Below are 230,686 nucleotides of genomic sequence, written 5' to 3'. Positions count from 1 at the left end.
ATCGAACGGCACCTAGCACGGTCGAATACGGCGGGCCACAAGCCATTAGCGCGAACGTTAAACGATCTAGTCGAGCGAGCTTTCAGGAGCATGATTCATCATGTTCGTCCGTCTTGTCCGTCAACTCCGACCAACAGCCTTGTCACGGCAGCGGCCCAGCTTCCTGCCGAATCCGCCAGCACTGTCTGCCAGCCGAGCGCGGCCGCCGGGGGCAAATTTTTGGACTGGTCGTCCACATAGATAACGAGAGCCGTTTCACTGCCGAACCGTGAGCGGACATGCTCGAATATGCGCGCATCGGGTTTGCACAGCCCGACCTCGCTTGAGACGGTCATCGTGGCAATATACCGTTCATATGGCGCCAATACCGGCCGTACCCATTCCGCTCGATGGTTGCTCAGCAAATGAATATCGGCCCGTGCGCTCCACAGCGCAAGCTGCTCCAATGCGGGCAGCGGCTGAAGATTGGCGGCCAGCAGCTCGCGGGCTTGAGCGGTCGGCAGCGATGGGAGGCATTGCGCGAGCCATGTCCAGAACCGGTCCTCGCCGATGCGCCCGGTCCACAGCTCCTCCCGAAGGTCCTGCCTGAACCGTTCCTTCAGCTCCTCCCCGTTGACATGACCACAATCTTCCGCCTGCCGCCAAAACGCCAACGACAGATTGGTCAACAGCACGCCGCCAATATCCAGGACGAGCTGGGGCCGGTTTTTCGTTATCGTTTGCAGATGAAGCCCCTCCCCTTTAATGAGCTTGAATTTTAATAAATGAAGCTAATATTTAATGTAATTAACTATCTAGGAAGCATTTCAACCAACCCGCACTGCTCCTTTCCGCAAGCAGCTTGTTCAACCGCTTTTAAACCGGCCGACAAGCGCAGCCGTATCGATTTCCCTGAAATCGTAAATAATCCAATCACATTCGCTCAAGTCTTCCTGCACATGGTCCAGTCCTCTGTAGCCCACACAGCTCATGCCCGCACGCTTGGCCGCAGTCATCCCGTTAAAGGAATCCTCGAATACGATACATTCCTCCGGTTCCACACCAAGACGCCTGCTCGCGGTTAAATAAATATCCGGATGCGGCTTGGACTGTGCAGCATCCTCATCGCACACGCAATGGCGGAACAGCGCGTGCAGTTCAAACATCTCCAAAACCGCATTCATCCGCCTTCTGGAAGCGCTTGTCGCCAAAGCTGCAGGCAGACCGTGCTTGGACAAATCCATGAGCAGCTCGCGCACGCCGGGAATCAGTCCGATCTCGGTATACATCGCAATCTCCCGCTCCACATCGTACATACCGATGAGCTCCGCGACGGATTGCCGCAAATGAAACTGCTCCTTTACCTTTGCCCAAAACTGCCGCGAGCTCAAGCTGCCCCAGGTCTGGATTTGCTGGATCGTCAAGCCGCAGCCAAGCGCATTCGCCGATTCACACAACAGCTGAGAAGCAGCCTTATGCGAATCGATAATGACACCGTCCATGTCGAAAATAACCGCTTTCACCACAGCACCGCCTTCTATAAAATTTCCAGCCGGGGCCAAATCGCTTTCCAATTTTTGTTCTGTTCCGAATGTGCATTCTCGCCTGATTTTTGACCGACCAAATCGATCTGCCGGTTTGTTCGTTTAATTGCCGCTCGATGATTTTCTCGAACTGCTCGCTCATTTCTTCAAGATCGTAGTAGATGACGTCGATATCGTTTAACGGCGTCCGCTCCTCGTATCCGTGCAGCCTGTCCCAAACGCAATTCCGCACATAGCCCGCGGCGACATGCACGTCGGGTAGCTGAAGGCTCCTGAGCAGGGCCAAATCCTCCATTATCTCGTTATTGCTTCGAATCAGCTGCAGCAGCCTGTCCATGTATGCAGTCAAAATAACGTTTCCCCTCATCCCGCAAACGTCCTGACCGACTCAGCGGCTATTTATTATTTTCACGGTTCCGTCGTTATAGCCGACCACAACTTGATGCGCCATTTGGACGAACAATCCGTTATCCACGACGCCCGGGATCATATTTAACTGCAGATGGAGCTGTGCCGGATCGGCAATCGGTCCGAACGAGCAATCCGCAATCCAGTTTCCGTTGTCCGTTATAAATGGCTCCCCGTTTGCCAGCCGTATTTGCGGTTTTCCCTGCAGCCGCTCAAGCCTGCGGATGGTCAAATTCGCGGCAAAAGGGACGATTTCAACCGGCAGCGGAAATGCTCCTAAACGCTCGACCCGCTTGGATTCGTCGACGATAATGATCAGCCGCTTGCTGTTGGCAGCCAAAATCTTCTCTCGCAGCAGCGCGCCGCCGCCGCCTTTGATCAAATTCAAATCAGCGTCCACTTCATCGGCGCCGTCAATTGTCATATCGATTTCTTCCAGCTCCGAGAACGGGATGAGCGGGATGCCCAGCTGTTTGGCTAAATCCTCCGATTGGATGGAGCTGGCGACTGCGCGGATGCGAAGACCTTCCGATACTTTCTCCGCCAGACTGCGGATAGCCCAGTACGCGGTAGAGCCGGTGCCCAATCCGACGATCATGCCGTCGTTAATATGTTCGACCGCTTGTTCTGCGGCCAGCTGCTTTGCGTTCATCGGTGTCTCTCCTTCGCTGATTCACTTGGTTAAGCCCGCTGCCAGGCTATAGAGGTTTGCGCATTTTGATCCCGACAAGCTGATTGCCGTCATGATCCTGGGCCTGCTTGATGTCATACGGCTTGAATCCCATTTTATCATAGAGGAATAGAGCTTTCGTATTCGTGTTATGGCAAACTAACAGAAGCTCCTTCATCCCTAGCTCGCTCGCGGCTCGATTCGTCATCGTTTCGATTAAATAAGCGGCCGCCCCCTGGCCCCGGTATACCGGATTGATAATGACATTCCCAAGCCAGCAGCACTCCCCCTCCTGGACATCGTACAGGCAGCTGTAGCCTGCAAGCTCGCCGGACCGTTCGATGACAGTAGGAAGCTTCCTCGTTTGCGAAACTGCAAACAGCTGTTCCGGGTCCAACGGAAATGAGCCTTTTGGAAACATGTAGAATGACTCCTGCTTATTAACCGGGAATGCCGCGATTGCTGTAAAATCCTTCTTTTTCGCATCTCGATAAGAATACATCCTAACCCGCCCCCCGAAAATGAAATTATATGATTACCCGTTGTCGATCTGCTTTAAATAAAACTTAATCCCCGCCCGATCAACATTTGAAAATTGCAAAGGATCGCGCACCATCATAACCGAAAGCTCCTTTACACCGATCCATCGGATATCCGAAGTTTCATCGCCTTTGCGGACAAGCTCGCCCTCCGCTTTGCAGCGGAAATAATAGCCTACGGAATCGATGGGCCCGTGAACGGTTTGATAAGCGGCAAACGGCTTCAAACATTCGACCGCGAATTCTGGACTGATGTCGGATGTGTCCACTCTTGTCTGCTCGCCTTCGATTTCCGTAAGCTCGAGCCCCGTCTCTTCCATTACTTCTCTCCTTAATGCCTGTGTCAATGGCTCGTAAGGCTCGATTCTTCCCCCGGGCAGCTCCAGCTTCAGCGGCTCATTCGGTTTATTTCTCGTCTGGATGACTATTTCGGTATCATCGTTCAATTGCCGTTCAATTATCGCTCTGGCATTAACGAAAAACATGCTCATCCTCCATTCTCTCAATTCTTCAAAATTTGACAATCAAATGCCGGATAGCTCGAAACAGGTTATGCGAATTCGCTTTTTCATAATTCCATAGCATAATGACGTTCAGCCGCTGCTCCGGAAACTGCCAAATCTCCGATTTAAAGCCATGGGTGCCGCCGCCGATCAGCCGAAATCCGCTGCCTATAAACCATCCGTAGCCATATCGAAGCGATGGGTCAAAATCTGTAACTGCATAAGGCGTTAACATACTTTTCATTGATTGCTGCGATAATACTTTTCCGTCCAATAAGGAATCGCACCACAGATTTAAGTCCCCGACCGTAGAATAAAGCTCTCCGGGGGCGTCGACAGCCGCCAGCTTGTCATGATCCGCGTGAATATAGACGCCGTCCTCCAACGTATGTCCATAGGCTCGTCCGGGATTGATCTTGATCGGATTGTCCACGCCTGTGTGCTTCATCCCCAAAGGCTGAAAAAATAGCCGGCTTAATGTTTCTTCAAAGGTTAATCCGGATATTTTCTCCAATATGTATCCCATCATAATATACCCGGTGCTGCTGTAATGCCATTTCACTCCCGGCTTGTACAGCTGCTTCAGTCCTGCCAAATAGGGAAGAAACAGACCGTTCTCCAGCTTCAGCCTGCTTATTTCAAAGCGAACATGGGGGACTGCATAAATATCGGAAAGACCGGATGTATGGCTCAACAAATGGTGAATCGTGATACCCGAATCGATTTCTTTCAGCTCATCCACATATTGACCCGGATGATCGTGCAGCTTCAATAAACCTTGTTCATTATATTTTAAAATGGCTGCGGCGATAAACATCTTCGTTACGGATGCGATATGAAATTTGGTATGCTTCGTATTGGGCACATGAAGCTGCATGCTGGCCATGCCAAATGATTTTTCATACAATACTTTATTGTGTCTGGTAATCAGCATAGACCCGCTTAAATAATGCTCCCGCTCATAGCGCTCGATAATTTGCTCCAGCTCTTTCAATAGCTCGCCTCCACTTCAAAAAACACCGGTAAAAATTCAGCTTGGACCGCTTAATGCTCCTGCATATTGTCGATCCGTTGCCTATCTATCTATTTCCTTCAAAAGTATACACCGATGAAGCATGCAGCATCGCCTCAAGCTGGCCCTCATAATAGGGCATCAGGCTGACGACTTCGTCCGGGCTGACCCAACAAATCTCGGAAATTTCGTCCGGATACTGAATGTGAATAGTGCCCCCGGTAATTTCGGTCCGGAAAATAATAAACAACACATGCTCCTGCTGCTTCTCGAAAAAACATTCCCGTATACCTGCAATATGTTCGATAGCTACCGTAAGTCCTGTTTCTTCATACGTCTCCCTGATGACCGCCTGCTCCAAGGTTTCTCCTTGTTCAACCGCCCCTCCAGGCAAAGACCAGCGGTTCGAATCTTGGTTGTACACTACCAATATTTTCCGATCATCCTCGTTGTAAATAAGCGAATAAGCGACCTTAACGTTCTTCATCCCAACATCCTTTCCCAATCCGATTCAAGTGATTGCTTCCTCAGTTTACATGTATCATTCGTGCCGTCAGGGACCTTTTCCTCTATTTTACTCAATGGAGCCTAATAAGCGTTCGCTGCCCAGGCGGTCTTTCGGCATTTCCAGCACCTAATCAATAAAAGGAGTTCCCTGAAACGCTCTAAAATGTCCTAACACCTCCTGCTGATGTTCACGCCAATAGCCCGGTTCGATCTGCGGCAGTGCATTGAGCGAAAAAAAGGCGGCGTCCACCGTCTCGTCGGTCGATTGCGCAATAGTGCCGGACCAGCGGTCCACCCGGAATAAAAACTCACAGCCTTGATACGCGTCGCCATAACTATTGACGACCGAATGCTTCGGCCCAGAGTATAAGGCGATGAATGTCGCCTGATGTACCTCGAGTCCGGTTTCTTCCCTCACCTCGCGCTGCAGACAATCGTAAATCGATTCGTCCAGCTCGATCCCTCCCGCCGGCAGCGCCCATTGACGGCTGCCCCGTCGCTTAATAAACAACAGCTGCCCCAAGTCGTTCAAAATTAAGGCGCGAATCGACGGTATGATCAATTTGCGATGCCCCACAGCCTGACGAAGCTGGCCTACATATGAATCCCAAAAGCTTTCCGGCATTAAACCATCCTCCTTTAATTTGCTGCACCCTTTCATCCATTTTATTCCACTCGCCGCGAGATAAAAAATAGGAAAAAGACATCGTTTCATTCTCAAAATGAGAACGGTTGCAAGGTTGAGTCCCCGATAGCATAACTCGCCCTGAGCCATCCTCCAAGCCTTATCCCCGTTTAATCGACAGCCTTCTCAGGCCCGTTGCATCGCGTCTCCAAGCGATCGGCATTTTTACAAGCTTCGGACTCGGAGTCCCCTAACACATACTAAAAAGACCCGAATTCGCGCCGCGGCGGCGCAATCGAGTCCTTCATCCCTATAGAGCTATCGGGTGTATCGCGATTCAAGTTTCCGTCCCATAAACCAGATCAATACAAGCAGGATGCCGATTGCGGCCATTTTCCAAGGCTGATTGAGCAGGTTGCCCAGATCATGTCCGGCGACAGCAACCATCAGGATCATGATGGCTTTGCCGAGCGCGGTTGCAATTAAAAACACTTTGGCCGGCAGCTTGGAAACGCCCGCTACAATGTTCACGAAAGCGGACGGCGTAAACGGAAAGCAGGCGAGCACGAATATCGGGGTAAAGCCGTGCTGCTCGACCCAAACGATAAATTTTTGCGATCGCGGATATTTACGTTCGACGAAACTGCGAAAGCGGCTGCCGAATTTCCGGAAAAACAAAAAAACGCAGAAAGCTCCGGCTACAACACCGATCCATGAGAGCAAGGCGCCTTCCCAAATTCCGTATGCATTCACGTTGGCGACAATGATCGCAATTAACGGCAGTATAGGCACGATCGATTCGATGAACGTCGCCAAAACACCCGGCACAGGGCCAAGCGCCTCAAACCGGAACAATAACAGCTCAATGTCTTCCCAGGTCAGCCCGGTCAGCTTGTCTATCCAGCTCATACGGATGGGTCACCTTTTCTTTAATCATTTTTCAAATGAAGCGCCGGCTTAACCGAACATGATCACTTATACGGACTTTGCGGCCGTTACGTTTCCGAAACGACTGCGAATATGGACGTCCATGTCTTCCCTGCTTCGTACGATGTATCGTTTTGCGCTATGCTCGCTTGTAAGCTCCAGCGTATCGGCAAGATCGAATCCATGATTCCATTTGACGATCATCTTCCATAGATTCCGGACCGACTGCTTGTAATTCCAAGGCTCGATGCCGGTCCGGCTGCGGAAAAACCTCCGCAGAATCCGGTAATCCCTAACCAACACATGCGGATGCAAAATAAAGATGAGATCGGCCATAGCAAAGCTCTCGAGTCCCCACGCGGAGTGAACCCCTTCGATAATCCATGCGTCTTTATTCATGATTTCCAGTAACATGGCATTTCGCTCGGCTTCGGGACGTCTGCGGTTTTCGGGAAAAGTTCTATCCCATACTAGGTTGTCCATTTCGTAGAAAGGGATTCCGTAGCGCATCGAAAGCATCATGGCCGCGCTGGACTTTCCGCTGCCGCAGGAACCGATGATCCGGATTTTCATAGACGTCCCCCTGATTCAGCGTTACACAGGCATCGGCGTAGGTGTCGGTTTGGCGAAGCCGCTTTTATATTTACCGTCGATGTAATCCCGAATCTCTTTATCCGATAGCCCGTCCTTGTTCAATCTGGCCGATTCGACTGCGATATTAAGACATACGCCGCATCTCGTTCCATGATCATCCCATACGACGGACCCGTCCTGATTGATTTCCTTGATGAAACAATTTTTGTTGCTTTGATGGCCGACGCTTTCCCCGCAGCCGCAATAACAAGGGATATGCTGCAGCAGCTTGGCATGAGTGCCGGCTATTTGATACACAAGACGGATCTCCTCGCGCTGATTTTTCAGAAATTGCGGAAGCTCCTGCAGCGAGGCGGTTTTCTCCTGCAAATCGCCTTGTGCATGCTCCGCCGCCGCATGTCCTGTGTGCGCAGTTTCTTTGGCGGAAGTGCATGCTGTCAAGGCTGCCGCCGTTAGACCGACCAATAAAGTTTGGGCAAAAAGCTTCTTCAAATCGTCACCTCAATATGAAAATTTAAAAATAGTGTGTACTTGTATTATATACCTCCCCGCATTCCATTTCATCTTTTGACAAGCATCTGTTAATCCGTCACGCTTGAATTATATGAGCCTCATCGTTTCAAGAAAAGGTCTTGTATAAGCGTCGAACTTGTCCGTATCATGCAGACCGATCCAGGCGGCTTCCACAATATCCTGATTATGCTCCTGGCTCTTGTCTACAAACAGCTCGCCGCCCACAATCTCGGCGCTGAAGGTGTATTTATCGTTATGCAGGTGAAGCAGCTCAATCAGCCTGACGTCATAGCCGGTCTCTTCCTTAACCTCCCTGATGCACGCCTGCTCGGGCGATTCGGAAGGTTCGATACCGCCGCCGGGATAATTCCAGACGATGTCCCCTCTCTGCACATATTGCTGTACCATCAACACTTTGCGATCCTGGATAATGACGGCTTGAGCGATCATTTCGTCCCTCTTCTCTGGTTATTAGACTTCAATTTGCAAGTCCATACGGATACAGCGCTACCGCCGACCGCGACAACCGGGCTTCCGAACGGGAGCTCTGCCCGAATCCGGTTCATGCCAATGCCCGGCTTCAATATCCGGGAAAGTTTCCGTAACATTCACCGTCGTCTTAAGAGCTCCCTTCGATTTTATTGTATCCGACCGGCTTGCTTCGGGTCATCCACCCGCCTAACAGCAGCAGCAGGCCGCTTGCCCAAAAAATCGCGGTTATACCTGCCACCCCGCCGATCGACCCGAAAACGAGCGGAACGATAAATTGCGAAGCCCTGTTGAACGTAATGCGCAGCCCAAGCACCTCTCCCCGCCGTTCAAGCGGACTTACCTGAATCGTGTAGGACAGGCTGAGCGGTTGTCCGAGCCCAAGTCCGGCTCCAAGAATAGCGATCAGTACGGTCAGTACGACAGCGAGCGGAATGGAGGGCGTCATAATATAAATAGCTCCGCTTATATACAGCGCCCAGGTAAGTACGTTCATTCTGCCGAAACGCCGCACCAGGTAAGGCTGCGTCATCCGGATAATCATCGATGCGGCGCCCATAATCGACAATATAATGCCGATCATCGAAGGGCTCAAATTCATTTTCTCCCCCAGCAATGGAAAATAAGCCGCAAATATTTCGCGGTTCGACAGCATGAGTCCGCTGATGATTACCGCGTTGCGTAAATCCCGCTGCCTCAACATATTCCAAATGCTGCCTCCGTTGGAGCTGTCCGCCGGTCCGTCGGCTGCGGCGTCGTCCCCCTTGGCGATTTCCCAGGAGCTCCGCGTGACCAAATGCACGATAACGATGGCAATGAAGCAAAAAACGGCATTTATCATGTACGAGAACCGGAAATCGTAATGCTCGTACAAAAAAGTGCTCATCGCCGGGCCGACCATCGCGCCAAGCGATCCGGCAAGACTGAAGGTCGCGATTCGCTTCTCAATGTTATCCGTCGTGCCGATTCTTTTTTGCATGGCCACCACTTGAAAGGTAAACGCGACACCCATCATTCCTTGGGAAAATACGAACGTGAGAAAATGAGGGTACGCCACAGGCGCGATCAACGCGATCAGCAGGCCGATCCCGCCCAAGGATACGAGTCTGCGGATTCCGTAACGATCGATCCATTTTCCGATATGAATCGCCAGAAAAGCGGGCAAGAAAGCGAATATAGCAACGATAATGCCAATTTCGAGCGGCGTCGCTCCGAGCTTGGATGCGTACAGTGATACAACCGGTTTCGTTCCGGCAACGATCATCTGATTAATAACGCTTATCGCATAGATGATGTAAATGATCAAGTGCAACGCCTGCCTTATACTTATGTAATCGAACAGTAACATTATAGATCGTAATTGGCAGCATGACTACAACAATGTTTACAATTATTTAATGCGGCGACTCGATCGCTGTCCGTATACAAACGAAAAACCCGCGCTCGTCCGCAGGTTTTCTTCCATTTGTCATATCCCGGTTTTCTATTATTTAATCTCATTAATTGTTTATGCCATTTAGTTGTATCCGCGCATCCCGTACGGTTGCACTTGTTGAAGCCATTTGTCCTCCAGCTTTTTGAGCGCATCCTTTTCGTCGAAATAGCCGGTTTCTTTGCGGGCGAGCACTTCCAACGTTTCAATGACAAACGCATCGGCGCCGTATTCGTTCCATTCGTTTTGCAGCTGACGGTTCAGGTGGGTGCCTGCCTTCAACGCAAATGTTTTGCCGTTTAACGTTTTCAGGTTTTTTGTGCTGCCGATAAAGACTTTGTTATTGACCGTATTTCTGATTTGAAAAACGCCGGCTTCGGTTTTGATCTCCTTATATTGCTGCACCAGCTCTTTTCTGCGATTCATGCCTATCTTCTCCTTCTCCGAAATTGATTATGCTTTCAGCCAATATTCGCTGCCGTCCGCCTTGCGGTCCATAAATCCGTAATCGATTAAATATCTCCGCAGTGTGACGAAATCCGAATATACGCCGCCTAAAATTTGATTGATTTCTTTTTCATCGTAAACTTGCCCGGGGTTGAATCTTTTGACGATCTCACGGAGCACGACCAGCTTATGCTTCTCCCTTCTGGAAAAAGCTTTAAGCGGGCCATCCGTTCCTTCGGGAAAATATTTATTCAATATTTGCTCCTTTTCTTCCCGCGTCACATTATAACGCTCATCGACCATCGTCGCCGACTTATGGATATCAAGGAAGGCCGGGGCATGGCTGTCCTTTTCCTTCAACAGCTCCATCATGGCCAAATATACTTTCGCCTGGCGTTCTTTTTCCTTCAAGGCAAAGCGATGATTTCTGATGGTCGAAGCACTGCCGATTCCGAGCTCCTTCTGTACTTCGGCATCGCTTTTCCCTTGAAAAAACAGGCGCAGCAAACTATTTTGATGGTCGGTAAGTCCTGTCAGTTTTTTATCCAGATGGATCAAATATTCAAATACGGACCGGTGAGCCCGTTCGATGTGTACGCGCACAAATCTTTCGGCCTCGTAAAGCGTGCCTTCATCCGAATAAATAATTCCTTGTTCGAAGCTTTTGCCGCAAAGCAAACAGAACCAATGGTCCCCTTCACGTTGATAGCCGCTTTTCAATTCCTCAAGAGACGCGCTCCAAAAACGATCCGATACTTCCATGATGCAAACACATCCTTAATACGTTTATATTACTATAGACATAGTATATGTTTGTTTATTAAAAGTCAACCAAGGATAGTTGCGCGATACCTGTGATGGGATCGATGTAGAGCCTTGTTCGGGTTCATTCTGCTTGATATCGGACACAAAAACGGCACACCCTAACGATAGGATGCGCCAGTGCACAATGGCACTATTTGCCGATTGAATTCGATGTACTCCGCAGCCTCCGTTCGCCGATCCGATGCCAGCCCCAAATCAGCAATGCGATCACGGTCATGCTCCCGCCGACTGCGCATACGCCGTTCCAGCCCCATAAGCTCCAAGCCAAGCTGCCCAGCGCCGAACCTATCGAACCGAACAGGAAGGTGGATACCATATAAACGGTGTTCAAGCGGCTTCGCGCCTCGGGAACGAGACTGTAAATTCGCGACTGGTTGGCAATTTGCCCTCCTTGAACACCTAAATCAAGCAGGAATACGCCGAGAATCAGACCCCACAGATGATTGCCGAACAGCCCGAAGCAGACGAACGAGAGCAGCGCGATAACGATAGCGAAGCCTATAATCGTTTTGCCGTCAAACCGGTCCGACAGTCTGCCGGAAAGCGGAGCCGCAAGCGCGCCCGCCACCCCGATCAAGCCGAACAATCCGGCAATTTCACTGCCGTAACGGTACGGCTCTCCTTCAATATAAAATACAAGCGTGGTCCAGAACACACTGAAGCTTCCGAACAGCATCGCCGCGATCATCGAAGCTTCGCGCAGCGTTCTCTGCTCCCTGATCAGCTTCCCGATGGACAGGACCAGCTCCTTGTAGTTCAACTGCGACTGCGGAAAGCTTTTTGGCAAAAAGTTTCTTACAATTACCGCCAGGATTATCATCATTCCCGCCGCGATCCCGAACATGGTGCGCCAGCCCCATGTTCCGCCGACGATCCCGGAGACGGTCCTCGCTAATAAAATACCGATGAGCAGTCCGCTCATGACCGTGCCGATCACTTTGCCCCGTTCGGCAGGCGGCGCAAGCTGCGCGGCAAGCGGGATCATCATTTGCGGGATGACCGTCGTAATGCCGACCAGCAGGCTTGCGACGCTGATCCATAGCAAGTTTTGCGCGGTCGCTACGCCGGCCAGCGAAGCGGCGACTGCTATGAGCAGCGTGCACAGCAGCTGCCGCTTCTCTCTCATATCGCCTAAAGGCACGAACAGAAACAGCCCCGCCGCATATCCGATCTGGGTCAGCATCGAGATGATGCCCACCTGCTTCGCCGTTACGTCAAATGTGCGCCCGATATCCGCCAGAAGCGGCTGGTTATAGTATAAGTTAGCTACGGTCATCCCGCAGGCTGTTGCCATAAACAAAATTAACCCTTTCGACAGACGCCGGCTCCGCTCGCCCGGCATTTCACTCGCAATGGAATTTGTCCCCAATTGGCTTCCCCCGTTTGTTTATCCTTATGTATTGCGATCTATTGGAAAGCGCTCCCAATCAATCTTGAAACTGCGCGATCAATTGGCCTTCCCGGGCAATGACACCGTAAGCATCCAAACGTTTGCCGGGTATATTCAAACAATCCCCCGTATGCGCATCAAAGCACCAGCCATGCATATAACAGACCAGCTCCCCATCCTCCGCCTCAATCAATGCGCCTGCGTGCGGACAAGCTCTGGACACGAGCCGATAGGACTCCTCATCCTTCAATAAATAATAGAACATGCGATCAATTTTAATTTCGTAGGGCAGCTCGGTTATTTCCGCTTCCATGCCTAGAATGACTTCTTTCAACTGACTTCCCTCCCATATGGTATAACGTGCTCCGAACAACATTCTCAGAATAGCAAGTTTGCTTCAATAATGCCAGCGGCATTTATTGCAGGCAGCCATTGCGAAATCTATTAAATTGAGAGAAAATTCCAATAAAAAGGTTGACTGCGAACAAATGTTTGCTATAATAGATTTATAGAACAAATGTTCCTATTTATGAGAGGGGTGCAGACAATGAAGGTTATGAATGCCAGATTTATTGAACGCGATTATTACAAAAATTTGATGATAGCGAACAGCGAGTTCATGTCCGAAAGTCAGATTGAAAAAATTTTGGATGCTGCCGATTCATATTGGCTTGATTTAACGTTTAAATTTTTCGATAACGGTTCGATGGTCATCATCGATAACCACACTGAGCTGCAGCTCTCTCTGCGCGATCTTAAAGGAGCGGCGTACGATTTTTATGTCAAGCAAAGAATCCGCATGATCCGCGCTAATTTGGAGGAGAAAATATTGCAAAGCGCATAATCGATACTTTTCGTCAACCAATTGCCAGCGTTAACCGCTGTATTTCATACTACTGATATAGCCATTCACCCGGTTTATTTTTCGTCTTCCGCACTTCTCCGCGAGCCTTCTTGAAACAGAAGAAAAACCGCGTCAAACGCGGTTTTTCGCTCACGGTTTTTCCATTCATATAATTCTGTTTAATTTTTGCCGCTACGCCCGTTTCCTTCCTGCCGCAGTCCCAATCTTTCGTATTGCTCCGGAGGAGCATCATGCTCCTTCATGAGCAGCTCTATATAATCCATCATCTGCCTCTCGACGGCATCATCGCGGTAAGGATGCTCTTGCTGCGGATCAGTTGACAGGTCATACAATAAGTTCCCGTATTCGTGGGTCCGTATATAAGAAGCCGCCGGAATTTTTAATGTTCGAATGCCTTTCGTAAAGGAGAACGGCTCAGCCAGTTCCAGTTTCTGCAGCTCCGCAACCGCAAACATGTTCGCCATATGTGCGGGCATTAACGTATAGTTGTACAGCGGCGTATTATCCGATCGAACCGGGGCGCGCATATAGACATGCCTGCCATCGGTGCAGTTTACATGCCCACCGTGAATGCCGAACAGGACGGCCTTACGGAGCGGCTTATCGGATCGCATCGCTTCCGTCCAAGATACCCCCAGCATATCGGCCGGCACAGGACATCCGAAAAACTCCAGCAGAGTCGGCGCCAGGTCGATCAGCTGCGTGAGCGCGCCGCATCTGTCATTTTTTCGTCCTTCCCGCGGATCCCATAAGAATAAAGGCGTTTGCGCGATTTCATTGTAAAACGGCATCATGTTTTTGGCCCACCAATCATGCTCGCCCAGTAGCAGCCCATGATCCGTCGTAACGATGAGCATCGTATCATGCCACAGCTCATACTCGTCCATGATGTCCAGCACATGACCGAGGTAAGAATCGCACATGCTGAGCAGGGCAGCGTACTCGAGCCTGCAATGCTCCACTTCCTCGCTTGTTTCCTGCACGCGCTGATAGTTGGGCCAATCGAAATGTTTACCGGAATACGCATGCGGATACAAGTCCTTATAGGCTTGATGCGTGAAGAACGGCTCATGCGGATCGAACGCTTCGATTTGCAGCAGCCATCGATCCTCGTTCCGGTTAGTCCGGATAAATTCGATGCCTTTCGCGAACGTTTCGGATTGGGGATGAAGCTCCTCTTTCGCCATATATTTGCGGTTGATCCAATCTTGACGGAACAGCTGGGCCCGATAGCCGTCATAGCTGCCGACATGCTCGGGAATATCCGGGTCCGCTACTTCGCCCTTCCAAGGATCGCCTTCCTGGCCGCGGACGAATTCCCATGTAGTGTATTGGCTGTGATACGTCGCTCCGCCCGGCTCCCAATAATGGTAATGATCACTTACCAGATGAGAGTATACGCCTTGCTGTTTGAGGAGCGCCGGCAATGAGTCGTCGAACGGCTCCAGCGGCCCCCAGCTTCGGTGCAAAAAATTGTATCGCCCTGTGAGCATATCTCGTCTGGCCGGCATGCACGGCATGCTTCCGACCCAATTGTTGTCGAAAGTAACGCTATTTTGAGCCAATCTTGCAAAGTTCGGCGCATGAATCCAGTCGCAGCCATATGGAGGGAGCATATGCCTGTTCAGCGAATCGAACAAAAGGATGATCGCTTTCATCGGTTTCCCCCCTCCTTCAGCAGCGATTGATACCAGCCCTGTGCATCTTCCTCGAGCCTTTGTACAAGTTCCGGATATTGACCAGCCACATTAAATCGCTCCCCCTGATCCCGTTCCATGTCGGAAAGATGCAGCGTGTCGGCCGCTTTCCGATTGAAGTCCAGCTTGCCGTTAATGACGAGCTTCCACCTTCCTTCGCGCACAGCCAATTGATCGCCGTATTCCCAAAAGAGCTGCCGGTGAGGACTTGGAGCCGCCTCGCGAATTGTGCTGCACAGACTTTTTCCGTCCGGTTCAAAGGGCTCTGAAGAAATGCCGGATAACTCTAATAAAGTTGGAAACAGATCCATCATGGCGCACACTTCGTCCTGAACTTGTCCCCCGGCGAAGCCTGAAGGATAACAAAGAATGGCAGGTTCGCGGATGCCGCCGTCGAACAAGCTGGCTTTATGACCGCGGAATCGGCCCGCGCTGCCGCCGTAGTACAAATCCTCCGTTCCGTCCAGCCAGTTGCGCGATTCTGTAGACGGACCGTTATCGCTGGAAAAGAAAATGATCGTATTTTCATAAATACCTTTCCGTTTCAGCGTTCCAACGATATCGCCGACTCCATCGTCGACAGCCGAGATCATCGCTGCCATCAATTTGCGGTCCCACGGCAACTCCGGGTATCTTGCTTCATATTGCTTTGGAGCATGCATCGGGTAGTGCGGGGCATTGTAGGCCACATATAGAAAAAACGGCTGTTCGTCGGGCAACGCCTCAATATAATCGACCGATTTGCCAGTGATCAGTTCGGTCATGTACTGACCGTTTTCCCATACCTCCGTCTCGTTATGCCACAGATCATGCACCGGGTTGACCCCCGCCGCTTGTTCCCAATAAAAAATATGCGAGTAATAGTCGATACAGCCTGCCCGAAAACCGAAAAACTCGTCAAATCCGTGAGCGTTCGGACCGTGCTCGGCCGATGCGCCCAGATGCCATTTGCCGAATAGCGCGGTTCGGTAGCCATTTTCTTTAAACGCTTTTGCCAGCGTAGGCTGCTCAAGCGGAAGTCCGGCCGTTCCCCGTTTTCCCCCCAATATATGACTAATGCCCGCCCTCGCCGGATATTTCCCTGTCAACAGCGATGCGCGGGAGGGAGAACAGACGGGAGAATTGCTGTACCAATTCGTAAACCGTATGCCATCATCCGCAAGCCGGTCCACATGCGGAGTTCGGACGACATCTGAACCGTAGCAGCCTAAATCCCCGTATCCAAGATCATCGCAATAAAATATGATTATATTCGGTCGTTTCATATACCCTCCAAATGCGTTCATATTTTCCCCGTCAGATTGGCGCTCACGGAAGCTGATGCACGAGTTGAGCCTAAGCCGACATATAATTCCGTTGACGCGGCGGCGTCCTCCTTCCGTGCGGCTCACTTTCATGCATGAGCCGACAGAAGCACATAATCCCTGCTTCTGCAGGGATTATAGTGTCATGCAGTATCCATCGCATAAGCCGTAGCGGACTAGCTAGCACCGTTGAATCGGACCTGCCGAAACATCGGCCCGCCGCTCTTCAATCGATACGCAGCGCTGTCCTCCGGGTCTCGAAGCAGCCGGTTCTATAATGACGGCGGATTCGCCGGCTTCCGACATACGCTTCATTAATCGTTCCCGTAAATCGTCGGAGACGCTTCGGTAGCTGTCCATCCCTGCCAGATTAGTCAGCTCGTAAGGATCGGCAGCCAGGTCGTATAAGCACTGCTCCTCGTAGCGATCGGAGCCCGCATCGGCCCAACCGTCGCGATCCGGCGCATGTACGCTGTATTTCCATCGCTCTGTACGGATCGCCCGGGCTACCTGGGATTCGCTGATTTGGACGAACACATCAGACGGCCATTCCATCTTCTCCCGCCGGATGAGCGGCATAACGGATCTTCCCTGCATCAACTCCGGCACCGGAATGCCTGCAGCATCGAGCAGAGTGGGCGGCAGGTCGATTAGGCTGACCAACTGGCGGATTTGCCCGCCGTTCAGCCGACCGGGCCCTAACAGAGCCGCCGGAATCCGAATCGAGCTTTCATGGCAGGACCGCTTATATTCGCCGTTCCGCGTCTTGAAGTGGCATCCGTGATCGGACGTGAACAAGACGAGGGTGCGCTCCTGCAGCCGCAAGCTTTTCAACGTATCCAGCAGCCGCCCTAATGCCTCATCCAGACGTTTCACCATCCCGTAATAGCCGCCCAGATGCTGCGGCGAGGTGCCGCCCAGCGCCTGCAGATCGGGCGGCGTCCATCTGCCCGCATACATCTCCTCATAGCCGTCGGGCGTCGGATAATTGTCCGTATGATTTTGATGATGCGGCTCCAGATAGGATAAGAACAAGAAAAACGGCTCGGCCTGATGTTGGTCGATATAGCGGATAGCCGCATCGGTTTGCGCATCTACCCGGTATCCGGGCAGCTTCACTTCCCGATTGTCGTTATCGTACAAAACCGTGTCATACGCGTCGGATGAAAATTCCAGAAGATTGGCTGCCAGCCATTCTTCATACCCGCCTCTCTCCTCCTGCGGCACAGGCTCGTGTCCGGCTAAATGCCACTTGCCGATATAGCCGGTCGTATATCCGGCATCCTTGAAATAATGAGCAAGCGTCCGGGTCTGCCTGGGCAGCGGGATGCTGTTGCGGTAACAGCCGCTGGCCGTTGCATACAGTCCGGTCTGCAGACACGATCTGGCGGGTCCGCACACCGGCTGGCACGTAAAGGTGTTGTACAAATGAGTCCCGTTCCGGGCCATCCGGTCAAAATGCGGGGTCAAGCCAAGCGGATTGCCATGAACGCCGGTCGTATCCCATCGCTGCTGGTCGGTGAAGAAAACAATTACATTCAGTTGATCCGCCATCATTTTTGCTCCTGTCATTTTTTTACCGCTTCATAGTCCTTTGCGGTGTAATCCTTTTTCGGGTCCCAATTGGAGAAGCTGAAATCGCCGGGCTCGACTTTGACGCCGCTCTGCTTCATCTTATCCAAACCGTCCTTGAAGCCTTTGGTCATCTTTTCGTTGTACTGCTTCAGAGCCGCGTCAGGGTCTTTCTCCGCTCCGGTAATGATGGCCTGCAATATTTCATTGAAGCTCGGTTTAATTTTCGGCTGACCCATTCCGCCGATTTCGACAAGCACTTTTACGACTTCCGGGTTGCGCACCAGCGGGTCCGGACGAAGCCGCAGCAAATCTTGATGAAGCTTGGCGAACGTCTCGTACTCCGGATACGGATATTTGGATTTATCCGCGTTCAGCTTCTCGATCGGGGACAGCGCAACGCCGCTTTTCATAAACCGCTCGTAGAACAGGTCGGAGGCCAACCCTTCTTCGATAAATTTGCCTACGGCCTCGGGGTATTTCGTCTTATCGTTAACCATGAAGCCCGAATTGGTCGCTAATGTATGATGCATAATCATCGGCTCGCCGGTTGGCGTCGGCAGCGGGGCCATTCCGAATTTTGCATCCGGCGTATCCCGCTTGATCAACCACATTCTCCAACGCCCGTCGAACAGGAAGGCCGCTTTTCCTTGTCCGAACAGCGCTCCCGCCTCCGGATGCTTCAAGTTGTACGCCGAAGGCAAAATGCTGCCGTCCTTCTTCAAGTCGAGAATAAATTTGACCGAATCGGATATCGCCTTCGAACCATATGTGTAGGCGCCGGTTTTATAGTTGAAGCCGTTGATGCTGGCTTCGAGGTTGTTGATACCGGCCGCGAATCCGGTTACGGTGTTCGTTGCATAACCGTTTTCAGCCATGGCGAATACCGCTCCGAAAATGTCGCCTTTGCCTTTTTCCGTCACCGTCTTCGCCATGCTTCTCAGTTCATCCCAAGTTTTCGGCGGCTTTTCCGGATCGAGCCCGGCATTTTTCAGCACATCCTTATTGTAATAAAGCAGTTGATTAAGCTGCGGACCGAAGATCGGCCACGTATACGTTTTGCCCCCGATCACGTTTACGCCCTCGGCGAACGCGCCGTCATAGAACTGCTTTTTCCACGCATCCGATACCAATCCGTCAAGCGGCCGAATCCATTTGGAGGCTACGACCTGCTGGAAGTCGATATTTTGCGGCAAATTAAAAATATCCGGCAAATCATTGGACGTTACGGCCGCCTGGATCGCGGTATTGTATTCCGCCCATGGCATATATTTCATCTCGACGCGGATGCTGCCTTTATATTTTTCGTTAAAAATTTTGACCATTTGCTGACCGGGACTTTCATCGCCCTTCATAAAATCATGCGGGCCCCACACCCGGAGTACCACTTCCTTACCCGGCTGCTGGCTTGCGCCTCCCGCATCGCCTTTCGATTTACCGCCGCCGTCGCCGCCTGAGCCGCTGCAGCCGGCCAATACGGAAGCTGCGAATGTCGCGGCCGTTATGGCGGATATCGTTCTTCGTTTGAGCTTCATTACCATACTCCCCCTCTAATTAATTTCGCCATCAGCCGCAGCTACAAGATGCTTGCACATCATACCACAGGCTGTGACATCATTGTAACCGCTAACAATTAGAGGCTAAAGGAGCGGTTTATTACTTTCAGGTGTCGATTTCTTACTCCGCCCAGTCTGCCAAACCTTCTTCGCGGGCATGGGATCGCCGGTATTCGCTAGGCGTCATGCCGATCTCGCGTTTGAACTGCTTGCTGAAATGCTTGTCGTCCCAATAGCCGACTTGTCTGGCGATTTCGGATACTTGCAGCTCCTGGCGGCTGATGAGCAGCTGCCGGGCGACCTGCAGACGAATTTCCGTTACGTATTGCACATAGCCTTTTCCCGACTCCTGCTTAAAAATACGGCTCAAATAAGATGGATTGAAGCCTGTTTGATCCGAAATGACGGATATGGATAAATCGTCCATATACCTGAGCCGCGCTTTCTCCCGCATCATGTTTACGATCTGATCCCCCCGGCGAAGCTCCGTTTCCTTGAACGATTCTTCCGGGCAAATCTCGACCGACACTGCGGATTGCTCAGCCAGCTTTCGCTCGAGTCTTTCCAATACTTCCGCAATTTCATTACGGTCCACCGGCTTGAGCAAATAATCATATACACCGTAACGGATCGCCGTTTTGGCATAGTCAAACTCATGATGGCCCGAGATCATGACAACCGGCAGGCTCCAACCCTCCTCCCGCATTTGCCGGACCATGTCAAGCCCATCGAGCCCCGGCATGCAAATGTCTGCAAACACCACATCGACCTGCCGATCCCGAATCGCCGACAGCCCATGCAGCCCGTTATCCGCGGTGCTTACGACGCGGAAGCTCGGACGCACCTTATGGATGATTTTGGCCATCGCTTCACACATCCAGGCCTCATCGTCTACAACCAGCACCTGATACATGCCGCACCTCTTTCCTCCTATGGATACCGTTCGAGAGGAACGCTTAATTCCACTACAGTGCCCCGACCCCAGCTGCTGTCGAAGAAGATGGAGCCCTTCTCGCCATAATGCATACTGAGCCGCTGTCTTACGTTCAACAAACCGATGTGTCCGGTCAATCCGGTCAGACGGTCGTCAGACGAATTCTCCTGTTTCTTCAGCTGAGCATGAAGCTCAGCCAGCCGTTCTTCCTTTAGCCCGATACCGTCATCCGTTATCCGTATGATCAACGCTTCCTGGCGCGCTGTAATATGTATCCAGATATTTCCTTGACCCATCTTCTGCCCCAGTCCGTGATTCACGCAGTTTTCGACAATCGGCTGGACGATCAGCTTGACGACTTTGACATTATTGAGAAGAGGCGGAACGTCGACATGAAACTGTATTTTTTCGCGAAACCGGTATCGGATAATTTCCATATACGCCTCTACATGGTCCAGCTCCTCGGCCAGACTGGCGTAATGATTCGGACTGATGCTGTATTTGAACATGTTGGCCAAACATTTGCTGATAACGGATATTTCTTCGACCTCGTTAACTTCGCCAATGCAAGTTATCGTATTTAATGTATTGTACAAAAAATGCGGATTGATCTGTGCCTGCAAAGCCTTCAGCTCGGCTTCCTTATGCAGCATGTCCAGCTTCAATTCCCTGAGCCCCGACAAATATATTTCTTCGCGCATCCGCTCGAGCTCGCCGACCATCCGGTTGAAGCGTCTGCCGAGGCGCCCGATTTCATCTCCGCTCCCCACCTCCACCGCTGCGGCGAAATTGCCGCTTTCCACCTCTCGCATATTATGTTCCAGCAGCTTCAACGGCTTCGTAATCGCCTTGGATAAAACAATCGATAAAAACGCGATAAGAACCGTAGCCAGCACGACGATCATATACAGCATGAAACGCACATTTTTAATGCCGCCGGCAATTTCCTCGAAAGGCACCACGCCGATAATTTTCCAGCCCGTCGAAGCCGAAGTATGAAAGCTGACCATCATTTTGACGCCCTGATCGGGAACGATCAGATGTCCGTTATCTTTTTTCAGCCTCTCTTTAAAAGAAGGAAGATTCACAAGCCCTTCGGGAAACTTGCCGGATGGACTGACCCTCTGTCCGTCAAGCGTCATCATAAAGACGTAGCCGGTTTTGCCCAATTGAATATTTTTGCTCATAAACGAAATGACGTCGGGATTAAAATTAATCAGCAGCGTCCCCCGGTCCTGGCCCCGGTTAAAATCAAAAATCCGTCCCGCATAGCTGACCGCCGGCTGACCGTCCACATAATCCTGCTCCCTCACCGGATACAAGCGGAACTGCTTGTTCTTCATAATTTCTTTGTACCAGGGCTGCTGCGAAAAATGATAATCCGTTTTCATCAAACGATTTTCCGCATTTCCATAGACAGTCAAACCGTTGTCGTTAATCATATAGATGCCTGACAAATAGCTGCGCAGGTTGCCAATGGACCAAAGCAACTTGCGTATTTCCGCATACGTCTGAATTGTGAATAGATCGTCCGACTGCTCCTTCATATCCAAAAAATTAATTGTTGCCTCGCCAAACCGGACCATATTCGCCAACCGTTCCGTTTCCAGCATAAATGAACTGAGGCTGCTGTCGACCTGCTTCAAAATTTCCGCCGTATTCGCACCCAGTTCTTCCTCCAACGCTTTGGAAGCGCTATCATGGAACGTAACAGCCGACACGATGAGCGGAATCAAACTAACCAGGCAAAAGACGATGAACAGCTTTTTGACGACGCTTGCTCCATGTAAGGCCCGCAACGTCCAATCCTTGATCGCTCTCACCGGACAACACCCGATTCATTACCCTTTGACCGAACCTGCGATCCCTTCCACAAAATAACGCTGAAACAACAGGAAGATTGCGATAATCGGCAGCAATGACAAGCTTGCGGCGGCGGCCATCCCCGTGTAATCGATACTATGCTCCCCAACGAATTGATACATCCCCACTCCCAACGTCCTCAGGTTTTCTTTACCTAAAGTAAATACTAATGGAATAAGGAAAGAATTCCAAGTCCACATAAACTGCATAATGGCAGTCGTCGCGATGATCGGTTTTGACAGCGGCAGCATAATTTGAACGAACGTCCGAATGAAGCCGCAGCCGTCCATTTCGGCCGACTCCTCAAGCTCTTTGGGCAACCCGCGGAAATGGGTCATAAATAACAAAATGAACAGCACATGCGCACCGCCGGATTCCGCCAATACGACGCCGAGCAGCGAATTATTAAGGCCAATCGCATTGATCAGCGAATAAATCGGGATAATGGTAAAGCCTTTGGGCATAAACATGGTCGCCGTAACCGCGGATACGAACAAGATCCGGCCTCTAAACCGGTATCGGCCCAATGCATAGCCGGTCAAGGAACAGAGCAAAATGACCAGCGCTACCGTAAACAGCGTGACGAAAACCGTGTTGAAAAAGTAGGTCGAGAAATTGGCGGTATCCCACGCCCGGACATAATTTTCAAATTGCAGCTTTGCCGGCAGCAGCGTCAGTCCACCCGTCAAATATTCCGAATTCGTTTTGAGCGATGAGGCAACCATCCATATAAACGGATAAATCCATACAATTCCGATGGCTGTGAGAAGCGTATGCAGTAGCGCCTTGGGCAATCTTTGTTTCATTTTATGCTGAAGCATAGCCTTGCTCCTTCCTGAATATCAATGTCCGGGCGATGACTTCCCGCCTGTCAGCTTCACCAATCCGCCCAAAATCAGCGATATGAACAATACCGCGATGCCGTAAAAAATTCCCGCCGATGATGCAAACCCGACTCGCGCTTCCCCCGCGCTGGAGAAGGCGTAGCGGTAAATATACAGATCGACCATATCCGTCGCGAAAGCCGGTCCCCCCTCCGTCATCGCTTTAACCAGATCGAACACATGCAGTGCATTGACGGCGGACAGCAGCAGAATGACGCTTCCTACCGGGAGCAGCAGCGGAATCGTGATGAAGCGGAATTGATGAAACGCCGTTGCGCCGTCCACTTTGGCAGCCTCGTAAATTTCTTTGGGCAGCGATTGAAGACCTGCGAGCCAATAGATCATTTTCATCCCGAAGCTTTTCCAGATTCCGACAATGATAACGATCAGCAGCGCCGTATCGATCGAGCCGATCCAGTCCACAGGCTTATCCAACAGTCCGAGCTTTATAAGCACCTCATTCACAAGTCCTTTATACGCTCCGAAAATAAAGCGCATCACCAGCCCGACGACAGCCGTCGTCGTCACGACAGGCAAAAAGTAAATAGCCCGGTAAAAGGCCGAGCCCTTCAGCCAGCTCGCGTTCAAAATCAGGGCCAAAACGAGGGCCAAAGGCACTTGAACGCATACCAAAACGACCATGAAAATAAAGTTATTTTTGAATGCATTCCAAAATACGGGGTCGTAGACCGTCTCGATAAAATTATCGAATCCGATAAACTCCTCCAGCGGCCCGTAGCCGTTCCAGCGGTAAAAGCTGTAAACGTAGCTCATCAATATCGGGTACAGCGTAAAGACGATAAACATAATAAGCTGCGGCGCAATAAACGCATAGCACCATAAAGCCTTGCGTCGCTGTTGGCGATTTAAAGACTTTGCCGGCTTGACCTGTTTGACAGCCCCCGACTCCCGGGCAGCGGTATTCCCCTCCAGCTTCGCCGAATGATTCAAGACTGTTCACCTCCAATTTCGTGTAGTAGCTTAATTGTAATCGCTGTCATCCCGGCCCGAAAGAATCGCGTTTTTACAATCAAGTGTGTTTTTCTTACTTTTTGGCGCACTAAAAAACCGTCCTGAAAAATCATAGGACGGTCTCGATGTACAAACCCATACGTTGTGCGTAAAGAGGGACTGGTGTGAGGTTCCATCCGTTATCCCCCCTCGCACCTGTTGCCTGGATGCATTCCATTCTGCGCAGTACGGTTGGATTATTCATTGCAAATGCATGCAGTCAGTCTGGAAAATTCATTGCAAATCGTCCAAAGCTGACAATTCCTGCTTGTGCGGCCACCAGACGCCTCTTTCCCATGCTAATGCAAACGACTCGGTTCTGCGGTTGTCCGGACAGGAGGATAAGTCGCCGAAATAACGTTCGATTGCTAAAATTTGCGACGCATGCGCCTTGAGCGCTTCGGCTTTTATGTCCCACTGCGGTTTCGTATCGATACTAAGAGCAGGAATATGTCCCTGCTGCCGCAATGTGTCGGACATGCTGTAATACAGCTTTTGCACAGTCGGGCATTTGCCGCTCGTTACCGCAGCGGTTGCCATTCTAGATATAGCGATGTGATCGGGATGAAAATTGCCGCCGTCCTCGGGAAAGCTGAAAACGACCTTGAGTCCGTATTTATTGATAAAAGCGGCCACCTGCTCTACGAAGCCCGACTCCTCGACCTGGTTCAGCTTCCCGTCCGGATGACCCAAATGCTCAACGACCGGCAAGCCCAATATCGCGGCAGCCCGTTCCATCTCCCGCTCCCGCAATGCGGCAAGCGCCTCATTCGTAAAATGGGCGGCATGGCCGTTCTTCTTGCCGGCATCCCCTTTCGTCGCCAGCAGCAAAACCGGCTTCTCCCCTTGATCGGCAAGCTGTCTGATCAAGCAGCCGCTCAGAAAAGTTTCATCATCGGGGTGGGCATAAATAAAACCGACGTTATAAGATGGCTCCAACTATATCGCCTCCTTCGCTAACCTGTATACCTTTATCGTAACATACTCCGGCGAATCAGACAGCCCGGCTCAGAAATAAGGGAGTCCCGAATATCCACAGAAATTAGTTGTGTACCATTACTTAGCAACAAATAGACCTCCCCAAAGAAGGAAGGTCATTTATTTATTAACTGAATTAAATATTAATAAGATTCATTATTCCTTTATGTCGTAGCCCTGATCCTCGATCGCATCTTTTATCACTTTCAGCGAAAGCTTGCTTTCGTCGTACAGGACCGAGACGGTTTTCCGGGCGAGATCGACTTTCCCCGACGCGCCGGTCTGCTTGACGGCACCTTCGACAGACTGCGCACAGTGGCTGCAGGTCATTCCTTCCACTTTCAGCGTTACGCTTTGCATGACGACGACCTCCTACGGATGAAGCAAATTGGACTCCTTACTCCCATTATAGCAGCCGCAGCCCCTAACTATGTCATGCGTCTTCCGTTTCATTCGCACCAAATCGAGAAGCCTGCATTTGGATTACCTGATCTACGCTTGCCACCGGGTATGATCTGCCTTCGCACGGCCGAACGGCGACTCATCGTTAAGCACCGGATTACTGCTTGGGTGCCATTTCAGCGGCTACACGGATTGCTGTCAGCAAACTTTGCTCGTCGGCTTTGTTGCGCCCGGCGATATCGAAGGCCGTCCCATGATCGACGGAGGTCCGGATAACGCCGCCTTTCAATCCGGCGGTGATGTTGACGCCGGATTCGATGCCGAGCACTTTGACCGGCGCGTGGCCCTGGTCGTGATAGCAGGCCACTACCATGTCAAAGTCGCCGCGAGCCGCGCGGTAAAACAGCGTATCCGCCGGATACGGCCCCGACACGTTAATCCCTTCGGCAACGGCGCGCTGGATGCCCGGAACGAGCTTTTCTTCCTCCTCGCCGTTCCCGAACAAGCCGTTCTCGCCCGCGTGGGGATTGATGCCGCACACCGCGATCCGCGGCCTAGTCATGCCGGCATGGGTCAATGTATCATGCGCCAGCTTGACTACCTTGTACGTTCGTTCCGGGTTGATCGATTCGATCGCTTTCAGCAGCCCCACATGCGTCGTCAAATGAATAACTCTCAATTTCGGCGTATACAGAATCATCGAATAATCTTCCGTACCGGTGAGACTTGCCAATATTTCCGTATGTCCCGGATATAGATGGCCGCCCTTATGCAGCGCTTCTTTATTTAAAGGCGCCGTACAGATTGCGTGGATCTGTTTGTCCAGAGCCAATTCAACCGCTTTAGCCACATAATGGAAAGCCGCATTGCCCGCGGCCGCCTGCACTTGCCCGTAAACTAAATCGTCGGGCAGCAAATCCAAATCCAGCACCTCGATGACGCCGTATTCGTAACGCGCCTCCGATATACTGTGTATCGCTTTAACGGCAGCGCTGCCGTTTACGATGCGGACCGCCTTTTCAATCATTTTGGCGTCGCCGATCACGACTGGCCTGCACATTTCATACAGCGGTTTATGCTGCAGCGATTTAACGATAATTTCCGGTCCGACTCCTGCACCGTCGCCCATCGTAATTCCGATAACCGGTTTGATCATGCTGTTGTATCCTCCCCTCGTAATTGCCCGATAGCGCGGATAAGCACCTGCTCCGAGCCAAAACCTCCTGCTTTGGTTACCGCTTCGACCGTCCGGCCGTCGCCGATCAGACGTCCTCGCGGAATGCCGCTTTCCAGCTCATCGAGCAGCTCGAAGCTGTACGCCCCCCAATGCAGGCACACCTGCTTGGCGGTATCGCCGCCCGTCAGCACGACGCCTTGCAGCGGATGCGACTTCATCAGCATAGCGGCGGCTTCGCCGAGCATATCGGCGACCCGTTCGCTTACGGCAGTCGGATCCAGGCCGAACCGCCGTCCGACTTCGTTCGCTCTGTCGATATCCGCCTGATCGCCGGAGCTGAACAGCGCGACATTCATCCCCTGGCGCAGCGATGCTTCCGCTTCCCGGCAAATTCGCGCAAGCTCGGCGTCTTTCGCAGCGCCTCCTTCTACGGATGCATAGGCTTGAAGCTTGACCGGCTGCACGGCATCCCGTACGCGAAGCAAAGCGTCCAGCTGCTTGCGCGACTGGCCGTTGACGCTTCCGACGACAAGCAGCACCGGCAGCTTCGCCGCAAGCTTGCCGCTGCGCTCCTCGCCCCCAATGGCTGCGTCGTTTGCCTGTATGGCATTGCTTTCGGTCGCGGAATCCGTAGAAGCGCTCGCCTGAACCATCGGCAGGAAGTTCGCCAAGCCTGCCGAACCGGCCCATACGACACGGCGTCCCGACTGCTCTATGCAATTTGCAACAGTCCGCAAATCGGATTCCGAACCGGAATCGAACAAGATGTAACGGATTTGTCGATCCAGCAGCGAGCTCAGCTTTTGCTGCATATGAGCGCCGCCCTGCCGCAAATCGTGATGGTCGATCAAGCCGACCTCGCGCTTCGTTTGCAGCTTGAGCAGCGTCGGGATATGCGACTCCTTCACCGGCGTTTTAGGGTCCGAACCCGCAGCCGTTTCATGCACCGGGATGCCGTTCACATACAAAATCCCATCCCGAACCAGCCGACCGGTCTGCGGGAAGGCCGGCGCGAGCACAATCAACTCGGGCTCGACCGCATCGAATACAGCATCAAGCTCAACACCGATGTTGCCTCTCAACGTTGAATCCATTTTTTTATAGATCGTCCCGCAGCCCAACTGCCGGACATAAACGGAAGCCTCCTTCACTCTGCGGTAAGCTTCCTCCGGCGAGGCGGCTCTGCTGTCCGTATCGAGCACAACCGCATCCAGCCTGCTGCAGGCTTCGTTTCCGGCCTCCATTTGGATCAGCACGGATGTTTTCAACCCCCGGCGCGCCAATTGGACGCCGGTGTCGTTAGCGCCGGTTAAGTCATCTGCGATAATGGCCAGTTCCAACGTTTCACCTCTTTTGCCAAATTCATTTTCGCGCTGCTGCCTTCATCATCATTCATGGCTACTATCAATTTAGTATACATCACTTCATTTTGCAACAATTATTTCTCGTCGATTATAAAACTGCTACTAAGTGTTGCAATTCGAATCATTGATTCAACAAATTACGATTCATGCTCGTTTTGCTTCAGCTTCCGCCACAAGGTTGACCGGTTAATGCCCAGACGCTTCGCTGCATTGGACTGATTCATTTGTTCCTGCTTCAGTACGGCCTGAATAACGTCCCGTTCAATCGCTTCCAGCGTCTGATTGAGATTGATACCGCCGCTGATGCCCGCTTGATTTCCGGAACCCGTATTGCGCCAGCCTTCGCTTAAAGCATCATGCTCCAGCCCGGCTAATGCCGACTCATCGATAAAATCGCCCTTCGCATAGTGAACGAGCCTATCGATCGTTTCTTTCAGCTCATTGAAGTTGCCTGCCCAGGGACGTTCGAGCAGCGAGTTCAGCACATCCGGCCGCAGCCCGACGATCTGCTTGCCCGACGTTTCGTTCGATTTGGCGATCAAAGAGCGGATCAACGCTTCCAGCTCATCCCGCCTGTCGCGAAGCGGAGGAAAGTATCGTATCCGGTCCTGCAGCAGCTCGAACAGCGCGGACCCAAGGTGTCCATCCCGGCGCAGCTCGCCTGGCGAACGCTCGAACGATAATATAACTTGAGCCTGTGCCGCCGTTATCGCTTCAGCCAACGCATTTTGCTGCGAAGCATCCATATCCTCCACACCTTTAAGGTAAAGAACGGCCGACTGATCCAGACGCGCAAGCCATTGCTCAAGCGTAATTAGCGAAAGTTTGCCCGCTTTCGGCAGCTCCGCCGCGATGAACAGCCGCTCTTGTTCAGCCTGAGCCGTATGTTCGCCGCCCGACCATGCTGCGCTCCACAGCCGCTTGCCCGAGCCTTTTTCCCCGTACACGGCAATCGGAAGTCCATCCGGCGCGTCTCCCGCGGCGAGAGAGCCTGCGTTGGCTGTTTGCCCGAGCGGCTGCAGAAACGTATTGCCCTGACCGGCCTCCGTCCAAAAGCTGACGCTCAGCACGTGCTCAGCAGCGGAATCGGGCTTGGAATCGGATTGAACGTAATAGAAGCCGGCTTCCGCCGCATGCGCGGCCGCGCTTACAAGCATCGGCGTCGAATGCGCCGGCCTGCAGGTTAATGCGACCCGGTCGATATCTATGCCTAGCTTCAAGCATGTGATCAGCTTGGACAAACAAGTGCCTCGTTCTATCGGCGCATCATGAAGCGGCTTGTCTCCGGAAATTCCCCATTGCGCGCAAAAAGCATCGTTCACGTACTGGAACCGGTTCTGTTCGTTCAATACGGCGAGGCCCGCGTCCAGCTTGTCAAGCAGGTGCTCATAAACCGTATATTTTTGTTCATAACGCGCTGCGATCGTCCGCATATATCTCGCTTGGGCGAAAGCTTCCAGCACAGCTTCTTTGCCGGAAGTAATCAGAATGCCTTCCATCCCCAGCTCCTGCGCTTTTCTGACGGTGACCGTATCTCCGAGCACAACGCCGACGCCTTTTTCCTTCGCGCGCGCAACCGCCTGCGACGCTTCTTCCTCGCGACCGATTTCCGTATAAGGGATGTCAATCCCCATAATCCGCGACACCGCAATAAAGCCGTCGATTACATTCGGAAAACCGATCATTTCCACACGGGACGAAATGCCTTGCACCAGCGTAAGAATACGCATCATGTCATAGCCGGAAACGTGAATCTCGATAACCGGAATCGTAACAAGCTGGCGCAGCAGCCTGGCCGTACCGCCGCGGCTGACGATCACATCGTACTGCCCTTCTTCCATTTGCCCGACTAACGGCAGAACTTCGGAGAGGTCGCCCTGCAGCATCGTAAGACGAAAATCGCTCAATTCTTCCTTTAAGCCCGATACCAACTCGAATAAACCTTTATAAGGTGCAATCACCAACGCATGAATCATCATTATTTAACCTCGTTGCATTTTGATACACTCATTATAGTTGCTTGACAGTCAAAATAAAAGCGCCTTTCTTTAAAAGGCGCCCAGCCGCACTCACGCAAAGAAAAGCTTCGCATAACGTTCATAGCCTTCCCGCGCCAAATCTTCTTTCGGTATGAACCGCAACGCAGCGGAGTTGATCCGGTAATGCTGCCCGGAAGGCGGGGGTCCATCGAGAAACAAATAACCGAGATGGGAATTGGACAGTCTGCCGCGGATCGCCGTTCTCACCCGGCCGCCGCTTAAATCCGCTTCCTTGGCGATAAAGCCTTCTTCTACCGGCTTCGAGAATCCGGGCCAGCCGCTCCCTGAGTCAAACTTGTCATGCGAGCTGAAAAGCGGATCGCCGTTCACCGCGTCCACATACAGCCCTTCTTGAAAATGGTTCCAGTACGCATTCCGGAATGCAGGCTCGGCAGCCCGGTTTTGCGTAACGTCATACTGCAGTTCCGTCAGCCTGCGGCGCAAACGTTCCTTGTCTTTTTTCCCGTTCCAGTGACGCTGTGCGAATTCATCGCGTCCTGAGCTGTCCCGGTATAATTTATAGTGCATGTAATGGGTCTTATAGTAATCCTGATGCTCCTCTTCAGCCGTGTAAAACGGACCTGCCTTTACAATTTCCGTTACGATTGGCTTTTTGAAGCGTCCGCTTGCTCTCAGCTCGTGCTTGGACGCTTCCGCCTCCTTCCGCTGAGCCTCATTATGGACGAAAATCGCCGTCCGGTAAGAATAGCCCCGGTCATGGAATTGTCCCTCTTGATCCGTAGGATCTATCTGCTTCCAAAATAGTTCCAGCAGCCGCCGATAAGGAAATACCGCCGGCTGAAACGTAATTTGTACCGCCTCGGCATGTCCCGTCGTTTCGCTGCCGACCTCCTCGTAGGTCGGATTATCCGTATAGCCGCCCGTATAGCCGGAAATGACGGAGATAATTCCCGGCAGCTTATCGAACGGCTTTACCATACACCAGAAGCAGCCTCCCGCAAATGTCGCAAGCTGCAGTTCCTGCTCCGCTTCTTTCATTCGACTGATTCACCTTCAATCCGATTCGCATCGCTTCGCCCGGAAGCCGCTATTATTATAAAAATAACATATAGACGCCCTTGCCCTCTATTTTTTCAAACCCAAGGTCCTCATATAGAACGCGGGCGGGCACATTCGTTTCATCTGTTTCAAGTTGCAAACGGACGGCCTGCTTCGTTCGGGCCAAGCCAACCGCATATTGCAGCAGCTTTTTGCCTATGCCCTGATTTCTGTAGTCCGGAGATGTATACAGAGCTTCCACACGCAAAACCGGACGCCCTTTGGACATCGAAAAGCTCCATGAGAGGAGCATAAACCCAATGTGCTGCCCGTCCTGCACGGCCATGTAAAGCTCCGCTAGTCCGGAGCTCAACAACCGTTCGAGAAGCGGTACGCATGATTGCGCAAGCTCGGGGGTCACTGCAGGTTCATCAGTTCCATTTGACGAAGAAAACAGATAACCGCTGACCATTCTGCTCGCTTTTGCAACAAGCGATGCTTCCAGTGCGACGATTTCGATCCCCATTGTTGTTCCTCCATTAGCAGCCTTATTTGACTTTGTCGTTCGCTTCATCGCGAAACATCCGCCCAACGACAATAAAAGCTTGATTACTCAAGCTTTTGCCGCCGCATTTCGCTTCATCGATTTATATTGCAGGTCGGCTTGCCGCCGCTTAGCTCCCGTTTGCACTCATTTGCTCGATTGCCGCTTCCCAATAAGCTTTCATATCGGCGCGGACATCTGCGCTATCCAGCTTTTCTTGATGAAAGCTGACGGTCGTCTTTACCGGTCCGCCCGCTAGCAGACGGATTTGCAGCGTCGATCGCTGCGACCAGCCTTGCTTTTGCCATGTAAGACGAAGCTGCTCATACGGTTTGACAACCCGCAGCTCCCCGGTAAAGCCGTCTTTCGTCGTATAAATCTCGCCTTTTTGAACGGCCAGTGCTCTGCCGCTGCTCAGCCACCGTTCAAGTCCTTCCGGCGAGACGATATACGCCCATGCATGCTCGGTTGAAATGGGCAGTGTCCTTCTCACTCCGATTTGATAACCGGCGGAGGCCGTCAGCCCCACTGGTTTGGTATCCTTTTGATTCGCCATGCCGGTCTAAGCTCCTCTACAAGTAGTTCGTGCCCGTTTAAGAACCGAATTGCGCCTTGTGCAATCGGCTGTATACGCCCCCTGCTGCGATCAGCTCCTGGTGACGTCCTTGCTCGGTCACTCCTTTTTCCGTGACGACGACAATACGGTCCGCATTTTTAATCGTGGCCAGTCGGTGGGCAATGACCAAAGTGGTACGTCCGGCCGACAGCTCGGAGAGCGACTGCTGTATGGCCGCCTCCGTTTCCGTATCGAGCGCCGATGTCGCTTCGTCCAGAATAAGAATCGGCGGGTTTTTCAAAAACATCCGGGCAATCGCAAGACGCTGCTTCTGGCCGCCCGACAGCTTGACGCCGCGTTCGCCAATGATCGTTTCCATGCCTTGAGGCAGCTGACGGATAAACGGTTCCAGCTGGGCCCGTCTCGCCGCCTCCCAGACTTCTTCCTTCGTCGCGTCCAGCTTGCCGTAAGCTATGTTTTCCTGCAGCGTACCGGAGAACAAAAATACGTCCTGCTGCACGATGCCGATCTGCTTGCGCAGCGAGTTCAACGTCATATGCCGGATGTCGATCCCATCAATCTGAATGCTGCCGGCGTTCACTTCATAAAAGCGCGGCAGCAGGCTGCATATCGTCGTTTTCCCGGCTCCAGACGGTCCTACAAAGGCTACCGTTTCGCCTGCCCGAATGGAAAGATCGATGTTGCTAATAATTTTTTTATCGGTCTCGTAGCCGAACGTTACCTGATTGAACCGGATATCGCCGCGCAGCTTTTTCACTTCGATCGCATCCGGAGCATCGGCAACATCCGGCTCCGTTTGCAATATTTCAACATACCGCTTGAAGCCGGCAATCCCTTTCGGATAGCTCTCGATAACGGCGTTAATTTTTTCGATCGGGCGGAAAAAGACGTTGGACAACAACAAAAACCCGATAAAACCGCCGTAGGACAGCTCGCCCCGGATGACAAACCAGGTGCCGCAAATCATAACGAACATCGATACGAGCCGCATCATCATATAGCTGACCGACATGCTCTTGGCCATAATTTTGTAGGCAAGCAGCTTCGTCTCGCGAAAACGTTGATTGTTGATCGCAAACAGCCGCTTTTCATATTCTTCATTGGCGAACGATTGCACCACGCGAATTCCGCCGACATTATCTTCAATCCGAGCGTTAAATTCAGCCACATCGCCGAACAGACGGCGGTAGGTCGAAGTCATTTTGCGGCTGAAAAAGATCGCCAGCCAAGCCATGAACGGAATGATGAGGAACGTCAAAATAGCCAGCTTCCAATTAATGAACAGCATTAAAATAAATGCGCCGACCAACGTCATAATGGCGATGAAAATATCTTCAGGACCATGATGCGCAATCTCCCCGATCTCATTTAAATCGTTCGTAATGCGGGCGATCAGATGACCGGTCTTATTGTTGTCAAAAAATCGGAAAGACAGCTTCTGGATATGCTCGAACAGTTTTTTCCGCATATCGGTCTCGATGTTGATCCCCAGCATGTGGCCCCAGTAGGTTACGACAAATTGCAGCACCGTATTCAATACATACACCGCCAGCAAGCCAGCGCACGCCCATAAAATCAAGCCCCAGTCCTTGCCCGGCAGCAGCTTGTCGACAAACTGGTTGACGGCAAGCGGAAACCCGAGCTCGAGCAGCCCGGCGACTACGGCGCAGACGAAATCGAGCACAAACAGTTTTTTATAGGGCCGATAATAAGAGAAAAATAGCTTCAACAAGCCGAATCACTCTTTTCGTTCAAATTTTTTCGTTAATCCCGCTCTATCCGATCCTCTTCTCGTAGCAAATGCTCAGTTCGCAGGCCGCATACTCGCCGAACTTGTCAATTTCCCGGTAACCATGCTTTTCATAAAAACGGAGCGCCTCCGGCTGCCCGGGACCCGCTTCCAATTTGATCGTTTCGAAGCATTGCTCCTTCGCCTGCCCTTCCAAAAACGCCAGCATGCGGCCCGCTATGCCTTGCTTCCTGTAATCGCGGTCCACAAAAAAACGTTTCAGCTCCGTACTCTTCGAGTCCAACGGACGGATCGCTCCGCAGCCCGCAGCGTCGCGGCCCGCATACGCAATAATAAATACGATCTCGCGAACGCGGGGATCCGTGACATCCACTCCGTGTACTTCCTCGGCCGGATAACGCTCCAGCAGCTCCTCGTCCAGCTTGGCGATTAAACGGAGCAGGTCCGGATCGTTCGGCTGCACCTTTTTAATTTCAACGTCGATCAATGTATTCCCTCCCCGTTTTTCAAAAGTCCTTTGAGCTTTCGTCTCGTTTCGGCGAGCCGCTGCCCCGCATAATGCGTATCGGCCGGCTCTACCCAGGCGAAGCCGTCCTGCTTGTATCTTGGAAACACATGCATATGGTAATGCTTCAAATCATTGAATGCTCCGCCGTTTTGCATCACCGTAATGCCATCAGGCGCAAATGTCCTTTTCAGCAACCTGGAAAGCACAGCGGATGCCATCATCACGGCAGCTGCCGTATTTTCGTCCATTTCGTCAAGATCGAGCACATGCGATTTCGGCAAAATCAGCATATGCCCCTCATGTATGGGCGCTATGTCGAGCAGACAGGTCACGTATTCATTTTCATATACAATTTCGGCAGGCATCCGGCCGTTCGCCAAGCTGCAGCCTAAACAATCGGCTGATACCGATAACATCCGAATTCCCCCGCTCTCTTATCAAATCCCTTTATGACTGGCTGGCAGGCTCGCACGCAAATCTTTTATAAACATGTCCGCGAATTGCTGCATTTCCTTATAAATGAATTGGGCTTCCGGCAAATAACAAACTCCTTTACTCAACACATGGGCTTCAAAATAATCCAGTGTTTGCTCCAGACTTTGACCCCTGGCCGTACCTGTACATAACGATTTTACGATCAGGTACGTTTTACCCCCTTCTATTCGGTGCGCATCGTGCAGCAGCTTGCCTTCGAGCGATTCAGGCACCTCGTCCTTTTGCGATTCCCAGGCAGCGGTAACGATTTTATCAATATAAGTTCCGGGGAGGCTCAAGCCATTGAGATACAGCCGGATAGCTGACTCATGCGAATAAATAAAACCGTGAAAATAACAGCCGTACACGATCAAGTCATGATCGGTAATTTCGGGATAATGCTTTAATAAGCGTTCAGCGGAATGAAGCATTCTGTCGATATGAGTCAGATCATGCATGAGATCCTTGCTTTCGTAGAATGGTTTTGCAAAGGAAATAAGACCTTCCAGATCCATCCACTATCCCTCCATTATGAATAGAATCGCTGATGCAACCTTGGTCAACTAAACGATCCCGGCTTTTGGCAGATGTCACATCACAGCAAAAGCTCTCCGGCTCCGGACATCCTTAAATTCTGCTGCTTTCATTGATTATAGCCGGAATTGCATTTTTTGGAAATATAAGAAAAACGCCTTGCGGCGTCCTTGGTGTAAGATTTACGTTTGAGCGTGGGGAGGGATGGATGTGGGGTTACAGCCGTTGTTGAAGTCGTGTTCCTTCGATTAGACTAGGCAGGGGGAGCACGACTTCAAAGACGGCCCGTAAACTTTCCACCCCACATCCATGCCCTCTTACTGTTCTACCCTTGTGTCTTCTGCTACCTCTTTTTTTACTAACCGGTCTTCGATCCGGTATTCATAACCATGTACACCTTTGTAGTATTCCGGGTACATGGCTCCGCCGCAAGCTTCACATGCGAATTGCGGGGGCACTTCCGGGTCTCCATCATCCATCCTATCGAAGTCCCGGACCACACTAAGCGGTATCTTTTCGCTTTCCGAACACGTCAGACATACATAATTGACGGCCTCTTTCGACTGTAGGTACTTGCTTAGGATCAATGGCTTCGGTTTCTTTTTCTTTCCTGGTTTTCTTTTCTTGGATACCGGTGACAGGGTCGATCATCCTCTCTAGCACTGCCCTTGTATTTTGGCATGCCGCATACTTTACTACAAGCTGTCCGTCCTCAGGACAGACTTCTCCCTTGTATTCATAATAACATTCGCATTTTGGGCAGACCATTGGATCTTGTCCTGTTCGTTTCTCTACTTTCTCGTTCCATGTTTGACGGCGCAGAGTACGTTTCGCTTTCACAATCCATCTTCTCGCCTCCTTTTGCCAAGCGGTGATGAGCTTTTTGGCAAGCTTTTTGGTACGGCGAGAGTATACTCCGTAATGACGGATCGTTTTAAACTGTTCATCCGGAATATGACGGATCAACAGGGCCATAAACTCTTCCACCGTGACGGTTTCTCTTTTCTCCGCTTCTTCCGTTTTGTTCATATAACGAAAGGTAACGTATTGTCCGTCATAGGCCTCGATCCGCCTTACTGCAATCGCGGGTCGACGCATATAGCGGCCAATGTATCCCAGTTGCGCCTTCACATCTCCTTTCTGCTTCGGCGCATGCACATAGAAGCCCTCCTCATTTTCTGTGAAGGCCTTCTGCAGCAAAGGCTGCACTTCCTTTTTTTCCGCGGTACTCAAGTTTCGACGAATCAGCTTCAGTACGACCGTTTGCCATTGTTTTCGCAACATTTCAAACGGTATATAGTCATACTTCTTCCACTCTCCATTTGCTTTCATGCCCCCCATGGTCACTACCATATGGATATGAGGATTAAAGTTTAGCCTCGATCCAAACGTATGCAGCCCAGCGATAATCCCGGGTGTGACTTTATGCTTTTTTTCGAAGTATTCCTTTACAATTCTTACTCCTTCGTTCATGAATTCCTTCAGTAAGCCGCGATGTTTCAGGAAAATATCCCTCAATCCTTCATCGATCGTCATCATGACATGCCGATGATTCACTTGAAATGCTTCCTCTGCTAACACCCGGCTCCATTCTTCGGTTTCATTGCATGAGGAGGTTGTACAAAATCGGCCTTTACACCGGTATGGTATGACTTTCATGTCATGGCAGCCTTCGCAGATGAGCAGTTTAAATCCTTTCTTTGTATTTCCGCAGTTCTTGAACTTTTCTACTTCTTTCATGACGACTGGCCGTATTTGTTTCCCATGCTTCTTTACAAAGTTTTCCCAATGGTTATGTTCATCAAAAAATATTTGTCGTAAAATATTGGTCTCCATAACTCTACTTACCAAAAAACTTAAAAAGGGAAACACCTTGGTTCCCCGGATTTTATACTTTGGGCTTCCAATCGCTGTTGAAATCGTGTTGCATGGAATTGATTCGGCGGTAATAACACGATTTCAAAGGCGACCGCTATCGCTTTTCCAGCCCATACCCATCCCCTCACTCCATTTGCTGACTGCAGCTTCTTTGGACACTAAACAACAGATTACTAAGTTGCCCGATTCCTGTCGACAATCCTAATAGTATCAATTGTAGGAAATATTCATCGGTGCAGGCTCTATAATCCTCAAAGCACATGAAAGCCGCTCTATCTTTCCATTTCTGTGGAAAAAGCGGCTCCTGTAATGATATTCTACTCGAATATTGAATCATCGGTGCTTTTCACGATACTGTCCCGGAGTCATGCCTTCCATCTTACGGAAATAGCGGATAAAGTTCTGGGAATTGTGGTACTGGAGCTTTTCAGCGATCTCGGTAATCTTCATCTCGGTCTCTACCAGCCATTGCTTAGCTACCGAAAGTCTATATTTGGAGAGATAGTCGCTGAAATTACTGCCTGTTTCTTTGCGGAACACCGTCTTAATATAGTTCGGGTGATAATTCAAACGAGATGCGCACAGCTCCAAGGTTAGATCACTCTCGAATTTGCTATGAATCATATCCAGCATACGTTCGGATATTTTCTTATTCTGGCTTTCCCAGCGTTGGTGCAGCGCGGCCATCATCGGATCAATAACATTATGAAAGATCCATTCCTCGATCTCCTCAACCGTCTTTAGCTCCAGCAGATGCTCGTTAATAGGCTTCCCGGATACGTGTAGAGGGGTCATCGTTTCCCCGGCTTCCTGCCACTCCCTAATCAAATCAATCAGCAAGCGGGTTAGAGCCATCTGAAAATCATAGTAACGCGGATAATCCACAAGCACCTTCTGAATAAACTCTTTTAAAATGTCGCGTGCTTTATCCCGTTCTTCCATCTTAACCGCTTCAATCAGCTCTTTCTCAAGCCAATCAGGATAGGCCGCAGCAATCCGGGTGTCCGGTAATACGCTATCAAAAGGTAGAATTACTTGCTCGCCAAACCGAACTCTGTAGGTTAAAGCTTCAAGGCTTTGCTTATAAGCATGTGAGGCATCGTTAATATCCATAAATGGACGACTGATACCTACGCTGATCTTGAGGTGAAGCAGCTCGCGGATCGTTGCTTGAATCCGTTCGGCATATTGGTACAAGTCATTCCCGTAGTCACGACCTTCTACTATACTGCTGCGGCATATCGTCACTTGATTATTCACCATAACGACAGGCTCTAAACGATTGGTGGCCGGAATAAGCTCACTCACAATGTTATTAATCGCAAACATCAGTAAATCAAGGTCGCTCTCACTATATCTTGAATTCTCTAAGTTATCGATCTGAACCGTCATAACTCCGAACTGGGCAGGCTGTGTATCATAGGCGAACTGCGCCCAGCGCTCCTGTGTTTCCTTGGGCCGGATTTCTCCGTGCAGCAGCCTGCGGATAAAGAATGCCTCCAACTGTTTGGAATGCTTGTGCAGTTGATCACGCAGCTCGGTCTGTGAATTTCGAAGAGAATGAATATGATCTCCTATTAATTGAAGCTCATCCTTGTGGTGGTCGTCAGTGGACTGTTCACCTACTGCAAAGGACAAGACGCGTTGGATCGGTGAATACAAACGTTTGGATCCGGCCCACGATAAGATGAAGATGATCAAGAATACCCCGAGGCAGACAAAAAGAGTGTACCAGCCTATGGATCGGGAATCCTTAGTGATATCGCTTACGGATGAAAAGGACAAGTATTTCCAGCCATTATAGTCAGAACTGCGATACATGACTCCAATCGTCTCATTATGAGTCTTAAACGTTAAATAACCTAGAGCCGGGTTGTCCGATTGCTTAATGCTTTCAATAGCATGCTGCAGCTCGTCCGAAGACTGGATTACGCGACTTTGAGGCTGCGTTAACAAACGGTATTCACTATCCAGAATAACCGTCTCCCGGTCAGCCGACTCATTGAAAACAAGCTTCTCCAACGAATAGGCCGGAAGCTCGCCTATAATTACCCCAGTGGTATTCGGCGAGTTAAGTGGGAGCTTCTTTATGAGCCTAACGCCTGAGGCAGGTTCATGAGTTACGCTTGTCCAGTAGGAAGCTGCTTCAGCATTAAAGTAGCTCTGGACAGCTCCTTTCATGTCCGAATTATCCAGATTTGAATAGCCTTGGTTGGATATGATCCAACCGTACTTATGATTAGCCAAGTACACGTTCTTGGCGCCCAATTCAAACGGCTGCAGCTTATTCAGCCCCATTGCCAGCTCATTTGCCATTTCAAAGTTTCGCGCGGTGATGGACATTTGGAGCGCTTCCCTGACCAGTAAGGTGCCCACATACTGCGTCATGAGATTTTCAAATAGTTGCAGCACCTGCTCTACGTTCATTTGTGTCTGCTGAAGCAGCTGCATATTACTATCATTAACCTTCTGCTGAACGCTGTCCTTGGCCCGAATGAAGGATAGGGTTCCTAATGTAACCACAGGAACGGTTCCGATTAAGAGACTAAATATGAGGAGTCGTACCAAATACTTGGATGTAAACAGCCTTGACATACACGATATCCTTCCATACAACATGAAATATATACAATATTAACATTGTATTATATTTAGTAAAAAAGCTCAAAAGGGATTACGGCCATTGCCACTCGACAAGATCGTTACTCCACGCAATCCCAATACAGGCATGAGTATCAAAAACAATGCGCTCATCCTCAGGACCAGTCCCGTGAAAGAACATAAGAAACTTCTCGATCCCCTCTACATATCTGCAGTCTAATACAAAACCCGCTGTAATTCTCCCCTTTGCCCAATCCCATTCCTGCTGTCCAAAAGTGAGCAAGCCCTCGTCATGAACCCAGTTTTCCAAATCGGTCGATCTCATAATCCCAATGCCGTTCTCCGGAGAGTGAAACATAACGTATTGATCCTTTTCATTCAATATACAAACGTTCTCCCCAGCGTTTTCGTTTCTATAGAATGTCCAACGCTTCAAATCGTATGAGTACGAGAGACTTACGCCATTCTGTTTATAAAAGCATAACCATTTCCCCGGCTCATCCTTACTTTCAATAAAGTAGGGATCAATCATCCGCCCCATCTGTTCAATTGGAGTTTCCTCACCCTTCAGCAGCAGCAGCTCCGGTTCAGTCCAACGAACGAGATCCATGCTCTCCATGGTCCAAATCCTGGAGCTCGCATTACCGTACTTCTCCCCATTAGGCCTTGGATATGTTTGGAGACACATCACCCAACGGTTGTTATGACGAATGATGTTGCCTGGACTTGAAAAATTCAAGCTGTTGTCTCTCGGGGTCAATCGTCTCGACTCGCTCCAATTCACCAGGTCCTGGCTTTCACTCATGGCCGTATACATATATACCTGTCCGTCTGACTCGGTCTCGACCAAGGTATAGTACAGCCTGAATACACCTTCATCATAGTGTGCCGTAGGATCACGGTAAGCGATATGACTATTGCCTTGAAGTACTATAGGTGACTGAATATGGTTCAGAATAGAGGTGTTCAAGTCCGTCCCTCCCATCAATCTTGCCCAGTATGAATGACTGCCGGCCTTATACGTAATTCTTCATCAAATTCTACCTTCAATATCCCCGGACGTTCCTTAAAAGGTGCATTGGAGTTGTTACCAAAGAACGTACTCCACCACTGTCCATCCTTATCCTGAAAGAACATGTTATGTCCGCCATGCGGAACCGCCAGATAACGGTCACCATAGGGACCATACACATGCTCAGAGCTCGCAACGAAGCAATGATAATCACCATCAACGAAGTCGGCTCCGGCTAGATGATACTTGCCATGAGCTTTAAACAAAAACGTGCCCTCAAACCCAACATGCTCGGCATTAGCTGGAGCTAGAAGGCGCAGTTCCTCCACCAAGCCCGTCATGTCCTCATTCATCCGGGCAATCTTACCGTTATCGCACAGAAAATATACGGTTCCGTCCTCGTCTTGGAAGAGTGATGCATCGATATGAGGACTAACCGGCGAGTTCGCCGAGATACAATCCACATAAGGCCCTTCAGCGCTCCCGCTGACGCTCTTTAACAAACCGTTCCCGAGTCTGGGAATGCTGTACGTGAGCCAGAAGGTACCCTTCATATAATGTATCTCAGGCGCCCAGAGCGGGCGGAATGGCGCGTCGTCCCGAAGACCTGTCTCCTTCTGCCAAGTACCGTTCCGATCCACATTCCATACGGTGGAACATTTGCGCGGCTTCGTTATAACGGGATTCCACTCGATCAGGTCTGCCGATTTCCACACCTGGATATCTCCCGTTACGGCCCACCAATCGGGAGCTCCTGTTGTTCCCGTCAAATAATAATAACCGTCCTCCCCAAGACAAATTGAGGTGTCGCGGATCGGATAGTTGAATAAGGGCTCAAACGGCTGTGGCAAACGAATGCTTTTTGTCATTATCATCATTTCCTTTTATTCAGTATTAAATATGAACAGATGCTAAAAAGGATTCCGCCGAAGTCTCGGCGGATTCCTATAGAAATTCTGTTTATTTACCGTTACTCTTGTTATAATCGGCGGTAAATTCCTCGATGATTTTGTCTCCGCCACCTGAGCGCCACTTGGCTACAACAGCCTCCCAGCCCTTCTCGTCCAGCTCACCAAGAACATATTTGGCTTGTGCATCCGTAACAGCTTTCTTCAAATCAACTCCTTTTTGAGTGTTCATGTCGGAAAGCAGAGCAGCACTTATGTCAACAACCCCAATTTTTTCGTTATCCGTAAATAGCTTATCGATCTTTTGCTCAATCGGCGTTTTCATAAGCTTCACGCCCGCGTATGGATTGCCCCATCTAAAGTTTTGCCAATCGTCAGATCCCTTTGATCCGTCAATTTTCTTTGCGGTTCCGTTTTCTGTCTTATAGTCCGTTCCTTCTATGCCTGCATTGATTAAGGATAGCATCGGCTCATCGCCCATTTTATCCAAGAAACCAAGGACTTGCTTCAATTTTGCTTCATCTTTCACGTTTGACTTAGGGATTGCAATCAAGGAGTCATACCCGTTAGTGCCCCTTACCCGTTGTCCCTGCGGCCCGTCGAAGTTTTGCGCGACATCAACCACTACTTTAGGATCCTGCTTTATCATATCTATATGGCGGCCGTAGCCGTCGTCGATAACAGAGAAATATATGCCGGCTTTGCCTTGATTGAAGTAATCATATTTTTTAGCAATCGGGAAATCCGCAGCTATAATTTTTTCGCTGACCATTTTCTTATACAAATCCAACGCGGATTTGAATTCCGGATACAAGAAATCCGGCGTAACCTTGCCGTCCTTCAATCCCCAACCGTTCGGACCGCCGTTGTAAATAGTCAGTTGCTTAAGCAGCTCCATGGTGGCGTCTTCCTGAATGCCGAATGTATTTTTCTTGCCGTCTTTATCCGGATCGTTCTCGCTAAAAGCTTTAGCCACCTTGTAAAGATCATCAGACGATTTCGGCATCTGGAGCCCCAGATTATCCAGCCAATCCTTACGGATAATCATTCCATAACGGGAAAGCACACGCTCGCGCGGAATACCATACAGCTTCCCGCTTATACTTGCGTTCTTGGCCGCTACCGGACTCATTTTGCTCAAATTTTTGTAGTCTCTCAGGTAAGGAGTAAGCTCCCAGAATACACCTGACAGCTGCGCATTCAAATTTGCCGTCTCTTTCGTTTTCCGGAGCAAGATCAGATCAGGTAAATTTCCTGAGGCAATCGTAGCGCTTACTTTATCGTCATAAGCTGTTCCCGCTCCCGGTACCCACGTGATATCCAGCTTTGTATTCGTGTACTCCTCGATTTTCTTTAAAAAGGGGCTATCCTTTTTCGGAGGCTCCGGGGATTGCTGAATCATCATGACCTTCAATTCCAACGGCTTTGCCGGGGTGCCCGCCGGTTGTTGAGCTGACGGAGTTTCTTTCTTAGTGGAAGAACACGCTGCAAGCATCGAAGCTGTTAAGCAAGTGGCACAGATAACAGTGAGCAATTTTACAGACTTGCGGGATATATTCTTTTTCATTCAAAATCTCCTCTTCATTAATATAAATTTTTACTATAGTTTTAGCCTTTCACTGACCCCAATAATGCTCCTTTGGCAAAGTGCTTTTGCAAAAACGGATAGACTATCAAAATAGGCAATGTCGAGAGCACAATAACCGCCATCTTAATGGTTTCCGCCGGTGGTGGAACAAAATCATCGCCGAATTGCGAAGAATCCCCAATCCCTCCTTGAGATAATATAACAATTTGTCTTAACCATACTTGGATAGGCCAGTATGTACTATCATTGATGTATAAAATGGCATTAAAGTACGCGTTCCAATGCCCTACCGCATAAAATAAAGCGAGCGAAGCAAGTACGGGCGCTGACAAAGGAAGCACGATGCGGAATAAAATCCCTATATCGCTGCAGCCATCAATCCGTGCGGCCTCCTCAAGCCCATCCGGAAGCTGCTGGAAGAAACTGCGCATAATAATCAGGTTAAACGCGCTTATCAAGCCCGGAACAATGAGCGCGGCTGGATTGTCGAGAAGCCCCGTCTCCTTTACAACAAGATAGGTTGGAATCATCCCGCCGCTAAACAGCATAGAGAACACGACCATCTTCATGAAGAAGCTCACACCCATTAAATCCCTTTGGGCAAGAGGATACGCCATTAACGCGGTGAAAAACAAATTCGCCAAGGTTCCGACAACGGTTATACCTATTGAAACGGATAAACTAGATAGAATAACATCGGTCGACAAAATATATTGATAACCGACAAGTGAAAATTTTGTTGGAAATAAAATAAATCCTTTTTTTATCAATTCCTGTGGATCTGTAATCGATGCAGCCAATATATAGATAAACGGCAACACACAAGCAGCAGCGATGAGCAATAGCAGCAAATAATTGATTCCATCCAATATTCTACTGGATAGACTTTTGTCTACCATACCGGTGTCCTCCTACCGTTAGTAAATTCCGTCTTCGCCGAACCGCTTAGCTAAACGGTTGGCAACTACGACTAGAACTAATCCAACAATTGATTTAAACATGCCTACCGCGGTACTATAGCTGAATTTCCCTTGGGAAATACCCGTACTGTATACATACGTATCGAACACTTCCCCTACCTCGCGGTTCATCGGATTAACCATAAGGAAAATTTGCTCGAACCCGGAATCAAGGAAATGACCGATTCGCAAAATGAGCAAAATAATAATGGTGCTTCGGATAGCAGGAAGCGTTATGTGCCACATTTGGCGCCAACGGTTGGCTCCATCTATTCTCGCTGCCTCGTATAAGCCGGGATCGACACCTGCGAGCGCAGCAAGGAAGATGATAGTGCCCCACCCAGTCTCTTTCCACATCACCTGTGATGTAATGATTGTGCGGAACCAGTCCTTGCTAAGCAAAAAGTTGACGGGCTCACTACCAACGCTAACCAATACATTATTGACGATGCCGCCATCTTTTGAAAAAAACAGGAAGCTGATCCCAATTACCACAACCCAGGAAACAAAATGCGGAATGTAAATAAAGGTTTGGATAAAACGCTTAAAAACATCCTTGCGCACTTCATTTAACATCAGGGCAATAACAATGGGTAAAGGAAAAAAGAATAAAATATTGTATACTGCCAGAATAAACGTGTTTCGAAATAGCATCCAGAATGTCTCTTCCATGAAGAACGTCTCGAAATGCTTAAGTCCAACCCACTTGCTTCCGAAAAATCCCTGGAAGGGTTGAAAATCCTGAAAGGCTATCAGAACCCCCCACATAGGCACATACTTATAGATTAAGAAGTACAAGAGTCCGGGGAGCAGCATCAGATAAAACCATTTTTGCTTCTTGAACCGGCGGTTGAATATTGCCATCTTGGAAGCGGCAACAGATTGAATTGCAGTAGAACTGTTCTGCATCACACATCCCTCCAAAGTTTCCCGTCTGTTTGTAATCACTAGGGATAGTCCTAACTTACCTGTCTTCCAGATTCATGTCTATAATCACCGTGGCAGATAATTACTGAATAATGGCTGTAAATGCTGATGTACTGGGGTTTTAGCTAATCTATAATCAATACGGCAGATTCAATAATCATGAGGGATTACATGCAAATAGAAGCCCAATCGAACCGTGTTTTAGTTGAAGCACACACATTCGGGGATTCATCCTAGATTAGTATAATATCCATCGCTCCATATTGTCATCAGCCACCGTCATCATCCATCCTGTCGAAGTCGCGGACCACAATAAGCGAAATCTTCGCTCAGCGTATAGGTCAGACCTATTTAATTGACCTTCTCTTCGACCGCAGGTACTTGCTTTCTTCAACTAAAAAAATACCCCCAATGCAGGCGGCTTTAAATGCCGCGATCTGCATTGAGGGTATCCTTTATTCAAACCGCAGGTTATATCCGGTTCGCGGATTTATCGCCCCGTTAAAGCGGGGTATCGTTCCGCATACGACTTGGAAATGCGGCGCAGCTGCTCAACCTCGAGCCGGTGAGTCGCCGTAAAATCGAGGACGCTGCGGGTACGGCAGTTCATCGCTGCGTAAACTCCTTCCAGCATAAGATAATACTTCGCGTTTACCGGATACAGCTGCTTCTCGATCAGTGATGTCATACTGAGGAAGCAGCTCAGATGCTCGGCTTCCTCCGGGCTTTGCCGCCAATGGCGGAGCAGCCATACATACAAGTCAGGATGGAAATTGGCCATAATGCCGCTGTAGCCGGTCACTCCCGCCTTGAGCGTTTCCAGCAAGGTCGCCGAATTCGCGTTGTAAATTTGCAAATCGGTGCCTTGAACCGCAGCCAGCTTCGCCTTCATATTGTCCACATCGCAGCTCGTATCCTTCAGGAACAGGAACCGGCCGGTGCCTGCGCACCATTGCAGCAGCTCCGGAGCAATGAGCCGTTTATACGGAAACGGACATTCGTAGAAGCCTAAAGCGATATGCGGCGGAATCGCTTCAAGGAGCTTCTGCAGATTGCTTTTCCATACCGCATCCGATTCGTCCTCACCTGCGAGCCGGTTCGTAATAAGAACGAGCGCATCGATGCCGGTCGCGGCAATAGCCCGGAGCTCTTCGACCTGATCCTCGAACGAATCGGAAATATGGCCCGACGCGATGACCGGAACCCGACCGTTCGCCTGCCGCTTAACGAATGCCGCAAGCTGAACGCGCTCCTCCAGACTGAGCCGGAACATTTCACTGGATTGGCAGACGGCGAACAAGCCGTCAACGCCGCATCCGATATACCATTCAATCGCGCGTTCCAACGCAGCGTAGTCAATTTCGCCTTGCTCGGTAAATGGGGTGACCATCGTGGGCCATACGCCCCCGGCCATTCGTTTCATCTTTCCGTTTCCTCCCTGCGATTCAATTATGATTTTGGCTCCCGGGTACTATTTCGGCTCCCGGATGATCCATACCTCGGATACGTTCAGCCGCTTGAAGCCGCTGACCCGTTTCCATGTAAGCACAAGCCGGCCGTCGCTATAAGCAGCAGGCGGCAGCGGCGACTCCACTTCGCTGCAGCGTCCCTGCGCGACAAGCACATTCGCATGAATGACCGGGCCGTTCTCGCCTCCGCCTGTCAGCGTCACGTGGTAATCCCGCGAAATATCGCTTGCTGTATCGCCAACGTAAGCGACCTTTATGCGGTACGAAGCCGCCGGGTCCAACCGCTCGTACCGCACCGTAAACGGCGTATCCGCCAGCGTATTGACATGCCGGACTGAAGCAAGCGGCGGAATAACGTTTCGATCGAGCGGCTTCTCCGACTGCAGTAAATACGTACCCGGAGCCATCCGGGGCGATTCGAGATAACCGGGATCCTGCGCCCAGCCTTTGCCTGGATCCACCTGCCGCAAGCCTGTGTAAGAGCCCAGGTTATTGTAAAAGCCGCCCGGTCCCGGGTTGGTTCGGTTCAAGACGCGATCGATAGCATCCAGTTTGCCGGTTTCATCCGGCAGCTCGCGAATGGCGGCTGCCTGTGCCAACAGCCAGCCCGCATCGTTCAGCGGGAAATCGATCGCGTCCATGAACGCTCCGCGTCCCAGCGCAATCGCCTGATGCCGGATTACGGACAGCTGCGCCCCGATATTGCGGAATAGCTCGTCGGCCAGGTCCCAGCAGCGCTGCCGGCAGACAGACTCGACCGGCTCGGTTCTCGCTTTCGCCAAAATCGCCTCCATCCGCTCCAGTGCGGCCATCGCACCGACCGCAGATGCCGAACGGAGCGCATCCAGCGCCCTCGCTTCCAGCTCGGTTTCGTACAGCAGCCGACGCTTAATATACGCATCGTAATAAGCGCGCAGCAGTCCCATTTGAAACCGGTAATTGTTCAGCACCTCCGGCGGCGCGGACCGCTCCATCGACTGCCACATGCTTAATGTCCGGTCGATCGTTTCATTGGCGGCCAGCGGCCCTTCCCAGTTTTTCTCCAACGCCAGCAGCCCGTGCGCAACGCCTTCCGCGTAAGCCTCGCCAATAAAGAAGCGGGCGAAATCGCGCAGCGTCTCGATCGCCTCGGTGCGCGAATCCCAATCCTGATCGCTCCAAATAAATTTGTTTACGTCATCGTTTATGCCCTCGGAATATGAAATATTCCCGATTGCGTACGATTCCAGCACATTATGAATATGCTTCTCGGCAAGCGGACGCGGATTGATGCTCTCGCGGCCCAACGTGAGCGCAAACGCAAGATCCCAATCCACCACCGGGTACTGGCAGTGAAAATTATGCGTAATATCCTCGTAGCGGCGAATCGGATATTGGGAAGGGATACGGCGGCGCAGCTCCGGCAGCGGAATATCGACGTGGGGGCCGAATACGATCCCGCCCAGCCATTCCGGCTGCAGATCGACTTGGGCAAGGAAGCCTTCCAGCCATTTGCCCGGCTCATGCGACATCACCTGCGGCGAAATCCACAGCTTCGCATGGGGATGATATTTCCGCAGCAGCGCCGCCACCTGCGCAGACCAGGCGAACAGCACATCGGGCTGCAGCTCGCCCGGGTCGCTTCCGGGGATAAACACGGCGTCGATATAAGGCACTTTGCCGAATATTTCCTCCCGCTCCCGCAGCTCTTCGCGAAGCGTGTCCGGGTCGGTATAATCATCGGCCATATTTGGGTACCAGACCCATGTATCGAGTCCGTACGAATGGATGATTCCGGACAACCGGATCATCATATCGAGCGGCCCCACCTGCATCAACGGACCCGTCGCATCGTCGTCCGTTCGCGGCGGCATAATTTCGATGCTGTTGGCGCCGAATATCGCAAGCTCGCGGATATACTGGTCGAATTGCGCCGGCGACCATGCATCGTATGCATTCGTCTTGGGGCGGTAGCCAAGCTGATGCCCGCGGCAGCTATGGCGGGGTGTGCTGGAGACCGCCATGTTCGGTTCGATGCGAATCGAATTGCGTCCGAATTTCGCCTTGCGTAAAAAATGGCCGATGCCGTACAGCATGCCGCGCGGGTCGGCGCCGGCGATGAGCACAGCCGGCCCCCGTTCTTCAAGCCCCAGCACCCGGTAGCCTTCATTGCCGGGACGGGTGAGGCTTTCCAATGCCTGCCGGTCGGACTGTGTCAATATCCCATTTAATGAAGCTTCCGTCCCTGCCGCAATGACCGCCCGCGCTTCAACCGGCCATTCGGTTGTTACCGGAAGCATGATGCCGGTGCGTTTCTCAATTTCTTCAAGCAGCACGGCAACCGCCTTGGCCGCCGCCCCTTCGAGTCCTGCCGGGACGACGACGGCGGCACCGGAAAAGTCCCAACGGACCGTTGCCTCTCCTGCCGACTTACGATTTGAATTCATATGATCACTCCTGTTATCCTGATTCATGTTTATACGTCCGGTGAATCATTGTCGGCTGCGCAGACGAAACATCCATCGATCGCTGCGAACGCTGACGCTTCTCCAGAACGATTCCGCCCGCTTCGCCGCTTGTTCGCCGGACTTTTAAATATGGATGCTGCCCGCCGAGCTTGCCGAACGGTCGCCAAGACTCTGCTTGATCGTTTGCAAGTCGCGGGACATGCTCTCCGCAAACGCCGTCATATCGGATGCATGGATGAACAGATTCAGCCCTTCCTTGCCCCAGCCGATTTCCTGGTCGACGCCGAAAAAATAATGAATGCCGGCGGCCACGCCCGCCGCCCGCGCCTTCTTAATAATCGTTTCAACCGCCTCTGTGAACACCGGATGCCGGTACTGCTCGGGGACGCCCAAGCTGCAGGACAAATCATGCGGGCCGATCAGAACGGCGTCCAGACCGGGTACGGCCAATATATCGTCCAGCGCTTCCAGCGCAGGTCCGCTCTCGATATTGACAATCATCAGATGCCGCTCGTTGTAATCTTCCAGATAAACGGCCAGCTCCGGCTCGGCAGCCTCCGAGCCGTCCAACATTCGCTGCAGCTTCCGTCCTTTGAGCGGCCGCATTTTCACCGCACCGCGCAGCGCGACGACCTGCTCCACCGTCTCCACGTAAGGAGCGACGACGCCGGAGGCGCCGGCATCCAGCGCGATCGTCGCCTGATGCGGGTCCGGATACGGAATCCGGACGATCGGCGCCATGCCAAGCGCTTCATACGTACGGCACATCCAGGAGAGCTGATCGCGGTCCATCGACATATGCTCGGTATCGAGAAATACAAAATCCAAATCGAGCTTTTTCACTTCCGCCGGCCAACGGGGGGACGTCGAAACGATCAACGTCCCGTATACCCGGCCGCCTTGCTGCATATGGGCTTTCAATGCCAGACTGTCCACAGCTTCATCCCCTCCCCAGCTTGATTTTGAACACCGCTTTTTTTACCGGAGCGGACCCCGAGGCGGTTGCCATGCACGGCATATGCGCATCGTCCGGATAAAAGATGACGAAGCTGCCCGGGCGCACATCCACGAAATCGCCTTTCCCTGCCAGTACCCTGTAATCCTTTTCGTCCAGATGGTCTTCCGTTGTCGCCAATTGACCGGCATAAGCATAGCCCATCCGCTCCGTACCTTCGAGCATCACCTGAATGTCGATGTAGCTGCGGTGCGCTTCCCAGAAGCCCTCTTCCTCCGGTCTTGTCCGGTAGCTCTGTATCATCAGAAACAGCTCGGAGCCTTCGAGCTCATAGGTGCCCGGCCCCAGCTGGCCGGCCTCCTGATTGTTCAAATATTCAAAGCAAGCGGCAAACTTGTCGTGAACGCCGTAGTACAGCGGCGCATTGCGGATATGGTCGATGATCATTATACGGTTCCTCGCTTTCTGTCCGAATTTATAATTATTTCAGCCTCGCGTTCGCGTCGTTATAAATTTTCTCAATGTCCAACGCGCCTTTGTCCGTCAGCTGTTTGGCGAAATTGTCATAATCGCTCAGCTTGCGGGTGCCCATGATGAATTTGTCGATTTCCTGCTGAACAAGCGTATCGACCTGGGTTTTCAGCTGCTTCAGTTTATCCATTTCCTCTTTGTTGAACGGCGGGTCCATAATATTTTGGAAATAGCCTTTATCCTGCTCCATCAGCTTGCTCCATGTCTCCAGCTCCGGCGGTGAAATGGCGATCAGCGGCCTTTCGTCGACATAAGTGGCGAATGCGAGCAGCCCGGTGCCGAGAGCGGATTGCATTGCGTGGAACGGATCCTTTTTATCCAAATATTTTTGCAGCACGCTGTCCAGAACGACCGGTTTGCCGTTATCCAGTTTGTAATGCTCGCCCTCGGCGCCGAAATTGGTTGCCAGTACGCCCTCGTCGCTGTACATCCAATCCATGAATTTGACGACCGCCTTCGGGTCCTTCACTTTCGAGCTGACGGCAAACATATGCCACCAGTCTTTCGGATATTCGTAATTGCGGATCTGTCCCTTGTCGTTTTTCATAATGCGAATCTGCTCGAATTTGGCTTGCGGGTCTTTAGCCTGAAGCGCTTTTGTAAATGTGAGCCCGTACGTATTGTTGTCATAATAGAACAGCGACTTGCCGGAGCTTAATTTCTCCTGCCACGTTTGACCGGTATTGACGGCATAATCCGGGTCCAGCAGCTTTTCGCTGTACAGCCTATTCAAATAAGTGAGCACCGGCTTGAAATCGGAAGCATGCGCAGGACCGTACACATATTTGCCGCCGTTTACGTTCGGATCGTAATAGATCGGGTAGCCCGAACCAAGAGCATACGCCATATACGGCAAAAAGTTGGCAATTCCGTTGCGGAACGTAATCGGATACGTATCGGGATACGCTTCCTTGAATTTCTTCAGCACCTGATACAGCTCTTCGAACGATGTCGGCGCCTGTAAATTGAGCTTTTTCAGTAGATCGTCGCGGATCAGCGGCAGTTGGCCGTAACGCACCTTCCATTTGCCCATAACCGGAAACCCGTACAGTTTGCCGTCAATCATCATTTTTTTAATTTCCGGATTTTCCTCGATTACCTTTTTCAAGTTCGGAGCGACATCCAGATGATCCGTCACCGCTACGAACATCCCCGCTTTGGCCAGCGGTGCCGAATCCAGAAAATTCGTTTTCGGAATGCGGATTATATCGGGAATGTTGTTCGTTGCGAGCAGCGTTTGCACCTTTTCCGCATAATTCGTGTCGGGCGAGGGCTGCAATTCGATTTTTACATTCGTCTTTTTGAATATTTCCTGAATCGCCGGCGCGTCCGCCACAATCGGCTGAGAGGCGCCATCCGGCAGCATTACCTTCAATGTCATCGGCTGCTCGAACAATTTGCCGCCGGCGCTTTTACCGTCCGGGCTTTTCTGGCTCTGGCCCTCTGTCTTCGGTGAGCTTGCCGGCGGCGGAGACGAGCTCTGCGAGCTGCAGCCGGCTAACGCGACCAAGGTTAATGCGAGACTTGAAGATAATGCGATCATTTTTTTGTTCTTTTTCGCCATACGTCGTTCACTCCGTTCTTATAATGGCTTGCATGCAGCGGCTATCCCTTCAGTGAGCCGACCATAACTCCTTTGACAAAATATTTTTGAATAAACGGATAAATCGCCACAATCGGAATAATCGTAATGATAATGACTGCGTATTTGATATTTTCCGCCGACACCAGTACGCCTACTTCCGAGCCGCTGGACGCCATGCTCTGATTGCCCATCTGACCGGAGACGACAATTTTGCGCATCATGATTTGCACCGGAAACAGCTTCTGATCGTTCAAGTAAATCATCGCCGGAAAAAAGCTGTTCCAATGCCACACCGCATAAAACATCGTCATCGTCGCCAGCACCGGCATGGAAAGAGGCAGCACAATGCGCAGAAAAATATGAATGTCGTTCGCGCCATCGATGTAAGCGGATTCATGAAGCTCATTCGGAATGCCCGAAAAAAACGTACGCATCATGATCATATACCAGACGTTAACCGCCGGCGGCAGCAGGATCGCCCACATCGAATCGAGCAGACCCAATTGGTTCACGACCAAATAATTGGGGATCATCCCGCCGTGAAAAAACATCGTCAGCACGATCAAAAACGTAAACACCGATTTGCCGTACAGCTTGCTTCTCGACAACGGGTAGGCGCACAGCGCCGTCATTCCGACGTTAATGGCCGTTCCGAGCAGCGTGTATACTAACGTATTCCCGTAGGAGCGAATGATCGCCGGATCTTCGAGAATCGTTTTATACGCTTCCCAATTGAAGCCGGCCGGCCATAGCTTGACCTCACCGCGCGATACCAGCAAACCGTCGCTCACCGAAATGATCGCCATGTAATAAATCGGATACAGCGTAACAAGGACAAGCGCCGACAGCAATACATAATTGATCCCGTCAAAGAGCCGTGGGCCGATGCCTTCGCGAGTTCTCACTTTTGCCACTCTCATTTCTACCATAGGCTGGTTTGGCTTACTTTTCTTGAGATCCAGTTGGCGGAGCCTACGAAAAGCAGCACGATCACCGACTGGAACAATTCAACCGCCGTCGCAAAGCTGAAGTCGCTGCCGACAAGCCCTCTGCGGTATACGAAGGTCGAAATGACGTCTGCCGTCTCATACGTAGGGCCCGTGTACAGCAGCAATATTTTTTCAAAGCCGATCGACATGATGTTGCCCAAATTCAATAAAAACATGATTGTAATGACAGGCGCGATACCGGGTAGGGTTACATGCAGCATCTGCTTCCAGCGGTTCGCCCCATCCATCGTCGCCGCTTCGTACAATTGCGGATCGATGGTCGTGAGCGCAGCCAAATAAATGATCGCTCCCCATCCGACACCCTGCCAAATTTCGGAGCTGACATAAATCGTGCGGAACCAGTCCGGCTGCATCAAAAACGGGATCGGTTCATAACCCAAGCCGGCAAGTACCCGGTTGACAAGCCCCTCGTTCGTCAAAAAATTGACTATCATCCCGCAAATGACGACCGTCGATAAAAAATGCGGCAAGTAGCTGACGGTCTGCACAAATTTTTGGAATAGCTTGTTTTTCATTTCATTCAGCAAAAGCGCAAGAATGACCGGTGCCGGAAAAAAGAAAATAATCAGATACAGGTTCATCAGCACCGTGTTCCGCACCAGCTTCCAGAAATAAGGGTCGGTCAAAAACTGCCGGAAATATTTGACCCCTGCCCAATCGCTGTTCCAGATGCCCTGAAATACGTTATAGTCTTTAAATGCGATCAGCAGTCCGAACAAGGGACCGTATTTGAAAATAACAAAGTAGGCCATGGGGAGAAGCATCATCAAATAAAGATACTTGGACTGCCCGATCGCTTTTCCGGCTGCGACCCAATTCACGGTCCGTCTAATACGAATACCTCCTTTCGTTTAGGCTGATCCAGTTGTAACACGAAGGAAGCTTAAGACGTAACGGCCAAATCGCGCTTCGCATGTTCCATTTCGGGAACGGCCGGCCTTTGTTTCATCTGTCCTCCCTTTGTTTCAATCTTCCGCATACAGCTTGCAGCCCATCGTTTTCCGGAATTCGTTCGGCGGCAAGCCTTCGAATTTTTTAAACAAACGTATGAACGTCGTTCTGCTGTAAATGCCGACCTGCTCCGAAATATCGCTTATATTCCGGTCGGTGCTCATCATCATTTCCTTCGCTTTCGTAATCCGGACCAAACTGATGTAGTCGGTCAAATTCATCCCTTTCTTCTGTTTGAACATTTTGGACAAATATTTGGACGATACGCCCAGCTGATCCGCAAGCTTCTCCAAATACAAGTCCTGCCCGTAATGGTCTTCGATGTAGGCGATAATGGCGGAAACAAGCTGATCCGCTTTGCTGGAAGCGTACGATTTCTCCCGGTTTCGGTCCGTCAGCTCTGCGATCAGGAAGTCATGCCGCGTATCCGCATGTCCGAGTACCGTTAACGCATCGTTATATGACTGAATCATGCCGTCGGTTCCGGAGTAAACATTGCCGATCCCGATATGAATGCTGCAATATCTGGAATCTTGGCGGAATGTTTGAATGATGGCGTCCAATGCGTTTTTCAGTTCGCCGACCCCTTCCTGGCTGTCGATGTTGGCGATACAAGCATATTCGTTTGGCTTCGGTTCGACGATGTAGACCGTAACATAAGGGGCGATGAAGCCGGCTATAATTTTTTTAATTTTATTGACGATCAAAAGCCGCTCCACATCCTGGATTTCTTCGTAAAAGGCAGGTTTAAACGTAAATTTCACATGACAGCATACAATTCCGTCTTTCGCAAACTGCAGATCGTCCTGGAGCAGCTTGACCAGCTCTTGATCGGGCACCGGTTTGGCGCCGGATAATGCATTCATCAACACATAATCGGTGTATTCCGTCGAATACATATCCAGCTTTTTCTTGAATGCGTGGCTCCGTTCAATAATTTGATGGATACCGATGCCAATCCATTCAAGCTCGTTGCGCTTTTTGGCGGTCCGATTTTTGTAATCGCTTTCATCCGCTTCGTGAATTAAAATGTTTCTGATTTTTTGGATCGGGGTGTACAAATGATATGCATATACAAACGATAATACGCAGCCGGCCATCAGTAAAATTACACAAACCGAAGCGACGGTAACGAATATGTTCGTCGATTGGGCGGTAAATTCGGCAAACGGCGTAACCGCATAATAGGTCCAGCCGTATGTATCCGATTTTACATGGGTCAGCACATACCGTTTGCCGTCGATCCGCAGCTCGCCGCTGTTGATCTGCTCCTGCGTAAATCCGTTTTCACGCAGCCCGCTGCCCCATCGGTTCAAATCGTTCGCACTGGTCCAAATGATATGACCGCTGTTGTCGACGATCAAATAATGGGCGGAAGCAAAGCCGGCGTTATTTTGAATCGTCTGCGCGATCCGCTCCACCGAAACGGTCATGACCATGACGGCCTGATGGCCGTTGACCGTTTTGGCGAATACAAACGGGATGGCGTTTTTTTCCAAAGAATGGATATATGTAACCTTGGAGGGGTTCAACAGCTCCAAATAGTTGTCCGTGGCGAGCCTGCTTTTCCAAAAAGCTTCATCGTAACCGGCGAACTGATATATCGTGCTGAAAAAATAATCGAAATTTTCAAGACCGTCTTTCGTGTATACTTTTTGATCGTCGACATACACGAAAATCGTATCGATCAAATCGCCGATATTGTTGGAAATGCGGGCCAGCGTATACGGAATATTGGGAAGATTGACCTTATCCGCGAGGCTGTAGAGGGAGTACGGCAAAAGCAGCGACATGACGTTTTTGTCCGTGTAGAAGCTGAGGCTGGTGCGCTGGGCGGTTTGCAAATAAACATCGATGAAATCCGCCGATGCCTGCAAATTGAGTTCAATTTTTTGCTTGAAATCGCTCTTGGCCTTGTCGTGAAAATGAACATACAAAAACGTTCCGATAATCAGAATCGGCAGCAGCAGCGATACAAAATAAAGCCATATCCGGAGAAACAATTTATTTTGCAGCGGGAGGTAAGAGCTAATATTGACCGGTTTCATCGTCAGGCAGCCCCCTTTTTCAAGTGTTGCACCCTTTAGTATAGGGGTACAACGGCCGCCTTGTACATGGTCAAATCGGCATTTTATGTTTCAAATTTGCCCATCAGCGGATGTTCCGATTTTCGCCGGCTGTTTCAAATAGCCTCCTGTCGGTATCGGGATCGGTTCCTTTCGTCTCCCGGCCAAGAAACAGCACTGCCATAGCGCCGATAACTATCGCCACGAAGAAGATGATAAATATGATGGCCATGGAAACCCCGCCGGCTACAAGCATCCCCACCAAATAAGGACCGATTACTCCGCCCAGCCGGCCGAACGAAGCGGCGCTTCCGACACCGGTCGAGCGTACGGCCGTAGGGTACAGCTCCGGCGTATAAGCGTACATGCCGCCCCATGCGCCCAGGTTGAAGAAGGACAGGCAGATGCCTGCCGCCAACAGCGTGCCTGCAGATTCGGCCGTACCGAACCAGATGGCGCTCGCGGCCGTTAGCAGCAAATAGGTGACCAGAACAAATTTCCTTCCGTATTTCTCGATAAAATAGGCGGCGGTGAAATAGCCCGGCAGCTGCGCCAGCGTCATGATGAGCACATATTCGAAGCTTTTGACAAGATTGAACCCTTTCATCACCATCACGGTCGGCAGCCACAGAAACATGCCGTAATATGAGAATACGACAGTGAACCATAAAATCCACAGCATCATTGTAGAGCTGCGATGCCTGTTCGACCACAGCGATTGCATCCGTTCTGCAAACGTTAACGTCCCCCCTGCTCCCGATGCGGTAAAACGGGGCGAGTCCTGGATGGATGTTCTCAAATATAACGCATACAGCGCAGGCAGCGCACCAATGACGAACGCAGCTCTCCAGCCGTATACCGGGATGACGAAGAAGGCGATCAGCGCAGCGACGATCCAGCCGGCCGCCCAGAAGCTTTCGAGCAGGACGACCGCGCGGCCGCGTTCCGCCGCCGGCACCGATTCGGACACGAGCGTCGACGCAACGGGCAGCTCGCCGCCCAATCCGAAGCCGGCCGCAAAACGGAGCACGCACAGCAGCGCAAAGCTGGCGACCAATACTGACAAGCCGCTGGCTATGGAAAAGATCAGGAGCGTCCAAAGCAGAACCGCTCTGCGGCCATACCGGTCCGCAAGCGATCCCGCAACGACGGCGCCGACAGCCATGCCGATCGAATTGATCGCCGTCAGCAAGCCGATCTGCTGGGCGCCCAGCCCCCATTCTACGGCCAATGCGGCAGCGATGAAAGAGATGATCCCGACGTCCATCGCGTCGAACAGCCAGCTCAAGCCGACGCTGAACAGCAGCTTGCGCACTTTTGGTTGTCGCAGCCATACGGCTTTATCCATCGTGAACACTCCTTTATACGGCCGGATAAGACAAAACGGTTTATGATTATAACGGATACTTATAAAACTATTCCTATTATGGTCCGAAATGGCTCATTCGATGTACATTCGTCCGAGGTTATGCAGTTGGGAGCCGCTTACCATACATCGAGCAGATCGCCCGCGAGCAGCGAAGCGGTGTACATGCGCCCGCTTGCGGCGCGGTCCCCGGCGGCGCCATGCAAATAAACGCCGAGCGCAGCCGCCTGCGTCGCCGTAAAGCCTTGTGCCAGCAGGCCCGTGATGATGCCGGTCAGCACGTCGCCCGTCCCTCCCGTCGCCATGCCCGGATTGCCGGTGACGTTGATGTACACGTCGCCGTCCGGGCAGGCGACGACCGTTCTTGCGCCTTTCAGCACGAGTGTGACACCGTGCCGTACGGCATAGCCGCGGGCTATGCGGATGCGGTCGCGCTGTACCGCCGCCGTATCGAGGCCGCATAAGCGCGCCATCTCGCCGGGATGCGGCGTCATGACGACCGGCGCAGTCCGGCGCGGCCATGCGGCGAAATCGTCCGCGGCGGCGATCATGTTCAGCGCATCGGCGTCAAGCACAAGCGGGCAGCGCGTATTCGTCCAGACGCTGCGGAGCCATTCCGCATCGCCCGGCCAGCGCCCCGCACCCGGCCCGAAGGCGAGCGCAGCCTTATCCTCGGCGAGCTCGTACAGCGACTGCGGCGCGACGGCGCTCCAATCGCCGCGGCCGGCGTCGGCCATGCCGCGCAGCATCGCTTCGGGCAGCCGGCCGAGCATCGGCGCAAGCAGCGCATCGGGCAGCGCCCAGGTGACCAGCCCGCTGCCCGTGCGCAGCGCCGCCGCGGCGCACAGCAGCCCGGCTCCGGCCATAGGGCGGCTGCCCGCCGCGAGGAGCGCGTGCCCGTAGGTGCCCTTATGCGCATTTGCGCTCCGCCGCTCATACTGCGGCAGACCGAGCCGGTCCGTGAGCAGTTGCTCGTCGATCCGGTATGTCCGTACGCCGAATGCGGCCGCGAGACCGGCCGGGATGCCGATCGGCCGGACGACGACCCGTCCGGCCAGCCGCGCCCCCGGCTCCTGCTCCAGGCCGCATTTCGTAAACGCCAGCGCTACCGTGACATCGGCTTGGATGCACGGCTCATACGCCTCGCCGGTATCCGCATCCAGCCCGCTCGGAATATCGAGCGCGATCACCGGCAAGCCGCTGGCGTTCGCTTCACGGATCAAACCCGCATAATCGCCGCGAGGAACGCCGCGGCTCCCGGTTCCAAGCAGGGCATCGATGATCCCGTCATACCGATGCCACATGATGTGCCCGGCCGCATAGCGGATGATCGGTATGCCCAGCTTGCCGGCAATATCCCTTTGCTGCGCGGCCTCCGACTGCAATGCGGCCGGATCGTCCGCATAGATCAGCTCGGCGGTGCAGCCCGCCTCAAGCAAATGGCGGGCGGCAACCGCCCCGTCCGCTCCGTTGTTGCCTTTGCCGGCGAGTACGGCAAACCGGCGCAGCCGCCGGCCGTCATAAGCGGCCGCTTCCTCGGCCGTAGCGCGTCCCGCATTTTCCATCAGCACCAGCGCGGGAATGCCGATCTGATCAATCGTATGGCGGTCCAGCTTTCTCATCTCGTCCGCATTCACTACATACATACAAATTCCCTCCTATGCGCGCATATGGCCTAAATAAACGGCTTCCTTTTCCTTAGGGGACGCGCGCGTTTATCAAGGTTGTGCGAAGAAGCTGAAAAAAAAGAAGCAGCCGGCCAAAACCGGTGCTTCTGCCTGGCGCCCTATCCTATCGAACGGCCCATTCCTCTTTATTGTTCCAGTCCTTCGCTTTCCAGCGGAGCGTATCCGGCGTACACATATGCATAATTTCTTTGAGAAAGCTTAATGTTTCCGCATCCGTCATCGGTTTGAAATTGTTCGCAACGGCCAAATTTTTCTCCAGCTGCTCCATCGACGAAATGCCGACAATCGAGGTGGATACAGGCAGGCTGAACGTGTAACGAAGCGCTTGCTCGTACCAGTCGGCCAGCTTGCCCAGACCGAGCAGCTTCATCCCGATTACGGCCACACCTTGCTCATTCGCCTTCGGCAAAAATTCATGCGCGAAGCTGTAAATAAAATGATCCGCCGCGGATACGGCGACGAGCGCGCTGTCAAACGGGAAGCGGTTTATCGCCTCCAATTGCACCCGCGGATTCAAATGTCCGCTAATGCTGAGATATTTGATGACGCCTTGCTCCTTGGCTTCGATTAACGCCTTCAGCGCGCCGTCCTTTGCGAAAATTTGATCGAGCTCCTCCATCGTGCCGACCGCATGCAGCCGCCATTCTTCCACGTGGTCGGTTTGCAGACGCTTCAAGCTTTCCTCCAGCTTGCGCCAGGAGCCGTCCCTTGTGCGCTCGCCCGTTTTGGTGGCGATCCAGATTTGGTCGCGCCGTTTGCCGAACGATTTGCCGAGTCTTTCCTCCGATTGTCCTTTGGAGTAGGTAGGCGCCGTGTCGAAATAAGTAATACCTTCGTCGATGGCCCGGTTTACAATTTGAATCGCTTCCTCTTCCGTACAGTTATGCTCGTCCACAATACGTTGGGCGCCAAAGCTTAAAATCGGAAATTCATAACCGGTTTTGCCAAAATTTCTTTTTTCCATATCCCCAAAAGTCCCTCCCATAATTTGACTCGCATCCTGCTGATCTTATTATATCCTATACGGGGTGGAATATTAAACCATTTCGGCGGGCTCCGCTAAAAAAAGAAGCCGCGGCTCCTAACCTCGCGAGTTAGGCAAGCTGCAGCTTTTTGTATTTGCGTCCGAACTTCTGGGAACCGTATTTATGAAACAAAGACTCCACCATCGCGATTTCCGGTTTTGACAAATGCATCACTTTAATATAAGCTTTCGTTTTTTCATTCGCCGCGAACTGCTCCCAGGTCAGCTTCGTGCCGACTTTAATGGCTTGGTCCCAGCTAAGCGAAATCCATTTTTTAATGCCGCCCGTACAAATTTTAAATTCATTCGGCGCAAAATATTGCTCCGATGCCCCCGTCTCCGGCTTCAGCCGCATAAGCTGCGCCGCGTTTAAGGCGTCGTCAAGTGCGGAATGATGCTGTCCGATCGGCGTCAGACCGTGAGTCTCCAGCGCCTGCTGCAGCCCGCCTTCAAAATATTGCGTCAAATCAATCAAACGCCCGAGCCAGCTATTATCGATGCGGTTCACCCGGCAATCGACGAACAAATTGAAAAAATCGCTGCCGCCCCAAGCGAACAGCTTATAATCGTTGCCGCAAAACGCAATAAACCGCCGGATCACTTCATTGAAGGAAGGGCTTTTGTACAACGTTTCCTTTTCGATTCCGCAAAATTTAAGCGCAAACCGGTTCAGCTCGAAGTTCGGGTTCACGTAGCTTTGGAATGTATCGATTTGATTAAAATCGGCATCGAGCTTAACCGCGCCGATCTCAATAATTTCCATCGGATATATATCATAATGTTTTCTTCCGTTAAATTCAAGGTCAATCACAATGTAGTTCATGCTATCTACCTCCACTACTACAACAATAACACGGAAGACGCAATTTTCAAATAGAGCATTCGTTACCAATCTCGGCAATTATGCCATATTTGTGAAAAAAACCTTCGCCTGCCGATGAACGGTCAAGGCCGAAGGTTCTGATTTCAATGCGGCTGCCGAATGCGCCACGTATGCACTTCGAACGGTTCGGTATGGAAGCGGAACCGGTTCATGCCGGCGCTGTCCATACGTTCCAAAGCAACGGATGCCGTTTCGTACTCGAGCAGGTCGGTTTTCACGATTTCGCCCGCTCTATCGGCGATACAAACTGCAACATCGCGGGACTGACCGAGCCAATCGCGAACGCGCAATATATAGCCATCTCCGTCTTCCGCCGGTTTGAAGCAAGTCACGGCCATCCCATCCAGACCGTGCGGCAGCAAATCCGTGGCAGATGCAGCCGTTGCAGCAGCCGGAGACAGGCATCCGGGAGCAGCGCCCGGCGAATTTACCGGTTCGGAAGCCGCAACGACGGCTAAATGATCGGAAACCGCGGCGGCAGGTGCAGCCCATTCGGCATAGCCGCCGTCCTTCACGACCGCTGCCGGAGACATCGTCTCCTGTGCGGTTTTCCATATGCCGCCTTCCGCCCAGTCGCCCCGATGCGGAATGAGCCGGAACCTGTAAGTCAGGTCGCCGCCGGTCCACTGCGGGAAATTGGTTCCCCACCAGTTGTTGAACAAATTGAAGTTCAGCTCCGGCTTTTCCGGCTTGTAGTCATGCTCGAAGTCCCACATTCCGTTGCGTCCGATAAATAGAAGCGGCGAATCGAGCGGCACGACCGCCATGCCCGCAGTGCCGTCCGATACGTCGATGAAGTTCTCGATGCAGTGAAGCAGCGTGCTTGACGAGCGTACCGTATCCTCGCACGGATCGATGACGCTGCCCATTTTATTGATCCGGTAGCTTGGACGTTCCAGCTTCAGCGGGAAAACGATGTGGCCCGACTCGGCAAGCGGCGTCTCTTCCTTGCCGGTTAAACGCCATTCCATATCGATATACGGCGAGTCCTGCCTGAGCAGGATGCTCCAGACGATTTCACCGGCATTGCCGTATGCGGCCGTTGAGGACGGGTCGGATGCTGCATGGCATTCCAGCCGGACAGCGCCGGGCTGCTCGAACAACCGAATGTCCATGACATGCGGGACGAAGGACACACGTTTTTGCTGCTCGGGATAATCCGTCTTGCCGAAGTCGTGAACGCCCCAGTCATAAAAGCGGTACGCATATTTTTTTATATAACGGGTAATATCCTCGTTCGAATAAATATTGTACTCGTACTGGCCGAAGCCATAGGCGGATTCCGCATCGACCCACTCCTTCCGCAGCGCTTTGTCGTACAGGCTCTTGATCCAGCCCGTATTTCGATCGACTTGCACACGGACAAAATCATTTTCCAGCACGACGGCGTCACCGGTCATCGTGCCGGTTACCGCTGCACGCCGCGTACCGGCCGCTGCATTCGCAGCCTCGGCTCCCGGGGCGGACGCTTGTTCCGCAGCGTTGGCGTCAGCGGCTTTATCAGCTGCAAGCACTGCAGCTTCCGCAGCTGCGGCGCCTCCTTCGGTGCCCGCCATCACAGTCGCAGCCGGAGTCCCGCCATGCTGTTGAAGCACGGACAGCTTGACGCAAGCAATCGTCGTCCAGCCCAGTGCAGGCAGCCGTCCGACGTTCACCTGCACATCGCCGTTTGCCGTCAGGCACCACGCCAATCGTTCACCCGTCGACGCATCGATCCAGGCTTCATCCGCTTCCGGTACGGCTTCTCCGCTCAATACTACCGCTGCTGTGCGTTCCCAGCCTAAATAATTATAGATCCGGTACGTCTTGACCGTCTCCTCATTTTCCCTTTGCTCAGCATTATGCAATCGTCCGCCCAGCATGTCCAATGCCTGCTGCAGCGCGCGCTCCGCGTTATTCAAATAATCGGACTGCTCCTGCCAGGAGCGCTCCATCTTGCGATACCGCTCGCTATTCTTGTCGTCCCTGAACGATTTTTTATCGTAAGCTCTCGGGAATAAGAAGCTTTTGCAGTCCATCCCCCATGTATGCTCGCCGAATAAAAGCGTCTGCCCGTAGCTCTCGTCCAGCTTGCGCTTGATCGCCTGCGCATCGGCACAGGCGTCTCCCGCCTCGCCGGCGAGCAATCTTAGCGCCAGCGCGCTTTCCGCCGCAGCGATGCGGCCTCTCAAGCCGCGTACGCGGGCCGCCTCGCGCGGCGCCGTACCGACGCCGTGAATCCAAGAGTCGGCCAAATCGCCGCGGACGACCGGCAGCTGCGGATCGCCGGCCAGGAAAGCGTCGGCGAAATCCGTCAGGCTGCCGATGTGCAGCTCTGCCTGCAGCCCGCTTTCCGCAATCGCAGCCTTCATTTCATCAATGACGGCCGCATCGTGCGGACCGTGGTTATCGCTGGTCTGAATCATCGCCAGCCATACCGGGTGCTCCCAATCCTCCGGCGGCAATATCCCCGTCCCGTAAGCGCCTTTCGAATAAAACGTGAGCAGCCGTTCCCCATCCGGCCCTTCCCAGAAAAAGACGGGCGGCACATCGGGCGGTGTCGAAGCCGGATTGCAGCCGAGATGCAAAATTCGGACGCCGGCCTTTTTCAACAGCGACGGGACGATCCACGTGTGGCCCGGTACATCAGTCATTTTCGCATCCTTCGGCCGGTAGCCGAACCGCTCGCTCAGGCTGCGGGAAACATACATGCCGCGGATCCATTCCTCCAAGCCGCAAAACTCGGTATGCGTCGTATAAGGCAGCATGTGCCAGATCAGCTGGCGGTTATCCAGAAACGGCTGAACAAGCGCCCGATCCTGCGGGCTGCTGCCCAGCAGCGACTGCTGAAGCGGCCATGCTGACATCGTCCACACATAGCGTTCATTCCGCTCGTTCCCGTTCGTCCGCTCGCATATATCGATTACCTGCTTCAGCATATCGGTGCTGTATCTATCCACGACCTCCGATACGAGACCGGTAAAGCCGATGTCAAAATGGGTTTTGAATACGACCACTATTTTTTGCAACCGTTCGCTCATAGGCTTGTCTCCTTCATTCTGTAATCGCAAAAAGGCTATCCGGATGCCTCGCCGCTGCTTAACCGCAAAGCGGACACGACCGGATAATGGTCGGACGGGTAAGCGCCGTCGATAAGTCTGCGGTCCACCTTCGTTTCCAGCACGTCGATGTCGGGAGATACAAAAATATAATCAATCGGCTCCCCTGTGACCAATCCTTTAAATTCATGAGCCGTCATGCCGATCTCGCCAGGCAGCGAGCAATAAGCATCCTTCAGCCATGACTGCCGTCCGGCACAGTCGGTTTCGCCGCGCAAAAAGCGAATCGGCAAATGGTCGGGGTGGCTGTTGAAGTCGCCTGTCAGAACGACCGGTAATCCGAACTCCTGACGCTGCGAGCGGATGTGATCCCAAATGAGCACGGCGCTTGAATCTCTGGCCAGCTGACCGATATGATCGAAGTGGGTATTATAGATTAAAAATTCGCCTCCGTTCACCCGGTGCTTGAAATGCGCCCACGTACAAATTCGCGGCAGGTTGGTGTCCCAGCCTTTCGATGCGACGACATGCGGCGTCTCCGACAGCCAGAATTGACCGTTATGGATAACGTCGAGCTCGGCTTTTTTATAAAAAATCGCGCAATGCTCGTTCTCATGCCCGCCAAGCCGTCCTTGCCCGACCCAGGCATAGTCCTCCAGCCGCTCGTTCAAGCTGAGCAGCATCGCATGATAGCCTTCTTGCGTGCCGACGATTAGCGGTTGATGGTCGCGGATGATATGCGCCGCACGGTCGATCCGATAAGGCCAGCTGTTGGCGCCGTCATTCGGCGTATTGTAACGAAGATTAAAAGACATTACCGTCATATTCAACTGAAATCACCTCATGTCACTGATTGAAATAAATCGGATTGGTCAAAGCGGCGAGCACAAAACCGCCGCCCGGCCGGACCGGACGCCATACTTCCGCCCGCAGAAACGACAAATGCTCCGCATCCGCAAGAAGCTCCGCCGTTCCGTCCGTCGTCTCGGGGGCAACATCAACTACAACCCCATTATTGCCGATCAGCTTGATCCGGTCCCCCGCCCGCAGCGCATTGGCCTGCAGCCGGATTGTCCGGTTCCGTTCGTCCTTCGGCACCGTTTCGCCGATCGTGTAATTGCCGCATTGCAGCTCCACGAACGGCCCTTCCGGCGAGCAGCTGATGGAGACATGCCCTGCGTCGATTCCGTCCAGAATGTCGTCCACGGTTTTGGTCTCTGCCAACACCCACGTACACGGCTCCGCATGCTTGATGTACGGATCGGGGCTGTGCACGTCGCTGCCGCCGACCGCCGTCAATCTCCGGCCGCCGGCGAGCTGTTCCTGCCACCAGCGCAGCGTGCGTGCGTTGCGCTCGCTCCACGGTCCGTTCCAAACTTCCACCCAGTCATGATCCACCTGAAAATCCCATTCCCAGGGACAAAAATCGCAATGCGGATGGTTGAGTACGATTTTCGCCCCGCGCTCCCGGGCCGTACCCAGCCTGGCATGTACATCATCCTGACTTGCCACCCGGAATTCGTCGAGCGGATCGGTCACGCCGAGAAAATTGCTGTGGCCGAAGTTGGTCGTAAATTCATAGCCCGGAATCATAACGACGCTTGTGCCGCGCGGATACGTCCGGTTTTGACTCGACGTATTATGATCGGTCATCGCAATAAAATCGCAGCCGAGCTGCTCCATGATCGCCGCATTTTGCTCCAATGTATACTTTCCGTCGCTGTTGACGCTATGCGTATGCAGGTCGCCTTTCAGCCAGCGCCGGGTCCGTTCGTAAAAAGTAATCGTCACCTCGACCGTGCAACCTTCCTCCGGTACCTTGTAGGCATTATGCAGCACCGCCCAGCCGCCGGGTGTCAACGGACCGGGCAGGTAGCCGGGCGTCGCCTTTTCCAGGCCAAGCCGGAATTCCGTCCGGGCTCCGCCGCTCCAGCCCCGCACCCGCTCTTGATCGCGCACGCCCAAGTCGATAACGGCCTTCGGCCCACCATGGGAGTTCACCTTATAGCTGACTGTAATTTCCTCTACCCGCGTCGGCATTTCAAACGGAATTTCCACATAAGTGCTCTGCTCCTCATGTCGGATCGATCGTGAAAAATTGACAGTCGTCGATTTGCGGTTGTCGCTGTTCATCGTTCGGTTCGCTCCATTTCAAGATGAATTGGTTCTGCTCTACTCTTTGTTGGCCCCGATCATAATGCCCTTCACAAAATATTTCTGCACATACGGATATATGATAATAAGCGGAATAAGCGCAATGACGATGCCCGCCATTCGCACGTTGGTCGTAATAATAAAATTGCTGGACGTCGCATCCGTGTCGATAATCAGCGATTTCAACGCGATTTGCAGCGTATATTTGGCATGGTTATTAATATACAGCAGCGCGGGCGTAAACTGATTCCAGCGGCTGACGAATTCAAACAGCGTAACCGTTGCAAGACCCGCTTTCGCCAGCGGCAAATACATCGTGAAAAAAATGCGGATATCGCCGGCGCCGTCCATTCTCGCCGACTCTGACATTTCAAACGGAACGCTGAAAAAGAAATTGCGCATCAGCAGCACGCTGAATCCGGACACCAGGCCGGAGATGATCAGCGCAGACAGCGTATTCAACAGCCCCAGCTCTTTATTCACCACATAGAGCGGAATCATGATCGCCTCGCCCGGCACCATCATCGTTACCAGAATGAACGATACCATCAGCTTTTTGCCAGGCAAGCGCGGCTGCACCAGCACATAGCCCGCCATCGCGCACAGCAGCACATGCCCGACCGTTCCGACTACCGTAACGATGACATTGTTGGTGAACGGCAAGTACAGCTGCATCCGGTTCCAGACCGTGCTGAACCCTTCTATGCTAAACTCCTTCGGCCATAATACGATACCCGGCTGCATGGAGGCGAAATTCGTGGAGAACGCTAACGCGAATGTGTTCAAAAACGGAATGATCATCGTCGAGACGAGCAGCAGCAGAAACAAAATATTAATGACGTCGAACACGCGGCTCGACAAGCTGGTATACGCCTTGTTCATGTTATTTGTCTCCCCCATCGTCGTAGCGGATGATCGCTCTTGTAATAAACGTCAAAATCAGGGTCGCAAATATGACCAAAAATCCGGAGGCTGTAGCCAATCCGATTTTGAATTCCAATATCCCCTTTTGAAAGGTGTACATCATAATAACATCCACCTTCTTGGCAATGGCACCGTTTCGCATCACATAAATTTGATCGAACATGCGCAGAACGCCCAACACGTTTAACATGATTACGACCTTCATCGTCGAAACGAGCGACGGCAAAGTAATGTAACGAACGAGTTGCCAACGGTTGGCGCCGTCGATTTTGGCCGCTTCGAACAGCGATGGATTGATCGATACGATAGCCGCCAAATATAAAATACAAGTGAAGCCCATTTCCTTCCAGACCGAAGTAAACACCATTACAGATCGCGCATATTGGGTACTGGACATGAAACTGATCGGCTTGTCGGCCCCGAACAGCAGCAAAAGCTGGTTCACAATGCCCGTATCCGGCGAAAGCATCAAAATCCACATACCGCCGACCACAACCCATGAAAACAAATGAGGCAGGTAAACGATCATTTGGGTAACTTTTTTAAATACAGTCGAAAGCACTTCATTGAGGCATAACGCCAATACGATCGGCATAATGAAACCGATAACGAGCGTGCTGCAGCCGATGACGAGTGTATTTTGGAGCGTATCCCAAAAGCTGCTGTCCTTCAACACTTCCATATAATTGTCAAAACCGACGAACGGCCGGTTCCCGATCAGCCGAAAGTTTTGAAAGCTGATAATGAAGCCCCTAACAAGCGGATAGTAGGAAAACAATAAAAAATAGGCGAGGATAGGAAGCATCATGACATATATCGTTTTATATTTCCAGACGGCTTTCAAACAACAGCCACCACCTTATCCGATCAATGTTGTTAACAGAGGGAGCACGGGATGCATGCTCCCTCGTATCCGGATTCACTTGAATAAACCGCAAATATTTTATGCCATTAATCAATTAATTGCTTCGATTTCAACTGCTCGCGCATTTTTTTGACCGCCTCGGCCGCAGGCATTTCGCCCAGAATCGCCTTGAATGAATATTCGTTAATAATTTTTTCGGCATCCGCCCATTTAGGCGGCGTCAATTCGAGAGCGGCATATTTGACAACCAGCTCCTGAGCTTCTTTCACTCCGGGCAGCAGACCGAACGGCGGTTGAACCTTTTTGTTGTACCAGAATGGAACGCCATGGTCCATCGCATGTTCTTTGCCTGCTTTCGTCAGCTCGATTTTACCGCCGTTATCGGTATAATCGTTATCCTTGATCCCCAGACTGCCAAGTGTAATGCCTTCCTTGGAATGCCACCATTCGATGAATTCGAAGGCAGTTTTCGGATGCTCGGCATTTACCGGAATAACCCATACGTCCGGATCGCCGCGACGCAGCATGTATTTGCCGTCAGGTCCGGCGGCTCCCGGCAATCCTTTGGCCTCAAACGCCGTTTTCGGATCCTGCTCCAATCTCGTATTGTTCAGCATGCCTACCCAGGCGTCCCAGTAGGTGATGATGCCGACACGGTCCGCGAGAAATAAATTGCGCATTTTACCGGTATCGTTGGTCGCAAAGTTTGGATCCAGAATGCCTTCCTTGTACAGCTTGTTCAGCCATTCGTACACCGGAATCGCGGCATCGGTCGAATAAGGCACATCCTTCTTGCCGTCCTTCTCCACATAACGCTGCTTCAAGCCGGCGGCGCTGAAGAAGCCCTGCAGCTCATACATGCCCGCCGTCGACAAGCCGTATGTGTCCTTTTTGCCGTTGCCGTCCGGATCCTGCTCGGTGAACGCCTTCATCACTTTGTAGTAGTCGTCCAACGTTTTCGGCTCGGGCAGGTTGAGCTTTTTCAGCCAGTCGTTGCGTATGATCGGCATCGTGCCGCCCTGGAATTTTGTAAATACGCCGTATATTTTGCCGTCCTTTGTTTTGACCTGATCCCATTCCTGGGTCGGAAGCACGTCCGGGTCCTGCAGCACTTTGGATGCCTTAACCTGATCCGTCAGCGGAGTCAGCACGCCCTGATCGACGAGTAGGTTCATTCTTTCCTTGCTTACCTGCAGCAGGTCGAACTTGTCGCCGGAGGAAATAGCGGCCATCAGCTTCTGGTCGTAATCGGAAGCGGGCTTGTCGAGCTTGGCCTTGATTCCGGTCAACCGTTCGATTTCCTTTTCAAACAGCGTATTTTCTTCCGGGTTTTTGCCGCCGATGACGGACGACATCATACGCAGCGAACGTTCCTCCTTCTTGGCGTCGGTTTTGGCGTCCGTCTTAGGCTGAGAGTTCGAATTGTTGCTGGAGCCGGTTCCTGAATTGCCAGCAGCGGAATCTCCGCCGGAGCAGCCTGCCAGCGCACTCCCAAGCAGCATCAACGCTGCGATCGAACTTACGGTTTTTGTTCTTGTACTCATAGTAACCTCCCATTGGTTATACTTTTGAACACAATAGCTTCAATACGAATGATCCGGTATAATTGCGATCCGATGCAGCCCGCGGCATCACCGCCTTTACGAAATATTAATAAAGCGCTTTCAATTCATGCCCGCCTCTTCATGAGGCATTAGCTCAGCCTGCGGCACGATTCGCGAATGATAAGCTTTGTTTCTATAATTGATTGCTGCACGATGTTCATGTCGTTCATTTTCCGGATAAGGATTTGCGCAGCCTCCGCTCCCAGCCGCTCCGCCGACAGCTCAACCGAAGTCAGCTTGGGCGTAACCTCCTGCGCCAAAATCGCATCGTTGCTTAAAGCGATGATGGAAAGCTCTCCGGGAACGTCGACGCCAAGCTCGCGGGCCGCACGCAGCACGCCGAGGGCAACGCGATCCGTATCTGCAATCACAGCGGTAAAAGCCGACTGGCCGTACATATTCATAAGCGCGGTGTAACCGTATTCGGTAGCAGACGAATTGATTTTTCTGGAGAAGTTCATGACATGAACCCGGTCTGCCGGTTGGCCGCTGTTCGCAAAGGCTTGCATCAGACCGAGCTGTCTGTCCGACGCTACCGTCATATCGGCGGCGGCGTTGAGAAACAAAACCGATTTATGACCGTTTTCCAGCAGATGGGCACCGACCTGCAGCGTCAAATTCGTGTTGTCGTTGTCGACAAAACTGACGGTCGGGTCTTCCGGATCCGGCCGGCCGATCAGCACCAGCGGGATGCCCATTTGATTGTATCTTACAATGCGGGGATCCTGTCTTCTCGGGTTCAGCATAATGACGCCGTCTACCGGGTCGATGGAAAACTGGGTCGGATCGTCATGCTCCGGCAGCGGGTCGAGCAGCACCCGGTAGCCTTGCTTGGAGCATTCGCGAATAACGCCGTTAATCAGCTGAATTTCAAAGCCGGACATCGTGTTGTCTTTGGAAATCGGCATTTTCAGCCCCGCAATCATCGTCTTCTTAATGGCCAGACTTCGGGCCACATGGTTCGGGAAATAGCCCAAATCTTTGGCGACCTCCAACACCCGCTCCGTTACTTGCCGGCTGATCGGCCGTTTTTTGCTGAATACGCTGGAGACCGTCCCTTTGGAAACGCCTGCCCTTTTAGCCACATCATCAATTGTTGCCACACGATCCCCCCTGTTTGCGAATCGAAACTCAATTTATTAAACCGGTTTAATGATTCTCCTAATAAAAACCAGTTCGTTAAACCGGTTTAATTGGATCTTGTTTCCTATTATACATTCGATACATCTCACTTACAACCCATTTATGTTAACTGGAAGTAAATTTTAGGTAAAGCGCTTAATCTTGCATATAGAAAGGCTTCTCACAATGATTATTCGCTATCTTCAGATGTTCTTTCCCTGCCTGTCCCGGCGGGTCGGCGCAAGCCTGTCTGTCATGCAAGGACCTCGGCCATTCGTGAACCTTTTTCGAACAAGCCGCTCTTCCTCTACAGTTCATTCCGTTTTTCATATATACTGGAAGATGGTTCATTAAATCGTTAAATGAGGTGCAAAATATGTTAAGTACTGCGCTCGGACGTTTTCGTATGGTCGGTTTGTATGAAGGCATTTCGTTTCTTGTTCTGCTTTGTATCGCTATGCCGCTGAAATATTACGCCGATATTCCGCAAGCGGTGAAAATTGTCGGCATGCTGCATGGCGTGCTGTTTATTATGTATTTGCTCGCTCTCGTTCATGTCACGATAGTGAAGCGCTGGTCCATTATTCGCGTTATTGGCGCACTGATCGCTTCCCTGCTACCGTTCGGCACCTTTGTTCTCGACGCCCGACTGCGGCGCGAAGCGTAACCCGCATTATTGATCCCTCTGCCATTATTACATGAGTCATAAACGCCCAGGTTAAACGGCTCCGCCTTCCCTCGGGACGAGCGTGTTTGCCAAGGTTGTGCGAAGCTAAGTATAATATCTTATACTTACTATTCAACAAAAAAAGGGCTGCTCAAAGCAGCTCTTTTGCATAGTCGAATGCTGACGAGGAAACGGGGAGATCGTTATCAAGCTATGGCATGTCGCCCTCATGTACGGATTAACCGCTATCATCTTTTTTATATACCGGCATCCCATTTACGATTGGATGCTGCATGACCGTCCTTCGCTGCCCGTCATTTTTTTGCTCGCCCTGGGATTCGTTTTATTTCCCGTGCTTCCTTTTAAAATCGTCATCGGGATGCTTGGGATCATGTACGGTCCGCTGCTCGGCGCCCTGATCAGCTGGACTGCCGCTTCGGCCGCTTCGGTGATCGTTTATATGCTGGTGAAGACAACCTTTCATGAGCAGGGCCGCGCTTATTTGGCCAAATTCAAGCAAATGGAAAAGCTGAAGCGGATGATGGAAAAAAATCCGTTCATCACGCTCCTGATCGCGCGGCTCATTCCGATTTTTCCGCAAGCATTGATCAATATTTACCCCGCCTTCCTGTCGATCCGGCTTCGGACTTATGTTGCGGCATCCGCCTTGGGCAAAATTCCCGCCATGCTCGTGTACGCCTATTTAGGGAGCAGCCTATTGACCGATGGCCGCAGCGCGCTGATTGCCGCATGTATTTATGTTGCGTTTTTAGCGTTGATCCTGACCCTTTACAAGCTGTGGTTAAGCAAAAAAGCCTGATCGCTCAGGCTTTCTTGCGGCATGTCAATCGCCCCCGATTGAATATTTTTATTTGTTTTCCAACAGGTCGCACATGATATCGATGGCTTCCTTCTCGTCATTGCCCCGGGTCTGAATCGTAATACGGGTTCCCGACCGCAAAGGCACGAGCATCATGCCCAATATGCTTTTGGCGTCCAGCTGCATGCTGTCCTGCTCGAACTTGATTTTAATGTCGGAGCTGAATCTGCTTGCCTGATGTGCGACCTCCTGCAGGTATTGCGGCTGTAGGTCATGGCAAATTTGAATCTCGTGTACCCTCATCTGTCTTCCTCCGTTCATAGCCTCATGATGAAACCCAATTTTGGTTCTACCGCTTATCCACATGTTACATCAGATTTTACAAGCTGAGAAGTATATGAAATCGTTTCCACACATGATTATTTTTGCTAAATTAAATTATCCATACTCGCCTATCCGTACGCCGGACAGTATGTCCTACCCGAGTGTGCGGTTCCATCCGGACAAGCCCGGATTTTTTCAGTGAAGCGCCAAAGATTAACGACTTCGACGTCCTTATAGGCAAGCGCGTTTGTCAAAGCTGTGCGAAGCCGAGTATAAACATTACGCTCGCTGCACAACAAAAAAAGTCCGCAGCGGGACTTCCTTGCCGGATATTATCCGTTAGCGGGCAGCTTGCTTTTGGCTGCGTTGATTAACGAATCGTACAGCTCGTCGTCTTCCTCGAGCAGCTCCTCCAAAGCGTCAATCTCTTCCTCGCTGCCGGATTCATGCAAAAAGTTCAAGCTGTACATCCATTCTTTTCCGTTTTTGCTGTACAGCGTAATTTCATAGGGCTGTTTGTGTTGTTCCACACGGAATTCCACCTTGCCCACGTATCCGTCTTCCTTGCTGTGTGTCATGCTTGCTTCCAATACAGAGATCATACCCTTTGTCCTTCTTTCGTCGTCCATTTTCGTTGACTGAATCGTTCCATAGACCATGTTAAAATATTACGGGTCAATATGCAAACGGTTGATTCGTCGGCTGTCCGCGCCACGGTACCGATATGATCCTGAGCGAAGCAGCTTGCTATACGCCCTTCTGCACCGCCACGGGCCCAATGATAACCTTCCTGCACGCTCGCGCCGGCGTTTTGTCACGGTCGGCGCTTGTTCGCTTCAAGCGATTGCCTCAGCTCCGCCACTTCCGCATCCCGGGCGGTTTTCTCGCCGTAGCGAACGCGTTCGTACACGGAAATTAACGAATCGGGAGCCGGCTGCCGGCTGCGATCCCAGCTTTGAATATCTTGGCCCGTTTCTTTCGGCGTCAAGCTGTGCTTCGGCTTGTAGCCTTCGCTTGCGACGCTTTGCACCCAGCTCCGGTATAAATAACGGACCCTTTCGCGGTTATCGCGCAGGTCCTCCCACTTGACGCGCGTCCTCTTCCGCGGAAGCCATGACTTCATGCGCGCAGCCAGCTCTCCGCGCAGCGCATCCCAGTCCATCAGGCTCTCCACATCATCCACATACCCGCCTGAGCCTCTCCGAAGCTCCTTGCGCGCGAGAATATCCATCAGCTTCGCATACAGCTTCTTGACCAGCTTGGGCAGCCGCTTGCCTGCCTGATAGAGCAGAACAAGCACCAGTACAATAAATCCCGCCTCCACCAACAGCATGGCGGCTTTCTCCAGCCAAACCAGCCATCCGGCCGCCTGACCGCCTTCGCCGAGCCCGCTCATATCCGGCGGGGGTGCGGCGTTGTCGGGCTGAGGCGGGTCGGTCCGGCGGCTGAGCAGCTCGCGCAGCCAAGCCAGCAGCTGCTCCTTCAGCCACAGCACCGCCTGCTGAAGCTTGCGGAACATGACGGCGATCACGATGATCGCCAGCACGCCCAGCACCAGCATCCGGTTTTGCCAGACGACAGGGCCGGCCAATACCGGATCCTTATCGCCGGACAGCGTCTCCTGCTTCATATTGGACTGATTCGTCATCAACAGCGCGATCGCAAGCGACGCGAGACCGGCCCACAGAAGCAGCGTCAAATACGGCTCATATACAGGAAAGAAGGGCATCATCACGGAAGCCAAAAAATAAATAAGCAGGCTTATGCCGTACAGGCTGGCCGGCAGCAGCACATGCCATGGCAATGCAACGGATTTGACCCCGCGGGCCGTAAAAACCGTACCGACCGGAAGCCCGACCAACATGCCGGCTGCCATGCCAAATACCGGGTACGAGGCCAATGCTCCGGCAGCCAGCGTGAACGCGAGCAGCTGATATCGTTTGCGCAGCGTCAGCACATTGCCGCCGATGGCTCCCGCCGCGTAGCAGATCAGCAAGGAGAGCAGCCATAGCGCCAAGCTGCCTTCGTCCGGCAGCAAGTATACGATAACGGCAAGCAGCAGCGGAAACGCCAGCAGCAGCTCCACGGCGCCCTTCGCCAGGCTCCAGCCGATTCCTCTTAGGGTCGGATTATTCATGCTCCCGCACCTGCCTGTTCTACAGAGTCGGCCGTATGCTGCTCGTTCCGGAGCAGATACACGTCGACCCCGTTGCCGTTATCGATAAGCCGGTCTATGACCGCCTGCATCTTGTCGCTCACATAAGCGGAAATAATGAGCAGATCCAGGCGCGATCCGCCATGCCCGGGCTCTGCGAACTGTTCCAGCAGCTCATCGAATGGCATGCTGCGGGCCACAACCAGCCTGGCCATCGTTTCCAGCAAATAGGTCATTTGATCGGGGCCGCTGCGCGGCTCTACAAGGACCCGCTGCTTCGGTTCATCGATCAGATGGGCGTTCGAGGCAAAGCCGGCCTCCATGCCCTGCCCAACCGCAGCCTGCGCGTAGGCGGCGGCGCAGGATATCCCGTGTTCGAACAGCTCCGGGTCGTTGACCTGATTCCACATTTTCTCGTGATCCTCCACATTGAGCACAATCATCAGGCGATGATCCGCCGTATAATCGCGCTGGTGCACCTGCAGCACGCCGCTGCGGGCCGTCGCCTTCCAGTTGATCCCGTTCAACGGATCGCCGTAGCGGTATTCGCGGACGCCGGAGATCATGAACGGATCGTCGACAATCCAGCGGCGCACGGTCATATCCCCCTGCCAGCTGTGGGAAGGCAGCGCCAGCTCGGACAGCTCGGCGATTCTCGGGTAGACGAGCAACTCGACATCCAGCGTCAGGCGCAGGCTTTGCCGGTAAAGACCCATCAGGTCTCCGAACGTAAGCGATGCGGAATTCAGCCGGTAACAGCCCCGTTTCGAACACATGATCCGATGCTTTCTCGTAATTTGCGTAAACGGCATCAGACTGAAGAAGCTTTTATGATTTTGAAACATCGAACCGCCGCTAATATCAAGACCGGCCTGGCTGTGAAATTTTAAGCTGAAGTGCATTAAGGCCTCGAGTCTGAGCCAGGGCACCGGCATCAGGCTGCGGTTCGCGATCCGCTCGACCATTTCCGTCTCCTCGCCCTGAAAACAAGCCCTTTTACTGAAATAACGGTCGTATTTCAAGCCCTGCCGCCCGAAATAGCGGAACAACAGCGCCTGGATAATAATGACGATAATTGCAACCAGCAGAAACCAATGAATCGCCACGCGTCCACATCCTAACTGGAGAGCAGGTTGGGCTCCGCCGGGACGGAAACCTCCCGCAGAATTGCGGCCACAACCGCTTCCGCCGCCTCGCTGCGGGAGCGGAACGAGCCTTTAATCATCATCCGGTGAGCAAGCACCGACGGCGCCATCGCTTTTACGTCATCCGGGATGACAAAATCTCTTCCCCGCAGTACGGCGTGCACTTGGGCCGCCTTGAGCAGCGCCTGGCTGCCGCGCGGGCTGACCCCGGTCGTCACATCAGCATGCGAACGCGTTTTCTCCACAATCGCGAGCAAATAAGCCAGCAGATCCTCGCTTACGGCTACCTTTGCATAATGCTGTTGGGCAGCGGCAATATCTGCCGCATCGGCAACGCTGGAAATCGTATCCAGCGGGTTCTCCGCTTTAAATCTTTTCAAAATATCGAGGCCTTCCTCTGTGTTCGGATACCCCATTTGAATTTTGAATAAAAACCGGTCCAGCTGCGCTTCCGGCAGCGGAAACGTGCCTTGATTCTCGACCGGATTCTGGGTCGCGATGACCATAAACGGGCGCTCCAGCAGCCGTGTTTCCCCGTCAATGCTCACCTGCCGCTCTTCCATGCATTCCAGCAGGCTGGATTGCGTTCGTGGCGTCGCGCGATTGATTTCGTCGGCCAGCAGCAGGTTCGTGAACAAAGGGCCGGGACGAAACTCGAATTCCGACAGCTTCTGGTTATAAAAGTTAATTCCGGTCAAATCGGACGGCAGCAGGTCGGGCGTAAACTGAATCCGTTTGAAGCTGCCGTCGATCGATTTGGCCATCGCCTTGGCCAGCAGCGTTTTGCCCGTGCCCGGAACATCCTCGAGCAATATATGCCCGGAGGCGATGAGTGCAATTAACAATTTGTCGATAACCTCGTCTTTGCCTACGACCACTTTTTGAATATTGGCTTTAATGTCATGCGCCATTCGTTGAATTTGTTCGAGCTGCATCTCAATGCTCCTCCGTCTTCCGTTAGTGTGAAATTCGTTATTCGATTCCGTTGTCCGCTCGCTTCGATCCGCTCTTATTTCATTGCATGCAATCGTTTTCAAATTAACTCTACCATAACCGCCCGGTAAAAAGCTACGCATGCGTTACCGTGCCGACATTATACCGCCCGCTCCCGGTATGGAAAGGCGCTTTCTTTAAGCGAACGTCTGTACTATACTTAATTTACGCTGTTTTGCGTTATTTTTCCATCTATTTTATCATTCCGGGGTGTTTAGCCTATGAATATTATTAAAGTGAAAGACCGTCAGGAGCTGGATAAAAAAATTCCGTCCATGCCCTGGTACGTAGAAAAGTTTATCAATTACAAGCTGCCGGATCTGTCTCCGTCCTCTTTGCTCGAATATGTCCGCGACTACGAAACCTTCTTCTCATGGCTGCTGGCCGAGGGATTGGCCGATGCGGATTCGATACGGAATATTCCGATCGAAGCGCTGGAGCGGCTGCATATGGAAAGCGTCGACAACTTCCGGATGTTTCTTATGACCCGCACTGAAAATGCGAACAGCCGGACGACCATTTCCCGCAAGCTTTCCTCGCTTCGCTCCCTGTTTCATTATTTAAGCCAGATCGCCGAGGACGAGCAATTTTACCCTTTGCTGAAACGGAATGTCATGGCCAAGGTTCAGATCAAGCGGACACACAAGCCGAAGGATTCCGCGGCCAAGCTGGAGGGTAAGCTTCTTCAGGAGGATGAAATTCAACAATTCCTCGACTATATCCGCACGGGCTACGGGCAAGATGTTGCCAATAACAAGCAGGCGCTGTATGCCTATGAGAAAAATAAAGTCAGAGACGTCTGCTTGGTCAGCCTTATTCTGAACTCCGGTTTGCGGGTGTCCGAAGTAGTCAATTTGAATGTCGATGACATCGATCTGAAAAAGCGGCTTACACATGTTTACCGGAAAGGTAAAAACGACGATACGTTCAAAACGCCGGTTTATTTCCGGCAGGATGCGATCGAAGCGCTTAAATCGTATTTGGAGCTGAGACAATCGCAATACAAAGCCCCGCGAAAAGAGAAAGCCCTCTTTCTGGCCGTAGCCAACGGCAAAAAAGAAGGCGAACGGATGACCAAACGCGCGATTCAGGAAATGGTCGTCAAATATGCGAAACGGTTCGGCAAGCCTTACTTATCCGTTCATAAGCTGCGCCATTCGTTTGCTACGGATTATTACATGCGCAACGATCTGTATAAAACGCAGGAGCAGCTCGGTCATGCATCGCCGGAAACGACGCAAATATACGCCCATCTGACCGACAAAACGATGGCGGAAGCGATCGACAGCCCAAAGGAGTAACCTTGCGGTCATCCGGCAACGGCGGCCGGATTGGGGTTCTTCGGCTGTCATGGCAAGTCAGAGAGCAAAAGAGCGCCGCCGACTGCCTACTAGCCGGCCCTGCGAACGAGCCTACAAACAGTGTCAACTCCGTCCGGACAACCGTACCGACGCCCGTTTCGCTCGCTACACTGCTTAATCCGACCCGGAAATACGGTTCGAACCGATGAATTCGAGGATTGAATCGTTAACATAGAGCGGACTTTCCCTGAGCATATGCGGCCGGTGACTGCCCTCTTGAACTACAAGAAACCGTGATCCTTTAACTAGGGAGCTCAAATATTTTATTTTCGCTTCGCCGACAAACGGGTCATGTTCCCCGGTAATAAATAATGACGGGCAGCCTATGCTGCTCAGCTGTTCGATTGAAAGTCTGGGATATAGCCGCCAATCTTTTGCAGCCTGACGCATATGTTCCTGCCAATTGCCTTTGTGCGCATCCTCGTGTCTTTCGATCATTTGCTGGATCGTTTCATGCTTCCCATGCTCGACTAGCCACTCCGGCTCAAATTGCTCAACACCTGTCGGGTCGGCAAATCCGGCGGTACCTATTGTAGTCAGTGTAGCCACTCTTGTCGGGTACTGAACTGAGCAATACAATCCGACGTTCGCTCCCAAGCTGTAACCAATTAAGTGGGCTCTAGCAATATGAAGCGCATCCATGAATCGAATGGTATCGTCCATGAGTCGAGGCGTGCTCCATGCAAGACTTTCGCATCGGGTCCTTCCATGGCCCCTGAAGTCCGGATAATAGCATGTGTAATTTTTTTGGAAATCGAGCAGTTGACTGGCGAAAGCAAGTATTCCTCTGGAATAGCCGCTATGCAAAAAAATAACGGGCTCACCGACGCCCATTTTTTCGTAAAAAAGCTCCAGATCATCAATCTGTATGTACGGCATCTTACCCTCCCACTTATGAATATCGCTTTTTTCAATAACGCTCAATCAAAGAATGTATGTTCCCATTATACCGAATGTTGGACAAGTCACTAATATAGAAAAAGCACGTTTGCTATGCGTTACATTTCGACGAGGCGCCCGTTTTCATATTTATAACGGTGCGGACGTTCATCCCGCAACTTGCCTATTTCGATCACCGTACCGGAGCTTTGCATCGCAAGCCGGGCGTATTCGGGATCTTCCGGATTTTGTGCGGCCACCGCTTGGGCGGATTCGAACTCCCCATTATGGAAGCGGATGATTTCGACATTTGGGAAATTCAGGTGCGTGCCTTCGAAGGCAGCGACGAGCTCCGTTTGACCATCGGCGTCCAAATCAATTACTTCGGGACTCCCTATTGTTTCGAAGGTGAGCAGCTTACCGCTTGATTTATTGAAGGCGACAACATTCCAGACTGTTAAGTTCGTGCCGATACCCGCTATAATAATGACATCATGAAACGACCCTTCCAATTTTCGAATTTCCGTTTGCCTCAATTGGAATGGATTTGCACCGAGCTCATAGAGCTGTTCTGCATGTCGGATCATAGCGTGCACGTCGGCTTCGCCGTTCTGACTATCCTCCGAATAAAGGAGCATCGAAATCGGCTTGCCGTCTGCCGTTCCCAAATCAACTGTCCGGATAACGATCCATTCAACTTCCGGCTTGGTATCGTGGAGCTCGTTCAATGAAACGCGATTGAATGTCAGCTCATGGCCGCCGTCTTGGGCAGCCCGTTCCGCAGAATCCGACTGCTTCCCTTGCTTTTCTCCGCAACCGGCCGCGGACAATGATATAACGATAATCAAGATCAGCATTAGCTTTACCCGCATACATATCCTCCGTGTTGAGCTGTCAAAACATTAAACGTCTCTTATTAATGTAGGTTGCGCAATGCTGTCCGCAAGCTCATATAAATTCTGATATTATCAAAAAAAATTTTAAATATTCCTTTACAGGAATATTCCTTATAGTGTATATTGAATATGTGAGTACGGTAACTAGCAAATGAAACGAGGTGGTCTGATATGGCTGGAACTGAAGGAAAAGCCCGCGGCGCCGTACACTCTGCAAACATCGAATTCATCAAAGGAACAGCTGAAGCATGGATATAACGACATTTAGCGCACTGGCCGAACCGAACCGCGTCCGCATTGTGGAACTGCTGCTCGACGGTCCGTTGACCGTAGGAGACATCGCCGAACGACTCGGGCTCCGTCAGCCGCAAGCCTCGAAGCATCTGCGCGTCCTGCTGGAAGCCGGGCTGGTCGAGGTACAGGCTGTCGCCAACCGCCGCAACTACATGCTCCGGCTGGAGCCGTTCCAGGAGCTGGACGCTTGGCTTGAAACTTATCGTGGCGTATGGGATGAACGACTCGACGTTCTGGAAAATTACTTGCAAAAATTGCGCTCCAAAGAAATCAATCCAAACTAATTTGAGGAGGATTTGTCAATGTCAAACGAAATGATTACCAAGGTGGAAGGAAATGTTCTTATACTGGAGCGTGTTTTTAATGCGCCGCGCGAGCTTGTATTCAAAGCGTTCTCGGAGGCCGAGCATCTGAAAAATTGGTGGGGCCCCCGCGGCTGGACCCTTCCGGTTTGCAATATCGATTTTCGTCCGGGCGGCATCTGGCATTATTGCATGAAGTGCATCGATAAGAATCAAGGGGATTTTTATGGGGCCGAATCTTGGGGTAAAGCCGTCTATCAGGTTATTATCCCTACGGAGAAGATCGACTATGTCGACTACTTCTCGGATGCCGATGGAAATATAGCCGAAGGGATGCCCTCTTCTCAAATTTCAATGCTATTTGTTGAACAGGAAGGTAAAACAAAGCTGATCAGTCAGTCGCAATACGCTTCTGCCGAAGCGCTTAAAACCGTCATCGATATGGGAATGGAGCAAGGCATTACAGAGACTTGGGATCGTCTCGCCGAGCATCTGCAATCCATTCAATAACTTTCAAATCCACAAGACCGTCGGCATAGAACATAGAGCCGGCGGTTTTTTTCATGCTTGCAGAATCGTTCCCCATTTCCCGAAATTTACCGTTTACCCCATGAAAATGTCGAGGGGACTCGAATGATGTAGGATGGCCCTACTTATTTAAAATGAACGGCACGATTTAGAGATGGAGGTGCACACCTATGAGTAACACGATGCGCGGATGGCAAAAGCAATTCGAGCGCTTGAAAGACAAAGCCAATCATCTGATCGCCGGCACCGAAGAAATCGATGTCAGTGTTGAACTTAGTCCGGTCATGCTGGAAAAATGCAAGGAATTGGCCAGTGCCGGACAAATGACCGTAAATGAAGTGGTTCATCAAATACTGGAGCAATATTGGATTCAACGCAGCCAGGAGCTGTCCATTCCGATTTCAAGGGAGCAGATTGAGCGGAATCCGCTGTTTTTGTTGGATGCGCTGGCCGATCGGAACTTCAGACCGTTTGCCGCTGAGGAGGACGTCGTTTATGAACCTTCATGAGCAAATGGAAATTAATTTCGCGCAATCCGTATTTGTCGATCTGACGGCTTTTTCGTCTTTCATGGACCCTCATGACGCTTATTACGCGAAGGCGCGATCCTTGTTCCTTGATCTGGACGATCTTGACCGGACCCTGGTTACGACCAATTACGTCATGTTTGAAACCCATCAATGGCTGAGAAACCGGTATGGCTTTGAGCATGCTCAATTTTTTTTGGAAACGATGGATAAGGCGGCCGCCAAATCGAAACTGACGATTATTTCCGGTCAGCCCGAATTCGAAAGCGAATCCAGACGGCTGATCACCGATTGCCCCGATCTGCAGCTTTCGCTCAGCGAGGCAGTGACTGCCGTAGTGATGATTACATATCAGATCAAGCGTATATTTACTTTCAATCCGAACTATGCCTTTTTGCCCAAGCTGGATTCGGGAATCAAAGTGCTGCCCAGCATGTGGTAGCCTTGGCTTTCCCGGCTTGCGGCATGGCGCATAAGAAAAAGGGTGCCGCCAAGTCACTTTCGACTGCTGCGGGCGCCCTTTTAATCATTCAAGGACTATTCTACGAGCGATGCCCTACGTTTATGATTGCTTCATCATGTCGTGATCGACATAACGTTCGCCGTTCAGCTCGCTTATAATATTGATTGCCACTTTCGCGCCGTCGCCAGCCGTAATAATGGTATGTACGCTCACACCTGCAGCCGTGCCGGCAGCCCAAATGCCTTCTACCGACGTTTTGCCTTCCGACGTAACATCGAATACGGTTTTGATCCGCGGTTCAGTACCCGGCTTCGTCTTTAATCCGGTTTGTTCCGCCAAATCCGTCATCAGACCGGTAGCCAAAATAATATGCTTGCCCTCATAGCTTCCCGCCTCGGTCGCTACGGAAAAGCCTTCTGTGCCTTTCGTAATTTGACCGGCTTTGCCTTGAACAAGCTCGGCTCCAAATTTGGCCGCCTGCTTTTTACCGATTTCAACAAGCTCAGGACCTGTAATTTCCAACACTCCGTAATGATTCTCCACCCATGCCCGTTTCGTGATGCTCTGGTCGCTGTCGATGACCAATGTTTTCTTGCCCGCTTTGGCGGCAAACAGGGCGGCGCTTGCCCCTGCGGGTCCTGCTCCAATCACAATAATATCGTACATTCGGTTAGTCTCCTCTCGTATTGGAATCCATTGTACTGACATGCATGTCTGCATTTCTAATGCTACACAATATGAATGCCAATGTCAAAATGAACCGCTTACATCGACCGCGCAGCTTGGATCGGCCCGACACTTCATTAAGGCCATTAATTATAGACGGCTCCCGGTTCTTTACGAAACTTCTTGTCACCCGCAATATTCCCATGTAAACTGAGTTCACTTGACCCAATTGACAAAGGAGTACGATGTTCGATGCTGTGGCGTTCACCCTATCTATTACTGGTGTTGGCAACTTGCTTATGGGGAGGCAATTTTGTCGTCGGCAAAGTGCTGGTCGCCGAAATTCCCCCTATCATGCTGGCGGCGATCCGCTGGTGCATTGCGCTGCTGGCGATGATGCCTTTTATGGGACGCGAGATGTGGAAGCAGCGCGCATTGATGCTTTCCAATTGGAAACCGCTGCTATTTTTGTCCTTAACCGGCGTCGCCGGGTTCAATACGTTGACGTATATCGCGGTTCAATATACCGGATCAATTAATGCTGCGCTGATGAATTCGGCGACCCCCGTTCTCATCGTGCTCATTTCAGCGGTTGTGCTGAGAGAGCGGTTTACTGCAGCGGTACTGCCCGCTATTGCGCTATCGCTCATCGGTGTCCTTTGGATTATTAGCCGCGGCAGCTGGACGGCGATCCTGCAGCTTTCCTTCAATCAAGGCGACATGTGGATGGTCGCCGCGATCCTATGCTGGGCGTTGTATTCCGTATGGATGAAAAAAACAGCGGGTCAATTTCCGCCGCAAGCGTTGTTTTTTTGGCAAATCGCCATTACCGTGGCCGTGCTGATCCCTGCTTCCATCGTTGAATATGCGGCACTCCGACCTAAGCTGCACGGCTCATTCGGTCTGATCCCCGGCTTGCTGTACCTGGGAATATTCGCCTCGCTGCTCGCGTTCACCGCCTGGAACAAAGCGATTGCCATGATCGGTCCTTCCCGCTGTGCGGGATTCCTTAATTTGATTGTCGTGTTCAGCGCAATCTTTGCAACCGGATTTACGGGTGAACAGCTTCATTTATATCACTGGATCGGCGCGGCGCTCGTATTGGCCGGCGTCTACTGGACGAACCGGATATTGAGGTCTATTCAAAGCGGTCCGCAAGCCGGCTCGTAAAACAATCGCCGAAATCCTTTTTTTCGTCCATTATTTGTGCTAAAATTTGTGCTAAATTAATGGCAATTATCATTTTCTACTTTGTTCGAGGGGATGAATGCAAGCAATGAATGACAATGCACTGGAGCAGTTGATTCAAGCCGCATCCGACCAGGAGCTGGCTCAACTTCAAGCCACCGTTCAGCATGGAGGCTACTCGGCTTTTCACCAGCTGCTGGAAAGCTATAAACAGCTGTTGAAAGACATGAAAGACGAACAGGTTCAACAGGTGTTCGAATGGGTTCATAAGGGGGCGCGGCCCGGGCGCGTTCAGTCCGTCCTGGCTGCATATATGGGAGGAGCTCGAACATATAGCCGCCATCAAGTCGCAAATCATGAAAACGATTCCCGTTCAGGAAAGAAGCGGCGAATGGCAAATTATTATCGATAACCCGTTTTCGATTCAAGAAGTGGTATGCCACCCCGGATTATCGTTTGACGAGGCCGCTTATTTATACAGTTATTTTCGGCCTGGCTTGGAAAAGAATGAATATATGCGGCTGCAAAAAATTCAAAATATGTTTGTTGAAGTCGGATCTTAGGTCGAATGAAGCCGCTGCTCATGCAGCGTTCGACATGCTCGACACGATCGGCACCGCCTTCATGCCGTACAGGCTGTAATATGTCGAACCGGTTACGATTTTAGCGAGATGTGCGCTTGCCCGGGAAATGAACGCCATTTCCCGAAATATGAACAAGAGCCCGGCTTATTATCAAAGCCGGGCTTTTGTTCGTCAATCGTCAGACTGCCGGCTGTATACTGGCTGGCATGGGCTTACGGTAAAGTCCGAAGCCGGAGCTAGTGCCGGTTGTTCGGCAAGCTTTTGTCCGGGTGCCCATCCCCTTGGCGCTTCCGGTTTTGCTCATCCTTCGCCTGCTTCTCCTTCAGCTTCCGGATTGAGTTCTGCTCTTGCTGCTGGGTCACTGCGGGGCCTCCTTCCTGTTTCAACATCGGAAGTAGTATGTCCCGTCTGTCCTGCAGCTACCCGGCTCGCTACACTTCACAGACTCATCTCCAAAATTTGCCTGACATCGTTCTCCTGCAGCGGATTGAATGAACCGAAACGACCGGGCCAAGCCGCACCGTTCCTTTGGCCATCGTGTCCAGCTGCAAAGCATAGATATTCAGCTCGCCGAGCCTGCTTGGAGCTCCGATGCGGTTAAAAAGACGACGGTCCCAGCATCGCGCCGGCCTTATCCTTCAAATGAATAAAAATCGATACGGCCGAGTCGCCCATCGGCACAATAAATGCGTTCCACAGCAAAATAAACGTCAGCGTAATACATAGGCTTTCCACGATAAACCCGCTAAATTTCCCGGTGCTCATGAGCGGGATGCGCCATTTCCATTTGAGCGGCGGAAGCGGCTGAATCCCGTGCTTGGTCAGCATATCGCACAGCAGATGTATGGTGTACGCCGCAGCACCCGCCGTCCAAAGCGGGACTCCAAGCCGCAGCGAGGCGAAATACAGCACCGTTCCCCAGATGAATACCCCGTAGACTGAATGCGTTAATCCCCGATGTGGCAGCACCGCGCAAACCATAAGCAGAGCGCCGATCGTAGCCAGCCAAGGACCGGCGGTGCCGCCCGCAAACAGCATAACACCGCCAATTACAACCATCAGCAGCTGACGGAACAGTCTTTGATGGATGAGACAAGCCGCGATCATGAGAGCGCCGACCAAATAGCTGTAAGGGACATAAAACGATTGGACATAGCTGAACAGCATAAGTCCGATCCCTGCGGCAACCAGGCCGAGCTTGATTTTGTTCAAAACCGTCTTCGGCATCGTCTTCTGCAGCAGCAGACTGTTCGGTTCGTCAATATCCGGCAGCAAGGAGCTGACGGCGGCAACGGCGACGGCCGGCAGCGTAACCTGCTGGCCCGCCATGCTCAGGACGGACAATGTTACGCCTGTGCCGACAATGAAATGGGTTCTACCTGTCATTAATGTATGTACTTCCTTTCGCGAGCCTGTGATGATGGTAACCATGAAGTATGGTTCTATCATAACACGGCATCGCGAAAAATGCGAACAAACATTCCCGGTTTGTCCGGCTGTAATGCATTATGCGTTCGGCACGGTCGTTCGACGATCGCGGTATTCCTGGGGCGTCATCCCGTAATGCTTTTTGAATACATGGTTGAAGGAATGCGCCCGCTGATAGCCGAGCTTTTCGGCAATTTCATAAATTTTATCCTGACTGTTAATCAGCAGATAGGCCGCTTTCTCCATCCGCAGCTGAAACACATAATCGGTTATCGTTTGCTTTGTATCAAGCTTGTATATTTTCGACAAATAGACCGGGTGCAAATAAACGTGGTCGGCTATCGCCTGAAGCGAGACATCCCCGCTCAAATGAAGCTCTACATACTGCTTTACCCGCCGTACGACGGAAGCCCGCGAATCTTGGACCTCGCGGTCCATATCGCTCTTCAGCAGGCTTAGCACCCGCAGGCTCCAATCCCGCAGCAAACTTGCGGAGCGGAACGGAACGCCTTCCGTCAGCCGCAAATAATCGTCGCCGATCAGTTCGGCCAACTGGCGTCCATTTTTGTGGGAAATGTAGGAGAAGGCCGATGAAACCGCATAAAACACTTCCAGAACATGCTCCTGCGACTGCGCCCAGTCTTCGTTCAGCTCCGCAAAAACCGATTGCAGCTTGTCTTCGACCTCGCTCCATCTACCCGCTTCGAGCAGCTGCGCCAACGAAGGCAGCTCGTACAGGCGCTGCAATGTTCCGTATGACGCCGGAGCCGGCTCTTCCTGAGAGGTCATAAAAATATCGTGCTCGCTGCCGATCCGCTTGCGAAACAACGACAAGGCTTGATTGTAAATAGCGGGTACTTCCGCCGGAAAGCAGCCCCATGCGCTGACCAGCACGGATACTTTGCCTTTCAGGAATGTGTTGACCGCCTTCTGCAGCTCGCTGGCCGTACGCTCCAGGTGCTGCTGCCGCTCTTCCCACTCCTTGCCGCCTTGCATAATTCCCTCCGCCGTCTCCGTCCCGACATGCGGCTCCTTCCGGGCTGAGCTCTTCTCCGCCGCATCTTTCCACTTCAGCATAAACACTAAATAGTCGTGGTCGTCCTTGCAATGCCACAGCTCGTACTGCGCGGCGAACAGCTCCTCGGCGATATTGCCGATCGCATATTCAAACAGCGACAAGCTGGTCGCATCATAATGCAAAAACTGTTCTTCCATCCGCACCAGCACCAAAACTACGGCTTCGTTATGAAAGGAAGGGACCTTCAGCTCCTCCATTTTATACCGCCAGCCTTCGTCGCCGTACCTTCTTCCCTGCAGCAGCTCCTTCAGCAAATTTCCTTTCAACAGCGGCAGGTGCTCGTTCAATGTATGCTGAAGCCGCTGCTGGGACAATATTTCCTCCCATTCGGCACGAATTTGGTCCAGCACGCGACGAACGGTTTCCTCAACCTGTTCCTCGGACACAGGCTTCAGCAAATAATCGACGGTGCCGTGCTGAATCGCTTCCTGGGCATAGCTGAAATCCGCATAGCCGGACAGCAGAATGCATTTGGTCCTTTTCCATTTTTCCCGGACGATAGCGATCAGCTCAAGACCGGTTAGGCCGGGCATTTGAATGTCTGTGATCAATATGTCGATGGTTGTCGTGCTTAATATGGCCAGAGCCTCGTCGGCCGAGTACGCTTTGTGAACCGCTTCAATGCCAAAGGAAGTCCAATCCATCGTACCGGATAAACGATCCACGACATGCACCTCGTCATCCACGATCAGTAATTGATACATCGGCGGGCTCCCTCCATTTCACAATCGATTTAAAGCCCGTTCCATCACCGGCTGCACTCAGCTCCAGGCCGGCGGATGTGCCGAAGCGGTGTCGGAGCCGCTGGTGAACGTTCCACATGCCGTAGCCCATTTGCTCGCTCATAGGAATGTCCAGCTCATGCTGCAGCTCGGCCAAGCGCTCCTTCGAGACGCCAACCCCGTTGTCTTCAATCGTGATGCAATGCCCGGAGCCGTCGGTTTCGCCGTAAATACGAATCAATCCTTTGCCGGTTTTCCGTTCCAGCCCGTGAATGACCGCATTCTCGACCAGCGGCTGGAGCAGCAGTCTGGGAATGATCAAGGACATCATCGCCTCCGGAACATCGATCTCGAACGATACCCGTTCCATCCGCAAATTTTGAATCGTCAAATAATGGGTGACCAGCTGCAGCTCCTCGCGTACCGTAACCTGCTGCTTTTCGGCCCGCGTCGTATACCGGTAGTAATCGCCCAGATTGTTAGCCATCGCGACTACCGCATGCTTGTCCTCCAGCATCGCCATATTGCTTATGAAATAAAGGCAATTATACAGGAAATGAGGGTTGATCTGTGCCTGCAGCTGCTTTAATGTCGCCTCCCGCGAACGAAGCTGCTCCGCATATACTTTTTCGATCAGCTCTTGAATCTCCCTGGCCATATCGTTGAAGCGGCGGATCAGGAAGTCGAATTCATTGTTCGGCTGGTAATCGATCCGTGCGGAATAAACCCCGAGCTTGAGCTGGAGCACGCCCTGCGTCAGCTTGGCGATCGGTTTCTGCACATGACGGTACAGCAAATAGGCGGCAACCATGCCGGCGACGAGCAGCAAACCGATCGACACATAAAAGAAGTTGCGGCTTTTTGTGATCGGCAGCAGCGTCTGCTGAAGCGGCACATAATCGACCAAATACCAGCCCAACGTGCGTGATTTCACATAATTAACCAAATATTTATCCGTACCCAGCTCAAGCACACGGTTTCCTGTCTCCGTTTCGATCGTCTGCTCGTCCAGCTGGCCGATAAGCGAGCCGGCAAGCACCGGGTTGACACTGTGATTGAATATTCCCGGCATGCCGGGAATGTACAAAAACGGGTCGCCCTTGCCACCCGACTTGAAATGATCCAGCATCGACCGAAGATTTTCAGCGGAAAATCTGACCTCATAAACTGCGCGGGCCTGATCCAGGCTGGCTGCCGATGCAGGCTCCGTTATTTGCCGGATGAACGATTCGTTGAACGGCTTGCCGTTGCCTTTATCGAACGTCCAGGTCGCTTTAATCGGCTGCTTCATGTAGGCGTCAGTATATGTGGCAAAAATGGTCGAAGACAGCACCTGCTTTTCTTCGGCCAAATAAATGTTCAGTTCGTTCGTCCACTCGCTGGATGCGCTCTGGTAGCCGAGCTTTTCGATTACTCTCGACTGCAGCAGCAGCTTCTCCATTACATGATTAAACTTCTTGTCGACATATTCGCGAATAAACGGATCGTGGCCGACGATCACCGGAAACATGGACAGTTGATCGACGGCCGCATCCACCTGGGAAATAAAAAATTGTTGACGGTTCAACAGGTTGACCTGAATTTCATCCCTCAGCACATTGACGCTCACTTGATGCGAAAACATGTACACACAGGCAATGGGAATGAGGAGAAGAAAAATGATCAGCACCATGCGGCGAAACGTATTTCTCTTGGCTGTCATGTTGAACCCCCCGCCCCGTTCATGCTGTAAACGTACAGTTTGCCCTTGCATGCCGTTACCCTTTCACCGCTCCGGCTGCCAGCCCGCTTACGATATAGCGCTGAGCGAGCAAAGCGATAATCAGCACCGGCAATGTAATAATACAAGCCGCGGCCATCAGAGCGCCCCAATTGATCTCGGAATACGACATAAAATTAAACACGGCAATCGGCAGCGTTTTTGTTTTATCACCTGCCAGTATAATCGAGAACATGAAATTGTTCCAGGAAAAAATAAACGACAGCAGCGAAGATGTGATGATCCCGGCTCCGGAAATCGGCAAAATGATGCGCAAAAATACTTGCGTACGCGTACATCCGTCGATCAGACCGGCTTCTTCAATTTCCGTCGGAAGCGCCTCGAAAAACGATATCATGATCCAAATGATAAACGGCAGGCCGACCAGCATGTGGCTTAAAATTAACGCCAAATACGTATCGACGAGATGCAGATTGGAAAACAAAATGAACCAAGGAATAAGAAACGTGATCCCGGGCACAATGCGGGCCACCAAAATAACGAGTCCCAAGCCTTGCAGGCGGTATCTTGCGATTGCGTAGGCCGCCGGCAAACCAAGCAGCAGAGATCCGATCGTAGAGCCGACGGCGACGATAAAGCTGTTCACGATAAAACGCATGAACTCGTATTGACTGAACACATTCACATAGTTTTTCGCTGTCGGGGTAAAGAACAGAAATTGTCCTTTGGACATGATCTGCGCCTGCGTTTTGAACGAAGCGAGCAGCATCCATATAAACGGAAAAGCGAATACCAAAATAACGACCAGTGTCAGTAAAGGATAAATCCACCGTGTGGCGCCCTTCTTTTTCATACCGTTACTGCACCTCCAAACGTTTGCGCACCCAAATCAGCGCGAGTGTAAACGCCATAACGATGGCGAAGAAAATGACGAGCAGCGAAGACGCCATACCCAATTTGAAATATTGAAAGCCGAGAACATAGCCATACAGGTTTAACGTTTCCGAGGCCAGATTCGGTCCCCCCTGCGTCGTCGCGTAAATAATGTCAAATGTTTTCAAAACGTCGATTAAGCGGAGCATGACAGCCACGATGATGGTAGGCCTCAGCAGCGGCAGCGTAATGTTCGTGAATTTTTGCCAGGTGGATGCTCCGTCCACATCGGCGGCTTCATAAGGATCGCTCGGCAGCGTAGATAAACCGGCCATAATGATCAATGCGATCATCGGCGTCCATTCCCACACATCGACAATGATTAACGACGGAATAACCTGACTTTGCGAAGCCAGCCAAAGCAGCGGCGAGAGCCCCATGCTTTTCAGCATCGTATTGGCTACCCCGATCGTCGGCTCGTAAATGAGCATCCAGACAAGCCCCATCGCAACGGGTGTTGCCACCATGGGCAGCAGGAAAATCGTTTTTACAATGTTTTTGCCGCGGAACTCCCGGTACAGCAGCATTGCGATCGCGAGCGCCAATACCGTCTCAAGCACCAGCGCGACGATCGTAAAATAAAAGGTGTTAAAGACCGAGTGCCAAAAACGACTGTCGTTCAGCAATGCGGCGTAATTGCTCCATCCTACCCAGGTCGGAGGCGTTGTAGCCGACATGCTCCATTCGTAGAAGCTGATTCTTAATGTATACAGAATGGGAAATACCATCATGATCAGTACAAACAAAAGCGCCGGCATCGTATATATCCATTTGATGTTACGGTCAAACCAGCTGTGATTCATTCGTTATCCTACCTTTCTGAACTGAAGAAAGGGCCGGCTTGAGCGCCGACCCTTCTCTCCACCGCTTATTTGCCCTTTTCTTTGTCGATGATGGCTTGCAGCTCTTGGTTGGCTTTATCGGCGGCAGCTTTAATGTCTCCGCCGCTCATTCCTTGCAGAACGATGGCTCCTACCGCATCGCGCGCCTCACCGACGCCGATCAGAACCGGACGGTCATGGTCGACGCCGCCTTTGGCGGATTCTTTAATGACCTGAACCATTTCTGCCGGGAAGCCTGACGTGCCGTCGGCGCTATCCCATACCGAAGCGCGGGCGCCGGGATTGCCCAGCTTCTGGGTTTTCAATACGACATCTTTGCTTGTCGCCCATTTAATAAATTCCCAGGAAGCGTCTTTATTGGCCGTTTTCGAATTCATCCCGAGACCCCAGGATGTGATGTTGTATGGCTTGGAGCCCGCTTTGCCGGCCGGGAATAAAGCGAATCCGACATTATCGGCAACGGTCGATTTTTCTTTATCGGTTACGTTTTTGTACAGCGAGTTCGCGTCTGTCAGGAAGGCGACCTTCCCTTGGGCGAAAATACCGAACGCCTGCGGCCAGGACATATTCAATACTCCCGGAGGCGCATAATCTTTCAGCAGGGAGCTGTACGTTGTGAACGCTTTAATCGCTTCCGGCGTATTGACTGTCGCTTTATCGCCGGTTGTAAAGTCCCCGCCTTCCGAGAACAGGAACGAGGAAACTTGCGTAACCAACGGCGAACGCTGGCCGCGGGCTACAAAGCCGTACATTTCGTTCTTCGGATCGTGAAGCTTCTTCGCGGCTGCCGTCAGCTCGTCCAACGTTTTCGGCACGGCGATTCCAGCCTTCTGCAGCAGGTCTTTGCGGTAATATAAAATTTCCTGCTCCGTAATGATCGGAATACCGGACAGTTTGCCGTCTACGGTCGTGGAGCCGATAGCCGATTTGGAGAAGTCGTTAAAATCGTAATTGGCGTCCTTCGTCGTATATTCATCCAACGGGGCCAGCCAGCCGTTCTTGAAGAACAGCTTGCCCTCCTGAAGCGGGCGGTACATGAACACATCCGGCGTTGCCGAATTGGAGGTGAATTGAACCGTCAGCTTTTGCGTCAGCTGATCCTCGAAAAAGCTTTGCAGTTCCACCTTCATCCCGGTTTGCGCTTCGAATTCGGGAATTAACGGTTTAATCGCTTCGCCCCATGGATGATTCGCGGTCACTACGGTCAATTTTTTGCCTTCAAACGGTTTGGCTGCCCCGGCTTTGCCAGGCTCGGGAGCGGCTGTATTGCCTCCGGTTCCGCATCCGGCCAGCATCGTTGTCACGAGAACGGTTGCCACCCCGGCAGTCAGCCATCGTTTTTTGTTTACTTTCATATTGGAAGTACCCCCTCATAATTGCATGGAATCGTTTGTTCGATCCGTATGTATAGCGTAATCGATTTTAAAGTCCCCCGAAATAACGCAATTTAAACATCGATAACGGGAATGCAACGGGTTTATACGGTTTATTGCTTTTTAGGTCGAAGCAAGCTGCCGGAGGAGGATGTCCAATGAAAAGAGCCCTTCCCGATCGGGAGGGCTCCTCTTTCATTGCTTCAGTATCCATTCTATCGTCTACCGCGAATTGGATTTCCTTGATCGTTTCATCCCGTCATTTTATCAGCAGCCTGCGATTTATTGTCGCCGAGCATCCGGGCGCTTCGCCAATTTCCCCAAACGTAGTAGCAGATCGACAATACGATTCCGACCATGAACCCGATTGGAAAGCTCCACCATATCGCATCCAGCCCATACTGGTCGCCCAACCAATAAGCAATGGGGATACGGATGCACCACAGCGCCAATAAAGTCGTCACCATCGGCACGATGACAGCCCCGGTCGCCCGCACGACGCCGGATACGACGAACGTGATGCCGAACAATATAAACGCCCATAGCGTAATTGAATTGATCTTCATCCCGATCGCAATTGCGGCTTGATCCTGCAAAAACAATCCAAGCGCCTGCTTATTGAATAAATAGATGAAGCCGACCAAGGCGCCGGTCATTACAAGGTTGATCGCAATGCCCATGACGGTCGTTTTATGTACCCGGTCCCACTTGCCTGCGCCGACATTTTGAGCGGCGACCGTCGACACAGCCCCACCGATGGCCATGGCCGGCATCTGAATATAGCTGGACAGCTGCATGGCGGCACCGAAGGCAGCAGTAGCCACCGATCCAAAACTGTTAACGAGGTTTATAAACGCAAGACCGCTCGTGGACACGATCAGCATCTGCAAGCCCATCGGCAGCCCTTTTTTCACAAGTGAGCCGATAATCATGCGGTCCAAACGAATATATGGCAGATCTGCACGCGTCAAGCGCAGGAAATGCTTTTTCCTGTACAAAAAGACAATCAGACATGCCAGGCTGACGAACTGTGCGATGACCGTAGCCACGGCGGAGCCTGCAATACCTAAAGCAGGAACGGGACCGAGTCCGAAAATCAATAACGGATTCAGTGCAATATCGAGCACAGTCGAGATGAGCAAAAAGTAAAACGGCGTCTTGGCATCGCCCGCCCCCCGCATAATCATCATCAAAAAGTTGTACCCGTACATAAACGGAAGTCCGATAAAAATAATCCGCAAATAATCCGTTGCAAATTGAAGCGCATCCGGCGGCGTATGCATTCCCGTCAATATGACCGGAGACAGCAATACCCCGGCGATTGTTATCAAAAGCGCGAGACCGACAAAAAACAACCCGCTTGTCCCGACCACCCGCTTCGCCTGCACCTCGTCCTGCGCTCCTACGCTTTGGGCAATCAATATCGTAGATGCCATGCCGATTCCAAACACAAGGCTGAGCAAAAAGAACATAATATTGTTGGCGTTCGACGTGGCTGCGAATGCGCTTTCACCAAGAAAATTGCCAACCCATATCGCATTGATCGTCCCGTTCAACGACTGCAGCACATTGCCCATCAGCACCGGCAGCGCAAACAGCAGCAGCTTTTTCCCGATCGGACCTTCCGTTAACGAAGCATTCATCTGATAAGCCATGCCCATCTCTCCCCTATCATGGATAACACGACTGCGCCGTCCTTAAGCGGCGAACGCCATTGTCAAGGCCGTGCGAATCAAAACCGGATACTCATTGCAACGCATAAAAGGCAGCCGAAGCTGCCTTCCCGTCACATGCCTATTTAGACGCGGCGAATCAAAAAAGAAGAAGCGAATGCAAACAAACAGCCGATAAACCCGAACAAAAACAAATGCTCGAAGCCGACGAAAAAGCTGGATCGGGCCAAAAATGCGCCCATGATCGTAACCCCGATCGCCGTTCCGATGTTGGAGGCGAACAGCTGGATCGAAGTGGCGACCCCTTTCTGATGCGGTTCCACGAGCTGCTGCGAGCCGATCGTCGATACCGTCAAAATGAGTCCGAAAGCAAGTCCCTGAATGACCATTGCCGCAAAGGCATGCCAGAAGCCGGACCCTTCCTTCATAGTCAGCAGGAATAAGCCGGATATGACGAGCAAAATGTTGCCGGCCAAAATTAATTTGGCGTATCCGTATCGCATTATCCATTTGCCCGAAGGTACCGAGACCGCCATCCAGCCGAACGACATCCCGAGCAGGGCGACACCGCTAATAAATAAGGAATACCCTTCCCGCTGCAAAAACAACGGCAAAAAGCTGGACGTCCCAAACAAGGAGACGCAAGCCAAAAACGTATTGACCTTCATCCAGGCAAACGGTTTATTGCGGAACATCGCAAGCGGAATGATCGGCGAGCTGTGCCTTTTCTCAAACAAATAAAAGCCGACCAGCACGGCAGCACCTACGATTCCGTAAATCGCCGCCCCTTGCTCCACAACGGTTGTGGCCAGCAGCAGGCTGACTCCGACCGCAAAAATGAGCGCCCCGAATACGTCCACCTTCGATTTTTTCGGTTCGTATACTTCCTTGTACGCGGATAGCAGCACGAAGGAGATGATGCAGATCGGAATGTTGATAAAAAAGATCCAGCGCCAATTGGCAAATTCAACGAAAAATGCACCGAGCATCGGCGCCAAAATGGCGGACAGCCCCCACATCGCGGTAAACAGCGCCTGGATTTTCCCCCGCTTTTCCACCGGAAACAAGTCGCCTGCGATGATCGCCGGAAAAGGCATCATGACGCCGGCCCCGATCCCTTGAACGGCGCGGAAGATAACGAGCTGCACCATCGAATTGGCAAAGCCGCATAGGACCGAGCCGAGCAAAAATAAGATGAGTCCGGCTCCGAAAATCGTTTTTCTCCCGAACAAATCCGATATACGTCCTGCCACCGGCGAAATGACCGTGGACATGATCATATAAGAGGCGAAGCTCCAGGCATACAAATTAAAATTGCCCAATTCCTCTGCTATAATCGGCATCGTTGTATTAGCAATCGTTGTATCCATCGAAGCAACCAGCATCGCCAATACAATACTGATCATGACGGGCAGCTTGCTCTTGGCGGATACGCGAACAGCTGTCGACGCTTCAGTTGCCATAGTAAATCCCCCTTTGTAAGTATCATCATATGTAAGTTTTTTACACACGCGTAAACTCAGATTATCACAATTCCGGAGCTCCGCGCAAAACAAAAAACGCCTGCCCCTTGAAGGAAACAGGCGCTTGACGCACTATAAGCAAGCTTTCACTAGATTACCGCACTTAACCCGCCATATTTGGAAATAGCGAGCAGCAAATCGTTATGAATCGGTAAAATAAACTGGGCGGCACCCATCGGAAACAAGCCGCTCCGGTTGTGCAGCACCGCGCTGCGCACATAGAAACGGTAATGCGGACTTCCGGATGACATATTAATAATTTCATTGCCGGAGGAACGGCGGTTATGGAACGTGATCGCTTTGACATTCGCATTTTCGAACGGAACGATGCTAACGATATCCTCCAGCTTGATATGGTAGTTCGCATGAGGCTTTTGGTAAATTAACTCCTTGGTCGAAACCGTAATGCCGAAGTCTCTTTTTTTGTGAGAAATTTTCAAATCTCCCTGGAACGTCTTGATCGCTATGAAATTTTCATTCATCCGATACTTCCTCCTTTGGCATTAAAGAGATTAAGGGATGGGAGTGCTTGTCCTAGAGCATACCACAAATGGATACATACTCGCTACAACTCCTATCAGGTTATAGAGTTCAGACCCGGTTTATGCATGAAGCGTTTATCGAGCCTTCCAAAAAATATGCCGACATCATTATCCCCGAAGGCGGGCATAACGAAGTCGGCATCAACCTGCTTACGATCCTGACGGAGAAGCACTTACGCGAAGCGTCCGGTTCTCATCATCCCAATACAAAGAGAGCTGCGGATCATTCTTTAATTTGACATTGCACATTTTCAACTGGTTTTCGGTAAGCTCAAGCGGCTCCCATGCTTCACCGTTATCGACCGATTGCGCCAGCAAAAACGGTAATGCTTCCGCCGCAGCCGTATCCTCATCATCCCAATATTTAGTACCATAGTAAGGCAGCCTGTAACCGTTGATCAAAGTACAGGTATAAATCTGCGATGTTAGATTATGTTTCAATACGTAAGGCAACCGTTTCTCCTCCGTTTCACTGAATGATGAAACAAGGCACGATCTCCATCGGAGATGGTGCCTTGTTTGATGTTAATGCCTGCACAATCGCTTGATTCGGGAAATGCTCCCAAGCAGCCCGGGTCTGATTTCCCCGAATCATTGCTTCCTCTGTCGACGAATTTTACAAATACTCGTTTTCGTGCTTCGCTTTGAGCATGTTCCAGCGGCGCTCGACTTCCGTCTCGAACATTTTATAAGACTCCTCGTACTCCGGTTTGGTCATATGCTTCGTTTTACCCATCGTTTTGAGCCAATCGGAGAGAGGTACTTTCTTGCTTTTCTCTTCCGGATTGTACGTAATGGTCGTTACGCCGTGCTCGACTTCATAGAGCGGGAAGAAGCAGGAATCGACGGCCGCACCGACGATATTGGAGCCCTGCTCATCCTCGGACAGCCAGTTCAGCGGACAGGCGATCAATATTTTGCCGTAGACCAGACCTTCGTTCTGCGCATACCATTGGGCTTTGGCGGCTTTGCGCACCAAGTCCTGCGGGAACGCTTCGGAGCCGGTAAATACGTACGGAATATGAGTGGCGGCCATAATTTGCGCCGTATCCTTATGATGGAACACTTTGCCGCCCTGCTTGGAGCCGACGTTGGAGGTCGACGTTCTGTGGCCCATCGGCGTCGAATAAGACAGTTGGGCCCCGGTATTCATATAGCCCTCGTTATCGTATTCAAGAATGATCATTTTATGATTGCGCAGCGCGGCTCCGATCGCAGGACCCATTCCGATATCCATACCGCCGTCGCCGGTAATCATGACGAATGTGAAATCATCTTTCAGATTCAACGAATCCAGTTCGCCTCTGCGCTTGCGTTCCCAGAACATTTCCACGACGCCGGACAAGGTTGCGGCACCGTTTTGGAACAGGTTATGAATATAGGTCGCTTTATGCGCGGAGTACGGGTAACCGGTCGTGACAACCATCGCGCAGCCCGTATGGAACAAGGCGACGATATCGCCTTCAATGCCTTTGAAGAACAGCTCGAGCCCGGAGAAAATACCGCAGCCCGGACAGGCTCCATGACCCGGCGCAATCCGCTTCGGCTTCTTCGTCAACGCGCGCAGCGGCGGTATGCGGACATTCAGCTTGCCTGTTGCTTCATCCGGCTTCACCGTAATCAAGCCCGTATTCAAATCTTCATATTTCATCGGGTTCAACACGCGCTTAGGCGCTTTGGCAGGATCCCCCGGCGTGTGGCCGTAATAATCGAACGGAACTTCCACCTTGCCTTTTTCCACTGCGTCGATGGCAAACTGGAACATATTGTGGCCGTCCTCGGAATAAAAGTCTTTGCCTCCGAGTCCATAAATACGGCTGATCACCATCGTATCGCGGTTGCCCATCGTGAACAAAGCGGCTTTGATCTCGTTCACCATGTTGCCGCCGTGGCCGCCGTACGAATCCGCGCGGTCGCCTACCGTTACCGCCTTTACGTTTTTCAGCGCTTCGGCAATCGCTTTTTGCGGGAATGGACGAATCATGTTCGGCGCGATGGAGCCGGCTTTGATCCCCTTTTCGCGCAGCTGGTCGACGACGTCCTTGATGATTTCGGAAGCCGAATTCATCAGGAAGACGGCAACCTCCGCATCTTCCATCCGGTACAGGTCGAGAATCGGATAATCGCGGCCGGTCAGCTCCGCATATTCCTTGCGGACCTGGTCGTACACATCCTCCGCATTGTACATCGCTACCGATTGCTGGTAGCAGTTGTTGATATAATCCGGCTCGTTCATGTACGGGCCGACGGTAATCGGATTGTCCCGGTCCAGCGTATCCGGGAAGCCTGTCGGCGGCTGCGCGCCGATAAAGGCATGCACGTCTTCGCGGTTCGCGAACGTTTGAACGCGGCGCTTTTGGTGGGAAGTGAAGTAACCGTCGGAGGCTACAAGCACCGGCAGCCGAACTTTAGCGTCTTCCGCCACCTTCAGCGCCATGATGTTCATGTCGTACACCGCTTGCGGATCGCGGCACATCAGAATCGGCCAGCCGGTGTTCAACGCATAATACAAGTCGGAATGGTCGCCGTGAATGTCCAGCGGACCGGAAACCGAACGGCATACCAGATTCATGACCATCGGGAACCGGGTGCCGGATTGTACGGGCATTTGCTCCAACATGTACAAGTAACCGTTTGCACTTGTCGCATTAAACACGCGGCCGCCCGCTGTCGAAGCACCGTAGCACACGCCCGCCGAGCCGTGCTCGCCGTCCGCCGGAATCAGCTTGATGTCATGCTGCCCGTTCGCCTTCATCAAATCGAGAAATTGCGCAACCTCGGTTGACGGGGAGATCGGAAAATACCCCATAATATGATAATTAATTTGATGCGCTGCATAAGCGGCCATTTCGTTGCCGGATTCGTAAACAATACGTTGCTCCACTTTACCCTGAGAAATCTCTTTCTTAATCTCAATTGCCAACTGGAATTCCACCTTTCCGTTGCTTTTGTTAGATTTCCTTGCCCAAATCGGCTTATTTCACAGCGAGGTCGAATCTGTGCGGCACGCGGTGCTCCTCGGCATAGCCCTCCGCTTCGCGTGCGCCGGACAGCGCTTCCGTAGGACAGGCCTGCACGCACTTGAGACAGCCTTTGCAATATTGATAGTCGATCCCTTGCAGAAACATTTGCGGACGGCCCTTCTTGTCCGCTTGCTCGTCCCATACGAAGCAGAAATCCGGGCAAACATTGTCGCAGGCTGCGCAATGGATGCATTTGTCGTCGTCGAAATGAGGCATCATGCCCGCGCGCGAAATGCTCAAATCTTTTAAAATACTGTTGCCGGGATTCGTGATCGTTCCGCCCATCGGCTGTGTCGCATAACCGAGCACCGGTGTATCCTGGCGAACGAAGGACGGCATTTCCTGGCCTTCCGCGAGTGCGAACGACTGGAATTGTACCTCGTTGAAACCTCTTTCAAAAGTGTTTAATGCCGGCTGAACGGCTTGAGGGTACTTTTTCTCCAGCGACTTGCGGATAACGTTCTTCATAATTTCCGGGTCGAGGAACGGACATAGCCGGAACAGTGCGCCGAGCATCGCCATGTTGACGCGGTTTTTCTCTTCCAGCGAAATTCCGATCGCGTCGATAACGGCGATGGTTCCACCCATCATTTTCAGCTTTTCCTTCAATTCCTCCGGAGACTTGACCGAATTGACGAGCACAAGGCTATCCTCATAAATTCCGCTTACGACATTGACCGTTTTCGACAATGATTCATGAAAAATGCCAACAACATGCGGTCTTTCAACAGGCGATGTATCGCGGATATTTGTATCAATATCACAGAAACGGATATGCGCCTTAACGGCCGAGCCTTTCTTTTCGGAACCGTACGAGGAAAAGCTGACGCCATTTAAACCGGCACCGACAACTCCGGCCTCGGCCAGCATTTTACCGGCCAGATTGGCTCCAAGACCCCCTATGGATTCCAGTCGAATTTCAAAAAAGCCCAGCTCGTTCGTTTTCGGTAACGTAACCATTGCACGACTCCTTTCGAGAATAAACTGCAGCGAGTAATTATAACCTTAAGCAAGGAGGCCGCTATGTCCGGAGCCGGACGCGAACCGGCGCTTCGAGCTTGATAAGGTTTTTACCAAATATATATTTATATTCTGAATAGATCGACAAATTCCTCTATTGAAAAAAATTTTTATTATGGAATTCGGAACAATCCGTTGCCCGGGGAAGGCACCACAGGCTCCCGGTCCGCCAGCAAGCCGTCGCTTTGACCGTTGAGCGCGATATCGACAAGCCATTTGGTAAAGCCGGCCACCTGCATCGACTGCATCTCCTCCAGGGTGAAAAAGCCCGCCGCATCGACTTCATAGCCGTCAGGCTGCGGTTCGCCGCTCTCGTACTGCATTTCGAAGGCGATGTACACGTTGTGGATAGCGCGGGGCTGATCCCGTACGGCCACAATTCCTTTGACCGTCGCCTGAACGCCTGCTTCCTCCAGTACCTCGCGGGCAATCGTCTCCTCGATAGGCTCCGTCTGTTCGATATAACCGCCCGGATTCGTCCAATTGCCTTTGCCCGGCTCCTGCGCGCGGCGTACGAGCAGCACTTTGTTGTCCTTCACAACCAGGGCGCCAACGCCTACGCTGTAGTTGCCCCAATGGACAAACGAGCAATTCGTACAAGCGCGCCGTTCGACACCGTCCATACTGCGGGTCTCCATCGGATGACCGCAGGACGAACAAAAGTTTACCGACATGTGATCTTTCATCCCTCTCTGCCATTCGACTATGTAATGTTTATTTACACTTGCTACCAGTAATGATAGCCTGTTTGATCCTATCTTTCTAGTCCTTTTTTGGCCGAATGGGCAAAAAAAATGCTCCCCGCCCATACGGGCAGGAAGCACGGTTACAGTTTTCGGTACACCCGCTCGGGGCGTCCGACATCGCCGTATGACAGATCGGCGCGGAGCTGTCCTTTGGAAACGAGGTGCTCCAAATAACGGCGCGCGGTGGAGCGGCTTACCCCGATCAACGCCGCAGCCTGCTCCGCTGTCACGGGAGCCGGACATTCATTCATCGCGAGAATCACTTTATCGAGCGTCAGCTTGTCGATCCCCTTCGGCAAATAACCGGAGCCGCTCTCTTTCTTGACCGCGCCCTGGAGAAGCTGATCGACTTCATCCTGATTGACGCAGCCTTGTTCCGAATGCAGTCTGGCCATCGTCTGATGATAGTGCCGGAACCGCAGCAGCGTATCCTGCAGCCGGTTGAACAGGAGCGGCTTCATGATGAAATCGAACACTCCGCCGCGGATGGCCGATTTGACCGCTTCCACCTCCTTGGCCGCCGTAATCATGATGACATCCGGCTGGCGCTCCTGCCGACGGATCAGCTGCAGCAGCTCCAGACCGTTGGCGTCCGGGAAATAGATATCGAGCAGCACCAGATCCGGCTCCAGCACTTCAAGCTGCGTCAAAGCCTGGGATTCATCCGTAGCGATGCCGACAACGGCGAAGCCGGGTACCTTCTCCACGAATCGCCGGTTGATCTCGGCAATCCGCTCGTCATCCTCGATGATGAGCACTTGTATCGGAACTTCCGTCGCTTCGTTCATGGTCGGCCCCCTTTCTTTTCTCCCTGCCTTGCGCTTGCTTGGGCAGCACTACCGTAAATACAGTGCCGCCATGTGTGCCGGGATGATGTGTAATATAGCCTCCGTAGCTGTCGACCGCATGCTTGACAAGCGCCAGACCGATCCCGCGCCGCTCGCCCTGCTTGCCGGAATAGCCTCTTTCATAGATGCGTGCCGCAATCGTCTCGGGAATACCGGGGCCGTTATCCTCGCATTCGATGATGAGGTCGTTTCCGGCGTCGGTCAGGAACAGCTTTACTTTTTTTCCGTCTTCCCGCTCGCAATCGAGCGCGGCTTCCATCGCATTATCGATCAAATTGCCGATAATCGTGACGAGCATATCCCGGTCGAAGCCGTCCGGTACGTCCTTGAACGTGCTCTCGCCGTCGATTTCGAAGTCGAGCTTCAATTCCTGCGCCCGGTTATATTTGCCGATCAGCAGCCCGCCGATGACGGGATCCGGTATTTCCCGCATAATAAACTGGATCAAGCTTTGATGCACATCGGATTCGCGCGTAATCATTTCAATCGCTTCTTGGTACGATTCCAGTTGAATGAGACCGGAAATGACATACAGCTTGTTGGAATATTCATGCGTTTGCGCGCGCAGGCCCTCGGCGAACCGGGTTACCTGGGACAGCTCCTCGGCAAGCCGGTACAGCTCCGATTTGCTGCGGAAGCTTGAAACTGCGCCGATGACTTGGCTGTGAGCATTGCGGATCGGAATCCGGTTCACGACTACCTCGTGCTCTCCGAATAACATTTCCTCGTCGTAATGGGAATTTCCTGTCAAAATCACTTCGTGCAGTCGCGTGTTCGGTACTATATCCTCGATCAATTGGCCGGTTATATCGGTATCCTCCCGCAGACCGAGCAGCCGCAGCGTCTCTTTATTCGCCATCGTAATAAAGCCCTGTCTGTTGATCGCGAGAATGCCTTCGCGGATCGATTCGAGAATCGCCTGCTTCTCCATATAAAGCATGCCGATCTGCTCAGGCTCCAAGCCGTGTATGGAACGCCGGACTCCGCGGGAAATCATGATGGAGCCGCTGACGCCGATGATCAGTGCCGCGATGGAGATGAGCAGCACTTCCATTTGATAATCGTCGTCCCGTCTGGCGATGTCGTCCATCAAATAGCCGACGGACACGATGCCGATCACTTGCCCTTCCGCGTCGTGGATCGGCGCTTTTCCGCGAAGCGATAGCCCCAAAGAGCCCACCGCTTCGGAGATGATCGATTGTCCTTCCAGCACCGGACCATTGTCGCCGCCGACCATTTCCTTGCCGATCCGCTCGGTTAACGGATGCGAATAGCGGATGCCTTCGCGGTTGCCGACAACGATATATTCGGCGCCCGTTTTCAACCGCACCGCTTCCGCCAACGGCTGTATGATGTGCGAAGGGTCCGGCTCCGCGAACGCCTTGCCGATTTCCGGCATGGCGGCCATCGCTTCGGCAACGGCCAGTGCGCGGATGCCCGTCTGCTCCTCCAGCGCGTTCACCAGCATATATTGGAACACGCCCCACAGCAGCGAAATGACCAAAAACAGCAGCGAGCAAATAATTAAAATCAGCTTTGTTTGCAGACGCACCGCACAGCCTCCCCGCATCATTCATGTCGGTAATCTATTGTAGCAGAACGGTCCGGACTGGCAAATACCCGTCCCCTGCACGGAGGAGACGGGACGGACATGGGGACAATCTTTAGGACGGTCTAGACTTCCTCGTTGACCAGCACTTTTTTACCCTTCAATTTGAGGACAAGCGGTATGATCAGCCAAAGCAGGCCGATAATCAGAAAGATGAGAGATACCGGCTTTTGCAGAAATATCATAAAATCGCCGTTGGAAATCGTCAGCGCTCTCCTCATATTATTTTCCATCATCGGGCCAAGTATAAGTCCCAGCACCAGCGGCGCCAATGGAAAATCGTTTTTGGATAAAAAGTAGCCCGCCACGCCGCAGCCCATAATGAGCAGCAGATCGAACGTGGAGTATTGAACCGCATAGACGCCGAAAACGGAAAAGACAATAATTAACGGCAATAAATATTTGGCCGGCGTTTCGATCACTTTCGCAAAAACCCGCACCATCGGCATGTTGAGAATCAGCAGCATCAGGTTGCCGACAAACATGCTGGCGATGACGCCCCAGGCCAGCTGGGGATGATCCTGAAACAGCAGCGGACCCGGTTGAATGTTGTACATAATAAATGCGCCCATCATGATGGCTGTCGTCCCGGAGGATGGAATGCCCAGCGTCAGCAGCGGAATCATCGCCGAGCCCGCCGCCGCGTTGTTGGCCGATTCCGGTGCGGCGACACCTTCGATCGCCCCTTTGCCGAACCGATCCGGTTTTTTGCTTATTTTTTTCTCGACGATATAAGAGAAGAACGATGCCAGAATCGCTCCCGCCCCCGGCAAAAGCCCGACGCAAAATCCGAGCAGCGAGCCGCGCGCAATCGGCCCCGCACTGTCCTTCAAATCCTGCCCCGTCGGCATGACTCGGTTGATTTTGGCGACTTCCTCGCCCTTCTCGTCCTTCTCGAGAATCGTTTTAAACACTTCGCCCAAGGCAAACATCCCGACCGCGACCGTTAAAAACTCTAGCCCTTGAAACAGCTCGGGAATGTCGTACGTAAACCGGGCCGAGCCCGATACGTTGTCGATACCGATCGTTGCCAGCAGCAGACCGAAAGCGGTCATCATTAGCGCTTTAGTCATCGATTTGCCGGCCAGGCCGCTAATCGCCAGCAGGCCGAGAAACATCAGCGAAAAATATTCCGCCGGGCCGAATTTAATCGCAATCGCCGAGAGCGGGTTGGCGAGAAAAATAAGGCCGATCATCGCCACAATGCCGGCGACGAATGAGCCGATGGCGGAAATCGCCAGCGCCGCGCCAGCTCTTCCCTGCTTGGCCATCTGATAGCCGTCCAGCGTCGTCACGACCGAGGAGGACTCGCCCGGCGTATTTAACAAAATCGAGGTCGTCGAGCCGCCATACATCGCTCCGTAATAAACGCCGGCCAGCAAAATAATCGAGCTGGTAGCCGATTCCTCCGGGCTTAAGCCAGCCGTCAGCGTCGCGGTAATCGGGATCAGCAGCGCTACGCCGCTCATCGGGCCGATGCCGGGCAGAACGCCCACCACCGTTCCGATCAATACGCCGAAAAAGACAAACAACACATTATGCCACTGCATGGCTGTCGACAGCCCATGCAATAAATATTCAATCGTACTCATGCTCTCCCTCCTATGGTAAGCCTAGCCAAGATGGAAATCCCGGGAGTGTTCCGTCCATCACATGGACAAATAGAAAATAAACGCCATACGAGAAGGCTGCCGCAATAATAACGGAAGTCAGCCACTTGCCCTGCTGCATTGTCTGAAAGCCGATCAGCAAAAAGGCGAACGTCGACAGGACGAAACCGACATCTTCAAGAAAGTATGCATACAGCACCGCCGCCGTAAAAATAATGCCGAACCTTTTATAATCGAGCATCTCTTTTTCTTTCTCAGCCGCTTTGTAGCGGAACGTCTCATAGATCAGCCTGACGCTCATCAGGGATAAAAAAATGCCCAGGCCCAAAGGAAAAATGTTCGCGCCGACGTTGCTGCCGTATGCGCTCGACGTGATCTTCTGACTTTCCACGATAAATAGCGCGCCGATCGCCAGAAACGCGATACCGGCATAACGGTCAAATGTTTTATTCATATAAAGCCTCCTGTCAAAAAGAAGGGAGAAGCCGGGTCAGGCTCTCCCTGCGCCTGCGAATGCCCGGACCGGCAATACCGGACTGTGGAGTCGTTCCCTCCGCGCCGGACCGACGCATCCCTGTTGCATCGGATAGTTGCTCTTACTTCTGCATGCCCAAGGCGGTCAGCATATCCTGGATCAGCTTCTCCTGCTGGCCCAGAAACGTATTGAATTCGGCCGAGCTTTTGAAATCGCTTTCCCAGTTGTTGGCCTGCAGCTCTTTTTTCCAGACATCGTTGTCATTCAGCTTCTTCAAGTTGTCGTCCCAATATTTTTTCGCGTCTGCGCTCATGTCTTTCGGACCGAAAATACCGCGCCAAATATTAAATTCCGCATCGACTCCCTGCTCCTTCATCGTCGGAACGTCCTTCAGGCTCCCGCCGAGCCGCTGAGCGGAAGCGACCGCCAGCACTTTGATTTTTCCGGCCTTGACATATTGATCCAGCGAGGAGGCATCCGTACCCAGCACATCCACATTGCCGCCCAGCAGCGCTGTCAACGCTTCGCCGCCGCCGTCGTATGACACGTATTTAATTTTTTTCGGGTCGATTCCGTATTTGTATGCAGGCAAGATGGAAACCAGATGATCCATCGAGCCCGGCGCAGAGCCTCCGGCAATCGTCAGCTTGGTCGGGTCCGCCTTCAAATCGTTCAATAGCGATTTCAAATCGTTGTATTTGGAGTTCGCGGAAACGGCGATCGCCCCGAAATCTTTGGTCAATTGAGCGAGCGGCGTCGTATTTTTGTAGCCGAACGGGCTGTTCCCTTCTTTTTTCAGGTTATTGATCAAAATCGGCGGCGAGCTGACGAACAGCTTGTAATCGTCCTTTTTGCCGCTTGCGTATTCGGCCAGAAATACCGCGCCGCCTCCGCCCGGCTTGTTTTCAACCGTTATCGGCTTGCCGACCGCCTTCGTCTCGGTCAACACTTTCGCGATCGTTCTTGCGGTCATGTCCCAACCGCCTCCTGCGCCCGACGGCGCGACTACGACAATCGGCTTTTCCGGATACTTGGACGCTTCGGCGGCTGCGGCCGGCGCATCATTCGATTTGGGCGCAGCCGCCTCCTTAGGCTTGGGCGCGCCGCTCGCACAGGCCGTCAAACTGACGGCGAGAATACCGGCAAGCATCATTTTGATGGAATGTCGCGGCAATAAATTAAACATACTTTCAGACCTCCTGATTGTTGATGATAGCGCTTTCTTTAAGTTGAGCAAAGCCATTGTAGCATCTATACGATCGCAGCGAACAGCTTAACGCCATAAGTTGAATAAAGCTCATTTGCCGCATTTTGTTCATAAAGATTACGGCAAAGTGACGTGAAGCTCCGAAGCCAATTCCGCTAATCCGTGTCCACCGGGTTTTGTCATGAGTGCAAGCAACTCTTGACCTTTCGTTTGAGGGAGCCCCCGGTCATCCACAGAAATTCGCAGCGCATAATTTCCTGAACATCAAAAAAAGCCCGAGAGCAAAACGGATGTTTTGCCTTCGGACTTTATCAGTTGTAAATAAAGGATAAGTGTCCCTATATTGCTTGGTTTATCCTTGACAATCGCACCCGTCCTGTAGACGGCGAAGCCGGCTATCCTTGGCTTCGGAACCGGGCTGCGGCTACTGCTCCGGCTTTATCGGCACTGCGGTCGTTCCGGCCGTTTCCACGGATGGAGCCGCTGGAGCGGACGGAGCTGCCGGGGCGGTTTTCTGTCCGCCGTCGCGTTGGACGAGACCTTTGACAAGCTTTTCAAGATCGATGCCGCTAACGCTTTTCAGCATTTCGGGCGCGGTTGCCATCAAAGAGGTGACGTAGTTGCTTACGCGCGCCGCTCCTTCCCCATGTCCGGTGTCGACAACGGTCAGCTTGTCGATCGACTTCATCGGCTCCGCCACCTTGCCGGCCAGCTCAGGCAGCATCTTGACGATGATGTCCAGCACCGCGGCCTCGCCGAACTTCTCGAACGCCTCGGCAAGCTTCTGCTTCGCTTCCGCTTCCGCTAAGCCGCGCAGACGGGTGACCTCCGCCTCGGCCGTACCTTTGGCGCGCTCCGCGTCCGCCTCGGCCAAGCCTTGAAGGCGCTTCTGCTCGGCCATCGCCTTCGCTTCCGCCTCGATGCGGTACTTCAAGGCATCCGCTTCGTGAATCCGCTTCTCCTTGTCCGCCTCCGCCGCTTGGACAACGGCGTAGCGGTCCGCGTCCGCCTTCTTCTTCACCTCGGCGTCGTACTGCTTCTCGCGGCGAAGAATTTCCTTCCCTTCCAGATCGATTTCGCGTTCCTTGCGTACAAGCTCGATTTTCATCTGCTCCTCGACAACGCTTTGCTTGGAACGGGCTTCCTGAATATGGTAGGCCTGATCCGCTTCCGCTTTGGCCGAATCCTGCTCTTTCTTAAAGGAGGCGATTTTCAGCTCCTTCTCTTTCCCGGCTTCCGCGATGTTCGTATCGCGCAGCAGTTCCGCTTTCTGCCCATCTTCCTCGGCCTGTGCTTTCTGAACCCGGGCGTCGCGCACCGCCTGCGCCTCCGCAATTTCCGCATCGCGTTTGACGGCCGCAATCCGCGGCTTCCCGAGCGCGTCCAGATAGCCGTGCTTGTCGCGCAAGTCTTTAATCGTAAAAGATACGATTTGAAGTCCCATCTTTTTCAAATCTTTGGCCGCTACGCCCTGCACCTCCTGGGCGAATTTGTCGCGGTTCCGGTATACTTCCTCGACTGTCATCGAGCCGAGAATCGCGCGCAAATGGCCTTCCAGCACCTCCTGCGCTTCTCCCTTCAGCGCTTCCGTCGGCTTGCCCATGAACTGCTCGGCCGCGGTTGCGACATCCTCCACGGAGCCGCCGATTTTAATAATCGCCACGCCGTCGGCCATAACCGGCACGCCCTGTTCCGTATAAACCTCCGGTGTCGAAACGTCTAATTTATGGGAGAGCAGGGACAAAAACTGCGATTGCTGGAACACCGGCAATATGAACGCCCCGCCTCCTCGAACAATCTTGATTTTACGTCCCGATTCGTCCGTCATCACATTTCGCGTCCCCAGAAACGAACCGGTCACGATCATCGCCTCATCGGGGCTGACCGTTTTGTAGCGTGCCCAAAAAGCCAAGCCCAGCACGATAATGACGCCCACAACAATTGCGGGAACTACCATAGCATCCGGCATTCAACACAACTCCTTTACGTTTTTCTCTGATTTCTTCGTTCATGCGCAGACCCGCATGCCGTTCGGACTCTTGCGGCCCGGCACTACGCCCGGTCGTCCAGGCTTGCGACATAAAGCGTCCCATCCACCACTTCCACCGTGACCACCTTCGCCCCGCTCTGAATATCCAGCTTGTCGAAGCTTGCCGCGATATGGTTGGAAACCCCGGCCCCGACTTTAACCAGCACCTCGCCATAGCCGTGCGCCGGGATCGGCACCGACACTTCAGCGACTTTGCCAATCAAATCCTGCATCGAATAGGCAACCGAATTTTCGCTGTTCTGCATCGGCTTGACATAGAAGAGGTAAATGATCGTCGAGCAGGCCAAGGCGCACAGAAGCGCTGCAAGCAGTATCGCTATACCGCCCATCGAGGTATACCGGGTCAGCAAAATTCCGGCGCCGCCCCATACAGTAAGTCCGCTGAACAGCACCATCGGCTGAAGGACATGCAGATGTTCACCTGAAAGAAAATCGAAAACCCCATCCAGAGCATTGCTTAAAAAATCTCCGAAAATAACCGTAACGAGTGCAAACAATACCCCTGTGATCAAAAACCCCCAATACATTCCCAGCATGAACGCACCTCCTCATTCGAAAAGTGTCTGTCATCATCTATACGCAGCTCCGCCTATGAAAGTTGCGAAATTACCTTTTTACTGGAAATTTACGGCTGTAAAACGTCAAAAACTGCCGCATGGAGCGGCAGCCGCTTATCCGATATGATGCGGTTCAGCCAGCGCCGCAAGGGTCGATCGCGTCACACAACGCCCTGCCGCGCCGGGCTCCCGCGGGATGAAGAGCCGGGACAACCGCTCCGCGCGGCTTATTTTTGCCTCAATGCCAGCATTTGATACACCTCGCGCGAATCGCCCTTCAGCTGTTTTTGTACGCTGCGCATTTGCGAGGAGCCGTCCCCGTCGAGGAAGACGCCGTCCACCCCTTTGCTCCGTCCCGCCAATTCCAATACGGCCGTGCGGAACTGCTCCGCGGTTGCCGGGGTATCTGTGACGATCAGCCATAAGCTTTGACTTTGATCGTAAATGACGCCCGAACGAAGCCGCTGCTCGTCGAAGGCCGGTAAATCTTCGGCCAGCGCCTGCCGTACCCAGTGAGCTTCATCCTGAAGCGACATGCTGATTCCGCCCTGCGCCCAATAATGCTGCTTATCCGTCACCTTCAGCTCTCCGGCCTCCTGCACAACCTGCACCGAAAATCTGCGCGTAATTTCATCCCATACCAGCGTCCCCTTCGGATAGTCGATATTGTACCAGCCGGAGCCGTAATCACCTTGTTCCCCTTTCAACGGCCGATCGTTCATTACCGCAATGCTGAGCAGCTCGCCTTCCCAAAAAAAGCCTCCGTTTATTCCGACCTCATCGGTATGTGTCACATTGCTTGTAATATGCTTTAGAACGATATTTTGCGGGACCGTCTGGATCGTGTACAGTTTAATCCCGTTGGAAGCCGTCAGCTCGCGATATGCATAATGCTTCGGGTAATAATAAGGCGAGGACGGCTGAAGCGCGGTCAGCCAGACGGCAATCAAATTGCCGAGCAAAAATCCGGCCAGCATAAGCTGCAGCCTCGGTCCCGCAAGCCAGGCAGGACGCTTGAATGTTACGGCAGCCTTCCGATCCGCCATAGCGGCATACGCTCCTTTGTCTTGTAAAATAGCCATTCGGCAGTCTATGATTCTACTCTATGAATCTCGATCAACAATTATGATAGATTGGAATAATTTAACTTTTTTTAAAATTTTAATGATAAAATTAGGAACTTTTAAGGTATATCGGTTATGATTTGGATAATATAAATATCAAAAGGGGGAAAATGGATTGAACTTCAACCAAATATCAGCTCTCGACAAAATGATATTTTTATATAAATTTATACGTAAGCCGCAATCGATCGGCAGCGTAACGCCAAGCTCGCGCTTTCTGGCCGATAAAATGGTCGACTCGGCGTCCTGGCCCGAAATCAACAGCATCGCCGAGCTCGGCGCCGGGACAGGCGTTATTACGAAAGCGATTTGCCAAGCCGCCGCACCGGGCACGCAAATCCTGTTGTTCGAAAAGGACAGCCATTTGCGCAAGCAGCTGAGAACGCAATATCCGCAAAGCCATACGTATTCGGAAGCGAGACTGCTGCACAGCGCCGTACGGCAGCACGGGCTGGATCATGTGGATTGCATTATCAGCGGTCTCCCCTTTGCCAATTTTCCGAAGCAGCTGCGCGATGAAATCGTGAATCAGGTCGTGCAATCGCTCAAGCCGGGCGGGCTGTTCATCGCTTTTCAATATTCGCTGCAAATGAAAAAACAGCTAAGCGGCTATTTCGATATCGAGATGATCCGGTTTGTGCTGCTCAACGTCCCGCCGGCCTTCGTCTATGTATGCCGGAAAAAGCACGACGCCCCGCCCCTGCCATTGGAAGGCTAATGCGATGTGGAATCGATTGCGTGAATCGGTTACTATATAAAAGGAGCTTGATGCTCATTTCACGCAATTGACAAACGGGGTGTTTGCTTTGGAGAACGTCATTATTATCGGTGCCGGACCTTGCGGCCTGTCCGCCGCCATCGAGCTTGCGAAATTGGGAATTCAGCCGTTAATTATCGAAAAGCAGTGCGTGGCCTATTCGATTTATTTATATCCCACTTACATGCAATTTTTCAGTACGCCGGAGCTGCTTGAGATCGGCGGCATACCGTTTACGACGCCCAACGAGAAGCCGACGCGGCTGGAGGCTTTGCATTATTACCGGAATGCGGCATTGCGGAGCGAGCTGCGCATTCAGCCATATCATACCGTGAACCGGATTGACAGGCAGGATGACGGCTCTTTCGAGCTCAGCCTGACCGACCGCACGGGACTTGACTCGACGGCCCGGGCCCGCAACGTAGTTGTGGCGACGGGATATTTCGATCATCCTAACCTGCTCGGCATTCCCGGCGAGGAGCTGTCGAAGGTGACCCATTATTATCGTGAAGCCCACCCTTACAGCGGAACGAAGGTGACGATCATCGGAGGCAACAATTCGGCGATCGACGCTGCCATGGACCTGCTCCGCGCCGGCGCCGAAGTGACTGTGGTATACCGCGGCGAGAGCTATTCGCCCAACATTAAGCCCTGGGTGCTGCCGGTGTTCGAAAGCATGGTCGATAAGGGCCGGATTAAGATGCTGTTCCATTCGCGCGTCACCCGGATCGGCGAACGGGCGGTTACGATCGTGAGCGGCGATCGGGAAACCGAGCTGGACAACGACTTTGTACTCGCGTTGACGGGTTTCCGGCCGGACCGGAGCATGCTCATTGCCGCCGGCGCGAAAATGAATGAACAGTTGACCGCCCCGATCCATAATCCTGAAACAATGGAAACGACAGTGCCCGGACTGTTCATCGCCGGTGTCGCCGCTTCAGGCAGCAACGCGAACGAAGTGTTTATCGAGACCGGACGGCTGCATGGCGGGATGATCGCGCGTTATATTACAGGAACGCGCCCTCCCGGCTAACTATACTATTCGGAACGGATTATCGGGCACTTTTCCGTAACTAAAGAAGCTTCCGGCCCGCTATACGGCAGCTGGAAGCTTTTTTACCCGGATGGCGCGCCCGGACACCCGTTTTTTTGTTGTTTATATACTAAAGACAGCGCTTTATTTTAGAAAATCAATTCTTTTTCCCGGTGAGTCAATCGTCTGCCCGCAATGTCCACGACCAGCTTGCCGCCGGACAATCCCCAAATCCGCGACCCGAATTTCTCCGCCAATTCCACCTGATGCAGGCTGCAAAACACGATGACCTTATCTTTTTCGCAAATCGCCTTCAAGTCTTCCAGGACGCGCATAGCCGCCTCCGGATCGAGGCCCGATACGGGCTCGTCGGCATAAATCACTTTCGCGCCGCGAATCAACGCCTTGGCGATCGCCACCCGCTGCTTTTCCCCGCCGCTCAGCTTCTCGACCGGTTCATGCGCTTTATCCAGCAGGCCCACCTTGTCCAAATAATCCATGGCCGTCATATGATCGTCATTCGATGTCGTGCCGGTCAACATGCGCCACCACGCTTTATGAAAGAACAACCCGCTCAGCACATTTTTCAATGCAGATTTTCGCGGATTCAAATTCGGCTTCTCCTCAAGAAACGCCCAATCCTTGCGCAGCTTGAACTGCTCCAGTCCGGCTACCCCGGAAATATCTTTGCCATCGTATATATATTGGCCCTCGTCCCATTTTTCCTTAAGCGACAAGCAGCGGAACAGCGTCGTTTTGCCGCTGCCGCTTCCCCCGATCAAGGCGATCAGTTCTCCCTCGTCCGCTTGAAAGCTGAGCCGGGATAATATTTGATGATCCGGCGGAAATGATTTCGATAAATTTCGTACAATAATCATTCGATCGCTTCTTCCTTTCCCACCATAATCGTCATTAGCCTTTATTATATAACAACTTGGCTCTACAAAAAACCATATTTCCAAAAGCGCCGGCGGACGAATACATAAAAACCGGATAACGACGCAAAGTAACTATATCCAATCTTTAGAAAGGTTGTGAAATGGATGCACCGTTCAAGCTTCTCCGCGTGGTTATGTTTATCCGCCGCACTGATCCTTATGACCACCGCATGTGCCGGCAATTCGTCAAGGCAACTGAAGCAGCAGTCGCTTCCTCAGCACGGACAGCCGCCGAGCATGGAACGGAAAAGCGGGGAGCCGCCCGTCCAAATCACGGAGCCTGCAAAAACTCCCAAGCTGTCGGCCGGCCGCGAAAGTGTTCAACGCGAAAATCGCCCGTTGTCGTTAGCCGATTTGCATCATAAATACGAAAGCACTTTTTTATTCAACGGCCCGTCGGGACAACGGAAAGCAGCGCTTACTTTCGATGATGTTCCCGATACGGAGTATACGCCTCAATTGCTTGATATATTGAAGCAGTACGGGGTCAGAGCGACGTTCTTTACGATCGGAAACCGAGCCGAGGCGCATCCCGACATCGTCAAGCGGATGGTGGACGAAGGCCATGCGATCGGGAGCCACAGCTACAGTCATCCGAATTTGCCGAGAGTGAGCGATGCAGTGTTCCAAAACGAAATATTGCGGACCGAGCAGGCGCTCGCGCCTCTTATCGGATATAAGCCGCGATTGTTCAGGCCGCCTTACGGCAATATCAGCGAAGACCAGATCCAATGGATGGCCAGCCTGAATTACCATATTATTAACTGGAATGTCGATTCGCTCGACTGGAAAGGGCTTACCGCCGATCAGGTCAGCGCCAACGTGCTCGGTCACGTCAAGCCGGGCGCCGTCATCCTTCAGCATGGAGCAGGCGGCGAGGGCGAAGACCTGATTGGAACCGTACAGGCTCTTCCCAAAATCATTGAAAGCTTGACCCATTCCGGAATCCAGCTGGTTACAGTGCCTGAGCTGTTCAATATTACGGAGGGCACGAAATCCGACTGAGCGATTGTCAACAAAGCGTTTTCAAAGGATGCGACGAAGCGCATCATCCTCAATCCATGTGCAAAGGCTAACCGGTAATTGTGGCTGACCTAATCATACGAAGACGCCTCCAAAGCCGCTAGCGCAGCGGGAATGGAAGCGTCTTTACATGCAATTTTACGCGGCTTGTCGGCTTACTTGTTGTCGAGCGGGTAAAAAATGAGATCCACCGGGAAAGCCGAACCTGCCGCAGGCGTAAATTCGATGTCCAGGCTTGGCTCGGTGCCGTCCGTCCTGGCCAATATCGTATAGCCTTGATAGTCATTCATAATGCCGGAAGGAGGCGCCTGCACGATTTTGCCGTTAACCTCGAACGGCCCTCTGAATACGCCCCCGCGCGGCAGCAGCAGCACGGCCATTTTGCGCGGCTTGTTGATATGAATGCTGTATACGACTCCGTAGTTGCCCAGGTTCAACGATTCCTTTTTCATAAACAGGTCATGACCCGTTACGAAAGCATCCGTCGCCACATCGCCGATCCCAAGGCTGGACGGCTTGCTGAGTGAGCTCGCATCGACATTCCAGCTTATATCCGAGCCACTGAAGGTGCCTCTGACATGGCCCGCGAAATCCAGCTGCCGATACATCCCGATCGAATCCACATCCGCACCGGCATCCATCGCGACAAACGAGAAATATACGTCCCCGTCGGTTTCCACATCGTAGATAACGTTCATGCCCTGACCCGGGTAAAATTCCGGCATTTTTTTATAAAACGCCGTTTGCCCCGGCTGCAGCACCATCGTTTCCGGCGTCATCCGGCTTTGCAGAAACTCGATGGACGCCTCATTGCCGATCAGGTTCGCGTAAATCGACGGATTTACTTCCCCTTGGCGCGTCGTCGTAATCCGTACAGGCGTCTCCATATTCGCATTGCGGGCAACGATCGCAAACTGTACCTTTTCTTTCATCCCGTTCACATGATCCGCATACAGCCTTGCTTTGCCGTTCACTTTTTCCTGGTATAAAAAGCCTTTCTCCTCGAACGTCTCCGGGCTGTCGCTCACAATCAGCGGCCTCTCCTGCGACAGATGAGCGGCATTGGGCAGCTGCGGGATACCGCGCAAATAGCTGCGCAGCGTCTGCTCCTCCTCCTTGACGAACGTGCCGACCGGCTCATGGTACACTTTAAATTCAAACGGATCGAGATACGGCTCGTTTATGATTTCGACATTATGGGAAAACACTTCGCTTTCCGTCCCCTTGTCGTCGGTCACCTTCAACGAAACCTTAAACAGTCCCGGCTCGAAGATCGCTTCCGCCTTCCCTGTCCAATTCGTACTTTTGATGGCGTCGCCGTCCGGATCGTAGCTCAGATCGGTGTACAGGATCGGCTCGCCGAGCCGGTATTTCTCTTTGTTTACCGCGAACTTCGCAATCGGTCTTGCATTCGGCATCGTATCGTTGTAAAAGCCGGCTTTGCCCGGCATCGCCACATACAGCAGTTCCAACCGCTCCAGCTCCTTGCTGGCGGAAGCTTTAAAGCCGATGTACCGGTTTAACCAATTCAGCTCGATGTACAGCCGGTCGTTTTGCACAAATGCCGTCTCCCCGAATTCCTCTTTAACACCGTTGACAAACAGGCTGCGGCCGGATAATTGAAAGGACAAGAAGCCCGACGGCGTTGTAATTTGCACACTGCCGCTTTCTGCGTCCCATTGCACGGGAATGCCCAGCGTTTCCGGGAGTACGGCCGCCGGGATGTACGATTTATCTTTAAACTTCAATGCAGGGGCAGGCAGCTTGATGGATCTGCCGTTAAGATAGGCTTCGCCTTTGCCGAAATACATCAGCAGCGATCTGCTTTGCGGGGCCGAGGCCGCGTCAGGAGCGGATGTTTTGGCAGCTGATGAATTGTCTGTCGTCGTCTTGGCCGTTGCCGCATTGGCAGTCGATGCATCGGCTGCCGGCTTATCGGCTGCGGATGTTGCCGCGGCAGGCGCATCGGCCGTCGGCGTCTCGGCTGCAGGCATTGTCGCAGCTGTCGCTTCCGCCGCCGGTGTCGCTGCGGCTGCGGTAAGGGAGCCCGCCCACACAAATAGCGCGGCCAACCCTAGGGTCAGTTTATTGAACACGAACATTTCGCTCTACTACTCCTTTGGTATGAATTAAAAATGAAAAATAAGTTCGTAAACGATATGGGCCCGGTTTGCTTTATTCGGCTGCCGGCCGCAGCGGGATCAGGACGAGATCAACCGGAATTTGACTGCCGTCGGCGGCCATCAGCTCAATCACGGCATTTTTCTTGGCCAGCGACGTTCGATGTATAATCAATATATCGTTGGAAGTCAATCCGCCGGACGGACCGGCAACCACATTGCCGTCGACGCGGATCGCCCCCTGGAAATAGCCGCTGCGCGGATGGATCGCTACCGTTGTCGGCCGGCCGGTTTCCAGCTCGAGCCGATAGTGCACACCGGCAAACCCCGGAGCCGGCGCCTCCCGCTTATTCAATGCATCCGTACCGGCAATCGTCGCTTCAACTGTACTGTCTCCGAACCCGATAGCGGTTGGCGCGGTCAAAGTGCGCGCATCCACCTGCCAGCCGACTTCGGAGACGGGGTACGTTCCGTTCCCGCTCTCTTTCAGAGCAATGGTCCGGTAAGAACCAAGCTGGTACAGCTTGTCCTCCGGCTCCATCAGCACATAAGAGACGGTTACAGCGCCGCTGCTCGCCAGGTCGTACAGTCCTTGAAACGCTTGACCGGGCGCTAGCACCGGGCTCGTCTTGTAAAACACCGCAGCTCCGGGTTCAATCGACAGCTCATCTGCGGCCGACCCGCCTGCAAGAAACGTTTCCAGCGTCTTCTGCGCTCTAAGCGGAGCATACACCGAAGGCTGCGACTCCGCCAATTGCTGCGTGGTCACCTTGACCGGCTTCGTCGTACTTTCATTTCTGAGCACGACGGCGATCCGGGCCGGCTTGTCCAGTCCGTTCGCGTATTGCAAAGACAAGCGGGCTTGCTTGGCGATAGTGTCCTGATACAGATAGCCTTTTTCCGTTACAGGCTGTGCGCTGCTTCCGCGGATCAGCGGGCGCTCGGTCGACTGCCTGACCGTCACCGCATCGGCACCCACGCTTTTCACGCTATCCAGCCAGGCCGCCTTCGCCCTCGCCGTCGTTCCGGCCGGTTTAAAATAAAACGGATATTCATCTTCGCCGACATAAAGCTCATCCCGTACTTTCACGCTTTTCGAGAAAGGCTCGCTGCGATTGCCGTGACCGTCGCTCACTCGAAGCGTTACCGTATAAACGCCGGGCTTGAAGTAAGCCTCCTGCTTGCCTGTCCATTCGTAATCGGGCAGCCCTTCGGCGTCCGGATCGTAGCTCAAATCAATAATGTCCACCGGCTCACCTAGCCGGTATTCCGATTTGCCGAATGCAAAAATTGCCGCCGGCTTCGAATTCGGCTGAGCGTCGTCGCCGCGCAGCTGAGACTCTTGGTACGGTCCTGACGGCTGCCGAATAAAGTTGGCCACAACGCTCTTTGTCTCATCCTGATAACGAAACGGAAGATTCGCATAGGGAGCCAGCCAGGCAAGCTGAACGAGCAGCTTGTCGTTGCGAATGACGGCAACCGAATCAAACGGGATCGAGCTGCCGTTTACCTTTATTTTATTGTTCGGAGCGTCAAACTCGATGAAGGCTTTAGGCGCCACGAGACGGATCGTGCGGGTATCGCCATCCCAGTCCAATGACAGGCGCAGCGTATCGGCAAGCCATCTGGCAGGCGCATAAAATTGTCCGTCGATCATGGCCGGAGGCTCGTCAAGATTAAAATTTTGCCCGTTAACGGACGCTTGCGGTTGATCGGCGAACAACTGCAACTGCATCGTCGTTGCGGATACAGCCTCGGCGGCGCGGGGGATTAGCAGCCCTGCCGCCAATGCTGTGCCGAGCAAAGCGGCCGGCTTCACGGCTGCGGATAGTAAACGGCGCATAAAAATCGGTACTCCTTTATGTATGATTAATAATATAAATAATTAATGCAGCTAATATCCAACGTTTGCCACATTGAAATAGTACCATGAGCGAATTCGACAAGTCCATACAAATGCAGCAAAAACCGCCATACGTTACGTAATTGGCGGTTTTTGGTTTCAAAAATTTATTGGGGATTCGTTTGCTTCGATATTTCATTCAAGCTGGCCGGACGTCCTGCCGCTTTGTCCGCATGCATGATGGCCTCTTCCTCGGTAAATTTATTTTCTTTAAAATTCGGGTTGTTTTTTGTGTTCGCTTTTCCGCTATCCATGCTGACCGTTCACCTCCCCTGCGATTATTATTTCTGGAAATCATGCTTCTATTCGGCACAATGTCACAAAAATTTTATATTTTCAATCGACAAATACTTACATTTTTCACAAGAGATTCATATTATAATTGGGCTTCGTCCCGGTAAAAATGCATATGAATGGGGTTGTACAAGATGAAGCATCCTATCCATGAAGAAGCAGCTCTTAAATTGCATCTGGAACAAATGCAGCGAAAGTTGTACAAGCTGGTCGAGCAAAAAGGAACGTTTCTCGCCCCTGAGGTTATAGAGCTGAGTCAGGAAATCGACAGCCTGATCGTGACGCTGCAACGCAATATGCGCAAGCAATCGAGCCTATGATTGTACCGTAAATAAATTTGTTTTCTCCGTCGTTTGCCCTTGAAAAACATGACATGATGTGTTATATTGAAATTAAGCAATATCAAGGCTTTCCGCAATTTTGATCCTTCACTCGTAGCTAAAATCCCCCTATCTTGGTGCAGCAAAACGATCATGTAAAGGAGCGATGACAATGACTTACGAGGCACAAAACCGGCAGGAGAAAACAATCTCAGTCGAGCTGACGTTGAATGAGGCGCTTGCGTTAACCGGTGTTCGTTTTCCACAAAATCATCAGCTGGAAGTTGAAGTAATGCAAAAGATTAAGCGTTCTCTCGAGGATCAATTTATTCAAAACAACAACCGTAAAACCATTCAATAAGCTAGGATAACCCAAAACCTCTGCCGCTCCGTTGAGCCGTCGAGGTTTTTTTGTTTATAATGAAATTATGATCGCAGCAAGCAAGGAGGGCCCACGCATGAAAACAATAATCAACTCCACAATCGACAGGCAAGCGCAGCAATGGATTGCGTTATCGCGGTTTATCGGAGAAAACCCGGAGCTCGGACACGAGGAGTGGAAAGCGTCCGCCCGTCTCATGGAACAGCTGCAGGCACACGGCTTTCAGCTGCAAAATCCCGTATTGGATTTGCCAACCGCGTTTATCGCCACTTATCGTGGCGGCAAGCCGGGGCCGACAGTTGCGTTCCTGTGCGAATATGACGCACTGCCCGAGTTGGGCCATGCCTGCGGCCATCATCTGATCTGCGCAATGGGCGCCGCTGCGGCAGTCGCTTTGAAATCGGCGGTCGACGAGCTGGGCGGAACGATTCGCGTCTACGGGACGCCGGCGGAAGAAACCGCGGGCGCCAAAGTGCCGATGGCGGCGGCCGGCCTGTTCGACGACGTCGATTTTGCGCTAATGGCGCATCCATACCATGCCTATGAAAAATCCGGCCAATCGCTGGCCATGGATGCGCTTCAGTTCGAGTATTTCGGCAAAGCCGCCCATGCCGCGGCAAGTCCTTACGAGGGCGTCAACGCTTTGGACGCCGTGCTGCTGCTGTTTCAATCGATCAATCATTTGCGTCAGCAGCTCAAAAGCGATGCGCGCATTCACGGGATCATTACGGAGGGCGGCAAAGCGGCCAATATAATACCCGAATATGCGGTTGCGCAGTTTTATATCCGTTCCGCAAGCCGGCCTTATACGGACGAAACCGTGCAAAAAGTGCTCCGGTGCGCAGAGGGAGCCGCATTGCAAACCGGCTGCACTTTAAAAACGTCCAACTACGAATTTTCCTATGACGAGCTGATCACCAATGAACGGCTGTCCGGACTATTCACCCGAAATTTACTCGACCTGGGCGTCAAGGAAGAAGAAATCCGAACCGGCAAAGACCACGGCTCGCTTGATCTGGGCAATGTATCGCGGCGCTGCCCGACCATCCACCCTTTCGTCAAAGTTATCGATCAGAAGCATCAGCTGCATACGAAGGAATTCCGCGATTTGGCGATGTCCGACCGCGCTTTCCAAGGCATGCTTCTGGGGGCCAAAGCGCTTGCCGGCACCGCCTGTGACGTCCTCGCCAGCCCTCAGCTGTTAAACGGCATCAAAGAGGAATTTGTCCGGTCTGTACGCCATACTCAAACGTAAGCAAGATCGGCGCGGGCATCTATTTTTGTAAAAAGCGCTGCAAAACCGGCTTGACGCTGCCGGATGGTTCACGTATACTACGATTCATAACGAATCGACGATGATGAAGGGTAAGTAGTCGTTGTTCCCGGGATGCAGAGAGACGGTGGCTGGTGTAAACCGTTTCCCGGCCGACGTACGAATGGACTTCGGAGTTGCTTTGCCGAACCGAGCAGCAGTAGGCGAAGCCGGGTTTTCTCACCGTTACCAGGAGAAGCGTATCGAAAGCGTCTGTATGACAAGCTTAAGTGTCTGGCCGTCTTTCCGTACTTGCGAGTGCATCTTCAATGATGGAGATGAATAAAGGTGGTACCACGATAACCTCGTCCTTTGCGTCGAGGTTTTTTTGCGTTCAAGAAATTACACGCAGCAGTTTCCCGTGGATAATCTGGGGCTTTGTTGCGTTTTTGAAAGGGGGTGATGGCCATGGAGGATGGCTGGTGGTGGCGATGCAGTCGTCGGTTAGTCAAATTACAAATCAGGAGGCAATCCCATGAACGAAAGAGTACTTACCGGAGACCGGATTACCGGCAAGCTTCATCTTGGCCATTACGCCGGAAGCTTGAAAAAACGCATCGAACTTCAGCATCAATATGAATGCTTCGTCTTGCTCGCCGATGTGCAGGCATTGACTACCCATTACGAGAAACCGGAGGTTGTCCGGGACAATCTGCGTCACGTTGCGATGGACTACTTGGCTTGCGGCATCGATCCCGAGCGCTCCACCCTGTTTATCCAATCGATGATTCCCGAGATCGCCGAGCTGACCGTCTATTTCTCCATGTTCGTCACCGTCAACTCGCTGCGGCATAACCCGACGATCAAATCCGAGGCCGCAGAACGGGGTTATAACGAAATGTATTACGGATTTCTCGGTTATCCGGTCAGCCAGGCGGCGGATATCGCGATCTGCAAATCAAGCCTGATCCCCGTTGGCGAAGACCAACTGCCTCATATCGAGCAGACGCGCAAAATCATACGGCGGTTCCATCAGCTGTACGCCCCCGTCTTCCCGGAGCCGCAGGCGCTGGTCAGCGATATTCCGCGGTTAACCGGACTGGATGGCAGCGCCAAGATGAGCAAAAGCCTGGGCAATGCCATTTTGCTCGATTCGACCCGTGATGAAGTGAACGACAAAATTCAGCGAGCCAAAACGGACCCCGCCCGCATCCAAAAGCATGATCCTGGACATCCGGACATCTGCACCATTTATTCGTATCATCAAGCCTTCAATCCCGGGCAAACGAATGAAATACACGCCGGCTGCACCGAGGGGAAGATCGGCTGTAAAGACTGCAAGCTAACCATTGCCGGGCGAATCAACGAGCTGCTGGAGCCTATGAGGGAACGCCGCGAGACGGTCGGACGCAATCCGAAGCGGGTCGACGAAATTCTCATGGCGGGCACGGAGCGGGCCAGACAAACCGCCAAAGAGACGATGGGCGAAGTCCGCGAAGCGATGAGCATCGATTATTTCGGTTGAACATCGATTACTTTAATTAGTGCGGTGCGAAAGACGAACCTGCCGGCATAAAATTTGCATGAAACATTCATATAGTGCGAATCCCGCGCAGCAGTTATTCCAAATAGCAGCAAGTCCCTCAGACGAAGCTGAGGGACTCTTTTTGGTTTGAAGCGAAAACCAGCCGGCTAAGGGCAAAGCGTGTCCATCAGCAGCTCCAGTACCTCCTGATCGTGTATGCCGACCGTAATGTCCACATTCGGCTCGCCGTCCGGTACCGGAACCGTTACGCCGCGGGTATACTGTCCCCTCGTCTCGACCCGCACCGCCATCGGCAGCGTATCGTACAGGTCGCGGCGGAAGCTCCAGATTACCGGCGCAATGTCGAACATGACCGGCCCCGGTTTATGCGCTTTATATGGCCACCAAAGATCGATGCATGAGGTTAAAAACCGGCAATGTCCGCTGTCATGTTTCCGGATGCGCTCGCACAGCTCCTCGGTAATAACGACGCGCCGGGTAATATCCCAGGTGCCGAGGAACAGCGGAACTCCCGATTGAAAAACGACCTCCGCCGCTCTGTCGTCCCAAGTAATGTTGTGCTCCTGCCGGAACCCGCGGACCTCGCCTCCCATCATTGCGATCCAGCTCAGCTTGGAGGCAATGGAGGGCTTGCGGTGCAAGGCGGCCGCCGCATTGCTGAGCGGTCCCAGCGTGATCAGACCGATTTCCCCCGGAAGCTGCTCAATCGTTCGTATGATCAGCTCCACGGCGTCTTCCGGTTCGTCCGCCTCATGGTCCTGCGGCTCGACATCGGACTTCGGCTGTTCGGACAAGTCGATATCCGCGGCGGCCGCATGGTTCAGCACGTAGCCGTTGTTATCGGTCATTTTTTGCAGCTCCGCTTCGCTTAAGCTCCGCATCGGCAGAGCGATGCCCGATCCTACGGGGATGTGCGCTTTTCCGAAGGAGCGCAGCAGTGCACGGACAAGCCGGGCTCGCCGTTCGGGAAACGTCGTCACGGTCGTAATCGCTTTTACATCCAGCTCCGGACGGAGCAATGCGAAGGAGATGGCTAGCAGGTCGTCGATATCGTCACCCGGATCCGTGTCGATAATGACATTTTGAGTGGGTTTCATCAATGCGTTCACCTTACCTTATTTGAAATGAAAATAACTGATGGAATCGCTGCTATGGGAACAATCAGCGGATGATTAGACGGCAGTCCGCCGCAAGCTCCGCCTTCCCATTGCCCTACCCTTTCAGGGCACCGCTCGTCAGTCCCGAAATAATATGCTTTTGCATAATCAAATAAAACAGGACGGACGGAATTAAAATGATAACCATCGTCGACAGCATAATCGGCCAATCATTTGTAAATTCGCCGACGCCTTTATAAATTTCAAGCACGAGCGTCATCGACTTTTTGGAATGAAGAAACAAGTACGCAAACATGAAGTCATTCCAGATCCACATCGATTCAAATATAATAACCGTGACCGTAACCGGCTTCAGCAGCGGAAATACGATTCTCCAAAAGCTCTGCCATAACGAACAGCCGTCGATCGTAGCGGCCTCCTCCAATTCTTTCGGTACCGTACGCATAAAGCCTTGATACAAAAAAAACGAGAACACACATTGCGCCGAGTAAATGAGCATAACGCCGGCGATCTGGTTGACCAGCTGCAAATGTTTAATGATGATAAATAAAGGAACCATCGTCGTATGCAGCGGCACCATAAATCCGATCAAAAAATAGGCCAGCAAGCTTTTGGTCCAGCCGTTTTGCAGCCGTGCGACCGGATAGGCGGCCATGGAACCGAAGATGACGATCAAGGTGACCGACACGGCCGTGATGAGCAGCGTGTTCGTAAAGGACACGGATAAATCCATCTTCCGGAACGCTTCCGTATAGTTGGCCAAAGTCCATTGATCCGGCAAAGTGAGCGAGCTTGCCGCAAACTCGGTACGCGGCTTAAACGTATTGACGAGTACAAAATAAAACGGAAATACGGCGATGGCGGCGATAACGAGCATCGCAAGTTCCATCCATATTTTCCCATAATTCTTTCGTCGTCCCGAACCTGCCGTCATTCGCAAGCGGCTGCGTTGAGCTTTTTCCGGCATGACGTCACTCATTCCATCCGCTCCTCTCTGCGCCTCATGATGATATGTTGAATTCCGGCAATGACGAAGATGATCAATATAAACAGAACCGCCATCGCTGAAGATCTTCCGACCAGCTTGTCGTTAATCCCACGCTCGATAATGATTTGGGTCAGAAGCGTCGTCGCGTTGCCCGGGCCGCCCTTGGTCAGCGCAAACGGCAGCTCGAACACCTTCAAGCTGTCGATCGTCGTCAGCATGACGCTGATCGTCATTGCCGGCGCCAGCAGCGGAAACGTAATGTAACGGAACTGCTGCCAGCGGTTCGCGCCGTCGATATTGGCCGCCTCGTAATAATCTTTGGAAATGCCCTGCAAATTGGCGATATAAATACAGCTGTGCCAGCCGGCCAGACGCCATACGGATACCATAATTAACGACACCATCGCCAGCTTATAATCCGACAACCAGTCCACCTTCTGAAGCCCGATGCCAAATAGCAGCTTGTTCAGTACGCCGTTTCGAGTCGGGTCCAATATGAACAGCCATATATAGCCGATAATGAGGACGCTCGGTACGGAAGGAAAAAAGAAGACCGCCCTTAGCAGGTTTGTTGATTTCAAAGCGCTGTTCAGTACGAGCGCCAGCGGGATTGCGATTAGCGTGATCAACAGCGTGTTAAAAAAGGCAAACACAAACGTATTTCGAAACGATTGCAAAATGGCGTCATCCTGAAAAATCGCGATATAATTTTTGAGTCCTACGAATTGAAATGCGGGAGCATATCCGTCCCAGTTTGTAAACGAATATCCGAAGCTCATCAAAAGCGGAGCTATGCGGATCAATGTATATACGGCAAAGGCAGGAACAATAAACAGGATGCACTGCAGAATGAAGTTTTTCTGCCTTATCAAGCGGTTCCCTCCCTCCATGCTGCGGGCCCAGCGACTTATGTCAGGAGCCCGCAGGCAATTAGTTTTGCGGATTCATCGACAAACCCGGCACCTGCTATTTATTGCTCAAATCTTTACGCTTTTTGTCCATTCGTTTCGGCACGTCCTCCGGTTTCGCTCCGCCGGCAAGCACATCCTGCGAAGCTTTAATCATTTCATCAAGAATGGAGGCGGACAGCTCGCCGAAATAATTTTGCGGCAAATAAAGACCGATTTCATTATTTGAGTACATGCGGTTGAATTGCTCCATGACCGGGCTCACTTCATATTTGACTCCGGGAATTCCGACCATCTGTCCCGTCATTTTCTGATAAGGGGTAATCCCCACCTGCGTGCCGATAAAGTTCAGGAAAGCAAGCGCTTCCTCCTTATGCTTTGTTTTCGCGCCGACCGCGATGCCGACGTTCACCGCGCCGTACAGTACTTTGGTGCCCGGCTCCGTACCGACCAGCGGGAAAATACCAACCTGCAAATTCGGATTCGCTTTCACGATTTTACCCAGATGATCTGCGTTTCCGACCAGCATCGCAACCTTTTCGGCGGCAAAGTCGTTGATGAACTGCTCGGAGCCTACGCCCAGCAAATCTTTGGAAATGAGCCCCGATTGGATGATATCCCGGTTCCACATTTGAAACGGGGCCGTCCATCCGTCCTCGTATTTCTTCTTGCCGTCAATAACCTCTTGATCGAACGCCGGATTTTTGGCAATGACGTCATTGATGAAAATACCGTTGGCCAAAGTCCATAGAAACGTCCCGCGCTCGATAAACGGCGTCATCCCCGCCGCTTTGATTTTTTTCATCACATCCACGAACTCGTTCCAGGTTTGCGGAGGCTTGACCCCGGCTTGCTCAAACTGCTTCTTATTGTACAAAATACCGCCAGCCCAGGCGTCCGGAGCAAAGCCGAACTGCTTGCCGTTGTATTTGTACATCTCGACATTGGCTTTGTTCAAATTTTTGAATACCGGTTGGTCGGAGATGTCCATCGCATAGCCGTTTTTCATCAGATCGAACTTGTTTTCGGCGCTCAGATAAAACAAGTCCGGCGTTTCTCCGGCCACCGTCAGCACCTTCAGCTTTTCGTTGTAATCTTTGACCGGTGGCGCGAATTGCAGATCGATTTTAATGTTCGGGTATTTCTTGTTGAACTCGGCGATGACATCCTTCATACTGTCCGCGTTGTACCACGAGAGAAACGAAAGCGTCACATCCTTCGGCTTGGCTTCGCCCGATTCGCCCTCCGTACCGGCCTGGTTTTTCGGACCGCCGCCATTGGAGCTTGCGCAGCCCGACAATACCGTCACAGCCAACAAGCTTGCCGCAGCCGCAGTGGCTACCATTTTTTTCAAATCAATCAACCCCTTTTCAAATATGTATACTGCTCTTTAACTATAAAAAAGATTGTTGCTATATAAAATGCTATAAACTATCATCTTTTGCGCTTTATTCTTCCCGCCGATCTGCATATCCCGCAACCGGCCGCCCGTGAAGCTCCGACTCATTCGCAAAAATCGGACCATTGCCGCGAATGACGGAGCGCTTCGAGCCGGAATGCGGTCGGCCAGGCGACCAGCCACTGGGATACGCCGTAATAGTTTCCCCACCGCGTATGCCAGCGCGTATGGCAAAAGCCTTCGTCCTGTCCGCCTGGCGGTCGGACGGGGCCGTCCATACGGAGCGAGCCATCGGAAATAACCGCGGTCGCATTCGCCCAGGCGGCCTGCGCTCTTTGCCGCCATGTGTAGTCGCCGGTCCACTGCGTCAGGCGCAGCCATTCCGGAACGATCGCAACGGCAAAATGGTCGATATGATGATGCTGCGCGGACACGGTCGTCCCGCCGAACGTGTCGTAGCCGAGTCTGCCGAGCGCCGAATCCTCCGGAAACGGGACGGTATGATGCATTTGCCAGCTGGCGATGTATCGTGACGCTCTGACCGCATAGTCCAAATACGCGGGCTTTTGCGTCAGTTCGTACAGCTCAAGCCCTCCCCTGAGCAGCGGAATGGCCGATTCTTTGTCAATGCAGTAAGTATCCAGCGCTCCCGCCGTCGAATAGCCGTTGGCGATGAACTCGGCGATGTAATAATGATAGCCCCGGAGCGCACCTCCCAAGTAGCGCTGCTCCTTCGTGGTCCGGTATGCTTCGAGCAGCGCCGGCACCAAATAGCAGCCGATCGTGCCTTCCGGGTCGGCCGCGGTCCCGTCGTTGAACCACGATTTGCCGAAACGGCCCGAAGGGGACTGTGCGCGCAAAGCAAAATCGCAAATGGCGAGCGCGATCTCGGTATAACACGGACGCTTGAGCCCGCATTGGGCGGCGAGCCGCTGCGCTTCGAAATACTGCAAGGCCGCTGTGCTCAGGTTGCAGGCATCCTGTACCTCATCGCCGCTCTTGGCCGTATCCAGCGGATAACCGACGATATGCTGAAAGTGGCAACGGAACAGCCCGTTCGACTGCGGGGCATGCTCGGCCCAGCAGTCGAGCGCCGCAATGCCTTTCTCCAGCGATATACGACTTCCGCCCCGCACATAATCGGCGAGTAGCGAATTGGCAAGCGATGCGTTCTGTCCTACCCAACCGATCTCATACGGCCAATCGCGCTTCTGCCGCCACTCGCCGTCATCCCGGTGGAGCCCCCAGACGAAGCCCCGGAATATCCCGTCCTCCACCCATAAATAATCACGCGCAAACGTAATCCCGAGCTCCCAGATCCGCTCTGGCTCATGCCAAGCTCTAACCGGATGGCAGCCGTGCTGCCAGGCAACGCGCAGCAGCTTATGCCAGCCATGCCTGGCGAGCTCGACCGGCTGCAGCACGATATAAGCGGCCGCTTCCAGTTGGTCTCCGGGCCGGACATGCAGCATTTGCCGGTAAGGCTCCGCATATCCGTCCCTGTATGCATATACCTCCGGCCCTTCCTCCTCCGGCCAAATGAGCCGATGCACAGTTTCGTCCTCCCCGATCACAATCGAACAGGCGCAGCCGATGTCGGCAGGCCTGTCGTTAAGCCGTCCGGAGACAGCAAAGAGAGCCGCCGAATCGGCAGGCCCTTCCGAATATGTGGCTCCGGCTATCGTTGTCCGGTGCGAAGCAAACGACCAGTACTGTCCGTTATGCGCCGCGCCTTTCGGTTCTTTCCCGCAGCCCCATCCGTTGCCGTTATACGATACGCCCGGGATCATCCAATACTCGGGCTTATATGGCATCGCCAGCTCCATCGTCAATCCGCTTACGACTTTGTTAGCCGAGCCCGTGTACACAAACGTTCGCTCCCAGCGAAATACGCCAGGTTCCGTCTCTATGATCCGGTCCGTGTATGTAAAATCGGGGTCCTCCGGCGGTTTGATCGAGGCCAAGCGCCGTTCCCCCGCCCACAATTCGTAATGCTCTCCTTCTGCTGCCATCCACCGGTAAGTTGCGCCCACAGCCTATTCCCCCCGTTATGTCAAATCAGCCTCGCAATAAAAGCCACCTCTAAGACACGAATGTCTCTTCTTTGAAAGGGCTTCGTTTGGAAGCTTTTCTTATTGTACAAACACGGAAGGACGGATGAAATGCGGTAAATGATCGTTTGTTGCTATATATTAAGCAATCATGAAGCAGCGGAATGAATCGGGTCATAAAGCGGCAGAGCGCTGCAGACTCCGTTGCTCAATTGCGGTGAAGCTTGCGGTATTGGGTGGTTGTCAAGCCTACCTGCTTGCCGAAGGTGCGGCTGAAATGATACTCGCTGCTGTATCCGATCAGACTGGCGATTTCAAAATTCGTTTTGTTCGTCTCCCGCAGCATTTGCTTGGCCAGCTCGAGCTTCAGTTCAATCACGTAGTCCCAGAAGTTTTCGCCGGTCTGTTCTTTATACATTTTGGAAAAATGATTTTTGCTGAGTCCAACATGGTCCGCCACATCCTGCAGATGAAGCTGCTCCTCGTGAAAATGAAGCAGGGCGAATTCCTTCGCTTTGCGGATCACCGCGTAATTTTTATTGCTGTCGACCAGCGAGCGCAAAGCCGATCCACTCTTGACGATAATCTCCTCCATGGCCCGCTTTAACGACTCCCAGCGTCGGTATTTCCGGACGCCTCCCGATAGAAGCGGTTCGAACATTGATCCGAACTGCGGGTCGATCGCTGTAAACACTTCATGCAATAAATCGATGAGCTCGACACAAAACCGGTACATATCCTCCGGATTTACGCGATTTTCTCTAAAGCTGTCCATCGTTTGCTCCAAATAACGCTGCAAAGAGCCTATCCGGCCTGATTGAATATCTTCGCTGATTTCCCGTTTTTTCTTGGCGAAATCGCCCGCATTCCAGTCGGGAAACGGCGGCTCGCCTTCATATAAGGCAACAGAAGCCGACGACGTCCGGTAAAAACCGGCATGCAGCGCTCGAACAGCCTGCACATAAGCGAGACAGAAGTCCGACAGCGCGATAACAGATTGGCTGATGCCGCATGTAAGCCGCTGCCCGTAACGGCGCCGGCACTGCTCGTCCAGCTCCATCATCGTCGCGACCACGGTTTGGATCGCGGTTTCCTCCGCCTCATACACGATCGTCAACGAACCGCCGCTTTTATCGCTCCGGATTGCGACGCAGCCCGGTTGCTGCCTTATTGCAGCCTGCAAAAAAGCCGCAGCCTCGCTATCGCCCGTCGGGTCGTTCCGTTCAGCTTCATAGGCAAGGCAAACGAGACAAAATGGCTTGATGTCCGCCAACTCATCGGCGGCCAGCGGGAGCGGGACGGCGTCCGTCGACGTCTCGGCCCAATGCAATAGCTTCTGGTACCGGAGTTCGATCATGGAGCGGCTTTTCGCCATTTCCGACTGCTGCTCCTCCTTGATCGCCAACAACAGCTCCTCTAACTTCATTTCGTCGATGGGCTTGAGCAAATAAGCGTGAATCCCATATTCGATAGCCTGTTGCGCATATTCGAATTCCGCGTATGCGCTGAGAATAATCATTTTGACGCGCGTATTCGATTTCCGTACTTCCTTGATGAACGCAATACCGTCCATCTCCGGCATCCGAATATCGACCAGAATGACATCGGGGCCGATCCGGCGGTATAACGCCAGTCCTTCCGCGCCATCGTAAGCGGTGCCTGAAATCGTGTAGCCTAAAGCTTCCCAATCCAACACCCGCTTGAGCAGTTCAATATTTGTTGCTTCGTCATCGATCAATATAATATTCAGCATCGGTTGTCTCCCGTTTAATGATTTGCGGCCGGATCGCCATTTTCCCGCGGCAGCGTCAGCTTGACCTCTGTAAAGACTCCTTCTTCGCTGCGAACCGAGATGCCGTACTCGGGTCCGTATTTCAATTGAATCCGCTGCCTGACGTTCAGTAAGCCGATACTGTGATCGTCCTGCTCGGCGCTCAATCGTTCGTTTAATTGCGTTACTTGCTCCTTCGTCATGCCGGTTCCGTTATCCCATACGATAATTTCGACGGAGGAGCCGTCTTCACTGCAGCTGATCCGGACATCGATGCGGCCGCCGGATTTGGTTTCGCGCAAGCCGTGAACAAGACCGTTCTCGACAACCGGCTGCAAAATGAGCTTCGGCACGCGCATCCGCGAAACTTTCGGGTCCATGTCGCAAGTAAACTCGAATTTCCCGCGAAACCGCCGTTGATAAATATCGATATATTTGTTGATATACGATATTTCCTCCTGAAGCTCAACCGGCTCGTTGCGGCCATACATCGGATATCGCAGCAGCTCGCCCAGCGTCGTGATAAGCAGGCTGACTTCCTTGTGGCGGCCAAATACAGCTTCCGCCTTCACGAGCTGGAGCGTATTGTACAAAAAATGCGGATTGATCTGATTTTGCAGCTCCTTCAGCTCCGCTTCCTTCTGCTTCAGATTGGAAACGTACACATCCTGTATTAATTTATTAATTTCAAATACCATGCCCTCGAACCGTTGGCCGATGACCGCTACCTCGCCATGCCCGTAATCGACTTCGCGGGTTTTGAAATCATGCGTCTGCACTTTTTTCATCCGGTCAATCAATGCTTTGATCGGCTTCGTAATTTGCCTGGATACGATAACGGAGATCGCAACAATGAGCAGTACGCCCATTGCGAGGATGAGATACGTAATCGTCCGGTTTTGACTCGCCGCTTTCGTAATATGAGCGTACGGAATGTCACCGACCAGCAACCAGCCGGTCACTTTCGATTGCGTGCGGATGATCAGCTTTTTCTCGCCGCCGTCCGTCATTTTAAAAGATCCGGTCCGATCATGAAGCAGCGGCTCAAGCAGTTCGCCGCCGATTTCCGTGCCGATTTTCCTGGGGTCCGGATGGACAATAATTTTGCCCTGCGGGTCGACCATATAAATATAGCCGCCGGAGCCGAGTGAAAGCGATTGAAAAATTTCGCTGAATTTTTGCAGATTGATATCGCATACGACATAACCGAGCACGTTCCTGTTTTCCTCGATCGGCAAAACCGCAGATACGACCTTGTCTTTCGAATAGGCGCCGACATAATAGTTGCTCACATGCGTCGTAACGAACTGAATGCCTCGCTTGTCGCTGCCGACAACCGGCTTCATCCATTCGGACTCGAGAAACGGAAAGCCGCGGGAAATTTCATCGGCCAGCGTAATATTGTAAACAACGCCGTTTCGGCTTACGAGAATAATGTCTTTAATATACGATTTAAACTGGTTAATATTTTGCGTAAACTCGTCCAGTATGCGCTGCATGCTCAACCGGTCCACCCATTCGGCATCCGCATAATTCGTCAATATGTTCAATACGTTCGGATTGCGTGCGATCATTATCATGGGCGTCTTCATATCGGAAAAGTAAAAGTCGGCGTTAATCATCGCCTGATCCATAATTTTTTGCGTGTCCAGAATCATCTGCTCTTCGAGCGCGTGGGAAGACATCCGGTATGAAATCGCTCCGATTATGACAATAACGATGATAAACAGCGTAGAGAAATAGACGATCATTTTATTGCTGATGGAGTGGATTTTCAAACGTTGCAGCTTCAATCCAGCCAGCCCCCCGTGTCCTATAAGCGGTTTTAAAGAAATTATAGCATCCTCCGGATTGGACGGACAGCTGAAATGTCGAATTGCGGCGCTTTCGGTTCCCGCATTCGCCATACAGTGGAAAGTATTGCCATCCTCTCCGGTTTCAGGTATTGTATAAGGGAATCAACTGGAACCTGTGAAAGGAGCGAGCGCTATGAAGCCGATGTTTAAACCCGTCCGGAACGCATATGCCGCTCTCCTCTTTTCGTTTTTTATGAAGAACTAAAGCATCCGCTGCTTTAGTTCTTTTTTTAAGTTCTAAAGCAAGCGCAGCTATTTATACTTGCTTCGCACAATGTTGACAAGCATGCCTATCCCCTAAGGACGGCAAAGCTTTTATCCTTTACAATTATAGCCGGAGGCGATCCAGTTATGAGAGCATACAAACGGATTATGATCAAATTAAGCGGCGGTGCAGTTGCCGGCAGCAGCGAATTCGGCTTCGACCCGACAAGACTGGAGCATATCGCCAGGGAGGTGTTGTCGGTGGTGGAGCTTGGCATCGAGGTATCGATCGTTATTGGCGGGGGCAATATTTTTCGCGGCAATATGGCGGATTATTGGGGGATCGAACGGGCCGAGGCCGACAATATCGGCACCTTGGCCACCGTCATCAACAGTTTGATGCTCAGAGGCGTGCTCAAACAAAGGACAGGCAAGGAAGTGCGGGTCATGTCCTCCATCCCGGTCAGCGCGGTTGCGGAGCCGTACATTCGTCTGCGGGCGATCCATCATTTGGAGAAAGGGTATATCGTCATCTTTGCCGGCGGCAACGGCCAGCCTTATGTTACGACGGATTACCCTTCCGTTCAAAGAGCGCTGGAGGTGAACTGCGATGCGATTCTTGTTGCCAAACAGGGCGTTGACGGCGTCATGAATAGCGATCCGAAGCAGGACGCGAATGCGAGAACCTACGTGTCGCTGCCTTACAACGAAGTGCTCGGCAAAAATTTAAAGGTCATGGATCAATCGGCTTTTATTTTGGCCCGGGATTTCAAGCTGCCGGTGTTTGTATTCAACTTCGATAAGCCCGGAGCGATGAAAGCGATATGCGGGGGACTTCCCGAAGGAACCGCTATTTATGACGGCGCGCCTGTGCAATTGACGGATCGGGGCGGCGTTTGACCCGCTTGGACTTTCGACAGACAGACAGGCAGGCAGGCATCAAAAATCCAAGCGGAATAGTTGAATATTTTTATCGGGTTTAGCTAACCTTACCATCATCGGCAATGGTTGACCGGACCGCCGGAAGCATTGGCTTTCCATAATCGTCAGCAGAGGTGGTTAGCTTCCATGGAAGCAGGAAAAGCAGGCGCACTTCTCTCATTGTCCTCGGTTCCGCTTATTATGACGCTGGGAAATTCGATGCTGATCCCCATACTTCCCGCGTTAGCCGAAGAGCTGCAGGTCAGTCCGTTTCAAATCAGTCTGATCATTACCTTATACTCTTTGGTCGCGATCGTCTTGATCCCGGTAGCCGGCTATTTGTCGGACCGGTTCGGCCGCAAAAAAATATTGATCCCCGGTCTTCTGCTGGCGGGTGCGGGCGGCGCCGTATGCGGTTTGGCTTCGATACTGCCTGGTAACGGCTATCACATCATGCTGTGGGGCAGGCTGCTGCAGGGTGTCGGGGCTGCGGGTGCAGCACCTATCGTTCTCCCGTTGGTCGGAGATTTGTTTCAGCAGGAAAAAGAGGTGAGCGCCGGGCTCGGCGTGATCGAAACAGCCAATACTTTCGGCAAAGTGTTAAGCCCGATTGTCGGCTCATTATTGGCGTTAATCAGCTGGTACACCCCGTTTTACGCGATTCCCGCACTTTGTCTGCTGTCCGTTCTGCTCGTAGGCATCCTGGTGAAAGCGCCGCGAAAGGACAAGCCGGAGCCGGTCGTCAGCTTTGCCAGTTTCCGGCGGTCGATCCGCGAGCTGTTCCGGGAAAAGGGCAGCTGGCTGGGCGCTGTGTTTGCCGCAGGCGGAATATGCATGTTCGTCGTCTTTGCCGCATTGTTTTATTTGTCCAATTTATTGGAGGACCGTTACGGTATTAAAGGCGTTTATAAAGGCTGCCTGCTGGCGTTCCCGCTCGCGGCGCTATGTCTTTCCTCCTACGTGACCGGCAAAATCATCGGCGAAAACAAGCCGTTGATGAAATGGGTCACGTTGGGCGGACTTGTTGTTATGAGCGTCGCGCTGCTCATATGCGGATGGACCGAGCCGGAATCGCTCATTTATTTGCTGCTCCTGCTCGGCTTGGCCGGCATCGGCATCGGGGCCTCGCTGCCCAGCCTTGACGCGCTGATTACGGAGGGAATCGAAAAGGAGCAGCGCGGCACCATTACCTCGATATACAGCAGCATGAGATTCATCGGGGTAGCCGTCGGCCCGCCTGCCGCATCGCTGCTGATGAATATGTCGAGCCGCTGGCTGTTCTATCCCATTAGCGCCGCCAGTGCGCTGGCCGCCCTGCTTGCTCTGCTGGCCATCCGGCCCGGCAAGCAAAAAGCGCCGGCTTGATTCAACCTCGTCCGATTGGTTTAAAAGCGTGCAAAAAACCGGCTGCCTCTGCAACAAGAGGAGCCGGTTTTTTGCTTTTATCGCGACATTACGGCGCCTGCTGCGGCTCGCCGGCCATCGGGGTTTCAGCGTACATGACCCCGGCCCGGTCAAAGCTCCAGAACGGGAAACGGGTCCAAATGCTATTGCCTTCGCTGAATTCCAGCCTGACCCCGTCGCCCTCCTTCATGCCTTCCAGCGGAATCGAGGCCTTTTCCCCTTTAACGACCGGCATTGAGATCGCCTTCGATTCCGGTACCTCCGCCGCGATAATGTCTTTTTGCTGACTGGCGCTCGACCAATATACTTCGGCGCTATGGTTGTTGGACCATTCGTTGAAATACGTAAATTCCAGGTTATACGACTTGCCCGCTGTCAAATCGAGCTTGACGATGCCTCTGTTGTCTTTGCCGTCGAACACAAGCTCGCCGTTCAGCCGCAGCTTCGCATTATGAACATTCCCGGCAGTAATAAATAATGTATACGGCTCGGAATACTTCGGTTGAACGGTCCCTGTCCATTTCCACGCTCCCGGGCTTGAAAAAGCTTGATACAGCTGGTTGGACTCGGAAGCTTCCACCAGAGCGGAGAACGTTTTATCCGTGTAGCGTTCGAACTTGAACATCCCGCCGGAGCGCGCCGGGTATTTCCCGAAGGTGGCGCGTACGGTGCCGCTTGCGCTTGGCGTGAAGGAAACGGCACCGCCGGTTGCCGTCTTTTCCAGCAGCGGCTGCTGCATCACCGGACCGTCCTCCGCTTCTTCGATCAGCAGAATCCTCGGATAATCGACGCTCTGGACATTGACCGTTAAAGTCGAGCCGTCCGCGCTTGCCGCCTCCAACGGAACGGTCGTATCTTGAATCGGGTCGTAGACGGACAGCTTCGCGTTCGCGCCCAGGACGTTGGACAACGTGAGCTCGAACTGCTGCTCCGGCATGTTGTAGCGACCGGTATCGAGCGGGTCCCGATCTTTATCCCAGTCATGCAGCGAATTCCGCGTGACCACATAGTAGCCGACGGCAAACTTGTGGTCGTTCAGCTGGTAGGGCAATACGGCAAATTCATCGCGGTGGTAAACGGTCGGATGCGCAGCCGTTCCGTCCCCTTCGAACACAAGCCGCGGCTTGTATTCGACCAGCTTATCTACCTTAAGCGGCCTTGGAGTCGATACCGGTTCCCCGGTTTTCATCAGCCGGGTCAGGGCGGCAAGCGCCGCAACCTGTGAACCGGCTTCGGCGCGGACGGCATCCGTCAGCACATAATTGTCCTCTTTCAGCTTCGCATAAAACGATTCGGGAATGAAAGCAAAGCCGGTATCGCTGCTTTTGGCTGCATATAAATTCATCGTGCTCAGCCCTTTATGGCTGCTGAACACATATTGACGCAGCACGCTTTTCGCTGCCAAATCATGCATCAGCGTGCGAAGTCGGACATCGTCGCGACCCGCGCCCGTCTGCTCCATGAGCTGTTTGGCGAAATCCTCCTTGAAGAAGCCGGTCTCCGTCATCCACAGTTGCGGCGTTACGCCGCGACCCGGACTCGCATTCCGAAAATGGCCGGTATACGGGCTCGGAAACGGCACGGTATCCCGGCTTACGCTTTCCGTCTGATAAACGGCCCACCACAGCTCGGGATAGGCGGCAATATGCGCCGGCGTAAAAAAGCTGCCCTCCAACGTACGATCCTCATTGTTCGGGTCCTGCACGCCGTCACGATTGCCCTGCGCGTCCTGATAACGTTGCGTCGGACTTTGATAGGCCGATTTCGAGCCCGGAGCAATGAGCGATTTGACCTGATCATAGCCATTGTAATAGTGCCGGCTGTAGCCGGTTTGCCCCTGCCACATCATCGACCCGTCATCCCAGGGACGCTGGTTGGAGAAGCCGTTGATCACACGAACGCCCGGCAGCCCGTTATCCGGGTTTTGCACGTAATCGATCGTCATCGGCAGCAGCACCTCGCCGCCGGTTTGCGTTCTGCCGTCCTTCGTGTAGCTTATAGGATCCTTCGCAAACTCCAGATCAGGCTCGTAATATTCGTTAATATTCATAAAATGATACCCGAATGAAAATTCGTTCCACACTTCGATATCGAAGCCTGCGTCCTCGGTTCCGTCCGTTCCCAGGCTTGCCTTGGCGGCATTTGTAACGGTCGTTACATATTTCATCCATCCGTCGAGCGTTTCCTGCGATGCGGGATTCGGCGTTCCGTCCTTAAAGACAGGCGGCGAAAACGGCTGATACTTGAGCTTGGAAATTTCGGTCTTGCCTGCGGGCAAATCTTGGGGGAGGGGAGCGGAAAGCGTCGCTTTGCCGGTCTGCGGATCGAATTCCGTAATAATCGGATACATCATGAAGCCGTAGTTGGTAAACCCGGTATATTTGGGGCGGATCGTTTCCTTCAGTTCCTTGAAATAGACGGTCCGGTCGCCCGCTTTGGCCGGTTTTAGCACTTCCACCTGAACGCCGGCGCGCGGGTTTGGAGCTCCGGAGTTGAAATTCAGCAAAATCAGCGGCCGAATCCGATGCTTCTGCATGGCCTGCAGCAAAGCTTTCAGCCGATCGTAATTCGCCGCCTTCATTGCGGTGTCGTCGTAATAGTCAATGCTGTCCCAGCCTATTTCAATACGGCCGGAACGAATCCCCGCTTCCTCCAGGATTTGCGCGGTGGCCTCCGCTTCCGGCGCATTGACGTTAAAATTGATGCCCAATCCATCCAAGTACTTTTGCGCGCTCCAGGTGTCCATATAGCTGCGCCATGGATTTCTGAAAAAATTGCGGAATCCATAAGGCACCTCGCCCTGCACCGCATCCACGTACGGACCTGCGAGCTCGGCCTTTTCCGTCGTACCGTCCCATGTCCCGATCCGGTTCAGCTTTTGCTCCGTATCCGGATTGGCGGACCAACTGAAGCCGGTGCAGGCGATGCTCAGCGTAAGCAGCCATGGCATCACTTTTTTAGACATTGCCCTATCACTCCCTCCTATAATTTGGAAATGAGCATATCTAAAAACAGTTTACCATTTTTTATCCTGCACACAAGCATTTATCCGAAATAAGCCTGCGTGTTTGCAGCGTAACGGAAATCGGCTTCAAGCGTGCAAAAACAGCTGCTTGGGCAAATGAATGAAATCATGAAGCTGCTTCGTTAATCCGCCCTTACCGAAACGGAGAATAGGGCCCCGATGCTCCGCCCCGTGCTTTTCTTTGAAATCGTTCAAAAACGCAAGGGTCAACGCCCGCCGGCTTAAAATATCGCGGTAGCCAAAATCGTACAGCCATTGATCGATGGTGTTGTAAATACCCCGATTCAAGCCGAATGTCTGCTGGCAGTAGGCCACGAACCTGATGTCGGGCCAATGCTGCACCCCGGAATCAATTAAGGCCGGATCCATAGCATGTTCAGCACTCATTGAAATCAGCTCCTCTTCATGGAAGTTGAAAAAAGACAGTCACGCTATGCGGAAGGCGCTTCTGCATAACGGAACCGCCGGTCAATCGTGATTTACGCCAGCGCGACGCCGGCACCGCTCGGATCGCCGAGCGGCTGTTTATCCGCTCTCCATACCGTCTCCTGAATAAACGTCCCGGCCACCTTCGATAACCTATGCTCAATCTCATCCTGCAGCCTGAAGCTGCCATCCTCAAGGCGTTCCACCTGCGTATCCAGTATATACGCTCCGGCCAATATGTGATGCGCCCCCAGCGCCGACAGCACAGGCTTGAACGAATGGTCGATAGCCAGCAGATGTGCAATGGTGCCTCCGATAGCAATCGGCAAAACGATTTTTCCTTCAAGCCCTTTTTGCGGAATCAGATCGAGAAAGCTTTTCAGAACACCGGTATACGCCGCTTTATATATCGGCGATGCGACGATTACGGCATCCGCTTCGGCAATGACTCGGTTGGCTTCAACGATAGCCGGACTGTCGAAACGGGAATAAACGAGATCCTCGGGTGCCAAATCTCTAACCCGAATCCAATGGACGTCCAAACCTGCCAATTCCGCCGTTTGTCCAATCCTGTTCAATACGCCTTCAAGCCTCGATGAAGCCGAAGGGCTGCCTGAAATTACTGCTATACGTGCCATTCGAAACACTCCTTATCCATTATTTATATTGAAACCGGCAGCAATCAAGGATAAACGGCTTCGCCGTCCTCCGGGATCGGACGCGTTTGTCAACAAAAAAAGACTTCCCGCAGTGACGCGGCATCAATGCGCGCCCATCCGCTTCAGGAAGCCTCCGGCCGTCCGGTAGACTTGAAACCGACTTGGTTATTTCGACCTGGTCTGCTTGCCATCCGCAGCGTCCCGGTCGCGCAAAGCGGCTTCCGATTCAAAACGTTTGCGTTCCGTACGTTCGATCTGAACAATTCTCCCGTCGTGTACGACAATTTGTACAGTTCCGTATTCAAGTCCATTCACCGAATTCAAAATGCGTTGATTCCACACTTCGTCAATTATCAATGGCTTTGCCATAGCGAATCCCTCCATTTTTTCCGATGAGTATACTTGGTTTATAAATTAAAAAAATTTAAATCGTCCAATCATGCCAATCGTTCTTGCGCTTCTCAATTGACTCCAGCCAATTCGCGGTTGCCGAAACTAATTGCCGGTAAGCCTGACTTGAAGAATAGGTATGATCCGCCTGGAAAATAATCTCTTTATCGCACTGCCCCTGCGATCTCATCCAAAACAGCTTCTGGTACAAAAAGCAGTAATCGACTGGAATGACATCGTCATTCGTACCGTGGATAACCAATGCGTCCCCGTTAAATTTACGGGTTTGCTCAAACGGCTGATGACGCGGCAGCGATTCGAAAAAAGACGGTGTGAACGAATAGCCCAAGTAGTCGGCACTCCCGTATTGCACCGCTTCCTCGTACAATTTTTTGCCGGTTATTTTCAAAATATCATTGAATGGATGGGCCACGGCCGACCATAGGACAAGCGTTTTGATCCGTTTATCGCGCGCCGCCGTCAAAACAGCAACAGCCCCGCCCAGACTGTGGCCCAATAAAATGACTCGGGCAGGATCCACACAATCAATACCCGTTACGTAATCGATAACGCTTCTGGTTTGATCGATTAACGAGTCCAGTCCCCCTGCGCCATAATCTCCGGTACTTTCCCCGCAACCCGCATAATCGAATCGGAGCACCATATACCCCTGCTCGCTAAAATCGCGGGCGGCTTTAATGAATAGCCGGTCGACTCCGATTCGATTGCCGATAAAGCCGTGGGCAATAATGATGACCGGATTTTTCGACCCGGTGGCGGCAGGATAGTGGAGAGTCGCCGCAAGCTCGGCGTCATCGCATTTGATCGTAATCTGGTGTTCCATGGCAACTCATCCTTTCCTAAAAGTATCCGGTGCATACATGCCCGCTGAGGCGGGTGGATCATGGTTTCGATCCTGACGCTTCTTAGCACGATTCCGCTCTCTCCGCTTCTCCTTCACCGGACTCCCATGTTTTCTTAAATATGAACGGGCAACGGATCGGTTTTCAGGCTGTTTTCCACCGTACGGTGCTCTTGACCGTTAAACATATAGACGCGATGGATCAGCACATGAACCGGGTCCGACAATTTTAGTGTATCCAATTCCATGGAACGGTAGGCATTCAGCTTTTGACCATTGACTTCGACCTCCACCTGCCAATGGGTGCCGCGGAAATAAATGTTGGTGACCGTGCCGAACTCGGCTGCGGAAAGAACCGAAATTTCATTCGGATAACCGACTTCGATATATTCGGGCCGAATGATCGCCTTGGTCGGCTTCAGCTCCGCCTGCGTGAAGCCTTTGAACTTGCCGATATGTTCCACCTGATTCGACTCCCCGATAAAGCCTGCGACAAACGGTGTCTGAGGATGCTGGTAAATGTCGATCGGCGAACCTTTTTGTTCAAGTATGCCATGGTTGATAATCATAATCTCGTCGGCTACCTCGACGGCTTCTTCCTGATCATGCGTTACGAATATGGTCGTAATGCCTACGCGGTTGATCATCTCCTTCAGCCAGGTGCGAAGCTCCTTGCGCACTTTGGCGTCAATCGCCGCGAACGGTTCATCCAGCAGCAGCAGCTGCGGCTCAGGGGCAATCGCCCTGGCGAACGCGACCCGCTGACGCTGGCCGCCGGACAGTTGATGCGGCAGCCGCTTTTCCAAGCCTTTCAAGCCGGTTAATTCGATCAGCTCGCTGACGCGCGACGCAATTTCCTGCTTGCTCCGCTTTTGTACGGCCAGGCCGAATGCAATATTATCATGCACGCTCATATGACGGAACAACGCGTAGTTCTGGAACACAAAGCCGATTCCGCGTTCCTGCGGCGGCAGGTTGTTGACTTTTTTGCCGTGAAACAGGATGTCGCCCGAATCCGGCTCCTCCAGCCCGGCCAGCATCCGCAGGATGGTCGTTTTTCCGCCGCCGCTCGGACCGAGCAGTCCGATCAGCTTTCCTTTTTCGATCTCGAAGCTGATGTCCTTGGTAGCTTGAAAGCTGCCGAAGCTTTTCGTCAAATGTTTAGCTACAATATGCATGCTCCCCTACTCCCCTTCCCGCTGATGCTGCTGTCTGTCGTGCTTCCATTCGATAAAGCTTTTGACGATCAACGTTACGACGGCCAATAACACCAACAAAGAGGCCATCGCGAACGAACCGGCAAAATTGTATTCGTTGTACAAAATTTGAATGTGCAGCGGCATCGTGTTCGTCGAGCCCCGGATGTGGCCCGATACGACCGACACAGCTCCGAATTCGCCCATCGCCCGCGCATTGCATAAAATTATGCCGTACAAAAGCCCCCACTTGATATTCGGCAGCGTCACTTTCCAAAAAATACGCCAGCCTCGGGCTCCGAGCGTAACTGCGGCTTCCTCCTCCTGCACGCCCTGCGCCTGCATAAGCGGCAGCAGCTCTCTGGCGACAAACGGGAATGTTACAAATACGGTGGCCAGGACGATTCCCGGGAGCGCAAAAATGATTTTGATATCATGCTCCGCCAGCCATGGGCCGAACCAGCCCTTGGCGCCGAACAATAACACATAAATAAGACCGGAAATTACAGGCGATACGGCAAACGGCAAATCGATCAGCGTGATCAGTACATTTTTACCTTTAAATTTGAACTTGGTGATCGCCCACGCTGCCGATAAGCCGAACAGCAAATTCAAGGGCACCGCGATTGCGGCTGTCAGCAAGGTCAACCGGATTGCCGAAGCGGCGTCCGGATCGGTCAGCGCCTTGAAATACACCTCGGTCCCTTTGCGGAACGCTTCGACAAACACGGAAACAAGCGGCAAAACAAGCAGAAAACCGAGAAACAATAAGGCAATGCCAATTAAAATCCATTTTACGACCGTCGGTTCGGTAATGTGCTTCGGTCTGTCTAACGCACGCGAACCTGCTTTAACGGTTGCCACATATCCGGCCATTGGGTCTCCTCCTGAATCGGTAACTTCGCTTATGCGGTTGTGTTGAAGCGGTTCGCCCGCCACTGCAAATAGTTAATGACAAGCAGCATAAGGAAAGAAATCACAAGCATGACGAGCGCGATCGAGGTCGCGCCGGCGTAGTCGTACTGCTCCAGCTTCGTCATAATGAGCAGCGGCGCAATTTCCGTTTTCATCGGCATATTGCCCGAGATAAATACGACGGAACCGTATTCGCCGACGGCTCTTGCAAAAGCAAGCGTAAACCCCGTCAGCAGAGGCGGCAGCAGCTGAGGGAAAATGACCCGGGTAAACGTCCGCCACCTGCGGGCCCCGAGACTGACGGCCGCCTCCTCCAATTCTTTCTCCAGCTCCAGCACAACCGGCTGCAGCGTCCGCACGACAAACGGGATGCCGATAAACGTTAAGGCGAGCATAATCCCGAACGGCGTATAAGCCAATTTGATGCCGAGCGGCTCGAGCAGGCTGCCCACCCAGCCGTTTTTGGAATAAATGGTCGTCAGCGCGATACCGGCTACCGCCGTCGGCAGCGCAAACGGAAGATCGACAAGCGCATCGACAAACCGTTTGCCCGGAAACGAATACCTCGCCAGCACCCAGGCCACGACAAATCCGAAAACCGTATTGACCAGGGCAGCGCCGATCGCCGTGCCAAAGCTGATCTTATAAGAAGCGACAACGCGCGCATCCGTGATGGTGTGCCAGAACTGCTCCCAGCTAAGACCGGACGTTTTAATAAATATTGCAGATAAAGGAAACAGTACGATCAGGCTGAGGTACATGACGGTAAAGCCCATGGTCAGCCCGAAACCAGGTAATATACTGCGCTCTTTCCAACCTTTAGCCATGGATTTCTCTCCTCTGACGCTTTGGCTCGACACATTTCGCAAGCATGCTTTGAGTCATAGTTTGCTTACGGTTTATAAATCTGATCGAAGACGCCGCCGTCGCTGAAATGGGTTTTCTGTGTTTTCGTCCAGCCGCCGAACGGTTCGTCGTCAATGGTGAACAGATTGATTTTGCCGAATTGCGCTTCGTACTTCTTCGCTACCGATTCCAGTCGCGGACGGTAATAGTTTTTCGCGGCGATTGTCTGGCCTTCCTCGGTGTACAAGTATTCCAAATACGCCTGCGCCACCTCGCGCGTTCCTTTCTTGTCTACCACTTTATCGACGACCGCTACCGGAGGCTCCGCCAGCACGCTTAGCGACGGGGTTACAATTTCGTATTTGTCTTTGCCGAACTCATTGATCGACAGGTAAGCTTCGTTCTCCCAAGCGATCAGCACATCGCCGATACCGCGCTGGACGAACGTCGTTGTCGAATCGCGCGCGCCGGAATCCAGCACAGGCACGTTTTTAAACAGCTTTTGCACGAAATCTTTCGCTTTGGCTTCGTCCTTGCCGAACTTTTGGTAAGCATAGCCCCAGGCCGCGATGTAATTCCAACGGGCGCCGCCGGACGTTTTCGGATTTGGCGTGATCACTTCGACACCCGGCTTAATCAGATCGTCCCAATCTTTAATGCCTTTCGGATTTCCTTTCTTGACGAGAAATACGATCGTCGACGTGTAGGGCGTGCTGTTCTGCTTCAGCTTCTTTTGCCAATCCGGCTGGATCAGTCCGGCCTGCTGGATCGCATCGATATCATAGGCCAGGGCCAGTGTCGCCACATCCGCTTCCAAGCCATCGATAATCGAGCGGCCTTGCTTGCCGGAACCGCCGTGAGACGCTTTAACGGTTACGGTTTGGCCTGTTTTATCTTTCCAATAAGCTGCAAACGCTTTGTTGTATTCCTGGTACAATTCGCGCGTCGGATCATAAGATACATTTAAAAGTTCAACGGCCGGCTTGGCTGCCGCCGGTTTGGCATCAGGCGCCGCTCCGGGAGCCGTACCTCCCGCCGAGGGCGTACCCGAACCGCCGCCGCAGGCGCTGAGACCTAGCAATGATAAACTGACTAAACTAAGGACGGACCACTTTTTCCAATTCAACAGGCTTCTGTTTGACATATCGAATTCTCCCCTCGAAATAACGCAACTGTATAATAACTTCTAATCGCATATGTTAACTTGGTTTTAAAGCCTGTTTGATTCTCCGGTGGTCCGGTTGATATTAACTTTAATTCCGATGCGATTACTTTGTTTTTATAAACAGTATATTATCATCGCCTAGTATTGGTGTCAATCGTTTTTTTACATCATTTTCTAATATTCGGCAACTGGAAAAAAGACGAAAAAAGCCTCCGGACAGAGGCTTCGCATTGACAGGTTTATGGCGTATCGGATACCCGATATCAGGAGTGCGCTTCGTGCGGAAGCTTGGCGCAATCGCTGCAATAACCGAATATTTCAAACCGGTGGTTCATAATTTGAAAATCGTCCGGCAGCTGCGGCACGAATTTCATTGGACAATATTCAAAGGTTACGGTTTTCTCGCACTGTACACAGATCATATGATGGTGGTGATGGGATTGGCAGCGGGCGCGGAATTTAAGCCCATCGTTCAAATAAAACTGCTCCAGCACTCCCATCTCACTTAAAAGGCGCAAATTCCGGTAAACCGTATCAAAACTGACGCCCGGATATTTCTGGCGCATCGATTCATAGACATCCTTCGGAGACAGGTAGCCTTCCGCCTCAGCGAACAACATGGCCAAGCTTTTGCGCTGATCCGTTATTCGCCAGCCTTTGGCAGACATCGCATTCACCATTTCTTGAACCGTTTCTTGCAGATCGTGCTCATGATTTCCCATCGTTTATCCCTCGATTTACGCTTCGTTCTTAGTCTAATAATGCCTTATAAGCCGGCGGGAGTCAATCTTTTTGCACTGCCGCCGCCCGCTCCAGCGCTTCCAATTCCGCAGCAAGCCGCTGTCTGGAAAAGTGTTCCCCGATAAATACGGCTACAATCGGAAGCTCGTCTTTGGGCGCAATTTTTACAAAATCCATTTCGCGGTAAGCATATTGAAACATGAAAGGGCTCGCCGTATCCGTAAACCGCAAAATGCCCTTGGCCCGGTACACGTTGGCCGGAAGCTTGCCGATCAGCGTCTCGAACTGCTCGCTGTCGACCGGTCCATGAAAGTAATGGGTATACACCATCACATGATCGTGAGAATGATGCAGAACCGCATTGTCATTGTCGGAGCGAGCTTCATGCACGTCATGACTGCAATGATCGTCGTGGACGTGATGGTCGTGATGTTCATGATGATGACCGCTGCAGGCGTGATGGCCGCAATCGTCATGCTCGCTTGCCTGACGGCTGCGTTCTTGATTATCGGACTCGGAACCCTCTGCGATATGACGGATGGGCAGCCTGCCGTCACCGCCCGCCGCGTCGTCCAGCCGATCGAACTCCGTTATATCCATCTGGCAGCGGACCGTTGCGGTTACGGGTGCGACCGGATTCCATTCCCGGATCACTCGTTGAAGCTCCGCCAGCTCGACAGCGGACACCAGGTCAGATTTGTTCAAAATAAGCAGCGTCGCGCAGCGGATCTGCTCCTGCATCAGCCTGTATGTCTTGCCAACTCCTTTATTGTGCCGCTCCAGCAGCTGTGCCGCGTCAACGACGGTAATAACCGACTTCAGCTCCAGCTCGGTGAGCAGCGACGCATCGGTAACGCCGTCCAGCATTTCCATCGGATTGGCCGCGCCCGTACATTCAACGAAAATAACGTCGGGCTTATGCTCCAGAACCAATTCTCTCAGCTCCAAGCCCAAATCGCCGCGTATCGTACAGCAAATACAGCCGCTCAGCATTTCCGTCATCGGCACGTCATCTTCGACGAGCATACCGTCCAGATTAACGTCGCCAAGCTCATTCATCAAAACGGCAGGCTTTCTGCCGCTTTCTTTGTAATAATCGAGCGCTTGGGTTAACAGGGTTGTTTTGCCGCTGCCCAAAAAACCGGATAATATATGAACAGGTACCGCTTGCTTCATCGGTTTCTCTCCTTAAAGGGTGACTGTCGTAAAGCTTGCTCCGCAAGCTGCGGCTGCATCGGGCCGTTTAGTAAAATTGTAGCCCTGACGCCGAAAAATGTCAAATTAAGAGTAATAATTACTATTACAATCCTGAAATGCGAGCTTGCAAAAAATAACCGTCTTCTTTTTTGCCGCAAGCCTACATAAAAGCATACTATATAAGTTGAACCAAAGAATAAGTTGAACCAAAGAAAATCCGAGATAAACCTGATGAAATGGAAAAAGGGAATGGTCTTGCCGGTGAGTTTTCTCAATAATCAAACGGTTGGCATTTGCATGACCGGTGAGACCGGCGAGAACAAGAACTGGAGGGATGATGATGGAACGTCTTCTGGGATCGTCGATTCAGATCGACCCTACCTTCGCTTATTACCGGGGCCGGTCCGCCTCCAGCATTGCCGATGAGCTGGAGCTGGCCGGCTACCGCGTTATCCATTACTTCGTAACCGACGAAACGAAGGTGGACGGCGAGCTGATCGGCCATTTCCGCCAACGGGGCTTGGCCGTCTGGGCAATGGTGCTCGGCAATGGGACTTATACGACCGGACATTTGCCTAAGGACTGGCCGGAATGGCAAATGACGCTGTTAAAGCCGGTTCATGACGGTTACTTCCGACTCTCTCCGTTCAGCTACCGGTATGTGGCCTGGAAAAAGCAGGCGCTAGCGAAGCTCGTTCGGACGTATCCGTTTGACGGCCTGGAGGTGGCTGAGCCTTATTTCCCGGAATGGAACGGACTTTCAAACGGCGTGTACGGGGATGTAGGTCCCTATGCCAGAGCTGCCTTCAAGCAGCGGTACGGCTCCGATATTCCCGATTTCAAGCACCGCTCCAGTCCCAATTATTATAAAAACAATCCGATTCTTTATCGCCAATGGATCGAATTCAGAGTTGGGGCGGTCAACCGGTTTCTGTTCGAGCTGATTAACGGCGAAGGAGGCGTCAGGCAGGCGAACCCCGACATCCGCATCGCCACCTGGTCGCTTGGCGTTCACGCCGGGCCCGATTCGGTGGAAAAGCTGCGTGAATTTCAAGGACTGGATGCCGCCGCGATGATTTCGACCGTACGGCCCGACGTCCATTTCATTCAGACCCATTGGCCGGATTGGATGAGACCTATGCTAAAAGCGGATTATTGCAAATATTATGAACCGTTCGTTGCCAAAATCCGCGAGCTTCACCCGCATATCCCGCTTGGCGTGCAGGCCGATATCGGGTCGCTCAAGCGCATGCGGCGCAGCCGCAAATGGCTCGACGATTTCGCCAGCACAGCCGGCAAGCTCGGCTATGCGACCTGGACCGCTTACGAATACCATCTCGGCAAATATATGTACGATGAACCGCCGCGGCCTGTAGACTCCGAGCGGATCGGGGCGGACCGGCTGCTCGTCCGGTTCCAGAAAAGAGTCGACGTGCCGCAGGGCGAACCGTCAGCCGGTATGTTTCAAATCGTGCAGGACGGCAAGATAGACACCGAGCGGCCCGTCGAGGTCATCGAAACGGGCGGAGGCAACGTCCTGCTGTACTGCCGCCGCTTTCCGAAAAGCCCGTTTCAGCTTTTCATCAACAATGTGAAGGATACGCCCGGGCTGCTGCTGTTTCCCGGAGACCGGGCCAATGAAACGGCCCGGCCATGCATCATCGATATTGAGGCGGATGACGGGAAGTGAACTCGTTCAGCTTTGCAGAACATCGGGGAATCAGATGGGGACTCTACCCCACCTGATTCAAGGCCCACCTTAGAATGGGGGTCTTAACCCGATAAAGTCGTAATCGGATAAACGATAAACATATGATGAAGGAGATTGACCGGAATTCGATATCCGATTGCGCCGCCTACGAATATCGCTTGACCGGTCCTGCTAACGTTTGCGCGTACGGCTCTTGAACTGGTAGTACAGAAAGCAGCCGACGCAAAACCCGCAAATCGCGGCCAGCGCGGCGGCCGCGACCATGCCTGCGGCGATATAACCGGCAAGCGGCGAACGAAACACCCAGAAGCAGAGCACGGCGACCGTTAATAAAATAACGGCAAGCGAATTGTTGAACCGCTGGAGCTCGACGGCTTCCGTCGGTGCGCCTGCGGTTCTGGAGGCGAGCCATGGCATGGCGGCCTGTACGAACAGGTTGGCCCGAACGCCGCGCCATAAGCCGATGAGTTGAATCGCCCACAATGCCGCAATCAGCACCGGCTGTTGCAAAATGATGGCAAGAAGCACAAAAAGGACGATTCCGGTTTGATTCGCGCGGACGTACGGCACAGGAATTTCCTGCATAGGATCAGCACCTTTCTTTCTTTATTCATCTCCATGAACGGCTACCGTTCCGGCTGCAGCTCGCCGGTGTTTCTGTTCGTCAGGACGAGCCGGCCGCGGGTGACGTTTCCTCCGGCGTCCGTCAACGACAGGACGCCGCTCTTCCCCTGCTCGATCAGCCGGCGGGCGTCCTGCTCGGACAGCGCTGCGCCGCAGCTGTCCTTCCAGATAACAAAGCCGCAGCCGGCTTTGTAGGCCGTGCAGCCATAGCCGCGCTTGCCGGCTATGATGCGCCCGGCGCAGCCGGCCCGCGGGCAGGCCGCGATGCCCGCGCCAAGCGGCGGAGCCGCAGCCGCCCGCAGGGCGCCGCCCGGCGCGGGCCCGCCTGCGGAAGCCGCGCTGCGCAGCGTCGGCTCCGCCCCCGCAGGCGCAACGCCTGCGGCAAGCGCCTCGGCCGCGCTGTCGCGCTTGGCGCGCGTGCGCTTCGCCGGCACAGCTGCCGCGGCTGCGCTCTCAGCCGCGCTGTCGCGCTTGGCGCGTGTGCGCTTCGCCGGCGCCGTTGCCGAAGCTGCGCCCTCGGCCGCAGCGGCTCCGCCGGCGGTGCGCTTGCGCGTCCGCTTGGCTGCGCCCGCCGGCTGCGCCTCGCTCTCGAAGGCTTGCTTCGCCGCCTTCGACTGCACCCGAACCTTCTCGACGATCAGGTTCGTGAACTTCTTCACGTTCGCCATGAACGTGTCGTCCGAGGCGAGCCCGCGCGCGATTTCATTCAGCCGCCGCTCCCAATGTCCGGTCATCTCCGGCGAAGTCAGCAGATCGACCCCGGCTTGGCGAATCAGCTCGACCGCCGTGCGGCCCTTCTGCGTAATCGCGATGCGTTTTCCCTGCATCACGATGTAACCGACATGCTTGAGCCGCTCGATGACGGAAGCGCGCGTCGCCGGCGTGCCCAAGCCGGAGTCCTTCATCGCGTCGCGCAGCTCCTCGTCCTCGATCTGCTTGCCCGCGCCTTCCATCGCCTTCAGCAGCGTACCTTCGGTGTAAGCCTTCGGCGGCTGCGTCTCCTTCTCCTTGGCCGCAGCCTTGGTGCACAGCACACCGGATTCCGGCTGCAGCTGAAACGGAGTGCTGATTTCCTCCTCCGCCGTCTGCTCCTCGTCCTCCTGCTTGTCCGCCCTGCTCTTTGCTTTGGGCTTCTCTTTTTTCTGATCGGCATAGATCGCCTTCCAACCGACGGAAAGCAGCTGCTTGATCGTGCTTTTGAATGTTTCGTTCTCAACCGTGGTCACAACCGTATGCACCTTATATTCGGCGGCAGGATAAAAATGCGACAAAAACCGCCTGACGACCAGATCGTAAATATGCTGCTCGTCGGCAGAAAGTCCGCTCGCCTTTTTATGCGTAGGCAGAATGGCGTGGTGGTCCTCCACCTTGGCCGGATTGCAGACGGCCTTGTTGTTCTTATGAACGAACCGCTTCTCCGCGCCCGCCGCCAGCTCGTCATAAGCCGTACCGCGCAGCTGATCGAGCGCCCGGTGCATTTCGGGAATATTTTGCTCGTTGACGTAGTTCGAGTTGGTCCGCGGGTAGCTGATGACCTTATGCTTTTCGTACAGCGCCTGTGCCACATCGAGCGTTTTTTTCGCCGAAAACCCGTATCTCGCATTCGCCTCGCGCTGCAGAAGCGTCAAATCGTACAGCTTGAACGGATATTCCTTCGTATCCTTAATCTCGTAGCTGGCAATGGTTCCCGGCTTTTTCCGGCATTTGTCGACCAACGCCTTCGCTTTCTCGGGATCGGTCAGCCGTTCCCCCTGCCACATGCCTTTATACTCGGTATCGTCTTGTGTAAAGAAGGCTTCGACATCGTAAAATGTACTGGAGGTAAACGCCTCGATCTCTTTTTGCCGGTCGTACAAAATCGCCAGCACCGGCGTCTGTACGCGACCAACCGACAGCAGTACCTGGTGTCTGGTCGTAAAAGCGCGCGAGCCGTTCATCCCGATCAGCCAATCCGCCTCGCTTCGGGCGCGGGCCGCCTTGGTCAAATTGTCGTACTCGGTGCCTTCCCGCAGCTCGGCAAAGCCTTTGCGTATCGTCTCCGGCGTCAAATCGGAAATCCACAGCCGCTTGACCGGCTGGGCCAGCTTCAGATGCCGCTGAATCAATGAAAAAATATGCTGACCCTCGCGCCCCGCATCGCAGGCGTTCACCAGACGTTCCGCACGCTTCGCCAGGTCGGCGATGACTTTCAGCTGATCCTTCGTTTTCGCATTCGGCACCAGCTTGAAGCGGTCGGGAATAATCGGCAAATCTTGAAAATTCCATTTTTTGTATTTGTCGTCGTAAGCGTCCGGCTCGGCCAAACCGATCAAATGTCCGATCGCCCATGTGATAATATACTGCTCGCCTTCGATATAGGTCCGGAAATTTTTGGCCCTCGGATCGATCGCCGCCGCTATATTGCGCCCCATGTCGGGCTTTTCAGCTATAACAAGAGTTTTCAACCCATCTCGCTCCCCGGATCATAACTTGCATACATAAACATCGGTCACCCCTAAAAAGGGTGCACGGTATTAGAATAGCATAACTCGAGCGGCCATTTCGACCTCCCGTCTAAAAAAAAGCGTATACTGCATACAAAAATACCATCAAAAAAACCGGGCAGGCAATCACTCGATACGAAACCTTATCGTTTGCCCGATCCTTATCCCGCTAAACTTTCGCCAGTAAACTGCAGAAGCATTTTAGATACTCGTCCTTCATCCGAACCGCTTGCCCGGCCGCTTTTCCCGTTCAAAGTGAACTCATTCAGCTTTGCTGAACATCGGGGAATTAGATGGGGACTCTACCCCACCTGATTCAAGGTCCACCTTAGAGGCGGGGTCTTAACCCGATAAAGTCGTAATCGGATAAACAAACTCCCCTGCTTCCTTATGGAGGCAAGGGAGTTCGCCGTGAAAATAATAATGAAAACGCAACGGACGGCAAGTTCGCTGCGACTAAGCGCGAATGGACCTGTGCTCTTTCCGTAAGCCTTTATGCGTGCAAATGGTTAAACTGCGGCAAATAGTCGCGGTTGGCTGCGAACATTTGATCGACCATCTCTTTAATTTCCGCCAGACTGAGCACGGCTGAGGTGAGAGGATCGTAGCAGATTGCATGGAAAATTTTTCGCGGATCGCCGGTCAGCGCTCCTTCGACCGCCAGCTCCTCGCTGCGGGAGCTTGTATTGACGAGCAATGCGAGCTGATCCGGCAGAGGACCGACATGAATCGGGCTCAAGCCCCGCTTCGATGCCAGCACCGGCACTTCGACGCAAGCGCCCTCCGGCAAATTGTCGATCAGCCCGAAGTTGCGGACGTTGCCGTTAAATTCGAACAGCGTGTTATCGCCGAACACCGCATTGAAAATATAGGCGGCATATTCGTTGCCCCTGTTCAGATCGATCGGACTGTCGCGCCATTCGATCAGCTTGTTTGTCCAGTCGCTGCGCCGTTTTTCATTGCCTTTGATCGACATGGCATATTCGCCTGGATTCCAGCCTGTGCCGTGCGTGCAATATTTCTCGATCAATTCCGGACGCTTGCGGAACCATGCGTTATACTCCGAGTTATGACCGCTCGATTCGGTTACATAGTAATCCAGATGGATGAACATTTCATTGCGAACCTGCTCCTCGTTGTAGATTTCCGGCCGGTTCAACACGGCATCGCGAAGCAGTGGATATGCATCCTTGCCGTTCCATTTGTAATCGAGATAAAACGCCTGATGGTTGATGCCGGCGCACCGGTATGTAATTTCCTCCATCGGCGCTCCGATCCAGCGGGCCAGCATGGCGGCCGTTCCCTGCACGCTGTGGCATAGCCCGGTTACTTCCACCTTCGTCTCCCCCTGCATCGCCCGGCACAACATGGCCATCGGATTCGTATAATTCAGGAAGACGGCATCCGGGCAATAACGCTCGATATCCCGGCATATGTCCAGCATGGCCGGAACGGTCCGCAAAAACCGGAAAATGCCCGAAGGGCCTCTCGTATCGCCTATGTTAATGTCTACGCCGAACGCTTTCGGTATTTCGAGATCGGTCCGCCATACCGACAAATCCCCAACCATAATGGTGCATACTACCCCGTTTGCGCCCTCTAGCGCTTCGGCACGGTTCGTCGTAGCTTCGACTTTGGCGGAATAGCGTCCGGAGGAGATTACTTTTTCCACCATTTGCTTGGCAAATCCGAGCCGCTCCTCGTTAATATCCATCAAAGCAATGGTGCAATCTTCAAAGGCCGGGAAAGTCAGCAAATCTCTCACCAAATTTTTCGTAAATACGAGGCTGCCTGCACCGATAAACGTAATTTTCGCCATTGAAATCACCTTTTTCCCATTTATTGGTTACTATTTCGAGCCAAATTCCATACTTCTTACAAAAACGAACCCGTTTCTCCAGCTCCTTGTCTCTCTGCCTCTCATTCGAAGGACGGCGGCAGGATTCTCACGAATCTTACGCTTCTCAAGCTGCTCCCGCTTCCCAAGCTACTTACACCTCTTAGGGCTTCTCAAACTGCTTCCGCTTTCTCCAGACCGTCACAGCGGCTTCCTGATGCTGCCTCCGCCGTCCACCGCCAGCATTTGGCCGGTTATTTGATCGGCAAAATCCGAGCTTAAAAATACGACCGTATGCGCGATGTCGGTTCCGGTCTGCATGCGACCAAGCGGAATGGCCTGTATCGCCGGTTGCATTTTATCCATATCGCTGCCCATAGACTCCCAGCGCGCCACCTCTCCCTCGGATGCGACCCATCCCGGATGGACGCAGTTAACGCGGATCCGGTGCTTGGACAACGCATGGGCCAGATTGCGCGTAAGCGTAATAAGACCGCCTTTGGAAACGGCGTAGGCCATCGTGTTGTCTTCCCCTTTGGCCGAGTGCATCGAACCGATATTGATAATAACGCCTTTCTCCTGCCTGATCATGAGCGGCGAAACAGCCTGACACATTAAATAAACGCCCTTTAGATTAATGCCGATTACCCGGTCCCACAGCGCTTCATCCGTGCTCTGCAGATCGCCCCGCGGAAAAATTCCAGCATTGTTCACAAGCACATCGACGCTGGCGTAATCTTGTTCAACCGCCTCCATCAGCTTCCGGATGCTTTCCCCGCTGGATACGTCGCACCGGTAAAACCTTACATCATGCCCTTCGACGCGCCAGCGCTCCGCCAACTTTTCTCCTTGTGCGTCGACATCGGCTATCGCCACGTTGGCACCGCCCAGCACGAACTGCTCCACGATCGCAGCGCCGATTCCTCTGGAGCCGCCTGTTACGATAACGGTCCGATCCCGCAACCCCGGGTAATGGATACTCATTTCGCTTCTCCCCCCGCTTTTTCATATGCGACTTTAGGAATTTGCGTGGCCAGCTTCCCGCCGCTCACATCGATCATCGTTCCGGTTATATAATCGGCAAAGTCGGATGCGAGAAAACAGATCAAATGGGCGACATGATCCTTGGAGCCCCATCTGCGCAGAGTCAGTGTGTCGAGCAACCGCTCCTGCTCGTTGTCCGGTCGCTCCGCGAAATGGTTCATATCGGTGGGAATCATGCCCGGCGCATAGCAGTTGACCGTAATATTCCACGGCCCCAGCTCTCCGGCCAGCACGCGCGTAAATTGGCGAACGCCCGCCTTCGAGGAAGCGTACGCGGCGCTGCCGTAGCTCGGCACAATCGCCGCAAAGGAGGCCGCATTAATGATGCGTCCCGATTGCTGCCGCTTCATGACCGGAATGATGCCCTTGCACATCAGGTAAGTGCCCTTCAGATTAATATCGAGATTTAAATCCCATACTTCTTCCTTCAGGGAAGCGACGGGACCGCCTCCAGCCACTCCGGCATTATTGACCAAAATATCGATTTTTCCGTAGGTTTGAACGATTGACTCCACCACCTGCTCGATGCGGGCAAAATCGCGGACATCGCACAAATATTGCGCTCCGCGGTACCCGAGCTCGTCGAATTCCCGTTTGATCCCATCGAGATTCGCCTCGTTGACATCCGTAACGACCGTGACGACGCCTTCCGAGGCCAAGGCGAGCGCGATTTCCCGGCCGATGCCCCGGGCCGCCCCGGTCACGATGGCTACCTTGCCCGACAAATCAATTTGCATGGAGCCAGCCTCCTTCCGTTTGATCGTGAAGCGGCGTATAACCGCGGAATGTACGCATTAAGCCCTGCATATAAGCGATGCTCGCCAACAGCTGATGATTTTCATATGCGATAACCGCCCGTTCCGGCTCGTTCTTCTCGTGTGGCGTCCGCCAGTCGGCCTGCGCCCGTGCATGGGTGTGTACGAACCGCATCGTTTCGGCGAGCTGCGCTGCCGAGCGCGGCGGATATTCCGGCCAATAATCGTCCGCCCATACCCGGGTATGACGCGCTTCAAGCGCACCGACCTCGATGGACATCGTCATCTCAGGGTGATGCTCGGCGAATAATTCCAGCAATGCGGGAAAATCGACAGCGCCTTGACCGATCGGGCAGCGCACGAGACGGTAGCCTTCTTCGGTCAAATAAATCCAATAATCCTTTAAATGGACATGCTTTAAATGCGGCATGATCCGTTTCGCGAATGCGATCGGCTCCTCAGCGGTCGCAAGCGGATTGCCCGTGTCAAGCGTAATTCCGAAATGGGAAGATCCGATCTGCTCGCAAAGCCAAAGCAGTTCCTCCGATGCCACATCCTGATGATTTTCCAGCGCCAGCTGCAGTCCTTTGCGCTCGGCCGTTGCCGTCGCTTTGGCAAGTCCTGCGAGCACTTCCTGCATAAATGACTGCCACCGGCCCGCCATCGGTCTGCGATCTCCGCCGTAATGGGCGCCCCCGACTACGGTGCGAACGGTCTTGGCGCCTAGCCGTACAGCCATATCCATCGCTGTTTCAAGCTTATCCGGATCATAGCCGCCCGACGCAACCGTGACGTAAAGCCGGTGTTTTTCGGCATAGCGGACAAGTGTCTGAATATCTTCCCCCTCCACGACCTGCAGCGGCATTTCCACTCCTTCCAGGCCCGCTTCGACAGCACGCTGCATCAGCTGCATGGCCGTTATTCTCGGCTGCCCCGATTTGGGATGAAGACCCATCATGTAAGTCGTGCCATATACGGAAAGACCCACTTTCATTTTCATCATCCTTTCATCATTTTTTAATGGACGGTCAGCAAAATTTTCGCGATTTTTCCGGAACCGGCGATCAAACGTTCGAACGCTTCCCCGCCCTGCTCCAGCGGAGCGTGGATCGTCCAAGGAGACAAGCGGATGCGGCCTTCGCCGATCCACTGCCATGCGGTTTCAAAATCGTCGGAATGATAGGCAAACGCCCCCTGGCAGCGGATTTCACTGCGGATCATATCGTTAATCGGCAGCTTGCTTGCATCGGCATGAAGGCCCGAGAAAACGACGATACCGCCCGGCTTTAACGCTTCGACGCATTGGGTCCGCGTCGACTCCAACCCGACCGCATCGATTGCCGCGTCGAACGAGCCGATGCCGCCATGCGCCAGCGCTTCCAGGCTGGCCGCGGTTATCGCTCCAAGCTCGGCGGCAATGCTTAACCGCTCCTCGTTAATGTCGATTACGGCGATATTCGTTAAACCGTGTATTTGCGCAACTCGGAGGGTCAATAGCCCGATGGGCCCTGCCCCCATAATAAGCAGCCGTTGCGTCGGCAGCGGCTTCAACAGCCTCGCAATATGAACGGCGCAAGCGAGCGGCTCGGTGAATGCGCCTTCGTCAAAGCTGACCCGGTCGCCAAGCAGGTACAAATTCGTTTCCGGTACGGCGACATATTCCGCAAACGCTCCCTGGCAGTGCGCTCCGATCAGCTTTCTGTTGGCGCACAGCTGGGACGCCCCGTTCGTACAATTGCGGCAACGCCCGCAGGTGATCAGCGGATTCGCCGTCACCCGGTCGCCCGGCTGAAAACGGGTAACGCCCGCACCCAGCTTATGTACCGTGCCGGCAAACTCGTGACCCATTATAAGCGGAGGCTTCCGAAGCGAATTATGTCCCAAATAGCCGCTCAGCTCGGAGCCGCAGATACCCGCCTGCTCGACCCGAATCAACGCTTCGCCGGGTCCGGGCTCCGGAGCCTCGCGCTCCCGTATCACCATCAGCTTAGGCGCTTCATATACCAATGCTTTCACGGCGCCTTCTCCTTTCCATTCCGGGTACTATATATTCAACTACCGGACCTGCCCCCGCTTTTCCAAGCCTTGTTTGAATGCCGGTTGAAAAGGATTCGGCAGCTTTGCCTGCCCCGCTTAATGCCATTTTCCTCATCCTACCCGTCCTTTCGCGTATAATAGTTGCATGAAGCCGGCTGTATGCGCTCATCTGCTACTAGAATACTACTGCGGTATGCGCTTTCATAGTCCCCCCGGAATCACAGGACGGTCTCTCGATGTGCAATCACGAATGTCGGCTTACTTGCGCCTGCCCGTCAGAAACCGGATTGCAGCTGGTTTTTCCGGTAATCGGACGGATAATATCCGAATGTCTGGGTGAACAGCTTCGTGAAATGCCGCGTGCTGTAATAGCCGACCTGCTCCGCGACCTGCCTTACCTGAAGATTGGTGTTCATCAGCAGTTCCTTTGCCTTAAGCATCCGGATGCGCGTTAAATATTTGACGAACATCACGCCGGTCTTTTTATGGAACAGCCCGCTCAAGTAATTGGCCGACACGTTCAGCACGCCGGCGATTTGACCGATGCCGATATCGTCCATATAATGCTGCTCCATATAATGAATGACCTCTTTGACGAGATCGACAGGCGCGGATTCTTTCGCGCTTTTTTCCCGCAGCACCTGCTCGCCGTATTGGCGGAGCTCTTGAATGAGCCGATGAACCGTCAGCGGCTCTGTCGTCCGCTCCTGTTCCGGAAGCGTCTGCGCCCCCGGTACCAGCCGGGAATCCGGCAAATTGAGCCCTAATGCCCGTGTTACATATAAACGTATCGACTCCCGGGTGGTCTCCGCAGCGAACAGCTCGGATTTCTGCAGCAGCGCTTCCAATTCGTTGACCGTATTATGATAATTCAAATACATGCCGTCGCGTAAATATTGACCGATCGCGCACAGCAGGCGGGCCGCCTCCGCTTTGTTCGCCAATGCGGCTTCGTTTTTCAGCTCCGTGTACTCGAGACTGCGTCCGATTCCGCAAACTGCCCTGAGATCGCTCCACTGCTGCAGCTGCTGCAGCCGGCAGTTGACGGCCTCAAAGCCTTGGCACTCGCCGGTTTGCATAATCGTAAGAGTTGTTTCCGCGCTTCTGTACCGGCCGATAATAGGCTCCAGCTTGCCGAAGAAATCGGCCACGCGCCGCTTCGCCTCCTGGCATCTGACCGGGTCCCAGGCTCCCACGGCCGCCAGCTCGCCATTCGCCAGCGCCAGCAGCGCCAAATTCATCCCGCACACAAGCTCATTTTCCATGCAGGCTCGCAGCTCTTTATAAAACTGCTGTTGGATATCGGAGTCTCCGTTCGCGGGCAAGACCGAGTCGATATGGAACGTCCAGCCGATAAATTTGCCTTGATACAGCATGCTGCTTCGTTCTTCATGCTTCAGTGAGGTCAAGCCATGGCACAGCGCAAACAAATTGTTTTCAAACTGCTGGTTCAGCAGCGTTATATATTCTTTATTGTCCTTATATATATGGTTCAGCGTTTTCTCCAATTCGACCGGGTCTACCGGCTTCAGCAAATATTCGGATACGCCCAGCTTCAATGCCTGCTGCGCATAAGTGAAATCGGAGAAGCCGCTCAATATGACCCAATTCGTCAGCGGCGATATCGTTCTGCCGAGCCGGATCGCCTCAAGCCCGTTCAGCTTGGGCATACGGATGTCGGCGATGACGATATTCGGCTCATGCTCAGCAACCATGGCCAGCAGCTCCTCGCCGTTCGTCGCCTCGCCAACGATTTGCCAGGATGTTTCCATGTCCTTGATCATGCTTTTCAAGCTGACCCGTACCAAGTTTTCGTCGTCGGCGATGACCATCTTCATCGTTTGCTCACATCCTTCAACGGAATTTGTATTCGTACGATCGTGCCATGGCCTCTCTCCGATTCCACACTGACGCCAGAGTCCTCGTAAGCAAGCCGCAGCCGCTCCCGAACATTCGTAATTCCGACGCCTTCCCGTTCTGTCCCCGGATCGTAGCCAACGCCGTTATCGGCGATCCGAATGTCCAAGCGGTCCGGATTGTCGTCCAGACCAGAGATGATCGAAGCTTCGATGGTCAAAAGACATGGATTATCGCTTGGTTCAATGCCGTGAATAATGGCGTTCTCCACAAAAGGCTGAAGCAGCAGCTTCGGCACGGGGATGCCGGCCGCTTCGGGACTGTAGTCGATTTGAATTTCCAGTTTTTCGGCAAACCGCATCTGCTGCAGCTCGCAATATTTCGATATAAAATTCATTTCGTCCTGCAGCATCGCCAAATCGTTATGCTCCAGCGTGTAGCGCATCATGCCGCTCAAGGACAAGATGGCGCGCTCCAGCAGCACGCTCTGCCCCGTCCGGTTCAAACCGATAAAACCGTTCAGCGTATTGTACAAAAAATGCGGCTGAATTTGCGACTGCAGCGCCCGGTATTCGGCATTTCGCTGGCCCAGCGCAGCGCGGAACTCGCGGTCGATCAGCTCGCCGAGCTGCGATATCATCGTATTCAAGTTTTTGCCGAGCTGAGCGATCTCGTCATTGCCTTTCACCGGATAAAACGTTTGCAGGTTCCCCCTCTGTACCCGCTTCATCACCTGAACCATCTGCTTAAAAGGCGTTACCATCCAATGGGAAACTGTAAAATACAGCACTAGCGAGATGATCAGCCCGGCGGCGGCAACCAGACCGCCTACCCAATAAATGCGCTGGAGCTGCTTTTTCGTAACCGATTCCGGGAACAGCACGACGATGTACCATTTGGAACGGCTGACCGTCTCGCTCACAACCCGGTAGCTTTCCTGCGTATCCTTGACGATCGGAACGCCGGCCGCCAGCTGCCGCTCCACATTCGCGGGCAGTTTCCGGCTGGCGTAAATGAGCTTTCGCTTATTGTCCAAAATAGCGGCGATCGTACCGTTCTCAAGCCGGATTCCCTGCATCATCTTTTCCAGCGCCGCCGTATCGGCATCGGCCATAATGACGCCGAGCGGCCGTTGTGAATCCGGATCCTTAATCAGGCGGGCGACCGAAAACACTTCGGCCCCCGCGCCCTCCAAATAATTTTGTACATGAACGCTTATAAATGCGACGCTGCCGTCGGCCTTGAGCGCCTCGATATACCAATCCTGTTTTTCAAACGGGTAGCCTTCCACCGCCTTGTTGTCGTAGCCTTTCGGCGATGTAATATAGACGGAATTGTCCATGGGAAGAAGTATCGTGCCGAGAATATCCTTGCGCGTGTTTTTCAAAAATTTGGGCAGCGTATTCGACAGCGTCTGTTCAGCCTCATACTGCTCGAACGGCGTCAATTGTTTGGAGGCTGACGACGATTTCAGCTTGAGCGACCGCATCACGTCATCATTCAAATACGGCGTTATCGTCATCCGGTCCAAATCGTCCAAATACGTTTCGATACTGAAGGTAAGCGCTGTCAATGTCTCCTCCATTTGCGAGGATTCCTGGCTTGTGATCAGCTGTTGATAATAGGAAGGAATTGCAATAATAATGACGACAACGGGGAAAACAATCGTTGCTAAAAAGAGAAGCGTCAATTTGATCCGGATCGATTGCAACCTCATGATTCCTCCAATCGTCACAGCACCGCCTTCTCCTATTATTTTATCATCTCCCGATGATTTGTTCTTTAGCAATATATGTCTGATTTTGACTGAGGCTGCGGCTCATCAACCCTTCACCGCGCCCGACGAAAGGCCGGTAATAAAATACCGCTGCAAAAACAAGTAAATAAAGATCATCGGCATGGCGCCCATGAACGAGCCTGCGGCCACCCAGCCGACCTTGTTGCCATCTTCCGCGAAAAAGCTGGAAAGCGCCACCGTGACCGTTCGCAAGTCCGGCTTCTGCAGAAAAAACAACGAAAACTGAAAGTCGTTCCATACCGAAACCCCGTGCAAGATGATCACCGTCGCCGTTATCGGCTTCAGCAGGGGCAAAATGATCCGGTAAAACAGCCCGAACTGTCCGGCTCCGTCAATCATCCCCGCCTCGTCCAGCTCCCGCGGAATCGTGCTGATAAAGCCCGTGTACAAAAAGATCGTCATCGGCAGATGAAACGTAATATGCAGCAAAATAATGCCCCAATATTGGTTCATCCCGCCCAAATCGACCATAAATTTGTACAGCGGCACCAGACTCGTCAACGGCGGTACGATAAGCGCGGAGATAAACAGCAGATAGACGAATTTATTCCATTTGGTTTGCCTGCGGGAAAGCGGGTAAGCGGCGATCGAGCCGAAAATGACAATCAGGACGATCGAAAACGCCGTAACGATAATATTATTTTTGAACGCAATGCCGAGCTTGGCATCCGCCCATGCATTGATGAAATTGTCCAAATACAGATAGCCCGGCATCACCCATTTGGAGCTCAAATCGTCTACGGCTTTAAACGAGGTCGTAATCAAAATATAAAACGGCAGTATATGAATAAGACAGATCAATATCGACAGAAAGGTCAGCCAAGGTTTTTTGCCGCTCATGCCGAGACCTCCCTTTTGCGTAAAAATATGAGCGAAACCATACTGACAATCGAAATCATAATAAACATCAAAATCCCGATCGTTGCGGCATACCCTGCGTCTTCGCGTCCGAAGTAAAGCAGGTACATCAATGTCGACAGCGAAGCGGAGGCGTAGCCGGGACCGCTGTTCGTCAAAGCCGCAATAACGTCAAACAGCTTGAGCCCGCCGATCAGGTTCAACACCATGCTGACCGTAAACGCCGGCGCGAGTAATGGCCAGGTTACATGGGCAAAGCGGGAAAAAGCTCCTGCTCCGTCAATCGTCGCAGCCTCGTAATAATCTTTCGGTATCGTCTGCAGCCCCGCCAAAAACAGCACCATGGCAATCCCTAGATATTGATACGTATTGACGAACGTAATAATCCAGACGTTAATGTTCGGATCGCCCAGCAAATTCGCAGGCTGATCCTGGAACAGCAGCAAAATATCGTTGATCGCGCCGCCTTGATACTGGAAAAAAAAGTACCAAATATAACCCATAATCAGCGAGCTTATGATGACCGGCAAATAAATGATCGTTCTTACGATGCCGCGCGTCCGAAAGTTCATATTGAGAAACAAGGCGTATAGCAGTCCGATCACATTTTGAAAAACGGAGCTGCCCACCCCGTATATTATCGTGTTTTGAATAATTTTGACGATATCGGGATCGTCCAGCAGGCGCTTGTAGTTTTGCAGGCCAACCCATTTGTAATCCTGATTATAGCCGTTCCAGTTCGTAAAGGAGATCTGAATTCCTTTCAGGAACGGATAAAATATAAATACGAGCAATAAGATGAGCGCCGGCAAGTATAGCAAATTCAGCATAACTCCGCTGCGGAGAAAACGCCTTACAGCCCGATTGCGTGTGTACTGCGCTTGATTGTCCGCCGCGGACACCGTCTTCGTTTCCGCCATCTGGTTCACCCTCCTGTCGGTAGAATAAAGGAAACGGGAGGGCGGGTCCCTCCCGGTCCAGCTATTATTTATTGCGGAGACGTTCGAATTCCTGCTTCATCTTCTCGGAGAACTGCGCCGGCGTCACGCTTCCTGCGAGCAGCGCTGTGCCTGTTTTGCACATGACATCCCACATGCCGTTAGGCAGATAGACGCGGTCGAAATACGGGAACACGCGAATGTTGGAGAACTCGTCGTAGTATTTGGAAAATTCATGTTCGGATTTGATATTTTTCAGACCGGGAGGCAATTTGGTCGAGTTGGCGAATTTCGTCATATTTTCCGGCTTGGCGAAGAAGTCGATTAATTTTTTCGATTCGGCCAAATGCTTGCCGTCTTTCCAGGCGCCCATCGTATAGCGTTCACCGCCGGTAAAGGTCGGTTCGTCGCCGTCTACCATGGAAGTCAGCGGCATAATGCCGATCTTCAAGTTAGGGCTGATCTTGTGCACTTCGTCAGAGAACGTCGGCGCGCCCGTAACGAAAGCGACTTTACCTTGGGCGAAGCGCTGCGGCAGATCGCTCCGTTTGGCAGTCAGCACGTCCACGTTGACATAGCCTTTCGTTTTCAAATCAAGCAGCTTTTGTGCGAGCGGCGTCCATTTGTTCCAATCGAACTTGCCTTCCAGCAAGCTTTGCGCGTCGTTCTGCTTCGGACTTATATACATGGAGCTGGCGTACAGATCCAGGAAGCCTCCGATCATGCCGTTGTCGATGCCTGACATAAAGAACGGCGTGATCTCACCGTTGCTCTCTTTTTTAATTTTCTCGGCGGCAACCAGCAGCTCCTCGAACGTTTTTGGAATTTGGATATTATATTTTTGTAAAATATCCGCATTATACGAAATACCGTCCTTCGCTTCGCTAAGCACAAGCGCGTGGACTTTGCCGTCTTTATCCGTTACGACAGGCTTGATCGTATCCGTCTGCTGCGAAGCCCACGGCGAGTCCTTCAAATCGGCCAAATATTTGCCGTACCGTATAATCGCCCAGCCATGCGTATCGAACACATCGGGCAGATCGTTCGCCGCCATTTTGACCTTTAAAATATTTTCATATTCAGAGCCGGGAAATTGGAACTCGACTTGAATGTTCGGATTCTCCTTCATAAAATCGTTGGCTATACTTTTCATTACATCCTGGTTTGGCGTCGCCGAAGTCGTACTGTACACCGTAAGCTTAATTTTGTCGCCGCCTCCGCTGCTTGCAGCCGGAGCGGTGTTGCCTGCCGCCGGGGCGGGCTTCGTATCCGCAGAAGTGTTCGAGCCTCCGCTCGGACGTTGGGAACAACCCATTGCCGTAATCGAAAGCAGCAAGATTGCGGCCATCATACTTACATGCGTTTTTTTCATACTCTACTTCAATCCTCCCTTTTGCTTCCTATGGATATAGACGCTTACAACATAAAGTTTATCATAATTGACAGCGTTTACATATGCACCAAATCTACGATGTAAGCGCTATATTCCCAAGTGCCGGCGGCACGCCGCATTTATTTCGACACAACTCTACAATGATGCCACATCTGAATAAAGCGGCCGAAGCCGGCCCGTTTTATTTCCATTCGCGTCCGTTCAGCTCCGCTGAAAACATACAAAAAGAGACCCGCCCTAAGGCCGGTCTCCGTCCATCCGGTAAAACGTATGTATCATTTTTAAAATTCGTGTCAATCATCGGTGACTTACAGAGCCGCCCCTTTGCCGCCATCGACATTCACCGATGTGCCTGTAACATACGAAGCCGCATCCGATACGAGAAACGCGATAACATTAGCGGCCTCCTCCGTTTTCCCGATCCGTCCCAGCGGGATATCATGCTTCGGACTGGCGGCATATTCCTCCCATGTCAGCTCGGGCGCGCTGCGCTTCCACCCTTTCTCGATCTGATCGCTGCGGATGAGACCGATGCAAACCGCATTCACGCGAATGCCGTCCGGAGCCAGGTCCTTGCTCATCGCATTCGTCAGCGCCAGCCCGGCTGCGCGGCTGACCGATGTCGGCAGAGAGGATGCGGAAGGCGTCTTGGCCGACGAGGTCGCGATGTTGACGATAGAACCGCCGCCCGCCTGGCGCATATGCGGAACTGCCGCACGAGAACAATGAATGGCGCCGAACAGCTTCAAGTTCAAATCCTGATTCCACAGGTCGGTGCTCACCTTGTCAAACGGATTGGCCGCCGCCGTGCCCGCATTGTTTACCAAAATGTCCAAGCGGCCGAACCGCTCCGCCGCTATGGCCACGGCCCGCTCGCAATCGTTCTGGATCGTCATATCAGCCTGGATATATAATGCATCCACGCCCGTTTGTTCTTTAATCGAAGCGGCCGCTTTTTGCAGTTCCTCCTCATTGCGGGCGCAAATCGCGACGTTGGCGCCTTCCCGGGCCAGCATCAGCGCCGTTTGAAAGCCGATTCCTTTGCTGCCCCCCGTAACGAGCGCCGCTTTGCCTTTTAATCCCAAATCCATGTTCTACCAGCTCCTTTCGCATTTATTACTAGATTACTCCAATTTCAATAGAAAGGCGATAGCCTCCGGGCTTTATTTTTTCTGGATGTCCGGTGAATATAACGATTTGGCAGGCCTGAATTTAGAACAAAGCTGCCGCTGCGGCCAATCTTTGATGTGTCCGATAAGGCGTTTCCCGCTTCTATACATGATATTTGCCGACAGGCTCGTCCAGAACCCATTCCAGCAAGAGGATGGATTGTTCCAGCTGCTCCGCCTGCAAGCGCAGCGCCGCTTTAGCGGAATCGTCTTGCGCCTGCTCCGACCCCGGCAGATCGGCCATCCGGTCCTCGAGCGATTTTTTTTGCATGAGCAGTTCGTTCAGCTTTCGTTTGATCTGATTTTCTGTGCGCATCGTTTCAGCGCTCCTTCATCCGTATTTGACTTCATTTTCATTTCCTAATTGTAGTACACCGGCGCACCGAAGAACAATGTATGCCGGATCTCCTGGGATACTTGGCCGCTTGTCAAATATTGGTTGCGTTTACCAAGCTGATTGTGGTATCATAATTATTCCGCTGCATCATCCTCTACATCTAATTCTTTTAGAACGAACGGAGGTACGATTGTTGGAATCGAGTGTACAGACCGCTTATCAGGAAGAAATGCAACGATTGGAAGAAACATTTTCGGAAATCGACCGCCAATTGACCGCTCTCAAAGACATTCCTCCTTACAAAGGTACCGATCATACCGAGCAGGTACTGGATTCGATCCGGGAATCCCGGCGCCGCAATCTGGCTGTAGCCCAAACAGAGCCTTATTTCGGCAGACTGGATTTTCAGGAAGAAGGCCTCGGCAAGCCGTCACCGCTCTACATTGGAAAAGTCGGCGTGGAAAAAGATCCGTCGCTGGAATTGATGGTCGTCGATTGGCGCGCGCCGGTCGCCAGCCTGTTTTACTCATTTACAGGAGGTACCGATCCGGTACACTATGAATCCCCCGACGGATTGGTCGAGGGGCTTGTTTATTTGAAGCGTAATCTCGTGATCCGCAAGCAAATTTTGCAGCGCGTCGTCGATACGTTCGACCGTACGGGCGATCAGATGGCCGTTACCGACGAATTCCTTTTGTACCGGCTGGGCGAAAACAAGGACAATAAGCTGCGGGACATCGTCTCTACGATTCAGTCCGAGCAGGACGCAATTATACGTGCCGTGAAAAACAGCGCGCTCATTATACAAGGGGTGGCCGGAAGCGGTAAAACGACCGTAGCGCTGCATCGGCTCGCCTTTTTGCTGTATCAGTACAGGGATCAGGTAAAGGCGGAGCGGATGATCATATTTGCTCCGAACCGGATGTTTCTCGATTATATTTCCAGCGTGCTGCCGGAGCTCGGAGTCGGCCATATCCAGCAGACGACCTTTACAGATTGGGCGCTTGAGCTGCTCGATCACGAAGCGAAGCTGGCCGATCCGGCCGAACAGCTCCGCTATTGGTTCCAAACCGGAAGCGCCCGGCCTGCGATGGACGACACAGCTCCAGGGCGATGGAAAGGCTCCGTCCGGTTTATGCGCTGGCTCGATCAGGCGCTTGCCCAATACGAGGCAAGCGCGGTGCCGGCTGCCGATTTCAGCCCGTGGGACGGTGCAAAGCTCACCCATCAAACGATCCGCCAATGGTATGATGTGGAAAACAGGCACGAGCCTTTAATGAAACGCCGCGAGCGGGTGCTGGCCCGCATCAAGCGCTGGATGGAGATGGAGCTCGATAAAGTATGGGAGACGCACCTGAAAAAAGATTACAAGAAAAAAGGCTCCGCCCGGCTGCGCGATTACGCCAAGCATTGGACCGATTATTCGCCCTTCGGCTTCTATAAAGAGCTGTTCGCTGTCGGAGGCTCGAAAGCTCTGAACCTGCCGGGACCGCTATTTGCCGAGCTTCCGGCCGAGCTCGTTGTCTATACGGAAAGCTATTTGAAGAAGAAGCGGGTCCAGCCCGAGGATATGGCTCCGCTGCTGTACATCCGCTCCAAATTTTACGGCATTCACGGTGATCTTACTTTCGATCATACGGTGATTGACGAAGCGCAGGACTTCTCGCCCTTCCAGATCGCTCTGCTCCATCTTCATACGCGTAACCATTCGTTTACGATACTGGGCGACTTGTCGCAAGGGATTCACGCTTATCAGGGCATCCGAGATTGGAAAGAGTTTACGGAGCTGTTTGCGGACGGCCAGACCGCCTACTTCCAGCTGAACCGCAGCTACCGGTCAACTATGGAAATCATTTATTTCGCCAACGAGGTGCTGAAAAATGGCATCGAACAACCGGCCGCATTAGCCGTTCCGGTATTCCGCAGCGGCGATCCCGTTCAAGTGGTCGAGGTGAAGGAAGCCGCTCTGGCCGCCGCTCTGAAGGATGCCATCGGGCGGCTGCAGTCGGGCGACGCCACGACGGTAGCCGTCCTGGCGCGAACCGAAGCGCGCTGCGAGCAGCTCCACAAGCAGCTGACCGCACAAGGGCTGCCGGTTCATCTCATTGCCGCCGGCCAGCAGCATTACGAGGGCGGCATATCCGTCGTCCCTTCGTTCATGGCGAAGGGCCTCGAATTTGACGCCGTCATCGTAGTCGACGTCGATGCGGAGCATTATACCGCCGCGGCCGAGGACGCGAAGCTGCTGTACGTCGCCTGCACTCGCGCGCTGCATGCGCTGCAGCTCTGGTACGAGGGCGCGCCGTCGCCGCTAATCGCTTCGATCGCAGGCGACTTCGTCCAAGCATCGGCGCCATAATCGGCTGCGGCTGCACCGCGCGCGATACGGCCCTGCATGACGGCTGCCGACCTCTTGCAGGGCCGGATATTGCCGGTCCTTATAACAAGGCTATGTTAAATCATAATGTTGATATTTGACCAAAAGAAAACCGCCCTAATGAAAAGACGGCAAATTGAACTCCCATCGTATCCGTTTGTTTATGGGTAAGTCGAAACCTACTTCCGAATATCAGGTTTTTTTACAGGGAATCTTAACACAGTTTTCAACTTTGACGGTTCAATCTTACGGGGATCCGACAAATAAATTTCCCGATGAATTTTACTTGAACGAATAAATCCCTGTACTGTACAAAACTCTTCCATTCGCGCAAAGCTTTCCGGCTCATCGTCAAAGCTTCCAATATGCATCATTTGACAACTCAATCCATCTTCGACATGTTCAAACCGAATTTTCTCAAGGAACGGATTTGAACTTTTCCTTTTCGACTGTTCCAAAAATCGTTCGAAATTTTCTTCAGTCAAAAAATCGGGTTGGCGTATCATAATCGTGTACTTAAAATTGCTTTTGTCTGTCGCGGGCTTTGACCGATCAAGCAAGTCCCATTCGCCTTCAAGTGGAAAAACGGTATATTCATAGTATCCAGCCGGCACATTTTCACTTTTGTAAGACATTCTCACCGCATAGCTCATACTGTACAAAGCTTCTGTTGCCATGGCGAATTCCTCGCCGTTAGGGTCCCCGGAACCACTGACCATAAAAAATGGAATCCGCGGCACTGCCACAATTTCCGGTAACGTTTTTGGCATATAGAGTTGCTTATAATCTTTTTTATAATCTACCTTTTTGCCCAAAGCCAATATCTCCTTTTGTACGATTCTGGAAAATCTTAAGAACAGATTGAACCTTTGTTACTACGCATTTCTCCCGGTTAGTTCAGCAAGAAAAACCGCACGTCGATGGTTGGTGTTTGTGTCTGTTACAAGCCGAAGCGGTTAGCCTGATACGGTTCTCACCGCATCCCGTCCGCAGCTTCGTTCACGCATCGCTTTTTCCCGGCCTCCATCCCGTCTCCATCGACCAGCCGTGCGCTTTTTGCAAAATGGTCCAAACGACCGGCGTCTTGCCCTCCACATAATTTTGCCGCTCATGCCGGTACAATTCCATCAATCTGCGCTTCTCACCCGCATAGATAAGGCAGTCTTCCGGATGCGAGCGCAAGTAATCTCGAAACAGCAGGCTCAACTGCTCCGACCAGCTGCCATGTTCTCTAACATGGATATGCGTTCTTTTATTTCCGGGCGCTTCCCGAAAATATCTTTTCGTCAAATCCGGATTTCCCTCACGAAATACGAATCCGCTGCCTTCAAGCTTCCCCTTGAACGCCTCCAGCCGCTCCAAGCTTAATACCGAAATTTGAATGTCGATAATCGGCTTGGCGTCAAGACCGTACACGGAAGTCGAGCCGATGTGGTCAATCCGGATTGCGGTTTCGCCCAACGACTGCCTGACCCGCTCGCCGACAGCTGCGAATTCCCGGGCCCACGACTCGTCGAACGGTATAATGACGATGGGTTCCATGAAGCCTCCCTCCTCGAACGATGTTGCCGATTAATTTTTAATTCGTTTGATTTCAAACGCTTTGTCCGATCTTTCGAAGCCGAACTTTTCATAAAACCCTACCGCTCCCGGGGCGGATGTTAGCGTATATTTGATTTCTTCATTGCCCAGCTTGTGTATCAGTTTATGGATTAGCGCTTTTCCAATGCCTTGTCCTTGATAGCTTCGATGTACTGCGATATCGGAAATGTAACAGCAGTACGAATAATCCGTAATCGCTCTTAATAAGCCGATCAGCTTCTCGCCGTCTCTGGCCGTTACGATTTCATCCGCATGATCGAGCATTCTTTGAATTCGTTCCAAATCGCCGACAGGCCTCCTGATGCCGGATGCTCTGAAAACATCCGCGGCCTCGTCCGCCCGACAGCTTTCATTGATCCGATATACGATGTCCATCGCCCGCTTCTCCTTCGTCGCCTGGCATCATCCGGTTCCTGATTAGCCTGACCGATTGTTCCAGGGAATCGCTTGTTTTCATTTCGATCACGACGGACAGGCCATGGACTTGAGCGAATTGCAGCCTGTCCAGTATCGGCACGTCCCCGCTAAACAGCGGCTGATGATCCGAAATTCCGTTATAGTCATGCAGATGCATATGCCGAATCGCCTGTCGATGCCTCATCAGGACCGCCGTTTCCTTATAATCCGCCTTTGCGTCATGCCCGACGTCCCAGGTTAGCCCGAACCTGGCAAACGAGCTTAGCTTCCCCAATGCCTCACCTATAAACGACAGATGAAAATTACCCGCATTTTCAATGCAAATCTGAACCCCCGCAGAATCGGCATACGCATACAAGGAGGCATACGACTCAAGCAAATACTGTAAAAAATCCGGCTGATACCGATCGTTAATCCACACTTTCCGGTCGGGCAGCGTAAAGTAAATGCCATTGTTCAGATGCATGTTCACGATCGCGACCCCCGCTTCGCCCGCCCAATCAATCGTCTGCTTGCACCGTTCCAGATGACCGTGACGGATGGATGGGTGAAACGAGGACAAATCCAATTCTTCCGGCAGGTGAACGCTGAATCCGATGGCGTAATCTTCTCCCAGTTGACGAATTTGGCGGGAATCTAAATATTCCGGCAAGCAGATCGGCAAATTCATATTCAACTCGATAAAATCAAGGCCCAGCTCATGGCACAGCCGGACATTTTGATCTACGGTCCGAAACTCGACCAGCGTCGGCATCCCTAGTTTCATACGGAACTCCCTTCGGAAACTGTTGAATTCATAGCGGTTTCGTAAAAAGGTTCGAGCTATCTGCCCAGCCCATAGCGGCCTCGATCATGTACGAAAGCAATGCCCTCAGCATCATCGAAGTTGGCCTCCCGGATTCTCATAAACAATCCCCCCCTCGTAAAGCGCTCGCTTATAGGGTCATGACGCCATCCGACGGACTTTACGGTATCATTCTTACACTGCTTTTGGAGCATTGTATTAGCCGATCTTGTCGTAGATTTCCTCGTAATACGGATAAAGCGCTTTACGAAGCGCGTATTCGAATAAATCGGCATCGGGCATCGAACGCTCCTTGGCGATCCGAATCGCTTTTTCAATGTCGTACGATACGCGTCTCAACTGCACGGAAATATCGCCGCCGGCAATGTCCACGATCGCATAGCTGGCCCGGTTATCCCTGTCAAAGGGCAGGCCGACGCTGCCGCAATTCACCACCGTACGTCCCATCGCCTGCCTCACATAAGCGTGATGTATATGACCGTACAAGACCAGGCCCGTCGTATCGTGCCGGTGCAGCTTGTCCAGCTCCTCCAGCGGCGCCCACGGATATGTGACCTTTCCCAAAGAATCGGGCGCTGCATGATACATCTCAATTTGAATCTCCGGCATCGCCCACGTTTTCCCTACAGGAAGATGAGCAAGCCACAGCTGCTCCTCCTGCGACAGCCATCCCTGATCGTATTCAATCGCGCGGAGCTTGAGCTTATCCTTAAAGGTTTCCGGCTTCCAATCGGGACTTGCGGGATAACGGGTAAAAATATGATCGTAATTGCCTCTGACCAGCGCCTCGCAATTTAACGAACGCAGCAGCTCCACACATTCGGACGGCTGCGGCCCGCGCATTACCGCGTCGCCCAGAAAAACAACGGCATCCGGACTTTGCCGCTTCATATCCTGAATGACCGCTTCAAAAGCGGCCGCATTACCGTGGGTATCCGAGATAACCGAAATACGCAATACATTTCACTCCCATATAAACCGCCGTTAAGCGGAAGCTTTTGTTATGATAAACTATTTGTTCAGCTGCTCTGAAAACGAACCTGTCCATTCTTGTTCGCAACGATAAACGGGATCGTCGTCCCTAAAGGACGAACGCGCTTATCAAGGTTGTGCGAATTTAACTTAAAAATCCTTTGCCTGCCGCAGCCCTGTCTGTCGATCCGGGCCCATCCTGCAGCAAACAAAGGATTCTCTTCTAAACTTATTTCACGAGTTCGTTCAATTCCTGCACGACATAAGCTTTTCCTCCGGTCAAGGCGCCGACCAGGTTTTGAGCGGCCAGCATCGCCATGTCGTAGCGGGTCTTCGTCGTAGCCGAGCCGATATGCGGCAGTGTCACGACGTTAGGCAGCTTCAGCAGCGGGTTGTCCGGCGATACCGGCTCCTGCTCGAACACGTCCAACCCGGCTCCGCGGATCGTACCGTTTTGCAGCGCTTCGATCATCGCCTGCTCGTCTACCGTTTGTCCCCGCGATGTGTTAATGAAGAAAGCCGTCGGCTTCATCATTTCAAAATGCTCTTTGCGGATGTAATGTACCGTCTGCGGTGTAAGCGGAGTCATCAATACGATGAAATCCGATTCCTTCAGCAAATCTTCCAATGCGCGGTACTGCACGCCGTACTGCTCCTCCGCTTCGGGCTTGCGGCTGCGGTTGTAGTAGAGCACATTCATATCGAAACCGCGCGAGGCGCGTTTGGCAATCGCTTCGCCAATCCGGCCCATGCCGATAATGCCCAGCGTGGCGTGATGAACGTCCATGCCGAACCATTCGTCTTCCTTAATGGCGCCTTTCTGCCATTTGCCCTGCTTCACATAAGAGTCAAGCTCCGCGACCCGTCGTGCCGAGCTTAAAATGAGAGCGAACGCGAGATCGGCTACCGTATCGTCCAAGACATGCGGCGTATGGGTGCCGAGCACGCCCCGGGCTCTCATATCTTCAATATTAAAGTGGTTGTAGCCAACGGAAGAAGTGCTGACCGCACGCAGCCGGGGCGCACGCTCCAACAGCTCGGCATCGATCGATTCTTTATTGACGTACAAGCCATCGAAATCCTTGATCATTTCCAGCAGCTGGGGACGCGGCAATAAACCGCCGCCTTCCCAAATCGTGCAATCGCAATGCTCTTTCAAGTAAGCAACAATAGGATCGGGTAATTTTTGATTGATAAGTACCTTCGGTTTGCTAGCCACGTCTGTTCCTCCATTAAAGTAGCGCTTATTTTACTGCTTCTGCATGAACCGCTTGCTGTTCGGCGGGTAAAACCTCATTCAGGCTGCCGGAACGGTAGCCTTTTAAATCCATAGTGACATAAGTGTAACCGATTTCTTTGAGCTTGGCGTGAACCGTGTCCGCTACGGCGAGCATTTCCGCAAGATCGGCCGGCGGCACTTCGATACGCGCCAGATTGTCATGCTGGCGGACACGCACCTGGCGGAAGCCGAGCTGGATGATAAAGTCCTCAGCCTGGTCGATCATCGACAGCTTCAAGGCGGTGATCGCTTCGCCGTAAGGAATCCTTGAGGACAGGCAGGCAAACGACGGCTTATCCCATGTCCGCAAACCAAACTGCCGCGACATATGGCGGATTTCCGATTTTTTAATGCCCGCTTCCAGCAGCGGAGCGCGGACGCCCTGCTCATGAGCTGCCTGCAGCCCCGGACGATGCTCGCCCAAATCATCCGCGATCGCACCAAAAACAACATGCGCATACCCGCGCTCCCGAGCGATCGGAATCAAATGATCGAACAATGAGTTTTTACAAAAATAGCAGCGGTTTGTCGGATTTTCCGCGTATCCCGGAATATCCAGCTCGCTTGTATGAATAACTGCATGAGGCGCATTCAGCTCTTTCGCGAGTGCGATCGCTTCTTCCTTTTCGCGTACCGGGTACGTCTCGGAGTCGGCGGTAATCGCCAACACGCGGTCAGGCCCGAGAAATTCCAATGCAGCCTTTAACAGAAAAGCACTGTCCACGCCGCCCGAAAATGCAACGACAACCTTATCCATCGACCTCAGGATGTCGCCTAGCTTTTGATACTTTTGTTCCATACTCTCCATCTGTATCCCTCCTGAAGCTTCGTTTAAGACCTGCTTCAATATCGCTCTTATTATAGTCCTTTTTGACCGATTGAAAAAGGGCCTATTTGCAAATGAACGCGAAAAAATAACCGGAGAGCTTATTGGGCTAATGAATCAACTGTTTAAATTGCTCCTTGGGGAGCGGTCTGCTGAAAAAATAACCTTGCGCATGCCGGCATTCTTTGTTCAGCAAAAATTGCAAATCTTCCGTCGTTTCAACGCCTTCGGCGACGACCTCCAGCCGCAAATGGTTCGCCATCGCCAGAATCGTGCTGACGATCGCCGCATTGTCGGGATCCTTGGTGATGTCGCGGATGAAGGACTGGTCGATTTTAAGCTTATGTATAGGTATTTTTTTTAAATATTGCAAGGAGCTGTAGCCCGTCCCGAAATCGTCCATCGAAATGCGGACGCCCAAATCTTTAAGCTCGTTCAGCTTGCGTATAACTTGCTCGATATTGTCCATCGCCATGCTTTCCGTAATTTCCAGCTCCAAATATCGCGGATGCAGGCCTGTTTCCTTCAAAGTTTTCACAATATCTCCGATCAGATTATGCTTTTGAAACTGCCGCAGCGATAAGTTGACGGACACGGTCAGCGCCGGCAAGCCTTCATCCTGCCACTTTTTATTTTGCGAGCAGGCGGTACGCAGCACCCAATCCCCGATCGGCACGATAAGCCCCGTTTCTTCGGCCAACGGAATGAATTCGCCCGGCGAAACCATCCCTTGCTTCGGATGCTGCCAACGGATGAGCGCTTCCATCCCGATCAGCCGATTGTTCTGAATATCGTATTGCGGCTGGTAATACAGCTCGAATTCTTCCCGCTCCAGCGCCTTGCGCAAATCGTACTCGAGCTCGAGCCGCTTCAACGAATCGGTAGCCACCTTGTCCTGCGGCAGCCGGTAAATGCCCTGGCCCTGCTCCTTTTCCAACGATTGCACCAATGCCGCATGCCGCATCAGACTATCCATATCTTTGCCATCCATAGGAAATATGGCCAAGCCGATACTGCAGGAGACGACGAATTCGCGTTCTCTCACTTTGAAAGGCGACATCAGCTGCCGGTGCAGCAATCGGGTTGTTTCAACAATTTCCTCGGTACCGACAACCCGCTTATACAAGACGGCAAATTCGTGATTGCCGATGCGGCTGACCGAGTGGTCGTTCCCAAACATCGCCTGCAGCCGCGCTCCGATCTGCTTCAACAGCAGATCGCCCCAATTATGGCCGAGCGAATCGCTCACCATGTGAAATCGGTCGAGACCGATCAATAATACGGCGAAAGGCGTCGTTTCCTCATGTCCGTTTGCCGCAGCAAGCATCTGGGCGAATTGAATCTGGAACAGCGTACGGTTCGGTAGGCCTGTCAGCGTATCGTGATAAGCCATATGCTCGACAAGCTGCAGAGAGCGCTTAAGCTCGGTAACGTCCCTCATTACGACATAAATATGCTGCGATTGCTCCGCTTCCTCGGGGATAAAACGCAGGCTTAACTGAATGATGTGCCCATCGCGATGACGGATTTCAGCTTCCATATTGCTCGTTCTCCCCTGCAAGCCTCCTTGCAAATGGCGGAAATACGAATCGCGGTGCTCCGCCGGCAGCAATTCCTGCAATGATTGCCGCTCCCAATAATTCGTTCCAAACCCAGTAAACCTGCAGCATTCCTCATTCACTTGCAGTACGTATCCTTGTGCGTCCAACAGCAAAACCCCATCCCCGCTGCGCAAAAACAAAGGGTGCGAAGCAGCCGACGACAGCTTCCTTATTTGATCCATGATGTCCTCTCCCCAACCTGCTTCGATAAGTGAAAGCTCCAATAAGCGGAATGACTATATTGCTGCAAAATGAATTTTGGTATATTATACCACACTTTTCGATAAAATTAGCGAAAATGTCGAAATCCGACCCCCACAAAACGAAGTGCAGCGCATATCCGATTCGTATAATAGGAATGATTTTGTTACAATAAGAATCGGCTTGCAATAGCAGCCATTATTTTAATCCGGGAGGGTAAGGCGTGACGGCGGTTATGGCTGCCTTATGCGCCACATGCGAGATGAGTGACATTCAAACCATCCAAAATAAACTGGAGCAGGCAATCAAGCTGCTGGAAAGCCGCTTTCTGGAGCGCGAGGAACTGATCCGCCTGCTGCTGCTTGGCTTGATGAGCAATGAAAACGTGCTCTTGATCGGACCGCCGGGGACGGCCAAATCGCAGCTCGCCCGCGCCGTCTCCCAGCTGTTCGGAGGCGGGCAATGGTATGACTATTTGCTTACCCGGTTTACCACGCCCGATGAAATGTTCGGGCCCGTCTCCCTGCAGCTGCTCAAACAGGACCAATACGTCCGAAAAACGGACGGTTATTTGCCGTCGGCGGACTTTGCTTTCCTGGACGAAATCTTCAAGGCGAACAGCGCGGTGTTGAACGCGTTGCTGTCGATTCTCAACGAGCGGACCTTTTTCAACGGGCGAAATAAAGAGGCGGTGCCGCTCGTCTTTCTCATGGCCGCCTCCAATGAGCTGCCGGAAGAAAACGAACAGCTGACCGCGCTCTACGACCGTTTCCTGATCCGGTACGAGGTCGGATTCCTGAAGCAGATATCGAGCTACGAACGGATGTTTCAGCTGCCGGATGAGCCGCTCCCGAATTTGCTGAGCCTGCCCGACATCCAGTTCGTCCGTGAAGCCGCGGAGCAAGCCGTTATTCCCGAGCCGCTCATCTATATGCTGTTCCAGCTGAAAACGGATATGGAAGCGAAGGAATTTACAATCTCCGACCGCCGCTGGCGTAAAATCGGTCATATCTGGAAAACATCGGCTGCGTTGAACGGCCGTAATATTGTCCATGTATGGGATACCGTCTATACGCCTCATATGCTGTGGGATTTTCCGGAGGATTTGACGGCGCTGCAGGAATTGTTTCAGAAACGGTTTCAGGATGCACTGAAGCAGGAGTCCGAGCGCGAGCTGCCGCTGCGCGACTATGATCTGATCGCAAAGCGGTGGCTCGATATGGAGGACGAGCTTCACTCCTTTCAATTTAAAAATGAGGTCGGCGGCAGGCAGAGCCGGGAACAACAGGAGCAAATGAAGGAGCGGTTGGAGACATGCCGGATCGAGCTGGAGGAAACAGCCCGGCAGCTGCGCGGCCGGCTGATCCAGTGGCAGCAGCGGGAAAAGGATTTGCCCGGTTACATCCGCAATCAAAACTTTTTGCTGCTGCATACCGATCAATTCGCAGTCAAATATACGCATCTCCGCATTCAGGGCGAGCGGATTTTGCAGACGCTGCAAGGATTGTACCGGACCTTGTTCGAACGGGAAATACCGGGCTTGCAGTACGATTACACGCTCTGAAGAACGTGATGTACATCCATTTTGCCGGCGGTGAACGAATATGATGATCCAATGTGCGCGAATCGACCGATATGTGTTCGACGGTTATGTCCATTCCTCCCGCACGGCCCAGGAGTGGATTCGCGAGGCGCAATCAGCAGCAGCCTGGTTTTCGGTGGAGCTGTTTGCCGATTTTTTCATGTGCTTTTATTTGCCGCAGCCGGAGGTCGATCGGTCCAAGGAGGCCGCTCCCTTCCACCGCTGGCTGATCGGTCAGCTGCGAAAGCAGTTTTTTTACCGGTCGATTCATCCAAGAACGATAGGCGAAGTCAACGCATCCTTCAAAACCGCTCTGAAAGCGTTGATGTGGCTGACGGAGAGCTATGCCGAAGAAGTTCGGCAGCGCAAGCAGGATGAGCAGTTGATCAGCGCCGGCTTGAACGAAAAACGTCCGATGCAGGGGCAGGAAAATCCGCAAATCAACGAGCGCTTGTCGGAAAAGCAGATCGAGCGGCTGAAGCTGGTCGGCTATACGCTGCAGCAGGGCAAGCAGCGCGTCGAGGAGCAGCAGGCCGGACTCGACTCGAGGCCTCTGGTCGAAGCGGAAATCGTAAGGCTGAAGGAACGTATACAGGAGTACCAGGATGAGATGCGCACCGACTTCATGAGGCGGGACAAAGCGAAGCAAAAGCTGAAAAAAGCGGAGAACGAGCTGGAGCAGCGGAAACGACAGCTGGAACGCCATACGAAGCGGGAGCGCGACACATTTCGGCAGCTCGAGGAGCAGCTCGGCCAATGGCTGAACCGTTCGCTGAAGAAAAGCTTAAGCCGCGAGGATCGGGAAAGTCTGGACGTGCACGAGCTGCTGCAAGCCAGCCAGCGTATTGCGAACCGGCAATGGGGCAGCGATCTTGGTCGGCTGCACCGGCAGGAATTCGCCAACTACTTGGCATGGATCGACAAGCTGAAGCGGCATCCCGAGCTGATTTCATTTTTGCAGGAGGTCGGACGCAACGTTCAGCAGCTGAAGGCGAAGCGCAAAAAAATGCGTTCCCCCCACATTCCTGAGGCGTATGACGACCTCCGCCAGTCCGGCGACATCTCGCACATGCTCGCCAGCGAAGCCAGTCTTCTATCCGACGAAGACTATGAAATGTATTTTGCGGTCAAATGGCTGGACCGCAAGCTGTTGACCTACAACGTATCCGGCGCAACCGACGAACCGCAAAAAGGTCCGGTGGTGTGCATGCTCGATACGTCTCATTCCATGCGCGGCAGCAAGCTGCGGATCGCGCAAATTTTTGTGGCGACGTTCGCCGCCTTCAGCCTGCTGGAGCGCCGCGACTTCGTGCTGCTCTTGTTCGGCGCGCGGGGCGAGCTCATCGAGCAGCCGCTGTATTGGCGCAAGCCGGACTGGCCCGCGTTTTACGCGCTCAGCCGGCTCGCCTTCGGCGGCGGCACCCACTTCGATGCGCCGATCCGGCGCGGCATCGAGCTTGTGGAGTCGCAGCCGCGCTTCGCGGATGCGGATTTCGTCATGGTCACCGATGGCATCGGGACCATCGGCGCGGCTGTTCGGCAGCAGCTGGCCGAACTCGGGGCGCGCAAGCAGGTGCGGCTGCACTCGCTCATTATCGGCAGCGCGCGCAGGCACTTGGTCAACCGGTACGACATATTGGGCGTATCGCACCAGGTGCGGTTCGCCGCCACCTGGGAAGCCCAGGATGCGGATAAGGGAGAGCTGCTGCTCGACGTGTTCCGCAAACGATGAGCGGCAGGTGCGCGGACTGCGGCTTCATGCCGCCGTGCGGTTTGCCTGCAACTGTACGGCCGGACACAACGCCGTGAGGCCTTCGGAAATCCCGAAGGCCTCGTTTGGCAAGCAGGATCCGGGCATGACCGTTCAGTCCATCGACAGCACCATTGAATCTAGAGACTCCAGAGTCCTTAATGGCGCTCAAACGAATCGTTTATTCAAAGCTAATGGACTTAGGGAGCGGCAATGATCCGAATGAGCGATTGGCTTGCCCCATAGCGTATCACATGTCAGTCAGAATTTAAGAGGCAACAAATCGCGGCAAATAGCGGGTGCCCAGTCCTTTAGCGCAGCGATGAAGCGCCTTGACGAAATACGCTGCACGGATGAATACTCTTTTACGGCTTGATCGGAAAGCCTTCTTCTTGACCGAGGCGAAAGCCTGCCCATTTTAGTCAGCAAAAAAGGCTCCCCCGCCAGTAAATTTGCCTACCGTGGGGATAGCCCGCCCGTCCGCTATCTCGTTATTTTCTTGACTTGCGCCTGTTTCCGGCAAACGTTCGTGCCGCAGCACGTGGTTAATCGCCGCTGCCATCCTGAATAAAAAAACGCCATACGTCCTGCCAGTTATGAACCCTCACATATCCTGTCTCGTGAATATTGTACTGCGCCGTAAACAAGATTCCTTGACCGACAAAACGTTGAAAACGGTTGACCGTGTCATCGATCAAATAATCCGCCTGAATGATACTTTTGTCGCCGCAAAAGACAAAATGCGTATCCGGAATAAAGGGAAAATGCTCCTTAAGCCATTCATATTTGGCTGTAAAGGAAGATCAGCTTTTTTTCTTTGGAATCGACAAAGTGATATACCGGTCGCCAAGCTGCATTTTCGCCAAATAAAGCACTTGGCCCAAATGCTCCGAAAAATGAGTGGCGCACTGGCTCAGCAGCTCATAGACCGTTACCTGCTTATCTCTAGCCGGCACAAGCTCGTACAGCCGCTCTTCACTCACCGTCGAGGCGGTATGAAGCAGCAGCTCGAATGATTGATTCAGCCGGCGGATCAGCTCCTCCGCACCCGCATGAACGCCGTTGTCAAACTCGCTATCCCGGTCGCGACGGTCCTCGCCGCCAAGCAGCGTGGATTCGATGCGTTGATGGATGTTTCCTTCAATATGCACGATCAGGTTCGCAATGCTGTTGCTTTCCTCGTTCGGACGCCAGTTCACCTGTTCGTCGGACAACTGCCGGACTGCCGCAATCATCCGGTCGCGAATGTCCGACAGCTTGACGACCCAATTCTTTTTTACCAGCTCAACCAGTCCTTGTCCGCTTACGCTCATTCTTCCTCTCCTCCATATCGCAATATGATGTTAAAAGTTCTATGAGTGCATTCGATGCCGCATGCGAAATTTCCTTCATTTTTCCATTTATAAATATTATTCCTCTTCGGATTTGCGCCTGATCTTATCGACAATATGCTCCAGCGGCTCCGGCTGCAGCAGCTCGACAGGCAAAATGCCTTTGTCGAACATCAGCCCCTCTCCTTCGATGAGAACGACGTATCTCTCGCCCAGCTTCGCAATGTGCAGCATGTCCCCGAAATCGGCAAGCAGCGCTTTGACGGACATATGTCCGAGCTTCAGCTTCATTTCAATGTCCGGCTTCTGTTCAATCATGATGGAAGAAGCTTCCAGCACTTGCTCTTGAGACCATTTTTCCTGAAGCTCGCGCTGCTCGGCACAGGCCCACAGCTCCGTTTCCTCCATTTCTTTCTCGCGCGCCTCCGGGTTATCCTCATACACCTGCTCGATATATTCATGAACGAAGCCGAGCACCTGCTCATTCATCATTTCCGGCATCGATTTCTCGTACTCGACATATTTCAAAAAATCTTCAAAATAGCGCGCGTGCGACGATTGGTGGATTTTCAGCTCCCACGGTTCCAGTATCCCTTCCTCGGGCATATGCGGATACATGATCGACTTCATATTTTTCGCGTTAATGGCCATCTCAACTTTGTTTAACAGGCTGCGCTCATCGGTGATCCGGGCAATTTTTTGCTCGAAATCGCATTTCAGCACGAAAATAAACGGCTCGTCAAACAGCTTGCTGTGCTTGGCCCGAACGACGAACAGCGCCCCGCCGCGAATCGCTCCCGTATCCATGTACGCTTGAGCCAGCGCTTCCGCATGCTCCGTATACAAGTCCATCGTCTCTGCCACGCGCAGCCGTGCAAATAAATTATAATTCGGATTGCTGTCCAGATCGTAGCCCGGCTCCACGGCAAAGCGGCCGATTTTGGTCGGCACCTGCTCGGCCTTCGGATTGCGCTCGGCGGCTCGCTTGGCGATTTTGGAAAACTCACCGCCCAAAAACGAGCTTAGCTCGCTTTCCGCATAGTCGTCCCCGTCCAGCGTTTGATAATGCTTGCAGCGTTTGCCGCTCTGCCCCTCCCCGTCATCGGTTTGAATGACAAAGAATGAAATAGCTTCCACTTCGAACTTCATTGTTTACAAGCTCCCCTATGTATGCATGATGAAGTAAAACAAAAAACCCGCCCCATCGCTGTCAAACAGCCTCCAAGGCGGGTTCCTTCATCGTAACACAGGATTAAACAAGCGGCAATGCTTCGCTGGTCGCAATCGGGACCGGCCTACATAATGACGCCGCAGGCAATGCGCGCGCCGGAATTTCCGGCAGGGTCAGTCTTATAATCGTCCGGTGATTCATGAATCACCAAAGCCGTTCCGCCCGGCTTCAACAAAGAGTTCGCTTTGTCTTTCACCAGCGTCACTTTCTTGTCGATGAATTCCGCCTTCGCTTTGCCGTCGGAGCCGACTTCCAAATTCAGAAGATCTCCTGCATGGTAGCCTTCCGGATTTTCAAAGCCGTGCTTTTTCCCTTCAGGGTTAAAGTGCTCTCCGGCGGATTTGAAATCCGGTGTCGTGCATACGCCTGTCTGGTGAATATGGATGCCATGCTTGCCCGGAGTCAATCCGGATACATCGACCTGCAGCCTAACCCCTTCAACCGCTTGCGATAGTACAGCCGAGCCGATTTTGGCGCCCTTGCTGTCAATGATGTCGATCTTTTTGGATTCGACCGTCGGCTCTTTGGCCGTTTCGACGGACGTCGAAGGACTGACCGGCGCGGGACTGTCCGCAGAGTGCTGATGAGCCGGTCCGCGGCTGATGACCGTCGGCTGGATTCCCCACTCGCATCCGCTGAACAGCAGCGCAAAACTAAGGGCGATGGCCCCTTGTGCAGCAAATTTGTTCATGACTCTTTCCTCCATAGGGTGAATGGTACTTGCTAACAACTTTCATTGTACCCAATGGAAAAAGAGTTAAACCCTCTCAGCCGTTAAAAAAAGGATTGCGCCATTCCATCAGCATAGCGTAGTTCCGCGATTCTTCATCCTCGAGATAGCCATGCACCAGCTTGACCGGCGTGCGCCCGCAGCGCAGCAGGAATGTCAGCACCGGATCCTTGAGCCTTCCTTCCAGAACCGCGGCCGCATACTGCCCGGCTGTCATGGCATCCGCATGTTTGCCATAGCCAGGCATCCGGCCTCCGCCCAGCAGCCGCTTTAACTTCAGGGCGACCACCACTTCGTACATCGATTGCATCAGCAGCTTGCCCAGCCCGAACTTGCGGTAAGCCGGGAGCGCGCAAATATCGACGATATACAGTGTGTCGCCCGCCGGATTATGGCTGCGGATATAACCGTTATCCGTCATGTCAGCCCATGTATGATCATCGTGCTTTGGATCCACGTCAACCAACAGCCCTGTAATCGAAGCGACCGGCTTGCCCGCAATTTCAACGCACAGCGCCCCCTGCGGAAATAAGGAGACATGGTTGCTCAGCTGCTCTTCATTCCACCACAGCTCCGAAGGAAAAGGCGGCGGGAAGCTCTGCTTTTGAATATCGATAAGATCGGCGAAATCATTCTCCGTATAAGAGCGGATTCGCGCCGGAATCGGGCGGTCCTGATCAAAAATATACTGCTCCTTGCAATATAGCCTTTCGGACATCGGTTTCCCTCCCGTCACGAACGTTCAGCTCCAATCGGTGTACAGGTCCGTCCTGCGGTCTCGCCACGTCGTGACGGAGCCTTTATCCCGTACCTGATGCAGCAGGCCGATATCCAAATCGGCGGTAATCACCATGTCATGGTTAATTTCGCCGGCAGCCAGCACGCCTCCCGGAGGAAACGGAACGTCGTTCGGCGTAATAACGGCCGCCTGACCGTAATTGCCTCTCATGAAATCCACCGTCGGCAGAGAGCCGATTGTCCCTGTAGTAACCACGTAGACTTGATTTTCAATCGTGCGCGCATGACAGGTATAACGGACACGGTGAAAGCCGTGCCGGTCGTCCGTGCAGGACGGGCAAAAAATAACGTCGGCCCCACGCGCCCTCGCCATCCGCACAATTTCCGGAAACTCGATGTCGTAGCAGATGAGGATGGCGATCCGACCTTTCGCCGTATCGAATACTTGCAAGCCGTCGCCTGCGGCCATGTTCCATCCGTGCACTTCCGTCGGCGTAATATGCAGCTTCCGCTGCTCCGCGATCGTACCGTCCGGATAAAACAAAAAAGCCGTATTATACAAGCGGCCGTTCTCTTCGACGATATGCGTGCCGCCGATCAGATGAATGCCCGTGCTCCGGGCCAACGAAACGAACAGCTGCTTATACGCCTCCGTATAGGCCGGCAGTTCTTCGATGGTTAACGCGCCGGGATCGTTTTTTCCCCCGCCTATCGACATTAATTGCGTAGTAAACAGCTCGGGAAACAGAACAAAGTCGGTTTCAAATTCCTCTGCGGTTTTCACATAATGGATGACCTGCGCAGCAAATTCCTCAAAGCTTTTGATGGTATGCAAATGATACTGGACTGCCGATACTCGAAGCTTCATGCGATTTCCTCCTGATCGTTCAACCGATTTACTGTTGCCTCCTGATTTCTTGAATACAACGGTCAGCCGCGTCCTGATCGACACGATCCGTATCCGGTTCCTTTTCCGGACTCAGCCCGATGGGTTTGTTCTCCGTCCGCTGCTCCTCGATCGGTTCAAAAAACAAAATATGCGGCTTTTTCAAGCACCAGGTCGTCATGCATCTCATGTTCTCCACATTGACGGTCTTAAGCGGCTCCAGCATCATGCCCTGCAGCTTCTCCGTCATTTTCACAAGCCGCTCCTCGTCGACGAGAAACCGCTCACTCCCGTCCGGAAGCCTGTAACGCGAAGCGCCGAGCGGTTCCACCTTATCCTCGATGCCGATCGAAGACGCCAGCCTTGCGAACAGCAGCCCGCCCGGACGCAGCACCCGCCACAGCTCTTGCACCATCTGTATAAAATGCGCCTCGTGTTCGGCAAAATGGAGCACCGCATTACAGATGACGACGTCAAAACTGTCGTTGGCAAAGCTCATTTTATCAACCGGCTCGACACGGACCCGCTCATCCGACCAGTCCGGCGCCAGCTTGGCCCCCAGCCGCCGGACGCCGGCGACTGCTTCCTCCGAGCGGTCGACCGCGTACACCTTGTAGCCGCTGCGCAAAAAGTAGACCAGGTTGCGGCCGTTGCCGCAGCCTGCGTCCAGGATGCGCTTCTCAGGCGTAATCCTGCCTTTCAACAGCTGATCGAACAAATAAATATCGATATCGCCAAACAGCTCGCGAGGGTTCATCTCCGCTATCAGCTCTCTTTTCCGTTACTCGTTCCATACAGTTTTCGTGCAGATAGTATACCATCATTATGCGAATAAGACCATGCTTGACCTGATGAAACGACGTCAAGGCTCGCACCAATAAGCCTTTGCAGGCTTACCCGATAAGTAAGCTCGCAAAGGCTCGCGATGGGCGGCGGCTAACGTCTGCCCGTTTTTCGAACAATCCGATCCTGACTGGTTACGGACTGCCGCTGGAACGATTAAATTCCGTTCGTCTTGCCGCCATTGACGGACAAACATTGTCCGGTAATGAACTTCGCTTCGTCCGAAGCGAGAAAGGATACCGCCGCGGCAATATCGTACGGCTCTCCCATATGCTTAAGCGGCACCGTACTCTGATAGCCCCCGGTGTCCGCTCCCGCATGCCGTTCCACTGGAATCCAGCCGGGTGCGACCAGATTGACGCGGATGCCCTGCGGTCCCAGCTCGTTGGCCCATGACCGGGTCATCCCGATCATCGCCGATTTCGCGGTCACGTAACTGGAAAACCGCTCGTTGCCCAGCTGTACGACCTCGCTGCCAATGTTGACGATGCTGCCCGCCGTTTTTGCCTTCATTCCCGGCAGGACGGCTTTGACCAACAGCAGCGGCGCTTTCACGAAAAACTGAAGCTGAGCCGAATACGTGGCCCATGTCTCCTCCTCGATCGGCAGCATCGGCTGCGGTCCGGTCGCGTTGTTGACCAGCACATCAACTGTCCGGCCGAACGTTTGCCGAACGTCTTCCACGAGCCGCTCCACTTCGTCTTCGTCTGTAATATCGGCGCGGAAAGCCCGGGCCGTACCGCCTTCCCCCGCGATGAGCCGTACCGTCTCTTCCGCATCAATTTCGCTGTTCGCATAATTGACGGCGACAAACGCGCCCTGACGTGCCAGCTCGATACAAATCCAGCGGCCCAATCCGCGAGAACCGCCGGTAACGAGAGCAAGCTTCCCGGCGCATTTGCCTGTCTTGTTCATTGCTTGCATATCCATCTTCCCACCCTATCCGCTTGAACTTTAATGCGCGTACCCGCCGTTTCCGGCAGCGCCCAAATACAGCTCCTTCAAGGGTACCATAGATTCCTGCGGAACGTAATATTTAAACGGATTATCGTCAATGACGCCAAGCAGCTGCTTGCGGATCGGGGTTGCATCCCTCAACAGCTTCTCCGATGCGATGCGGTAATCGATCGGACGCATCCAAATCGGGCTATAGCCGAGAAACAGCTGTCGGCGGGTGAAATCCGACCGGTTTGGTGCACCTGCATGCCATAGATTTTGCGCGAAAATAAACACATCGCCCGGCTTGCCGCACACTTGCAGCTCTCCCCGTACGGAATTGCGGACATCCTGATGGTCGGGATGGAACGGCTTGTTGTGCGAGCCCGGGATGATTTTCGTATTGCCGCGGTCCGGCTCGGACATATCGCTTAATATATAACAAGTCTTAATGTAGTAGGTTGACGTAATTCCGTTCATGCTCGGAAACTGCGGGTGCGGTCCGTCCTGATGCCAGTTTATAAAGCTTTGCGACTCGGTCTTTAAGTCCTGCGGATTCGGCTTGCGGATCGTAAGATGGGAAATATGGAGCTGGATGTTGAAGCCGAGCAAATTTACGATCAGCGGCAAAATCGTCGGTTCATCAATCAACGATGCGATCTCCCCGTGCCTTTCCACACTATTGTAAATGTTATGCGCCAACGCATCCGGCTCTTCTGCGACAATCTCGTCGACGGCTGCGTTCAGACGCTCCACCTTGGCCTCCGGCAGCACGTTCGGGAGGAGTAAATAACCTTGCTCATGAAACTGTGTCATTAATTCGGCAATATTCAAGTCCCCGGAACTCATATTTATCCACTCCTTGTTTACGGATCAATGCATTGCGTTCCTATTTTAAATAACCAAGATCTTTCAGCTGTTTTTCGGCGGCATCCATGTAAGCCTTGTAATTCATCGAGCCTTCCAACGTCTTCAGAAAGCTGTCGTACTCGCTGAGCGGTCGTTTGCCGTAAATAAATTTGGCCAGCTCCTCTTCGATATACCGTCCCGCATCCGCCGCGTTATAGCCGTTCGGATAGTCGACAAAACCGTTGAGCGCCTGGATTCTTGGCTGTTTGTTGGCAAATTCGATGTAAGGCGTCTGCTTCGCGAACTTCACCTGCAAATATTCCATTTCCGGCCGGCCCGTAAATTGATACAACCAGAAATAACCGCCTTCCTTGCCCATCAGATCGGTAGGCATCACTTTGCCGCCTTCGAGGTTGTAATGCTTGCCTTTTATACCGTACTGCACCAGCAATGAGCCATCCTTGCCGGAAACGTAATTCAGCAGCTCGAATACTTTTTGCAGCTTTTCCGGGTTTTTCTCCAGCGCCTTCGGAATCGCATACAGACCCGGCGTTTTGCCGATATCCCATGCACTGGCGTTTTTGAGTCCGCCCGGTCCTTTTAACGTCTCGATCTGAACCCACTCCGCCTTCGGATTGACCGCTTTAATCTGCTCGACGAACTGATCTTTCGTCATGTTCGGCCAGTCAATGTAAATGATGCCGGCTTGCCCTTTGATGGCCTTTTGCTGATGCTGCAGTCCGGAGTTCGCCATTAATTCGGGATCGACCGCGCCGGAATCGGTCAGCTTCCTAATAAACGCCAGCGCATCCTTCATGCCCGAATCGTACAGCGCGTTGACCAGCTTGTTGTCCTTCACGTACAGACTCGGGGCCCCTGCGTCAAAGCCGATGCCATACGCTCCGAAGACGGTGTAAAAAGCGCCGAGCCTGCCGCCGGTAATGCCGAACGTATCTTTTTTGCCGTTGCCGTCCGGATCCTTATCCGTAAACGCTTTGGCCACTTCAAGCAGCTCGTCGGTGGTCGTCGGCATTTTCATGCCCAGCTTGTCGAGCCAGTCCTTGCGGATAAAATACGTATCGTAAGGAATTTGCGAAGATTTGGCGATCGCGTATACCTTGCCGTTCATCGTCCCCTTCTTCAGGCTGTCCTCTCCGGTAAAATCTTTTACCGGCTTCAATTTATCCATATAGGGCGTCAAATCCAGCAGCAGCCCCTGCTCGGAAAACTGCTTCAGCTGCTGCCTGTCGACGGCAAACAGATCGGGGAAGTTCGCCGATGCCATGCGCACGTTCAGCTGATTTTTGTAATCGTCGTTGGAGGCGTATACCGTTAAATTCAAGTCGGTGCCGAGAGCTTTGTCCAGCTCCTGCTTAATAATGTCCTGATCGGGCGAAGGCAGTCCGTTGCCGGTCTCGATGATGTTCAATTTGACCGGACCAGCGGTTTTGGCCGCTGCCGGAGCGTCTTTGGCCGGCTGTCCCGACGCGGGGGGTGCCGGAGCCGGAGTTGTTGTCCCCCCTGCCGTACCGCCGCCCGAACCGCCGCAGCCCGCCAGCATTGCGCCCCCAACCATCAGTAACGCCATCGAAAGCGTAAGTGCTTTTACTTGCCTCATTCAAATCCCCTTCTTTCGTTTATATTGAAGCTGTATATTGAAGCGGCGCCTTGGCCCCGGCTGCAGTCCGGAGCGGCAGCCCCGTCGTTCAACCTTTTACCGAACCAAGCAGCATTCCTTTAGTAAAATGCTTTTGGATAAACGGATAGACGACGATCACCGGCAAGCTCGCAATGACGACGGAAGCCATCTGCATCGTCTCGGTAGGAAGCATGTTTTCCGCATTTTCCAGCGGCTGCTGCGTGAGCATCAAAATTTCCCGGATCACCACCTGAAGCGGGAACAAAGTGCGGTCGGTCACATACATGACAGCCTGAAAAAATTCGTTCCAATGGCCGACCAAATAAAACAAGCCAATAGTTAGCAGAGAAGGTACGGATAGCGGAATGACGATTTGCAGCAAAATCCGGAATTCTTTCGCCCCGTCCATTTTTGCCGACTCGAACAATTCTTCGGGAAGATGTTCAAAAAAGCTTTTCATCACAAGTACATTAAAGCTCCACACCGCATTCGGCAAAATCATCGACCAGACCGAATCGATCAGCCCCAGCGATTTTACGATCAAATAAGTCGGAATGATGCCCCCGCTGAACAGCATCGTAAATACGACGAGCAGCAGAAACGCTTTGCGGCCCGGCAGTTTTTTGCGGCTGAGCGGATACGCCATCAGAGCGGTCAATATCAGGTTGATAACCGTTCCGACTACGGTAATGAACAGCGTGATCCAAAATGCCTGCGGAATATTCGATTCGGTAAACAGCTTCTGGTAAGCGGTGAACGTGACGGATTTCGGAATGAGGATAAAACCGCCGTTTTTCAAAACCTCCGCAAATGGTGTGATGGAGACGGAAACGACATACATAAGTGGGAAGACGGCCGATAAGCCGGCAATCGCAAGCACTGCATAGACGATTGTATTTACAAGACGATCCTCGAATCCTTTTACCATATTCCTTCATCCCCCCATTTCTTGGACAGATGGTTGGAGCCCAGCACGAGCACGAACCCGATCGCCGATTTGAACAAGCCGACGGCCGCTCCCATGCTGAAATTCAGCTGCTGCAGACCGGTACGGAACACCCACGTATCCAAAATATCTGCGACTTGATAAACTTGAATATTGTACAAAATGTAGATTTGATCGAATCCGGCATCCATAATGGTACCGAGCTTTAAAATGAACAGCAGGACGATGACATTGCGGATGCCCGGCAGCGTTATATGCCACATCATGCGCAGACGGCTGGCCCCGTCCACTCTGGCCGCCTCGTAAAGCGTCGGGTCGATGCCCGTCATGGCCGCCAAGTAAATGATCGCTCCCCAGCCGAGGTCCTTCCAAATTTCGGACCCGACCAGAATGCCCCGGAAATAATCGAGTGACGTCAGAAAGCCGATCGACGTTCCCCCGCTTTCAACGAGCCAGCGATTGAACAGTCCCGAGCTTTGCGAGAACAGCGCGATGAGAATCCCATAAATGATCACCCATGACAAAAAATGCGGCATATACGTCAAGGTCTGAATCATCGTCCTGAACCAGCGGACCCGGCATTCGTTCAGCAGGAGCGCCATAACAATCGGGGGCAGCATGCCGAAAATTAATTTGTACAAAGAAATCAGACATGTATTGATCATCAGCTGGGAAAAATAGGGCGAATTAAAAAAGGTTTGAAAATGCTTGTACCACGGGTCCGCCCACGGACTGCTGACGATCCCTTCCAGCATATTAAACTCTTTGAATGCGATGATGACGCCGTACATCGGCACATAGCGAAACAAAATATAATACGCGACCCCCGGCAGCAGCATCAGGTAAAAGGCTCTGAAAGCCCATATCGTTTTACCAACGAGCTTGTATCTGGACTCTTTATGCTTGACTGATATGTTTTCTACAGCTAATTCCCGCTTAATTATGTTCACGCTCCTTTTGGTATGGCTCTTACCCTCCCAAACCCTCCCTATAGGGAGGGCCCCAAGGGCTCCGCCCTCTGGACACCCGTAAAGGGCTGGGGGATCACGTACGTTCGCGTTCCTTTGAAACGGATGTGGTTGCAGCGTTTTCGTCCCTACGGGACACACTTTACGGTTGGTGTACCGGCTTTTACCCACCCAAACCCCACGGGCTTTTACCCTCCCAAACCCCACGGGCTTTTACCCTCCCAAACCCTCCCTATAGGGAGGGCCCCGAGGGCTCCGCCCTCTGGACACCCGTTAAGGGCTGGGGGATCACGTACGTTGGTGTTCCTTTGAAACGGATGTACTTGCAGCGTTTCCGTCCCTGTGGGACACACTTTACGGTTGGCGTACCGGGTTTTACCCTCCCAAACCCCACGGGCTCTTACCCTCCCAAACCCTCCCTGCAGGGAGGGCCCCGAGGGCTCCGCCCTCTGGACACCCGTTAAGGGCTGGGGGATCACGTACGTTGGCGTTCCTTTGAAACGGATGTACTTGCAGCGTTTTCGTCCCTGCGGGACACACTTTGCGGGTGGTATGCGGCGTAAAATTTAGCGATAAAGGCGTCCTGGAAAGACGAAAACGCTTCTACACATATGCATCTAAGGAATACTTCCTTCCTCCTGACAGGACAATCAGGTGTATGAAGGCGGCAACCCGGGGGAGATACATTAAGTATAGCAAGCGCTTTCTTATCGATATATACAGTGATCTTGCGAAAATTGTATCAATTTTTGTAACCGCTTTAATCGTATAGAGCCGCTGCCGGCAGACCGATTCGGATAAGCGTCCCGACCTGGGGCAGGCTTGCTATGCTCAAGCCGTATTCGGCGCCGAAATGAAGACGGATGCGCTCCTGCACGTTCATGATGCCGATCCCGGTAAACCGGTGCTTGCTGGGCGCCTTTCTCCTTTCCGTAAATACGCTCTCCAACTGCTCGGAGCTCATACCGAGCCCGTTGTCGCGGATAACGATCATTAGCCTGCCCTTCCGCGTATACGCGCGGATGCGGATGAGGCCCTTCGCCTTCTGAGGCGCCAGACCGTGAAAGATTGCATTTTCGACCAGCGGCTGCAGCGTCAGCTTCAATATTTTGCAATGCAGCGCTTCCGGGGCGACGTCGATGTCCAGCTCAAATTTATCGCCGTAACGGACCGTCTGAATATGGGCATACATACGGAGTCCTTCCAGCTCTTCCTCCAAGGTGACAAACTCGGTGCTTTTATCGAAGCTAAAAGACAGCAAGCCTACCAAAGCGCGTATCGTTTCCCGGACCGCATCGATCTTGTGCTGTTTGGCAAGACTGCTGATGCACGCAAGCGTATTGTATAAAAAATGGGGAGCAATCTGGCTCTGCAGCATTTTCAGCTCGTATTGGTTTTTGCGCATTTCCATCTCTTTCGTCTCCGTAAGCAAATGGTGAATCCGCTCCATCATGGCGTTGTAGCTTTTGGCCAGCCGTCCGATCTCGTCCTCGCGCTGGACGGAAATGCTCGGCAGTACCTCCATGTCGCGGACGCGGTCCATCTTGGCGACCAAGGTTCGTACCGGATGCGTCACATAGCGGCTCATCATGTACGAGCTGATCAGCAATATAACGACCCATACCAAAGCGGCCGTTTTGTAGTTGTTATACAGGCTAATAATATTTTGATAAAAAAAACCGTCCTCGATAAATGCGATAAAATACCAGCCAAGCTTGTTCATGCCCGATTTGACGGCAACCATTTTTCCTTTGGCCCCGTTCAGCTCGGTGATGCCGACCGGCAGATCGCCGATTCGGGTTACAAAATCCGCTTTCAATTCCGGCGGAAAAACCGACGTATTATAAGGCAGCAGGGCGTAATAATAAAGCGGCCAGCTGGCGTCGAACGCATTCACGATGTTGTTTTTGCTGGTAATGATCGAAAAGGTTTGATTGCGCGTATTCATAAACTGCGCCAGCATATTCGTCAAACGGATCAAATCGACCTCGATGATCGCCACTCCTTTGACCTTACCGCCCGACTGTGCCGTGATCGGCAGCGAGAAAGCGACAGTCTTGCCGGATAGAGGCGAATCGTACGGCTCGCTGATCATAATGCCGTAGTTGCTTTGCGCTTGTCTGTACAGCTTGGACAAATGCGGATTGCCGATAATGTCCAAATAAACCTGCGTATTGGACATCGCTTTCCCATCCGCCCGCACCAAATACATCGTTTTGTACAAGGTGCCGTTAATCTCCGCATATTTGCGCAGCGCAGCGCTCGCTTCCTGCTCCATCCCCTGATCCAGCAAATCTTCGCGCGTCGAAAGCAGCAGCAAAATGTTTTGCACATTATCCAGATAAGCGTCCAGGTATAAATTGGTCCGGTCGATAATGACCTGGGCATCCGACAGCACCTGCTTGCGGAAAAGCTGCTCGGCGTCCTGCAAATTGTTCCACGCCAGCAGGCCGAATAAAATCAGCGAGCCCGCAAACAAAAATAAAAAATGTTTAATTGCGATGCTGCGCCCTTTAAGCCATCCTGTTACCCGTTTCATAGCGCGTTTCAACCTTTCTTGAAATCGGTCGGGGCGACGCCCGTACGATTGCGGAATAAGACGGAAAAATACCGGTAGCTTGGAATGCCTACCTGCTCGGCGACCTCATATACTTTCAAATGTGTCGTTTGCAGCAGGTGAATCGCTTTATCGATCCTAAGCCGCGTAACGTATTCATTGAACGACTCTCCGACTTCTTCCCGGAACAAGCGGCTCAAATAAAACGAGCTAAGGCCGACCTCATCGGAAATAAGCGTGAGCGTCAACGGCTCTGCCAGTCGTTCGGCAATCAGCAGTTTGGCCACCGCAACCTCCTTGCGGCACTTGCTCTTTACGCCGTCAGCCGCCTCCAGCTCCCGGACGAAAGCGGATGTCAGCTCGGCCATTGTGCGGGACAGAAGCAGCTTGCTCCGCCTTTTGTCCAAGTCGTCGTCCTTTGCCCCGTCGTTCAACTCCTTGGCCGCCTGCAAGAGCCACCGTTTCAGCTCATCAGGCTCGGGACGGGCTATCGCCGCCCAATCGGTCAGCTCGCTGCGGACAAAGGAGCTCAGTCCGTCTCTGCCGGAAACCGCCGCTTTCCGCAATCGGGCCAGCATCTTATCTTTTTCCTGCACGGATATAACGGGCGCATCCGTCGTCTCCGGCACGCCGCTGCGGTATACGGCTCCGCTGCTGTCGTAAAAATCCGCAGACTGCGGAACCCGGATGACGCCGATAACATCGAGCAGAGCCCCTCCGTCTTCGAGCGGGCTGCTGACGGCGGCGAATAAACGGACTGCTTCGCTGACATAGGAGAGCCGCCGGTCCAATTCGGCCTGCAGCTCCTCCAGCGTGCTTCCCATCTGCCGCACAAGGTCTGACTCGTCCGATGCAGATCGGAACAACAGCAAATAATCCGTATTACCGAGCGGGATCCACCGCAATATTAGTTGCGCAGCCTGCTCCCATTCGCTGAATATGACCTGCAGCTCATGGTGCACGTAAATTTCATTTTCCGCCCCGGCGTTGACATGGACACGCGCCACTCGAAACGGGGGCGGAAGCTTCCAGGCTGCAACTATCGGGAGCGCAGCCTCTTTGAGCGCACTCACTGCCGTCGCCTCTCCTGTCGCACGTGGTCCTGCTCCCTTGCTATCGGCGAGCTGCCGGAGCAGCCCGGATAGCTTCCAGCGCTGTTTATCCGTTTCGCTGCGCCGGTAATTCCGGTCGCGGTCAATCGCTTGCCGCGCGCGATCCAGCGCCTGCTCCAGCTCTGAATCGAGCAGTGAAATTTTCACAAGATATTCCAATGCGCCTAATTTGACCGCATCCCGGGCATAATCGAAGTCGCTGTGGCATGTGAGCAAAATGACCTGTGTCAGCGGAAACTCGCGCTTTATATTTCTAAACAGCTCCATCCCGTCCATCACCGGCATCGTGATATCGGTAATGACAACATCCGGCGACAGCTTGCGGCACAGCTCCAGCGCTTCTTCCCCGTTTTCCGCTTCGCCGGCCAGCTCGGCATTGCAGGCGGACCATGGAAATAATCTCAGTTCTTCGCGCAGCGGCAGCTCGTCGTCCACAACGAGCACCGCCAAAGGATTAATTGGCATAAACATGGACGGATCTCCCCCTGGCATCATTATATTTTTAATTGCCTTTATGGTTTCAAAAAACATATTGTGCAGGCAAGCGCTTTCAATACGGTTTGCATTCATCTTATCACAAGTCAAATACCGGTACCTATACAGTAATGCTGTGAAAAAGTACGAAAATCCAAATGAATTAAAAAAAGCCAGCCTTTACGATCAAACCGCTCCATAAGCGGCTGACCGTGAAGGCTGGCGTTGATATGACGGGACGATAAATCCCCGTGCGATTCAAAATGCAGGACAGTATGCGGCCATTCTATGCGTTATCGGCCTTATACGAGCTGAATGTTTTCCAGCCACTGCACTTCCTCTTTAGATAATTTAATTTGCGAGCCCTCAAGGCATGATTCCTGCTCGGTTTTATTTTGCGCTCCGACTAATGCGGCGCTCGGGAACGGCTGGTTCAAGACGTACGCCAACGCGATCTGAATCGGCGTAACGCCCTTTTGCTTTGCCAGCTCCTCGGCGCGGCGCAGACGTTCCCAGTTGGCGTCGCTGTAATAGACGCGAACCATTTCTGCGTTGTCGCGCTTGTCGGGAGCAAAATTGCCGGTGAAGAAGCCCCCCGCCTGCGAAGACCAGGACAGCAGCGGGAGCTGCGTCTTCTCGTGCCAGGCGAGCGTTTCGGCGTCGGCGGAGATGCAGCCCGCCCAGCGCGCTTCGTTCGGCTTGGCCAAGCTCAGGTTCGGGCTGCTGAACGTAAACCCGGTCAGACCGTTGGCCGCCGCGTAATCGTTCGCTTCCTGAAGCCGCTGGTGCGTCCAGTTGGACGCACCGATCGCCAAGATGCGGCCGGCGCGAATGTGCTCGTTCAATGCGTCCATGATTACCCTCACCGGTATATTCACATCATCGCGATGCAATGCGTACAAATCGACGTAATCGGTCTGCAGCCGTTGAAGACTCGTTGCCAAATCACTGTCGATGTCTTGTTTAGTGACGCGTGGACCGTCTGCGTTATGGTGAGCGCCTTTGGTCAAAATAACGACATTGTCGCGGTTGCCGCGCTCCTTCATCCATTTACCGATCGTTTCCTCGCTCTGTCCCCCGCGATAAATAAACGCCGTGTCGATCGTATTGCCGCCCAATGCCAGAAATTGATCCAGCACGCTGCATACTTTGTCGTATACGTCATGTGTAAAAAAGTCCGAACCTTGAATCAGATGGCTAACCGGTTTATCCAAGCCTTGGATACGAATCGTTTTCATCGTTTCAGCACTCCTTTTAAATATGATTTAAAGAACGACGCGAACGCGTTCTTTGGCGGATTTGAGGCATGCATCGATAACTTTCATATTCAGAATGGAATCCGAACCGTCGAACAACGGCTCCGTTCCGTTCAGAATGCTGCGTCCGAAATCGTCAGCCTGCAGCGCATACTGGTTCACATAAGGCACCTTCACTTCTCTGCGTTCGCCTTTTGCGGTGACAAAGAAATGATCCTCCTCGTTCTGCCGCGACACATAAGCGCAAGGAAGCTCGATCCGCCCGTCCGTGCCAAGCACCTCCAGCACGTTGCGTCCTGCCGCCCACATCCCGCAGTCGAACGTTAAAGCGACATGATTCGGGAATTCCAGCAGACCGGAAGCCATCATATCGACATCGTCATGCTCCGGTGAAAAAAATGCATGCACCGTAGCCGCCTCAGGCTCCTGCTCGAGAATAAACCGGGCCGCGCTGATCGGGTAAACGCCGACATCGTACAGGGAGCCGCCGCCCATAAAGCTATGGAAGCGGACATTGTTCGGGTTATTCGCGCTGTTAAACGTAAACGCTCCGTGAATGCCGCGGATTTGTCCGATTTCGCCGGATTTGATTATCTCTTTGATCATCGCATAACGGGGATGATGGCGGTACATGAACGCCTCCGCAAACTTGACGCCCGCCTTGGCACAAGCCGCCTTCATTTCTTCCGCCTCCGCGGCGTTCAGGCCGACCGGCTTTTCGCAGAGCACATGCTTGCCGGCTTCCGCCGCCTTGATGGTCCATTCCTTATGCAGATGATTCGGCAAAGGTATGTAGATCGCATCGAGGCTGTCGTCGTTCAACAGCGCCTCGTAGCTTCCGTAGGCTATCGGGATGTTCAATTCCTGCGCCGTTTGCTTCGCCTTGCTTTCGTCCCGGCTGGCAATGGCCGCGACGACGCCCGTCTCCGATTGTTGAGTTCCGGGGATAACCGCCCTCTTGGCGATACCCGCGCATCCGAGTATTCCCCATCGCACTTTCCGTTGCTCCATTCCAATTACAGCTCCTTATCGCTAGATTTATTAAGACTATATTGCTATTATAGATAACAAATTTTAATATGAATATAGAAGCTTTTTGCACCAACCTATAACAATATTGTTCTCAAGGGGAGTTGGACCGAACATGCAGAGACAGCGGCTTCTTCCAACGTTGACCGATCATGCGTTTTTTTGTTTGCCCGAGTCGGTCGGCTGGTATAAGGACGTTCCGGAGCATTCCGTGAATCGTCAGGCGAACGCCCTGAATAACTTCAGCCTGCACCTTGTCGTGAAGGGGAAAGGATTTTTGGAGGCGGATCATCAAACCTACAGTCTTCAGGCCGGCGACGCATTTTTGTATTTCCCGCTGCAGCCTCAGCGGTACTATTCCAGCCAGGAAGACCCGTGGGAGGTGCGATGGCTTCATTTCTACGGCTCCAAAGTGAAAGATTATTTGCTGGAAAGTGGGCTGCACCGTTCCCATCTGTGGACGGTTCGCCAATTAAAGCCGCTGGTTCAGGCGTACGATGAACTGCTGCTGGAGGCGGAGGAGCATTCCTTTTACCAATTGACGCGGATGTCCACGCTGACTTACGCCGTTATCGCGGAATTCGTCAATCAGGCCGAGCCGTTATCATCCAGCAAAAGCGAGGATACGACCAGCCGTATTCTTCAGCTGCTCCCTCTGATCCAGCACGATGCCTGCAAGCCGTTCGAGCTTGATTATTGGGCCGCGCAGGCGAAAGTGAGCACGTATTATTTTTGCAAGCTGTTCCGCAAGGCGGTCCAGATGACGCCGATGACTTTCGTGACACTGTGCCGGCTGCAGACGGCCAAACAATGGCTGCTTGAAAAAAGTGAGCTGACAATCCGGCAAATCGCCCTGGACTCCGGTTATCCGAGCACAAGCTATTTCAATAAAAAGTTCCTTGAGCAGGAGGGCATGACGCCTTCCGAATACCGCGAGCTATATTGGAAAAAGAACAAAGTCCCTCAGAAGTGAAATGAAGCTCTGAAGCGGATTCCGCTAACCCGTGTTCACCGGGTTTCATCAAGAGTGCATGCGACTCTTGATCTTACTTTCGCGGGAACCTCCGATCCACAGAAATAGGCTGCGCATAATTTCTGACATTAAGTAATCTGCGTACGCGGCCATCGTCCGGCATGGACAGGAGCGGTATTTTGACGTAATCTGTATGCTATATGGAACCGGAGCGCGAAGGAATCCCGCCGCCCTGTCCCAAAACCAATTTATCGTAAGGAGTCGCTATGAAATCACTCGTATTAGCCGAAAAGCCGAGCGTCGCCAAAGAAATTGCACGCGTGCTGGGCTGTCATCAAAAATCAAAGCATTTCATCGAAGGACCGGGCTATGTGGTCACCTGGGCGTTGGGCCATTTGGTGACGCTGGCTGAGCCCGAGGATTACGACACGAAATATAAAACATGGGAGCTCGGGGATTTGCCGCTGCTGCCCGAACGGATGAAGCTGAAAATCATCAAGGAAACGACGCCGCAGTTCCGGGCCATCTCCCAGCTGGCTCAACGCGGCGATCTGGATAAGCTGATTATCGCGACTGATGCCGGCCGCGAGGGCGAGTTGGTCGCCCGCTGGATTATGGAGCTGATCCGCTGGCGTAAGCCGTTCCAGCGTCTGTGGATTTCTTCCCAGACCGACAAGGCGATCCTCGACGGCTTCGCCAAGCTGAGGACCGGACGCGATTATGACAGCTTGTTTCAATCCGCCGTGTGCCGGGCCGAAGCCGATTGGCTGATCGGCTTGAACGTGACGCGCGCGTTGACCACCAAATATAACGCGCAGCTCGCTGCCGGCAGAGTCCAGACGCCGACTTTGGCGATGATGATGGATCGCGAGCAGGAGATCCGGGCGTTTCAGTCCAAAGACTATTGGCTGCTCAAGGCGCAGCTCGGCGGCTTTCAGGCGATGTGGCGCGGCAAACGCCATCCGGACGGGCGGCTGTTCGACAAAGCCGAGGCGGATGCGCTGCTGACGAAGCTGCAGGGCGCGAAAGGCATTGTAACGCAGCTCAAGGTAACCGAGAAAACCGAACCGCAGCCGCTTGCTTATGATTTGACCGAGCTGCAGCGGGACGCAAACCGCAAGTACGGGTTTTCCGCGAAGCAGACATCCAATGTGCTGCAGCGGCTGTACGAGCAGCATAAGCTGGTCACCTATCCGAGAACGGATTCCCGTTACTTAACCTCGGACATGGTTCCGACGCTGAAGGGAAGGCTGGATAGCATCAGCGTGCAGCCGTACGCCGCCCTCGTTAAGCCGCTGCTCCGCAAGCCGCTGGCCGTCACCAAGCGGATCGCCGACGACAGCAAGGTGTCGGACCACCATGCGATCATTCCGACGGAGCAGGCTCCGCTGCTCCATACGTTAAGCGCGGACGAGCGCAAGCTGTACGACCTGATCGCGCGCCGGTTTATCGCGCTTTTTTATCCGGTCTTCCGGTATGACGAAACCGCCGTCACCGTTGAGCTTGCCGGCGAAAGCTTTCACGCCAAAGGGCGCGTTACGAAGGATGCCGGATGGAAAGCTGTATACGGCGGACACGAGTCATCCGCTGCAGCTGCCGGTTTTGACCCATCGAATGACGAGGACGGCGCTCTAGCGGAGGATGAGCTGCACGGCACCCAATCGCTGCCGGCGCTGAAGCTTGGCGACGAGCTCCGCGAAGCTCGATGCAGCCTGGAAAAGCACGCGACCAAGCCGCCCGCGCGATATTCGGAGGCATCGCTGCTGTCCGTGATGGAGAAGCACAGTCTCGGTACGCCGGCCACCCGCGCGGATATAATCGAGAAGCTGCTGTCCACCGATACGATCGAGCGAAAGATGAACGTCCTGCAGCCGACGGGTAAAGGCGCCCAGCTTATCGAGCTCGTGGTGCCGGCGCTGCGTTCGCCCGAGCTGACAGCAAAATGGGAGCTGGAGCTGGAGCGGATTGCGAAAGGCAAAGGCAGCGTGAACGAATTCATGAAGACGATCCGCGCGCAAACGACTGAGATGGTCCGGCTGATCAAGCAAAGCGACGTCGAATACAAGCCGCATAACCTGACGCATTCGAAATGCCCCGAATGTGGCAAAAACTTGCAGGAGATCAAAGGCAAGCGAGGCAAAATGCTTGTTTGCATCGACCGCAGCTGCAGCTACAAACGTGCGGCGGAACCGCAGCTGTCCAATAAACGGTGTCCGCAATGCCATAAAAAAATGGAGATTCATACGGGTAAAGCCGGAAATTATGCGCAATGCCGCTCTTGCAATGTAATCGAAATGCTGAACGACGGACCGCGGGCAGGCGGTAAAGCCGCGAAGCGGCAGTCAGACCAGTTGATCAAGCAGTACAGCGACAATGCATCCATCGGCTCCAGCTTGGAAGAAGCGCTCAAAGCGGCGCTGCAAAAGCAAAAAGAAAATTAAGATTGCGTTCAAGCAAGAAGCCGGCCCATTCCGGAAAGGGCCGGCTTCTTAACGTATTATGACGGAATACCCGGCTAAATGGGCGTGACGACCTTCGGATCTTCGACGCCGGGCTGCACGAAGTCGGGCGGCAGTGTGTCGCCCCAGGTCAGCTTGCCCTGCTGCACAAATTTGGACACTTTGGTCTCGAAGAATGCCGGCTTCTTCTCCCAAATTTGCTTGGCGACAGTCACGACGAAGTTCCCTTCCTTATCCGGAATCGTGACGGTATACGGCGTCCCTTCAGGAACATTGAGCCCTGCGAGCACACCGGTATACATGGCGCCCGGTGAAGTTACGGCAACCAAAGTCGGCGGCTTGTCATCGATAACCGTCCCTTCTCCAGGCAGCATAATATTGATCTCTACGCTCGTATTCTCGGGCATCCTGAACACCTTGCCTTCCGGCAGCGTATATTTCGTGGTGCCCAGCACGACGGTAATATTCGTTTCCTCGTCCTCGGGCAAATAAAAGATCGAGTAATTTCCGTTTTCGTCTGTCGGTGTCGACTTCCCGAACCCTTCGCCCTCGTCCCGGTCAAACCAGACTACCGCATTTTGCACCGGCTTGCCTTCCGAATCCTTCACGACCCCGCCGATCCGGTATTTATCGACCTGGAAGAAAGAAACCACATCATTGACGCCGGCTACGATTTGTCCGTGCACCTTCACCTTGGAGGAGTCTCCGGGATCATCCTCTACCTTTTTCACTCGAATCGGGTAATGAACGCTGACCGATGTTGCAGCGGCAAGAACATCCTTTGCCATATTGGCGGAGAGTGAATTCCCGGAAACCGTCGCTTTGTCAAGCGATTTGACCTGCAATGTTGTGTTGGTTAGCAGGCTTTGGTCGACAGTCAGCCTGAACGAGCCGTCTTCGCCGGTTATAATGTCTTTTTTCGTATTGGACGCCTGCAAAATGCCATTCGAAACCGGCTGATCGTCCAGCAGCAGCTTACCGTTCACAGAGGTCATATGGGAACCGTCCATTCTCCACTGCTTCAATGAAATTGCCGGCTGGTCAAGCTCAAGCCGAACATTATGCCGTTCTGGCGGCTGCGTCGGTGCCGGAGCCGCCGATTTGGAAAGCTGTCCCGTGCAGCCGGTAAAGCATGATGCTGTCAGTATGAGCAATGCAAGGGACTGGGATAGTCTGTTCATGATCATGTGCTCCTTTCCTCACATTAAACAGGGCAGCACTTGGATTAAGTCCTGCCCTGAAAGGTTCGAAATTCGTTATTTGGTTTGATGCGCATTCGAATCTTCCGCAGCTCCGGCCTCGCCCTGCGTTTTGTCGCCGCCGAGCGCAAACACGTACGCTTTAGGCTTTGTACCGCCAGAGGTGAATGTCATATATTGTTTGCCGTCAACCGTGAAAATCGCCGGTGCAGCCTGAATATTATTGCCGGACGTTTGGAAGGTCCAAATCACTTTACCGGATTTAATATCGAGCGCGTTGATTTTACCATCCAGCTCTCCGAAGAAAGCCAGTCCGGAAGCCGTGCTGGTCAAGCCGCCGCGCATCGAATCTTTCGTCTTGATCTGATATGCCTGCTTTCCTGTATTCACATCCATTGCCGTAATGGTTCCGTACGCCGGTTCGTCGGACGGCGCGGCTGTCGACGTACCGAACGCAGCAGCGCCTGGCGCGTCTGGAGTAGCCGCTTCATCCTGATTTTTCGCAGCCTTGACAATCCCCCCCTGCTCAATGCTCGGAATGAGCACATAGTTGGTTTCGGGATCGTACGTTTCAGGCGCATAGTTCTCCCCGCCGAGGATACCCGGGTAGACGGTTACGCCCTCCGGCGTCGGCTTCGGATGATCGATTTTCGCAAACGGTATACCGTCCCACACCACATCGCCTGTAGCGGCGTCCCATGCGAACCATTGTCCCGATTTTCCGCCCTCAACGACGATTTTTTGTTTATTGCCTTTTACGGTTGCATTTAAAATCATCGGGGAGGCAGCCGCATCATAGTCCCACAGGTCATGGCTTACTTCCTGCTTCGCCCATATCAGCTTGCCTGTCGCCGCCTCAACGGCAACGACCGAGTCCGTGTACGGGTTAGCGCCCGGACGGTCTTCACCGTAAAAGTCCGGCGCCGGGTTGCCGACCGCGAAATACATAATCCCCGTCTCTTCATCGATTGCCGGCGGGTTCCAAACAGCGCCTCCCCCTTGGAACTTGCTGTTGGCCAGCCAGTCCTGCCCTTTAGGCGGAACCGTCCAGAACGGAGCGTCCCAGGCTGGCGTCAGATCGCTTGCTTTATACGCATGGACGAACCCCCTGACACCATTGTCGCTGCCGCTGCTGCCGATATAAATATTGCCTTTAAAATAGACCGGCGCAGTCGTTTCGTAATATCCCTTTTCCAGCGTTACGTCCGGAATGGAGTCGGCAATGCGTACCATTTTAACGAGCTCTCCTGTTTTCTGGTCGAGAGACACGATCTGGTTGTCTATGGTCAGCATAAACACTTTGCCTTCGGCAACGGCGACGCCGCGGTTCGCAATAATCCCCGATTTGCTGAAGGTTGCGGCTTGCTCTGCAGGCGGTTTCCAATGCCATATTTGCTTGCCGGATACCGCATCGAAGGCGAATACCTGATTTCCTGCGGTCGTAATATACACAATACCGTCTACAACGACGGGATAACATTGGTTGCCGTTTTTGACATCGGAATCCAGCGCTTTAAGATCCGCGGACCAGACAACGCCGAGATCCTTGACATTTTCCGCGGTGACTTCTTTAAACGGAACGTGACGGGTATTTTTCAGATCAAAACCGTAGGTTCCATAATTTTCAAAAGTCGTTCCCGTCACCTTTCCGGGAGTAGCGGCAGGCGGTTTGCTTTCCGCTGGAGGCGGTGTCGCATTATTTTTATTGCCGATCGAGCAGGCGCTAAGAGCAAGGCTTGTCGTTAAAAAAGCAATTCCAATGGCTTTCGATTTTTTCATGGGTACCTCTCTCTCCTTCTTAAAAATTGAATTGCATAGGAACCCGGTTTAAAGTCTTATGCAGTTCACCTTGTCAATACTATTTCCTTCAATGTTAAAAAAAATCAAAATAACAATTCCGCCCGCTTGTCCAATATTTTCCTCGATCGCTTGAAAATAAACTTTTCCCGATGACTTTATTTCAATTCACTGCCGCCTTGTTTCGGGTATATAAACGAAATTATTCGGTCATGTTATATAAAGACATCACCACTACAAGCTTTCCCAGATCAAGGAGGGGACTTCATGAAACTCAAGCATCGGCTTATATGGGCAGTAGCGGCACTTGCTATTGTATGGATGTTAAGCGCATGCACTAAAACAAATCCGAACAATGCCGGCAATAATGCGGCTCCTCCGGCAGGCGGAGGTCAAACGAAAGAAATTACCGTGTCCGCAGCCAACTTCTCCTTTACCCCGTCAGACATTAAGCTCAACGTCGGCGATACCGTCAAGCTCACCCTCAAAAATACGGATGGCGTGCATGGCCTGGAAATTCCCGACTTGAAGGTCAATGTGAAAAATGGGGAAACGGCCACGTTCACCGTTAACAAGGCGGGTACTTTCGAATACAACTGCTCGATTCAATGCGGTTCGGGCCATGACAATATGACCGGAAAAATCACCGTGTCGTAATTAGCGGAATGACCAAACAGGAGCTCCCTCGATGGGAAGCTCCTGTTTGGTCATTTCACTCTGCCGGCGCTTCCGGCAAATGCCGCATATAAAAATGAGTCCAGTTTTTATAAACAAAATGCTCGACATCTTCCTCGCTATAATGCTTTTGCAGCAGCTCAACCAGACGGCCGTATTTGCCCGCATGCTCCAAGCCGGCGATCCATTCGGTAATCCCGTCAAAATCCGAGCCGAGCCCGATATGACGGCTGCCGCCGAGCGAGCAAATATGATCGATATGCATGAGCAGCTTATCCATTGTCACCGGTTGCTCCGACTGTACGAATGGCGGAACAAATGTGACTCCCATCACGCCTCCGGCACGTATCAGCTCCGTTATTTGCTTGTTATTCAAATTGCGCGCATGCCCGCATATTTGCTTCGCATTGGCATGTGAAACGATAAACGGCTTATCGGAAAGCTCGGCAAGCTCCCAAAAGCCTTTTTCGGAAAGATGGGCTGCGTCCAGGACGATACCAAGCCTGTTGCATTCGTTAATCAGCTGTTTTCCTTTTGCCGTAAACCCGCCTCCGCGCGGCTCCATCACGCCGTCAGCCGCCCAATTCGCATGATTCCATGTAACGCCGATGCTGCGAACGCCCAATTGAAATAAGATTCTCACATAAGTCAGGTTTCCCTGCAGCGCGTCTACGCCTTCCAATGACAGCATCACCCCGATCCGCCCGCTTTCCATGACGAGCCGCAGATCATCCTTTGACCGGATCAGACGCATGTAACGGTTGGAAGCAATGCGCTGGTGAAACAGATCGACGCTCTCCAGAACGCGGCGAAAATCTCCGGCATCTTTCTCAGGCAAATAAACGGCAAAATTTTGAACGCCGATGCCGGAAGTCTTCATTTTATCCAGCGTAACGTCCAGCAGCTCCGGTTCATGCTCAAAATCGAGTCCCGGGTTTTCCAGCAATTTACTCAGCACATCGCAGTGGGCGTCGAATATTTTCAACGGCGCATCTCCTCTTGAGTTTTTACATGCCGCGATAAGAAAATAATGGTGCGTCCCGGTCATCATCCGGGCTTAGCCCCTGCTCTCTTTCATTCATCAACGCGACAAATTCGGCCAGCTTATGATGATGCGGGGAACGCTGGCACACAGGGTCGGTCAGCCGTGCGTCGCCGGTCAGCAGAAACGCCTGGCAGCGGCAGCCCCCGAAATCCTGAAAGCGGCGATCGCAGCTTTTGCAGGGCTCAGCCATCCAATCGAATCCGCGAAATGTGTTGAACGCCTCGGACTCCCGCCAAATCCAACCAAGCTCATGCTCCTTGACCGACTCGAAACGGAGCGATTTGATGCCGGATGCGGCAGTGCAAGGCAAAACCCGCCCGTCGGGTGTAACCGTCAGCGATATTTTTCCCCATCCGCCCATACATGGCTTAGGAAAATCCTCATAATAATCCGGAAGCACCCAAATCAGTTCAATCGATTTGCCGAATCGTTCTGTGGCTCGCATAAACGCTTGTTCAGCGGCAAGCAGCTGGCGTTTCGCGGGCAGCAGCTGCTCGCGGTTGACCATCGCCCACCCGTAGTATTGGGTGTTGGCCAGCTCCAACCGTTTTGCGCCCCACGACACGCAGAGCTCGATTACGTCTTCGACGAGATGAATATTTTGCCGATGCAGCACGACGTTCATATGCAGGGGCAATCCTCCGGCCCGAATCAGACCCGCCGCCTGCCGCTTCAGGTCATGGGCCTTAAAGCCTGCGATGTAATCGGCCAACTCGGGCTCAGATGCCTGGACGCTCAGCTGCATACTGTCCACACCGGCTTCCGCCAGCTGTTGCACGCGCTTCTCCGTAATGCCTATGCCGCTTGTAATTATATTTACGAAAAATCCTAACTCGCGCGCGCGCCGGATCAGTTGGTCCAAATCCGGCCGCAGCAGCGGCTCGCCGCCGGTAAAGTGCACCTGCACGACGCCAAGCTCGCCGGCTTCCTCCAACACTCTCAGCCACTCGTCGACAGTCAGCTCATCCTCCCGTTTTCGAAGCTCTACCGGATTTGAGCAATAAGGGCAGTGCAAGGGGCAGCGATGCGTTATTTCCGCGGATAGCGCATAAGGCGCACTTATTTCCATGCTTCCACCCACCCTTTGTCAGCCGCTTGCGTAAGAAACTCCAGTATGTCATCCTTGAGCCCCGTTTGATCGTACTTAACCTCCAATTCATCAATGATTTGCGCAACCGTCCGTCGCCCGTCGCAGAGCCACAGAATCGCGCCGGCAGTCGGATTCAGGTTGACGACGCGTTCCGGGAGAAGGAGCATATCCGATTGGCGCGTCTTATCATATTTCAAACGGGCCGGGCTGCGCAGCCTCGGCTGTTCCGATAATTCCCAAGCAATCATGGTTATCACTCCTTGTTCGGGAATGCCAAGCTTAATGCATCCAAAAGCGACCAAAGCACATCGCATTTAAAAGACAATGCCGCCATCGCCTGCTCCTGTTCCTTTAAAGTTGCGCATTCACGGATAACGAGTGTCAGCCCATGGTCGGCATCTCGAGGCGCCTGATGCAGTCTTGCTCTGAAGTATTCCAGACCTTCGGGCCGAATCCACGGGTACAGCTGTTCAAATACGGCGATGCGGCTGGATACAAGCGTTGGCGCAAACAGCTCCGTTAACGAGGAGGCGACGGCGATAGGCCACGGCTGAAGCCGGCAAAAGTTCACGTAAGCATCGACTGCGAAACGGACAGCCGGAAGCACATGGCGTTCGTCCAGCATTTCCTCTCTCGGTATATCGACGGCTTCACCAAGCCGAATCCAGGCTTCGATCCCGCCGTCGTTCCCTTCGCGACCGTCATGGTCGATGATCCGTTGAATCCAGTCGCGCCGGTCTTCCCTTGTCGGAAGCTTCGAAAGAATAAGCGCGTCTTTGACAGGGATGTTTTTTTGATAGTAAAACCGGTTGGCAACCCAGGCTCTGAGCTGCTCGGGGCTCAGCTTACCCTCATGCATGCGCACATGATAGGGATGCTTGTCATGATAGCGCAGCTCGCCGATCTTTCGTAGCCGTTTTATAAATTCCTCACTCGACAAACGCTCGATCATCCGTCAAACCTCCAGTTCCAACCCGTCGTAGCCGACCTCGATTCCATGTTCCGTAATCGTACGATACTCGGAAGATGCGGTGTCGAGAATCGGGTTCGTATTGTTGATATGTATATAGATCCTCCGCTGTGCCGATCGGTTGGTTAACCGTCCGAACGTGCCGTCTGCTCCCGTTATCGGGATATGCCCCATATCCGCCGCCTCCAGCTCGGATGCGCCCAGGTCGCGAAGCTCGGCCGAATGCCAGAAGGTACCGTCCAGCATGATGCAGTCCGCGTCCTTCAGCTGCTGCTCCAGCTCGGCCGTCCATGATTCGATTCCCGGCGCATAGACGACGATTCCGCCCGTTATTTTATCCGTTATCCGGTAACCGACGACCCAGGCGCCTTCCTGCCCCAAATTGGCATCATATACGTAACGAGGAGACTTGCGGCCCAATTGGATAGGATATACAATTAATCTTCCCCCAAAAAGCGGAAATGATTCCCCCGCTCTTACCTCCGTCCAACGAAAGGAGGCATACGGTTCGATGATTTGACGGACAGGGAACGGTCCGGATAAAGCATGGAGTACCGGTGAAGCGGCATATATGTCCAGCTCTGCCGATTGCCTTAGGTGCAGCAGCCCTAACGTATGATCAAGCTCGGCATCCGTCAGCAGAACACCGGAGATCGGCGTGCCGCGCAGGCCCGGGCCCGGGTGAAGCGCAGGATGCGATTCGATCTGAGCGCTCACATCGGGTGTCGCATTGATTAAATACCATTTCCCCCCATCGTCGCTAACGGCTATCGCATCGTTCATACGCGCATGAACCGATCCATCCCCGTTCCGCACGCGACGGCAGTAAGGGCAGTTGCAGTTCCATTGAGGATAGCCGCCTCCTGCCGCTGATCCCAATACTTTTATAACCATCGACCGCCCCCCTTTAAATAAGAGATGCCGGATTTTCTCCGGCATGATGATGTTACTTCTGATAAGCGTACGCGGTAACTTCCGCGCAAACCTCAATCACCTCGAAATCGGGTTTAACCCACATCAGTCCCACCTCCTTACGAAAGATAACTTTGGTCAAGGCTAAACAAGACAAAGAGCAAGGTTTGCAGACGATTTTATTATATGTTTCATTTTCGCTTCTATAACCGGAAAAAATACGGATTTTGACAGCCTGTTTCTCCAAGAAAAACGCTTGACGAGGTCATTGATGTAAGATTTACGTTTGAGCGTTGGGAGGTATGGATGTGGGGTTACAGCCGTTGTTGAAGTCGTGTTCCTTCGATTACGTTTTATTCAACCAAAAAAAGCAAGACGACCTTCCATCTGCCGTTTTGCAGAAAGAAAAGCCGTCTTGTATGATACGCCCGCGTCCGAATTATGATTACGCAGCGTCTCTCTAATACATCATCTTATGCCTCTGACTTGACGAGCTGCAGCAGTCTGGGCTTTACCTGCATGTCATAGTACAGCCGGAGCTGGACTTTTTCCGCCTCGGTGAATTGAAATTCGCAATCGCGGCCTTCATCCTGCGGTACAATCTGAAATATGTCGCCGGTCCGTGTACATATGAGCAATGCCGTCAGATCGGTTAGCTCTACAGGCAGCTCACAGCCCGGCTTGAGCTCGAATCTCAGCTCGACATCGACCCACTGGTTATCCCTGGGCTCAATGGATGCGCGGTATTGCTGAAAAGTGAACTCAGTCGCCTGCTCCGCACCGTATTGAATCATGCTGCCGCCTCCCCTTCTATCGACTGTAAACGCCTGGCGAATATATCCGCCACGCGAACGGATTATGGTTCATTTCTTAGCTTTCTTTTGACTGCTCGATAACGATTACGCCACTCCGCTGCTCATTCACCGGACTTTAAGTTTTCCCCGGCAAGCTTTTCACTTGAGGGTTGAGCAATTGTTCGAGAGCGATATCGATATAAGGATATTTATATTGAAACTCATACTCGATAGCCAGCAAAGGTAGCGCCCGCTGACCTTCAAGCAGCAGCGTCGACAATTCGCCAAACATCAGCTTCATCATAAATGCAGGCACCGGCATCCAATGCGATGTTCGCATCGCTTTGGCCAAGGCGCGGCCGAATTCGTCATTCGTCACCGGATGGGGGGCCGTTGCGTTGATCTGTTCAATAATATCCTCGTTCCCGATACAAAATTCGATCAGCCGGCACAAATCTTCTATATGAATCCAGGACAGCACCTGCCGGCCGCTGCCGACCCGTCCCCCGACCCCGAGCTTGTATGGCAGCATCATTTTCGGCAGCGCTCCGCCGTCCGTACCCAGCACGATCCCGAGACGCAGCTTGACGACCCGGACATGCTGAATTTGATCCATGACCCGCTCCCATTGCTCGACAATACCGGATAAAAAATCCATTACTTTCGGTTCGCTATGCTCGACAAAGGAAGCTTTCTCCGACGTGCCGTAAATGGAAATACCCGATGCGTTCACGACAACGGACGGCTTGCGTTCCATCCTGTCTACAATATCGGCGATCTGGGCTACCGTATCGAGCCGTGACTGCAAAATCCGTTCTTTGGCCGCTTTCGTCCAGCGCTGGTTGATCGATTCTCCCGCCAGATTGACGATCGCCTCGGTGCCTTCCAGCACTTTGACGTCCGACTTGAGCTCGGACCATGTAATATTCCGGATCAACGGGTGTTTCGAGGCTTGCCGTTGGCGCGATATAATGACAAGGCTATGCTTGCGCGCCAAAAAATATTGAGTCAAATGCTTCCCAATAAAACCGGAACCGCCAGTAATGGCTATTTTCATCAATGGTTCCTCACTTTCGGATGTTCTGATTAATTTTCTATTATATCTCAAATCGCTGCGTAAATAAAAAATAGCGTTCGACATCGCCGTTCAATCAAATGACATTATATTACATGAACGTGCCGCTGTATATTCATATTTTCTAGGAGCCTGCAAAAGATCGCTGCGACAGGATCGGTCGGATGATGTCGATTAATGGTACATTTTGTTTAATTGTGTTGCTTCCATAATGGCTTATCAGTACAATGAAGCCATCACCACAGGAACGGAGGCTGCCTTCATGTCATTAAACCTGGACGATTATCCATACATCAAATGGTATGAAAACGGCCCGTTTACCGTCTACCGCGGTCTCAATCCGGCGGCGCGGCAGCAAGGCTGGATTAAAAAGCTGACGGCCGAATACCCGGACCCTAACGAAATTCAGTGGATGACGACGGAATATGAGCAAGGCAAACGGCTGGCGGCGGATCTTCCGCTGGTCGTCAAACCGCTGCGCATCGAATCGTACGACAGCACGTTTCTGCTTCGGATGGAGCCGACCGACGGCCAGCCGTTGGCCTTCATCCTGCAGCAGGGGCCGCTCGCAGTCCGCGCATTTTTACAGCTGGCCGTTTCGATTGCGGACCTGCTCCATAAGCTGAATCAATCCAACACCGTTCATTTCAACATTACGCCGCATGCCTTCATCGTGGAGCCGGACCTGCGAACCGTAAAAATTACCGATTTGAATATGACGGCCGATTGTTCGGAAGGGATGCCTGAACCGGACGGCTTCTTGTTATTTCCCGAAGGCCGTCTTCCCTATATTGCACCGGAGCTGACGGGACGAATGAACCGGCAGGCCGACTTCTGCGCCGATATGTATTCCGTAGGCGCCGTTTTCTACGAAATGCTGACCGGGTCTGCGCCGTTTACCGCCGCAGACGCCGCCGAGCTTGTGCACTGCCATTTGGCCAGGCTGCCTGCCGCCCCTTCGGACATTTCAAATCTCATACCCGGTCCGGTCTCCGACATCGTCATGCGCTGCCTGGCCAAACAGCCCGAGCAGCGCTATCCGACGATGTTTGCGCTCAAGCGCGAGCTGGAGACATATCTGGAGCAGTGGCAGGAAAACGGTTCCCTGGATGCCCGGCTCCCTGCTTCGGCTTCCGGCATGCTGCAGCTGTCAGACGCTATGTACGGCCGCGAGCCGGAGCTGCTGGAGCTGCAAAACGCTTTCCGCCGGGCTAGTCATGGAGGCCGTGAACTTGTGCTCATTTCGGGCATGTCCGGCGTCGGCAAAACGTACTTGATCCAACAATTCAAGAAAAGCATTCCTGCCCGGCAGGCCGTTTATATTTCCGGGAAATTCGAACAGTACAATCGGGATACTCCTTTTCAAGCGCTCAAGCAGGCGGGTCGGCAGTTGATTCATTACGTTCTCACGCTGCCCGAATACGAATTTGCGCAAATCCGCGGCCGTATCATGGAAGCGGTCGGCTCGAACGGGCAAGTGTTGATCGAAATGCATCCCGATATGGTGAAAATCATCGGCGAGCAGCCTCCTCTGCCGAAGCTGCCCCCGGCCGAAACGAACAACCGTTTTCTGCTGACGCTTGAGCAGTTGCTGACGGTGTTTAACTCGAACGGGAAGCCGCTCATCGTGTTTATCGATGACCTGCAATGGGCTGACCAAGCTTCTCTGCGGTTGATCGAAAAGCTGTCTTCCAATCGTGAATCGGGACACTGCCTGTTTATTGGCGCGTATCGCGAACAGGACAATGGCGACAACCATCCGCTGCGCCTTGGGACCGAGCTATTGGAGCGTCTGCAGACGACCCGGATAACACTGAAACCGCTTCAACCGCATCAGGTGGAACAACTGTTAAAGGATACGCTGCAGCCGGCCGCCGGGCAAAATCTGGGCGAGCTGTCGCGGCTATTGATCGAAAAGACGAAGGGAAACCCTTTTTTCACAAAACAGTTTATTCGTTCCATGTATGATCGTCAACTGCTGGAATTCGATTTTCATACCGGCCATTGGACGTGGAACATCGATGTATTGGGAGAGCTGTACATGTCCGATAATGTCGTGGATCTGATGGTCGATAAAATCCGTAAACTGTCTGAGCCCGTCCAGGAGATGCTCACGTACGCCGCTTGTATCGGCAGCGCCTTCCCCGCCGGTTTGCTGGCGCAATCGATTGCGCTGCCAGTCTCCCGGATTGAAGCCCAATTGCTTGCCGCTGCGAAGGAAGGGCTTATCTCCGCTTTGCCGGTCACGGAAACGGAAGGCGCTGCAGCAACCTATAAATTCTCGCATGATCGTATCCATCAGGCAGTATATTCGCTCGTCGCCCAACCGCGGATAGCGCAGCTGCATTACCGGATTGGCCTGCACATGCTGGAGTCGATGGACGAAAGCGAAAGCCAGGAGCAATTGTTCGAAACGACAAACCAATTGAATTGGGGTAAAGAGCTGCTCGTTAGCGAGCGGGATAAAGATAGGCTGATCGAGCTCAACCTGTCCGCCTGCCGAAAGGCGAAGGCCACAACCGCTTACGACACCGCCTTGAAATATGCACAGCACGCGCTGCAGCTGCTCGGGCATAATTGCTGGAGCCGTCAATACGATCGGGCGTTTGCCGTCCATTTGGAGCTGGCGGAGCTTGAATATTTGTGCGGACGGTTCGATGATGCACAGCGCAGCTTCAGTCTTTTACTCAAGCAGTCGCGTTCCAAGCTGGAACAAGCCGACGTATACAATCTGATGATCATTCTATACACGAATCTCGGCTTGCATGAGGAAGCGTTGCGGATCGGGCTGGAAGGATTGCGTATGCTCGGAATGCCGATTCGCTCTCGAGTTTCCAGGATATCCATGATTCGGGATATTGCTGCAGCCAAATGGGATATGATGTTCAGACACCCGGAGGAGCTGTACGAGCTGCCGCAGATGGAGCATCGCGATCATCGCGCGGTCATGAAGCTGATGGTCAATCTGATCCCTCCGGCTTATTTCGTTCATACGGAGCTATATATCTCTTTAATGCTCAAAATGTTCCGCTATTCGCTGCGCCACGGCAACTCAGAGGGCTCCGCGCTTTCCTATTCGACATACGGCGTTATCTCCAGCTCGATTTTCGGCAAGCTGGACGACGGATTGCGCTATGGCAGGCTGGCGCTCAGACTAAGCGATTCGTTTGATTATTTGCCGATCAAAAGCAAAGTTTACTTCGGCCACGGCGCATTTACGAACAATTTGCAGTATCATATCGAATACCACATCGGATATTTGCGCAGAGCCTATCAAATCGGGATCGAGGCCGGAGATTTGGTGTATGCCGGCTATTCGATTGCGTTCAGCTTTTTTCTGCGGCTGTTTAAAGGCGACGCATTATCCGACATTTACGAGGAATCGGAAGCATACCGGCCCTTCATCATCCGCTCGCAAGACAAGGACACGATCTATATTCTAATGGTGCTGCAGCGGTTTATGTTATTTATGAAAGAGGCTCCGCTAGAGCCTCAGCCGCATAACGATCGCGCAAATCCATTTTTCGACCCGGACGAGCTAAGCACACTGCAAAGCTTGAGCAACAAAGCGACCATTCATACTTATTATTCGCTGCAGCTGCTAGCGTTCTATTTGCTGGAGCAGTGGGAAGAAGCCAAGGCGATGATGGAGGAAGCCGAGAACAGCTTGACATTCGTGTTCGGTCTGCTGCACGTTCACCTGTATTATTTCATTAGCTCGCTGATCATGACCGCTCTCTATAAGGATGCCGGCAAAGCCGAGCAAAAACGGTACCGGAGCAGGCTGCGAAAATATTTGAAGTTTTTTAACAAATGGTCGCGCCATTCGTCCGACAATTTTCTGCATTTGAAGCTGCTGCTCGAGGCGGAGGTCAGCCGAATTTTCGGTCGCCGCACCCGGGCCGCCGAGCTGTATGATGAGGCGATCGCTTGCGCCGGCAAACAGCGGTTTATTCAATACGAAGCAATGGCCAACGAATGCGCCGCCAGCTTCTACATGCAAAACGGCAAGCCAAAAATCGCCAAAGCCTACCTGCAGGAAGCCGTATCGTTGTACGGTCAATGGGGAGCCACCTGTAAAACGATTCAGTTGGAGGAGCGGCATCCGTTTTTGATCGGGCGGTCGGCTCCGGGTCAAGTCGCCATCGACATATCTACTGTCACCAAAGCGTCACAGGTGCTGTCCAGTGAAGCGGTCTTTCAAAAGCTGTTGGAAAGCTTTATGCAGATTGTAATCGAAAATGCGGGCGCGGAAAAAGGGCTGCTGATGCTGATGCGGGATAACCGGCTGTACATCGAAGCGGAGAAGATGCCCGGCCATCCGTTTATCGCCCTGCATTCGGTCCGGTTGGACGATTACCGGCACGCCCCTATCACCGCGATTCAATATGCGGCGCGAACCGGGGAAACGGTTCTCCTTCACGATGCAGCCCTGTCCGAGCAGTTTGGCCAAGATGCTTTTATTCAGCGCAGACGGCTTAAATCGCTGCTTATATTGCCGATTATGAAGCTGGGTCAACTGGTCGGTCTGCTCTATTTGGAAAATAATTTGTCCAGCCACGTCTTTCAGGAGCAGCGACTGGATACGTTGAAGCTGCTGGCGGCCGAAATTGCCGTCACGATCGAAAATTCGAAGCTCCATTCCAATCTGGAATACAAGGATTACAAGCTGCAGCTGCTGGAGGAGCAGGAAAAAAACATCCGGCTTCAGCTTGACGAGAAGGAACGTTGGGTACAGTCGTCCGAGGCGACCATGCTGAACATCCGCAAGTCCCAGCATGAGCTCATAAATAATGTACAAACCGTCCATGCCCTGCTCATGATGAACAAATATGATATGGCCAAAGATTATATATCGGTATGGTGCAAAGAAATCGTGCAGCAGTCGGTAGTCAATTCCGTACAATTTCCCGTACTCGGCGTCGTGTTGAACAATATAGGACTGTCTTGCATATCCCGCAAAATCGATCTGCAGGTCGCCGGCAAGCTGGACTGCGCGTTCGACAGGCTCACGCTGCCGATCAGTTATTTCTCCAGTATTGTAAGCAATTTGCTGAAAAATGCGGTCGAAGCGATTCCGCAGGAGGATCCTCTGCGTACGATCCGTCTGACCATTGAGGAGGATGAGCAAAGCTACACGCTTTCGGTGTTCAACTCAGGTTCATTCATCGAGGAACAGCACCGCCACCGGCTCTTTGATAAAGGCTTCAGCACCAAGCCGGACTCGACCAATTCCGGTTTGGGGCTGCATATCGCCCAAAACTATTTGCATCATTATGGAGGCTCGATCGATTGCCAATCCATACAAGACAGCGGTACAACCTTTACTGTACATTTCATGAAAAAGCAAACGGTATCCGGGGCCGAGTCCGCACCAATCGAACCGGACATCGAGTCGTAGCGTTGTTACATCCACCATTTCACATTCCGCCGTCGAGCCGTCAAAGCGATGCTGTCGTTGCCTCGGGGACGCCAAAAAAGCCCTAAAGCCTACAATTCCAAAGCTTTAGGGCTGTTTTATTCGGATGCTACGCCTGATCTTGAGAGCCGAAATATTGTTCGATAAAACCGAGCGCATCCGGCAAATGCTCCGTCCAATAATCCCACGTATGCTCTCCCGGAAATTCCCGGTACGTATGCGCGTAGCCGATCCGGTCCAGATGGCGGTGGTAATCGGCATTCATATGATGCAAAGCATCCTCCGTGCCACAGTCAAAATATAACGCGGGTCTCTGCATATCGGACACCCGGCGGCTGGCGCACCGATGCAAATCATATGATTTGGCATGCGGTCCCTCCACGGGCCCCGTCATTCTGCCAACATCTCTGCGGGCGAAATTATCTGCGACATTCGCGCCCGATATCAATGCGCCGGATAAGCTTGCGGCGGCGCCGAACAAGCCCGGGTTGCGCAGTGAGAGCGAGAAGGCGCCAAAGCCTCCCATGGACAGCCCGCAAACCGCCCGCGAACGCATGTCCTGGATCGTCCGGTAGTTCTTGTCGATATCGGGCATCAGATCATAAATGAAATATTGCTCAAAATTGCCGGTCCCGTCATACCAATCCATATAAAACGTGCCTTGACCGTATCCGCCGTCATTCGGCATGACCACAATGCATTTGCGCAGCTGACAGGAAGACATCATGCGATCCAACGTCTGCTCCGCGCTTCCTTTTTGCAGCCAGTGCGATTCGGAACCGTGCATGCCATGCAGCAAATAAATGACGGGATAACGCTGCTCGGATTGTTCGTCGTACCCTTCCGGCACATAAACAAAACAAGATTTGCGCGCAAACAATGCTCCGGAGAAAAAAGGATGCGGACGGACGCTCATATGCTTCAGCCCCTCCTAATCCAGCACGGCGGTCATATGTGCCCGGGTAACCGACCAATGCGACGTGTTCCAAACCGCTTCCTTGTTTTTGACAAATAAAATTTGCGGGGAAGCGTGCTTGATCCCGGTATCTTCGGCGATCCGGTTCGATACAGGCCGGGATTCGATGACTTTGACAAGCACATAATCAACGCCGGTATTCGGTTCTTTATGCAAATAGCTTTCAAATTCGTCGAGCGCATTCGAGCTTACCGGGCAAGCGGTGCTATGTTTAAGGATGACAACCGGCTTTTGCGCGCTTCCTTCATACAGTTCATTCCACTCTTCCAGACTTGTAATTTCTCTCCATTCAGTCATTCGTAATACCTCCATTTAATGTAGTTATTATGATTTGTCATCGTAATAAAAAAGCTCCGCTTCAATTGCAGGCCCCAGCTGTAAAATACCGTACGAATAATGCGGCTGCCTCCGTTTATCCGTGGGAGAACCGGGATTGAACAGCAGTACTCCGTTGTGCGTCCCCTTATAAGGAATATGGGAGTGGCCAAAAATAATGATATCGACGTTCATCCCGCTGAACACGTCGATTGCCCGCTCCAGCGTCGATTTTCGCCCGCCGTCCCCATGTACAAGACCGATGCGATATCCCGCCAAATGAAGCACCTTACACCGGCCAAACCGTTCGATGATATCAACGCCGTCATTGTTGCCGGCAATACCGTCTACAGGAGCGATCTGTTCGAACAAAGCGACGACCTCCTCATCCATCCAGTCGCCTGCATGGAGAATTTGATCCACGCCATCCAGTCCAGCCGTCAAAGCCTGCGGGAGCATCTTGGCTCTCCCGAACATATGCGTATCGGATACTACGCCTATCCGCACCTGGATTCTCCTCTCTCCAAGTTTTGCTTTGCAAAACTGGCTTCGTAAGCATCTGCTGAGTTTTGCTTAGGCAAAACAAACTTGCATCGTCGGCTTAAGCCGCACTTCATTTTATTTTACCATATCATTGGCAAAAGAAAAAAGCTGCGAAGTGTCCGACCCGATCGTGAACCGCGATTCACGATCGGCAGACGCTGCGAAGCCTGCATGAACTTGACCGGCTCTTAATCGGTTGTACCGAACCAGTCCAACAGCTGCGAAGCCAACAGCTTGCGCTTGCCCTGGAATTCATGGTAAATGTTGATTTTGTACTGTTTGAGCGATTCGATTTTGAAGACGAGCGAATCGTCCTGCCGTGTAATCCGGTAATCGTGCTCACCTAAAGTCACCTTTTTATCATCGTCCTCCGGCGCCGTCTCCAGGAAGAACGTCTCGTCGATGTTCACTTTTCCTTGGCCGTCCGCAAACTGGATGACCAGCTTGCTGCCTTCATTGCTTGTTTCGTAATAGCTGTCCTTGGTCAGCTTGTACGTAAAATTTATTTTCAACTGCTTGCTGTCGAGCCATGTATTGATATTGGACAGGGAGATCGAATACGGGTAGAACGATACATCCTTCAGTGTCGGGCTTACGGCATCGTTCAATGAGGCGAGTTCCATTTCTACCGCGTTAATATACGAATCGGCCTTATCGTCCGTACCGCTCAGTTTCTGGTCCGTGACCGATTCGCCGATGACAAGCCTCAAACCCTTCGTATCCAACTCCTTCGGAAGCTTTCCGGAGAACGACAACAGCGCTTTTCCCTGCGGATTGAGCTTTTGTTTGACCTCGCGAATTTTCGTAGGATACAGCGAATCGTCGGCTGTTTTGAAAAAAGCCGTCAGCTTGGGAATCACATTGGAGCGCTTTTCCATATTGACGATTTCCACCTGCGCCTCAAGCACGCTGCTGCCGCCGTCGGTATACACGTTCAGCTCGCGCGGCGCATAGATCGCTGCGCGGCCGGCGCCCGTAATCGGCTGGGTTTCACCGAAGGCGAGCTGCGGGAGCTCTATCGCCGCGGGGGGCAGCTTGAATTGCGCCATTTCCTCCTTTACCGTATCGCTTACTTGTTCCTCCAGAATGAGCTTCGTTTCGGCAAAAGGATACGTGTACGGGATTTTGGCGACGGCCTGTACATGTACCGAAACGCCGGGCGGCACGCCGACGACCCGATCCGTTTGCACAATTTTGGCGTCCACCCTGACACCTCCGTCCAGCTCATAATATGCTTTAACAGCCGGAAAAGGCATCGAATCGGACTGACGGTGCGATACGGATACATCGGTACTAAGAATGTCCTGATCTTCCCAAGGCATCCTGCGCTGCTTTTCCGCTGCCAGCTGATAAATTCCTTGGGCATTCGAATAATCGACCGTTTCGCCCAGCGGCGGCGTATCGGCTGCATCCGTTGGCATGCGCAATGAAGCGAGCGGATAGTTCAGCTTGAGTTCGCCGCTAACGGGAATTATTTGCTGGACGAGCAAATCCCATGATGCCGACGAAGCGGAGGCCGGCAGCCGGTCCGACTTCAGCTGCAGCTCTTCGGTGACGTCCGGCCGCAGCAGGGGTGCGCCGGCATCGGCCGGTGAAGCGCTCTCGAGCGGATATACCGCCCCGTTGGCGGCACGCAGCGCATACTGGTAGCCGGGCAGCCGGATGCTGGCTTTGCCTTTGTTGGTCAGCTTTAGCGTCAGCCGGGAAGAGACGACGCTGTCATGCTCCCGGATCAACCAGCGGGATACGCTCAGCGCCACGGGCATATTGCCCATCGTGACCGTGCGGCTGCCGGCAACCGGGGCCATGACCGTCGACGCCGGATCGGGAAAACGGATATCGCCGACTGCCGTTTCCAGCTCGGAGCTCGAATAATCCCATCGCGTGACGCGGAACGTAAGCTCCTCGAGCGATGTCGTATCGTTAACGAGCGCATAAAACTTGTAATCCACCTGCTGTCCGGCGGGAACCTCCTTCTTCAGCTTGTCCTGCGGAACAAGCTCCGCTTTGAATTCGGCTCCGGAGCTGCTCAGCACCTTCACCCAGTAATCCAGGAACGACAAGGCGCTTCCGCCGCCGTTCGCTACCGTGATCGTGAAGAACAGCGTTCTCCCGCCGTCCGCCGGCATGACCGCCGCGTGCTTCAAGGCGATCATGCTGTCCCGGCCGATCGCGACCGGCCGCAGCTGCAAGGCCGGTTCGAGCTCGTCCTGCTGGTAATAGCTATCCCCTTCCGCATGCGCCGCGGGCGCGAACGGTACGAGCCACAGTAAAGCGATCGTACAAATACCAACCATCCAACAGATCCATTTCAGCTTATTCGATCGAGTCCATCGAGTCATCTTAAGGCTCTCCCTTCTCCTCCGGAGGCAGCAGTACGATGCGGCCCTCCTCCAGCTGCACCCTTACTTTATTCGTGGATTGAATGCCTACCGATTTTAGCATATCTTCGGGCACCTGCAGCCGCCCGGCTTTATCAAGCACCGCATATTCGACATGCGAATCCTCGTCGCTCGGCAGCAGGCCCTGCTCAAGCTCGATCAGCTCGTCGGCGTACGATTTGCGGCGGATCATTTCGGACGACGTCTTACCGTCCCGGATGGCGACCACCCGGTCCACCTTTTTGGCAAGCAGCGGATCATGCGTGACGATCACGACCGTCAGTCCGAGACGGCGGTTCAAATCGCGGAACAGATCCAATATTTGATTCGCCATTTTCGTATCCACCGAGCCGGTAGGCTCGTCGGCCAGCAGCAGCTTCGGATTGTTGGCCAGAGCGATCGCGATCGCGACACGCTGCTGCTCGCCGCCGGACAGCTGGTTGAGCCGGTTTTTGGTGCGGTGGCTGAGTCCGACCGCCTCCAGCAGCTCCAGCGCGCGTTCGCGCTTTCGTTTCCCCTGCAGCAGAATGGGCAGCTCCACATTTTCCAGCGCCGTCAAATAAGGAATCAAATTGCGCGCATTATTTTGCCAGACGAAGCCGACGGTTTCCCGCTTGTACTTGACAAGATCTTTCTCCGTAAACTTCAGCAGATCTTTGCCGTCGACCTGAAGCTGGCCGGCAGAAGGGCGGTCAAGCCCGCCCAGCATGTTGAGCAGTGTGGATTTGCCGCTGCCGCTGTTGCCGATGATCGCCATCAGCTCGCCCGGTTGAACGTGCAGGTCCAAACCCTGCAACGCCACGACCTCCAGATCGGCCACCTTGTATATTTTGACGAGATTGTCGCAATGAATCATGGCTAATCCTCCCCGAGCTTCACTGCCTGATGGATTTTAACTCTCGACAGCATGGTGCCGAGAATAAACAAGCCCAGGATCAGCATAACCCCTACAATGAGATAAAGCTGAAGCTGGTCGTTCGGATCGAACGTAACCAGGAACGGCGGAACCTGGCTCGATGTCTGCATCGAAAGCTGGAACATCGGAACGAAGAAGCGGCTCGTCAAGTTCCCCGTCAGCATGCCGATGGCAACGGCCGCCCCCGAGGTAAGCAGCTGTTCTGCGACAAGCATCGCCAGCAGCTGCCGGAATGAAATGCCCATCGCCCGCAATATGCCGAACTGCAGCACTCTTCCCGAAAGCGACAGCACCCAATACAGCAAAAACCCAAAAAAACTGATCACAATCGAAATGATAAAACCAAGCGTCATGACGCCGTTAATCGCCAGCAAAAACGGGTCGTTCTTGGATCGGATCAGCTGCTGCTTCGCATCGTTCATCTTCGTGACCGGCACCGCCTTTTCCTCCAGCGCCTGGTACAGCTCCTGGCTGGTGGCGCCAGGCTTCAGCTTCAGCCATACATCATAGGGCTCCAAAGCCAAATTGTTCTGGATATACGACAAATGCCCGACAATCAGCATAGGCGCCTTCACTTTTTTCGTTTTCGAGTTGGCAGCCTGCGCTTGGGAAGTAACTGCCGTCTTCTCGCTGAACAACGGATTCGGATTCCATGACGGCCAGTAATCGACGATCGCAAATACATTGAACATGGCGCTCTCCACACCGTTCCAGCCTGCGTACAGGTGGTCGCCGACCTTGACGTTGTACTGGTCCGCCAGTGTCCGGGAAATGAGCACGGCCGAGGGGCTCGATGCAAGCACGTTCAAATATTCGTAAAAATGATGCTCAAGCAGCCCGTTGCGAAGCCACGCTGCTCGGCCGAAATCGTCCGTGTCGATCCCCATGAGCGTCGCAGCGCCAAGCTCCTTGCCGGAACTGAAGCTTGCATCGGTTTTCGTGAACACCTTCGCCGCATGCTCGACACCGGGCAGCTGCGTAAACGGCAGAAACGGAGGCTCGGAAAACTGCACCTTTTTCTTCGGCTCCATCACGGCTGCCGGATCGGGCTCCCCGCCTCCGTCGCCTCCCGTATTGGGAGGAGGAGCGTCATCCTCCCACTTGACGGACATCGCAATATCGGCCCCGTTGCCGTACATGATTTTTTCCCCGGCGTTTTTATTGATGGTCCGGGCAGCGCTCGCGCTGAACAGCCCCGTTGCCAGCGTTACGCTTAAAAAAACCATGATCGCCTGATACTGCGTCGTCGAGCGACCCACCTGCAGCAGCGTCGAATACAACGATGGAGGCCACCAGCGGCGGCCTGCCCGGTAGACAAGCTGGACCAGCCAAGGATAAATGCGCAGAAGCAGAAAGCTGGCGCCGAGAATGAATAAGGCCGGCACCAGAAACAGCAGCGGGTCCATCCGCAGATCCGTTACATCGAGGCCAAGCGACTGCATATCGCTCATTTTGGTACGAAACGACTGCAAACCGTACAGCGAAATTCCGAGCAAGACGACATCCAAAAAATATTGATGCCAAAAGGACCGTTTGGACTGCCGCGCCATCTGCTGCTTATGGCCGACAATGGTCGTTCTTGTGGCGAACAGCACAGGGAGCAGCGTCATGACCAGGGAGCAGAGCACGGCCAGCATTCCGTACTGGAAAGCGGTCCGGTTCAAACGGACATCCAGCGCAGCCCGCTGCACAAATTCCAGAAATCCGTTGGAAGCGCCAAGCACCTTTGTCAGCCACAAACCGACAAATGGTCCACAGACGAGCGCAACGCCTCCGAGCAGCAGCCCTTCGACCACATAGCCCAGCACGATCTGCAATCGGCTCGCACCGCGGCTTCGCAGTACGGCGATCTCCGTTTTTTGCCGGTCGACGATCAGGTTGGAAACCATGAACAGGTAGTAAGCGAGCATAATCATAACCGGCACGTTCAAAGACCACAGCATGATGCGAAGCTTTTCCTCTTTCACATAATAGCCGTTCAGCGTTACGAGCGCCGGCGCCTTGATTGAATAGTTCGGAAAACGGTTTGCCAAAAAGTTTTCGGTATACCGCTGCGTCCCGATAAACCGCTCGATCGAATCGAGCTTCATTTGGCTGTAATCCACGGCCAAATACCAGCTGCTGGCACGCAGCTTCAGCTTATCGTTCCGCGTAATATCGTTCTCGAACCAATCGTAAGACACGATCAGGCTGGCGCTGTAGCTGGACAGCGTATTATACCAGAACACATCGTTATATTCCTTGCGATCGATGACGCCGACAATTTTGAACTTGACAGGCGTTTTCACCTCGTCATCCTGGATCGTATACTGTTGACCGACCACCATTTTCAAATTTGTCAATCCCTGATCGATCACAACCGCTTCCACTACACCGTCGACCGGCTCTGCTGCAGGCAGCCGGCCGTCAACCAGCCTGATATGCTCCTCCATCCCGCTGATTGCGGTTATATCCGCCGTCCGCCGGACCGATCCGTCTATTTTGCCCACATCCACCGGCACGAAATTAAAGCGGTCGGTCGTCCGCTCCGTTACAAATGCTTTCAACGGAAGCTGAAACCGCAACGGCGCTTCCTTCGCCATAAATTGATCGGCCTCTTGAATCGCCTGCTTCGCCTTCTCCGGCGACAATTCGCCGGTTATATAAGTCGAATTATAGAAAACGCCGGGATACTGCTGGTTCCGCTCCTGAAGCTGCTCCAAATCTTTAATTAAGAGCCGCTGCAAAATAGCCGTCGTATAAATCGGCATACTGCTGACAAGCCCGACCGAGATGATCAAGCCGAGCAGCAGGCTGAATTCGAGCCATTTGTTTTTGACCATTTTGCGGATGATCATCACCAGGATTGCCACCTGTTTCTCACCTCAATTGTTAAGAATCACCTTCTGGCCTTCTTTCAGCCCTTTGCGGATTTCAACCTCCGTCGACGAGACGATGCCTTTCTCAACGTCAATTTCTTTGCGGATCTCTCCCTCCAGCACCTGCACATAATCGCGCCCCATGTAGGAACGCAATCCGAGCTTCGGAATGACCAGCACATCATCCCGTTTCTCGGTCACGATCGTCAAGTCGCCGTTGCTGCCGATCTCCGCTTCCGGCGGAAGCCCTTCGACTACAACCACGATCGACTTCGCGTTTTTATCCTGAATCGCTTTTACATCGCTCTGCGGAGCGGTCGCCGGAATTTGCGCCACCTTGCCCTTATAGCTGTTGGACTTGAATTTTACCGTCGCCTCCATCCCTACCTCGACACCTGTCAAATCGTTCGGCGTCGCCGTCTCATAAACAAGCTTGATCGATTTGGGATCGGAGACGGTGATCAGAGCCCTGTATGCTACAATCGGATCGCCCTGCTTAATCGGATCCAAATAAGTGACGATCCCGTCCACATCGGACACAAGCTTGGTTTTGGCCAGCTGCTGCTTCAGCATTTCGAGCTGAACTTCTTCCTTTTGTACGTCCAGCACCTTCATCCGGATGGCCAGCGCATTGCCTCGCTGCTCATCCTTTGCCAATTCCAACGCTACCTTGGTCTTTTCCAGCACAATTTCCTGCTGACGGATTTTGCCTTCGATTTCACCTTTTTCGAGCACCGCCACAACATCGCCCTTATGCACCTCGGAGTTCATTTGCACGAGCATTTCGGCCAATCTTCCGCCGGACTCCGCGTAATACAAATACTGCATTTTATCCGAAGCGAACGTGCCGACGCCGCTAATCTGCTTGGCAATCGAACTTTTTTTCGCCTCGAATACTTCGAAGTTTTCCTTCACCGGCTTGACGAGCGGCGGCTTTAAAGCTTCCTCTTCTTTCGGAAGCAGGCTGCAGCCCGGCAATGCAGACAACAGCGCCGCGCCGATCGCAACCTGCCATACAAGGCTGCGGCGTCTAGCTTTCATCCACAATGTATCCATCCTCCAATGCATATACTTGATCGACAATTTCCATAATCGCCGGATCGTGTGTCGTTAAAATAATCGTCATTCCTTCCTGCTGCACAAGGCTTTTAAAAACTTTCATAACCTGCAGCCCCATCCGGCTGTCGAGCTCCGCCGTCGGCTCGTCCGCCAACAGCAGCTTGGGCCGATGGGAGATCGCCCTGGCAATCGCAACACGCTGCTGCTCGCCCCCCGACATCTCGAACGGTCTATGCTTCATCCGCGGCTTCAAACCGACAAAATCAAGCGCCTGCTCCGTATAGTCGCGGCGATGGGCGGCAGGAACGCCGGCGATCCGCAAGCCGAATTCGACATTTTCGAACGCAGACATATACGGCACAAGCGCAAACGATTGAAATATTAAGCCAAGCCGGGTGCGCCGCAGCTCATTGCGCTTCTTGTCCGGTATGAAAGTTATGTCCTGGCCGGCAAAATAAACAGCGCCCTCCGTCGGCTGGTCCAGCGCGCCAAGCATATTGAGCAGCGTCGTCTTTCCCGAGCCGGATCGCCCTTTGAGCGCGACAAGCCTCCCCGGGGCAACGCTCAAATTGGCGCCGCGCAGCGCGTGGACAGCCGCGCTTCCCTTACCGAAGGTGCGGGTGACGTTTACGGCTTGGATAATCGGTTCCTTCCCGGCAAATGTGTCGGCTGAAAAACCCATATAGTTGGCAGCTCCCCTCTGAAAGCGTTCTCTATTTAATGTAATCGTTCCCTGGCCATAAAAATAGACACCAATTTGTTAGAATTGGTGTCTATTTGTTCTGTTCCTCATACTCCTTTGGTGTGCATCCGACCGCTTTCTTAAACGCTTTGGCGAACGATTTCGCATCGCCGAAGCCGACCGCGCCGGCAATCTCGTAAACTTTCAAATCACCGGCCGCCAGCAGCCGCTTGGCCGCTTGAATGCGGATACGGGTTAACGATTCGGACAACGATTCGCCGATCTCTTTTCCATAAAGATCGCTTAAGTAGCTGCGGCTCAGCTTGACGTAATCCGCAATGTCCGAGGTGCTGAGCTGTAAATGATAGTTGCGCTGCATGTAAGCTACCGCTTTGCGTATGAACGGATTGCGGGACGATTGGAGGATACCGCCCGTGCCGGTCAGCCGCTCCGACAGATCTTGAATGGCATCCGTCAACCAGCGCCCCAACGGCTCCAGCTGCAGATGCGCCATCACCGCATCCAATGCGACATACTTGCGCTCGAATTCGTCCATTTCCGGCGCATCGCCATGTTGGCCCGCGAAGGCAGCAGCCGACCCCAGCAGCTCATACAGAAAGCTGTAGACCTGCTCGACCGGCGGTTCCAGCCGCCTGATCCGCTCAACCAGCTGCTCCGCCCAATAGGCGGCGGCTTCCGTGTTGCGCCCTGCAATCGCACGCAGCAGGTTTTGCTTTTCCTCCTGCGGCAGCGGGCCGTCCGACGGCAACGAGAACGGGCGGCTTTGATCCGCGTCGGCATCCGTAATCCAGCACCGGCCGCTTTTCCGGCGGTAAAAATGCGCATGGCGGAGAACGTCAAGCTCCTGCGGTACTTGGCGCAGCCGCTCTGCGCCATGAAATCGGGTTAATCCGGCGATACAGTATTCGCCGGCAGCCAAGCCGCCTTCCCCGCGCAGAAAGTCGCTGAGCGCCGCCGCCCGGCCGCCGCCCTCCAGCTCGCCGTCTTCCTGAAACAGAAGCAGCTGCCGCCCGCCGCTTAGCGTTACGAAGGCGGCCGCGGACGGCCAGTCCCAGCCGGCGATCGACCTTTTCCCTGCCGGCGCGACGTCGATCATCCAACATGACAGACTCATGTCGCCGGCAAACAGCTCTGTCTCCAGCTCCAGATCAGGCTGGCCGCTGAGCCACGCTTTGTGCAGCCGGATGCCGCGCTGAGCCTGCTTGGACTGCTGCAGCTGCTCCTGCAGTTCTCCATGCCGCCGCCGTTCGTCGCGCCGCTTCAACAATGCCAGCTTCGCTTCGATCAGCGTGGCGGCGAGCTGTTCGGGCTCCATCGTCGGCTTCAAAATATAGTCGCTCGCCCCCTGCTTCATCGCTTCCTTGACATATGCGAAATCGTCGAGGCAGCTCAGCACCACCACGGCAACATCGGCATCTGCTTCCTTCAACCGCTTTACAAGCTCGAGCCCATCCATGCGGGGCATCAATATATCGGTAACGACCAGATCGATGCCGCCCTGCCGAAGCGTCTCCCAAGCTTCCTCGCCGTCAACGGCTTCTCCGGCCCAGCGCATGCCGTGCGTTTCCCAGTCCATCATCGTTCTCAACACTTGCCGTATAATCGGCTCGTCATCGACGACTAGTACGTTCATGCTTACTCTTCCTCGCTTTGATGTACCGGCAGCGTCAACCGGATCGTCGTTCCCCGGTTGGGCTTGCCGGTCATGTGCATACTGTATCCGTTTCCATAATACAGCCTGATCTTCTCCCGAATATGGCGAAGTCCGATGCCGCTCATCCGCTCACGCATCGGGAACTTACCTCTACTGGCTTCGCCGGCATCCTTGTTGTTAACGCTGCCCGCTTCGCCGCCGTTTTCATCAGCTGCGGCCGCCGCTTCTTCGGCTGCTATTCCGACGCCGTCGTCCTCCACCTGGCACAGCAGCAGCTCCCGCTCCGTCTCCAGCCAGATGCGGATGCGAATCCATCCCTGCTGGCGACCCGGCTCAATCCCGTGAATGATCGCATTTTCGATCAGCGGCTGCAAAATCATCCGCGGCACCAGGCATCCGAGAGCGAGCGGGTCCACCTCGCTCTCCAGACGGATCTTATCGCCATAGCGGAATGCCTGAATATCCATATAGTTCCGGATAAGCTCCATTTCCTCCCGCACCGTAATAAAATCGCCTCTTTTCCCCAGACTCGCCTGCAGCAGCCGAACCAGCGAGGTCACCACCTCGGCGATTTGCGGGGTACGGTGCATTTTCGCAACCCACTTGATCGTATTCAGCGTGTTGTACAAAAAATGCGGATTCAACTGGTACTGCAGCGCTTCCATTTCCGCTTCCTTTTTTAGCGCTTCCTCCCGTTTGACCTGTCTGATCAGTTCCTCCAGCCTGTTCAGCATTTGATTATAGCTTTCGCCAAGCTCATTCCATTCGCTGCTGCTGCGGCGTGTCCAATAAGCGCGAAAATCGCCCAGCTCCGCACGGTTCATCAGCCGGCGCAGCCGCTGCAGCGGTTCGACGAATGAACGCCGCAGCATAAAGGCGCAAAAGGCGCCGAGCAGCAGCAAAGCGAGGATAAGCAGCAGCAGCGTACGGGTTAAAGCTGCCTTATTCGCCGCGGCCAGCGTTTGCGGTACAACAATGCGCGATAGCCATACCGCGCCGGGAAGGTCCAGTCTCTTCTGCAGCGTAAAGCTGCCGTCCACCCACTGCAGCGGGACAGGATCGGGGACGAAGACGCTGCCGTTTACCAATCTCCCCTCATCAGGCGAATGTTCCGACCGGTCCTCGGCCGTTCCGGCATAAACCGTCCGGCCGGTCGAATCGATCAGTCGGCTCCCGAGCAGCGGCATATTGCCGTAAATGTCCTTCATAACCGCATTCATCTCAACCAATACCTGCAGCGAACCTCTGATCACATGCCTCTTGTCCGTTATCGGGATCGAATAGACGACCTCATTGCCATTTTGCGGTCTGTTTTCCAGGGTAAGCGGCGCCAGCGATCTTTCATTCGAATGCTGCGCGGACCTTGCCGCTTCCAGCAGTGCCGACCCTCTCGGGGATTGCGTGCATATCGCATAGCCCGTTTCATCGAATACGAGGCACATTTCCGCCACCTGCGGCATTTGTGCCGTCAAATCACGGATTAAAATATCAGCGTACTCCCGCAGGCTGCGATCTTCCGCGGAATCCCGGACGGCCGCTCCTTCGGCCAGTCGCTGCACGGCATAATCGCGGCTGATCCATTTGGCCGTGCGGTCAAGCTCGTTGAAGGTTTGTACCAGCCTCTGGGTCGCCTGCTCATGCAGCTTCAGCATCTGGCTTGAAGCCTCCTGCCGCATGAGGCTTGAGGATTGGTAAACATAGTATAGAACGAGTCCCGTTATAGAAACAGAGCATAAAAGAACGATATACAGCATCATGCGCAGCATCCGCTTAATCCCACCCGGCTTCTAAAAAACCCATGAGCCGGAAGCTCATGGGTTTTCGCTTTTTCTCGAGACGCATTACGGCGTTCCGGTCATTTGCAGCGCTTGCGAGGAAAGCTGATCTTTAAACCGGGACATGCAATTGCACAAAAAGTCTTTTCTGCAAATTGGGCAAGGCTCATGGAGCAAACGGTTGACATGGGTAGCCACCGGAGCGCCTGTGGCAGCATCCTTTTCATAAATAAGACGGCACGACGTGCGATCCTTTAGGTTCACTACAATTTCAAACAATCCGTTTTTCGGGTTGTTGCTGACAATCTTGGCGTCGACCACCTGCGGTTGATAAGCCATTGTTTTCAGCACCTCTCTTTATGGAAAAGTCTTGTTACTTTATTAACATAGCGGACTGTCCGAAACGTGCAAAAGCCCGCGCGTAACTAGAATAATAGCTTGTTTTACTTATCGCCGTCAAGTGTGTTGCCGAGACCGCCGATAATATTTCCTTCTTCCTTGCGTCTCCCGGCTTTGGCAGCCGAAATGATCCGGTCGTTCCTTATCGACACAAGCTTCATATATCTCGATCGATATCGATTTAAGCGGAGGGCTCGGCTTGCTTGCCAACCTATTCCTTAGGTTCGGCTTATGCGGACGGCTTCATTCATTATTCGTCTTATAATGTAACTAGCGGTTGTCTTACAACCATCTCCCGACCGATGAACGGGAGTGCGGTCTATTGGGGAACGACCTTCAGCAGAGCGGCAGCCTCGGCAGCGGCTTTGCGGGCTTCGTCCGTATCGCCGGCCGTGCTCAACGCAACGGCCATTCGGCGTCCCACTTTCGTCTCCGGCTTGCCGAATACACGGACCTGGGTATTCGGTACGGCTAATGCCCGCTCGATTCCCTCGATCCGGAACTGCTGCAGCTCCTCCCATGCTTTTAGCGTATGCGAAGCGCCGGGCGTGAGCAGACGGATCGACGGGATCGGAAAACCGAGAATGGCCCGCACATGAAGCGCGAACTCCGACAAATCCTGCGTCACCATTGTAACCATCCCCGTGTCATGAGGCCGCGGCGAAACTTCGCTGAAATATACCTGATCCTTACCCAAGAACAGCTCGACTCCGTAAATCCCCGCGCCGCCCAATGCGTCGGTAATCGTTTTGGCGATCATCTGCGCCTGTTCGATCTGCTGCGCGCTCATCGCATGCGGCTGCCACGATTCGATGTAATCGCCGTCCTTTTGCACATGGCCTATAGGGGCGCAAAATGTCGTACCCGATACGGAACGGACCGTCAGCAGCGTAATTTCGGATTCAAAATGAATGAACTGCTCCACGATAACCCGCGTTTTTTTCGCCCGGCCTCCCTCCATCGCATAGTTCCAGGAAGCTTCCGCGTCGCCCGGTGTCCGGCATACGCTTTGGCCTTTGCCGGAGGAGCTCATGATCGGTTTAATGACGCATGGCGTACCGATATCGGCTACGGCAGCTTTCAGCTCTTCCAGACTGTCGGCGAAAGCATAGCGCGCCGTCGGCAGCTTCAGCGTCTCGGAAGCAAGCCGGCGTATTCCTTCGCGGTCCATCGTTAACCGTGCGGCAGTAGCCGTCGGCACGACCCGGAAGCCATCCTGCTCCAGCTCCACCAGCACGTCCGTCGCAATCGCTTCAATTTCGGGGACGATCCAATCCGGCCGCTCCTTTTTGATCAGCTCGCGCAGCTGTTCCCCATCCAGCATGTTGATAACATAATGGCGATGGGCCACCTGCATGGCAGGCGCGTTCGGGTAACGGTCAACGGCAATCGTTTCGACTCCGAGCCGCTGAGCTTCAATGATAACTTCCTTTCCAAGCTCCCCGGATCCAAGCAGCATCATTTTTGGGGCTTGTCCGGATAATGGTGAACCATACATGGAATCAATTTCCTCCTAACAGGAATCGGATTTCCATAAATTATAGCTTATTTGCGCCAAATTCGCATCTGTCCGTTTTGAACCAGCAGGGACAATTACCGCTTTTTTAACAGAATACATGCTAAATCTTTAATAAGGCTGTATAATAAAGAATAAAATATGCAAATTGTATGATTGAATGCTTACTTTTGACAAGTAACTTATGATACACTGTATGTAGAGAATTACCGCTATTTTTAAAGGGAGATGAATGTGATGAGCGAACATTCGCTTTGTCCGAAATTTGAAGCAGCCTTCGAAATTTTGGGGAAACGTTGGACAGGTCTTATCATCCAGTCGCTGTTGAACGGACCGCGCCGTTTTAAAGATATTTCGGAGATGATTCCCGGGATGAGCGACAGGATGCTGGCGGAAAGATTCAAGGAGCTTGAAGCCGGCGGACTCATTATACGCCATGTTTACCCGGAGACGCCGGTTCGTATCGAGTACGAGTTGTCGGATAAAGGCAGAGCTCTGCAGCCCGTTATGGAGGCCGTGCAGGAGTGGGGAGACAGCTGGATTCAGCCTAACTGTCCTGATGCGAAAAGTTAATTTATGGGATAAGTTCATTATGAAGCGGGGTCGGCTTGGAGCCGCCGGAAGGTAAGCTTGCATTACGCGGCTATCCTATGGATACCGGACCCGCTTCTTTATGATGCGCGGAAAGGACAAGCCCTCTGTCATCACGAATTTAATCGTGGGATAATTTCATTGTGGTGAAAGCGTTTGATTGGCCGCGCATCGCTTTAAGAATAAGGAGATCCAGCTCCATGCTCTTATTGACGACCTCGGGGTTGGTCAAGGCATAGCCTTTGACATTAACCAGTTCATGCAGTTCATCGACATACCTATGAATCTTCAATTCTAGCAATGCGGATACGATCATGG

The 230,686-nt window shown here is 52.7% G+C and carries 204 protein-coding genes, 2 pseudogenes and 1 other annotated feature; of the genes and pseudogenes, 29 read left to right on the top strand and 177 right to left on the bottom strand.

Going from position 1 to position 230,686, the window contains the following annotated elements:
• Window positions 1–98: 98 nt before the first annotated feature.
• From E1757_RS08225 to E1757_RS08140, 18 genes are all read right to left on the bottom strand, one after another.
• Window positions 99–683 carry an HAD-IA family hydrolase gene (locus tag E1757_RS08225; protein ID WP_342774520.1) on the bottom strand — a complete coding sequence of 195 codons (585 nt, stop codon included), beginning with the start codon at window positions 681–683 and terminating at the stop codon, window positions 99–101.
• A 162-nt stretch (window positions 684–845) separates the two neighbouring features.
• Entirely contained in the window at window positions 846–1,502 is a 657-nt protein-coding gene (locus tag E1757_RS08220) for an HAD family hydrolase (protein ID WP_133226516.1), read from the bottom strand.
• The gene (locus tag E1757_RS08215) at window positions 1,453–1,872 is read right to left on the bottom strand and encodes a nucleotidyltransferase family protein (RefSeq protein ID WP_246079076.1); all 420 of its coding nucleotides are present in this window, start codon (window positions 1,870–1,872) and stop codon (window positions 1,453–1,455) included. The genes E1757_RS08220 and E1757_RS08215 overlap by 50 nt, the downstream gene beginning before the upstream one ends.
• 39 nt (window positions 1,873–1,911) lie before the next feature.
• The gene (rpiA, locus tag E1757_RS08210) at window positions 1,912–2,583 is read right to left on the bottom strand and encodes a ribose-5-phosphate isomerase RpiA (protein ID WP_133226512.1); all 672 of its coding nucleotides are present in this window, start codon (window positions 2,581–2,583) and stop codon (window positions 1,912–1,914) included.
• Window positions 2,584–2,629: 46 nt separating this feature from the next.
• On the bottom strand, window positions 2,630–3,103 hold the full coding sequence (locus E1757_RS08205; RefSeq protein WP_133226510.1) for a GNAT family N-acetyltransferase: 474 nt from the start codon (window positions 3,101–3,103) through the stop codon (window positions 2,630–2,632).
• A gap of 33 nt (window positions 3,104–3,136) precedes the next feature.
• Entirely contained in the window at window positions 3,137–3,625 is a 489-nt protein-coding gene (locus E1757_RS08200; RefSeq protein ID WP_133226508.1) for an NUDIX hydrolase, read from the bottom strand.
• 25 nt (window positions 3,626–3,650) lie between these two features.
• A complete protein-coding gene (locus tag E1757_RS08195) occupies window positions 3,651–4,637 on the bottom strand; it encodes a serine hydrolase domain-containing protein (protein WP_246079075.1) in 987 nt (328 codons plus the stop codon).
• 85 nt (window positions 4,638–4,722) lie between these two features.
• The gene (locus tag E1757_RS08190) at window positions 4,723–5,142 is read right to left on the bottom strand and encodes an NUDIX hydrolase (protein ID WP_133226506.1); all 420 of its coding nucleotides are present in this window, start codon (window positions 5,140–5,142) and stop codon (window positions 4,723–4,725) included.
• A gap of 147 nt (window positions 5,143–5,289) precedes the next feature.
• Window positions 5,290–5,787, bottom strand: a complete 498-nt coding sequence (locus tag E1757_RS08185) for an NUDIX domain-containing protein (RefSeq protein ID WP_165972003.1) — start codon at window positions 5,785–5,787, stop codon at window positions 5,290–5,292.
• A gap of 318 nt (window positions 5,788–6,105) precedes the next feature.
• Window positions 6,106–6,696 carry a TVP38/TMEM64 family protein gene (locus E1757_RS08180; RefSeq protein WP_133226502.1) on the bottom strand — a complete coding sequence of 197 codons (591 nt, stop codon included), beginning with the start codon at window positions 6,694–6,696 and terminating at the stop codon, window positions 6,106–6,108.
• Window positions 6,697–6,762: 66 nt separating this feature from the next.
• Entirely contained in the window at window positions 6,763–7,287 is a 525-nt protein-coding gene (locus E1757_RS08175; protein WP_133226500.1) for a P-loop NTPase family protein, read from the bottom strand.
• 21 nt (window positions 7,288–7,308) lie between these two features.
• A complete protein-coding gene (locus E1757_RS08170) occupies window positions 7,309–7,800 on the bottom strand; it encodes a PCYCGC motif-containing (lipo)protein (RefSeq protein ID WP_281282481.1) in 492 nt (163 codons plus the stop codon).
• Window positions 7,801–7,908: 108 nt separating this feature from the next.
• A complete protein-coding gene (locus E1757_RS08165; RefSeq protein ID WP_133226498.1) occupies window positions 7,909–8,271 on the bottom strand; it encodes an NUDIX hydrolase in 363 nt (120 codons plus the stop codon).
• 169 nt (window positions 8,272–8,440) lie between these two features.
• On the bottom strand, window positions 8,441–9,616 hold the full coding sequence (locus E1757_RS08160) for an MFS transporter (RefSeq protein ID WP_165972002.1): 1,176 nt from the start codon (window positions 9,614–9,616) through the stop codon (window positions 8,441–8,443).
• Between the two features lie 210 nt (window positions 9,617–9,826).
• Window positions 9,827–10,168, bottom strand: coding sequence for a GIY-YIG nuclease family protein (locus E1757_RS08155; RefSeq protein ID WP_133226494.1), 342 nt, complete (start codon window positions 10,166–10,168; stop codon window positions 9,827–9,829).
• 27 nt (window positions 10,169–10,195) lie between these two features.
• Window positions 10,196–10,951, bottom strand: a complete 756-nt coding sequence (locus tag E1757_RS08150; RefSeq protein ID WP_133226492.1) for a DUF2087 domain-containing protein — start codon at window positions 10,949–10,951, stop codon at window positions 10,196–10,198.
• 193 nt (window positions 10,952–11,144) lie between these two features.
• The gene (locus E1757_RS08145; RefSeq protein WP_246079074.1) at window positions 11,145–12,383 is read right to left on the bottom strand and encodes an MFS transporter; all 1,239 of its coding nucleotides are present in this window, start codon (window positions 12,381–12,383) and stop codon (window positions 11,145–11,147) included.
• 58 nt (window positions 12,384–12,441) lie between these two features.
• Window positions 12,442–12,738 carry a Rieske (2Fe-2S) protein gene (locus E1757_RS08140; RefSeq protein WP_133226490.1) on the bottom strand — a complete coding sequence of 99 codons (297 nt, stop codon included), beginning with the start codon at window positions 12,736–12,738 and terminating at the stop codon, window positions 12,442–12,444.
• Window positions 12,739–12,951: 213 nt separating this feature from the next.
• Between E1757_RS08140 and E1757_RS08135 the strand changes: the two genes are divergently transcribed.
• Entirely contained in the window at window positions 12,952–13,248 is a 297-nt protein-coding gene (locus tag E1757_RS08135) for a hypothetical protein (protein ID WP_246079073.1), read from the top strand.
• A 179-nt stretch (window positions 13,249–13,427) separates the two neighbouring features.
• On the opposite strand, the gene E1757_RS08130 is transcribed toward E1757_RS08135, so the two are convergent.
• From E1757_RS08130 to E1757_RS07900, 46 genes are all read right to left on the bottom strand, one after another.
• Window positions 13,428–14,927: a sulfatase gene (locus E1757_RS08130; protein ID WP_133226488.1), complete on the bottom strand. Its 1,500-nt coding sequence runs from the start codon at window positions 14,925–14,927 to the stop codon at window positions 13,428–13,430.
• Window positions 14,924–16,231 carry a sulfatase-like hydrolase/transferase gene (locus E1757_RS08125; RefSeq protein WP_133226486.1) on the bottom strand — a complete coding sequence of 436 codons (1,308 nt, stop codon included), beginning with the start codon at window positions 16,229–16,231 and terminating at the stop codon, window positions 14,924–14,926. Before E1757_RS08125 ends, E1757_RS08130 begins: the two co-directional genes overlap by 4 nt.
• Before the next feature lie 219 nt (window positions 16,232–16,450).
• Window positions 16,451–17,842 carry a sulfatase family protein gene (locus E1757_RS08120; protein WP_246079072.1) on the bottom strand — a complete coding sequence of 464 codons (1,392 nt, stop codon included), beginning with the start codon at window positions 17,840–17,842 and terminating at the stop codon, window positions 16,451–16,453.
• Entirely contained in the window at window positions 17,839–19,377 is a 1,539-nt protein-coding gene (locus E1757_RS08115) for an ABC transporter substrate-binding protein (protein ID WP_165972001.1), read from the bottom strand. The genes E1757_RS08120 and E1757_RS08115 overlap by 4 nt, the downstream gene beginning before the upstream one ends.
• A gap of 142 nt (window positions 19,378–19,519) precedes the next feature.
• Window positions 19,520–20,311, bottom strand: a complete 792-nt coding sequence (locus E1757_RS08110; protein ID WP_133226480.1) for a response regulator transcription factor — start codon at window positions 20,309–20,311, stop codon at window positions 19,520–19,522.
• A 17-nt stretch (window positions 20,312–20,328) separates the two neighbouring features.
• Complete coding sequence (locus E1757_RS08105; protein ID WP_133226478.1) at window positions 20,329–22,155, bottom strand: sensor histidine kinase; 1,827 nt, start codon at window positions 22,153–22,155, stop codon at window positions 20,329–20,331.
• Window positions 22,156–22,173: 18 nt separating this feature from the next.
• Window positions 22,174–23,016 (bottom strand): carbohydrate ABC transporter permease, encoded by an 843-nt coding sequence (locus tag E1757_RS08100; protein ID WP_133226476.1) that lies wholly within the window; start codon window positions 23,014–23,016, stop codon window positions 22,174–22,176.
• Window positions 23,017–23,037: 21 nt separating this feature from the next.
• Window positions 23,038–24,030 carry a carbohydrate ABC transporter permease gene (locus E1757_RS08095; protein ID WP_246079071.1) on the bottom strand — a complete coding sequence of 331 codons (993 nt, stop codon included), beginning with the start codon at window positions 24,028–24,030 and terminating at the stop codon, window positions 23,038–23,040.
• Between the two features lie 294 nt (window positions 24,031–24,324).
• A complete protein-coding gene (locus E1757_RS08090; RefSeq protein ID WP_133226474.1) occupies window positions 24,325–25,029 on the bottom strand; it encodes a PIG-L deacetylase family protein in 705 nt (234 codons plus the stop codon).
• A 195-nt stretch (window positions 25,030–25,224) separates the two neighbouring features.
• Window positions 25,225–25,428: a cation transporter gene (locus E1757_RS08085; RefSeq protein ID WP_133226472.1), complete on the bottom strand. Its 204-nt coding sequence runs from the start codon at window positions 25,426–25,428 to the stop codon at window positions 25,225–25,227.
• A gap of 199 nt (window positions 25,429–25,627) precedes the next feature.
• Window positions 25,628–26,623, bottom strand: coding sequence for a 4-hydroxythreonine-4-phosphate dehydrogenase PdxA (gene pdxA, locus E1757_RS08080; protein ID WP_133226686.1), 996 nt, complete (start codon window positions 26,621–26,623; stop codon window positions 25,628–25,630).
• Window positions 26,623–27,987, bottom strand: a complete 1,365-nt coding sequence (locus E1757_RS08075) for a four-carbon acid sugar kinase family protein (RefSeq protein ID WP_133226470.1) — start codon at window positions 27,985–27,987, stop codon at window positions 26,623–26,625. Before E1757_RS08075 ends, pdxA begins: the two co-directional genes overlap by 1 nt.
• A 161-nt stretch (window positions 27,988–28,148) precedes the next feature.
• Window positions 28,149–29,990, bottom strand: coding sequence for a PrpR N-terminal domain-containing protein (locus E1757_RS08070; RefSeq protein WP_133226468.1), 1,842 nt, complete (start codon window positions 29,988–29,990; stop codon window positions 28,149–28,151).
• Between the two features lie 90 nt (window positions 29,991–30,080).
• Complete coding sequence (gene msrA / locus E1757_RS08065; protein ID WP_133226466.1) at window positions 30,081–31,049, bottom strand: peptide-methionine (S)-S-oxide reductase MsrA; 969 nt, start codon at window positions 31,047–31,049, stop codon at window positions 30,081–30,083.
• 55 nt (window positions 31,050–31,104) lie between these two features.
• Window positions 31,105–31,575, bottom strand: coding sequence for a GNAT family N-acetyltransferase (locus E1757_RS08060; RefSeq protein WP_133226464.1), 471 nt, complete (start codon window positions 31,573–31,575; stop codon window positions 31,105–31,107).
• Between the two features lie 148 nt (window positions 31,576–31,723).
• Entirely contained in the window at window positions 31,724–32,149 is a 426-nt protein-coding gene (locus E1757_RS08055; protein ID WP_133226462.1) for an SRPBCC family protein, read from the bottom strand.
• A 37-nt stretch (window positions 32,150–32,186) separates the two neighbouring features.
• Window positions 32,187–33,902 (bottom strand): ABC transporter ATP-binding protein, encoded by a 1,716-nt coding sequence (locus tag E1757_RS08050; RefSeq protein WP_133226460.1) that lies wholly within the window; start codon window positions 33,900–33,902, stop codon window positions 32,187–32,189.
• A gap of 43 nt (window positions 33,903–33,945) precedes the next feature.
• Complete coding sequence (locus E1757_RS08045; protein ID WP_246079070.1) at window positions 33,946–34,407, bottom strand: GNAT family N-acetyltransferase; 462 nt, start codon at window positions 34,405–34,407, stop codon at window positions 33,946–33,948.
• Window positions 34,404–34,844: an HIT family protein gene (locus E1757_RS08040; protein WP_133226458.1), complete on the bottom strand. Its 441-nt coding sequence runs from the start codon at window positions 34,842–34,844 to the stop codon at window positions 34,404–34,406. Before E1757_RS08040 ends, E1757_RS08045 begins: the two co-directional genes overlap by 4 nt.
• Window positions 34,845–34,865: 21 nt before the next feature.
• Window positions 34,866–35,417 (bottom strand): hypothetical protein, encoded by a 552-nt coding sequence (locus tag E1757_RS08035; RefSeq protein WP_133226456.1) that lies wholly within the window; start codon window positions 35,415–35,417, stop codon window positions 34,866–34,868.
• A gap of 520 nt (window positions 35,418–35,937) precedes the next feature.
• Window positions 35,938–37,272 carry an IS91 family transposase gene (locus E1757_RS08025; protein WP_133226454.1) on the bottom strand — a complete coding sequence of 445 codons (1,335 nt, stop codon included), beginning with the start codon at window positions 37,270–37,272 and terminating at the stop codon, window positions 35,938–35,940.
• Window positions 37,273–37,647: 375 nt separating this feature from the next.
• Window positions 37,648–39,837: a helix-turn-helix domain-containing protein gene (locus tag E1757_RS08020; RefSeq protein ID WP_165972000.1), complete on the bottom strand. Its 2,190-nt coding sequence runs from the start codon at window positions 39,835–39,837 to the stop codon at window positions 37,648–37,650.
• 151 nt (window positions 39,838–39,988) lie between these two features.
• Window positions 39,989–40,885: a glycoside hydrolase family protein gene (locus E1757_RS08015; protein WP_133226450.1), complete on the bottom strand. Its 897-nt coding sequence runs from the start codon at window positions 40,883–40,885 to the stop codon at window positions 39,989–39,991.
• Window positions 40,886–40,899: 14 nt separating this feature from the next.
• A complete protein-coding gene (locus E1757_RS08010; RefSeq protein ID WP_165971999.1) occupies window positions 40,900–41,796 on the bottom strand; it encodes a family 43 glycosylhydrolase in 897 nt (298 codons plus the stop codon).
• A 91-nt stretch (window positions 41,797–41,887) separates the two neighbouring features.
• Window positions 41,888–43,402, bottom strand: coding sequence for an extracellular solute-binding protein (locus E1757_RS08005; RefSeq protein ID WP_133226446.1), 1,515 nt, complete (start codon window positions 43,400–43,402; stop codon window positions 41,888–41,890).
• 41 nt (window positions 43,403–43,443) lie between these two features.
• A complete protein-coding gene (locus E1757_RS08000; RefSeq protein ID WP_133226444.1) occupies window positions 43,444–44,322 on the bottom strand; it encodes a carbohydrate ABC transporter permease in 879 nt (292 codons plus the stop codon).
• Window positions 44,323–44,340: 18 nt separating this feature from the next.
• A complete protein-coding gene (locus E1757_RS07995) occupies window positions 44,341–45,246 on the bottom strand; it encodes an ABC transporter permease (RefSeq protein ID WP_246079090.1) in 906 nt (301 codons plus the stop codon).
• 553 nt (window positions 45,247–45,799) lie between these two features.
• Entirely contained in the window at window positions 45,800–46,732 is a 933-nt protein-coding gene (locus E1757_RS07990) for a dihydrodipicolinate synthase family protein (protein ID WP_133226440.1), read from the bottom strand.
• 48 nt (window positions 46,733–46,780) lie between these two features.
• The gene (locus E1757_RS07985; RefSeq protein ID WP_133226438.1) at window positions 46,781–49,204 is read right to left on the bottom strand and encodes a hypothetical protein; all 2,424 of its coding nucleotides are present in this window, start codon (window positions 49,202–49,204) and stop codon (window positions 46,781–46,783) included.
• Window positions 49,205–49,348: 144 nt separating this feature from the next.
• A complete protein-coding gene (locus E1757_RS07980) occupies window positions 49,349–50,161 on the bottom strand; it encodes an HpcH/HpaI aldolase family protein (protein ID WP_220446488.1) in 813 nt (270 codons plus the stop codon).
• A gap of 4 nt (window positions 50,162–50,165) precedes the next feature.
• Complete coding sequence (locus E1757_RS07975) at window positions 50,166–50,627, bottom strand: NanQ anomerase/TabA/YiaL family protein (protein ID WP_133226436.1); 462 nt, start codon at window positions 50,625–50,627, stop codon at window positions 50,166–50,168.
• Window positions 50,628–50,661: 34 nt separating this feature from the next.
• The gene (locus E1757_RS07970; protein ID WP_133226434.1) at window positions 50,662–52,275 is read right to left on the bottom strand and encodes an extracellular solute-binding protein; all 1,614 of its coding nucleotides are present in this window, start codon (window positions 52,273–52,275) and stop codon (window positions 50,662–50,664) included.
• A 41-nt stretch (window positions 52,276–52,316) separates the two neighbouring features.
• The gene (locus E1757_RS07965; RefSeq protein ID WP_246079069.1) at window positions 52,317–53,201 is read right to left on the bottom strand and encodes a carbohydrate ABC transporter permease; all 885 of its coding nucleotides are present in this window, start codon (window positions 53,199–53,201) and stop codon (window positions 52,317–52,319) included.
• A gap of 17 nt (window positions 53,202–53,218) precedes the next feature.
• Entirely contained in the window at window positions 53,219–54,127 is a 909-nt protein-coding gene (locus tag E1757_RS07960) for an ABC transporter permease (RefSeq protein ID WP_246079068.1), read from the bottom strand.
• 144 nt (window positions 54,128–54,271) lie between these two features.
• Window positions 54,272–56,305: a helix-turn-helix domain-containing protein gene (locus E1757_RS07955; RefSeq protein WP_133226430.1), complete on the bottom strand. Its 2,034-nt coding sequence runs from the start codon at window positions 56,303–56,305 to the stop codon at window positions 54,272–54,274.
• A gap of 103 nt (window positions 56,306–56,408) precedes the next feature.
• Window positions 56,409–57,671: an MFS transporter gene (locus tag E1757_RS07950; protein WP_133226428.1), complete on the bottom strand. Its 1,263-nt coding sequence runs from the start codon at window positions 57,669–57,671 to the stop codon at window positions 56,409–56,411.
• A 137-nt stretch (window positions 57,672–57,808) separates the two neighbouring features.
• The gene (locus tag E1757_RS07945) at window positions 57,809–59,335 is read right to left on the bottom strand and encodes an NAD(P)H-hydrate dehydratase (protein WP_133226426.1); all 1,527 of its coding nucleotides are present in this window, start codon (window positions 59,333–59,335) and stop codon (window positions 57,809–57,811) included.
• Window positions 59,336–59,480: 145 nt separating this feature from the next.
• Window positions 59,481–60,341, bottom strand: coding sequence for an aldo/keto reductase (locus tag E1757_RS07940; RefSeq protein ID WP_133226424.1), 861 nt, complete (start codon window positions 60,339–60,341; stop codon window positions 59,481–59,483).
• Between the two features lie 130 nt (window positions 60,342–60,471).
• Window positions 60,472–61,224 (bottom strand): 3'-5' exonuclease, encoded by a 753-nt coding sequence (locus E1757_RS07935; protein WP_133226422.1) that lies wholly within the window; start codon window positions 61,222–61,224, stop codon window positions 60,472–60,474.
• A gap of 143 nt (window positions 61,225–61,367) precedes the next feature.
• The gene (locus E1757_RS07930) at window positions 61,368–64,304 is read right to left on the bottom strand and encodes a DUF5054 domain-containing protein (RefSeq protein ID WP_133226420.1); all 2,937 of its coding nucleotides are present in this window, start codon (window positions 64,302–64,304) and stop codon (window positions 61,368–61,370) included.
• 35 nt (window positions 64,305–64,339) lie between these two features.
• Window positions 64,340–65,146, bottom strand: a complete 807-nt coding sequence (locus E1757_RS07925; RefSeq protein WP_133226676.1) for an endonuclease/exonuclease/phosphatase family protein — start codon at window positions 65,144–65,146, stop codon at window positions 64,340–64,342.
• A 22-nt stretch (window positions 65,147–65,168) separates the two neighbouring features.
• Window positions 65,169–66,455, bottom strand: a complete 1,287-nt coding sequence (locus E1757_RS07920; protein ID WP_133226418.1) for a CehA/McbA family metallohydrolase — start codon at window positions 66,453–66,455, stop codon at window positions 65,169–65,171.
• A gap of 39 nt (window positions 66,456–66,494) precedes the next feature.
• Entirely contained in the window at window positions 66,495–67,358 is an 864-nt protein-coding gene (locus tag E1757_RS07915; RefSeq protein WP_246079067.1) for a carbohydrate ABC transporter permease, read from the bottom strand.
• Between the two features lies 1 nt (window position 67,359).
• Window positions 67,360–68,244 carry an ABC transporter permease subunit gene (locus E1757_RS07910; RefSeq protein ID WP_133226414.1) on the bottom strand — a complete coding sequence of 295 codons (885 nt, stop codon included), beginning with the start codon at window positions 68,242–68,244 and terminating at the stop codon, window positions 67,360–67,362.
• A gap of 107 nt (window positions 68,245–68,351) precedes the next feature.
• A complete protein-coding gene (locus E1757_RS07905) occupies window positions 68,352–69,809 on the bottom strand; it encodes an extracellular solute-binding protein (protein WP_133226412.1) in 1,458 nt (485 codons plus the stop codon).
• A 149-nt stretch (window positions 69,810–69,958) separates the two neighbouring features.
• Window positions 69,959–70,972, bottom strand: a complete 1,014-nt coding sequence (locus E1757_RS07900; protein WP_246079066.1) for a LacI family DNA-binding transcriptional regulator — start codon at window positions 70,970–70,972, stop codon at window positions 69,959–69,961.
• Window positions 70,973–71,367: 395 nt separating this feature from the next.
• Here E1757_RS07900 and E1757_RS07895 point away from each other — a divergent pair, with 395 nt between their 5' ends.
• Both E1757_RS07895 and E1757_RS07890 read left to right on the top strand, forming a co-directional pair.
• Complete coding sequence (locus tag E1757_RS07895) at window positions 71,368–71,658, top strand: DUF3817 domain-containing protein (RefSeq protein ID WP_133226408.1); 291 nt, start codon at window positions 71,368–71,370, stop codon at window positions 71,656–71,658.
• 229 nt (window positions 71,659–71,887) lie between these two features.
• Window positions 71,888–72,478, top strand: coding sequence for a TVP38/TMEM64 family protein (locus E1757_RS07890; RefSeq protein ID WP_246079065.1), 591 nt, complete (start codon window positions 71,888–71,890; stop codon window positions 72,476–72,478).
• A gap of 48 nt (window positions 72,479–72,526) precedes the next feature.
• Here E1757_RS07890 and E1757_RS07885 read toward each other — a convergent pair whose 3' ends face one another.
• The 5 genes from E1757_RS07885 to E1757_RS07865 all read right to left on the bottom strand — a co-directional run bounded on the left by E1757_RS07885 (window position 72,527) and on the right by E1757_RS07865 (window position 77,037).
• Complete coding sequence (locus E1757_RS07885) at window positions 72,527–72,781, bottom strand: HPr family phosphocarrier protein (protein ID WP_133226404.1); 255 nt, start codon at window positions 72,779–72,781, stop codon at window positions 72,527–72,529.
• Window positions 72,782–73,134: 353 nt separating this feature from the next.
• Entirely contained in the window at window positions 73,135–73,404 is a 270-nt protein-coding gene (locus E1757_RS07880) for a hypothetical protein (protein WP_133226402.1), read from the bottom strand.
• 212 nt (window positions 73,405–73,616) lie between these two features.
• Window positions 73,617–74,939 (bottom strand): DUF4129 domain-containing protein, encoded by a 1,323-nt coding sequence (locus tag E1757_RS07875; RefSeq protein ID WP_133226400.1) that lies wholly within the window; start codon window positions 74,937–74,939, stop codon window positions 73,617–73,619.
• Window positions 74,936–76,063, bottom strand: coding sequence for a DUF58 domain-containing protein (locus E1757_RS07870; RefSeq protein ID WP_133226398.1), 1,128 nt, complete (start codon window positions 76,061–76,063; stop codon window positions 74,936–74,938). The genes E1757_RS07875 and E1757_RS07870 overlap by 4 nt, the downstream gene beginning before the upstream one ends.
• A gap of 11 nt (window positions 76,064–76,074) precedes the next feature.
• Window positions 76,075–77,037, bottom strand: coding sequence for an AAA family ATPase (locus E1757_RS07865; RefSeq protein WP_181956620.1), 963 nt, complete (start codon window positions 77,035–77,037; stop codon window positions 76,075–76,077).
• A gap of 279 nt (window positions 77,038–77,316) precedes the next feature.
• Between E1757_RS07865 and xerS the strand changes: the two genes are divergently transcribed.
• Window positions 77,317–78,396, top strand: a complete 1,080-nt coding sequence (xerS, locus tag E1757_RS07860) for a tyrosine recombinase XerS (protein ID WP_133226396.1) — start codon at window positions 77,317–77,319, stop codon at window positions 78,394–78,396.
• Between the two features lie 174 nt (window positions 78,397–78,570).
• Here xerS and E1757_RS07855 read toward each other — a convergent pair whose 3' ends face one another.
• Together E1757_RS07855 and E1757_RS07850 are read right to left on the bottom strand one after the other, a co-directional pair.
• Window positions 78,571–79,335, bottom strand: a complete 765-nt coding sequence (locus E1757_RS07855) for an alpha/beta fold hydrolase (protein WP_133226394.1) — start codon at window positions 79,333–79,335, stop codon at window positions 78,571–78,573.
• 119 nt (window positions 79,336–79,454) lie between these two features.
• A complete protein-coding gene (locus E1757_RS07850) occupies window positions 79,455–80,207 on the bottom strand; it encodes a hypothetical protein (RefSeq protein WP_133226392.1) in 753 nt (250 codons plus the stop codon).
• Between the two features lie 272 nt (window positions 80,208–80,479).
• Between E1757_RS07850 and E1757_RS07845 the strand changes: the two genes are divergently transcribed.
• The 4 genes from E1757_RS07845 (at window position 80,480) to E1757_RS07830 (ending at window position 82,324) form a co-directional block, all read left to right on the top strand.
• Entirely contained in the window at window positions 80,480–80,809 is a 330-nt protein-coding gene (locus E1757_RS07845) for an ArsR/SmtB family transcription factor (protein WP_133226390.1), read from the top strand.
• Window positions 80,810–80,827: 18 nt separating this feature from the next.
• Window positions 80,828–81,337 carry an SRPBCC domain-containing protein gene (locus E1757_RS07840; RefSeq protein ID WP_133226388.1) on the top strand — a complete coding sequence of 170 codons (510 nt, stop codon included), beginning with the start codon at window positions 80,828–80,830 and terminating at the stop codon, window positions 81,335–81,337.
• Between the two features lie 188 nt (window positions 81,338–81,525).
• Entirely contained in the window at window positions 81,526–81,864 is a 339-nt protein-coding gene (locus tag E1757_RS07835; protein WP_133226386.1) for a hypothetical protein, read from the top strand.
• Window positions 81,851–82,324 carry a type II toxin-antitoxin system VapC family toxin gene (locus tag E1757_RS07830; RefSeq protein WP_181956619.1) on the top strand — a complete coding sequence of 158 codons (474 nt, stop codon included), beginning with the start codon at window positions 81,851–81,853 and terminating at the stop codon, window positions 82,322–82,324. Before E1757_RS07835 ends, E1757_RS07830 begins: the two co-directional genes overlap by 14 nt.
• A 120-nt stretch (window positions 82,325–82,444) precedes the next feature.
• Here E1757_RS07830 and E1757_RS07825 read toward each other — a convergent pair whose 3' ends face one another.
• Window positions 82,445–83,011: an FAD-dependent oxidoreductase gene (locus tag E1757_RS07825; RefSeq protein ID WP_133226384.1), complete on the bottom strand. Its 567-nt coding sequence runs from the start codon at window positions 83,009–83,011 to the stop codon at window positions 82,445–82,447.
• Window positions 83,012–83,263: 252 nt separating this feature from the next.
• Here E1757_RS07825 and E1757_RS07820 point away from each other — a divergent pair, with 252 nt between their 5' ends.
• Together E1757_RS07820 and E1757_RS07815 are read left to right on the top strand one after the other, a co-directional pair.
• On the top strand, window positions 83,264–84,181 hold the full coding sequence (locus E1757_RS07820; RefSeq protein ID WP_133226382.1) for a DMT family transporter: 918 nt from the start codon (window positions 83,264–83,266) through the stop codon (window positions 84,179–84,181).
• A 106-nt stretch (window positions 84,182–84,287) separates the two neighbouring features.
• A complete protein-coding gene (locus E1757_RS07815; protein ID WP_133226380.1) occupies window positions 84,288–84,611 on the top strand; it encodes a hypothetical protein in 324 nt (107 codons plus the stop codon).
• A gap of 408 nt (window positions 84,612–85,019) precedes the next feature.
• Here E1757_RS07815 and E1757_RS36405 read toward each other — a convergent pair whose 3' ends face one another.
• The 10 genes from E1757_RS36405 to E1757_RS07765 form a co-directional block, all read right to left on the bottom strand.
• Window positions 85,020–85,118, bottom strand: a complete 99-nt coding sequence (locus tag E1757_RS36405; protein ID WP_246079089.1) for a DUF4023 family protein — start codon at window positions 85,116–85,118, stop codon at window positions 85,020–85,022.
• Between the two features lie 262 nt (window positions 85,119–85,380).
• A complete protein-coding gene (locus E1757_RS07805; protein WP_165971998.1) occupies window positions 85,381–86,169 on the bottom strand; it encodes a metal-dependent hydrolase in 789 nt (262 codons plus the stop codon).
• A 120-nt stretch (window positions 86,170–86,289) separates the two neighbouring features.
• On the bottom strand, window positions 86,290–87,993 hold the full coding sequence (locus tag E1757_RS07800; protein ID WP_133226374.1) for a response regulator: 1,704 nt from the start codon (window positions 87,991–87,993) through the stop codon (window positions 86,290–86,292).
• A complete protein-coding gene (locus tag E1757_RS07795; protein ID WP_165971997.1) occupies window positions 87,968–89,713 on the bottom strand; it encodes a sensor histidine kinase in 1,746 nt (581 codons plus the stop codon). Before E1757_RS07795 ends, E1757_RS07800 begins: the two co-directional genes overlap by 26 nt.
• A gap of 55 nt (window positions 89,714–89,768) precedes the next feature.
• Window positions 89,769–90,584 carry a carbohydrate ABC transporter permease gene (locus tag E1757_RS07790; protein WP_133226370.1) on the bottom strand — a complete coding sequence of 272 codons (816 nt, stop codon included), beginning with the start codon at window positions 90,582–90,584 and terminating at the stop codon, window positions 89,769–89,771.
• 4 nt (window positions 90,585–90,588) lie between these two features.
• Entirely contained in the window at window positions 90,589–91,467 is an 879-nt protein-coding gene (locus tag E1757_RS07785; protein ID WP_133226368.1) for a carbohydrate ABC transporter permease, read from the bottom strand.
• Between the two features lie 65 nt (window positions 91,468–91,532).
• Window positions 91,533–92,861, bottom strand: coding sequence for an ABC transporter substrate-binding protein (locus tag E1757_RS07780; RefSeq protein ID WP_133226366.1), 1,329 nt, complete (start codon window positions 92,859–92,861; stop codon window positions 91,533–91,535).
• A 269-nt stretch (window positions 92,862–93,130) separates the two neighbouring features.
• Window positions 93,131–94,534, bottom strand: coding sequence for an MATE family efflux transporter (locus E1757_RS07775; protein WP_133226364.1), 1,404 nt, complete (start codon window positions 94,532–94,534; stop codon window positions 93,131–93,133).
• 143 nt (window positions 94,535–94,677) lie between these two features.
• Window positions 94,678–96,015 (bottom strand): MFS transporter, encoded by a 1,338-nt coding sequence (locus tag E1757_RS07770; protein WP_133226362.1) that lies wholly within the window; start codon window positions 96,013–96,015, stop codon window positions 94,678–94,680.
• Window positions 96,016–96,164: 149 nt separating this feature from the next.
• Window positions 96,165–96,557, bottom strand: a complete 393-nt coding sequence (locus E1757_RS07765; RefSeq protein ID WP_133226360.1) for a hypothetical protein — start codon at window positions 96,555–96,557, stop codon at window positions 96,165–96,167.
• Between the two features lie 119 nt (window positions 96,558–96,676).
• Here E1757_RS07765 and E1757_RS36400 point away from each other — a divergent pair.
• Window positions 96,677–96,856, top strand: a pseudogene (locus E1757_RS36400) (hypothetical protein); the annotation flags it as partial.
• Here E1757_RS36400 and E1757_RS35710 read toward each other — a convergent pair.
• The 12 genes from E1757_RS35710 to E1757_RS07705 form a co-directional block, all read right to left on the bottom strand.
• The gene (locus E1757_RS35710; RefSeq protein WP_165971962.1) at window positions 96,768–97,070 is read right to left on the bottom strand and encodes a hypothetical protein; all 303 of its coding nucleotides are present in this window, start codon (window positions 97,068–97,070) and stop codon (window positions 96,768–96,770) included. The pseudogene E1757_RS36400 and the gene E1757_RS35710 overlap by 89 nt on opposite strands.
• Window positions 97,071–97,233: 163 nt before the next feature.
• The gene (locus tag E1757_RS07755) at window positions 97,234–99,540 is read right to left on the bottom strand and encodes a thiamine pyrophosphate-dependent enzyme (RefSeq protein WP_133226358.1); all 2,307 of its coding nucleotides are present in this window, start codon (window positions 99,538–99,540) and stop codon (window positions 97,234–97,236) included.
• A gap of 52 nt (window positions 99,541–99,592) precedes the next feature.
• Window positions 99,593–100,600, bottom strand: coding sequence for a 2-oxoacid:acceptor oxidoreductase family protein (locus E1757_RS07750; protein WP_133226356.1), 1,008 nt, complete (start codon window positions 100,598–100,600; stop codon window positions 99,593–99,595).
• Window positions 100,601–100,773: 173 nt separating this feature from the next.
• On the bottom strand, window positions 100,774–101,334 hold the full coding sequence (locus E1757_RS07745; protein WP_133226354.1) for an NUDIX hydrolase: 561 nt from the start codon (window positions 101,332–101,334) through the stop codon (window positions 100,774–100,776).
• A 152-nt stretch (window positions 101,335–101,486) separates the two neighbouring features.
• Window positions 101,487–102,194, bottom strand: a complete 708-nt coding sequence (locus E1757_RS07740) for a response regulator (RefSeq protein WP_133226352.1) — start codon at window positions 102,192–102,194, stop codon at window positions 101,487–101,489.
• Window positions 102,145–103,806: an ATP-binding protein gene (locus E1757_RS07735; RefSeq protein WP_133226350.1), complete on the bottom strand. Its 1,662-nt coding sequence runs from the start codon at window positions 103,804–103,806 to the stop codon at window positions 102,145–102,147. Before E1757_RS07735 ends, E1757_RS07740 begins: the two co-directional genes overlap by 50 nt.
• A gap of 122 nt (window positions 103,807–103,928) precedes the next feature.
• Window positions 103,929–105,455 (bottom strand): tripartite tricarboxylate transporter permease, encoded by a 1,527-nt coding sequence (locus E1757_RS07730; protein WP_133226348.1) that lies wholly within the window; start codon window positions 105,453–105,455, stop codon window positions 103,929–103,931.
• 10 nt (window positions 105,456–105,465) lie between these two features.
• Window positions 105,466–105,927, bottom strand: coding sequence for a tripartite tricarboxylate transporter TctB family protein (locus E1757_RS07725; RefSeq protein ID WP_133226346.1), 462 nt, complete (start codon window positions 105,925–105,927; stop codon window positions 105,466–105,468).
• A gap of 142 nt (window positions 105,928–106,069) precedes the next feature.
• Window positions 106,070–107,134, bottom strand: coding sequence for a Bug family tripartite tricarboxylate transporter substrate binding protein (locus E1757_RS07720; RefSeq protein ID WP_133226344.1), 1,065 nt, complete (start codon window positions 107,132–107,134; stop codon window positions 106,070–106,072).
• Between the two features lie 445 nt (window positions 107,135–107,579).
• The gene (locus E1757_RS07715; protein WP_133226342.1) at window positions 107,580–109,124 is read right to left on the bottom strand and encodes a flotillin lipid rafts scaffold protein FloT; all 1,545 of its coding nucleotides are present in this window, start codon (window positions 109,122–109,124) and stop codon (window positions 107,580–107,582) included.
• A gap of 83 nt (window positions 109,125–109,207) precedes the next feature.
• Complete coding sequence (locus E1757_RS07710; protein WP_133226340.1) at window positions 109,208–109,741, bottom strand: NfeD family membrane protein; 534 nt, start codon at window positions 109,739–109,741, stop codon at window positions 109,208–109,210.
• Window positions 109,742–109,989: 248 nt separating this feature from the next.
• Entirely contained in the window at window positions 109,990–110,808 is an 819-nt protein-coding gene (locus tag E1757_RS07705; protein WP_133226338.1) for a hypothetical protein, read from the bottom strand.
• A 226-nt stretch (window positions 110,809–111,034) separates the two neighbouring features.
• Between E1757_RS07705 and E1757_RS07700 the strand changes: the two genes are divergently transcribed.
• Window positions 111,035–111,604 (top strand): class I SAM-dependent methyltransferase, encoded by a 570-nt coding sequence (locus E1757_RS07700; RefSeq protein WP_133226670.1) that lies wholly within the window; start codon window positions 111,035–111,037, stop codon window positions 111,602–111,604.
• A gap of 88 nt (window positions 111,605–111,692) precedes the next feature.
• Window positions 111,693–112,676 carry a YpdA family putative bacillithiol disulfide reductase gene (locus E1757_RS07695; protein ID WP_133226336.1) on the top strand — a complete coding sequence of 328 codons (984 nt, stop codon included), beginning with the start codon at window positions 111,693–111,695 and terminating at the stop codon, window positions 112,674–112,676.
• A 149-nt stretch (window positions 112,677–112,825) separates the two neighbouring features.
• Here the strand turns inward: E1757_RS07695 and E1757_RS07690 are convergent, their stop codons facing one another.
• Entirely contained in the window at window positions 112,826–113,554 is a 729-nt protein-coding gene (locus E1757_RS07690; RefSeq protein ID WP_133226334.1) for a phosphonate ABC transporter ATP-binding protein, read from the bottom strand.
• A gap of 165 nt (window positions 113,555–113,719) precedes the next feature.
• Between E1757_RS07690 and E1757_RS07685 the strand changes: the two genes are divergently transcribed.
• Window positions 113,720–114,619, top strand: coding sequence for a polysaccharide deacetylase family protein (locus E1757_RS07685; protein ID WP_246079064.1), 900 nt, complete (start codon window positions 113,720–113,722; stop codon window positions 114,617–114,619).
• Between the two features lie 173 nt (window positions 114,620–114,792).
• Here the strand turns inward: E1757_RS07685 and E1757_RS07680 are convergent, their stop codons facing one another.
• The 3 genes from E1757_RS07680 to E1757_RS35705 form a co-directional block, all read right to left on the bottom strand.
• On the bottom strand, window positions 114,793–116,739 hold the full coding sequence (locus tag E1757_RS07680; RefSeq protein WP_165971996.1) for a stalk domain-containing protein: 1,947 nt from the start codon (window positions 116,737–116,739) through the stop codon (window positions 114,793–114,795).
• Between the two features lie 73 nt (window positions 116,740–116,812).
• On the bottom strand, window positions 116,813–118,600 hold the full coding sequence (locus tag E1757_RS07670; RefSeq protein ID WP_133226330.1) for a copper amine oxidase N-terminal domain-containing protein: 1,788 nt from the start codon (window positions 118,598–118,600) through the stop codon (window positions 116,813–116,815).
• Window positions 118,601–118,767: 167 nt separating this feature from the next.
• A complete protein-coding gene (locus E1757_RS35705; RefSeq protein WP_165971995.1) occupies window positions 118,768–118,914 on the bottom strand; it encodes a hypothetical protein in 147 nt (48 codons plus the stop codon).
• Between the two features lie 174 nt (window positions 118,915–119,088).
• On the opposite strand from E1757_RS35705, the gene E1757_RS07665 reads away from it, so the two are divergent.
• The 4 genes from E1757_RS07665 (at window position 119,089) to trpS (ending at window position 122,433) form a co-directional block, all read left to right on the top strand.
• Window positions 119,089–119,274 carry an aspartyl-phosphate phosphatase Spo0E family protein gene (locus E1757_RS07665; protein ID WP_133226328.1) on the top strand — a complete coding sequence of 62 codons (186 nt, stop codon included), beginning with the start codon at window positions 119,089–119,091 and terminating at the stop codon, window positions 119,272–119,274.
• 172 nt (window positions 119,275–119,446) lie between these two features.
• Entirely contained in the window at window positions 119,447–119,635 is a 189-nt protein-coding gene (locus E1757_RS07660; RefSeq protein ID WP_133226326.1) for a hypothetical protein, read from the top strand.
• Window positions 119,636–119,732: 97 nt separating this feature from the next.
• Window positions 119,733–120,911 carry a M20 family metallopeptidase gene (locus E1757_RS07655; protein ID WP_133226324.1) on the top strand — a complete coding sequence of 393 codons (1,179 nt, stop codon included), beginning with the start codon at window positions 119,733–119,735 and terminating at the stop codon, window positions 120,909–120,911.
• 91 nt (window positions 120,912–121,002) lie between these two features.
• Window positions 121,003–121,284 (top strand) — a binding site (T-box leader).
• 159 nt (window positions 121,285–121,443) lie between these two features.
• Window positions 121,444–122,433 (top strand): tryptophan--tRNA ligase, encoded by a 990-nt coding sequence (gene trpS / locus E1757_RS07650; protein ID WP_133226322.1) that lies wholly within the window; start codon window positions 121,444–121,446, stop codon window positions 122,431–122,433.
• A 167-nt stretch (window positions 122,434–122,600) separates the two neighbouring features.
• Here the strand turns inward: trpS and E1757_RS07645 are convergent, their stop codons facing one another.
• The 7 genes from E1757_RS07645 to E1757_RS07615 form a co-directional block, all read right to left on the bottom strand.
• Window positions 122,601–123,551: a nucleoside hydrolase gene (locus tag E1757_RS07645; RefSeq protein WP_133226320.1), complete on the bottom strand. Its 951-nt coding sequence runs from the start codon at window positions 123,549–123,551 to the stop codon at window positions 122,601–122,603.
• Between the two features lie 115 nt (window positions 123,552–123,666).
• Window positions 123,667–124,551 (bottom strand): carbohydrate ABC transporter permease, encoded by an 885-nt coding sequence (locus E1757_RS07640; protein WP_133226318.1) that lies wholly within the window; start codon window positions 124,549–124,551, stop codon window positions 123,667–123,669.
• Window positions 124,548–125,432 (bottom strand): carbohydrate ABC transporter permease, encoded by an 885-nt coding sequence (locus E1757_RS07635; RefSeq protein WP_246079063.1) that lies wholly within the window; start codon window positions 125,430–125,432, stop codon window positions 124,548–124,550. Before E1757_RS07635 ends, E1757_RS07640 begins: the two co-directional genes overlap by 4 nt.
• A gap of 94 nt (window positions 125,433–125,526) precedes the next feature.
• Complete coding sequence (locus E1757_RS07630; RefSeq protein ID WP_246079088.1) at window positions 125,527–126,813, bottom strand: ABC transporter substrate-binding protein; 1,287 nt, start codon at window positions 126,811–126,813, stop codon at window positions 125,527–125,529.
• A gap of 158 nt (window positions 126,814–126,971) precedes the next feature.
• The gene (locus tag E1757_RS07625) at window positions 126,972–128,900 is read right to left on the bottom strand and encodes a hypothetical protein (protein ID WP_133226312.1); all 1,929 of its coding nucleotides are present in this window, start codon (window positions 128,898–128,900) and stop codon (window positions 126,972–126,974) included.
• Between the two features lie 226 nt (window positions 128,901–129,126).
• Window positions 129,127–130,671 carry a response regulator transcription factor gene (locus E1757_RS07620; protein ID WP_133226310.1) on the bottom strand — a complete coding sequence of 515 codons (1,545 nt, stop codon included), beginning with the start codon at window positions 130,669–130,671 and terminating at the stop codon, window positions 129,127–129,129.
• A 14-nt stretch (window positions 130,672–130,685) separates the two neighbouring features.
• Window positions 130,686–132,482: a cache domain-containing sensor histidine kinase gene (locus E1757_RS07615; protein WP_165971994.1), complete on the bottom strand. Its 1,797-nt coding sequence runs from the start codon at window positions 132,480–132,482 to the stop codon at window positions 130,686–130,688.
• Window positions 132,483–132,896: 414 nt separating this feature from the next.
• On the opposite strand from E1757_RS07615, the gene pyrH reads away from it, so the two are divergent.
• Both pyrH and E1757_RS07605 read left to right on the top strand, forming a co-directional pair.
• The gene (gene pyrH, locus E1757_RS07610) at window positions 132,897–133,649 is read left to right on the top strand and encodes a UMP kinase (protein WP_133226306.1); all 753 of its coding nucleotides are present in this window, start codon (window positions 132,897–132,899) and stop codon (window positions 133,647–133,649) included.
• Between the two features lie 168 nt (window positions 133,650–133,817).
• The gene (locus tag E1757_RS07605; RefSeq protein WP_246079062.1) at window positions 133,818–135,035 is read left to right on the top strand and encodes an MFS transporter; all 1,218 of its coding nucleotides are present in this window, start codon (window positions 133,818–133,820) and stop codon (window positions 135,033–135,035) included.
• 88 nt (window positions 135,036–135,123) lie between these two features.
• Here the strand turns inward: E1757_RS07605 and E1757_RS07600 are convergent, their stop codons facing one another.
• From E1757_RS07600 to E1757_RS07550, 11 genes are all read right to left on the bottom strand, one after another.
• Window positions 135,124–138,039 carry a PA14 domain-containing protein gene (locus E1757_RS07600; protein WP_133226304.1) on the bottom strand — a complete coding sequence of 972 codons (2,916 nt, stop codon included), beginning with the start codon at window positions 138,037–138,039 and terminating at the stop codon, window positions 135,124–135,126.
• Window positions 138,040–138,165: 126 nt separating this feature from the next.
• The gene (locus E1757_RS07595) at window positions 138,166–138,486 is read right to left on the bottom strand and encodes an RNA-binding protein (protein WP_133226302.1); all 321 of its coding nucleotides are present in this window, start codon (window positions 138,484–138,486) and stop codon (window positions 138,166–138,168) included.
• Between the two features lie 92 nt (window positions 138,487–138,578).
• Complete coding sequence (gene ssuE, locus E1757_RS07590) at window positions 138,579–139,163, bottom strand: NADPH-dependent FMN reductase (protein WP_133226300.1); 585 nt, start codon at window positions 139,161–139,163, stop codon at window positions 138,579–138,581.
• A gap of 186 nt (window positions 139,164–139,349) precedes the next feature.
• The gene (locus E1757_RS07585) at window positions 139,350–139,553 is read right to left on the bottom strand and encodes a YezD family protein (RefSeq protein ID WP_133226298.1); all 204 of its coding nucleotides are present in this window, start codon (window positions 139,551–139,553) and stop codon (window positions 139,350–139,352) included.
• A 55-nt stretch (window positions 139,554–139,608) separates the two neighbouring features.
• The gene (locus E1757_RS07580; protein WP_133226296.1) at window positions 139,609–140,418 is read right to left on the bottom strand and encodes an alpha/beta hydrolase; all 810 of its coding nucleotides are present in this window, start codon (window positions 140,416–140,418) and stop codon (window positions 139,609–139,611) included.
• Between the two features lie 134 nt (window positions 140,419–140,552).
• Window positions 140,553–141,614 (bottom strand): sulfate/molybdate ABC transporter ATP-binding protein, encoded by a 1,062-nt coding sequence (locus tag E1757_RS07575; RefSeq protein ID WP_133226294.1) that lies wholly within the window; start codon window positions 141,612–141,614, stop codon window positions 140,553–140,555.
• Window positions 141,615–141,620: 6 nt separating this feature from the next.
• Window positions 141,621–142,508 (bottom strand): sulfate ABC transporter permease subunit CysW, encoded by an 888-nt coding sequence (gene cysW / locus E1757_RS07570; RefSeq protein WP_133226292.1) that lies wholly within the window; start codon window positions 142,506–142,508, stop codon window positions 141,621–141,623.
• A gap of 29 nt (window positions 142,509–142,537) precedes the next feature.
• Window positions 142,538–143,374 (bottom strand): sulfate ABC transporter permease subunit CysT, encoded by an 837-nt coding sequence (cysT, locus tag E1757_RS07565; protein ID WP_133226290.1) that lies wholly within the window; start codon window positions 143,372–143,374, stop codon window positions 142,538–142,540.
• Between the two features lie 65 nt (window positions 143,375–143,439).
• Window positions 143,440–144,537, bottom strand: coding sequence for a sulfate ABC transporter substrate-binding protein (locus E1757_RS07560; protein WP_133226288.1), 1,098 nt, complete (start codon window positions 144,535–144,537; stop codon window positions 143,440–143,442).
• 284 nt (window positions 144,538–144,821) lie between these two features.
• A complete protein-coding gene (locus E1757_RS07555; RefSeq protein WP_133226286.1) occupies window positions 144,822–145,280 on the bottom strand; it encodes a Fur family transcriptional regulator in 459 nt (152 codons plus the stop codon).
• Window positions 145,281–145,341: 61 nt separating this feature from the next.
• Window positions 145,342–146,475: a CobW family GTP-binding protein gene (locus E1757_RS07550; protein ID WP_133226284.1), complete on the bottom strand. Its 1,134-nt coding sequence runs from the start codon at window positions 146,473–146,475 to the stop codon at window positions 145,342–145,344.
• Window positions 146,476–146,836: 361 nt separating this feature from the next.
• On the opposite strand from E1757_RS07550, the gene E1757_RS07545 reads away from it, so the two are divergent.
• Window positions 146,837–148,186, top strand: a complete 1,350-nt coding sequence (locus E1757_RS07545; protein ID WP_133226282.1) for an N-acyl-D-glucosamine 2-epimerase — start codon at window positions 146,837–146,839, stop codon at window positions 148,184–148,186.
• A gap of 192 nt (window positions 148,187–148,378) precedes the next feature.
• Here E1757_RS07545 and E1757_RS07540 read toward each other — a convergent pair whose 3' ends face one another.
• From E1757_RS07540 to E1757_RS07475, 14 genes are all read right to left on the bottom strand, one after another.
• On the bottom strand, window positions 148,379–148,792 hold the full coding sequence (locus tag E1757_RS07540) for a DUF4395 domain-containing protein (RefSeq protein ID WP_133226280.1): 414 nt from the start codon (window positions 148,790–148,792) through the stop codon (window positions 148,379–148,381).
• Window positions 148,793–148,833: 41 nt separating this feature from the next.
• Window positions 148,834–151,275, bottom strand: a complete 2,442-nt coding sequence (locus tag E1757_RS07535; RefSeq protein WP_133226278.1) for a type IA DNA topoisomerase — start codon at window positions 151,273–151,275, stop codon at window positions 148,834–148,836.
• 532 nt (window positions 151,276–151,807) lie between these two features.
• Window positions 151,808–153,133, bottom strand: a complete 1,326-nt coding sequence (gene melA, locus E1757_RS07530; protein WP_133226276.1) for an alpha-galactosidase — start codon at window positions 153,131–153,133, stop codon at window positions 151,808–151,810.
• A 219-nt stretch (window positions 153,134–153,352) separates the two neighbouring features.
• A complete protein-coding gene (locus E1757_RS07525; protein ID WP_133226274.1) occupies window positions 153,353–154,135 on the bottom strand; it encodes an SDR family NAD(P)-dependent oxidoreductase in 783 nt (260 codons plus the stop codon).
• Entirely contained in the window at window positions 154,132–154,932 is an 801-nt protein-coding gene (locus tag E1757_RS07520; RefSeq protein WP_133226272.1) for an SDR family NAD(P)-dependent oxidoreductase, read from the bottom strand. The genes E1757_RS07525 and E1757_RS07520 overlap by 4 nt, the downstream gene beginning before the upstream one ends.
• Window positions 154,922–155,944, bottom strand: coding sequence for a sugar phosphate isomerase/epimerase family protein (locus E1757_RS07515; RefSeq protein WP_133226270.1), 1,023 nt, complete (start codon window positions 155,942–155,944; stop codon window positions 154,922–154,924). Before E1757_RS07515 ends, E1757_RS07520 begins: the two co-directional genes overlap by 11 nt.
• 23 nt (window positions 155,945–155,967) lie before the next feature.
• Window positions 155,968–156,966, bottom strand: coding sequence for a zinc-dependent alcohol dehydrogenase (locus E1757_RS07510; protein ID WP_246079061.1), 999 nt, complete (start codon window positions 156,964–156,966; stop codon window positions 155,968–155,970).
• A 296-nt stretch (window positions 156,967–157,262) separates the two neighbouring features.
• Window positions 157,263–158,825: a response regulator transcription factor gene (locus tag E1757_RS07505; RefSeq protein WP_133226268.1), complete on the bottom strand. Its 1,563-nt coding sequence runs from the start codon at window positions 158,823–158,825 to the stop codon at window positions 157,263–157,265.
• Entirely contained in the window at window positions 158,822–160,561 is a 1,740-nt protein-coding gene (locus tag E1757_RS07500; RefSeq protein ID WP_165971993.1) for a cache domain-containing sensor histidine kinase, read from the bottom strand. Before E1757_RS07500 ends, E1757_RS07505 begins: the two co-directional genes overlap by 4 nt.
• Before the next feature lie 105 nt (window positions 160,562–160,666).
• Window positions 160,667–161,482: a carbohydrate ABC transporter permease gene (locus E1757_RS07495; protein ID WP_133226264.1), complete on the bottom strand. Its 816-nt coding sequence runs from the start codon at window positions 161,480–161,482 to the stop codon at window positions 160,667–160,669.
• On the bottom strand, window positions 161,479–162,429 hold the full coding sequence (locus E1757_RS07490) for a carbohydrate ABC transporter permease (RefSeq protein ID WP_425464823.1): 951 nt from the start codon (window positions 162,427–162,429) through the stop codon (window positions 161,479–161,481). Before E1757_RS07490 ends, E1757_RS07495 begins: the two co-directional genes overlap by 4 nt.
• A 55-nt stretch (window positions 162,430–162,484) precedes the next feature.
• Window positions 162,485–163,810: an ABC transporter substrate-binding protein gene (locus tag E1757_RS07485; RefSeq protein WP_133226260.1), complete on the bottom strand. Its 1,326-nt coding sequence runs from the start codon at window positions 163,808–163,810 to the stop codon at window positions 162,485–162,487.
• 329 nt (window positions 163,811–164,139) lie between these two features.
• Window positions 164,140–164,922, bottom strand: a complete 783-nt coding sequence (locus E1757_RS07480; RefSeq protein ID WP_133226258.1) for an SDR family NAD(P)-dependent oxidoreductase — start codon at window positions 164,920–164,922, stop codon at window positions 164,140–164,142.
• Between the two features lie 181 nt (window positions 164,923–165,103).
• Window positions 165,104–165,316, bottom strand: a complete 213-nt coding sequence (locus E1757_RS07475; RefSeq protein WP_133226256.1) for a hypothetical protein — start codon at window positions 165,314–165,316, stop codon at window positions 165,104–165,106.
• A 214-nt stretch (window positions 165,317–165,530) separates the two neighbouring features.
• Here E1757_RS07475 and E1757_RS07470 point away from each other — a divergent pair, with 214 nt between their 5' ends.
• Window positions 165,531–167,696 (top strand): HelD family protein, encoded by a 2,166-nt coding sequence (locus E1757_RS07470; protein ID WP_133226254.1) that lies wholly within the window; start codon window positions 165,531–165,533, stop codon window positions 167,694–167,696.
• Between the two features lie 197 nt (window positions 167,697–167,893).
• Here the strand turns inward: E1757_RS07470 and E1757_RS07465 are convergent, their stop codons facing one another.
• The 8 genes from E1757_RS07465 to E1757_RS07430 form a co-directional block, all read right to left on the bottom strand.
• Complete coding sequence (locus E1757_RS07465; RefSeq protein WP_220446487.1) at window positions 167,894–168,529, bottom strand: GyrI-like domain-containing protein; 636 nt, start codon at window positions 168,527–168,529, stop codon at window positions 167,894–167,896.
• A 184-nt stretch (window positions 168,530–168,713) separates the two neighbouring features.
• Window positions 168,714–169,256, bottom strand: a complete 543-nt coding sequence (locus E1757_RS07460) for a GrpB family protein (RefSeq protein WP_133226252.1) — start codon at window positions 169,254–169,256, stop codon at window positions 168,714–168,716.
• 30 nt (window positions 169,257–169,286) lie between these two features.
• Window positions 169,287–169,691: a GNAT family N-acetyltransferase gene (locus tag E1757_RS07455; RefSeq protein ID WP_133226250.1), complete on the bottom strand. Its 405-nt coding sequence runs from the start codon at window positions 169,689–169,691 to the stop codon at window positions 169,287–169,289.
• Window positions 169,666–170,499, bottom strand: coding sequence for a sugar phosphate isomerase/epimerase family protein (locus E1757_RS07450; RefSeq protein ID WP_133226248.1), 834 nt, complete (start codon window positions 170,497–170,499; stop codon window positions 169,666–169,668). Before E1757_RS07450 ends, E1757_RS07455 begins: the two co-directional genes overlap by 26 nt.
• A 237-nt stretch (window positions 170,500–170,736) precedes the next feature.
• Complete coding sequence (locus tag E1757_RS07445; protein ID WP_133226246.1) at window positions 170,737–171,495, bottom strand: metallophosphoesterase family protein; 759 nt, start codon at window positions 171,493–171,495, stop codon at window positions 170,737–170,739.
• 244 nt (window positions 171,496–171,739) lie between these two features.
• Complete coding sequence (locus tag E1757_RS07440; RefSeq protein ID WP_133226244.1) at window positions 171,740–172,729, bottom strand: 2-hydroxyacid dehydrogenase; 990 nt, start codon at window positions 172,727–172,729, stop codon at window positions 171,740–171,742.
• A gap of 25 nt (window positions 172,730–172,754) precedes the next feature.
• Window positions 172,755–173,597 (bottom strand): ATP-dependent sacrificial sulfur transferase LarE, encoded by an 843-nt coding sequence (gene larE / locus E1757_RS07435; RefSeq protein WP_133226242.1) that lies wholly within the window; start codon window positions 173,595–173,597, stop codon window positions 172,755–172,757.
• Between the two features lie 127 nt (window positions 173,598–173,724).
• On the bottom strand, window positions 173,725–175,398 hold the full coding sequence (locus E1757_RS07430; RefSeq protein ID WP_133226240.1) for a putative bifunctional diguanylate cyclase/phosphodiesterase: 1,674 nt from the start codon (window positions 175,396–175,398) through the stop codon (window positions 173,725–173,727).
• A 281-nt stretch (window positions 175,399–175,679) separates the two neighbouring features.
• Here E1757_RS07430 and E1757_RS07425 point away from each other — a divergent pair, with 281 nt between their 5' ends.
• Complete coding sequence (locus E1757_RS07425; RefSeq protein ID WP_133226660.1) at window positions 175,680–176,981, top strand: AAA family ATPase; 1,302 nt, start codon at window positions 175,680–175,682, stop codon at window positions 176,979–176,981.
• A gap of 40 nt (window positions 176,982–177,021) precedes the next feature.
• Window positions 177,022–178,731 (top strand): vWA domain-containing protein, encoded by a 1,710-nt coding sequence (locus E1757_RS07420; RefSeq protein WP_133226238.1) that lies wholly within the window; start codon window positions 177,022–177,024, stop codon window positions 178,729–178,731.
• Between the two features lie 563 nt (window positions 178,732–179,294).
• Here E1757_RS07420 and E1757_RS07415 read toward each other — a convergent pair.
• The 16 genes and pseudogenes from E1757_RS07415 to E1757_RS07340 form a co-directional block, all read right to left on the bottom strand.
• Window positions 179,295–179,531: pseudogene (locus tag E1757_RS07415) on the bottom strand (5' nucleotidase, NT5C type); the annotation flags it as partial.
• Window positions 179,532–179,552: 21 nt separating this feature from the next.
• Complete coding sequence (locus E1757_RS07410) at window positions 179,553–180,062, bottom strand: DinB family protein (protein WP_133226234.1); 510 nt, start codon at window positions 180,060–180,062, stop codon at window positions 179,553–179,555.
• Window positions 180,063–180,158: 96 nt separating this feature from the next.
• Window positions 180,159–181,229, bottom strand: coding sequence for a DUF3900 domain-containing protein (locus E1757_RS07405; protein ID WP_133226232.1), 1,071 nt, complete (start codon window positions 181,227–181,229; stop codon window positions 180,159–180,161).
• A gap of 146 nt (window positions 181,230–181,375) precedes the next feature.
• Window positions 181,376–182,002, bottom strand: coding sequence for a superoxide dismutase family protein (locus E1757_RS07400; protein ID WP_133226230.1), 627 nt, complete (start codon window positions 182,000–182,002; stop codon window positions 181,376–181,378).
• A gap of 76 nt (window positions 182,003–182,078) precedes the next feature.
• The gene (locus E1757_RS07395; RefSeq protein ID WP_133226228.1) at window positions 182,079–182,759 is read right to left on the bottom strand and encodes a GNAT family N-acetyltransferase; all 681 of its coding nucleotides are present in this window, start codon (window positions 182,757–182,759) and stop codon (window positions 182,079–182,081) included.
• Window positions 182,760–182,783: 24 nt separating this feature from the next.
• A complete protein-coding gene (locus E1757_RS07390) occupies window positions 182,784–183,647 on the bottom strand; it encodes a carbon-nitrogen hydrolase family protein (protein ID WP_133226226.1) in 864 nt (287 codons plus the stop codon).
• A 28-nt stretch (window positions 183,648–183,675) separates the two neighbouring features.
• On the bottom strand, window positions 183,676–184,422 hold the full coding sequence (locus E1757_RS07385; protein ID WP_133226224.1) for a class I SAM-dependent methyltransferase: 747 nt from the start codon (window positions 184,420–184,422) through the stop codon (window positions 183,676–183,678).
• A 242-nt stretch (window positions 184,423–184,664) separates the two neighbouring features.
• Entirely contained in the window at window positions 184,665–185,432 is a 768-nt protein-coding gene (locus tag E1757_RS07380; RefSeq protein WP_246079060.1) for an SDR family oxidoreductase, read from the bottom strand.
• Between the two features lie 30 nt (window positions 185,433–185,462).
• A complete protein-coding gene (locus tag E1757_RS07375; RefSeq protein WP_133226222.1) occupies window positions 185,463–186,293 on the bottom strand; it encodes a phytanoyl-CoA dioxygenase family protein in 831 nt (276 codons plus the stop codon).
• 40 nt (window positions 186,294–186,333) lie between these two features.
• The gene (locus tag E1757_RS07370) at window positions 186,334–187,911 is read right to left on the bottom strand and encodes an extracellular solute-binding protein (protein ID WP_133226220.1); all 1,578 of its coding nucleotides are present in this window, start codon (window positions 187,909–187,911) and stop codon (window positions 186,334–186,336) included.
• Between the two features lie 88 nt (window positions 187,912–187,999).
• Complete coding sequence (locus tag E1757_RS07365; RefSeq protein WP_133226218.1) at window positions 188,000–188,860, bottom strand: carbohydrate ABC transporter permease; 861 nt, start codon at window positions 188,858–188,860, stop codon at window positions 188,000–188,002.
• Complete coding sequence (locus tag E1757_RS07360; RefSeq protein WP_181956623.1) at window positions 188,854–189,717, bottom strand: ABC transporter permease; 864 nt, start codon at window positions 189,715–189,717, stop codon at window positions 188,854–188,856. The genes E1757_RS07365 and E1757_RS07360 overlap by 7 nt, the downstream gene beginning before the upstream one ends.
• Window positions 189,718–190,606: 889 nt before the next feature.
• Window positions 190,607–192,385, bottom strand: coding sequence for a sensor histidine kinase (locus tag E1757_RS07355; RefSeq protein ID WP_133226216.1), 1,779 nt, complete (start codon window positions 192,383–192,385; stop codon window positions 190,607–190,609).
• A gap of 8 nt (window positions 192,386–192,393) precedes the next feature.
• Window positions 192,394–193,986: a response regulator transcription factor gene (locus E1757_RS07350; protein ID WP_165971992.1), complete on the bottom strand. Its 1,593-nt coding sequence runs from the start codon at window positions 193,984–193,986 to the stop codon at window positions 192,394–192,396.
• Between the two features lie 305 nt (window positions 193,987–194,291).
• Window positions 194,292–195,227: an aldo/keto reductase gene (locus tag E1757_RS07345; RefSeq protein WP_133226212.1), complete on the bottom strand. Its 936-nt coding sequence runs from the start codon at window positions 195,225–195,227 to the stop codon at window positions 194,292–194,294.
• 27 nt (window positions 195,228–195,254) lie between these two features.
• Entirely contained in the window at window positions 195,255–196,256 is a 1,002-nt protein-coding gene (locus tag E1757_RS07340) for a Gfo/Idh/MocA family protein (protein ID WP_133226210.1), read from the bottom strand.
• Between the two features lie 133 nt (window positions 196,257–196,389).
• Here E1757_RS07340 and E1757_RS07335 point away from each other — a divergent pair, with 133 nt between their 5' ends.
• Complete coding sequence (locus E1757_RS07335; RefSeq protein ID WP_133226208.1) at window positions 196,390–197,247, top strand: AraC family transcriptional regulator; 858 nt, start codon at window positions 196,390–196,392, stop codon at window positions 197,245–197,247.
• A gap of 266 nt (window positions 197,248–197,513) precedes the next feature.
• A complete protein-coding gene (locus E1757_RS07330) occupies window positions 197,514–199,688 on the top strand; it encodes a DNA topoisomerase III (RefSeq protein WP_133226206.1) in 2,175 nt (724 codons plus the stop codon).
• Between the two features lie 74 nt (window positions 199,689–199,762).
• Here E1757_RS07330 and E1757_RS07325 read toward each other — a convergent pair whose 3' ends face one another.
• Together E1757_RS07325 and E1757_RS07320 are read right to left on the bottom strand one after the other, a co-directional pair.
• Complete coding sequence (locus tag E1757_RS07325; RefSeq protein ID WP_165971991.1) at window positions 199,763–200,887, bottom strand: carboxypeptidase-like regulatory domain-containing protein; 1,125 nt, start codon at window positions 200,885–200,887, stop codon at window positions 199,763–199,765.
• 75 nt (window positions 200,888–200,962) lie between these two features.
• The gene (locus E1757_RS07320) at window positions 200,963–202,684 is read right to left on the bottom strand and encodes a pyrroloquinoline quinone-dependent dehydrogenase (protein ID WP_133226202.1); all 1,722 of its coding nucleotides are present in this window, start codon (window positions 202,682–202,684) and stop codon (window positions 200,963–200,965) included.
• 285 nt (window positions 202,685–202,969) lie between these two features.
• Here E1757_RS07320 and E1757_RS07315 point away from each other — a divergent pair, with 285 nt between their 5' ends.
• The gene (locus E1757_RS07315) at window positions 202,970–203,359 is read left to right on the top strand and encodes a cupredoxin domain-containing protein (RefSeq protein WP_133226200.1); all 390 of its coding nucleotides are present in this window, start codon (window positions 202,970–202,972) and stop codon (window positions 203,357–203,359) included.
• A 55-nt stretch (window positions 203,360–203,414) separates the two neighbouring features.
• Here the strand turns inward: E1757_RS07315 and E1757_RS07310 are convergent, their stop codons facing one another.
• The 8 genes from E1757_RS07310 to E1757_RS07275 form a co-directional block, all read right to left on the bottom strand.
• A complete protein-coding gene (locus E1757_RS07310) occupies window positions 203,415–204,362 on the bottom strand; it encodes a dipeptidase (protein WP_246079059.1) in 948 nt (315 codons plus the stop codon).
• Window positions 204,363–204,384: 22 nt separating this feature from the next.
• The gene (gene pqqE, locus E1757_RS07305) at window positions 204,385–205,491 is read right to left on the bottom strand and encodes a pyrroloquinoline quinone biosynthesis protein PqqE (RefSeq protein ID WP_246079058.1); all 1,107 of its coding nucleotides are present in this window, start codon (window positions 205,489–205,491) and stop codon (window positions 204,385–204,387) included.
• Window positions 205,482–205,760, bottom strand: a complete 279-nt coding sequence (pqqD, locus tag E1757_RS07300; RefSeq protein ID WP_133226198.1) for a pyrroloquinoline quinone biosynthesis peptide chaperone PqqD — start codon at window positions 205,758–205,760, stop codon at window positions 205,482–205,484. Before pqqD ends, pqqE begins: the two co-directional genes overlap by 10 nt.
• A gap of 5 nt (window positions 205,761–205,765) precedes the next feature.
• On the bottom strand, window positions 205,766–206,464 hold the full coding sequence (gene pqqC, locus E1757_RS07295; RefSeq protein ID WP_133226196.1) for a pyrroloquinoline-quinone synthase PqqC: 699 nt from the start codon (window positions 206,462–206,464) through the stop codon (window positions 205,766–205,768).
• 3 nt (window positions 206,465–206,467) lie between these two features.
• On the bottom strand, window positions 206,468–207,376 hold the full coding sequence (pqqB, locus tag E1757_RS07290) for a pyrroloquinoline quinone biosynthesis protein PqqB (protein WP_133226194.1): 909 nt from the start codon (window positions 207,374–207,376) through the stop codon (window positions 206,468–206,470).
• Between the two features lie 52 nt (window positions 207,377–207,428).
• Window positions 207,429–207,500, bottom strand: coding sequence for a pyrroloquinoline quinone precursor peptide PqqA (gene pqqA / locus E1757_RS37165; protein WP_354499730.1), 72 nt, complete (start codon window positions 207,498–207,500; stop codon window positions 207,429–207,431).
• A 367-nt stretch (window positions 207,501–207,867) separates the two neighbouring features.
• On the bottom strand, window positions 207,868–208,188 hold the full coding sequence (locus tag E1757_RS07280) for a hypothetical protein (RefSeq protein WP_133226190.1): 321 nt from the start codon (window positions 208,186–208,188) through the stop codon (window positions 207,868–207,870).
• A 136-nt stretch (window positions 208,189–208,324) separates the two neighbouring features.
• A complete protein-coding gene (locus E1757_RS07275) occupies window positions 208,325–209,245 on the bottom strand; it encodes a TIGR01777 family oxidoreductase (protein WP_133226188.1) in 921 nt (306 codons plus the stop codon).
• Window positions 209,246–209,525: 280 nt separating this feature from the next.
• Between E1757_RS07275 and E1757_RS07270 the strand changes: the two genes are divergently transcribed.
• Window positions 209,526–214,664 (top strand): AAA family ATPase, encoded by a 5,139-nt coding sequence (locus tag E1757_RS07270; RefSeq protein ID WP_165971990.1) that lies wholly within the window; start codon window positions 209,526–209,528, stop codon window positions 214,662–214,664.
• Window positions 214,665–214,791: 127 nt separating this feature from the next.
• Here the strand turns inward: E1757_RS07270 and E1757_RS07265 are convergent, their stop codons facing one another.
• The 12 genes from E1757_RS07265 to purT all read right to left on the bottom strand — a co-directional run bounded on the left by E1757_RS07265 (window position 214,792) and on the right by purT (window position 229,759).
• Window positions 214,792–215,598, bottom strand: coding sequence for an alpha/beta hydrolase (locus E1757_RS07265; RefSeq protein ID WP_133226184.1), 807 nt, complete (start codon window positions 215,596–215,598; stop codon window positions 214,792–214,794).
• 15 nt (window positions 215,599–215,613) lie between these two features.
• Window positions 215,614–215,955 carry a bacillithiol system redox-active protein YtxJ gene (gene ytxJ / locus E1757_RS07260; protein ID WP_133226182.1) on the bottom strand — a complete coding sequence of 114 codons (342 nt, stop codon included), beginning with the start codon at window positions 215,953–215,955 and terminating at the stop codon, window positions 215,614–215,616.
• 27 nt (window positions 215,956–215,982) lie between these two features.
• Complete coding sequence (locus tag E1757_RS07255; protein ID WP_133226180.1) at window positions 215,983–216,480, bottom strand: metallophosphoesterase family protein; 498 nt, start codon at window positions 216,478–216,480, stop codon at window positions 215,983–215,985.
• A gap of 224 nt (window positions 216,481–216,704) precedes the next feature.
• On the bottom strand, window positions 216,705–218,858 hold the full coding sequence (locus E1757_RS07250) for a hypothetical protein (protein WP_133226178.1): 2,154 nt from the start codon (window positions 218,856–218,858) through the stop codon (window positions 216,705–216,707).
• 1 nt (window position 218,859) lies between these two features.
• Window positions 218,860–219,753 carry an ABC transporter ATP-binding protein gene (locus E1757_RS07245; RefSeq protein WP_133226176.1) on the bottom strand — a complete coding sequence of 298 codons (894 nt, stop codon included), beginning with the start codon at window positions 219,751–219,753 and terminating at the stop codon, window positions 218,860–218,862.
• Window positions 219,754–219,755: 2 nt separating this feature from the next.
• Complete coding sequence (locus tag E1757_RS07240) at window positions 219,756–222,665, bottom strand: ABC transporter permease (protein WP_133226174.1); 2,910 nt, start codon at window positions 222,663–222,665, stop codon at window positions 219,756–219,758.
• A gap of 12 nt (window positions 222,666–222,677) precedes the next feature.
• The gene (locus tag E1757_RS07235; RefSeq protein ID WP_133226172.1) at window positions 222,678–223,712 is read right to left on the bottom strand and encodes an efflux RND transporter periplasmic adaptor subunit; all 1,035 of its coding nucleotides are present in this window, start codon (window positions 223,710–223,712) and stop codon (window positions 222,678–222,680) included.
• Complete coding sequence (locus E1757_RS07230) at window positions 223,702–224,412, bottom strand: ABC transporter ATP-binding protein (protein WP_133226170.1); 711 nt, start codon at window positions 224,410–224,412, stop codon at window positions 223,702–223,704. The genes E1757_RS07235 and E1757_RS07230 overlap by 11 nt, the downstream gene beginning before the upstream one ends.
• 91 nt (window positions 224,413–224,503) lie before the next feature.
• Window positions 224,504–226,066 carry a response regulator transcription factor gene (locus tag E1757_RS07225; RefSeq protein WP_133226169.1) on the bottom strand — a complete coding sequence of 521 codons (1,563 nt, stop codon included), beginning with the start codon at window positions 226,064–226,066 and terminating at the stop codon, window positions 224,504–224,506.
• Between the two features lie 2 nt (window positions 226,067–226,068).
• On the bottom strand, window positions 226,069–227,739 hold the full coding sequence (locus E1757_RS07220) for a sensor histidine kinase (RefSeq protein ID WP_165971989.1): 1,671 nt from the start codon (window positions 227,737–227,739) through the stop codon (window positions 226,069–226,071).
• Between the two features lie 189 nt (window positions 227,740–227,928).
• Window positions 227,929–228,201 carry a hypothetical protein gene (locus E1757_RS07215; RefSeq protein ID WP_133226167.1) on the bottom strand — a complete coding sequence of 91 codons (273 nt, stop codon included), beginning with the start codon at window positions 228,199–228,201 and terminating at the stop codon, window positions 227,929–227,931.
• A 379-nt stretch (window positions 228,202–228,580) separates the two neighbouring features.
• Window positions 228,581–229,759 (bottom strand): formate-dependent phosphoribosylglycinamide formyltransferase, encoded by a 1,179-nt coding sequence (gene purT, locus E1757_RS07205; protein ID WP_133226166.1) that lies wholly within the window; start codon window positions 229,757–229,759, stop codon window positions 228,581–228,583.
• A 255-nt stretch (window positions 229,760–230,014) separates the two neighbouring features.
• On the opposite strand from purT, the gene E1757_RS07200 reads away from it, so the two are divergent.
• The gene (locus tag E1757_RS07200; RefSeq protein WP_133226165.1) at window positions 230,015–230,350 is read left to right on the top strand and encodes a winged helix-turn-helix transcriptional regulator; all 336 of its coding nucleotides are present in this window, start codon (window positions 230,015–230,017) and stop codon (window positions 230,348–230,350) included.
• Window positions 230,351–230,489: 139 nt separating this feature from the next.
• Here E1757_RS07200 and E1757_RS07195 read toward each other — a convergent pair whose 3' ends face one another.
• On the bottom strand, window positions 230,490–230,684 hold the full coding sequence (locus tag E1757_RS07195) for an aspartyl-phosphate phosphatase Spo0E family protein (RefSeq protein ID WP_133226164.1): 195 nt from the start codon (window positions 230,682–230,684) through the stop codon (window positions 230,490–230,492).
• Between the last annotated feature and the right edge of the window lie 2 nt (window positions 230,685–230,686).

This window comes from Paenibacillus piri (assembly GCF_004354045.1).
Classification (GTDB): Bacteria; Bacillota; Bacilli; order Paenibacillales; family NBRC-103111; genus Paenibacillus_S; species Paenibacillus_S piri.
The sequence above is the reverse complement of the archived record's forward strand: the minus strand, read 5'-3'. Positions and strand labels throughout refer to the sequence as shown.

Excerpts from the sequence above, each read along its gene's own strand:
- rpiA (WP_133226512.1), bottom strand. The coding sequence starts at position 2,583 with ATGAACGCAAAGCAGCTGGCCGCAGAACAAGCGGTCGAACATATTAAC.
- E1757_RS08205 (WP_133226510.1), bottom strand. The coding sequence starts at position 3,103 with ATGTATTCTTATCGAGATGCGAAAAAGAAGGATTTTACAGCAATCGCG.
- E1757_RS08200 (WP_133226508.1), bottom strand. The coding sequence starts at position 3,625 with ATGTTTTTCGTTAATGCCAGAGCGATAATTGAACGGCAATTGAACGAT.
- E1757_RS08190 (WP_133226506.1), bottom strand. The coding sequence starts at position 5,142 with ATGAAGAACGTTAAGGTCGCTTATTCGCTTATTTACAACGAGGATGAT.
- E1757_RS08185 (WP_165972003.1), bottom strand. The coding sequence starts at position 5,787 with ATGCCGGAAAGCTTTTGGGATTCATATGTAGGCCAGCTTCGTCAGGCT.
- E1757_RS08180 (WP_133226502.1), bottom strand. The coding sequence starts at position 6,696 with ATGAGCTGGATAGACAAGCTGACCGGGCTGACCTGGGAAGACATTGAG.
- E1757_RS08175 (WP_133226500.1), bottom strand. The coding sequence starts at position 7,287 with ATGAAAATCCGGATCATCGGTTCCTGCGGCAGCGGAAAGTCCAGCGCG.
- E1757_RS08165 (WP_133226498.1), bottom strand. The coding sequence starts at position 8,271 with ATGATCGCTCAAGCCGTCATTATCCAGGATCGCAAAGTGTTGATGGTA.
- E1757_RS08155 (WP_133226494.1), bottom strand. The coding sequence starts at position 10,168 with ATGAATCGCAGAAAAGAGCTGGTGCAGCAATATAAGGAGATCAAAACC.
- E1757_RS08150 (WP_133226492.1), bottom strand. The coding sequence starts at position 10,951 with ATGGAAGTATCGGATCGTTTTTGGAGCGCGTCTCTTGAGGAATTGAAA.
- E1757_RS08135 (WP_246079073.1), top strand. The coding sequence starts at position 12,952 with ATGAAGGTTATGAATGCCAGATTTATTGAACGCGATTATTACAAAAAT.
- E1757_RS08130 (WP_133226488.1), bottom strand. The coding sequence starts at position 14,927 with ATGAAAGCGATCATCCTTTTGTTCGATTCGCTGAACAGGCATATGCTC.
- E1757_RS08125 (WP_133226486.1), bottom strand. The coding sequence starts at position 16,231 with ATGAAACGACCGAATATAATCATATTTTATTGCGATGATCTTGGATAC.
- E1757_RS08120 (WP_246079072.1), bottom strand. The coding sequence starts at position 17,842 with ATGACAGGAGCAAAAATGATGGCGGATCAACTGAATGTAATTGTTTTC.
- E1757_RS08115 (WP_165972001.1), bottom strand. The coding sequence starts at position 19,377 with ATGAAGCTCAAACGAAGAACGATATCCGCCATAACGGCCGCGACATTC.
- E1757_RS08110 (WP_133226480.1), bottom strand. The coding sequence starts at position 20,311 with ATGTATCAGGTGCTGGTTGTAGACGATGAGGCCTGGATGTGTGAAGCG.
- E1757_RS08100 (WP_133226476.1), bottom strand. The coding sequence starts at position 23,016 with ATGCTTCAGCATAAAATGAAACAAAGATTGCCCAAGGCGCTACTGCAT.
- E1757_RS08085 (WP_133226472.1), bottom strand. The coding sequence starts at position 25,428 with ATGCAAAGCGTAACGCTGAAAGTGGAAGGAATGACCTGCAGCCACTGT.
- E1757_RS08070 (WP_133226468.1), bottom strand. The coding sequence starts at position 29,990 with ATGATGATTCATGCGTTGGTGATTGCACCTTATAAAGGTTTATTCGAG.
- msrA (WP_133226466.1), bottom strand. The coding sequence starts at position 31,049 with ATGAAAGAAGCGGAGCAGGAACTGCAGCTTGCGACATTTGCGGGAGGC.
- E1757_RS08060 (WP_133226464.1), bottom strand. The coding sequence starts at position 31,575 with ATGGGGATCGAAATCGTCGCACTGGAAGCATCGCTTGTTGCAAAAGCG.
- E1757_RS08055 (WP_133226462.1), bottom strand. The coding sequence starts at position 32,149 with ATGGCGAATCAAAAGGATACCAAACCAGTGGGGCTGACGGCCTCCGCC.
- E1757_RS08040 (WP_133226458.1), bottom strand. The coding sequence starts at position 34,844 with ATGTTATCGGTATCAGCCGATTGTTTAGGCTGCAGCTTGGCGAACGGC.
- E1757_RS08035 (WP_133226456.1), bottom strand. The coding sequence starts at position 35,417 with ATGGATCTGGAAGGTCTTATTTCCTTTGCAAAACCATTCTACGAAAGC.
- E1757_RS08025 (WP_133226454.1), bottom strand. The coding sequence starts at position 37,272 with ATGGAGACCAATATTTTACGACAAATATTTTTTGATGAACATAACCAT.
- E1757_RS08010 (WP_165971999.1), bottom strand. The coding sequence starts at position 41,796 with ATGACAAAAAGCATTCGTTTGCCACAGCCGTTTGAGCCCTTATTCAAC.
- E1757_RS08005 (WP_133226446.1), bottom strand. The coding sequence starts at position 43,402 with ATGAAAAAGAATATATCCCGCAAGTCTGTAAAATTGCTCACTGTTATC.
- E1757_RS08000 (WP_133226444.1), bottom strand. The coding sequence starts at position 44,322 with ATGGTAGACAAAAGTCTATCCAGTAGAATATTGGATGGAATCAATTAT.
- E1757_RS07995 (WP_246079090.1), bottom strand. The coding sequence starts at position 45,246 with ATGGCAATATTCAACCGCCGGTTCAAGAAGCAAAAATGGTTTTATCTG.
- E1757_RS07990 (WP_133226440.1), bottom strand. The coding sequence starts at position 46,732 with ATGAAACGAATGGCCGGGGGCGTATGGCCCACGATGGTCACCCCATTT.
- E1757_RS07985 (WP_133226438.1), bottom strand. The coding sequence starts at position 49,204 with ATGAATTCAAATCGTAAGTCGGCAGGAGAGGCAACGGTCCGTTGGGAC.
- E1757_RS07975 (WP_133226436.1), bottom strand. The coding sequence starts at position 50,627 with ATGATCATCGACCATATCCGCAATGCGCCGCTGTACTACGGCGTTCAC.
- E1757_RS07970 (WP_133226434.1), bottom strand. The coding sequence starts at position 52,275 with ATGGCGAAAAAGAACAAAAAAATGATCGCATTATCTTCAAGTCTCGCA.
- E1757_RS07955 (WP_133226430.1), bottom strand. The coding sequence starts at position 56,305 with ATGAAACCGGTCAATATTAGCTCTTACCTCCCGCTGCAAAATAAATTG.
- E1757_RS07950 (WP_133226428.1), bottom strand. The coding sequence starts at position 57,671 with ATGGATAAAGCCGTATGGCTGCGACAACCAAAAGTGCGCAAGCTGCTG.
- E1757_RS07945 (WP_133226426.1), bottom strand. The coding sequence starts at position 59,335 with ATGTATGTAGTGAATGCGGACGAGATGAGAAAGCTGGACCGCCATACG.
- E1757_RS07940 (WP_133226424.1), bottom strand. The coding sequence starts at position 60,341 with ATGGAAAAAAGAAATTTTGGCAAAACCGGTTATGAATTTCCGATTTTA.
- E1757_RS07935 (WP_133226422.1), bottom strand. The coding sequence starts at position 61,224 with ATGAACTACATTGTGATTGACCTTGAATTTAACGGAAGAAAACATTAT.
- E1757_RS07930 (WP_133226420.1), bottom strand. The coding sequence starts at position 64,304 with ATGAGCGAACGGTTGCAAAAAATAGTGGTCGTATTCAAAACCCATTTT.
- E1757_RS07925 (WP_133226676.1), bottom strand. The coding sequence starts at position 65,146 with ATGACGGTAATGTCTTTTAATCTTCGTTACAATACGCCGAATGACGGC.
- E1757_RS07920 (WP_133226418.1), bottom strand. The coding sequence starts at position 66,455 with ATGAACAGCGACAACCGCAAATCGACGACTGTCAATTTTTCACGATCG.
- E1757_RS07915 (WP_246079067.1), bottom strand. The coding sequence starts at position 67,358 with ATGAACAAGGCGTATACCAGCTTGTCGAGCCGCGTGTTCGACGTCATT.
- E1757_RS07905 (WP_133226412.1), bottom strand. The coding sequence starts at position 69,809 with ATGAGTACAAGAACAAAAACCGTAAGTTCGATCGCAGCGTTGATGCTG.
- E1757_RS07895 (WP_133226408.1), top strand. The coding sequence starts at position 71,368 with ATGTTAAGTACTGCGCTCGGACGTTTTCGTATGGTCGGTTTGTATGAA.
- E1757_RS07890 (WP_246079065.1), top strand. The coding sequence starts at position 71,888 with ATGTACGGATTAACCGCTATCATCTTTTTTATATACCGGCATCCCATT.
- E1757_RS07885 (WP_133226404.1), bottom strand. The coding sequence starts at position 72,781 with ATGAGGGTACACGAGATTCAAATTTGCCATGACCTACAGCCGCAATAC.
- E1757_RS07880 (WP_133226402.1), bottom strand. The coding sequence starts at position 73,404 with ATGATCTCTGTATTGGAAGCAAGCATGACACACAGCAAGGAAGACGGA.
- E1757_RS07875 (WP_133226400.1), bottom strand. The coding sequence starts at position 74,939 with ATGAATAATCCGACCCTAAGAGGAATCGGCTGGAGCCTGGCGAAGGGC.
- E1757_RS07865 (WP_181956620.1), bottom strand. The coding sequence starts at position 77,037 with ATGCAGCTCGAACAAATTCAACGAATGGCGCATGACATTAAAGCCAAT.
- xerS (WP_133226396.1), top strand. The coding sequence starts at position 77,317 with ATGAATATTATTAAAGTGAAAGACCGTCAGGAGCTGGATAAAAAAATT.
- E1757_RS07855 (WP_133226394.1), bottom strand. The coding sequence starts at position 79,335 with ATGCCGTACATACAGATTGATGATCTGGAGCTTTTTTACGAAAAAATG.
- E1757_RS07850 (WP_133226392.1), bottom strand. The coding sequence starts at position 80,207 with ATGCGGGTAAAGCTAATGCTGATCTTGATTATCGTTATATCATTGTCC.
- E1757_RS07845 (WP_133226390.1), top strand. The coding sequence starts at position 80,480 with ATGGATATAACGACATTTAGCGCACTGGCCGAACCGAACCGCGTCCGC.
- E1757_RS07840 (WP_133226388.1), top strand. The coding sequence starts at position 80,828 with ATGTCAAACGAAATGATTACCAAGGTGGAAGGAAATGTTCTTATACTG.
- E1757_RS07835 (WP_133226386.1), top strand. The coding sequence starts at position 81,526 with ATGAGTAACACGATGCGCGGATGGCAAAAGCAATTCGAGCGCTTGAAA.
- E1757_RS07830 (WP_181956619.1), top strand. The coding sequence starts at position 81,851 with ATGAACCTTCATGAGCAAATGGAAATTAATTTCGCGCAATCCGTATTT.
- E1757_RS07825 (WP_133226384.1), bottom strand. The coding sequence starts at position 83,011 with ATGTACGATATTATTGTGATTGGAGCAGGACCCGCAGGGGCAAGCGCC.
- E1757_RS07820 (WP_133226382.1), top strand. The coding sequence starts at position 83,264 with ATGCTGTGGCGTTCACCCTATCTATTACTGGTGTTGGCAACTTGCTTA.
- E1757_RS07815 (WP_133226380.1), top strand. The coding sequence starts at position 84,288 with ATGAATGACAATGCACTGGAGCAGTTGATTCAAGCCGCATCCGACCAG.
- E1757_RS07805 (WP_165971998.1), bottom strand. The coding sequence starts at position 86,169 with ATGACAGGTAGAACCCATTTCATTGTCGGCACAGGCGTAACATTGTCC.
- E1757_RS07800 (WP_133226374.1), bottom strand. The coding sequence starts at position 87,993 with ATGTATCAATTACTGATCGTGGATGACGAGGTGCATGTCGTGGATCGT.
- E1757_RS07795 (WP_165971997.1), bottom strand. The coding sequence starts at position 89,713 with ATGACAGCCAAGAGAAATACGTTTCGCCGCATGGTGCTGATCATTTTT.
- E1757_RS07790 (WP_133226370.1), bottom strand. The coding sequence starts at position 90,584 with ATGAAAAAGAAGGGCGCCACACGGTGGATTTATCCTTTACTGACACTG.
- E1757_RS07785 (WP_133226368.1), bottom strand. The coding sequence starts at position 91,467 with ATGAATCACAGCTGGTTTGACCGTAACATCAAATGGATATATACGATG.
- E1757_RS07780 (WP_133226366.1), bottom strand. The coding sequence starts at position 92,861 with ATGAAAGTAAACAAAAAACGATGGCTGACTGCCGGGGTGGCAACCGTT.
- E1757_RS07775 (WP_133226364.1), bottom strand. The coding sequence starts at position 94,534 with ATGGCTTATCAGATGAATGCTTCGTTAACGGAAGGTCCGATCGGGAAA.
- E1757_RS07770 (WP_133226362.1), bottom strand. The coding sequence starts at position 96,015 with ATGGCAACTGAAGCGTCGACAGCTGTTCGCGTATCCGCCAAGAGCAAG.
- E1757_RS07765 (WP_133226360.1), bottom strand. The coding sequence starts at position 96,557 with ATGAATGAAAATTTCATAGCGATCAAGACGTTCCAGGGAGATTTGAAA.
- E1757_RS07750 (WP_133226356.1), bottom strand. The coding sequence starts at position 100,600 with ATGGTTACGTTACCGAAAACGAACGAGCTGGGCTTTTTTGAAATTCGA.
- E1757_RS07745 (WP_133226354.1), bottom strand. The coding sequence starts at position 101,334 with ATGTCGGTAAACTTTTGTTCGTCCTGCGGTCATCCGATGGAGACCCGC.
- E1757_RS07740 (WP_133226352.1), bottom strand. The coding sequence starts at position 102,194 with ATGAACGAAGCGACGGAAGTTCCGATACAAGTGCTCATCATCGAGGAT.
- E1757_RS07730 (WP_133226348.1), bottom strand. The coding sequence starts at position 105,455 with ATGAGTACGATTGAATATTTATTGCATGGGCTGTCGACAGCCATGCAG.
- E1757_RS07725 (WP_133226346.1), bottom strand. The coding sequence starts at position 105,927 with ATGAATAAAACATTTGACCGTTATGCCGGTATCGCGTTTCTGGCGATC.
- E1757_RS07720 (WP_133226344.1), bottom strand. The coding sequence starts at position 107,134 with ATGTTTAATTTATTGCCGCGACATTCCATCAAAATGATGCTTGCCGGT.
- E1757_RS07715 (WP_133226342.1), bottom strand. The coding sequence starts at position 109,124 with ATGCCGGATGCTATGGTAGTTCCCGCAATTGTTGTGGGCGTCATTATC.
- E1757_RS07710 (WP_133226340.1), bottom strand. The coding sequence starts at position 109,741 with ATGCTGGGAATGTATTGGGGGTTTTTGATCACAGGGGTATTGTTTGCA.
- E1757_RS07705 (WP_133226338.1), bottom strand. The coding sequence starts at position 110,808 with ATGGCGGATCGGAAGGCTGCCGTAACATTCAAGCGTCCTGCCTGGCTT.
- E1757_RS07700 (WP_133226670.1), top strand. The coding sequence starts at position 111,035 with ATGATATTTTTATATAAATTTATACGTAAGCCGCAATCGATCGGCAGC.
- E1757_RS07690 (WP_133226334.1), bottom strand. The coding sequence starts at position 113,554 with ATGATTATTGTACGAAATTTATCGAAATCATTTCCGCCGGATCATCAA.
- E1757_RS07685 (WP_246079064.1), top strand. The coding sequence starts at position 113,720 with ATGCACCGTTCAAGCTTCTCCGCGTGGTTATGTTTATCCGCCGCACTG.
- E1757_RS07680 (WP_165971996.1), bottom strand. The coding sequence starts at position 116,739 with ATGTTCGTGTTCAATAAACTGACCCTAGGGTTGGCCGCGCTATTTGTG.
- E1757_RS07670 (WP_133226330.1), bottom strand. The coding sequence starts at position 118,600 with ATGCGCCGTTTACTATCCGCAGCCGTGAAGCCGGCCGCTTTGCTCGGC.
- E1757_RS35705 (WP_165971995.1), bottom strand. The coding sequence starts at position 118,914 with ATGGATAGCGGAAAAGCGAACACAAAAAACAACCCGAATTTTAAAGAA.
- E1757_RS07665 (WP_133226328.1), top strand. The coding sequence starts at position 119,089 with ATGAAGCATCCTATCCATGAAGAAGCAGCTCTTAAATTGCATCTGGAA.
- E1757_RS07660 (WP_133226326.1), top strand. The coding sequence starts at position 119,447 with ATGACTTACGAGGCACAAAACCGGCAGGAGAAAACAATCTCAGTCGAG.
- E1757_RS07655 (WP_133226324.1), top strand. The coding sequence starts at position 119,733 with ATGAAAACAATAATCAACTCCACAATCGACAGGCAAGCGCAGCAATGG.
- trpS (WP_133226322.1), top strand. The coding sequence starts at position 121,444 with ATGAACGAAAGAGTACTTACCGGAGACCGGATTACCGGCAAGCTTCAT.
- E1757_RS07645 (WP_133226320.1), bottom strand. The coding sequence starts at position 123,551 with ATGAAACCCACTCAAAATGTCATTATCGACACGGATCCGGGTGACGAT.
- E1757_RS07640 (WP_133226318.1), bottom strand. The coding sequence starts at position 124,551 with ATGAGTGACGTCATGCCGGAAAAAGCTCAACGCAGCCGCTTGCGAATG.
- E1757_RS07630 (WP_246079088.1), bottom strand. The coding sequence starts at position 126,813 with ATGGTAGCCACTGCGGCTGCGGCAAGCTTGTTGGCTGTGACGGTATTG.
- E1757_RS07620 (WP_133226310.1), bottom strand. The coding sequence starts at position 130,671 with ATGCTGAATATTATATTGATCGATGACGAAGCAACAAATATTGAACTG.
- pyrH (WP_133226306.1), top strand. The coding sequence starts at position 132,897 with ATGAGAGCATACAAACGGATTATGATCAAATTAAGCGGCGGTGCAGTT.
- E1757_RS07605 (WP_246079062.1), top strand. The coding sequence starts at position 133,818 with ATGGAAGCAGGAAAAGCAGGCGCACTTCTCTCATTGTCCTCGGTTCCG.
- E1757_RS07600 (WP_133226304.1), bottom strand. The coding sequence starts at position 138,039 with ATGTCTAAAAAAGTGATGCCATGGCTGCTTACGCTGAGCATCGCCTGC.
- E1757_RS07595 (WP_133226302.1), bottom strand. The coding sequence starts at position 138,486 with ATGAGTGCTGAACATGCTATGGATCCGGCCTTAATTGATTCCGGGGTG.
- ssuE (WP_133226300.1), bottom strand. The coding sequence starts at position 139,163 with ATGGCACGTATAGCAGTAATTTCAGGCAGCCCTTCGGCTTCATCGAGG.
- E1757_RS07585 (WP_133226298.1), bottom strand. The coding sequence starts at position 139,553 with ATGGCAAAGCCATTGATAATTGACGAAGTGTGGAATCAACGCATTTTG.
- E1757_RS07580 (WP_133226296.1), bottom strand. The coding sequence starts at position 140,418 with ATGGAACACCAGATTACGATCAAATGCGATGACGCCGAGCTTGCGGCG.
- E1757_RS07575 (WP_133226294.1), bottom strand. The coding sequence starts at position 141,614 with ATGCATATTGTAGCTAAACATTTGACGAAAAGCTTCGGCAGCTTTCAA.
- cysW (WP_133226292.1), bottom strand. The coding sequence starts at position 142,508 with ATGGCCGGATATGTGGCAACCGTTAAAGCAGGTTCGCGTGCGTTAGAC.
- cysT (WP_133226290.1), bottom strand. The coding sequence starts at position 143,374 with ATGGCTAAAGGTTGGAAAGAGCGCAGTATATTACCTGGTTTCGGGCTG.
- E1757_RS07560 (WP_133226288.1), bottom strand. The coding sequence starts at position 144,537 with ATGTCAAACAGAAGCCTGTTGAATTGGAAAAAGTGGTCCGTCCTTAGT.
- E1757_RS07555 (WP_133226286.1), bottom strand. The coding sequence starts at position 145,280 with ATGGGAAATCATGAGCACGATCTGCAAGAAACGGTTCAAGAAATGGTG.
- E1757_RS07550 (WP_133226284.1), bottom strand. The coding sequence starts at position 146,475 with ATGAAGCAAGCGGTACCTGTTCATATATTATCCGGTTTTTTGGGCAGC.
- E1757_RS07545 (WP_133226282.1), top strand. The coding sequence starts at position 146,837 with ATGGAACGTCTTCTGGGATCGTCGATTCAGATCGACCCTACCTTCGCT.
- E1757_RS07540 (WP_133226280.1), bottom strand. The coding sequence starts at position 148,792 with ATGCAGGAAATTCCTGTGCCGTACGTCCGCGCGAATCAAACCGGAATC.
- melA (WP_133226276.1), bottom strand. The coding sequence starts at position 153,133 with ATGGCGAAAATTACGTTTATCGGTGCAGGCAGCCTCGTATTTACGAAA.
- E1757_RS07525 (WP_133226274.1), bottom strand. The coding sequence starts at position 154,135 with ATGAGTATCCATTACCCGGGGTTGCGGGATCGGACCGTTATCGTAACA.
- E1757_RS07520 (WP_133226272.1), bottom strand. The coding sequence starts at position 154,932 with ATGCAAATTGATTTGTCGGGCAAGGTAGCCATCGTGACCGGGGCGGCC.
- E1757_RS07515 (WP_133226270.1), bottom strand. The coding sequence starts at position 155,944 with ATGAAAGTGGGTCTTTCCGTATATGGCACGACTTACATGATGGGTCTT.
- E1757_RS07505 (WP_133226268.1), bottom strand. The coding sequence starts at position 158,825 with ATGAAGATGGTCATCGCCGACGACGAAAACTTGGTACGGGTCAGCTTG.
- E1757_RS07500 (WP_165971993.1), bottom strand. The coding sequence starts at position 160,561 with ATGAGGTTGCAATCGATCCGGATCAAATTGACGCTTCTCTTTTTAGCA.
- E1757_RS07495 (WP_133226264.1), bottom strand. The coding sequence starts at position 161,482 with ATGAGCGGCAAAAAACCTTGGCTGACCTTTCTGTCGATATTGATCTGT.
- E1757_RS07485 (WP_133226260.1), bottom strand. The coding sequence starts at position 163,810 with ATGAAAAAAACGCATGTAAGTATGATGGCCGCAATCTTGCTGCTTTCG.
- E1757_RS07480 (WP_133226258.1), bottom strand. The coding sequence starts at position 164,922 with ATGGATTTGGGATTAAAAGGCAAAGCGGCGCTCGTTACGGGGGGCAGC.
- E1757_RS07475 (WP_133226256.1), bottom strand. The coding sequence starts at position 165,316 with ATGCGCACAGAAAATCAGATCAAACGAAAGCTGAACGAACTGCTCATG.
- E1757_RS07460 (WP_133226252.1), bottom strand. The coding sequence starts at position 169,256 with ATGGAACCCATCGTCATTATACCGTTCGACGAGTCGTGGGCCCGGGAA.
- E1757_RS07455 (WP_133226250.1), bottom strand. The coding sequence starts at position 169,691 with ATGGACATCGTATATCGGATCAATGAAAGCTGTCGGGCGGACGAGGCC.
- E1757_RS07450 (WP_133226248.1), bottom strand. The coding sequence starts at position 170,499 with ATGAAACTAGGGATGCCGACGCTGGTCGAGTTTCGGACCGTAGATCAA.
- larE (WP_133226242.1), bottom strand. The coding sequence starts at position 173,597 with ATGGAGAGTATGGAACAAAAGTATCAAAAGCTAGGCGACATCCTGAGG.
- E1757_RS07430 (WP_133226240.1), bottom strand. The coding sequence starts at position 175,398 with ATGGATCAAATAAGGAAGCTGTCGTCGGCTGCTTCGCACCCTTTGTTT.
- E1757_RS07425 (WP_133226660.1), top strand. The coding sequence starts at position 175,680 with ATGAGTGACATTCAAACCATCCAAAATAAACTGGAGCAGGCAATCAAG.
- E1757_RS07420 (WP_133226238.1), top strand. The coding sequence starts at position 177,022 with ATGATGATCCAATGTGCGCGAATCGACCGATATGTGTTCGACGGTTAT.
- E1757_RS07410 (WP_133226234.1), bottom strand. The coding sequence starts at position 180,062 with ATGAGCGTAAGCGGACAAGGACTGGTTGAGCTGGTAAAAAAGAATTGG.
- E1757_RS07405 (WP_133226232.1), bottom strand. The coding sequence starts at position 181,229 with ATGAAGTTCGAAGTGGAAGCTATTTCATTCTTTGTCATTCAAACCGAT.
- E1757_RS07400 (WP_133226230.1), bottom strand. The coding sequence starts at position 182,002 with ATGAACAAATTTGCTGCACAAGGGGCCATCGCCCTTAGTTTTGCGCTG.
- E1757_RS07395 (WP_133226228.1), bottom strand. The coding sequence starts at position 182,759 with ATGTCCGAAAGGCTATATTGCAAGGAGCAGTATATTTTTGATCAGGAC.
- E1757_RS07390 (WP_133226226.1), bottom strand. The coding sequence starts at position 183,647 with ATGAAGCTTCGAGTATCGGCAGTCCAGTATCATTTGCATACCATCAAA.
- E1757_RS07385 (WP_133226224.1), bottom strand. The coding sequence starts at position 184,422 with ATGAACCCTCGCGAGCTGTTTGGCGATATCGATATTTATTTGTTCGAT.
- E1757_RS07380 (WP_246079060.1), bottom strand. The coding sequence starts at position 185,432 with ATGCAAGCAATGAACAAGACAGGCAAATGCGCCGGGAAGCTTGCTCTC.
- E1757_RS07375 (WP_133226222.1), bottom strand. The coding sequence starts at position 186,293 with ATGAGTTCCGGGGACTTGAATATTGCCGAATTAATGACACAGTTTCAT.
- E1757_RS07370 (WP_133226220.1), bottom strand. The coding sequence starts at position 187,911 with ATGAGGCAAGTAAAAGCACTTACGCTTTCGATGGCGTTACTGATGGTT.
- E1757_RS07365 (WP_133226218.1), bottom strand. The coding sequence starts at position 188,860 with ATGGTAAAAGGATTCGAGGATCGTCTTGTAAATACAATCGTCTATGCA.
- E1757_RS07360 (WP_181956623.1), bottom strand. The coding sequence starts at position 189,717 with ATGCTGCTGCCGGGGGTCGCGTATTATATTTTGTTTCGCTATGTGCCG.
- E1757_RS07355 (WP_133226216.1), bottom strand. The coding sequence starts at position 192,385 with ATGAAACGGGTAACAGGATGGCTTAAAGGGCGCAGCATCGCAATTAAA.
- E1757_RS07350 (WP_165971992.1), bottom strand. The coding sequence starts at position 193,986 with ATGTTTATGCCAATTAATCCTTTGGCGGTGCTCGTTGTGGACGACGAG.
- E1757_RS07345 (WP_133226212.1), bottom strand. The coding sequence starts at position 195,227 with ATGAAAACGATTCGTATCCAAGGCTTGGATAAACCGGTTAGCCATCTG.
- E1757_RS07340 (WP_133226210.1), bottom strand. The coding sequence starts at position 196,256 with ATGGAGCAACGGAAAGTGCGATGGGGAATACTCGGATGCGCGGGTATC.
- E1757_RS07335 (WP_133226208.1), top strand. The coding sequence starts at position 196,390 with ATGCAGAGACAGCGGCTTCTTCCAACGTTGACCGATCATGCGTTTTTT.
- E1757_RS07330 (WP_133226206.1), top strand. The coding sequence starts at position 197,514 with ATGAAATCACTCGTATTAGCCGAAAAGCCGAGCGTCGCCAAAGAAATT.
- E1757_RS07325 (WP_165971991.1), bottom strand. The coding sequence starts at position 200,887 with ATGAACAGACTATCCCAGTCCCTTGCATTGCTCATACTGACAGCATCA.
- E1757_RS07320 (WP_133226202.1), bottom strand. The coding sequence starts at position 202,684 with ATGAAAAAATCGAAAGCCATTGGAATTGCTTTTTTAACGACAAGCCTT.
- E1757_RS07315 (WP_133226200.1), top strand. The coding sequence starts at position 202,970 with ATGAAACTCAAGCATCGGCTTATATGGGCAGTAGCGGCACTTGCTATT.
- pqqE (WP_246079058.1), bottom strand. The coding sequence starts at position 205,491 with ATGGAAATAAGTGCGCCTTATGCGCTATCCGCGGAAATAACGCATCGC.
- pqqD (WP_133226198.1), bottom strand. The coding sequence starts at position 205,760 with ATGATTGCTTGGGAATTATCGGAACAGCCGAGGCTGCGCAGCCCGGCC.
- pqqC (WP_133226196.1), bottom strand. The coding sequence starts at position 206,464 with ATGATCGAGCGTTTGTCGAGTGAGGAATTTATAAAACGGCTACGAAAG.
- pqqB (WP_133226194.1), bottom strand. The coding sequence starts at position 207,376 with ATGGTTATAAAAGTATTGGGATCAGCGGCAGGAGGCGGCTATCCTCAA.
- E1757_RS07280 (WP_133226190.1), bottom strand. The coding sequence starts at position 208,188 with ATGATTCAATACGGTGCGGAGCAGGCGACTGAGTTCACTTTTCAGCAA.
- E1757_RS07275 (WP_133226188.1), bottom strand. The coding sequence starts at position 209,245 with ATGAAAATAGCCATTACTGGCGGTTCCGGTTTTATTGGGAAGCATTTG.
- E1757_RS07270 (WP_165971990.1), top strand. The coding sequence starts at position 209,526 with ATGTCATTAAACCTGGACGATTATCCATACATCAAATGGTATGAAAAC.
- E1757_RS07265 (WP_133226184.1), bottom strand. The coding sequence starts at position 215,598 with ATGAGCGTCCGTCCGCATCCTTTTTTCTCCGGAGCATTGTTTGCGCGC.
- ytxJ (WP_133226182.1), bottom strand. The coding sequence starts at position 215,955 with ATGACTGAATGGAGAGAAATTACAAGTCTGGAAGAGTGGAATGAACTG.
- E1757_RS07250 (WP_133226178.1), bottom strand. The coding sequence starts at position 218,858 with ATGACTCGATGGACTCGATCGAATAAGCTGAAATGGATCTGTTGGATG.
- E1757_RS07245 (WP_133226176.1), bottom strand. The coding sequence starts at position 219,753 with ATGATTCATTGCGACAATCTCGTCAAAATATACAAGGTGGCCGATCTG.
- E1757_RS07235 (WP_133226172.1), bottom strand. The coding sequence starts at position 223,712 with ATGAAAGCTAGACGCCGCAGCCTTGTATGGCAGGTTGCGATCGGCGCG.
- E1757_RS07230 (WP_133226170.1), bottom strand. The coding sequence starts at position 224,412 with ATGGGTTTTTCAGCCGACACATTTGCCGGGAAGGAACCGATTATCCAA.
- E1757_RS07225 (WP_133226169.1), bottom strand. The coding sequence starts at position 226,066 with ATGAACGTACTAGTCGTCGATGACGAGCCGATTATACGGCAAGTGTTG.
- E1757_RS07220 (WP_165971989.1), bottom strand. The coding sequence starts at position 227,739 with ATGCTGAAGCTGCATGAGCAGGCGACCCAGAGGCTGGTACAAACCTTC.
- E1757_RS07215 (WP_133226167.1), bottom strand. The coding sequence starts at position 228,201 with ATGGCTTATCAACCGCAGGTGGTCGACGCCAAGATTGTCAGCAACAAC.
- purT (WP_133226166.1), bottom strand. The coding sequence starts at position 229,759 with ATGTATGGTTCACCATTATCCGGACAAGCCCCAAAAATGATGCTGCTT.
- E1757_RS07200 (WP_133226165.1), top strand. The coding sequence starts at position 230,015 with ATGAGCGAACATTCGCTTTGTCCGAAATTTGAAGCAGCCTTCGAAATT.
- E1757_RS07195 (WP_133226164.1), bottom strand. The coding sequence starts at position 230,684 with ATGATCGTATCCGCATTGCTAGAATTGAAGATTCATAGGTATGTCGAT.